General features: G+C 53.6%; 210 protein-coding genes, 2 tRNA genes and 3 pseudogenes (2 of these 215 running past the window's edge). 105 read left to right on the top strand and 110 right to left on the bottom strand.

Features of this window, described 5'->3' with window-relative positions; all coding sequences use genetic code 11:
* The 4 genes from IPM31_03765 to IPM31_03750 form a co-directional block, all read left to right on the top strand.
* Positions 1-7,220 carry the 3' portion of an amino acid adenylation domain-containing protein gene (locus tag IPM31_03765; GenBank protein MBK9006090.1) on the top strand. It extends 2,587 nt beyond the left edge of the window, so the window shows 7,220 of its 9,807 coding nt (coding positions 2,588-9,807); its start codon lies beyond the left edge, outside the window; the stop codon is at positions 7,218-7,220.
* Positions 7,221-7,269: 49 nt separating this feature from the next.
* A complete protein-coding gene (locus IPM31_03760) occupies positions 7,270-7,956 on the top strand; it encodes a thioesterase (GenBank protein MBK9006089.1) in 687 nt (228 codons plus the stop codon).
* A 140-nt stretch (positions 7,957-8,096) separates the two neighbouring features.
* Positions 8,097-8,873, top strand: a complete 777-nt coding sequence (locus IPM31_03755; protein ID MBK9006088.1) for an FkbM family methyltransferase — start codon at positions 8,097-8,099, stop codon at positions 8,871-8,873.
* Positions 8,870-9,649, top strand: a complete 780-nt coding sequence (locus IPM31_03750) for a 4'-phosphopantetheinyl transferase superfamily protein (GenBank protein ID MBK9006087.1) — start codon at positions 8,870-8,872, stop codon at positions 9,647-9,649. The genes IPM31_03755 and IPM31_03750 overlap by 4 nt, the downstream gene beginning before the upstream one ends.
* 341 nt (positions 9,650-9,990) lie before the next feature.
* Here the strand turns inward: IPM31_03750 and IPM31_03745 are convergent, their stop codons facing one another.
* Both IPM31_03745 and IPM31_03740 read right to left on the bottom strand, forming a co-directional pair.
* Positions 9,991-11,616 (bottom strand): DUF2723 domain-containing protein, encoded by a 1,626-nt coding sequence (locus tag IPM31_03745; GenBank protein ID MBK9006086.1) that lies wholly within the window; start codon positions 11,614-11,616, stop codon positions 9,991-9,993.
* A gap of 9 nt (positions 11,617-11,625) precedes the next feature.
* On the bottom strand, positions 11,626-12,870 hold the full coding sequence (locus tag IPM31_03740; protein MBK9006085.1) for a beta-ketoacyl-[acyl-carrier-protein] synthase family protein: 1,245 nt from the start codon (positions 12,868-12,870) through the stop codon (positions 11,626-11,628).
* A 282-nt stretch (positions 12,871-13,152) separates the two neighbouring features.
* On the opposite strand from IPM31_03740, the gene IPM31_03735 reads away from it, so the two are divergent.
* From IPM31_03735 to IPM31_03725, 3 genes are all read left to right on the top strand, one after another.
* Complete coding sequence (locus tag IPM31_03735) at positions 13,153-13,842, top strand: 2,5-diamino-6-(ribosylamino)-4(3H)-pyrimidinone 5'-phosphate reductase (protein ID MBK9006084.1); 690 nt, start codon at positions 13,153-13,155, stop codon at positions 13,840-13,842.
* Entirely contained in the window at positions 13,839-14,597 is a 759-nt protein-coding gene (ribA, locus tag IPM31_03730; GenBank protein MBK9006083.1) for a GTP cyclohydrolase II, read from the top strand. The genes IPM31_03735 and ribA overlap by 4 nt, the downstream gene beginning before the upstream one ends.
* 80 nt (positions 14,598-14,677) lie before the next feature.
* The gene (locus IPM31_03725; protein ID MBK9006082.1) at positions 14,678-15,346 is read left to right on the top strand and encodes an SDR family oxidoreductase; all 669 of its coding nucleotides are present in this window, start codon (positions 14,678-14,680) and stop codon (positions 15,344-15,346) included.
* Between the two features lie 51 nt (positions 15,347-15,397).
* On the opposite strand, the gene IPM31_03720 is transcribed toward IPM31_03725, so the two are convergent.
* Positions 15,398-16,189: a DUF1080 domain-containing protein gene (locus IPM31_03720; GenBank protein MBK9006081.1), complete on the bottom strand. Its 792-nt coding sequence runs from the start codon at positions 16,187-16,189 to the stop codon at positions 15,398-15,400.
* 95 nt (positions 16,190-16,284) lie between these two features.
* Here IPM31_03720 and IPM31_03715 point away from each other — a divergent pair, with 95 nt between their 5' ends.
* Entirely contained in the window at positions 16,285-17,139 is an 855-nt protein-coding gene (locus tag IPM31_03715) for an EamA family transporter (protein MBK9006080.1), read from the top strand.
* Positions 17,140-17,141: 2 nt separating this feature from the next.
* Here the strand turns inward: IPM31_03715 and IPM31_03710 are convergent, their stop codons facing one another.
* Both IPM31_03710 and IPM31_03705 read right to left on the bottom strand, forming a co-directional pair.
* The gene (locus IPM31_03710) at positions 17,142-17,840 is read right to left on the bottom strand and encodes a DUF554 domain-containing protein (protein MBK9006079.1); all 699 of its coding nucleotides are present in this window, start codon (positions 17,838-17,840) and stop codon (positions 17,142-17,144) included.
* A gap of 99 nt (positions 17,841-17,939) precedes the next feature.
* Positions 17,940-18,482 carry a cob(I)yrinic acid a,c-diamide adenosyltransferase gene (locus IPM31_03705; protein ID MBK9006078.1) on the bottom strand — a complete coding sequence of 181 codons (543 nt, stop codon included), beginning with the start codon at positions 18,480-18,482 and terminating at the stop codon, positions 17,940-17,942.
* A 31-nt stretch (positions 18,483-18,513) separates the two neighbouring features.
* Between IPM31_03705 and IPM31_03700 the strand changes: the two genes are divergently transcribed.
* The 7 genes from IPM31_03700 to IPM31_03670 all read left to right on the top strand — a co-directional run bounded on the left by IPM31_03700 (position 18,514) and on the right by IPM31_03670 (position 24,722).
* Positions 18,514-19,143, top strand: coding sequence for a hypothetical protein (locus IPM31_03700; GenBank protein MBK9006077.1), 630 nt, complete (start codon positions 18,514-18,516; stop codon positions 19,141-19,143).
* A 466-nt stretch (positions 19,144-19,609) separates the two neighbouring features.
* Entirely contained in the window at positions 19,610-20,239 is a 630-nt protein-coding gene (locus IPM31_03695) for a LysE family translocator (protein ID MBK9006076.1), read from the top strand.
* 27 nt (positions 20,240-20,266) lie between these two features.
* Positions 20,267-20,716 (top strand): GatB/YqeY domain-containing protein, encoded by a 450-nt coding sequence (locus IPM31_03690; GenBank protein MBK9006075.1) that lies wholly within the window; start codon positions 20,267-20,269, stop codon positions 20,714-20,716.
* A gap of 107 nt (positions 20,717-20,823) precedes the next feature.
* On the top strand, positions 20,824-22,938 hold the full coding sequence (locus tag IPM31_03685; protein ID MBK9006074.1) for an HDIG domain-containing protein: 2,115 nt from the start codon (positions 20,824-20,826) through the stop codon (positions 22,936-22,938).
* Positions 22,939-22,989: 51 nt separating this feature from the next.
* On the top strand, positions 22,990-23,436 hold the full coding sequence (gene ybeY, locus IPM31_03680; GenBank protein ID MBK9006073.1) for an rRNA maturation RNase YbeY: 447 nt from the start codon (positions 22,990-22,992) through the stop codon (positions 23,434-23,436).
* A gap of 19 nt (positions 23,437-23,455) precedes the next feature.
* The gene (locus IPM31_03675; GenBank protein MBK9006072.1) at positions 23,456-23,845 is read left to right on the top strand and encodes a diacylglycerol kinase family protein; all 390 of its coding nucleotides are present in this window, start codon (positions 23,456-23,458) and stop codon (positions 23,843-23,845) included.
* Positions 23,846-23,867: 22 nt separating this feature from the next.
* Positions 23,868-24,722 carry a TIM barrel protein gene (locus IPM31_03670; protein ID MBK9006071.1) on the top strand — a complete coding sequence of 285 codons (855 nt, stop codon included), beginning with the start codon at positions 23,868-23,870 and terminating at the stop codon, positions 24,720-24,722.
* Between the two features lie 161 nt (positions 24,723-24,883).
* On the opposite strand, the gene IPM31_03665 is transcribed toward IPM31_03670, so the two are convergent.
* The 6 genes from IPM31_03665 to IPM31_03640 form a co-directional block, all read right to left on the bottom strand.
* Complete coding sequence (locus IPM31_03665; protein ID MBK9006070.1) at positions 24,884-25,129, bottom strand: hypothetical protein; 246 nt, start codon at positions 25,127-25,129, stop codon at positions 24,884-24,886.
* A 49-nt stretch (positions 25,130-25,178) separates the two neighbouring features.
* Positions 25,179-27,605, bottom strand: coding sequence for an endonuclease MutS2 (locus tag IPM31_03660; GenBank protein MBK9006069.1), 2,427 nt, complete (start codon positions 27,603-27,605; stop codon positions 25,179-25,181).
* A 49-nt stretch (positions 27,606-27,654) separates the two neighbouring features.
* Positions 27,655-29,163 (bottom strand): hypothetical protein, encoded by a 1,509-nt coding sequence (locus IPM31_03655; GenBank protein ID MBK9006068.1) that lies wholly within the window; start codon positions 29,161-29,163, stop codon positions 27,655-27,657.
* On the bottom strand, positions 29,132-30,823 hold the full coding sequence (locus tag IPM31_03650; protein ID MBK9006067.1) for a serine/threonine protein kinase: 1,692 nt from the start codon (positions 30,821-30,823) through the stop codon (positions 29,132-29,134). Before IPM31_03650 ends, IPM31_03655 begins: the two co-directional genes overlap by 32 nt.
* Before the next feature lie 314 nt (positions 30,824-31,137).
* Positions 31,138-33,801, bottom strand: a complete 2,664-nt coding sequence (locus tag IPM31_03645; GenBank protein ID MBK9006066.1) for a hypothetical protein — start codon at positions 33,799-33,801, stop codon at positions 31,138-31,140.
* A 284-nt stretch (positions 33,802-34,085) separates the two neighbouring features.
* Positions 34,086-36,569, bottom strand: coding sequence for an ATP-dependent Clp protease ATP-binding subunit (locus IPM31_03640; GenBank protein ID MBK9006065.1), 2,484 nt, complete (start codon positions 36,567-36,569; stop codon positions 34,086-34,088).
* A gap of 172 nt (positions 36,570-36,741) precedes the next feature.
* On the opposite strand from IPM31_03640, the gene IPM31_03635 reads away from it, so the two are divergent.
* Positions 36,742-37,323 carry a TIGR00730 family Rossman fold protein gene (locus IPM31_03635; GenBank protein MBK9006064.1) on the top strand — a complete coding sequence of 194 codons (582 nt, stop codon included), beginning with the start codon at positions 36,742-36,744 and terminating at the stop codon, positions 37,321-37,323.
* A gap of 155 nt (positions 37,324-37,478) precedes the next feature.
* Here IPM31_03635 and IPM31_03630 read toward each other — a convergent pair whose 3' ends face one another.
* The 5 genes from IPM31_03630 to IPM31_03610 all read right to left on the bottom strand — a co-directional run bounded on the left by IPM31_03630 (position 37,479) and on the right by IPM31_03610 (position 42,692).
* Positions 37,479-38,717 carry a glycosyltransferase gene (locus IPM31_03630; GenBank protein MBK9006063.1) on the bottom strand — a complete coding sequence of 413 codons (1,239 nt, stop codon included), beginning with the start codon at positions 38,715-38,717 and terminating at the stop codon, positions 37,479-37,481.
* Between the two features lie 34 nt (positions 38,718-38,751).
* Complete coding sequence (locus tag IPM31_03625) at positions 38,752-39,414, bottom strand: TVP38/TMEM64 family protein (protein MBK9006062.1); 663 nt, start codon at positions 39,412-39,414, stop codon at positions 38,752-38,754.
* A gap of 8 nt (positions 39,415-39,422) precedes the next feature.
* A complete protein-coding gene (locus tag IPM31_03620) occupies positions 39,423-40,301 on the bottom strand; it encodes an alpha/beta hydrolase (GenBank protein ID MBK9006061.1) in 879 nt (292 codons plus the stop codon).
* Between the two features lie 395 nt (positions 40,302-40,696).
* Positions 40,697-41,569, bottom strand: coding sequence for a DNA adenine methylase (locus IPM31_03615; protein MBK9006060.1), 873 nt, complete (start codon positions 41,567-41,569; stop codon positions 40,697-40,699).
* Complete coding sequence (locus IPM31_03610) at positions 41,562-42,692, bottom strand: hypothetical protein (protein ID MBK9006059.1); 1,131 nt, start codon at positions 42,690-42,692, stop codon at positions 41,562-41,564. Before IPM31_03610 ends, IPM31_03615 begins: the two co-directional genes overlap by 8 nt.
* A gap of 87 nt (positions 42,693-42,779) precedes the next feature.
* Here IPM31_03610 and IPM31_03605 point away from each other — a divergent pair, with 87 nt between their 5' ends.
* The 11 genes from IPM31_03605 to IPM31_03555 all read left to right on the top strand — a co-directional run bounded on the left by IPM31_03605 (position 42,780) and on the right by IPM31_03555 (position 53,674).
* Positions 42,780-43,526: a sulfite exporter TauE/SafE family protein gene (locus tag IPM31_03605; protein ID MBK9006058.1), complete on the top strand. Its 747-nt coding sequence runs from the start codon at positions 42,780-42,782 to the stop codon at positions 43,524-43,526.
* Positions 43,527-43,633: 107 nt separating this feature from the next.
* Entirely contained in the window at positions 43,634-44,017 is a 384-nt protein-coding gene (locus IPM31_03600; protein MBK9006057.1) for a hypothetical protein, read from the top strand.
* A 181-nt stretch (positions 44,018-44,198) separates the two neighbouring features.
* On the top strand, positions 44,199-45,617 hold the full coding sequence (locus tag IPM31_03595) for an MBOAT family protein (protein ID MBK9006056.1): 1,419 nt from the start codon (positions 44,199-44,201) through the stop codon (positions 45,615-45,617).
* A gap of 85 nt (positions 45,618-45,702) precedes the next feature.
* Complete coding sequence (locus IPM31_03590) at positions 45,703-46,803, top strand: SGNH/GDSL hydrolase family protein (GenBank protein ID MBK9006055.1); 1,101 nt, start codon at positions 45,703-45,705, stop codon at positions 46,801-46,803.
* 6 nt (positions 46,804-46,809) lie between these two features.
* Positions 46,810-47,757, top strand: a complete 948-nt coding sequence (locus IPM31_03585; GenBank protein ID MBK9006054.1) for an SGNH/GDSL hydrolase family protein — start codon at positions 46,810-46,812, stop codon at positions 47,755-47,757.
* A 228-nt stretch (positions 47,758-47,985) separates the two neighbouring features.
* Entirely contained in the window at positions 47,986-48,738 is a 753-nt protein-coding gene (locus IPM31_03580) for a YebC/PmpR family DNA-binding transcriptional regulator (GenBank protein MBK9006053.1), read from the top strand.
* A 40-nt stretch (positions 48,739-48,778) separates the two neighbouring features.
* Positions 48,779-49,258: a crossover junction endodeoxyribonuclease RuvC gene (gene ruvC, locus IPM31_03575; protein ID MBK9006052.1), complete on the top strand. Its 480-nt coding sequence runs from the start codon at positions 48,779-48,781 to the stop codon at positions 49,256-49,258.
* 54 nt (positions 49,259-49,312) lie between these two features.
* Positions 49,313-49,711 (top strand): GxxExxY protein, encoded by a 399-nt coding sequence (locus IPM31_03570; GenBank protein MBK9006051.1) that lies wholly within the window; start codon positions 49,313-49,315, stop codon positions 49,709-49,711.
* Between the two features lie 61 nt (positions 49,712-49,772).
* Positions 49,773-50,348: a Holliday junction branch migration protein RuvA gene (gene ruvA, locus IPM31_03565; protein MBK9006050.1), complete on the top strand. Its 576-nt coding sequence runs from the start codon at positions 49,773-49,775 to the stop codon at positions 50,346-50,348.
* Positions 50,349-50,428: 80 nt separating this feature from the next.
* Positions 50,429-51,994 carry a hypothetical protein gene (locus IPM31_03560; protein ID MBK9006049.1) on the top strand — a complete coding sequence of 522 codons (1,566 nt, stop codon included), beginning with the start codon at positions 50,429-50,431 and terminating at the stop codon, positions 51,992-51,994.
* A gap of 537 nt (positions 51,995-52,531) precedes the next feature.
* Entirely contained in the window at positions 52,532-53,674 is a 1,143-nt protein-coding gene (locus IPM31_03555; protein MBK9006048.1) for an ISAs1 family transposase, read from the top strand.
* A gap of 78 nt (positions 53,675-53,752) precedes the next feature.
* Here IPM31_03555 and IPM31_03550 read toward each other — a convergent pair whose 3' ends face one another.
* On the bottom strand, positions 53,753-55,021 hold the full coding sequence (locus IPM31_03550; GenBank protein MBK9006047.1) for a hypothetical protein: 1,269 nt from the start codon (positions 55,019-55,021) through the stop codon (positions 53,753-53,755).
* 23 nt (positions 55,022-55,044) lie between these two features.
* On the bottom strand, positions 55,045-55,989 hold the full coding sequence (locus IPM31_03545; protein ID MBK9006046.1) for a class I SAM-dependent methyltransferase: 945 nt from the start codon (positions 55,987-55,989) through the stop codon (positions 55,045-55,047).
* A 356-nt stretch (positions 55,990-56,345) separates the two neighbouring features.
* Here IPM31_03545 and mraZ point away from each other — a divergent pair, with 356 nt between their 5' ends.
* The 21 genes from mraZ to IPM31_03440 all read left to right on the top strand — a co-directional run bounded on the left by mraZ (position 56,346) and on the right by IPM31_03440 (position 75,934).
* Positions 56,346-56,795 (top strand): division/cell wall cluster transcriptional repressor MraZ, encoded by a 450-nt coding sequence (gene mraZ / locus IPM31_03540; protein ID MBK9006045.1) that lies wholly within the window; start codon positions 56,346-56,348, stop codon positions 56,793-56,795.
* A gap of 39 nt (positions 56,796-56,834) precedes the next feature.
* Positions 56,835-57,755, top strand: coding sequence for a 16S rRNA (cytosine(1402)-N(4))-methyltransferase RsmH (gene rsmH / locus IPM31_03535; protein MBK9006044.1), 921 nt, complete (start codon positions 56,835-56,837; stop codon positions 57,753-57,755).
* Between the two features lie 80 nt (positions 57,756-57,835).
* Complete coding sequence (locus IPM31_03530; protein ID MBK9006043.1) at positions 57,836-58,306, top strand: hypothetical protein; 471 nt, start codon at positions 57,836-57,838, stop codon at positions 58,304-58,306.
* On the top strand, positions 58,303-60,039 hold the full coding sequence (locus IPM31_03525) for a penicillin-binding protein 2 (protein MBK9006042.1): 1,737 nt from the start codon (positions 58,303-58,305) through the stop codon (positions 60,037-60,039). Before IPM31_03530 ends, IPM31_03525 begins: the two co-directional genes overlap by 4 nt.
* Position 60,040: 1 nt before the next feature.
* The gene (gene murF, locus IPM31_03520) at positions 60,041-61,462 is read left to right on the top strand and encodes a UDP-N-acetylmuramoyl-tripeptide--D-alanyl-D-alanine ligase (protein MBK9006041.1); all 1,422 of its coding nucleotides are present in this window, start codon (positions 60,041-60,043) and stop codon (positions 61,460-61,462) included.
* Positions 61,459-62,451 carry a phospho-N-acetylmuramoyl-pentapeptide-transferase gene (locus IPM31_03515; protein ID MBK9006040.1) on the top strand — a complete coding sequence of 331 codons (993 nt, stop codon included), beginning with the start codon at positions 61,459-61,461 and terminating at the stop codon, positions 62,449-62,451. The genes murF and IPM31_03515 overlap by 4 nt, the downstream gene beginning before the upstream one ends.
* A gap of 25 nt (positions 62,452-62,476) precedes the next feature.
* Positions 62,477-63,856: a UDP-N-acetylmuramoyl-L-alanine--D-glutamate ligase gene (murD, locus tag IPM31_03510; protein MBK9006039.1), complete on the top strand. Its 1,380-nt coding sequence runs from the start codon at positions 62,477-62,479 to the stop codon at positions 63,854-63,856.
* On the top strand, positions 63,835-65,082 hold the full coding sequence (locus IPM31_03505) for a cell division protein FtsW (GenBank protein ID MBK9006038.1): 1,248 nt from the start codon (positions 63,835-63,837) through the stop codon (positions 65,080-65,082). Before murD ends, IPM31_03505 begins: the two co-directional genes overlap by 22 nt.
* Entirely contained in the window at positions 65,003-66,094 is a 1,092-nt protein-coding gene (locus IPM31_03500) for a UDP-N-acetylglucosamine--N-acetylmuramyl-(pentapeptide) pyrophosphoryl-undecaprenol N-acetylglucosamine transferase (GenBank protein MBK9006037.1), read from the top strand. Before IPM31_03505 ends, IPM31_03500 begins: the two co-directional genes overlap by 80 nt.
* Positions 66,094-66,621 carry a CvpA family protein gene (locus IPM31_03495; protein ID MBK9006036.1) on the top strand — a complete coding sequence of 176 codons (528 nt, stop codon included), beginning with the start codon at positions 66,094-66,096 and terminating at the stop codon, positions 66,619-66,621. The genes IPM31_03500 and IPM31_03495 overlap by 1 nt, the downstream gene beginning before the upstream one ends.
* 77 nt (positions 66,622-66,698) lie before the next feature.
* Positions 66,699-68,093 carry a UDP-N-acetylmuramate--L-alanine ligase gene (murC, locus tag IPM31_03490; protein MBK9006035.1) on the top strand — a complete coding sequence of 465 codons (1,395 nt, stop codon included), beginning with the start codon at positions 66,699-66,701 and terminating at the stop codon, positions 68,091-68,093.
* A 1-nt stretch (position 68,094) separates the two neighbouring features.
* The gene (locus IPM31_03485) at positions 68,095-68,343 is read left to right on the top strand and encodes a hypothetical protein (GenBank protein MBK9006034.1); all 249 of its coding nucleotides are present in this window, start codon (positions 68,095-68,097) and stop codon (positions 68,341-68,343) included.
* Entirely contained in the window at positions 68,336-68,521 is a 186-nt protein-coding gene (locus IPM31_03480) for a hypothetical protein (protein MBK9006033.1), read from the top strand. The genes IPM31_03485 and IPM31_03480 overlap by 8 nt, the downstream gene beginning before the upstream one ends.
* A gap of 69 nt (positions 68,522-68,590) precedes the next feature.
* A complete protein-coding gene (gene murB / locus IPM31_03475) occupies positions 68,591-69,508 on the top strand; it encodes a UDP-N-acetylmuramate dehydrogenase (protein MBK9006032.1) in 918 nt (305 codons plus the stop codon).
* A gap of 8 nt (positions 69,509-69,516) precedes the next feature.
* Positions 69,517-70,602, top strand: a complete 1,086-nt coding sequence (locus IPM31_03470; GenBank protein MBK9006031.1) for a D-alanine--D-alanine ligase — start codon at positions 69,517-69,519, stop codon at positions 70,600-70,602.
* Entirely contained in the window at positions 70,599-71,549 is a 951-nt protein-coding gene (locus tag IPM31_03465) for an FtsQ-type POTRA domain-containing protein (protein MBK9006030.1), read from the top strand. Before IPM31_03470 ends, IPM31_03465 begins: the two co-directional genes overlap by 4 nt.
* A 90-nt stretch (positions 71,550-71,639) precedes the next feature.
* A complete protein-coding gene (ftsA, locus tag IPM31_03460) occupies positions 71,640-72,872 on the top strand; it encodes a cell division protein FtsA (protein ID MBK9006029.1) in 1,233 nt (410 codons plus the stop codon).
* Between the two features lie 202 nt (positions 72,873-73,074).
* Positions 73,075-74,220 (top strand): cell division protein FtsZ, encoded by a 1,146-nt coding sequence (ftsZ, locus tag IPM31_03455; GenBank protein MBK9006028.1) that lies wholly within the window; start codon positions 73,075-73,077, stop codon positions 74,218-74,220.
* A gap of 240 nt (positions 74,221-74,460) precedes the next feature.
* Positions 74,461-74,880, top strand: coding sequence for a hypothetical protein (locus tag IPM31_03450; GenBank protein MBK9006027.1), 420 nt, complete (start codon positions 74,461-74,463; stop codon positions 74,878-74,880).
* A 53-nt stretch (positions 74,881-74,933) separates the two neighbouring features.
* A complete protein-coding gene (locus tag IPM31_03445; protein MBK9006026.1) occupies positions 74,934-75,128 on the top strand; it encodes a hypothetical protein in 195 nt (64 codons plus the stop codon).
* 5 nt (positions 75,129-75,133) lie between these two features.
* Entirely contained in the window at positions 75,134-75,934 is an 801-nt protein-coding gene (locus tag IPM31_03440) for a hypothetical protein (GenBank protein ID MBK9006025.1), read from the top strand.
* Between the two features lie 109 nt (positions 75,935-76,043).
* Here the strand turns inward: IPM31_03440 and IPM31_03435 are convergent, their stop codons facing one another.
* Entirely contained in the window at positions 76,044-77,222 is a 1,179-nt protein-coding gene (locus IPM31_03435; protein MBK9006024.1) for an FAD-dependent oxidoreductase, read from the bottom strand.
* Between the two features lie 56 nt (positions 77,223-77,278).
* Positions 77,279-77,731 carry a GNAT family N-acetyltransferase gene (locus tag IPM31_03430; GenBank protein MBK9006023.1) on the bottom strand — a complete coding sequence of 151 codons (453 nt, stop codon included), beginning with the start codon at positions 77,729-77,731 and terminating at the stop codon, positions 77,279-77,281.
* A gap of 155 nt (positions 77,732-77,886) precedes the next feature.
* Here IPM31_03430 and IPM31_03425 point away from each other — a divergent pair, with 155 nt between their 5' ends.
* Positions 77,887-78,531, top strand: a complete 645-nt coding sequence (locus IPM31_03425) for a hypothetical protein (GenBank protein MBK9006022.1) — start codon at positions 77,887-77,889, stop codon at positions 78,529-78,531.
* A gap of 77 nt (positions 78,532-78,608) precedes the next feature.
* Here IPM31_03425 and IPM31_03420 read toward each other — a convergent pair whose 3' ends face one another.
* Complete coding sequence (locus IPM31_03420; GenBank protein ID MBK9006021.1) at positions 78,609-79,745, bottom strand: PLP-dependent aminotransferase family protein; 1,137 nt, start codon at positions 79,743-79,745, stop codon at positions 78,609-78,611.
* A gap of 61 nt (positions 79,746-79,806) precedes the next feature.
* On the opposite strand from IPM31_03420, the gene IPM31_03415 reads away from it, so the two are divergent.
* The 6 genes from IPM31_03415 (at position 79,807) to IPM31_03390 (ending at position 85,957) form a co-directional block, all read left to right on the top strand.
* Positions 79,807-82,206 (top strand): transketolase, encoded by a 2,400-nt coding sequence (locus IPM31_03415; protein MBK9006020.1) that lies wholly within the window; start codon positions 79,807-79,809, stop codon positions 82,204-82,206.
* Positions 82,207-82,360: 154 nt separating this feature from the next.
* Positions 82,361-82,816, top strand: a complete 456-nt coding sequence (locus IPM31_03410; GenBank protein MBK9006019.1) for a four helix bundle protein — start codon at positions 82,361-82,363, stop codon at positions 82,814-82,816.
* A 35-nt stretch (positions 82,817-82,851) separates the two neighbouring features.
* A complete protein-coding gene (locus IPM31_03405) occupies positions 82,852-84,072 on the top strand; it encodes a 2-oxo acid dehydrogenase subunit E2 (protein ID MBK9006018.1) in 1,221 nt (406 codons plus the stop codon).
* 68 nt (positions 84,073-84,140) lie between these two features.
* Positions 84,141-84,608 (top strand): isoprenylcysteine carboxylmethyltransferase family protein, encoded by a 468-nt coding sequence (locus IPM31_03400; protein ID MBK9006017.1) that lies wholly within the window; start codon positions 84,141-84,143, stop codon positions 84,606-84,608.
* Between the two features lie 86 nt (positions 84,609-84,694).
* Positions 84,695-85,282 (top strand): GNAT family N-acetyltransferase, encoded by a 588-nt coding sequence (locus tag IPM31_03395; GenBank protein MBK9006016.1) that lies wholly within the window; start codon positions 84,695-84,697, stop codon positions 85,280-85,282.
* 9 nt (positions 85,283-85,291) lie between these two features.
* Positions 85,292-85,957: a dienelactone hydrolase family protein gene (locus IPM31_03390; protein MBK9006015.1), complete on the top strand. Its 666-nt coding sequence runs from the start codon at positions 85,292-85,294 to the stop codon at positions 85,955-85,957.
* A 131-nt stretch (positions 85,958-86,088) separates the two neighbouring features.
* Here IPM31_03390 and IPM31_03385 read toward each other — a convergent pair whose 3' ends face one another.
* Complete coding sequence (locus IPM31_03385) at positions 86,089-86,409, bottom strand: hypothetical protein (GenBank protein MBK9006014.1); 321 nt, start codon at positions 86,407-86,409, stop codon at positions 86,089-86,091.
* Positions 86,410-86,572: 163 nt separating this feature from the next.
* Between IPM31_03385 and IPM31_03380 the strand changes: the two genes are divergently transcribed.
* Complete coding sequence (locus tag IPM31_03380; protein ID MBK9006013.1) at positions 86,573-86,704, top strand: 2-oxo acid dehydrogenase subunit E2; 132 nt, start codon at positions 86,573-86,575, stop codon at positions 86,702-86,704.
* A 16-nt stretch (positions 86,705-86,720) separates the two neighbouring features.
* Here IPM31_03380 and IPM31_03375 read toward each other — a convergent pair whose 3' ends face one another.
* On the bottom strand, positions 86,721-88,814 hold the full coding sequence (locus tag IPM31_03375; protein MBK9006012.1) for a GAF domain-containing protein: 2,094 nt from the start codon (positions 88,812-88,814) through the stop codon (positions 86,721-86,723).
* Positions 88,815-88,860: 46 nt separating this feature from the next.
* On the opposite strand from IPM31_03375, the gene IPM31_03370 reads away from it, so the two are divergent.
* Positions 88,861-89,532: an HAD-IA family hydrolase gene (locus IPM31_03370; protein ID MBK9006011.1), complete on the top strand. Its 672-nt coding sequence runs from the start codon at positions 88,861-88,863 to the stop codon at positions 89,530-89,532.
* 270 nt (positions 89,533-89,802) lie between these two features.
* Here the strand turns inward: IPM31_03370 and IPM31_03365 are convergent, their stop codons facing one another.
* Together IPM31_03365 and IPM31_03360 are read right to left on the bottom strand one after the other, a co-directional pair.
* Positions 89,803-90,408 (bottom strand): DUF998 domain-containing protein, encoded by a 606-nt coding sequence (locus IPM31_03365; protein MBK9006010.1) that lies wholly within the window; start codon positions 90,406-90,408, stop codon positions 89,803-89,805.
* The gene (locus IPM31_03360; GenBank protein ID MBK9006009.1) at positions 90,405-90,758 is read right to left on the bottom strand and encodes a DUF1304 domain-containing protein; all 354 of its coding nucleotides are present in this window, start codon (positions 90,756-90,758) and stop codon (positions 90,405-90,407) included. Before IPM31_03360 ends, IPM31_03365 begins: the two co-directional genes overlap by 4 nt.
* 64 nt (positions 90,759-90,822) lie before the next feature.
* Here IPM31_03360 and IPM31_03355 point away from each other — a divergent pair, with 64 nt between their 5' ends.
* Positions 90,823-91,596 (top strand): enoyl-CoA hydratase/isomerase family protein, encoded by a 774-nt coding sequence (locus IPM31_03355; protein MBK9006008.1) that lies wholly within the window; start codon positions 90,823-90,825, stop codon positions 91,594-91,596.
* A gap of 1 nt (position 91,597) precedes the next feature.
* Complete coding sequence (locus IPM31_03350; protein MBK9006007.1) at positions 91,598-92,395, top strand: AAC(3) family N-acetyltransferase; 798 nt, start codon at positions 91,598-91,600, stop codon at positions 92,393-92,395.
* A gap of 2 nt (positions 92,396-92,397) precedes the next feature.
* On the opposite strand, the gene IPM31_03345 is transcribed toward IPM31_03350, so the two are convergent.
* From IPM31_03345 to IPM31_03335, 3 genes are read right to left on the bottom strand one after another with little or no spacing between them, the layout of a single operon-like run.
* Positions 92,398-92,829 carry a type II toxin-antitoxin system VapC family toxin gene (locus tag IPM31_03345; GenBank protein ID MBK9006006.1) on the bottom strand — a complete coding sequence of 144 codons (432 nt, stop codon included), beginning with the start codon at positions 92,827-92,829 and terminating at the stop codon, positions 92,398-92,400.
* Positions 92,804-93,100 (bottom strand): hypothetical protein, encoded by a 297-nt coding sequence (locus tag IPM31_03340; protein ID MBK9006005.1) that lies wholly within the window; start codon positions 93,098-93,100, stop codon positions 92,804-92,806. The genes IPM31_03345 and IPM31_03340 overlap by 26 nt, the downstream gene beginning before the upstream one ends.
* A 53-nt stretch (positions 93,101-93,153) precedes the next feature.
* Positions 93,154-97,128: a DNA polymerase III subunit alpha gene (locus IPM31_03335; protein ID MBK9006004.1), complete on the bottom strand. Its 3,975-nt coding sequence runs from the start codon at positions 97,126-97,128 to the stop codon at positions 93,154-93,156.
* Between the two features lie 524 nt (positions 97,129-97,652).
* Between IPM31_03335 and IPM31_03330 the strand changes: the two genes are divergently transcribed.
* From IPM31_03330 to IPM31_03315, 4 genes are all read left to right on the top strand, one after another.
* The gene (locus IPM31_03330; GenBank protein MBK9006003.1) at positions 97,653-98,702 is read left to right on the top strand and encodes a hypothetical protein; all 1,050 of its coding nucleotides are present in this window, start codon (positions 97,653-97,655) and stop codon (positions 98,700-98,702) included.
* Between the two features lie 2 nt (positions 98,703-98,704).
* Entirely contained in the window at positions 98,705-99,775 is a 1,071-nt protein-coding gene (locus IPM31_03325; GenBank protein MBK9006002.1) for a hypothetical protein, read from the top strand.
* Between the two features lie 109 nt (positions 99,776-99,884).
* The gene (locus IPM31_03320) at positions 99,885-101,759 is read left to right on the top strand and encodes a VWA domain-containing protein (GenBank protein MBK9006001.1); all 1,875 of its coding nucleotides are present in this window, start codon (positions 99,885-99,887) and stop codon (positions 101,757-101,759) included.
* A 34-nt stretch (positions 101,760-101,793) separates the two neighbouring features.
* Positions 101,794-102,951: a hypothetical protein gene (locus tag IPM31_03315; protein MBK9006000.1), complete on the top strand. Its 1,158-nt coding sequence runs from the start codon at positions 101,794-101,796 to the stop codon at positions 102,949-102,951.
* 80 nt (positions 102,952-103,031) lie between these two features.
* Here the strand turns inward: IPM31_03315 and IPM31_03310 are convergent.
* Positions 103,032-103,103, bottom strand: a tRNA-Lys gene (locus IPM31_03310).
* A 157-nt stretch (positions 103,104-103,260) separates the two neighbouring features.
* Between IPM31_03310 and IPM31_03305 the strand changes: the two are divergent.
* Positions 103,261-104,087: pseudogene (locus IPM31_03305) on the top strand (IS5 family transposase).
* A gap of 121 nt (positions 104,088-104,208) precedes the next feature.
* A complete protein-coding gene (gene trxA / locus IPM31_03300) occupies positions 104,209-104,535 on the top strand; it encodes a thioredoxin (GenBank protein MBK9005999.1) in 327 nt (108 codons plus the stop codon).
* Positions 104,536-104,613: 78 nt separating this feature from the next.
* On the opposite strand, the gene surE is transcribed toward trxA, so the two are convergent.
* The 20 genes from surE to IPM31_03200 all read right to left on the bottom strand — a co-directional run bounded on the left by surE (position 104,614) and on the right by IPM31_03200 (position 128,057).
* On the bottom strand, positions 104,614-105,423 hold the full coding sequence (gene surE, locus IPM31_03295) for a 5'/3'-nucleotidase SurE (GenBank protein ID MBK9005998.1): 810 nt from the start codon (positions 105,421-105,423) through the stop codon (positions 104,614-104,616).
* Positions 105,424-105,482: 59 nt separating this feature from the next.
* Positions 105,483-105,559 (bottom strand) — tRNA-Arg (locus IPM31_03290).
* 52 nt (positions 105,560-105,611) lie between these two features.
* Positions 105,612-106,730, bottom strand: coding sequence for an HD domain-containing protein (locus IPM31_03285; GenBank protein MBK9005997.1), 1,119 nt, complete (start codon positions 106,728-106,730; stop codon positions 105,612-105,614).
* A 471-nt stretch (positions 106,731-107,201) separates the two neighbouring features.
* On the bottom strand, positions 107,202-107,480 hold the full coding sequence (locus tag IPM31_03280) for a hypothetical protein (protein MBK9005996.1): 279 nt from the start codon (positions 107,478-107,480) through the stop codon (positions 107,202-107,204).
* A 28-nt stretch (positions 107,481-107,508) separates the two neighbouring features.
* Positions 107,509-107,697, bottom strand: a complete 189-nt coding sequence (locus IPM31_03275; protein ID MBK9005995.1) for a hypothetical protein — start codon at positions 107,695-107,697, stop codon at positions 107,509-107,511.
* Positions 107,698-107,791: 94 nt separating this feature from the next.
* Complete coding sequence (locus IPM31_03270; GenBank protein ID MBK9005994.1) at positions 107,792-110,992, bottom strand: tetratricopeptide repeat protein; 3,201 nt, start codon at positions 110,990-110,992, stop codon at positions 107,792-107,794.
* 69 nt (positions 110,993-111,061) lie between these two features.
* Complete coding sequence (locus IPM31_03265; GenBank protein MBK9005993.1) at positions 111,062-111,844, bottom strand: inositol monophosphatase; 783 nt, start codon at positions 111,842-111,844, stop codon at positions 111,062-111,064.
* A 54-nt stretch (positions 111,845-111,898) separates the two neighbouring features.
* Positions 111,899-112,522 carry a response regulator gene (locus IPM31_03260; GenBank protein ID MBK9005992.1) on the bottom strand — a complete coding sequence of 208 codons (624 nt, stop codon included), beginning with the start codon at positions 112,520-112,522 and terminating at the stop codon, positions 111,899-111,901.
* Between the two features lie 97 nt (positions 112,523-112,619).
* A complete protein-coding gene (gene rocF / locus IPM31_03255) occupies positions 112,620-113,519 on the bottom strand; it encodes an arginase (GenBank protein ID MBK9005991.1) in 900 nt (299 codons plus the stop codon).
* Between the two features lie 470 nt (positions 113,520-113,989).
* On the bottom strand, positions 113,990-115,612 hold the full coding sequence (locus tag IPM31_03250) for a diguanylate cyclase (GenBank protein MBK9005990.1): 1,623 nt from the start codon (positions 115,610-115,612) through the stop codon (positions 113,990-113,992).
* 53 nt (positions 115,613-115,665) lie between these two features.
* Positions 115,666-116,940, bottom strand: a complete 1,275-nt coding sequence (locus IPM31_03245; GenBank protein MBK9005989.1) for an imidazolonepropionase — start codon at positions 116,938-116,940, stop codon at positions 115,666-115,668.
* A 75-nt stretch (positions 116,941-117,015) separates the two neighbouring features.
* Positions 117,016-118,044 (bottom strand): Dam family site-specific DNA-(adenine-N6)-methyltransferase, encoded by a 1,029-nt coding sequence (locus IPM31_03240; GenBank protein MBK9005988.1) that lies wholly within the window; start codon positions 118,042-118,044, stop codon positions 117,016-117,018.
* A gap of 228 nt (positions 118,045-118,272) precedes the next feature.
* Positions 118,273-119,070 (bottom strand): hypothetical protein, encoded by a 798-nt coding sequence (locus tag IPM31_03235; protein MBK9005987.1) that lies wholly within the window; start codon positions 119,068-119,070, stop codon positions 118,273-118,275.
* 94 nt (positions 119,071-119,164) lie between these two features.
* Positions 119,165-120,109: an ABC transporter permease gene (locus IPM31_03230; GenBank protein MBK9005986.1), complete on the bottom strand. Its 945-nt coding sequence runs from the start codon at positions 120,107-120,109 to the stop codon at positions 119,165-119,167.
* 57 nt (positions 120,110-120,166) lie between these two features.
* The gene (locus IPM31_03225) at positions 120,167-121,198 is read right to left on the bottom strand and encodes an ABC transporter permease (GenBank protein MBK9005985.1); all 1,032 of its coding nucleotides are present in this window, start codon (positions 121,196-121,198) and stop codon (positions 120,167-120,169) included.
* Between the two features lie 78 nt (positions 121,199-121,276).
* Positions 121,277-122,995 carry a peptide ABC transporter substrate-binding protein gene (locus IPM31_03220; GenBank protein MBK9005984.1) on the bottom strand — a complete coding sequence of 573 codons (1,719 nt, stop codon included), beginning with the start codon at positions 122,993-122,995 and terminating at the stop codon, positions 121,277-121,279.
* A 221-nt stretch (positions 122,996-123,216) separates the two neighbouring features.
* A complete protein-coding gene (locus tag IPM31_03215) occupies positions 123,217-124,167 on the bottom strand; it encodes an ABC transporter permease (GenBank protein MBK9005983.1) in 951 nt (316 codons plus the stop codon).
* Between the two features lie 2 nt (positions 124,168-124,169).
* Positions 124,170-125,249, bottom strand: coding sequence for an ABC transporter permease (locus IPM31_03210; GenBank protein ID MBK9005982.1), 1,080 nt, complete (start codon positions 125,247-125,249; stop codon positions 124,170-124,172).
* 84 nt (positions 125,250-125,333) lie between these two features.
* Positions 125,334-127,037, bottom strand: a complete 1,704-nt coding sequence (locus IPM31_03205) for a peptide ABC transporter substrate-binding protein (protein MBK9005981.1) — start codon at positions 127,035-127,037, stop codon at positions 125,334-125,336.
* A gap of 147 nt (positions 127,038-127,184) precedes the next feature.
* On the bottom strand, positions 127,185-128,057 hold the full coding sequence (locus tag IPM31_03200; protein MBK9005980.1) for an AmmeMemoRadiSam system radical SAM enzyme: 873 nt from the start codon (positions 128,055-128,057) through the stop codon (positions 127,185-127,187).
* A 1,002-nt stretch (positions 128,058-129,059) separates the two neighbouring features.
* Here IPM31_03200 and IPM31_03195 point away from each other — a divergent pair.
* Positions 129,060-129,680: a molybdenum cofactor guanylyltransferase gene (locus IPM31_03195; protein ID MBK9005979.1), complete on the top strand. Its 621-nt coding sequence runs from the start codon at positions 129,060-129,062 to the stop codon at positions 129,678-129,680.
* Here the strand turns inward: IPM31_03195 and IPM31_03190 are convergent.
* Entirely contained in the window at positions 129,643-130,065 is a 423-nt protein-coding gene (locus IPM31_03190) for a universal stress protein (protein MBK9005978.1), read from the bottom strand. The genes IPM31_03195 and IPM31_03190 overlap by 38 nt on opposite strands.
* A 73-nt stretch (positions 130,066-130,138) precedes the next feature.
* On the opposite strand from IPM31_03190, the gene IPM31_03185 reads away from it, so the two are divergent.
* The gene (locus IPM31_03185; GenBank protein MBK9005977.1) at positions 130,139-131,401 is read left to right on the top strand and encodes a cysteine desulfurase-like protein; all 1,263 of its coding nucleotides are present in this window, start codon (positions 130,139-130,141) and stop codon (positions 131,399-131,401) included.
* A gap of 12 nt (positions 131,402-131,413) precedes the next feature.
* On the opposite strand, the gene IPM31_03180 is transcribed toward IPM31_03185, so the two are convergent.
* The 23 genes from IPM31_03180 to IPM31_03070 all read right to left on the bottom strand — a co-directional run bounded on the left by IPM31_03180 (position 131,414) and on the right by IPM31_03070 (position 162,761).
* On the bottom strand, positions 131,414-132,271 hold the full coding sequence (locus IPM31_03180) for a ribokinase (GenBank protein ID MBK9005976.1): 858 nt from the start codon (positions 132,269-132,271) through the stop codon (positions 131,414-131,416).
* A 113-nt stretch (positions 132,272-132,384) separates the two neighbouring features.
* Entirely contained in the window at positions 132,385-133,182 is a 798-nt protein-coding gene (locus tag IPM31_03175) for a protein jag (protein ID MBK9005975.1), read from the bottom strand.
* Between the two features lie 16 nt (positions 133,183-133,198).
* Positions 133,199-134,071: a membrane protein insertase YidC gene (locus tag IPM31_03170; GenBank protein MBK9005974.1), complete on the bottom strand. Its 873-nt coding sequence runs from the start codon at positions 134,069-134,071 to the stop codon at positions 133,199-133,201.
* A 13-nt stretch (positions 134,072-134,084) separates the two neighbouring features.
* Positions 134,085-135,221 carry a PQQ-binding-like beta-propeller repeat protein gene (locus IPM31_03165; GenBank protein MBK9005973.1) on the bottom strand — a complete coding sequence of 379 codons (1,137 nt, stop codon included), beginning with the start codon at positions 135,219-135,221 and terminating at the stop codon, positions 134,085-134,087.
* Positions 135,222-135,236: 15 nt separating this feature from the next.
* Positions 135,237-135,473, bottom strand: coding sequence for a membrane protein insertion efficiency factor YidD (gene yidD, locus IPM31_03160; protein MBK9005972.1), 237 nt, complete (start codon positions 135,471-135,473; stop codon positions 135,237-135,239).
* A gap of 43 nt (positions 135,474-135,516) precedes the next feature.
* Positions 135,517-135,867, bottom strand: a complete 351-nt coding sequence (rnpA, locus tag IPM31_03155) for a ribonuclease P protein component (GenBank protein ID MBK9005971.1) — start codon at positions 135,865-135,867, stop codon at positions 135,517-135,519.
* A gap of 27 nt (positions 135,868-135,894) precedes the next feature.
* Positions 135,895-136,065 carry a 50S ribosomal protein L34 gene (gene rpmH / locus IPM31_03150; protein MBK9005970.1) on the bottom strand — a complete coding sequence of 57 codons (171 nt, stop codon included), beginning with the start codon at positions 136,063-136,065 and terminating at the stop codon, positions 135,895-135,897.
* Positions 136,066-136,218: 153 nt separating this feature from the next.
* Complete coding sequence (locus tag IPM31_03145) at positions 136,219-136,917, bottom strand: NAD-binding protein (GenBank protein MBK9005969.1); 699 nt, start codon at positions 136,915-136,917, stop codon at positions 136,219-136,221.
* A gap of 1 nt (position 136,918) precedes the next feature.
* Positions 136,919-137,581, bottom strand: coding sequence for a TrkA family potassium uptake protein (locus IPM31_03140; GenBank protein ID MBK9005968.1), 663 nt, complete (start codon positions 137,579-137,581; stop codon positions 136,919-136,921).
* Positions 137,582-137,587: 6 nt separating this feature from the next.
* Positions 137,588-139,546, bottom strand: a complete 1,959-nt coding sequence (locus IPM31_03135) for an APC family permease (GenBank protein ID MBK9005967.1) — start codon at positions 139,544-139,546, stop codon at positions 137,588-137,590.
* An 82-nt stretch (positions 139,547-139,628) separates the two neighbouring features.
* The gene (locus IPM31_03130; GenBank protein ID MBK9005966.1) at positions 139,629-141,578 is read right to left on the bottom strand and encodes an APC family permease; all 1,950 of its coding nucleotides are present in this window, start codon (positions 141,576-141,578) and stop codon (positions 139,629-139,631) included.
* A 530-nt stretch (positions 141,579-142,108) separates the two neighbouring features.
* On the bottom strand, positions 142,109-145,348 hold the full coding sequence (locus IPM31_03125) for a HAMP domain-containing protein (GenBank protein ID MBK9005965.1): 3,240 nt from the start codon (positions 145,346-145,348) through the stop codon (positions 142,109-142,111).
* A gap of 40 nt (positions 145,349-145,388) precedes the next feature.
* Positions 145,389-146,114, bottom strand: coding sequence for a 1-acyl-sn-glycerol-3-phosphate acyltransferase (locus IPM31_03120; protein ID MBK9005964.1), 726 nt, complete (start codon positions 146,112-146,114; stop codon positions 145,389-145,391).
* The gene (locus tag IPM31_03115) at positions 146,111-146,845 is read right to left on the bottom strand and encodes a 1-acyl-sn-glycerol-3-phosphate acyltransferase (GenBank protein ID MBK9005963.1); all 735 of its coding nucleotides are present in this window, start codon (positions 146,843-146,845) and stop codon (positions 146,111-146,113) included. The genes IPM31_03120 and IPM31_03115 overlap by 4 nt, the downstream gene beginning before the upstream one ends.
* Before the next feature lie 23 nt (positions 146,846-146,868).
* Complete coding sequence (locus IPM31_03110) at positions 146,869-147,597, bottom strand: 1-acyl-sn-glycerol-3-phosphate acyltransferase (protein MBK9005962.1); 729 nt, start codon at positions 147,595-147,597, stop codon at positions 146,869-146,871.
* 255 nt (positions 147,598-147,852) lie between these two features.
* Complete coding sequence (locus IPM31_03105) at positions 147,853-148,524, bottom strand: (d)CMP kinase (protein MBK9005961.1); 672 nt, start codon at positions 148,522-148,524, stop codon at positions 147,853-147,855.
* On the bottom strand, positions 148,521-150,371 hold the full coding sequence (locus IPM31_03100) for a hypothetical protein (protein ID MBK9005960.1): 1,851 nt from the start codon (positions 150,369-150,371) through the stop codon (positions 148,521-148,523). Before IPM31_03100 ends, IPM31_03105 begins: the two co-directional genes overlap by 4 nt.
* Before the next feature lie 198 nt (positions 150,372-150,569).
* Positions 150,570-153,038: a hypothetical protein gene (locus IPM31_03095; GenBank protein MBK9005959.1), complete on the bottom strand. Its 2,469-nt coding sequence runs from the start codon at positions 153,036-153,038 to the stop codon at positions 150,570-150,572.
* A gap of 160 nt (positions 153,039-153,198) precedes the next feature.
* Entirely contained in the window at positions 153,199-153,555 is a 357-nt protein-coding gene (locus IPM31_03090; GenBank protein MBK9005958.1) for a DUF952 domain-containing protein, read from the bottom strand.
* 107 nt (positions 153,556-153,662) lie between these two features.
* Positions 153,663-158,843: a glycosyltransferase family 39 protein gene (locus IPM31_03085; protein MBK9005957.1), complete on the bottom strand. Its 5,181-nt coding sequence runs from the start codon at positions 158,841-158,843 to the stop codon at positions 153,663-153,665.
* A 70-nt stretch (positions 158,844-158,913) separates the two neighbouring features.
* Positions 158,914-161,139 carry a glycosyltransferase family 39 protein gene (locus IPM31_03080; protein ID MBK9005956.1) on the bottom strand — a complete coding sequence of 742 codons (2,226 nt, stop codon included), beginning with the start codon at positions 161,137-161,139 and terminating at the stop codon, positions 158,914-158,916.
* A 61-nt stretch (positions 161,140-161,200) separates the two neighbouring features.
* Positions 161,201-161,923: a methyltransferase domain-containing protein gene (locus IPM31_03075; protein MBK9005955.1), complete on the bottom strand. Its 723-nt coding sequence runs from the start codon at positions 161,921-161,923 to the stop codon at positions 161,201-161,203.
* Positions 161,924-161,999: 76 nt separating this feature from the next.
* Complete coding sequence (locus IPM31_03070) at positions 162,000-162,761, bottom strand: class I SAM-dependent methyltransferase (protein MBK9005954.1); 762 nt, start codon at positions 162,759-162,761, stop codon at positions 162,000-162,002.
* A gap of 61 nt (positions 162,762-162,822) precedes the next feature.
* Between IPM31_03070 and IPM31_03065 the strand changes: the two genes are divergently transcribed.
* Both IPM31_03065 and IPM31_03060 read left to right on the top strand, forming a co-directional pair.
* The gene (locus IPM31_03065; GenBank protein ID MBK9005953.1) at positions 162,823-163,104 is read left to right on the top strand and encodes a ribbon-helix-helix protein, CopG family; all 282 of its coding nucleotides are present in this window, start codon (positions 162,823-162,825) and stop codon (positions 163,102-163,104) included.
* A complete protein-coding gene (locus IPM31_03060) occupies positions 163,086-163,487 on the top strand; it encodes a PIN domain-containing protein (protein ID MBK9005952.1) in 402 nt (133 codons plus the stop codon). Before IPM31_03065 ends, IPM31_03060 begins: the two co-directional genes overlap by 19 nt.
* Here IPM31_03060 and IPM31_03055 read toward each other — a convergent pair.
* Positions 163,477-164,631, bottom strand: a complete 1,155-nt coding sequence (locus tag IPM31_03055) for a glycosyltransferase family 4 protein (GenBank protein ID MBK9005951.1) — start codon at positions 164,629-164,631, stop codon at positions 163,477-163,479. The two genes, IPM31_03060 and IPM31_03055, sit on opposite strands and share 11 nt — an antisense overlap.
* Positions 164,632-164,861: 230 nt before the next feature.
* Here IPM31_03055 and IPM31_03050 point away from each other — a divergent pair, with 230 nt between their 5' ends.
* Positions 164,862-165,272: a hypothetical protein gene (locus IPM31_03050; protein ID MBK9005950.1), complete on the top strand. Its 411-nt coding sequence runs from the start codon at positions 164,862-164,864 to the stop codon at positions 165,270-165,272.
* A gap of 13 nt (positions 165,273-165,285) precedes the next feature.
* Here IPM31_03050 and IPM31_03045 read toward each other — a convergent pair whose 3' ends face one another.
* The 17 genes from IPM31_03045 to IPM31_02965 all read right to left on the bottom strand — a co-directional run bounded on the left by IPM31_03045 (position 165,286) and on the right by IPM31_02965 (position 180,926).
* Positions 165,286-166,359, bottom strand: coding sequence for a hypothetical protein (locus tag IPM31_03045; protein ID MBK9005949.1), 1,074 nt, complete (start codon positions 166,357-166,359; stop codon positions 165,286-165,288).
* Positions 166,360-166,429: 70 nt separating this feature from the next.
* Positions 166,430-167,455, bottom strand: a complete 1,026-nt coding sequence (locus tag IPM31_03040) for a GDP-mannose 4,6-dehydratase (GenBank protein ID MBK9005948.1) — start codon at positions 167,453-167,455, stop codon at positions 166,430-166,432.
* A gap of 260 nt (positions 167,456-167,715) precedes the next feature.
* Positions 167,716-168,714, bottom strand: a complete 999-nt coding sequence (locus IPM31_03035) for a flippase-like domain-containing protein (GenBank protein MBK9005947.1) — start codon at positions 168,712-168,714, stop codon at positions 167,716-167,718.
* 206 nt (positions 168,715-168,920) lie between these two features.
* Positions 168,921-170,720, bottom strand: a complete 1,800-nt coding sequence (gene lepA / locus IPM31_03030; protein MBK9005946.1) for an elongation factor 4 — start codon at positions 170,718-170,720, stop codon at positions 168,921-168,923.
* A 100-nt stretch (positions 170,721-170,820) separates the two neighbouring features.
* Positions 170,821-171,855, bottom strand: a complete 1,035-nt coding sequence (locus IPM31_03025) for a PD40 domain-containing protein (GenBank protein MBK9005945.1) — start codon at positions 171,853-171,855, stop codon at positions 170,821-170,823.
* Between the two features lie 43 nt (positions 171,856-171,898).
* A complete protein-coding gene (locus IPM31_03020) occupies positions 171,899-172,252 on the bottom strand; it encodes a hypothetical protein (GenBank protein ID MBK9005944.1) in 354 nt (117 codons plus the stop codon).
* Positions 172,249-172,554, bottom strand: coding sequence for a hypothetical protein (locus IPM31_03015; GenBank protein MBK9005943.1), 306 nt, complete (start codon positions 172,552-172,554; stop codon positions 172,249-172,251). The genes IPM31_03020 and IPM31_03015 overlap by 4 nt, the downstream gene beginning before the upstream one ends.
* 7 nt (positions 172,555-172,561) lie before the next feature.
* Entirely contained in the window at positions 172,562-173,383 is an 822-nt protein-coding gene (locus IPM31_03010; protein MBK9005942.1) for a TlyA family RNA methyltransferase, read from the bottom strand.
* Between the two features lie 101 nt (positions 173,384-173,484).
* Positions 173,485-174,453 carry a DNA polymerase III subunit delta gene (gene holA, locus IPM31_03005; GenBank protein ID MBK9005941.1) on the bottom strand — a complete coding sequence of 323 codons (969 nt, stop codon included), beginning with the start codon at positions 174,451-174,453 and terminating at the stop codon, positions 173,485-173,487.
* Between the two features lie 114 nt (positions 174,454-174,567).
* Positions 174,568-175,056, bottom strand: coding sequence for a hypothetical protein (locus IPM31_03000; protein MBK9005940.1), 489 nt, complete (start codon positions 175,054-175,056; stop codon positions 174,568-174,570).
* A 185-nt stretch (positions 175,057-175,241) separates the two neighbouring features.
* Positions 175,242-175,478 (bottom strand): hypothetical protein, encoded by a 237-nt coding sequence (locus tag IPM31_02995; protein ID MBK9005939.1) that lies wholly within the window; start codon positions 175,476-175,478, stop codon positions 175,242-175,244.
* 421 nt (positions 175,479-175,899) lie between these two features.
* On the bottom strand, positions 175,900-176,445 hold the full coding sequence (locus IPM31_02990; GenBank protein MBK9005938.1) for a heme degradation protein: 546 nt from the start codon (positions 176,443-176,445) through the stop codon (positions 175,900-175,902).
* A 255-nt stretch (positions 176,446-176,700) separates the two neighbouring features.
* Complete coding sequence (gene recN / locus IPM31_02985; protein MBK9005937.1) at positions 176,701-178,434, bottom strand: DNA repair protein RecN; 1,734 nt, start codon at positions 178,432-178,434, stop codon at positions 176,701-176,703.
* 9 nt (positions 178,435-178,443) lie between these two features.
* Positions 178,444-178,968: a hypothetical protein gene (locus IPM31_02980; protein ID MBK9005936.1), complete on the bottom strand. Its 525-nt coding sequence runs from the start codon at positions 178,966-178,968 to the stop codon at positions 178,444-178,446.
* 116 nt (positions 178,969-179,084) lie between these two features.
* On the bottom strand, positions 179,085-179,948 hold the full coding sequence (locus IPM31_02975) for an NAD(+)/NADH kinase (protein ID MBK9005935.1): 864 nt from the start codon (positions 179,946-179,948) through the stop codon (positions 179,085-179,087).
* Between the two features lie 104 nt (positions 179,949-180,052).
* The gene (gene cas4, locus IPM31_02970; protein MBK9005934.1) at positions 180,053-180,565 is read right to left on the bottom strand and encodes a CRISPR-associated protein Cas4; all 513 of its coding nucleotides are present in this window, start codon (positions 180,563-180,565) and stop codon (positions 180,053-180,055) included.
* 124 nt (positions 180,566-180,689) lie between these two features.
* Positions 180,690-180,926, bottom strand: a complete 237-nt coding sequence (locus IPM31_02965) for a hypothetical protein (GenBank protein MBK9005933.1) — start codon at positions 180,924-180,926, stop codon at positions 180,690-180,692.
* A 269-nt stretch (positions 180,927-181,195) separates the two neighbouring features.
* Here IPM31_02965 and IPM31_02960 point away from each other — a divergent pair, with 269 nt between their 5' ends.
* Together IPM31_02960 and IPM31_02955 are read left to right on the top strand one after the other, a co-directional pair.
* Positions 181,196-182,170, top strand: a complete 975-nt coding sequence (locus tag IPM31_02960) for an MBL fold metallo-hydrolase (protein ID MBK9005932.1) — start codon at positions 181,196-181,198, stop codon at positions 182,168-182,170.
* Positions 182,154-182,858: a Crp/Fnr family transcriptional regulator gene (locus tag IPM31_02955; protein ID MBK9005931.1), complete on the top strand. Its 705-nt coding sequence runs from the start codon at positions 182,154-182,156 to the stop codon at positions 182,856-182,858. The genes IPM31_02960 and IPM31_02955 overlap by 17 nt, the downstream gene beginning before the upstream one ends.
* 69 nt (positions 182,859-182,927) lie before the next feature.
* Here the strand turns inward: IPM31_02955 and IPM31_02950 are convergent.
* A pseudogene (locus IPM31_02950) lies at positions 182,928-183,244 on the bottom strand (DUF5615 family PIN-like protein).
* The gene (locus tag IPM31_02945) at positions 183,244-183,570 is read right to left on the bottom strand and encodes a DUF433 domain-containing protein (GenBank protein MBK9005930.1); all 327 of its coding nucleotides are present in this window, start codon (positions 183,568-183,570) and stop codon (positions 183,244-183,246) included. Before IPM31_02945 ends, IPM31_02950 begins: the two are co-directional and overlap by 1 nt.
* A 64-nt stretch (positions 183,571-183,634) precedes the next feature.
* On the opposite strand from IPM31_02945, the gene IPM31_02940 reads away from it, so the two are divergent.
* The 7 genes from IPM31_02940 (at position 183,635) to IPM31_02910 (ending at position 189,275) form a co-directional block, all read left to right on the top strand.
* Positions 183,635-184,057 carry an acyl-CoA thioesterase gene (locus tag IPM31_02940; GenBank protein ID MBK9005929.1) on the top strand — a complete coding sequence of 141 codons (423 nt, stop codon included), beginning with the start codon at positions 183,635-183,637 and terminating at the stop codon, positions 184,055-184,057.
* A 7-nt stretch (positions 184,058-184,064) separates the two neighbouring features.
* Positions 184,065-185,012, top strand: coding sequence for a site-specific DNA-methyltransferase (locus tag IPM31_02935; protein ID MBK9005928.1), 948 nt, complete (start codon positions 184,065-184,067; stop codon positions 185,010-185,012).
* Positions 185,009-185,557 carry a BstYI gene (locus IPM31_02930; protein MBK9005927.1) on the top strand — a complete coding sequence of 183 codons (549 nt, stop codon included), beginning with the start codon at positions 185,009-185,011 and terminating at the stop codon, positions 185,555-185,557. The genes IPM31_02935 and IPM31_02930 overlap by 4 nt, the downstream gene beginning before the upstream one ends.
* A 1-nt stretch (position 185,558) precedes the next feature.
* Positions 185,559-186,599 (top strand): M42 family metallopeptidase, encoded by a 1,041-nt coding sequence (locus IPM31_02925; protein MBK9005926.1) that lies wholly within the window; start codon positions 185,559-185,561, stop codon positions 186,597-186,599.
* A gap of 102 nt (positions 186,600-186,701) precedes the next feature.
* On the top strand, positions 186,702-187,712 hold the full coding sequence (locus IPM31_02920; protein ID MBK9005925.1) for a TIGR03617 family F420-dependent LLM class oxidoreductase: 1,011 nt from the start codon (positions 186,702-186,704) through the stop codon (positions 187,710-187,712).
* Between the two features lie 105 nt (positions 187,713-187,817).
* The gene (locus IPM31_02915; GenBank protein ID MBK9005924.1) at positions 187,818-188,939 is read left to right on the top strand and encodes an ATP-binding protein; all 1,122 of its coding nucleotides are present in this window, start codon (positions 187,818-187,820) and stop codon (positions 188,937-188,939) included.
* Positions 188,940-188,945: 6 nt separating this feature from the next.
* Positions 188,946-189,275 (top strand): nucleoside triphosphate pyrophosphohydrolase family protein, encoded by a 330-nt coding sequence (locus IPM31_02910; GenBank protein MBK9005923.1) that lies wholly within the window; start codon positions 188,946-188,948, stop codon positions 189,273-189,275.
* 56 nt (positions 189,276-189,331) lie between these two features.
* Here IPM31_02910 and IPM31_02905 read toward each other — a convergent pair whose 3' ends face one another.
* From IPM31_02905 to IPM31_02885, 5 genes are all read right to left on the bottom strand, one after another.
* A complete protein-coding gene (locus IPM31_02905) occupies positions 189,332-190,009 on the bottom strand; it encodes an endonuclease III (protein MBK9005922.1) in 678 nt (225 codons plus the stop codon).
* Positions 190,006-190,779, bottom strand: coding sequence for a nucleotidyltransferase domain-containing protein (locus IPM31_02900; GenBank protein ID MBK9005921.1), 774 nt, complete (start codon positions 190,777-190,779; stop codon positions 190,006-190,008). The genes IPM31_02905 and IPM31_02900 overlap by 4 nt, the downstream gene beginning before the upstream one ends.
* Positions 190,780-190,874: 95 nt before the next feature.
* The gene (locus IPM31_02895) at positions 190,875-192,083 is read right to left on the bottom strand and encodes a DNA replication/repair protein RecF (protein MBK9005920.1); all 1,209 of its coding nucleotides are present in this window, start codon (positions 192,081-192,083) and stop codon (positions 190,875-190,877) included.
* Between the two features lie 240 nt (positions 192,084-192,323).
* Entirely contained in the window at positions 192,324-192,845 is a 522-nt protein-coding gene (gene def / locus IPM31_02890) for a peptide deformylase (GenBank protein ID MBK9005919.1), read from the bottom strand.
* Positions 192,832-194,544, bottom strand: a complete 1,713-nt coding sequence (locus IPM31_02885) for a cyclic nucleotide-binding domain-containing protein (protein ID MBK9005918.1) — start codon at positions 194,542-194,544, stop codon at positions 192,832-192,834. The genes def and IPM31_02885 overlap by 14 nt, the downstream gene beginning before the upstream one ends.
* A 108-nt stretch (positions 194,545-194,652) precedes the next feature.
* Here IPM31_02885 and IPM31_02880 point away from each other — a divergent pair, with 108 nt between their 5' ends.
* The 11 genes and pseudogenes from IPM31_02880 (at position 194,653) to IPM31_02830 (ending at position 202,688) form a co-directional block, all read left to right on the top strand.
* Positions 194,653-195,672: a flippase-like domain-containing protein gene (locus IPM31_02880; GenBank protein MBK9005917.1), complete on the top strand. Its 1,020-nt coding sequence runs from the start codon at positions 194,653-194,655 to the stop codon at positions 195,670-195,672.
* Positions 195,662-196,117 carry a hypothetical protein gene (locus tag IPM31_02875; protein ID MBK9005916.1) on the top strand — a complete coding sequence of 152 codons (456 nt, stop codon included), beginning with the start codon at positions 195,662-195,664 and terminating at the stop codon, positions 196,115-196,117. The genes IPM31_02880 and IPM31_02875 overlap by 11 nt, the downstream gene beginning before the upstream one ends.
* A gap of 180 nt (positions 196,118-196,297) precedes the next feature.
* Positions 196,298-197,439 (top strand): annotated as a pseudogene (locus IPM31_02870) (ISAs1 family transposase).
* A 112-nt stretch (positions 197,440-197,551) separates the two neighbouring features.
* Positions 197,552-198,205: a response regulator gene (locus IPM31_02865; protein ID MBK9005915.1), complete on the top strand. Its 654-nt coding sequence runs from the start codon at positions 197,552-197,554 to the stop codon at positions 198,203-198,205.
* A 42-nt stretch (positions 198,206-198,247) separates the two neighbouring features.
* Positions 198,248-199,528, top strand: a complete 1,281-nt coding sequence (locus tag IPM31_02860) for an NAD(P)/FAD-dependent oxidoreductase (GenBank protein ID MBK9005914.1) — start codon at positions 198,248-198,250, stop codon at positions 199,526-199,528.
* A gap of 13 nt (positions 199,529-199,541) precedes the next feature.
* A complete protein-coding gene (locus IPM31_02855; GenBank protein ID MBK9005913.1) occupies positions 199,542-199,787 on the top strand; it encodes a DUF433 domain-containing protein in 246 nt (81 codons plus the stop codon).
* Positions 199,784-200,134: a DUF5615 family PIN-like protein gene (locus IPM31_02850; protein MBK9005912.1), complete on the top strand. Its 351-nt coding sequence runs from the start codon at positions 199,784-199,786 to the stop codon at positions 200,132-200,134. The genes IPM31_02855 and IPM31_02850 overlap by 4 nt, the downstream gene beginning before the upstream one ends.
* Positions 200,135-200,523: 389 nt before the next feature.
* On the top strand, positions 200,524-200,946 hold the full coding sequence (gene ssb, locus IPM31_02845) for a single-stranded DNA-binding protein (GenBank protein ID MBK9005911.1): 423 nt from the start codon (positions 200,524-200,526) through the stop codon (positions 200,944-200,946).
* Positions 200,947-201,013: 67 nt separating this feature from the next.
* Positions 201,014-201,373 (top strand): DUF3467 domain-containing protein, encoded by a 360-nt coding sequence (locus tag IPM31_02840; protein ID MBK9005910.1) that lies wholly within the window; start codon positions 201,014-201,016, stop codon positions 201,371-201,373.
* A 3-nt stretch (positions 201,374-201,376) separates the two neighbouring features.
* Positions 201,377-202,063: a haloacid dehalogenase gene (locus tag IPM31_02835; protein MBK9005909.1), complete on the top strand. Its 687-nt coding sequence runs from the start codon at positions 201,377-201,379 to the stop codon at positions 202,061-202,063.
* Between the two features lie 4 nt (positions 202,064-202,067).
* The gene (locus tag IPM31_02830) at positions 202,068-202,688 is read left to right on the top strand and encodes a hypothetical protein (GenBank protein MBK9005908.1); all 621 of its coding nucleotides are present in this window, start codon (positions 202,068-202,070) and stop codon (positions 202,686-202,688) included.
* Positions 202,689-202,737: 49 nt separating this feature from the next.
* Here IPM31_02830 and IPM31_02825 read toward each other — a convergent pair whose 3' ends face one another.
* A complete protein-coding gene (locus tag IPM31_02825; GenBank protein MBK9005907.1) occupies positions 202,738-204,213 on the bottom strand; it encodes a PAS domain S-box protein in 1,476 nt (491 codons plus the stop codon).
* A 147-nt stretch (positions 204,214-204,360) separates the two neighbouring features.
* Here IPM31_02825 and IPM31_02820 point away from each other — a divergent pair, with 147 nt between their 5' ends.
* Complete coding sequence (locus IPM31_02820) at positions 204,361-206,577, top strand: SLC26A/SulP transporter family protein (GenBank protein ID MBK9005906.1); 2,217 nt, start codon at positions 204,361-204,363, stop codon at positions 206,575-206,577.
* A 7-nt stretch (positions 206,578-206,584) separates the two neighbouring features.
* Here IPM31_02820 and IPM31_02815 read toward each other — a convergent pair whose 3' ends face one another.
* Positions 206,585-207,646, bottom strand: a complete 1,062-nt coding sequence (locus tag IPM31_02815; protein MBK9005905.1) for an asparaginase — start codon at positions 207,644-207,646, stop codon at positions 206,585-206,587.
* A complete protein-coding gene (locus IPM31_02810; protein ID MBK9005904.1) occupies positions 207,646-208,506 on the bottom strand; it encodes a hypothetical protein in 861 nt (286 codons plus the stop codon). The genes IPM31_02815 and IPM31_02810 overlap by 1 nt, the downstream gene beginning before the upstream one ends.
* A 497-nt stretch (positions 208,507-209,003) precedes the next feature.
* Here IPM31_02810 and IPM31_02805 point away from each other — a divergent pair, with 497 nt between their 5' ends.
* Genes IPM31_02805 through era form a run of 3 tightly spaced genes read left to right on the top strand, consistent with a single transcriptional unit; the run spans position 209,004 to position 212,439 of the window.
* On the top strand, positions 209,004-209,897 hold the full coding sequence (locus IPM31_02805) for a DMT family transporter (protein MBK9005903.1): 894 nt from the start codon (positions 209,004-209,006) through the stop codon (positions 209,895-209,897).
* A complete protein-coding gene (locus IPM31_02800) occupies positions 209,894-211,522 on the top strand; it encodes a phospholipid carrier-dependent glycosyltransferase (GenBank protein ID MBK9005902.1) in 1,629 nt (542 codons plus the stop codon). Before IPM31_02805 ends, IPM31_02800 begins: the two co-directional genes overlap by 4 nt.
* The gene (era, locus tag IPM31_02795) at positions 211,519-212,439 is read left to right on the top strand and encodes a GTPase Era (protein MBK9005901.1); all 921 of its coding nucleotides are present in this window, start codon (positions 211,519-211,521) and stop codon (positions 212,437-212,439) included. Before IPM31_02800 ends, era begins: the two co-directional genes overlap by 4 nt.
* A 73-nt stretch (positions 212,440-212,512) precedes the next feature.
* On the opposite strand, the gene IPM31_02790 is transcribed toward era, so the two are convergent.
* The 8 genes from IPM31_02790 to IPM31_02755 all read right to left on the bottom strand — a co-directional run bounded on the left by IPM31_02790 (position 212,513) and on the right by IPM31_02755 (position 219,887).
* The gene (locus IPM31_02790) at positions 212,513-212,887 is read right to left on the bottom strand and encodes a HEPN domain-containing protein (protein ID MBK9005900.1); all 375 of its coding nucleotides are present in this window, start codon (positions 212,885-212,887) and stop codon (positions 212,513-212,515) included.
* Complete coding sequence (locus tag IPM31_02785; protein ID MBK9005899.1) at positions 212,884-213,180, bottom strand: nucleotidyltransferase domain-containing protein; 297 nt, start codon at positions 213,178-213,180, stop codon at positions 212,884-212,886. The genes IPM31_02790 and IPM31_02785 overlap by 4 nt, the downstream gene beginning before the upstream one ends.
* A 284-nt stretch (positions 213,181-213,464) precedes the next feature.
* Complete coding sequence (locus IPM31_02780; protein ID MBK9005898.1) at positions 213,465-213,659, bottom strand: hypothetical protein; 195 nt, start codon at positions 213,657-213,659, stop codon at positions 213,465-213,467.
* A gap of 37 nt (positions 213,660-213,696) precedes the next feature.
* Positions 213,697-214,305, bottom strand: a complete 609-nt coding sequence (locus IPM31_02775; protein MBK9005897.1) for an NUDIX hydrolase — start codon at positions 214,303-214,305, stop codon at positions 213,697-213,699.
* A 112-nt stretch (positions 214,306-214,417) separates the two neighbouring features.
* Positions 214,418-215,896 (bottom strand): hypothetical protein, encoded by a 1,479-nt coding sequence (locus IPM31_02770; GenBank protein ID MBK9005896.1) that lies wholly within the window; start codon positions 215,894-215,896, stop codon positions 214,418-214,420.
* A gap of 197 nt (positions 215,897-216,093) precedes the next feature.
* Positions 216,094-217,800, bottom strand: a complete 1,707-nt coding sequence (locus IPM31_02765; protein ID MBK9005895.1) for an ATP-binding protein — start codon at positions 217,798-217,800, stop codon at positions 216,094-216,096.
* 267 nt (positions 217,801-218,067) lie between these two features.
* The gene (locus IPM31_02760; GenBank protein ID MBK9005894.1) at positions 218,068-218,685 is read right to left on the bottom strand and encodes a hypothetical protein; all 618 of its coding nucleotides are present in this window, start codon (positions 218,683-218,685) and stop codon (positions 218,068-218,070) included.
* Positions 218,685-219,887, bottom strand: coding sequence for a DNA double-strand break repair nuclease NurA (locus tag IPM31_02755; protein ID MBK9005893.1), 1,203 nt, complete (start codon positions 219,885-219,887; stop codon positions 218,685-218,687). Before IPM31_02755 ends, IPM31_02760 begins: the two co-directional genes overlap by 1 nt.
* A 114-nt stretch (positions 219,888-220,001) precedes the next feature.
* On the opposite strand from IPM31_02755, the gene IPM31_02750 reads away from it, so the two are divergent.
* The 9 genes from IPM31_02750 (at position 220,002) to IPM31_02710 (ending at position 226,726) form a co-directional block, all read left to right on the top strand.
* A complete protein-coding gene (locus tag IPM31_02750) occupies positions 220,002-220,733 on the top strand; it encodes an SIMPL domain-containing protein (protein ID MBK9005892.1) in 732 nt (243 codons plus the stop codon).
* Between the two features lie 291 nt (positions 220,734-221,024).
* Positions 221,025-221,912, top strand: coding sequence for an NAD-binding protein (locus IPM31_02745; GenBank protein ID MBK9005891.1), 888 nt, complete (start codon positions 221,025-221,027; stop codon positions 221,910-221,912).
* 81 nt (positions 221,913-221,993) lie between these two features.
* A complete protein-coding gene (locus tag IPM31_02740) occupies positions 221,994-222,884 on the top strand; it encodes a YitT family protein (GenBank protein MBK9005890.1) in 891 nt (296 codons plus the stop codon).
* A 411-nt stretch (positions 222,885-223,295) separates the two neighbouring features.
* Entirely contained in the window at positions 223,296-224,768 is a 1,473-nt protein-coding gene (locus tag IPM31_02735) for an MFS transporter (GenBank protein ID MBK9005889.1), read from the top strand.
* 389 nt (positions 224,769-225,157) lie between these two features.
* Complete coding sequence (locus IPM31_02730; GenBank protein MBK9005888.1) at positions 225,158-225,373, top strand: hypothetical protein; 216 nt, start codon at positions 225,158-225,160, stop codon at positions 225,371-225,373.
* Between the two features lie 63 nt (positions 225,374-225,436).
* Positions 225,437-225,781 carry a hypothetical protein gene (locus tag IPM31_02725; protein MBK9005887.1) on the top strand — a complete coding sequence of 115 codons (345 nt, stop codon included), beginning with the start codon at positions 225,437-225,439 and terminating at the stop codon, positions 225,779-225,781.
* Positions 225,782-225,817: 36 nt separating this feature from the next.
* The gene (locus IPM31_02720) at positions 225,818-226,024 is read left to right on the top strand and encodes a hypothetical protein (protein MBK9005886.1); all 207 of its coding nucleotides are present in this window, start codon (positions 225,818-225,820) and stop codon (positions 226,022-226,024) included.
* 98 nt (positions 226,025-226,122) lie between these two features.
* Complete coding sequence (locus tag IPM31_02715) at positions 226,123-226,422, top strand: hypothetical protein (GenBank protein MBK9005885.1); 300 nt, start codon at positions 226,123-226,125, stop codon at positions 226,420-226,422.
* Positions 226,423-226,447: 25 nt separating this feature from the next.
* Entirely contained in the window at positions 226,448-226,726 is a 279-nt protein-coding gene (locus tag IPM31_02710) for a hypothetical protein (GenBank protein ID MBK9005884.1), read from the top strand.
* A 165-nt stretch (positions 226,727-226,891) separates the two neighbouring features.
* Here the strand turns inward: IPM31_02710 and IPM31_02705 are convergent, their stop codons facing one another.
* Entirely contained in the window at positions 226,892-227,566 is a 675-nt protein-coding gene (locus IPM31_02705) for a hypothetical protein (GenBank protein ID MBK9005883.1), read from the bottom strand.
* 71 nt (positions 227,567-227,637) lie between these two features.
* Between IPM31_02705 and IPM31_02700 the strand changes: the two genes are divergently transcribed.
* Positions 227,638-229,779: an alpha/beta hydrolase gene (locus IPM31_02700; GenBank protein ID MBK9005882.1), complete on the top strand. Its 2,142-nt coding sequence runs from the start codon at positions 227,638-227,640 to the stop codon at positions 229,777-229,779.
* Positions 229,780-230,445: 666 nt separating this feature from the next.
* A protein-coding gene (locus tag IPM31_02695) for a bifunctional 5,10-methylenetetrahydrofolate dehydrogenase/5,10-methenyltetrahydrofolate cyclohydrolase (protein ID MBK9005881.1) crosses the window boundary here: on the top strand, positions 230,446-230,686 show its start. 659 nt of this gene lie beyond the right edge of the window; the window shows 241 of its 900 coding nt (coding positions 1-241); it begins with the start codon at positions 230,446-230,448; the stop codon falls past the right edge of the window.

The following is a 230,686-nucleotide window of genomic DNA, read 5'->3' as shown; positions in this document are numbered from 1 at the left end:
ATCGTTTGTCGTATGTCTTCGACCTGCGCGGACCGAGCATGGCAGTGGACACGGCATGTTCATCGTCGTTGGTGTCCGTCCATCTCGCATGTCAGAGTCTTCGAAGCGGCGAATCAGATCTCGCATTGGCGGGAGGCGTGAACTTAATCCTCACACCCGAATTGACCATCACCTTCTCGCAAGCGCGGATGCTCGCGCCTGATGGTCATTGCAAAACATTCGACGCCAGCGCGGATGGTTATGTGCGCGGCGAAGGTTGCGGCGTTGTCGTGTTGAAGCGCTTGTCTGACGCGATGCGCGACGGAGATAACATCCTTGCGTTAGTTCGCGGCTCGGCAGTTAACCAGGATGGAAGAAGCAACGGTCTCACCGCCCCGAACGGACTCGCCCAACAAGATGTGATTCGCACCGCGTTGAATCAAGCGGGTGTCTCCCCGAATCAAATCGGTTATGTCGAAGCGCACGGCACAGGGACTCCGCTCGGCGACCCAATCGAGATGGCGTCGCTGAACGCGGTATTGAACGACGACTCGAATCAACGCGTGATCGTCGGCTCGGTGAAGACGAACATTGGTCATCTCGAATCGGCGGCGGGAATCGCGGGGCTCATCAAAGTTGTCCTTGCGATGCAAAATGAATCCATTCCGCCGCATTTGCATTTAAAAGAAATCAACCCGTATCTCTCTCTCGAAGGTTCGCGCATCGAAATTGGAACGTACCTCCGCCCGTGGAAGCGACGTGACATCCCGCGCTTCGCAGGCGTCAGCTCCTTCGGCTTCGGCGGCACGAACGCGCATATTGTTTTGTCCGATGCTCCGTTGGTTGATGTCACCCTGAGTGGCGCTCCGCGCCACGAAGGGTCTCTTTCCAATGCTAACGGCTCTCTGGTTGGTATCGAACGTCCACGCCATTTGCTGACTCTTTCTGCCAAAACACAACACTCTCTTGAGCAACTTACACAATCTCTCAACGACTCAATACGCAATACGCAATACGAAGTACAAGATATTGCGTTCACCTCCAACACCACCCGCGCCCACTTCGAGAATCGTCTCGCAATTCAAGCCTCCTCGAATGAAGAACTACTCAAAGAACTGGAAGATTTTCTCAACAATTCCGATTCATCTTTGGTCGTGTCAGGTCAAGCCAAACCAACCGCGCAACCAATGATCGCCTTCCTCTTCACAGGGCAGGGATCGCAATACGCGGGCATGGGCAAGGGACTCTACGAATCCCAGCCAACCTTCCGCGCCGCGTTGGATGAATGCGCAACGATTCTTGATCCGATCCTCGGTCGTTCATTGCTCGAAATTATTTTTGCCGACAAAAACGATTCGACCATCCATCAAACGCAATACACCCAGCCCGCGTTGTTCGCTTTCGAATATGCGTTGGCGAAACTGTGGCTCTCGTGGGGAATCACACCTCACGCCGTGGTGGGACACAGCGTCGGCGAATACGTCGCCGCGTGCATCGCGGGCGTGTTCACGCTCGAAGATGGACTACGTCTCATCGCCGAACGCGCGCGCCTGATGGGCTCGCTTCCCCAAAATGGGACGATGGTCGCGGTCTTCGCCGATGTCACAAAAATCGCCGATGTGTTGAAACCGTTTGCGCATCAAGTCTCCATCGCCGCCTCGAACGGACCCGACAACACCGTCATCTCCGGTGAAAAATCCGCTGTGCAAACTGTTGTGGATGACCTGACCAAACTTGGCATCTCGTCCAAACTCCTCGTCGTGTCGCACGCCTTCCACTCCCCATTGATGGATTCGATCCTCGATGAATTCGAATCTTTCGCAAACCGAATCCAATTCTCTAATCCTCTAATTCTCTTTCTCTCAAACCTCACTGGCGAAGCCCTCACCCAACCCCTCACTGCAAAATACTGGCGCAACCACATCCGCTCGGAAGTGAAATTCTCCGCAGGGATGGGATCGCTTGCGGGTTTAGGGATTGACGCGTTCATCGAGATCGGTCCAAGCCCGGTGTTGTCGGGAATGGGAAAGCGATGCTTGCCCGAATCAAAGTCCGCGTGGTTGCCGTCGCTGAGACAGAATCAAGACGAATGGCAAACGATCCTCGATAGCCTCGGAAAACTTTATGTTCAAGGTGTTGATGTTGATTGGAAAGGATTCGATTCAGGATACACGCGCAATAAAGTAATGTTGCCGAATTATCCGTTTGACCGGCAGAGGTATTGGCTCGAAGTAAACAGGGAAACAAGTAGACAGGTAGACAAGGAAACACGTACACAAGGAAACAAGTTACCGTCGCCGCGCTCGAATGGAAAGTCAAAACCTGTAGATGTCACCCTGAGCGATAGCGAAGGGTCTCTGCCAAAGCCGAGAGAGACTCTTCGGTCGCGGCGAACGCTCCCTCAGAGCGACATACCTGAATTAAGTCATGCAAAATTAATAGCCACTGAACCAGCTCAACGACAAAAAACTATTGAAGACTTCCTCCAACAGCAAGCCGCGCGCGTGTTGGGCATGGAAGCCTCGCGCTTGACTTTGAATCAACCGCTGGATACATTGGGACTTGATTCGTTGATGGCAATGGAATTAAAGAACTCGCTCGAGTCGAAACTCGGCGCGCAAATTTCGGTGGCGAGTCTGTTGCAGGGTCCCACGATCGCAAGCCTCGCGGCGGAGGCGCTCGCAAGTTTGGAGTCAACTCGAACGGCGGATGACGCGCCGTTCGTCATCGCGCAAAATCCGTCGCGCGAGAGTCCGCTTTCGGTGGGGCAACAGGCGTTGTGGTTTTTGCATCAACTCATGCCCGGCGAACTTTCATTCAACGTCGCGGGCGCGATCCGCATTCGCGGCGATCTCGATGCTCGCGCGTTGCAACTCGCATTCGAGCAACTTGTCGCGCGGCATGAATCGTTGCGAAGCACGTTCCATGTTGCGAACGGCGAGCCGCTTCAACGCGCGCATGATTCGATGGATGGGATTTTCCGCATTGTGGATTCATCCGCGCTGGAGGATGACGCACTGCGCGAGCGACTCGCGCAAGACGCGCGCGCTTCATTCGACCTTGAGGCTGGTCCAGTCATCCGAGCCGATCTCCACCGTACGCGGGATTCGTCGCACATCCTCCTGCTGGCAATGGATCACATCGTCACAGATTTCTGGTCAATGACGATCTTGGCGCGTGAGTTGTTGATGTTGTACGAATCAAACAACGGCAATACACAAATTGAATTACCTTCACTTTCCGCGCGTTACTCCGATTACGTGACTTGGGAAGCGACCATGCTCGAAAGCGGACGCGGCGAGAAGCATTGGGAATATTGGCGCGACACGTTGGGGAATCAACTCCCCGCGTTGAACCTGCCCACTGACCGTCCGCGCGCGCCGATGCAGACCTATCGCGGCGATTCGGAGCATCTCTTCATGGATGCCGAGTTGTACGAGAAGTTGAGATCGCTCGCACAGGAAAACGGCGCGACGATGTTCATGACCCTGCTCGCCGCGTTCCAAACGTTGTTGCACCGCTATTCGAATCAAGAGGAGTTTTTAGTTGGTTCAGTGACGGCGGGACGAAGCCACGCCGAGTTGTCGAATCTTGTCGGCTACTTCATCAATCCCATCGCGTTACGCGCGGACTTTTCCAACAATCCATCGTTCAATGAAATCATCCAGCGCGTCAAACGGACCGCGCTCGGCGCGTTCGAGCATCAAGAGTATCCGCCCGCGCTGTTGGCGAAGCGACTCGGCATCCAGCGCGATTCGTCGCGCCCGCCGCTGTTCGAGACCATGTTCATCCTGCAAAAAGCGCACGAAGCGGACGTGCAGATGCTCAGCCCGTTCGCGCTCGGGTTGGACGGAGCGCGCATGGAAACGAGCGGGCTCGAATTGGAATCCATCGCGCTGGGCGGCGAACCCGCGCAGTTTGACATGACCATGATGATGTCCGAGTTGGGAAATGGTCTCGCCGCCGCGCTTCAATACAACGTGGACTTGTTCGACGCGGAAACCATTCAGCAGATGTTGAAGCATTTCCATTCGTTGTTGCGCGAGATCGTTGCCGACCCGTCTCAGCCCGTTTCAAACTACTCGTTGTTAGATGAATCGGAAACACAGCAAATTTTGGTTGAATGGAATCAAACGCAAACCGATTATCCGCGCGAGGCTTGCATCCATGAATTGATCGAAGCGCAAGCAAAGAAGACGCCTGATGCAATTGCTGTTCAGTTCAATCACCGTCCCGAAGGTGCGGACGGCGCAACTCAGGGGTTTGAAGAAAACCTTCGGGACGTTTCATACAAAGAACTAAACAAACGCGCGGACGAAGTGGCAAAAATTTTGATTGGGCAAGGCGTCAAGCCGGGGACTCTCGTTGGCTTGTTCGTGAATCGCTCCGTGGAAATGCTCGTCGGTCTGCTTGGCGTGTTGAAGGCGGGAGGCGCGTACCTGCCGCTTGATCCATCCTTCCCGTCGGAACGTCTCGCGTTCATGCTAGAGGATTCAAACGCTTCAACCGTTTTGACGTTGAAATCTCTTCTGCCTGAAATGCCAAAAACGGACGCGCAAATCATTTGCCTCGACGCGCTCGAAGAAGTGAAGACCAAACGCGGTAAAAAATCGAAAGCCAAGCCCGACGATCTGGCTTACGTTATTTACACCTCTGGCTCGACGGGCAAGCCGAAGGGCGTGCAGATTCACCATCAAGCGGTAGTCAACTTTTTGTGTTCGATGCAAAAGGATTTGGAAATGGACGCAGACGATTCATTGCTCGCAGTGACGACGCTTTCGTTTGACATTGCCGTGCTCGAATTGTTGTTGCCGCTTACCGTCGGCGCGAAAGTGGTGATCGCAAATTCCGAAGTGGTTGCGGACGGCGCGTTGTTGGCGCAGTCGCTGGAAGATTCGCGCATCACATTCATGCAAGCCACGCCCGCAAGTTGGAGATTATTGCTCGAAGCAGGCTGGACTGGCAAGCCCGATCTGAAAATCCTCTGCGGCGGCGAAGCGTTGACGAACGACCTCGCCGAAAAACTCCTCGCGCGCGGCGCGGGGTTGTGGAATGTGTATGGTCCCACCGAGACGACGATCTGGTCAGCGATTTATAAAGTGGATTCGATTCAAGCGGGCATCTCGAACACCGTTCCCATCGGCAGACCGATTGCCAACACGCAGATGTACATTTTGGATTCAACGCTTCAACCTGTCCCCGTCGGCGTGACCGGCGATCTGTACATCGGCGGCGACGGCATCAGTCGCGGCTATTTGAATCGCCCCGAGTTGACGGCGGAGAGATTCATCGCTCACATCAGTCCCCTCTCCCAGCGGGAGAGGGCTAGGGTGAGGGAGAAATCCGAGAGAACACGCTTATACAAAACCGGCGATCTCGCGCGTTACCTCGCGGATGGAAACATCGAATTCTTCGGTCGAAGCGACCAGCAAGTGAAGGTGCGCGGCTATCGCATCGAGACCGGCGAAATTGAAGTTGCGCTGGCGAGTCATCCGTCGGTGAAGCAGGCGGTGGTCGTCGCGTGGAGGGAGAGGTCGGCGGAGGCGAGTCTGGTCGCCTACGTAGTGCCAGCTGTCCCTGAGAGAGAAGCGGAGCACGTCCATCTCAGAGATCATTTGCGCGCGAAACTTCCAGAGTACATGATTCCATCCGTGTTTGTGAATCTTGAATCGTTGCCGCTCACGCCGAATGGAAAAGTGGATCGCAACGCGTTGCCCGCGCCGACTCAATCGCGGGCTGATCTGCGCGCGCAATACATCGCGCCGCGCACGCCGTTGGAAGCGGAACTCGCCGAAGTGTGCGCGCAAGTGTTGGGGTTGAACGCCGAGCAGGTTGGCGTGAACGATAATTTTTTTGAACTCGGCGGGCATTCGCTGTTGGGGACGCGGCTGGTATTTTTGTTGCGCGAAAAATATTCGCTCGAGACATCGCAGTTGCCGTTGCGCGCGTTGTTCGAACAGCCGACCGTTGCGAATCTTGCCGAAGTGATCGGCAATGCAAAAAGCGGAGTGAAAACAGGCTACGCGGGCGGAAGCAACATCATCCGTATGAACCAGTTGAGCTTGGAACAATTGAAAGCCGAAGCTGTGTTGGACGCGGACATTCGCGCGGGCGGTCTCGCGTATGATCATGCCGAACCGAAAAAGGTTTTCTTGACGGGCGCGACGGGATTTGTCGGCGCGTTCTTGTTGCATGACTTGTTGGAGCAAACATCGGCGGATGTGTATTGTTTGCTTCGCGCCGATAACGTTGAACAAGGCTTGAAGCGTTTGAAACGCAATCTCGATTCGTATCAGTTGTGGGATGAAGCGTTTGCGCCTCGCATCCAGCCTGTGTTGGGCGATCTTGGTTCGCCGCAATTCGGGTTGAGCGATGAAGCGTTCGATGAACTTGCGAATCAAATTGACTGGGTTTATCACAACGGCGCGATGGTGAATTTTGTGTATCCATACGCCGCGCACAAGTCGGCGAATGTGTTGGGGACTCAGGAAATTTTACGATTGGCGAGTCGCGCGAAGTTGAAGCCCGTGCATCACGTGTCCACGTTGTCCATTTTGCACAATGGCGATCACGACGATGGGCGCGTGTTCCGCGAAAACGACAATATAGATGAAACAGGCGCGCCGTTCGGCGGATATGCTCAAAGCAAATGGGTCGCGGAAAAATTGTTGATGCAGGCTGGCGCGCGCGGCATCCCGTACGCCATCTATCGTCCGGGCTTGGTATCGGGTCACAGCCTCACGGGCGCATGGAACACCGACAACATGATCTCCAGCATGACTCGCGCGTGTTTGCTTTTGGGCGCCGCGCCCGATCTGGATGTGGTCGCCAACATCGTGCCGGTGGATTTCGTCAGCGCGGCGATCGTCCAAATTTCAAAAGACCCCGACAACTGGAATCAAATTTATCATTTGGAAAACCCTTCGCCGCTTCACCTCGATCATCTGCTCGAATGGCTCACGACCGAAGGCTTCCACACTCAGCGCGTCTCGTTCGAGGAGTGGCGCGCCGACCTGTTCAAAAAAGTCGCCTTCATGGAAAACGGCGGATGGGAACCGTATCTTCCGCTCATCGAAGAGGTGGAGGAAAAACAAATTTTCATGCCGCGCATTGATCTCGCCAACACGCTCGCGAAACTCGCCGACACGGGCATCGAATGCGCGCCCGTGGATGGGCAACTGCTGTCCACATACATCAACGCCTTCATCGCGCGCGATCTGATTCAACGACCAGAGATCTAAATCGGTGGAACCATGGTTTGCCCGTCCAGCGCCAAGACCAGATGCGACGATGCGCGTCTTCTTTTTCCCATACGCGGGAGGCGGACCCGCCGCGTTCGCAAAGATGTGCAATGGACTCGCCGCTTCTTTCGAAGGGCAGGCTGTTCACTATCCAGGACGCGGTTCGCGCAGTCCCCAGCCTCCGCTCACCGACCTGCTCGCCCTCGTCGAGAATCTTGCGCAAGCGATCCCTCCGCTGTTGGATAAACCGTTCGCGTTCTTCGGTCACAGCATGGGGGGCTTGATCGCGTTCGAACTTGCGCGAACCCTTCGCCGAAAAGGACTCGCGCAACCGAACATCCTTTTCGTCTCCGCGTGCGCCGCGCCGCAACTTCCGAATCCGCATCCGTCAATTCATCAACTCCCCGACGCGGAATTTGTGAACGAATTAAAAAAACTCAACGGCATCCCTCCCGAAATTTTGCAGAACAATGAATTGATAGGACTCTCGCTCCCGACCATCCGCGCCGACTTCGAGATGCTCGAAACCTACCAATATCAACCCGCCGCGCCGCTGAATTGTCCCCTCATTGCCCTCGGCGGGACTGATGACTCCCGCGTCAGCCGCGAGAGACTCGCAGGCTGGTCAATGCACACGAAAACTTCTTTTGAATCGCAATTTTTCGCGGGAGATCATTTCTTCATCACAACTGCGAGCGAATCAGTGTTGAAATTTATGGAAGGGAAACTTCTATAGGACACTTTATACATGTCACCCTCCCGAAGGACATCGGGACGATGTGAGCGATAGCGAAGGGTCTCTTGCACTGTGGTAGAGATTCTTCGCCCCTTTGGGGCTCAGAATGACATGGCGTAGAGTATGTTCAATAACCAACAATGCGGCTAAAGAATCAACGCTTCTTCCTCTGGTTCAATAAACTGGTCTTCCCGTTGTTTTACCTGCGGCATCAGGGAAAACCTGTGACGCTGGTTCAAGCGGATTCCAAGACTCGGTTCCAAACACGCGTAAACACGTCCGACATCCTCGTGGTTTGGGAAATCTGGAAAGCGAAAATTTACGACGACCCAAGATTCCCCATCCGCGCGGGGGACGTGATTTTGGACATCGGCGCGCACATCGGCGGATTCGCAGTCCGCGCCGCGCAACTCGCCGCGCCGGGGAACGTCTACGCTTATGAAGCCTCGCGCAGTAACTTTGATTTGCTCGCTGAAAACAAAGCCCTGAATAACGTTGCCAATCTTCACGTACATCACACTGCCGTGTCAGACAAGCGCGGCGAGATGGAATTTTTCCTGCCGGGCGATAACGGCGCGTTGGGATCGTTGTTGCAGGATGCGAACAGCCCGCGTGAAAGAGTCCGCGCCGTGACTCTCGCAGACATTCTTTCAGAGAACAACATCGAACAGGTTGACTGTTTGAAGATGGACGTCGAAGGTGCGGAATATGGAATTCTCGCCAACTGTTCGCGCGAAACGCTGGAACGAATCCGCTACATCGTGATGGAATATCACGAGTTCGTGGACGACTCGCGCAGTCACCGCGACTTGGTTCGTTTGCTGGAGTCGCATGGATTCCGAGTCGTCGTTGAAGGAGGAATCTTCCCGCAGAAGATTCTGTTCGGCACGGGAATCATCAAGGCATGGCGGGAATGAATCAAACAAGTTGGCTTCGTCCACCGGAAAATCTCGATCTCACAACAGATCGCGTGGACGTCTGGCGCGTTCACCTGAGTTCGACGACGCCGAGTGAAGCCACTCTCTCAGCAGAGGAACGTCAACGCGCCGCGCGTTTTCATTTTGACGCAGACCGCGACCGCTACATCGTTGCCCATGCCAGCCTGCGTGATATTCTCGCGCGTTACCTGCAATGCGAACCGAGCGAATTGAAATTTTCGACAAACGAATATGGAAAACCATCTCTAAACCGTAGTAACGACTCCGCGAAGCGCCCCTGTGGGGTTAGTCGTTTTGCTAAATTAACGACTGAAGTCGTTACTACAAAAGATATCGAATTCAATCTCTCCCACTCAAGCGACTTCGCATTGATCGCCGTCACGCGCGGACGAAAGATCGGCGTTGACGTTGAACAAATCCGCGCAGACATCGAGTTGGAAAACCTTGCCCGCCGAAATTTCTCGCCGCGTGAAGTTTCCGAGTTAATGGCTCTCCCGCTCGAACAGCGGACGCTCGGCTTCTTCCATTGTTGGACGCGGAAAGAGGCATACATCAAAGCGCAGGGACTCGGCTTATCCCTGCCGTTGGATTCGTTCGATGTGTCGCTTGACGAGCCAGCCATCCTCCGCGCAACGAGACCCGACGCAAACGAATCCGCGCGTTGGTCGTTACATTCGTTGGATGTCGAATCAAACTACGACGCCGCGTTGGCTGTCGAGGGCAACGGCTTGGAAATCAGGTGTTGGGATTGGTGATGCCTTGGCTTTTGAAAAGTTAGGAAGGTTTTAACGCGAATAGCGCGAACAAGCGAATTACGCGAAATGTTCAAAGTATTCGCGTTCCAACGACTCGGTTTTGTCAAGCGACTTGGCAAAAGACCTATTGGTGATGCTATTTGCAATTAATGGGGAGAGAACTCCGAAGGAGGGACAAGATTATAGAGATTGATCGAACGATTATCAAACCCCGAAGGGGTGATATGGGAGATCGTTATGTCATCCCTTCGGGATTGGTTGATGGATTGGCGTTGATTCTAGAATCCTTCCATCCCTTCGGGATTTGCTGTATGGCGGAAGTTTCTCATTGTGGATCAAGTCTAATCAGTGATCGAGTCGAGGCTCAGGCATGGCGAGGTTGTATCGCCTCTTTTATATAACCGATACAAATTATTCTCTGGCACGATGCAATAAGTTTTGACCAATTTTGACGCGGCGTAAAATTTGTCGCTGAGGGATGCGAGATACACGGGGCGAGTCGAAATGAATTCTTCGATTAATTTCACCACGCGCTGGGAGTCGAATGAAAATGGATCGTCGGTGGGGAAGCCGGTGATGGTCACGTCGGGGCGGTCTCCTCTGACTTTAGTGAAATAACGCAGTACGAAGTATTCATCCGTGTCGGTGTACCATTCTGCGATGACGAGGGAATGAGGGGGAAGATTCGTGATCGTTTCGTCGCCGAATTCATAGGCGAGGATATCGCCGCGTTTGTTGGGGTCAATGTAATAGGCTAAGCCGTCGCGGACTCCCGTCCCGACTTGCGGGATGCCGAGGAAGGAGTCGTCTATGCCGCGAGATTCGGCGAGGCGCGGGATGGCGCGGTAGAAGGGCGGAGTCGCTCCGATGGTGAGGATCAGGATGAAGGTCAGAATGAGGCGGGGTTTTGTCGCAAGACGGGAGAGGATGTGAGTCGCGCCCAGTCCCATCAACAACGCGAAGAAAACATACGATGTCAGAAAAAATGCGAATTGATCGGAGACGCGATAGAGAATCCCGAAGAGCGCGTACGCGATGAAAAATAAAACGAACTTTTGATCCGCGCCGTTGAGCGCTTTGCGAATCCCGACGATGCAGAAGAGGATGCCGATCGCGCCGAATTGAAGGGCGAGGAATAATCCGTAGCGCGTCAGGCTTTCTCCCAGCGCGATGAGTGAAAACGTCCCGAGGTTCTCAAGAAATGTTGTGCCGGTTGCGGGACCCATCAGTTCGGCAATGGAAAAATTTTTTGTCAATCGAATGAATTGAATGATGTAGATGGAAAAGCCCAAAATAAAAGCGAGGGAAGTGAAGAAGATTCTTCGCGCGTTTAGATTAAGCGAACGATATTTTTTTGAGAGGACGAGATAAAAACCCAACGCGGGGAGCGCGATGAACGCAAGCAGATGATCGGAGGCGGATAAACCAAAGAAGAATGCGCTGAGAAGTAGCGATGAGGCGTTGTGAGTTTTTTCAAAGCGCTCGAAGAAGTAAAGGCTGAGGAGCAGGAGAAAGACGAACAGCGTGTACACCTCGGGCATGGAGGAATGCCACCAAAACGTGTGCGAAACCGCCAGCGCGAACGCGGCATAACCCGACGCGATGAATGAATTGGTGTGTTGATGAGCGAGAAGAAAAACCAGCGTGACGGACGCCACGCCGAAGAGGGCAGAGATGAGATTGACCAGCCACAGCGAATCAACGGATGGAAACGCGCGGACGAGGAGATGCCCCGCGACAATGTACAACGGATGATCCCACGCGGTGACGCCTACTTTTGAAAATGGAAATGGGTCAGGGATGAATTCGCTCGCGGTCATCTCGTTGAGGATGAAGGATTCTCCTGAAATGACTTCGCTTTGTAGTCGCACTCCGTCGCCCCATGCGAGCGAGGGCGAAAGCGTGTAAAGATAAAAACTGGTCGTCAACAAGAAGACCAGCGCGGCGATGCGATTCCTATTTTGCATGGATGGGTTTCAACTCGCGGCTTCGTATTTCCCCACGATCAACACGGCGTTGCTTCCGCCGAATGCAAATGAATTGCTCATGATATTTTTCAACGGCAGACTGCGTTTGCCTTCGGTCACATAATCGAGATCGCAATCTGGGTCGGGGACTTTGTAATTGATGGTCGGCGGCACAACTTGGTCGCGCAACGACAACACACACCCGATTAATTCTAACGCGCCGCTCCCCGCGATGGAATGACCGAACGCGGCTTTGTTGCCGACCACAGGGATTTGATACGCGCGTTCGCCGAACACTTCCTTGATGGCGTTCGTTTCGTTCTTGTCATTCCACTCTGTTCCGGTTGCGTGCGCGTTGATGTAATCCACGTCTGCGATGGTTAAACCGGCATCCTCCAATGCGCGGCGCATGGCGAGGGCGGGTCCTTTTTGGGAAGGTTGAGTCAGATGATGACTGTCTGCCGACGCGCCGTAGCCTTTGAGTTCGGCAAGGATGGGGATGCCGCGCTGCAAGGCGTGACTCTCCGCTTCGATCACAAGGATGCCTGCTCCTTCTCCCAAGACCATCCCATCCCGGTCGGCGCTGAACGGGCGGCAGGCTTCCGCTGGGTTATCGTCGCGAGTAGAGACGGCGCGTAACGCCATCCATGATTCGACGACGCCGGGCGAGAACGGAGTATCCGCCGCGCCGGTGACCGCCACTTGCAGACTCCCGTTGCGGATCATGTTGAACGCGTTGCCGATGGTGTGCGCGGCGGTGGAACAGGCCGCGTCCACGTTGACGAGCGGACCTTGAAAGCCGTGTTTGATCGAGATGTTCGAGCCGGGACCGATGTTCATCGAAACCGGGATGGTGTATGGGCTGAGGCGGTTGGTTTCGTAAAAGTGCATAAAGTAGGAGTCTGCCGCGCTATAGCCGCCGATAGAACTGCCAACCATCACGCCGATCTCTTCGCGGTTCACATTTCCATTTTCGAGTTTTGCATGGACAATGGCTTGCTCTGCGGCGACCATCCCCAACTGAGAGGAACGACTCATCCGCCTGATCTCTTTGATGTCGAAATATTTGTTCTCGTCGTACTCCCAAGCGACCCCACCGATCTTCGTGTGCATACCGGAAAAAATTCCGCCCTCCAATGACCGGACGCCGGATTGACCCGCGATCAAGTTCTTCCAAAATTCTTGCACATCACAACCGAGTGGACTGGCAATGCCCATTCCTGTGACCACCACTCGTTCCTTCTTTGCGGTCATTGCAGACTCCTTTTTGATGTTTCCAATTCTCCACAGTGTAGGAGAGATGTATGCTTGCCAAGAGCGGGCGCCAACTCTGTACAATTCCTGATTATTGTTCTTTTCACAATTAAGCGAGCAATAAGTGGAACCACGGACGCAGAGACACTGAGAAAAGCCCATAAAAAAACTCCGTGACTCAGCGCCTCCGTGGTTCAAAACAAGCGCAAGAGTTGCCCGGTTCAATTCTTAATCTGCAAAAGTCAGGAAATTCTATCATGGTTGCCGCATTACAATTGGGGTATGAAACGACCATATGTCTTTATCAACGTGGCAATGACTGCCGATGGAAAGATCGATACGATTTCACGCCGGGGCGCGGCAATCTCTTCGCCGCGCGATAGGGAGCGGGTGGATACACTTCGCGCCGACTCGGACGCGGTGATGGTGGGCGGACAAACACTGCTCAACGAAGACCCAAAGTTGACCGTGAAATCCGAAGTGTTGCGAGCCGAACGCGTGGCGCGGGGGCTGTCCCCGAATCCTATGAAGGTGTGCGTCATTACCTCCGCAACCCTGCCAGTTCATTCAAAATTCTTATACGAAGGGTCGGCGCGGGTCGTAATATTCACAACAAACCGCACATCTAAAGACAAACTTGAAGCCCTGCGCGCAGGCGGCGTGGAAGTGTTTGTCCATTCGGGCTACCGCGTGGATTTGGCGCAGGCGTTGAGAACGCTCAACGAACTCGGCGTGAAGCGTTTGATGGTGGAAGGCGGCGCGACATTGAATTTTGAATTGTTGCGGCTCGGCTTGGTGGATGAAGTTCAGGCGTACATCGCGCCGATGATCTTCGGGGGCGAGTCGGCTCCCACGCTTGCGGCAGGCGCAGGCTTGGAAAGAAGCGCAGCCGTCCCATTGAAATTGACAGACGTGGAGAAATGGGAAGACGGCGGCGTCGTTTTAAAATATTCGATAGAGAGGTCAGCATGATCACAGATCTGCATGAAAAATTCGATGTGTTGCTTCAAAATGAGGGCGACCATGAATGCGAGGGGATCGGGAAAGATAAAGTGTGCGTACGCGTGGTGGCGATGGCGGAACTGCCCACGCGCTTTGGAGAATTCCATATTATTGCCTTTGAAAATAACCGCGACGGCAAAGAACATGTCGCCATCATCAAAGGCGATGTGATCGGCGCGGCAGATGTGCCCGTGCGGTTGCATTCGGAATGTTTGACAGGCGACGCGCTTGGCTCGCTGCGCTGTGATTGCCGCGATCAACTTGAAGCCTCGTTGAGGATGATCGGCGCGATGGAACGCGGCATGGTTTTATATTTGCGTCAGGAAGGGCGCGGCATCGGGTTGACCAACAAGATTCGCGCCTACAGTTTGCAAGACCAGGGGCTCGATACGGTCGAGGCGAATCACGCGCTCGGCTTCCGCGACGATGAACGCGATTACGCCGTCGCCGCGCACATGCTCATGTCGCTCAAGATCGAATCGGTGCGGCTCATCACCAACAACCCGAAAAAGATCCAGCAACTCATTGATTATGGCATCCAGGTTTCAGACCGCATCCCGCACATTATGGAGCCGAACGAATACAATCGGTTTTACCTCGAAACGAAAGTTGTCAAGTCGGGTCACATGATTGATTTTCACGGCAAGCAACATCTGCCCGAACAAAGCGACCGCCCGTTCATCAAAGGCATGAGCGAATTGCCAGCGGAGGTGTTAAGTGAATAGCCTATTACACAAACGTCCCGCAGGTTGGGTTGCGCAAGTTGAAGTCTTCGAAGAAACCTGCGGGACGGTGGATATGAACAATGAGTAAAACAATCGTTATCACCGGCGCCACCGGCGCGCTTGGAATTAAAACCGCGCGCGCATTCGCCGCGCGCGGAGATTCATTGGTATTGCTCGCCCACGATTCAAGTAAATTGGATTCCCTCGCCCGCGAGTTGAATCTGCCGAGCGAGCGACTCCTCGCCTCGGCGGTTGATCTGCGCGACGGACAGGCGGTTCATTCCGCAGGGGAGGCTGTCTTTGCCAAGTTCGGCGGGGTGCACGGGTTGATCCATCTCGTCGGCGGCTGGCTCGGCGGCAAGACGATCCCCGAAACCAGCGTGGACGATTTCAACTCCATGTTCGGTCAGCACGTGGAGACGACGTTCCATTTATTCCAAGCGTTCATGCCTCTGCTCGCCAAAAGCGGCTGGGGGCGGGTCATCACTGTTTCGCCGTCCACAGTTCCCAATCCGGTGGCGAAGCGAGGCGCGTACACCGCCGCGAAAGCCGCGCAGGAGACTCTCATGCTCACGCTGGCGGCGGAACTGAAAGAGTCCAACGTCACCGCGAACATCATCCAGGTGAAAGCCATTGATGTGGATAACAAAGGCACAGGCACAACGCCCGATGAGATTGTCGCCGCGATGGTGTATCTGTTCTCAGAGGAAGCGTCGAAAATAACGGGCGCGAGGATACCGTTGTATTAAAAAACTCCGAGTTCTTCAAGAACTCGGAGTTTTTGTTTCCATGCCTATTGTCTACGGCTCGCTGACCTTGATCCAATCCATTTCAATGATGATCGGCAACACATTGAACGCGGACACAGAAATGCCGACCTGCCCGCTTCGCAGGGCATATTTCTTTTCCGTGATGGAGTTCACTTCATCGCCGTTGATGCTCAACGATAATTCATCACCTTTGCAGGTGATCGAATACTCATTGACATCCTTGCCCTGTTTGATGGCATTCGAACCGCCGTTGGTGATCAGGTTGTAGCCGATATCGCCGTTCTTGTCGACTTCGGCGTATAGGATGTTATATAAGCCGCCGTTATCGATATTGAACTCGTACCAGCCTACTTCCGGGTCGTAGCGGCAGATCAGGCTCACCGAGTTGGTATTCTTGCCTCGGTTATCGGCGCGCACTTCCAGGGTCACATCTTCGTAGTCAAAGGCGCCATAGAATAGGTAGTAGTAGACCTGCTCACTATCGAAATTCCAGACCAGTTTTCCATTCTCGGCTTCCACAGTGACCTTGTCGGGGTCTGCGGCTTCGGACCCGGTCACGGTGAGGATGGACCAATCATTTGAAAGCGGAGAATCGAATTCTTCGGTGAAGAATTGGCTCGCAGGTTGAACCGGCGGCTCTGTGGGCGCGGCTTGGGTATCGGTTGCCTGGGGCGGGGGCGGCGGTTGCGTTGGGTCTTGCTGTTGCGGCGGGTTGGTCGGCGGTTGGGGGGGCTGTGTAGGCGTATCGCTACTGCCGCCGCAAGCCAGACCCACGATCAGAACGAACGCGGTCAGGAAAAATAAGGGTTTCAGTGGTTTCATCGAATCCTCCAATTCGGTTTTTTGTAAGTATACGCAACCGATGAATAAAAAGCAACTATTTGGCATAGTCACTTTTGTGGTACATTCGTCCAGCCATGTCTCTTTTTGCCATCTCCATTTTATTGGTCAGCGCGGTCCTTCATACCGTCTGGAATCTCCTCATCAAACAATCGCAAGACAAATACATCGTCACCTTTTGGATGGTGACCTTCGGCGGCATGTTCGCTTTCGTTGCCTTGTTCTTCACTGGCTTGCCCCCGCGCGGAATGTGGATCTTTGCCGTCGTCAGCGTGTGCGTCGAAGTGGCGTACTTTATCAGCCTCTCGTATGCGTATCACGATAACGATTTTTCGTTGATCTATCCTGTGGCGCGCGGAGCGGCGCCCGCCTTCATTGCGTTATGGTCGTTCCTGTTCCTGAGCGAATCGCTAAAAATGGGAGGGGTCGTTGGGCTGGCGTTCATCATCGGCGGGTTGGTAATCATCGGGGTCAACGCCCTCACGCAGGCGCATGTGACGCGTGTTCACTTCAAAGGTGTGGCGGTGGCTTTGTTCATTGCCTTGTTGATCTCGATCTACTCCACCATCGACGGGAGCGCCGTAAAGAACGGATATGCCTTGCCGTATGTGATGGCGATGTTCGCGCTGGTGCCGTTCGTCATCTCCCCGTTCGTGTTTCGACAATACGGCTGGGCGCGCATTAGGGAGGTCTTGGTGAAACAGCCCGTCCGTGTTCCATTAGCGGGCGTGCTGGGCGTGCTGGCATATTTGATGGCGGTATATGCCTATTCCATTGCCCCGCTGAGTTACGCCGGCGCGGTCAGGGAAGTGAGCGTGGTTTTCGGCGCGCTGGCAGGCTGGTGGCTGTTGAACGAGCGGATGGGGGCTGTCCGCGTGATCGGCGCGCTTGTCATTTTTACGGGAGTTTTTATGATTGCATTGTACGGGTGACGTTAGAATAGCGACAATCCCCACACAATGATTGGCGCGACGGCAAGCGCCGGCAACATATTCCCCACGCGGATCTTTTTGATCTCCAACAGACTGCTGATCGCCAACCCCAGCAAAATCACACCGCCTGTCGCCGATAGTTCGCCCATCATGATCGGCGTCGCAATTGCGTTCAATTGCGCCGCGAACAAACTGACCCCGCCCTGAAAAACGAAGATCACGATGGTCGAGAACAACACGCCCGCCCCCAGCGTGGAGGCGAACGCCATGGACGCGAATCCATCCAACACCGACTTCACCGCCAACAGGTTGTAGTCGCCGGTCAACCCGTCCTGGATCGAACCGAGGATGGTCATCGGTCCCACGCAGAACAACAGCGACGCGGTCAAAAATCCGCGCACGAACTTGTTCGAGCCGTCATCGCCTTCCTTGGAAAATCGCTGTTCGAGAAATTTTCCGAAGTTATGCAAGCCGTCTTCGATCCTGATCCATTCCCCCAACAACGTGCCGATCAATAACGCGCCCAACACAATGAGCGGGTTCTTTGTCTCCATAAACATTTGCAATCCCATTGCCGCCGTAAAAAGACCCATGCCTGCTATCACAGTGGCTTTTAACTTTTCAGGGATGCGCGCGCCGAAGAGCAAGCCGATCATCCCGCCGATGAGAACGGTTGCGATGTTGAGAAAAGTGCCGGTCATGTGCTCCAATCTAAAAATACCGCAAGGATACCTCACTGCACAAAGAAAATCTTTTAAAACTTTGCGATCTTCGCGCGCTTTGCGGTTCAAAAAATGAATTTATTCTTTTGCCAGCGTTGTCTGATGCCCCGCCGCTTTATTTTCCAACAACTCCAACACAAAACATAACGACGACAAGCGATTCAAATACCTCTGCAACTCGGGGTTCGACACTTCCTGCTCGTCGCGCAATTCCACCACGCGGCGTTCGGCGCGGCGGACGATGGCGCGCGCCAGCGACAATGCCGCGCCCGCCAGCGAATCGCCGGGCAAAATAAATTCCTTTGGCATTTCGATAGTCTCGCTGATCGCATCGGTCTGTTCTTCGAGCCACGTCACGCGCGAGGCGTCGATCATGCGGAATTTTTCCGCATTCTCCGGCGTTGCCGCCACCTCTGCCATGATCTTGTATAAATCGCGTTGCGCGTCCAAAATGATCTTGCCCGAGCGCGGGTCCAAACATTGCGCGCGCGCCAGCCCCAGGGCGGCGGTCGATTCATCTAATGTGCCAACGGCTTCGATACGCGCGTGATATTTCGTCACGCGTCCTTCGCCGAGCAAGCCCGTTGTGCCGTCATCGCCAGTGGTCGTATAAAATCTCATGGCGGCATTATAACCGCTTATAATCGGACGAATGCTCACTGAATACCACATCGAAATCATCGTTGAAGCGCTCAGCGATTCCATCGGTCCGCGCCCGCTTGGGATGATGGCTACCGCCAACATCAAGCAAGACCAATTCTTCACCGGCTTTTTCGGTCACGATGAATTTCATTGCGACAATAATTCCTTTGCGAAAACCGACGCCTACATCGAGAAGCAACGCGCGCTGGTCGTCTCGGCGCTTCAAAACAACGACCCTGTCTCGGCGTGGCGGGCGTTCGGGCGGATGTCTCACTCGTTTCAGGATTTCTACGCCCATTCGAATTACATCACCCTGTGGCTGAATCGCTTTGACGGAAAAACGCCTCCTCCGCCGAGTGAAATTGATCCAGTTTCCCCAGACCTGCTCCACAGCCCCCACCTGCGCTCCGGCAAGACGTACAATCCGCTCGAGTTGTTGTACTTTATCAAAGGGCTTCGCGCTCACGTTCTGCCTCTCATTCCGCGCGATTCGCACGCGTGGATGAACCTCGATTCGCCCGAGCAGGGATTCAAATTCGAATACGCCATGCAAGCCGCCATCAAACGCACGCGTATCGAATACGAAAAGACGATGTCCGGTTTGCCAAAAGAATTACGGTCATTGTTTATGGGCGCATAAGGGCGGGCTCTGATCCCGCCTCTGGTTCCCTCCCGCCGCCCAAAGGCGGGGAGCCTCCGCCTCGTCGAAAATTTCAGAAGGAAACAGAAACACCATGACGAGCCACCTGAGAGAGTCAGGGCTTACACAGTTGGCGGGCAGTTGTACTGCCGTCGCCGCAGTGCAACTACGGCGCAACAGGTTCAACTGCGTAAGTCCTAAAGAACAAATTGAAAAAAGTGGGTGCCCCGTAATCAACGGGAAAGAGCCTCACCACGAAGGACACAAAGTCTTGCGCTGAGTTCGTCGAAGCGACACAAAGGGGGGAAAAGAGCCTAGATTCCTTGTGTTTTTCCTTTGTGACCGTCGTGTCCTTTGTGTTTGAAAAATGGTTTCCCGTTAAAAACGGTAGAGCCAAAAAAGTTTTATCAGCGTCTTCAACGCGCATCTGCGGCACATTTTTAAAACTGTCAGGCAGGTAGACACCATGATCGATCCATCCAAACTCTCATTATTCATTGTCGCGGCGGTTGCCCTGCTCCTCGTGCCAGGACCGGCTGTGTTGTACATCACTGCCCGTAGCGCCAGTCAGGGACGCGCCGCCGGGCTGGTCTCTGTGCTTGCCATCGAAACGGCGAACTTGATCCAGGCGGTCGCCGCCGGGCTGGGGCTTTCCGCGATCCTGCTTTCGTCCGCGCTGGCGTTCGATGTGGTGAAGTACCTCGGCGCGGGATATTTGATCTATCTCGGCATCCGCAAATTACGTTCACCGGAACAAGCGGCAGACGAGGAAATTAAACAGGACAGCCTCCATCAAATCTACTGGCAGGGAGTGGCGGTGAACATCCTCAACCCAAAGACCGCGTTGTTCTTCTTCGCTTTCCTTCCGCAATTCGTGGACCCCGCGCGTGGAAATGTCATCGCGCAAAACCTTCTGCTCGGCTTGATCTTTGTCGCGCTGGCAATCGTCACAGACAGCCTGTACGCGCTGGCAATCAGTGCATTTGCCGATCAATTGCGCGGCAACCAGAGATTCCAAACCGGCGGTCGATACTTTGCGGGTTTGGTCTATGTGGCGTTGGGGATTACCACCGCGCTCACCGGGACGAGGAAATGATTTTCATTTCAAGATATAATCCTCCCCATGACAATCAAAACGCAACTCAACGAATCCATGAAAGACGCCATGAAGAGCGGAGACGAAGTTCGCAAACGCACGGTGCGGATGGCGCTCGCCGCGGTGAAGCAAGTAGAAGTGGATAAGCGCATCGAACTCGACGATGCGGCGGTGATGAATTTACTCCAAAAAGAATTGAAGAACCGCCGCGAATCTATTGAGGAGGCGAAGAAAGCGAATCGTTCCGACCTGGTCGAAGCCAACGAAGCCGAGATCAAAGTGCTCGAAGTCTTCCTGCCGAAAGCCATGCCCGCCGAGGAATTGCGCGCGCTCGTGCAAGCCGCCATTGCCGAAGCCGGCGCGGCGGGTCCCGGCGACATGGGCAAAGTGATGAAAATTCTCATGCCCAAAGTGGCGGGGCGCGCGCCAAACGACATGGTTAGCGCGGCAGTGAAGGACATCCTCCAACCCAAGTAACATGACGTCAATTCTTGTTGCCGCAGAGCGCGCAGAGAAGCGCGGAGAATTTGTATTCAAGACTCTCCGTGGCTTTGCGGCTCTGCGGCTGATCTACCCGCACTAATATGGGGATCATTCCTGCGCGGCATCGGCAAACGCCTCCGCGCATCCGCGCGTTCCAAATTACCCTGCTCGCGGTTGCGAGCGTCATCTCATACGGCGCGCTCGTTTTGCCGTTGCTGATCAACCCCGCCACAACCAGTTTGCAAGCGGGAGACGTTTCCCCGAACAATTATCAAGCCCCGCGCACCCTGCAATTTGAAAGCAAAGCGCGCACCGAAGACGCGCGTCTTGCCGCCGCGAAGGCTGTCGCTCCGGTGTACGCGTCACCGGACCCCGCCATCGCCCGCCAGCAGACCGACCGCCTCCGCGCCGCGCTTGCCCAGATCACACTCATCCGCGATAACGACGAGCTCATCGCCGAACAAAAATTTTCCATCCTTGATTCGATGAGCGAACTCAACCTGCAACCGGAGACCATCGAAAAAGTGTTGGCGCTAACGCCCGCCCGCTGGGATTCGATCAAAGGAGAAGCGTTGAGCGTGCTCGAACAGGTCATGCGGCGGAGCATCCGCGAACAGGACGCGGATACCGTGCGGCGCAGTGTGCCTTCGCTGGTCAGCTTCTCGTTCGACGAGGAACAAGTAGCCATGATTGCCGAATTGGTAACGGTCTTTATCAAGCCGAATAGCGCGCTGAACGCCGAATTGACCGAAGCTGCCCAACAGTCCGCAATGGACGCGGTGGCGCCCATTACTGTGGAATATAAAGTAGGGCAGATCATCGTTTTGCGCGGGCAGATCATCACGCCAGCCCAACGCGAAGCGCTCGAACAATTTGGACTGATCAAGACCGAGACGCTCTGGCAGGATTATCTCGGCGCGGGCGCGTTAGTATTGATCGTTGCCATGTATGTGCGTTTATATTTTTCGCGGCGGCGCATGGCATTCCTGCTCGAAGCGCGCAACCTGCTTGCCGTCGCGTTGATCTTCATCTTCTTCATCGTGGCAGTGCGCGCAACCATCCCCGATCGAACCGTGGTGTCCTATGCCTTTCCACTGCCCGCCATGGGGTTGTTGATCGCCACCATGTTCGGCGTGGAGGTGGGCATCGTCTTTTCAGTGGCAATGGCTTTGCTGGCTCCATACGCCCTGCCCAACACGCCAGACCTGCTTCCGTATTACCTTGTCACCTCGCTGACCGGCGTGCTCGTGCTTGGCGCGGCGCGGCGCGTGTGGACGTTCTTCCGCGCGGGCATTGCCGTTGCCTGGGCGGGCATCATCGTGTTGATCGCCTTCCGCCTCCCGTTCACCCCGACGGATGGGGCTGGCTTGCTCGAACTCAGCGGAGCCGCCATCATCAGCGGGCTTGCCTCCTCGAGCATCGCGCTATTATTGCAATACTTCCTTGCGCAGACGGTCGGTCTCACTACGGCGTTGCAACTCATCGAAATTTCGCGTCCCGATTCGCCGTTATTGCAATTCTTTTTACGAAGCGCGCCCGGCACCTACCAGCACAGTTTGCAAGTGGCGAACCTCGCCGAACAGGGAGCCGAACTCATCGGCGCAGACGCCCTGCTCACCCGCGTCGGCGCGTTGTTCCATGATGTGGGCAAATCGATGAACCCAATGTTCTTCATCGAAAACCAACCGCAGGGACAAATGAACGCGCACGACGATATGGATCCCGCCCAAGCCTCGGCGACCATCGTTGCCCACGTCACCGATGGCGTCGCGCTGGCGCGCCAATATCGCCTGCCGCGCCGCATCGACGATTTCATCCTCGAGCATCATGGCACGATGATCACGCGCTATCAATTCAACAAAGCCGTCGAAGCCGCCGGCGGAGACGCCTCGAAAGTGGATAAAGACAACTTTCGCTACCCGGGTCCGCGCCCGCGCTCGCGCGAATCGGCTCTGCTCATGCTGGCAGACGGTTCCGAAGCCCGCGCCCGCGCCGAACGCCCGCAAACCGAAGAAGACCTGCGCAAGATCGTGTTATCCACCATCGATAGCGCGCAAAAACAAGGCCAACTCGATAACACCCAACTCACCCTGCGCGACCTGAGCATCATCACCGAATCGTTCGTCAATATTTTGCGCGGCACGCACCATCCGCGCGTGTCGTACCCGAAGGATGAATCGGCCGCGACGAATGTGCTGACCGCGCCGAGAAAATAATGATATGTCACCCTGAGCCTGTCGAAGGGCTTAGAATGACATGAACACCAGATGATCAACATCGAATCGAAATTCGACTTTCCTGAAAAGCTTCTCGAACGCGCGGCGCGCGCGGCGTTGCTCCATCAACACCAATCGCCCGATGCGGACTTGTCCATTGTGCTGACGGACGACAAACGCCTGCAACAACTGAATCGGGATTATTTGGGAATCGACGCGCCCACCGACGTGCTCTCCTTCCCCGCCTCCGAATCGGACCCTGACACTGGCTCGCCCTACCTCGGCGACATCCTCCTTTCGATCCCTCGAGCGAAGGCGCAGGCAAAAACTGCGGGGCACGCGCTCGAATCGGAAGCGCAACTGCTGGTGGTGCATGGCGTGTTGCATTTGTTGGGTCACGACCATGCGAAGCCGAAAGAAAAAGCAACGATGTGGAAAGCCCAAGCCGAGATCTTAGACTCATTGGGTTTGGGCACGATTCAAATTCGAGAGGAATAGGCGTCGCGCAATCCACCCTATGAAATCTTTCCTTCTATCCCGCCTCGCCGCCATCGGTCATGCCTTGCGCGGCTGGCAATATGTATTGAAGACCCAACGCAATGCGTGGATCCATTCGCTTGCCGCCACGCTGGTTATTCTGCTCGGTTTGTGGTTGCAGATTCCCCCGCGCGATTGGGCGGTCTTGTTCCTGACGATCGCCATGGTGTTCACCGCCGAGTTCATCAACACCTCCATCGAGGCGGTGGTGGACCTGGCAAGCCCGCAGAAACATCCGCTGGCGAAGGTGGGCAAAGATGTGGGCGCGGGCGCGGTGTTGATCGCCGCGCTGGCGGGCGTGTTGATCGGGTTGTTGATTTTGGGCCCGCCATTTTGGGCGCGGCTGACGATACTGTTTGCTGGCAACTGAATTCCTGAGACTGGAGATTGTCATGGCGCTATCTTTCCAATTCGGCACGGTCGGTTCGCCCGTTGGCACGCCCAAGAAGCCGGGCGGTTCGGTGGGGGCGATCAGGTTCAGCAAATCCATCGGCTTAACCGCGTTCGAGTTGGGCTGGGTGCAATCGGTGCGCGTTTCTGAGGAGACCTGCGCGGCGATCAAGAAGACGGCAAACGATGAAGGCGTTTTGTTGAGCGTGCACGCGCCGTACTTTTTCAACTTGAACGCGACGGATGAGGAATGGCCCAAGTCGCGCAAACGCCTGATGGATGCGGCGCGCTATGGCAACCTCGCCGGCGCGACGGATATTATCTTTCACCCCGGTTCATATTTTGAGCGCCCGCCCGCGGACGTGTTGAAGGTTTCCATCCCGCGTTTGAAAGGTTGCGTCGATGAGTTGAAGAAGCAGGGCAACCCGGTCATCCTGCGCCCGGAGACGATGGGCAAGTCTGCCATGCTAGGTTCGTTGGACGATACGCTGGAGATGAGCAAGGCGATGAAGAATGTGCAACCCTGTTTGGATTTTGCCCACCTGCACGCCCGCCCCGGCGATGGGACGATGAACACCGTTCAAGAGTGGACCAAACTGCTGGAGGCGTATCAAGCCGCCCTGGGGAAAGAAGCGTTGAAGAAACTGCACATCCATTTATCGGGAATCGAATACGGTCCCAAAGGCGAGAAGAATCACCTGGCGCTGGCGGAATCTGATCTCAAGATCAATTTTCTGTTTCAGGTGTTGAAGGAGTTCGGGTGCGGGGGGCGTATCTTGTGCGAAAGCCCGATCATGGAAGACGACGCGCTGAACATGAAAAAGGCGTGGATGAAAGTAAGCGGCGAGAAAGAATAGACTCTATCGGAAATAAAAATGGGTACGCAGAAAAACGCTGACCAACGCTGACCAACGCTGACCAACGCTGATTCAAAGAACAAAATCCGCCTGTTTTGCGCGCTACGCGGTCAGCGTCCAAGAGGGTTTGTTCGGCTTATTACCGATAAAGTCTAATGATTTTATCCGCCCTTTAATGGCGGCGCGTCTTTGTCGTAGACGAACACTTGAAGATCCATCCCCTCTTTGTTCAATAATTCAATGGCGGGTTGAAAGGTCGCGTCTTTGATCTTCTGCATGTCGCCTGCGGGAGCGTACACGCTCAAGCGCGCCTCTTCGTCCGACATCTTCGCCGTCTTCACCTCGGCAATCGGGCAAGCCGCTTTAATCGCATCGGTCATTTGTTTGATCGCATCATCAAGTGACATCAACGACTCCTTCTACTTTCAAATCCTCTAGTTCTCTAATCCTCTTCCGTTATTTCGCAATCTTCGCCACCGTCACACCCGCTCCGCCCTCATGATCTTTCGGCTCTTCAAAAGAAGAAACATACTCGCTCGACTTCAACGCGTTGCGCACCGCGTCGCGCATCTTGCCCGTCCCTTTGCCATGCACGATCCGCACGAACAACAATCCCGCCGAATACGCGCGCTCCAAATATTTTTCCAACTCATCGAGTCCCTCATCTACCAACTTGCCGCGCAGGTTTAATTCGAGCCCTGGAGACTTTCCCGAGTCAAAGGTCGAAGGTCGAAGGTCGCTTGACGTTTGACTTTCGACCTTCGACGTGTCTTCGGACTTCCTCACCAACTCCGCCAGCCTCGCCCTCACGCGCAGACTCCCGATCTGCACCTCCGCGTCGGACTCGCCGAGGGCTGTCACCACACCTTCGGCGTTCAACGTGCTGACGAGGACGCGCTCTCCCAATTGGATTGACGATTTACGATTTACGATTGACGATTGCTCCGCGACCTTCGACATTTGACGTTCGACGGGGGTTGTAATTTTTTCTTCAACCTTTTCGATCTTCTCTTCAATAGATTTGATGGCTTCAAGCGGTTGTTTCGCCCTCTTCAACTGCGACTTGAGCGAATCGATGTTGCTTCTCAACACCGCCACTTCGAGTTCGCCCTCGGCTCGGGCTTTGGCAAGGACTTCGCGACGCTCGTCTTCGATTTTTTCGAGTCGCTTTTCTATCTCTTTGGTTTGCGCTTCGAGTCTGTCGCGCGCTTTCTCCAACTTCTGGCGTTCGCGCGAGGTGCGGTTGCGTTCCTTGCGGATATCGTCGAGCAGTTTGTCGGCGCGCAGGTCGTCGGGGTGAATCTCTCCTTTGGCTGAGTCAATGATCGGCTGGGAGAGACCGAGTCGCTGGGCGATGAGGAGCGCGTTGGAACGGCCAGGGAGTCCAAGCGTGAGGTGATACGTCGGGCGCAGAGTCCTGATGTCGAATTCCAGCGACGCGTTGACCACGCCTTCGGTGGAGTGCGCGAACGTTTTGAGTTCGGGATAATGCGTCGCGACGAGAGTCGTACATCCGCTTTCGAGCAGGTGACTCAAAATTGCGCGTGCCAACGCCGCGCCCTCTTGCGGATCGGTGCCCGCGCCGAGTTCGTCGAAGATGACGAGCGAACGGTGGTCAATGTGTTTGAGGATGCGGATGATGTTGGTGATGTGACCACTGAACGTGCTGAGCGATTGTTCGATGGATTGCTCGTCGCCGATGTCGGCAAACACGCTGTGAAAAAATGGAATCTCCGAGCCGCTCTGCGCGGGGATGTGCAATCCGCTTTGCGCCATGAGGGCGAGCAAGCCGACCGTTTTGAGCGAAACCGTTTTGCCGCCCGTGTTCGGTCCCGTGATGATGATCGCGCGTGTCCCTTCTTTTGGGTTCACGTCAATCGGCACGACGGTTTGAGGATCGAGGAGAGGGTGGCGGGCGTGAGAGATGTTGATTTGTGGAAAGTCGAAAGTCGAAGGTCGAAGGTCATCGTCCTTAGAAACCTTTTGACCTTTGACTTTTGACCTTTGACCCAGTATCGGTTCACTCGCCTTCAATTCATCCGCGTATTTTGCTTTTGCAAAAATCAAATCGAGCATCGCAAGATTTTCAACGCCGTATTTGAACTCCTCTGCGTGTTCGCCGACTTGCGCGGAAACTTCGGCAAGGATTCTTCGTTCCTCGTCGCGGGCTTTCAATTCGAGTTCGCGCAGTTCGTTGTTGAGCTCCACGACGGGAAGAGGCTCTACGAACAATGTCGCGCCGCTGGAGGATTGATCGTGGACGACGGCTTTGATACTCCCTTTGAACTCGGCTCGCAACGGAATGACGTAACGCCCGTCGCGTTGCGTGATGATCGGCTCTTGCAGTTTGTTCGCAGACTCGGTGAGATATTTTTGCAAGCGCGACATCAACCGTCCGTGCGCGATTTTTATTTCGCGGCGCAGGTCGGCGAGTTTCGGCGAGGCGGAATCCAACACTTCGCCGCGATCCGAGAGGATGCGTGTGATCGAGTCCACGATTCCGTGAGGGTCGGGCAGACCAACCGCAATTTGGGAGAGACGCGGGGCTTCATCCGTTTTGCGCTCGAGCGATTTCTTCAACTCACGGCACGAAATGAGAGTGGATTTTATATCCAGCAATTGCTCGGGGTCGAGCACGCCGCCGCGCGCGGCGAGGTCAACGGCTTGGCGGATGTCGTGCGCGCCACCGATGCCGATGTTGTCGTTCGTGGAAAATAACGAACGCGCCTCAGTCGTTTCGGCGAGGCGGGCAATCGCAAGGTCGAATGAATCGGTCGGCTCGAGGGCGAGCGCCAGTTCCATCGACGCGGAAAAATCGCAAAAGGCTTTGAGCCGTTCGCGGACTTTGTGATATTCAAGGACTTGCAGGGTTTTGGAATCCATTGCGGGGGAATTATAACAATGGAGCAAACAAAAGCGGAAGAACGTCCGATTATTTCTGCGACAATTGTTTTGGCAGTATCCGCTCAAGGAACGCGCAGACCACCAGGAATATGAAAATGGATTGGAGACCGATCAACGGAACTTGATAGCGGCGATAGAAGGATGTGAGGACATACGGCGCAAGATAAATCACGTAGAGCAGAGTGGAAAGCGAGAAGGCTGGGTTGCCGCGAATATTTCCGATGAGTAACCCAATGGCGATGCAGAGCGATGGGATGATGGACAGGAAGCTGGTTTTCAACACGATCTTCCAACTCCGTTTATGAGCCTCGAGCGCCGCTGTTTGACGCGACCAATCCTGAACCACTGCGGAGGGATCGTTGAGTTCCAGCGGAGCGATCCGCGCCTCGAACTCGCGTTGAGACAGGGTGGTGGAAATCCAGTACGGCACGTTTGATTCGTCGATGTAGATAAGCCCAGCCTGTTGCAGGGTTAGAATGTCTGCCATGGTCAGCGCGTTGGGCGTGGTGTGCGGAATATCCTCCACGTAATGCGAATAGACGAACGCGCTGAAAGACCGCCTGCCGATGTTGGCGAGCAATTGCGCTGGGTGGGCGCGGATCCATGCTATGGATAAGTTGTAATATGACTCGGTAAAGCGGGCTTCCCCTTCCGCCAGATAACGTTGTTGATTTTCGTTTTTATTGATGAGGTGATATTTGGCGAACGTTTCGTTGGAGGTCAGCCCGTCGGGATCGAGAGCGTTTGCCTGATAGAAGTCGTACCAAAAATTGGATTTGATAGGGATGAGCGCGCCGAACACTTGATAATTTCGCGCCGTCCATGCCAGTGTGGATGCGGCGAGCAGGACGAAGAGTGCGGCTGGTTTCCATCGGTGGGGGCGCGACCCGTCTCGTGAACGGGCTAAGAGGAGGAATCCCTCCGCGACGGCAAAAGCCAGTGTCAGGACGGGATTGGTCAGCGGTAAAAGAATTGCCAGCCAATATACATGCGGGCGAGCCTCTGTGAACGATGCAGTCGCCTGCCTGACCAGGGCAAACAACGCCCAACACACAAAAAATAGATTCACCCAGTCGTCATGCAGGGAGCGGAAAAAAGTATCGCGGTTGAAAAAGACCAACGCGATGAAGATCAACGACAGAAGGTGTGCGTATCTTCCGTATCCAGCTTGTCGGGCAATGGCGAGTAAAAAATAAAGCGAAACGGCGAGCGCGGCGTATTTGAAAATGAACACCGCCCACATCGCAACCAGCGATTTGACGCCGAACACTGCGAACACGCCCGCGAGGAAGAACACGAACAGCGGCGGCATCCACGCGGTGGGACCGCTCTGCGGCGTGAAGGCATTGGCGAACCCGCGCCCGAGGGCGAGCGATTCGGCGATGTTGCCATATTCCCAGCCGAATTTGGTGTTGAGGAATTCAGGTTCGGGGAGGTTATAGTACGCGGCGGCGGCGATAAACAGCAGGAAAACGGCGACTGCCGCCGCGCGTTCGGTGATAAATTTATTCAAGCGTTGTGACAATGAAGTCGTCAAAAGTGACATCCGCCGTGCGGACATCTTCACCGCTCCAGGCGTACAGCCCGACGATGCCGCTGGCGAATGTGCCGTCTGTCACCGATGCGATCTGTTGACCATCCACATACAGGGTGAGCCTGCCGTTGCCGCAATCCGCGCCGATACGGTAGGTAGCCTTGTTTTCTACGATCAAATCGGAATGACCCCACTGATCGTTGTTGGTCAGGAATAGATCGGTCTCGCCTTCTTTGGTCAGGGCGATCGCGTAATTTCCGCCGGGGGTTATGACGAGATAGTAGTACGAATCGCTGGTTGCTTGCAAGTGGCACATGATTCCGAACGCGGTGGAGGATTCGCCGTCGTTGTTGGTGGCGGTGACTTCGATATGGATATTTTCGTACGCCGTGTCGCTTGTCGTGCTCCACACGAACCAACTCGTCTGCTGGAAAACCTTCATCCGCAATGCTTCGCCATCGTATTCAATGGAGTAATCCGTATTGGTGAGCGTGCCCCATTGATCGTTTTGAGAAAAATCATCTTGCAAGAGAACGTTACTGATTGGCGCGGCGGTTTCTGTAGGAGGCGGGGGCTGAGTTGGGAATGGAGTCGATGTGGCGGGAGTCAGAAAGGCGGGCGTTTTCCAATTGAGGAAGAGAATGCCGATGCCCGCCACGCCGAATACAAGACACACAACGGCAAGGCATCCAACGATCCAGCCTGTGTATCCTCTTGAAGAGGCTGGGGCGGTTGAGGGAGCAGGAGCAGGCATACCCTGAGTCTGCTCGTTTGGCGTCCATGTGTGAGAGGCAGGCGCGGGTTTGGAGTCTGGCGTGTGCCGGGCTGTTCCCGTTTCTTCGAGCGCGCGCTTCCATGCGGAGAGAAATTCGGCGGCGGTGGCGTAGCGATCACTTGGGTCTTTGGCGAGCGCCTTGAGGATCACTTGTTCGATAGGTTCGGGAAGATCTTTTTTGATGATCGACGGCGGCGGCAACGGGTCGCTGATGTGTTTGAGGATGACGGCGAGCGGCGTATCGGCGACGAATGGCACACTGCCTGTGACCATTTCGTAGAGGATGATGCCGAGCGAATAAATATCGGAGCGCTGGTTGATGCTTTCCGCTTTGGCTTGTTCAGGGCTGATGTAGGCGGGCGTGCCGAGGATCGCGTCGGTTTGGGTGAGGCGGGGGGAGGCGCTCTCTAACAGTTTGGCGATGCCGAAATCGGTGAGGAATAAATTTCCGTCGCTGTCGATGAGGGCGTTGGCGGGTTTCAGGTCGCGGTGCACAATGCCATGCCCGTGGGCGTAATTCAACGCTTCGGCGAGTTGGGTGAAGAGACGGTCGATTTCGTTCAACGAAAGCAGACCCGCTTCCATCTTGGTTTTGAGCGTCCCCGCTTCGAGGTAGCGCATCACGAAATAAGTGACGCCGTCGCTTTCGCCGAAGTCGAACACGGGCAGGATGTGCGGATGTTCGAGCCGGGCGATGATGCGCGCCTCTTGTTGGAAACGCGCCGCGAACTCCGGACTCTCCGCCAGTTGACGCGGCAGGACTTTGATCGCCACGTTCCGATCCATGGACGGCTGATACGCCTTATAGACGGTTGCCATCCCTCCTTTGCCGACTTGACTGATAATCCGGTAGGAACCAAGCATCTGTCCGGGTTGAAGTGTGTCCATGTTCATTCCTGTTTGTTCAATTCTACACGGTTTGAGGTCAATTTCAGTTGCGATTTCAATATCATGCTTGTTCGTCTCGTTCGTCCAGCGCGATTTGCCAAGCAAATCGACTGCTGGACGAATGTAGGCGCTCTGTGGTGGTGATGCCCAAGCCGTAGTTGCGCTGCGGCGGCGGCAGTACAACTGCCCGCCAACTGCGTAAGTCCTGTAAGAATAAGAAAGAGAGCGGAGATTTTCTCCGCTCTCTTGTACTCTGTTCCTTTGGAAATTATCCCATAGTTTGAAGATCGTGTGGGATAACCTATCTACAAGGTTCACGGCAATCTGGCGTAGTACAGAACTGGCGCTTCGTACGGCGTGCTGAAAAAGAGGAATTCGATCGTTTCCGGTCGGTTGAAGCCTTTCACAGACCATTTCACCGATGGGCTGGAATCGAATGCCGCCGAGCCGGAATTCGCAATCACCAGGGTGGGGCTTGCCCATGTTCCGTTGGAATTCTTCTTGATCACGCACATGTCATCCATCGAAAGACAGGATGTGGCGCCTCCGATTGAGTTGAACGGATGCCCATGCCCGATGATGTAGATTTCGCCGCGGCTGTTAATCGCCAGCGCCGGGTCGTGAGTCAGAGCGTTAATAGCCTGGTCCACCCAGCCGGAGCCGTTGTTGATCACGTAATGGATCCGTCCGTAATCGCCTATGCTTCCATCGAACTCTTGAATATACACAAGGTGTTTTGTCCCTGATGGGTCGATGATCAAACTTGGCGATTGATCGATATTCAACCCAGCCGAGGTGCTGTGCCAGACCGGGGATGTGCTGGCAGTTTCAACATTACCCCAAACCCCGTTGCTTGCCCTGGTGCGCGTTAAGATTCGGGCTGGGTTGGTTGCTTCAGACACCCAAGCAATGGTGATCGAATTGTCTACCGGAGAAACCGCAATCGTGGGATGATTCGAACTTCCTGCCGCATCCACTTGTGTAAAAGCGCCGGAGGGTGTCAGCGTATTCAGCGTGGAATTATATGTATAGGCGCGATGTTGAATGTGGTTCGTAGCGCTCCAATACACAACCTGCAAATTTCCACTGGTATCCACCATGCCGGATACGCCCGTAGTGCCCACGTATGGAGACGAAGGGAACGTGCCTCCATCGGTCGCCAACGTGATGGGGGATCGGAACGTGTTCGTGGAGGTGTCGAAGGGATAGTCCTTGATCTGGCTGTTTTGCAGGTTGACCAGCACGTGGATGATCGTTCCGCCGTCATATACCGCATCGACCGAAATGGGGTTGCTGGCTTCCGTCACCTGAATGGGACCGGTGAAGTCTGCGGCGGAGGCGGGTAATCCCGGGTTCACCGTCCGGTAGACGCGGATCACACTCGACGATTGCTGATTGACGACGGCATACACGCGGTCGTTTGCGGCGCGCACGAGCTGATGCTGGGTTGAATCGGTCCCGCCTGTGCCAATGGAGAAAACCGCCGCCGTAGAGGGAGCAGATGTGGGAGTCGAGGAAGCGCCGGTGACCGGCGTCGAGGTGCGGGTTGCGGTCGTGAAAATCGTTGGCGTAAGAGTGGGGATGCTGATCGATGTGGAGGTTTGGGTCGGCACGCGGGTTAACGTTGCAATGCCTACCGGGGTATTTGTCACACTGCTCCCGGAAATGTTCCCACCGCCGAAATCATCGGCAAGCGCGTCACTCGCGCCGATGAACCACATTCCCACATATCCGCCGTTGGCGGCATACGTCCAGCCGCTGGCATCGGATGTTCCAATCAGGACGCCGTTCTTATACACTTCCACGCTTCCGTTCGACCTTGCGCGCGCTCCCCATTGGTCGCCGTTCGCCAGGGTGACGGGGATGTTGGAGCCGCGTTGCACCCATCCTTGCGCGCTGGAGTATGTGAGGATCTGCGCGGCTTGGAATTGCGGTCTGTAGGTAACTGCGATCACTCCGCTTGCGTAGGTTGTCCTGCTTTGCGATTTGAGAAGAAGGGCGTTATCAGACCCGGAAGGCCCGATGCTTGAAAATACGGCAAACGCTTCCTGGTCCGCGCCGAATTGATTCGCGCCCCAGAAGATCGCGCCGCCCGATCCCACATCCATGCGGTTAGACGCGATGGAATAGCCGCTTGTTGTGGAAAACCAATTGGTTCCCAGGTTCCCATTGGCGCGGTTGAACGTATCCAGGGCTGGCGATTGTGGGAACCCGCCCGGCGCGGCGGTGAAAGTTTGAGATGCCGCCGCTACTTGCGTGAAAGTTGCCGTTGGTGTGTAGACCGGGGTAAAGGCGCGCGTTGGCGTTAACGAGGCGGGCGCAGAGGTGCTCGTGGCGCTGTCTCCAGTCACCGTTCCGCCGCCAAAATCATCGACAAAAGCATTGGGCGAGCCGATGAAAATTAATCCAATATAGCCGCCGTTGGTTGCGTAGGTCCAACCGCTGGCATCGACGCTTCCAAGGAGCGAATTATTTTTATAGATCTCCACCAACCCGGTCGCGGTCACATGCGCGCCGAGTCGATCCCCGTTTGCAAACGCGGCGGATACGTTTGTTCCGCGTTGGACCCACCCCTGTGTGCCGGAAAAAGTCCATACCTGAACGACCCGACTTGCCGCCTTGTAGGACACCGCGAGGACCCCACTCGACCAGCTGGTCTTGCTTTGAGATTTTAACAAGAGCGCCTGGTCAGAGCCAGCGGGGTCGATGGATGAAAAAGTGACGAATGCCGCCTGGTCTGCCCCATACTGAGCGCCCCAAAAAATGCCGTCGCCGTTTCCCACATCCACCGTGTTGGATGAAATAGAGTAGCCTGTGGTTGCGCCAAACCAATTGGCTCCCAGCCCTCCATTGGCGCGGTTGAAATTATCAAGCACGGGCGCGCTGAGGGTGAGCGCGGATGGCAGGGTGGTAAAACCAAGATTCCCCAAAACCAAGCACCCGACAAGAATGATCGCAAACAACTTATTTCGATTCATGACAAAACTCCTATGGATGATAAATTGATCCACAATTTGACGACGTGTCCTATGCGCACTTGAGCAACTGAAAATCAAATTGTTTGTCCCCAAAATAACAAGGCTATCTTAACATTAATAGCTGAATTGCCGAATAGTATAAAAATACTATTTTCATGTCAATCACCGGTGAGGCGCTTGGTGTGACTCACCGCTTTGCGAAGGCGTGGAAAACAACAGAGCGGAGACCACGGTCTCCGCTCTCCATAAACGTTATCCCGCAGTTCAACTGCGGGATAACGAATTTACACCACCGGCTCTTCCACAACTTCGGGAAGGTCCTGTTGCTCAAGGATGATCTCTCCGTCGGCATTCATCGTCACTAGGATCGAATCGCCGTGTTGGAATTCTCCGCTCAACAACTTATCCGAGAGCGGATCTTCCACCTTCTGCTGGATCACCCGGCGGAGGGGGCGGGCGCCGAATTCGGTATCATACCCAAGGTCCGCGAGGGAGGCGAGGGCTTCGGCTGTGGCGGTCAGGATGAGGTCATGTTCTTTGAGGCGTTCGGCGACTTTATCCAATTCAAGCGTAACGATCTGCTGGATGTCTTCCTTGTTGAGCGCGCGGAAGATCACGGTCGCATCCAAGCGGTTGATGAACTCGGGGCGGAACGCGCGTTTGAGCGATTCGTTCAACTTCTTGCGCATGTCTTCATACGAGAGGCGCTCTTCGGTCACTTCATCGCGTTTGAGCGCGAAGCCGAGCGACGATTGTTTCTTGATCACATCCGCGCCGATGTTGGAGGTCATCACGATGATCGCGTTGCGGAAGTCCACTTTGCGGCCCTTCGCATCGGAGAGGTGACCCTCTTCCATGATCTGCAACAACATGTTGTGCACTTCGGGATGCGCCTTCTCGACTTCATCGAAGACGACGATGGAATACGGTCTGCGGCGCAGGGCTTCGGTGAGTTGACCGGCTTCTTCGTAGCCGATATATCCCGGAGGCGCGCCGACGAGACGGGAAGCGGTGTGCCTCTCCATGAACTCGGACATGTCGAGTTGGATCGCGGCTTCTTCACTGCCGAACATGAACTTGGCGAGTGTTTTGGTTAATTCGGTTTTGCCGACGCCTGTGGGTCCAAGGAACATGAACGAACCGATTGGGCGTTTCGGGTCTTTCAGCCCGGCGCGCGCGCGGCGGACGGCGCGCGAGATCGCCACGATGGCATCTTCCTGCCCGATGATTCCCTTGCGGAGTTCATCTTCCATCTTGAGCAGACGTTGCGATTCTGCTTCGGCAAGTTGCATGAGCGGAACGCCCGTCCACATCGAGACGACTTCAGCAATATCTTCCGCCGAAACGACGGGACTGCTCGCGCGATCCCAGCCGGTGCGCAGGCGTTCGATCTGCTCGCTCAATTCGGTCTCGCGCTCCTGCCATTCGATGATGTCTTCGTTGTTGCCTTCTTCTTGCGCGAGGGAGCGGTTTTGTCTTGCCTGCCTCAACTGACCAAATAGGTCTTTAGCATGTTTCGCGGCGGGACTCTTGTACATGCGCACGCGCGAGGAAGATTCGTCGATCAAATCTATCGCTTTATCGGGGAGGAAGCGTTCGGTCACGTAGCGCGTGGATAAATGCGCGGCGGCTTCGAGCGCTTCATCGGATATCACCAGGTGATGATGTTCCTCGTAGGCGGAGCGAATCCCTTTCAGGATTTGGATCGTCTCTTCCTCGGAGGGTTCGTCCACTTGGATGGGTTGGAAGCGGCGTTCGAGCGCGGCATCCGATTCGATGTGCTTGCGATATTCGTCCATCGTCGTCGCGCCGATGACTTGCAATTCGCCGCGCGATAACGCAGGCTTGAGGATGTTCGCCGCGTCTACAGAGGAACCAGCGGCGCCCGCGCCGACGAGCATGTGCACTTCGTCAATAAAAAGGATCGCGCCTGATTGTTTGAGTTCATCAATGACGCGCTTGAGTCGTTCCTCGAATTGACCGCGATACATCGTGCCAGCCACCAGCGAGCCGACATCGAGTTGCAGTAATCGTTTGTTCATTAATGGAGCGGGAACGTCGCCGTCAACAATTCTTTGAGCAAGTCCTTCAACAATGGCAGTCTTGCCGACGCCGGGTTCGCCGATCAACGCGGGGTTGTTCTTCGTGCGCCGCGCCAAAATTTGAATCACGCGCTCGATCTCCATTTGGCGACCGATGACAGGATCGAGTTTTTTCTCTTCCGCTTTCGTGGTGAGGTCGGAAGCCAATTGGTCAATGAGCGGGGTTTTCTGATTGGGCTGGGCGCCGCGCGCGGGTCCCACACCGGCAGGCGTCGGGGAGGAAGAAGCGGACTCGTTTAACACGCGGCGAGTCTGCCGGCGGATCTGATCCGGCGTCACGCCGAGCCGGCGCAACACTTCCAACGCCGCGCCGTCCACGCGGACTAGTCCAAGCAAAATGTGTTCCGTGCCGATGTAATGATGACCGAGTCGGCGCGCTTCATCTACGGCAAGTTCGAGCACTTGCTGTGTGTCGCCCGCGAGTTCCACGCGGCTGGGGTCGAACCCAACCGAGCCGGAGGAAACGCGGCGGATCACCTCGCGCACGCGGTCCGATGTCATTCCAAGTTCGCGCAGGACGCGCCCTGCTACTCCGCCCTCTTCATCCATTAAACCTAACAATAAGTGCTCTGTGCCGATATTATTGTTGCGGGATTGCTCAGCCTCTTGGTGTGCCAGGCTCAAAACCCGTCTTGCTCGCTGTGTAAATCGCTCCATTCCAGCCATGATTTTTTCTCCTGAACGTGGATGTATTCTACCAAAAAGCCCAACGAGTCGTTGTAGGAAAAAGATTAGAGTTTATTTACAACGCTGATACAATGATGTAAGGTTGAAAATTCTTGTTGTCAACCTTGCGAAGGTTCTCAACCTTCGCAAGGTTGGATAAAGGATGGATGATATGCAATCAATTTGCGTTTTTTGCGGATCTTCGGATGCGGTTCATTCCGACTATTTTACTGCCGCGCGTTCCCTCGGCATTCTCCTCGCGGGCAGAGGGATTCGGTTGGTCTACGGTGGCGGCAAAACCGGCTTGATGGGCGCGGTAGCCGACGGCGCGCTCTCTGCCGGCGGGGAAGCGGTGGGCGTCATCATCCCATCGATGAACAACCCGGCTCTTGCACATGACGGGTTAACCCGCATGGATGTTCCACCCGATATGCACGCCCGCAAAGCAAGGATGCACGAACTCGCGGAGGGATACATCGCCCTGCCCGGCGGATTCGGCACGTTCGATGAATTGTTCGAGACCATCACCTGGGCGCAGACCGGCGCGCACCAAAAACCTGTGGGATTATTGAACGTGAGGAATTATTATGCGCCCCTGCTCGCCGCCATGGATCATGCGGTGGAGGAAGGCTTCATCTTCAATGAACATCGCAATTCGATCTCATGCGACCCTGACCCCGTAAAATTGTTGGAGGCGATGGCGAAGTATGAACATCCACATGACGCGGTGAAGAGGTGGATGAGGGAGGAGTAGTCTGTTAGTCTGTTAGTCTGTTAGTCGAGTAGTCGAGTAGTCTCATAGTCGAAGTATGTGTGAGCATGAATATTTCATGGCTTGAACTTCGGATAAAAGATTTGCAAGCACAGGCAGAGTTTTACGCCAACGCGCTTGAACTGCTATATATGCAATCATTCCCCGAGACCCATCCACACTTTAACGCGTTTCCATGAAGAAGGTTTTTCGCGTTTTTCCAGCGACTGTTGCTTGATCAATTTTCTGTAATACTGTTCATGCAGAAGTTGCGCGCGCTCGTGGTCGTAGTGTTCGGCGAGACGGCGGCTTTCCTCGCCCATTTGTTTTGCCAGCGCGGGCGAGTCGACGATCTGCGAGATGGCATCTGCCATGGCATGGACGTCACCGGGTTTAACGAGATACCCGTTGCGGTTGTGATGCACCACTTCGGGAATGGAGGTGGCTTCGAATGCCGCGAGGGGCAGTCCGCTTGCCGCGGCTTCGAGGAGCACCAGCCCCTGCGATTCGACTTCCGACGCCATCACGAACACGTTCGCCATGCGATAGACCGCGGGCAGGCCGTCATCCATTGAAATGTAACCGGTAAAGTGGACGCGGTTCTGTATCCCTAGCGAGTTGGCAAGGCTGACAAGTTTTTCCTTTTCTTTTCCATCTCCTACGATCACCAAATGCGCGGGCGAGACGTCCATCACTTCCGCCGCGGCATGAATGACGCGCTCGACCATTTTTTCCGGGTCAAGCCGCCCCACGTGCAGGATGAGGGGAACGCCGAAGGGGAGATTCAGTCTCCGCTTGGCGGCGGCAGTTTCCCCGTCGGAAAGAGGCGGGCGAAACAGGCGCGTGTCAATTCCGCACGGGATGGTTTCCGAGTCGATGCTCATGGCGCCGGTCACGATATCCGAAACGGTTTTGGTGGTGGTAATGATCGAAGTGGATTTGCGCGCGAGGATATCCAGGTATTTCCAGCCCGCTTTTTCCACGGCTTTATCCAGCCCGCCGCGATCGGTGAGCACGGCGGTCACGTACCACGGCAGCATGTGGACGGTGAAGGTGGTTGGGATGTGCGCCCGTTGGGCGTATTCGAAACCAACCCAGCAAAGAATTGGCTCGTGAGAGTGGATAATATCCGGCCGAAATTTTTCGAGCGCTTTTAAAATGGAGGCGCGCGGATACACGAGGAAGCGTTGACCCACTCGCAAGGGGTGGTGCATTGATCTTAGCCGTTGGACGGTCAGATTTTTTTGGGTGGATATATAGGGATGATTTTTATCGCTTGCCGCGATGACCAGCACTTGATGCTCGCGCTCCGCCATGCCTTTGGCAAGCTGTTCGACGACGATCGAAGCGCCGCTGATCATGGGGGGGTAGGATTGGGTGATGTACGCGATTCTCATAGCGATTCCGCGCCGGCGCGGTTCAATCCTTCACTTACGGCTGGTTCGCCCTTTGGTAGCGTCGCGCCACGAACCAGCCCGCCACTCCCAAAAGGATAAACCCGGCGAGGAAGATCCAGATCAGCGCGGGAATCTGGTTGACGTACGCGCCGACAGTGACCGTGAGAATGCTGGCGATTCCGCGCCCCAGCATGTTTGCCAGTAGGAAGCGCCGCGGCTCCATGTTGCCGAGACCCGCCACGTAACACATTGCGTCGTTCGGTATCAACGGCATGACGAGGGTGATGACGTAGAACGCCACGCCCTGGCCCGCCGCGCTTTTATCCCAGCGGTCGAGGGTGGCTGGGGCGATCCATTTTTCGGCGAAGGGGCGTCCAAATTTGCGAGAGAGCCAGAACGCGATCTGTCCGCCCAGCACGAGGCTGGTCCATGTGATGAGGATGCCGCCGATGAAGCCGTAGATGTAGCCGCTGGCGATCATCAATGCCTGACCGGGGATGAAGGCGATGAACGCCTGGAGGATGAAAAGAAGGAATAGCACGGCGGGTCCCCAATAGCCGTATCCGCGAATCGATTCGATCACCGCGTTCAGGTTGCTGAACCAGCGCAGAGAGTCGATGATGGGCAGGCGATAGACCCACAATAGAATCAGCGATAACGCGATCGACGAATAAAGAATGATTTTTTGTAACGACATGGTTTGAATTATGCGCGCGCCCGCATGAACGCGTTGACCGTTCCGTAGAATCCTTCATTCAACTCTTCGAAGGTAAAGGGACGCGGCGGCTGGTGGAAGGGGTAGGTGAGTCTCACGACGTTCATATCCGCAAAATGGGTTTCGGCAATGCTCAGCGTGGCATCGAAGCGCAGGAGCGGATCGTAAATGGACATGGCGAAGTAACACGGCGTTGTGTGTTTTTCCGAAGGCGGGTCGAACTCCATCGTTAAAATTTCGGTGATCTGCGAGGAGAGAATATCGAACGTGGTGGTGGTGGTGCGCGGAAGTTTTCTCTTGAGCGGGATGGTGTTTTCAAGTTTGCCGATGGCGCGCACAAACGCAATGGCGATCGAGAGCGTACGGGGGTTGCGCACGAACTTCACGAAGAAGGTCTGTACCCAGCGCCGTTTGAACTGCTGGATGACGTGATACAACATGGTCAGCCGCGTTTTCGAATAGGGAAGCGCCCTCCACCCGAGGCAGGGGGCGATGAGGATCAGGCGGTCGATGCGCGCGGAGAGGCGTTTGAAGGCGCGCATGGCGAGGATGCCGCCGAAGGAAAACCCCATCAAGTTGAAGCGTTCGTATCCGAGTTTGTCGGCGAGTTGTTCCACCAGTTCGGCGACCCGCGCGCTGGAAAACGATCCTGTGAACGGCGAGGATTGCGCGTGCCCGGGCAGTTCGAAAAAATAGACCTTGAACCATTGCCCCATGAATTGGACGAGGGTGAGCCAGTCTTCCCATTCTGAAATAGTGGCGGGCACCATGATGAGTGGTTCGCCTTCGCCCACTTCCAACACGTGCAGGCGCGAGAGGGGCAGGTCGATGAAGTAGGTTTGATATGATGGCGGCTGAGAGGTGGACACATTCATCTCCTTGATCTGCCCATCTATAGCAGTTTTGATGGGCAAATGCAAGGGTTGGAGGCTGTCAAAAACCCCTCAGGCTTTTTATGTTTAGATTCTTTACCATACATGTAAGGGTATTGACCGCAATGCGCGCTACGGTCGCCAAGTGAAAAAGGCATTCTGTTCGTTCTTTGTGGCGGCACTTAGGGTTCGTAAAAATATAAATTCCTTGTTGAGATGCAGTTCGATTTGCTTGGCAAATCGTGCATCCCGCTCGCAGTACAACTGCTCGCGAACAAAAACACGGGAAGTTATTAATTTACAGACCCTTAGCGGCACACTTGTGCGGGAGAGAGTTCAAAAATAAATCTTTGTTGCTTATCAGATCGCGCCAAAAACTAACAATTGAATTTTTAAAGCAAAGACAACTGCATTTCGGAGCGAGTTTTCTTTCTTGTTTTTTCGGATAGTCGAGGAAGTTCGTAATTTGAAATAAAAAGCTCATTACCCTTCTCAGCCTTTCCTTGTTTGTAATTGTTCATCCCGTACTGCAATTCCCACTCGTAAATATTGGCAAACGAAAAGTTGTTTCTAATTTCAGACGAGTCATCATAAGTAATCAACCATGAATGTTTGCACGCTTTTACCCCCCGCGCAAAATCATCGTGGTTAAATTCGGTATGAAGAATTCCATTTTTTCCATATAACCGCGATTTGGTTGCTTTGAAATAAGGCGGATCAAGGAAGGTGAACACTTCCTTATCTCCATCTTTCAAGAGTTCCCGATAATCCAAATGGGTAATTTTCACTCCATCCAAGAGTTGCCCCATTTTTGCGACTCGTTCGATGGAAGATTCAGTAAACCTGCTTTCAAACGCAAGTTGCGAAAATCCGCCAGATTCAACAACGCCAGAAAATGTGATGCGGTTTAGTACAAAGAAACGAATGGCGCGCTCAAACTCGGTTAGAGTTTTGACGTCAACTTGAAGCAATTCATCGAACAATTCCTGCCCATTGCGCCTTTCCTTCCTAACCTTTAATATTCCACATGACAGTTTTTCTGAATCGGCTTGGGCGTATTTCCAGAAAAAATAAAGTTCTGGGTTTAGATCGTTTATCCAGATCTTCAGATCAGGTTTTTTCTGCTTTAGGTATATGAAAAATGAGCCGCCGCCCACGAAGGGCTCGCGGTATTCATCAAACTCTTTCGGCAGAAGATGTTTCATCTGCTTGATTGCCCGTGATTTTCCGCCGGGATAGCGCAGGGGAGTTTTTATCTCAGCCATTGTTGCCTCTAATTTCAATGGTGAGATTTTTGTTATTGGTTGCTTCTAGATTTAGTTTGTTTAGAATTTCTTGATATGCTCTTGAGACCTTGTTCAATTTGACAAAATTATAAAATTCCACTTTTCGGCAGGGAAACTGGATATTGCCTTTTACTTTGTTTCCTGTCAACTTTAAACGCGCTGAAAACCTGACCTTACGTCCCCGCACTTTTAACGAATGAAGGTTGGCAAACAATATCAGTTTGAACAACCCATCTTTGATATCGGAAATTGACGGCAAAAACTTCTTTGTGGAATTTTTTGACTCTTGAATAATATACCCACTCCTACCGCGTAAAACTTCATCAGCCGTAAGATGATATACGCCGCCAAGGTAATTTTCGATCAAGAAGACACTTTTTCCACCGTCTTCTAAATATTCCAGGTTGTGTTCTGTTTTAGATTCTCGAAGCGCGGCCCCTTGAGAACCCTTCAAGGAAATATCCCTGAAACGGCGATAATCTTGTCTTACAGATTCAAGGTACTGAAGCTTTATTCTGCCAGGATGGACTTTAACTTTTGTTTTAGATGAAATAATCTCATACGAGGTAATGGCTTTTTCATAGATTTCTACAAAACGGTTTTCAAACAAAGTCCGATTCCAGTGCAAGGCGCTTTGTTTGTACGAAATTATTGCCTTAAGTTGGTCTTTGACAGATTTGGCATTTAACTTCTGACTGGTTAATTTATCCCTGTTCTTTTGCGTTGAACTACGATTTTTCTCGGCGTTCTCGTAATATGCTAAAACAATATACACATTCAATAAATTCATCCACGAAATGGTGGAATATTGAATTTTGTCTAAGTCCCCATCCAGCCCCTCATCCTTCATAACTGGAATAATTGTCACAATTTTCTGTGAGTTGTACGTGTTGTACAATCGCGCAAAAGGATAGGTTCTTGTGCGCTTGGGCGAAGTCCATTTGGAGTAGGCAACTTGTCCATTGGGATGATTAATGATTCCAAAGGATTTGGCTTTATTCACGTCAAAATCATTAAAGCCGTACTCTATCAAGCCGCTTGCTAAATGGGCTTGATAACTCATATCTTTGATAAATCCTTGAAGGCGTAGCGGCTCAGACATTTTCAATTCTCGTGATTAAACTTGAATCGAGTATACAACACCTCCCCTCTACCAACAAGCGACCCTCTCAATGCTATACTCAACCTCATGCTCCTCCTTGCCTTCCTTGCCGCCATAGTCGCCGGCGCGGTCAACGCTCTCGCCGGCGGCGGGACGCTCATCACCTTTCCCATGCTTGTCTTTTTGGGAATCCCGCCCGTCACTGCCAATGTGACGAACACCGTCGCGCTGTGTCCCGGCTATTTCGGCGGGGCGTTTGCCCAACGCAACGACCTGCGCGGGCAGGGGAAACGTCTGTGGTTGGTCTTACCCGCCGGAATCTTTGGCGGCGTGCTGGGCGGATTTTTGTTGTTGCAGACCGGTGAAAAGTTGTTCAGCGACCTCGTCCCATTTTTGATTCTGCTGGCGTCGGGCTTGCTTGCCGCGCAGGACCCGATCCGGGCATGGCTCACGCGTCGACTGGGCGCATCGCATGGTTCGCTCGAATCGTTCACATGGCTTCCGGTAGGGCTGGCTTCGGTCTATGGCGGGTATTTCGGGGCTGGGCTGGGTGTGATGCTCCTTTCAGCGCTGGGACTGACCGTCAATGACACGCTCACGCGGTTGAACGCGTTGAAGCAGGCGGTATCGTTCATCGTCAACGTGGCGGCGGCGGTCTTCTTCCTGTTCTCGGGAAAAGTCGCATGGACTGTGGCAATTGTCATGGCGGTCGGAGCGTTGCTGGGTGGGATGATCGGCGGCAGGCTGGCTGGTCGCGTCAAGCCCTCCGTATTGAAGGGGATGGTCATCGTCATTGGCGTGTGCATTTCCATCCTCTACTTTTTTCGAGGCTAAACTTTCCGGCTCTCACCATCGGTTCACTCATCGCTTTTTCATCAATTGTCCTTCATCATTCATCCCTCCTGTTTTATAATCCCGCCACAAATTCCAAAGGAGTCTCTGTGCGAAAAATTTTATTCACTCTGTTGCTTGCCAACATCCTGCTCACTGCCTGCGCTCCATCCGCCTCCGACGCGCCCGCAAAGGCGGTTGAAAATTACCTGAACGCGCTCGTCGCCAAAGACGCGGCTCGTCTTCCCACGCTCGTCTGCGGCGACTGGGAGGAGGACGCGCTCATCGAACTCGACTCACTGCAAGCGGTTAACGCGCGGCTCGAGAACGCGGCCTGTTCGCAAACGGGAACCGACGGCAACTTCGCCCTCGTGGATTGCGCCGGCAGTATCGTGCTCACCTACAACAACGAAGACCAGAACCTTGACCTTTCGCTCGTCACCTATCAAGTCGTGGAAGAAAGCGGCGAGTGGCTGGTCTGCGGCAAGCAATAGACTCAAGAACTGATGGTACGTAATCCAACCATAGAAACGCGGAGTCGCGGAGAAACAATAAAGGGATTTTCTCAATGTCTCTGCGACTCCGTGGCTATTGCGCAAGGTGAGTTAAGAACATCCCGCAGGATTCTGCGCGGATGATGATGCGACTATTTAACCTGCGGGACGACTTTTCTTTATGGGACTGACACAGATCGGCGCTTCGATCCTGACCGCGTTGCTGGTCGGCCTGTGGGCGCGCGGCGCGGCGCGTGGATATTTTCTCCTCGCCCTCAGCGCGCTCGCCCTCTTTTGGTTCCAGCCCGCCGTGCCGCTCCGTTCCTTCGACTTTTGGATTCCCTCGCTTTCGATTTTCCTTGTCGTAATCGTTTGGTTCATCACCTCCACTGCCGGCGCGTGGAAATCTCGCCAGAACCTTATCGGGCTTGCCGTCCTCATCGGCATGATCGTCCTCGTCGACCTCACGCGGTACATTTTCCCCAACCCTATCCTTACAACAACGACTGCGCCGAGACTCATCATTGTTATCGGCTTTTTTGTGGTTGCCGCATTTGCCGTTGCGACATCAACAATTCTCTCGCGTCGACTTGCCTTCACCTTCTCTCTCGCAATTATCTCGCTCATCATACTTCTCCTAATTCTCAAATCCCCGTTTCTCTCTCTTCAAGCCAGCATCTTCTTCCGCGCGTTGACCAACCGCCCCCTCGACACTGCCTCCGCGTTGGACTTGCGCTGGCTCGGGTTTTCATACATTTCTTTCCGTCTCATCCATGTTTTGCGCGATAAACAAACGGGACGCCTGCCCGAACTGTCACTACCGGAGTTTGCAACCTACGTCGTTTTCTTCCCCTCGTTGTCCGCCGGTCCCATCGACCGCGCCGAACGGTTCGCCGGAGACCTGCGCGCGGAATTTCGCCTCACACAAGATGAAACTTTGCTGGCGGGTCAACGGATCGTGGCTGGTTTGTTCAAAAAATTCGTCATCGCCGACACGCTGGCGTTACTGGCGCTCAACGACGCGCTCGCGGCGCAAGCTCACACAACAGGCTGGCTGTGGTTCCACCTCTACGCCTATGCCTTCCAGATCTATTTCGATTTCAGCGGCTACACCGATATTGCCATTGGCGTTGCGCGTCTCGCGGGCGTCAAACTCCCTGAAAACTTCACCTCGCCGTATACCAAACCCAACCTCGCGCAATTTTGGAACTCGTGGCATATTACCTTGACGCAATGGATTCGCGCCTACTTTTTCAACCCCTTCAACCGCTGGATTCGCGGCTACAAATCCCTGCCCACATGGGCGATGCTCCTCGCCGGTCAGCTTGCCACGATGCTCATCATCGGCTTATGGCACGGCGTTACCATGAACTTCATGCTCTGGGGCGCCTGGCACGGTTTTGGACTCTTCCTCCAAAACCGCTGGAGCGATTTCACAAAGACTCGTATTGCGGTTACTAATCCGCGCATGCAAACAGCCTTGCATATCGGCGGCGTCTTGCTCGCCTTCCACTTCGTCGCGCTCGGCTGGGTCTTCTTCGCGCTGAGTTCGCCCGAGTTATCATTCCGCGTGCTAATGAAACTATTTGGGTTCACCTAACCACCCACCGATTTCTGGTTACCGATCGCTTGCTCTTTTACTAATTTACTAATTTGCCGACTTGCTCTTTTGCCGATTTGCTCTTATGCCTACCCCTCGCCTCTTCCCCCTCCTCCTCAAAACAACACTCCTCTTTGTGTTGCTCAATTTTGCGTTCATCTTTACAAATAACATTCCTCTCGGCAAACTCTCGCTCTACAACAAAATCTTCCCAGGGCGCGAGCGTTTTCCCTTCGGCGAAAACCAACGCGGATACAACCTCAGCCTGTTCAATCTCGATGCCATGTTTGCCGCGCATGTTCTCGCCGGCACACCCAAAGCGGACGACGAATTCCGCGTCCTGCTCATCGGCGACTCATCCGTGTGGGGCACGTTGCTCACCCCCGAACAAAACCTCGCGGGACAGTTGAACTCACAAAATATCTCAGCCTGCGGAAAGACCCTCCATGCCTACAACCTCGGCTATCCATACATCTCGCTCTTGCAAGAGCTGATGATCCTCGACGAGGCATTGCAATATCAACCCGACATGGTCGTCTGGCTCACAACGCTGGAATCGTTCCCGCAAGAGAAACAACTCACCGCGCCGCTCGTTGCCAACAGCCCCGGACGCGTGAAAAAATTAATCGCCAAATACCAATTGCATCTCGATCCCAACGACCCGGCGCTGAACCACCCCACCGTGTGGGACCAAACGCTGATTAACCGCCGCAAAGAGATTGCGGATCTCATCCGCTTGCAACTGTACGGCGCGATGTGGGCATCCACTGGCGTGGATCAGTTCTACCCCGAATCCTACGAACCCGCGCAACTTGATTACGAAAAGGACGATGAATTCCACGGCATCAAACCCGCTGAAACATTACAGGGCAAACTTTCGTTCGAAATCCTCGACGCCGGCATGAACGCCGCCGGCGCGCCGACCCTCCTCGTGAACGAACCGATCCTCATCAGCAACGGCGTCAACTCAGACATCCGCTATAATTTTTTCTACCCGCGCTGGGCATTCGACGAGTACCGCGCCGCGCTCGCCGAACACGCCTCCGCGCAAGGCTATCCCTACATAGACCTGTGGGACCTCGTCCCAATGACCGAATTCACCAACAGCGGCGTGCACCTCACGCCCTTTGGCGAATCGATGCTTGCCGAAAAGATCGGCGCATCCATTCAAAATTTTTGCAAATAGGAATCAATGAAACAAAAACTGCTTTTCACACTCTTGTTGACTTCGCTCCTCGCCGCCTGTTCGTCTGGCAGAGGGACTCCCGCTGAGCGTGTTACCGCGACGGATGCCCCGCTTCAACCTCCCAGTGAGGTTGCTCCCACGGTGGCGGCTGTGACCGCCCCCCCGGCGACTCCCGCCGCCACTGGCACACCCATGCCTCCCCTGGAGAAAGACGCGTTCATGGATCTGCCGGTCGTCCCCATGGGAGTCAGCGATGCGATGCGCGCCGTCTATCAACGCGGAATCGAAAACGGCAACGACCCCGCCCGCTTCGCCATCATCGGCGATTGCCAGAATGTTTCATCGTATTTTCTCTCCGCGTTCGACAACCCGAACGAGTACAGCCTCGGGAGCGAGTACGCCTACCTCCAGCCGACGATCGAGTATTATCAGGGTTCATTCTCGCGCGTGAGCCTGGCGGTGAAGGGAGGGTTCAACGCCGCGGCAGTCATCTCGCCGTTGCGCGCCGACCCCAAGTCTTGCAAAGCTGGAGAATCCCCGCTCGATTGCGAATTGCGGACGTGGAAACCGTCCATCGTCTTCGTCAGCATGGAAACATGGTGGTCGCAAAAACCCGCCGAGGAATACGACAAATACATGCGCAAAGTGTTGGACCGCATCATCGAGTTCGGCGCGGTGCCGATCATCGCCACCAAAGCCGATAACCTCGAAGGCGATCACGCCATCAATAACGCCATCGCCCAACTCGCCTACGAATACGAGATTCCCTTGTGGAATTATTGGGCGGCGGTTCAGCCTCTGCCCGATCAGGGATTGAGCGATGACCGCTTCCATCTCACGTTTGCGCGCAACTTTTTCGACGACCCGAAGCGCATGGAAAATGCCTGGCCCTGGCGCAACCTCACCGCGTTGCAGTCGCTCGATGCCGTGCATAATGCGTTGAAGGAAAAGTAACCGGATCAGGACTTACGCAGAATGAGGATTTTGTCCGCTACTCCTAAGGAAAAAAATCCGCGTTTTCAGCGTGAATCAGCGTCCCAATTTTGAAAGTGTAAGGGAATCGGTGAGATTGCCCTATTTCAAGGAAACCTTCGGGACGTTCTGCGTAAGGTGAGTGATATAATTTTGAAAACACAAATTTTCCACTGAACAGTGGGTTTACAGCAAGGAGCAAGACAAGACATGTCCGGTCATTCCAAGTGGTCTACCATCAAACGCAAAAAGGGCGCGGCAGACGCCAAACGAGGCGCGATCTTCACGCGGCTCGCCAGAGAAATTTCCATCGCGGCGCGCGAAGGCGGCGATCCCGATTCTAACTTCCGCCTCAGGCTGGCAGTGGATAAAGCCCGCGCTGAAAACATGCCCAAAGATAATATCGAACGCGCCATCAAAAAAGGTTCGGGCGAAGACAAAGACGGAGCCGTCTTTGAAGAGGTCACTTTCGAGGGCTACGGTCCGCACGGCTCGGCGTTGATGGTCACTTGCGTCACCGATAATCGCAATCGCACCGTCCCCGATATGCGCCACGCGTTTAGCAAATCGGGCGGCAACATGGCAGAGCCCGGCGCGGTGGCATGGCAATTCGATCGCAAAGCCTATTTTGAATTTCCCGCCAGTCAGTTATCGTTCGACAAAGCCTTCGAGTTGGGCGTCAACGCGGGCGCAGACGATGTCATCGACGGCGGCGATACCATCGAAATTTATTCGCCCGTCGAATCGTTCAAAACCATCGCCGACGCATTGCATCAAGCCAAAGTCCAGCCGGACGAATCGGGCTTGCGCATGGTCGCCAAACAGGAAGTGGAACTCGATGTGGAAGCCACGTTGAAGTTCATGAAGATGGTCGAGACCATCGAGGAACTCGACGACGTGCAAGACGTTTTCCACAACGTCAAAATTTCAGACGAAGCCCTCGCCGCGCTCGAAGCCGCTTGATTTTTTTGTAGCGCCGACTTAAGTCGGCGTTACTTTTATAATGACCCTCGCACTTGGAATTGACCCCGGCACCGCCACCACTGGATACGGACTCGCGCGCCTCATGCCCGACGGGGAACTGGTCGCAGTTTCCTTCGGCATTATCACCACCCCCAAAGACGCAACCCCGTCTGCCCGGCTGGAGATGTTGTATACCAACCTGCGAAAAATCATCAAACAACACAAGCCCGATACCTCTGCCGTAGAAAAATTATTCTTTGCCCGTAACGTGACGACTGGCATCGCCGTCGGTCAGGCGCGCGGAGTTGTGTTACTCGCGCTCGAACAAGCGGGGATCGAAATTTTTGAATACACTCCCAAAGAAGTGAAACAAGCCGTCGCAGGATACGGCTCTGCGGAGAAGCGACAAGTGCAAGAAATGGTACGCGCTCTCTTGCAACTCGACTCCATCCCCAAACCCGATGACGCCGCCGACGCGCTGGCAATTGCCATCACGCATTTGAATACGAAGAGATATTAATTCACCACAGATGAACGCGGATGAACAATTGGGTTTGGATGAAAGGAGATTGTGATGCCTCCACAAGAAGTGAATGAAATTACCGCAAGAATCATAGGTTGCGCGTATGAGGTCAGCAATACGCTTGGCATAGGCTTTGTTGAAAAAGTTTATGAGAATGCTTTGGTGCGTGCAACGCGAAAAACAGGATTGGGGGTTGAGCAACAATTTCCAATTAAAGTCATGTTTGACGGAGTTGTCGTAGGTGAGTTCTTTGCCGACTTATTTGTTGAGAAAAGAGTTCTGGTCGAATTGAAGGCTGTATCTATGTTAACGCAAGAGCATACCGCCCAAGCCTTGAACTACCTGCGGGCAACGGGAGCAGACGTCTGTTTGCTTATCAACTTTGGCAGATCGAAGATCGAAATCAAGCGGCTTCTCCCCTCCGTCTATTGGAAGACTCCACAGCCTTAATTCAACTCGTTTATCAACCCATCTGTGTACATCTGTGTTCATCTGTGGTTAAATTAGCCCCATGATCTCAACCCTCCGTGGAGAAATAGCGCAAATCGAAGAGACATCCCTCATCGTCGAAGTGGGGGGCGTGGGGTTGCGTGTCTTTGTCCCCGCGCCGTTGCGGATGCGCGTCAAGACTGGCGAGACGGCGTACTTGTTCACGCATCTTGTCGTTCGCGAAGACGCGTTGACGTTGTACGGATTCGAATCGCAAGCCGACAGGGATTTGTTCAACATGCTTCTCGGCGTGGACGGGGTTGGTCCCAAGGTCGCGTTGTCCGTTTTGTCAACGATGACTCTCGATGCGATCCAACGCGCGATCTTCGCCGATGAAGCCGAGTTGTTGAGTCGCGTGCCGGGGGTGGGCAAAAAGACCGCGCAGAAGATGGCTCTTCATCTCAAAGACAAGTTGAAACCGCTCGATGGCTTGAAGCAGGTTGCCCTGATGTCCGACGCGGATTCGGAAGTCCTCGCCGCGCTGACTGCGTTGGGCTATTCCGTTGTCGAGGCGCAGTCTGCCATTCAATCCATCCCGAAAGACGCGAGCAAAGACGCGGAAGAACGTCTGAGGATCGCGTTGCAGTATTTTCAATAACAAGTTTGCTCAAGCCGCCGTCCCCGGCGGCGTTTTTTAAATTTATCCTGCGCCGAGGACGGCGCAGAGAGCCTGCCAAAATGAACGACCACGATCTCCTCGAAACATACGAACCTGTTTTGCGTTTCGCAAAGAGCGAACGATTTTTCCCGATGGCGGTGGAGCATTATCTTGAACGTTGCAGCATCCTGCCCAGCGGACCGCTCGGCGCGGCGGGGTTGCTCTTCCATTTAAATGAACCGCTTGCAACGTTTATCGGCAAACTCGAAGGCGGACAATATTTTTTGCGCTTCATCAATGAGCCGCTTTACGACTCCGATGCGTGGGTATGGCTGGGAGTTTCATCGGCTCTTGCAATGGGCGCGGGATATTATTTCTTCGGTTGGGCGGGCGTGGAAATTGCGTTCGCGCTCGCGCTGATCGCCGCGTTGATCCTTTTCATGCTGGCTTCAACCATCCGATGGCGCATCATCCCCGCCGCGTTCGCTGTGTTGCTTTTCACCGCGCTGATGGTCGCGCCGATCTGGTTTTTTCTTCACCCCAGCGAATACATGAGCGTCGCGGTTGAATATCTCGTGCTGTTGCCTATCTATTTGATCCTGCTCTTCTATCTTTCCATCCGCACGATGAAATTCATCTTCGATCACATTCTTCCTGAGGGACCCGGTCTCATCATGGACATGCTCTCGCTCGCCACTGAGACCATCGCGCGCAAATCGTATTTCGAGTATGCAAAAATTTTGGAGAAGGATCAACAGCCTGTGTATTACGGTCGCGTCGCGCGCGAGCAGGATGCGGAGGGGAACAACTGGACGATCCTACAATATCATTTTTTCTACGCGTTCAACGATTGGCGTCTCGCCGCGAACGGGATCAATCATCACGAGGGCGATTGGGAGATGACGGCGGTCTACCTCAAAAACGATTCGCCCTATGCCGTTTTATATTCGCAACACGGCGCGGGCAACATCGAATTGTGGGAAAAGGTCATCAAAGCAAAGGATAAAAACGACAAGGACACGACCCATCCCGTCGTCTACGTGGCGTTGGGATCGCATGCCAACTACAGCAAGCCTGAGGTGATCCGTTCTTCAAATTTATACGAAGCGGGACGCGCGCAACGCTTCCTTTATTGGACGGACGGCTTGATCCACTACCTCTTCCTGCTCTTCAACCCCAGCCAAAAAGCGCGTCAGATCGCGCTCAAAGAGTTGATCGCCTCCCACACGAAAATCCTTGCCGAAGACGCCTTCATTTCCATGCGCGATGAAGCGGATCATTACGTGGTCAGCCTGCCAATGGAGATCGCTTCGGGCGATGGATTCCGCATCGGCTATCAAGGCGAAAACTTGCGCGAGCCTGTGGTCAAATCCACCAGTTATCTCAAGCGCGTCATGTCGGACCGTAAAACGACTCGCCCAACTGTAAAAGAATGGCGGCGCGCGGTGTTGAATCCCGAACCGGATTGGATGAACTACAAAGGACTATGGGGAGTGAAAAGCGCGTTGAGCGATGAGTCGGGTCCGCCGGGACCGAAATGGGATCGCCCTGATAACTTGTTCAATGTCAATCCGCGCGTGAGGTGGGAAAAGCCGTTGGAGTGGTTGAGGATGTTGGAGGCGAGGCGGTTGACCAAAGGTCATTGACCATCGTCTATGGTCTGTTTTCCATCGTCTATTGTCCCCCCGCCGCCACCGCACCCCGCGCCGCAGGTTTCGTCAGCAGAACACCACACTTGACACTGACTGCCCGGAACACCGCATATAGTCTCCCGCACAAATCTGGAGCATGGGCCACATCCTCCGGACCCGCACAAAAAATCCCCATCTACGTCCGTACATGTCCCTCCCTGACAAAATCCCGTCACACAACTTTGTTCCAAAACACACTTGCCTCCACAGCTTTGTGGTATAGCATTAGAGCACATCATTTCCACATTTTTATACCCAGGCGGACACTGGTTTCCGCAAGCCAATACTTCGCCAGTAAAACAATAACCACCTCCCGGACCCGAATCTGAGCAATTTCCGTTACCTAAACACGAACAATCATTTGCATATTGCGCCTGTATGCCGCCCAGCGGCACAAGCAGAAAACAAAACAAACCAATCAAAACGACGAGTATAGCTAGGGCGATTGCATCTAAATTGAGGTAAAAAAGGGCTATCTTGAAGGAGGTAGCCATGACAAAGAAGCCATTGGAGGCGATCGCCGAGCATTTTAGCAAAGTGAGCGATCCGCGGGTGGATCGAACGAAGGAACATAAACTCATAGATTTGATCAGCATCGCCATATGTGCGGTGATCTGTGGAGCGGAAGGCTGGACGGACATTGAGCATTTTGGGCATAGCAAGATAGTCTGGCTGAGCACGTTTCTTGAATTGCCGAATGGTATCCCGTCGCATGACACTTTTGGTCGGGTCTTCTCGAAGTTGGATGCCCAACAGTTCCAGTTGGCGTTTTACGAATGGGTCTGGGCAGTCAATGAGATCATCCCAGGGCAAATCATCAATATTGATGGGAAGCGTTTGGGTGGCTCGCAGGATCGGCTACTGGGCAAACGAGCCATTTATATGGTCAGCGCTTGGGCGGAAGAAAACGAGATTGTTCTGGGACAGCGTAAAGTGGACGAAAAGTCGAACGAGATCACCGCCATCCCCGAATTACTCAAGATTCTGGCGCTTGCAGGCTGTATTGTGACCATAGATGCCATAGGAACCCAAACCAATATTGCCCAAACCATCGTCGCAGCTCAGGCAGATTATGTTTTGAGTGTGAAAGAGAACCAGGGGCGTCTGTTTGAAGATATTTCGGTCGTGTTTGCGGTCGATCAAGCCCACAACTTCAAATATGCTTCCCTGGACTATGACAAGACAGCGAATAAGGGACATGGGCGCATAGAAATTCGAGAATGCTGGAGTACCTCTGATCCTGCCTATCTAAACTTGATTCGTAACAAAGAAAACTGGCCTGGTCTGCAAAGCATTGTCATGCTCGTGTGCACGCGGAACGTGGCTGGCAAGGAAACCAAAACAGTACGCTACTATATCTCCAGCCTGCCCAGTCACCCGAAACGATTGTTACATCTGGTGCGCAGACACTGGGCGATTGAAAATGAACTGCACTGGGTCTTGGATGTGGCTTTGCGGGAAGACCATAGTCGTGTGCGTAAAGATCAAGCTCCTGAAAACTTCGCCGTCCTTCGCCACATTGCGCTCAATCTGCTCAAACAGGAGAAAACCGCCAAAGGCGGTATGCATGCCAAGCAACTCCAAGCCGCTTGGAACCAGGATTACCTCCTCAAAGTCCTCGCCTCACCGATTTAGATGCGATTGCCCTACGAGTATAGCTCGCTTCATAGGCTATATACTGTTGTAATATATACTAGAGGAAAATACAATCGGCTAGGGCCAGGGGTTTACATCGGTACCAAAATAGAGGAAACCATTAAAAGATGCTCCGACCTCAGACCCTATGATCATCAGCCCGGTCTCCGGATCAAAAAACTGATTTGCATTCCCGCCGCCGGGCATGGATATGCTACCAGACTCAATTTTAACAATCCCCGGAGGCCAGGTATGAAACTGTTTCAGTATATCTAACGTCAACTGCTGGCGGTTATTTCCGTTTATATACGCGAATCCCGTGGTTAATGAAATATCGCGATGTATGCTACCTGAATCTACTGTGTCCAACCCGTTGAAACTGCCAAGCACATGACTACCCGTTGGAATAGAAATCGCATAATTTGGATCCGTTACGACGAGGTAGGTATGTAAAAATGGAACACCTTTCGCGTCTTTTACCAGCCAATGCGTATAGTAAATCCCGTCACTGCCACTTTTTTTGCCATATCCCATAAAGTCGGCTGCAATATCGTCGCCTGCCAAAAACCCACATCGCTCTGTCTGCCGGCCAAACATATCATGGTGAAAGACAATTTCATCGTTAGTGAGCGATTCTGCGTTCTTTAAAAACGTTGGCGCGTTATTTACCCACATACCATAAAATCCATTCCACACCGGATTGCCGGGCTCTCCCGTCCGGTGAAATAAAGGACAGCTTTTTGGGTTTGTCTCGTTGTCCTTGATCTCTTTGGGAGCAAATAACGTTTCTTCACCAGTGAGGGCGTGGTAGCGCAGTTCCAGAAACTGCCGCAGGTACTCGTTCTGGGAGTACGCCAAATTTTCCAAATCCGCTACGGACATATTCGCTGCGGCTTCGCGGGTGATACTTCCCGGCACAAACTGCACCAGAAAGTCAGTCAGAATGATTTTTGCATTATCGGGATTTTCGGAGAAGTACCGTAACTGGTCGGCTTTACGCCCGTTCTGCATAAACGTATTCAGTTCATTTAACTGCGCGTCGGACACTATGTCTGGGTTGCTTGCGTTTTTATACCACTGGGCATACGTGGCGTACTGCCCCGTCCACGTATCGGGATTGTTTGTGCGCAGACCCGCGGCAACCGCTTCGGTGAGTTCACGCGCTGCTTTTTGCTCTGCGGTTTCGGGGATTGCGGTTTCTGTCTCTGTCGCCGTTGGAGTTTCAGTGGCAGGATTTAGCGTAGCAACAGCAACTGTTTCTGTGAAAGTCTGAATAGTCGGCGTAGGTGTTGCGTTGGTACAAGCCGTGAAGAAAACAATCAGAGAAACGAGCAAGAATTTTTTCATGGTTCATCGTCCATTGTCAATGGTCAATCGTCCGAACTCCACCTCGCATACACCGCCTGCGACAATAACCGCCCCGCGCTTTGCTCGCGCGTGACCAGTTCACCCATTTCGATTTTCCCACGAAACCCCTTCATCATATCGTCCATCGCCTGCGCCACGTGGACTGCCGACGCGCGCACCGCGTAAATTGTTGTGACAACGAACAGTGGATTTTCACTTAGACATTCCCGGCAGGTTTCCAACAGATTCGGTAGGGACTTATACACTTCCCACACTTCGCCTTTCGGTCCGCGCCCGAATTTGGGAGGATCTAAAATGATGCCGTCATATTTCACGCCGCGTCGCGCTTCACGTTGCACGAACTTCAACGCGTCATCCACGATCCAGCGGATAGGCGCGTCGCTCAACCCCGATAACGCCTGATTCTCCCGCGCCCAACTCACGGACTTTTTCGACGCGTCCACGTGAGTCACTTTTGCGCCAGCCGACGCGGCGGCGAGCGTCGCCAACCCTGTGTAGCCGAATAAATTTAAAACGTTCGTTTCTCTATTTTCTCTGAGAACTCTGTGGCTAATTAATTCGCTGAACCAATCCCAATGCGAAGCGACTTCAGGGAAGACCCCAAGATGCCGCCCTGGAGTTGTCATCACTTTAAATTTTAATTCGCGCTGAGCGGAGGCGCTGTGCTTGTCAGCGCCGTAGTCGAAGCGGGGGAGTGGATAGTTCATCTCCCATTTCTCATCCACTTTCGTTTTGACATCCCAATGCCCGCCGCTTTCCTCGCCTGTGGAAATGAACACCGCATCCGCGTTCTTCCACTCGGAGGTTAGCGCGCGCTTCCACATCGCCTGCGACTCGGGTCGTACAAAAACATATTTGCCGAAGCGTTCCAACTTCAACCCATCGCCGCTATCGAGCAGGGCGTAATCTTTCCATTTAGTGGCTTCAAGCAATGTAAATGAATTCAACAATTCTCAAATCCTTCAATTACAAATTACGTTACCCGGTAGAGGATGTAATATCTCAGGCAAGGGCGACATGAATGTCGCGTTACAGCAATCGAATCCCAGCAAGGTAAATGAATTCTCTAATTCTCCAATCCTCTTTCCCGATCCACCACAGTCTCCAATCTCCAATCTCTAATCTCCAAAATTACCAATTACCACTTACCAATTACCCCCATAGGACAACAGAGGGACTTAACAAACAAGTTACAAAACCTTGATTTTTCCCTTGAAAAGCGTATAATGTGGGAAAAAGTGGTACGAAGTGGTAGGAACGCCGGCATCCCCGGCGTTCACCGATTAAAGGATAAATAGCACAAATGTTCCTCAGTCAGTTCCAGCACAATCTCGATGACAAAGGGCGCCTGATGATCCCGGCGCGTTATCGCGACTTGCTGGCGGCTGGCGCGTTCATCACCCAAGGATTCGACAAATGCCTGATGGTGATGACCGATGCGTACTTCAAAGAAGTGTACGAACGCATCAACAACATGAACATGGCAGACGCCTCTGCCCGCATGTTGCGCCGACTCATCCTCTCGAACGCATATCCCGTTGAAGTGGATAAAGTCGGGCGTATCCTCGTCCCGCAGAATTTGCGCGAGTTCCTCGGCGTTTCAAGCGGCGAACTCACTGTGGCGGGGCAGGGCGATTACTTCGAAGTGTGGACTCCTGCCGATTGGAAATCGCAAATGGATAACTTGCAGGATGTGGAAGCGAACCAACAACGCTTCGCCACGCTTGATCTTTCAAAGAACAATACCTCGTAGTGACGACTTCAGTCGTCAACGACTAAAGTCGTTACTACGATGAACACATCGCATCAACCTGTACTTTACCAAGAGATTATACACTCGTTGCAACCTCGTCGCGGAGGGCGCTATGTGGATGGGACACTCGGCGCGGGCGGTCACGCTCGCGGAATTTTGGAGGCATCTGCGCCAGATGGGCAACTGTTGGGTCTCGACGTAGACCCGCAGGCGTTGGCGATCGCTCGTAAGACCTTGGCTCCTTACGAACATCGCATCCATCTGGCGCAAGCCTCCTACACGACGCTCGCCGCCCAACTGAAAAACCTTCAATGGGATTCGGTGGACGGCATCGTCCTCGACCTCGGCGCGTCATCCATGCAATTCGATACGCCCGAGCGCGGCTTCTCGTTTCAACACGACGCTCCGCTCGACATGCGATTTGGTCCCAGCGCGTTGCAGACCGCGGCAGACATCGTCAACACCTATTCCGAAAGCGAACTAGCGGATGTGCTGTACGAATACGGCGAAGAACGCGACTCTCGCAAACTCGCGCGAGCCATTGTGAAAGCCAGACCGCTTCATACGACGGGACAGCTGGTCGCAGTTATCGAAGCCGTTTCCCCCCGTAAAGGGAATCGTCTCCACCCCGCGACGAAAACTTTCCAAGCCTTGCGCATCGCGGTGAACGACGAGTTGGCGTCGGTGGCGAAAACGCTCCCGCAAGCAGTAACCAGCCTCCACGTCGGAGGCAGACTCGCAGTGATCTCCTTCCACTCATTGGAAGATCGAATCGTCAAAGATTTTTTTAGAGAACAAAGCAAAGACCTGATTAATCCGCCTTACGAAAAGATATATGAAGTGGAACGCAAGGCGACGATCAAAGAGGTAAACCGAAAACCGATCCTGCCCTCGGAAGAAGAAACGAAAAACAATCCGAGAGCGCGCAGTGCGAAACTTCGCATTGCCGAAAAACTTTAGAAATGTAATAACGACTTCGCAAAGCACTCTTTAGAGTAAGTCGTTACTACGCGACCAATCGCCCAAATATAAAGGTCGTTATGCAAGCACAGGCTACACAACAGATCGTCCATGCGCACAAACAAGCCCCGTGGCGTATTCAACGCCAGTACGCGGGCGCGTTTTTGCTTTTCGTGATCGGCGCTTCGATGGTTGCCGCGCTTTACCTCACGGTGACCGCGCGCGCGGCAGTGACCGGGCGCGAGATTCAGGAATTGCGCGTCGAGATTACTTCCATGCAACGCGCCAATGCCGACCTCGAAACCCAACTTGCCGACCTTACTTCTACAGTGGTGATGCAACAACGCGCTTTTGCGCTTGGCTACCGCCCGGTGAAGCCCGGCGAGTTGGAATATGTGGCTGTGTCGGGTTATCTTGCGCCGGAGCCATCGATCCTGCTCGCGGCAGAGGATGTGACCAGCCCTGAGCGGATCATCCCCGAGGCATACACACAATCGTTGATCGAATGGTTCGATGAACAGATTAAATTTGGAGGGGCGAAGCAACCATGAGACGGCAGTATGCCCTCCGTTCGATGATGCTCATTGCCGGGTTTGGGCTGGTTGCGCTGGCAATTCTGGTGCAGATGATCCGCATTCAGAACAGTGAACAGGCGGCGATCTTTCTCTCGCAAGGCGACCAGTACGCGGGCGAGTTCCGCATGTTCTACCCGGAGCGCGGCGAGATTTATGATCGAAACGGTCATCTGCTGGCGGGCAATCGAACAGTATACGAAGTGGGAGTGAGCCTGTCTGATATGGAAGACCCTGATGCGCTGGCGGTTACGCTCGGCACATACCTCGGCTTGACGTATGAGGATGTCTTCAAGAAATTGACCGAATCGCCGGAGTCCTGGTCTTATGTGGTTATTCAAGATTACGTAGACGCGAACATTGTCGCCGCATTGCAGGCGCAGATCAAGCAATTGGAAACGGCGAAGGATTTCCGCTTGCGGGGTATTGCCTTCAAGCCGCACTTCCAACGCAGTTACCCGGAAACTTCGCTGGCTTCCAACGTGCTGGGGTTTGTCACCCGCGATGGACGCGGGTATTTCGGTATCGAGGAAAAATACAACGACTTGCTTGCGGGCAACCCGGTGCAGGTATGGGTGCCGCGCGACCCGAACAAAGCCACAGCGATTCCTCGCGTGCCCAACGGTACAACGCTCGTCCTAACCCTGAACCGCGATTTGCAAGCCAGGGTCGAAGCGATTCTCGATGAGGCGCTGATCGAATACGGCGCGCAGAACGGCGCCATCGTGGTGATGAATCCCCGCAATGGCGAGATCCTTGCCATGTCTACCACGCCGCGCATGGATTTGAATAATTACACCAATTATTTTTCATTGTATAACGACGGCAGCCAATACAACCGGTCGATCGGGACGGCATACGAGCCCGGCTCCGTGATGAAAGTGTTGACCATGGCCGCCGCGCTGGATACGGGCCTCGTCAAACCCGAAACCACCTACGTAGACACCGGCTCGATTCAAGTGGGCGGCTTCACCATCCAAAATTGGGATAAGGAAGCCTGGGGCGAACAGAACATGGTCGGTTGCTTGCAACATTCGTTGAACGTGTGCATGGCATGGATCTCCACCCAAATGGGTCCCACCACTTTTTATGGATACATGGAGCGGTTCGGTTTTGGTCACCCCACCGGGGTGGACCTGGCAGGGGAAGCGATGGGCAGGCTAAAGACACCGGGTGACTCGGATTGGTACAACGTCGACCTCGGCACCAACGCGTTCGGTCAGGGAGTCACTGCCACGCCGTTGCAGATGCTCATGGCCGCCTCCGCAATTGCCAACGATGGCAGGATGGTCACGCCGCACATCCTATATTCGATGTTGCGCGACGGGCATCAATACAACGTCCCATCGCAATACGGCGGCTCGCCCATCACAGCCCAGACCGCTCACACGTTGAGCGAAATGCTGGCGCAATCGCTCAGTGCTGAATCTTCCGAAGCGTTATTGTCCGGCTATCGTGTGGCTGGCAAGACCGGCACTGCGCAAATCCCCACCGATTTCGGTTACGACCCAAGCGTTACCAACGCGTCCTTCATTGGCTGGGGACCTGTGGATGACCCGCAGTTCATGATCTACGTGTGGTTAAACGCGCCCACCTCCTCGATTTGGGGATCGCAGACCGCCGCGCCCACGTTTGCCAAAGTTGCCGAACAAACCGTCATCCTGCTCAACATTCCGCCGGATAATGTCCGGATGCAACACACCTCAAAATAACATGCTCACAATTGCCGACGCCATCGAAGCCCTCACGGGCGCCCGACCCGCCGCCGCAACGGTGATCACCGAAGCGGTGATCGACTCGCGCCAGGTGATTCCCGGCTCGCTGTTCGTCGCCATCCCCGGCGAGAAAGCGGATGGTCACACCTTCATCGCTGAAGCCTTCAAGCGGGGGGCGTCTTTTGCTTTAACTCAGCGGGACTTGGACGCCTCCTTCCGGACCTTCGACCTGCGCGCCGCCACCCCGGAATCGGTCGCCGCCCAGGATTACAGCATTCCGCTTTGCCTGCGAGTGGAGAACACGGTCACAGCCTTGCAACAGATCGCGCGTTTTTGGCGGCGCAAGTTGAACTTGCGGGTCATCGGCGTGACCGGGAGCGTGGGCAAATCGACCACCAAAGAAATGATCGCCGAAGTGCTCGCCACGCGCTATCGCGCGTTGAAAAGCCCCGGCAACCTCAACAACGAGATCGGCTTGCCGATGACCGTCTTGCGCTTGAGCGAAGGACATCAACGCGCCGTGATGGAGATGGGATTCTACGTGCCCGGCGAGATCGCCTTTTTGTGCGATATTGCCCTGCCTCAAGTGGGCGTGGTGACGAACGTGGGAACCGTCCATGCGGAGCGCGCCGGGTCGCAGGAAGCCATTGCGCGCGGCAAAGCGGAATTAGTTCAGGCGTTGCCGCCGGCTCCCGAGGGCGTGGCAATTCTTAACTTCGATGATGCGTGGGTGCGCAGGATGGAAGAGAAAACGAAGGCGCGAGTCTTCTTCTACGGCTTGTCGCAAGAGGCGCATCTGTGGGCAGACCAGGTCGAAGGGCTGGGTCTGGATGGCATCCGTTTTCGCATTCACTATCAAGGCGAAGCCCTGCACGTGAAGATTCCGCTGATCGGGCGGCATTCGGTGCATACCGCGCTTCGCGCCGCGGCGGTTGGCTTGGTGGAAGGTATGAACTGGCAGGAAATTCTTGAAGGCTTGAACCAGGGTCATACGCAATTGCGGCTTGCCGCGGTGCGCAGCGAGACCGGCGCGTTGTTGCTGGACGATACGTACAACGCTTCGCCGGAATCGATGCTTGCCGCGTTGAATTTGCTGGATGAGTTGGATGGCAGGAAGATCGCCGTCCTTGGGGATATGCTCGAACTCGGTCCGTATGAACGCGGCGGGCATGAGATGGTCGGCTTACGCGCCGCTCAAGTGGCGGGGATGTTGCTCACGCTGGGCGAGCGCGCGCGCATCACCGCCGAGGCGGCGCGTAAAGCCGGCATGAAAAAATCGTCGGTGCTCGAGTTCGACGCCCTCGAGCCGTTGGTCGACTGGCTGAACGCGAATTTGTCGAAGGATGATGTGGTGTTGATCAAGGGATCGCGCGGCTTGCGCATGGACCGTATCACCAACGTGTTGGAGATGCGCTCATGAAACATTCCGCCTTGGTGCTCGGGCTGGCGATGTTTTCGTTTGTGATGACGGTGATCTGGGGCATGCCGTTGCTCCGCATGTTGCGGCATTTCAAGATCGGCAAGATCATCCGCGTGGAAGAGCCGGACCAGCACCGCATCAAAATGGGAACGCCCACCATGGGCGGGGTGCTGTTCATCCTGCCTGTGCTGTTATTGACGGGCTTGCTTAATGCCGCCGCGTTGATCGGCTTGGATGTGACCGGGCGCTCGGTATTGGTCCCGCTCATTGCGATGGTCGCGTTCGGCGCGCTCGGAGCACTGGACGATTGGGAGGGTATTCGCGGCAAACGTCGCGGCGATGGGATGCGCATCCGCACCAAGTTTTTGGCGCAGATCGCGCTGGCGGTGGGGACGGGCATCGTGTTGAAGTTCGTTCTCGATGTGCCGGATATGTTCCTGCCCGGGTATCGCCATGAGATCGAACTGGGCTGGTGGTACGTTCCGCTGGCGGCATTTGTGATCGTGAGCGAATCGAACGCGGTCAACTTCACCGATGGGCTGGACGGTCTCGCCGGTTTGATCTCTGCCACTGCGTTTGCCGCGTTCGGCGGCGTGGCGCTGATCGGCGGGCAGGTGTACCTCGCGCAGTTCTGCTTCATCGTGGTCGGCGCGTTGTTCGGTTTTTTATGGTTCAACGTGCATCCCGCCGCATTAATCATGGGCGATACCGGCTCGATGGCGCTCGGTTCCACGCTTGCCGTGGTGGCGCTGATGACCGGTCAATGGCCCTTGTTGCTGGTGATCGCCATCATCCCATTGAGCGAGGCGTTGAGCGTGTCGATCCAGATCGCGTACTTCCGCCTTACCAAGGGCAAACGTTTTTTCAAAATGGCGCCGATCCATTTGCATTTTGAATTGCTCGGCTGGAGCGAAACGCAGATCGTGCAACGCTTCTGGTTGATCGGTCTGCTCGCCGCCATGATCGGCATGGGATTGGCGTTGGTGTAAAGAGTATTGCGTGGCGCGAAACTGTATGAAGACGAATTGGCAAGATACCCGCGTGTTGATTTTAGGCGCCGCCCGGCAGGGGCTTGCCCTGGCGCGTTGGCTTTCATTGCATGGCGCGCGCGTTACGGTCAGCGATATGCGCGGCGCGGATGAGCTCCGCCTCGCGCGCGAATCGCTGGTGGAATATCAGATCGACTGGGCGCTGGGCGGGCATCCGCTTGACTTGTTGGATTCAACGGATGTGCTGTGCCTCTCGGGCGGGGTCCCGCTGACATTGCCGATCGTGGTGGAAGCGGTCGGGCGAGGCATTCCGCTCTCGAACGATTCGCAGATCTTCATGGAAGTCGCGCCGTGCAAAACGGTCGGCATCACCGGCTCGGCAGGGAAGACAACGACGACGACATTGGTTGGCAACATGGCAAAGAATGTTCACGGCGAAAAAGCCTTCGTCGGCGGCAACATCGGCGACCCGTTGTTGAATTACGCGGATGAGATGCAACCCGATGATATTGCCGTGCTGGAACTTTCATCGTTTCAATTGGAACAAATGACCCTTTCACCGGATATCGCCGCGATTTTGAACGTCACGCCGAATCATTTGGACCGTCACGGCACGATGGAAGCGTACACGGCGGCGAAGAGTCGCATTTTGGAATTTCAATCGCGGGAGGATGTGGCTGTGTTGGGACGGGACGACAAGGGCGCGTGGAACCTGCGCGGCAAAGTGAAAGGAAAGTTGGTCACGTTCAGCCTTCACGATCTGGATGAAGGATTGGATGGCGCCTATCTGCAAAATGGTTCGTTGAATCTGCGCGACGGCAAATTGAATGTCACTCTCATGCCGCGCGAGAAGATTCATTTGCGCGGCGATTACAACGTGGCGAATGTGCTTGCCGCGTTCGTCATCGGTTATGCGGCGGGCTTTCCATTGGAGGCGATGCGCGAAGCGGTTGAAGATTTTCGCGGCGTGCCGCATCGCTTGGAGTTGGTGCGCGAGTGGAACGGAGTCCGCTGGTACAACAATTCGATCGCCAGCGCGCCCGAGCGAACGATCGCCGTCATCCGTTCCTTTGAGGAGCCGATCGTGCTTTTACTTGGCGGGCGCGATAAAAACCTCCCCTGGGAGGAGTTGATGCGACTCGCGCAAGAACGAGTAACGTACGCGGTGCTTTTTGGCGAGGCGGCGGAAAAGATCGAGAAAACAGTAGCCAGCCTCCCCGTCGGAGAGAAGCGGTGTGTGTTTTTCCGCGTGACGGGTTTACGCGAGGCGGTCCGCAAGGCGGCGGAAGTCGCAAAGCCGGGCGATGTCGTGTTGCTCTCACCGGGCGGCACGAGTTTCGATGAGTTCAAAGATTTCGAAGAACGCGGAGAAAGGTTTCGAGCATGGGTTCAAGAACTTTCGTAAATGATCGTATCTCATTTTCGTTCGCGAAGAGTCTCAGCCGCGGGTTGGATGTGCCGTTGGTTCTCACCGTGGTGGCGCTCTCGGTGTTTGGGTTGATCATGTTGTATTCCGCGTCGTTCGATTTTTCGTTCAATGAATACGGGTCGTCGACCTATATGTTTGCGCGCCAGGCGCGCTGGTTCGGTTTGGGAATCATCGGCGCGTTCGCGCTTTCATTGTTCGATTATCACATCTGGCGCAAGGTGGGTGTGTTCGCCATGCTGGGCACGATCGGGTTGTTGGTGGGCGTGTTGTTGGTTAACGAAGCGCGTTTGGGCGCGGTGCGGGCTTTTCTCAACGGTTCGTATCAACCGTCGGAACTGGCGAAGTTGATCGCAGTGATCTATCTTTCGGTATGGTTGTACGCGAAGCGGCACAGCCTGCACGATGTGACTTTTGGCTTGATTCCGCTGGGCGTGATCCTTGGAATTATCTGCGGTTTGATCTACCTGCAACCCGATTTGAGCGCGGCTGGCACGGTGCTGATCCTCGGCGGTTTGTTGTTTTATCTCGCCGGCGCGGATATCAAACAGATCATCTTTCTCTTGCTGTTGGCGCTCGTGATCGGCTGGGTGGTGGTGCAATTCAGCGCCACCGGGCGCGACCGCGTTGAATCGTTCGTTGCCGGCTTTCAGGATCCGACGAACGCTTCGTATCACGTGCGCCGATCGTTCGAGGCGATCATCAAAGGCGGCGTGTTCGGCGTGGGCTTGGGCGAAGCGGATACCAAGTTGACCGGTCTCCCGTTCGCCCCCACCGACAGCATCTTTGCGGTCGTTGCCGAGGAACTGGGCTTGTTTGGCACGGTTTTGTTGATGTCGTTGTACGGCGCGTTGATCTGGCGCGGTCTGGTTGTGGCGCGTCGCGCGCCGGATATGCTCGGCACACTGCTGGCTTCGGGTGTGATCTTTTGGATCGGGCTGGAAGCGGCGATCAACATGGCGGTGATGGTTGGGTTGATGCCGTTTGCCGGGAACGCCCTGCCGTTCATCAGCGCGGGCGGTTCGAATTTGGTTTCCACGTTATGCGCCATCGGTATTGTGTTGAACATCTCGCGCCAAAGCGGCGAGGGTTCAAAGATCGAAGAAAACGAATGGAGGTCTTTCGGTGCGGTTATTGATTTGCGCCGGAGGGACGGGAGGCGGAGTGTATCCCGCGCTCGCCGTTCACAGCGCGTTGACGGCTAAAGTCACCGACGTGGACACGCTCTGGGTGGGGGGCAAGGGCGGCATGGAGGAATCTCTGGTAAAACGCCAGGGTATTGCCTTTACCAGCGTCCCTGCCGCCGGTCTGCACGGCGTCGGTCTTACCGCGTTGCCGGGCAATCTGCTCACGCTTGGGCGCGGTGTCCTTGCCGCTCGCCGCATCCTGCGCGAATTTAAACCGGACGTGATGTTCTTCACTGGCGGGTATGTGGCGGCGCCGGTCGCCATCGCCGGGGCGTCGATACCGATCCTGCTCTATACGCCGGATATCGAACCGGGGCTGGCATTAAAGTCCCTTGCCCGCTATGCCGATGTGATTGCCGTGACAACGAGCCAATCGCAAAAGTTCTTTCGCAAGAAGGTGCGCGAAACAGGCTACCCGCTGCGCCCCGACCTTTCGCTGTGGGACCGATTGACAGCGACTCGTCACCTCGGCATCTCCGGCGAAAAGCCCGTACTGTTGGCGTTCGGCGGAAGCAAAGGCGCGCGTTCCATCAACTTTGCCGTGATCAATCACCTGCGCGACCTGCTCGCCAAGTTCGAGGTCATCCATCTCACTGGCGATCCGGACTGGCAATACGTAAAACAAATGCGCGAGCAACTGCCAATGGAACTTGCCGCGCGTTATCATGCCATGCCCTACCTGCATGAAATGGGCGCGGCATTTGCCGCGGCAGATGTGGCGCTGACGCGCGCGGGCGCTTCGGTGTTGGGTGAGTTCCCATTATTCGGGTTGCCTTCCATCCTTGTGCCGTATCCCTATGCGTGGCGTTACCAAAAAGTGAACGCTGAGTTCCTTGCCTGGCGCGGCGCGGCGGTTATTTTGGAAGACCACCGCCTGAACACCGAACTGATGATGACCTTGAACGTTTTATTCGAGAACCAGAATAAGTTGAAATCCATGCGGGCGGCGATGTTTGAATTGTCGCATCCGCGCGCCGCAGAGAAGATCGCCAGCGCGTTAATCGAACTGGCAGGAGTGAAAAGCCTATGATGAGCATCGATATTGTTTTTTGGATGTACGTCCTGCTCTTTGGGTTCATTGGAGGAATGCGCGGCTGGGCGAAGGAACTGCTTGTCACATTCAGCGCCATCCTCGCGCTTGCCATCAACCACGTCTTGCGGAAATATGTTCCGCTGGTGGCGGGTATGCAAGATTCTGACATTAACTTGTTTTGGGCGCGTATCATCGTCCTGACCGTGCTGGTCTATTTCGGGTATCAGACCGTGGTCAGCATCCAGCATCTGGCATCGCGCGCGGTGCGCGAGCGCTTTCAAGACACGGTCATCGGCGTCCTGCTCGGCGGCGTGAACGGATATTTCATTGCCGGCAGTGTGCTGTTCTATTTGGACAAGGCGAAATATCCATTTTCACAAATTGTTGCCGCGCCAACCGACCCGAATTTACTGACCAAGATCAACAACATGATGTTGTACATGCCGCCTGGGCTCCTCGGCGATCCGGGCATTTACTTTGCCATCATCCTCGCCTTCGTGTTCATCATCGTTGTCTACATCTAAACCACCAACCACCAAACTATCTAACTATCTAACTATCTAACTACCAAACTACCAAACTACCAAACTACTCAACTAACATGACACACGTCCATTTCATCGGCATTGGGGGCAGCGGACTTTCCGCCATCGCCCGTCTCCTGCTGGAAAGCGGATACGCGGTGAGCGGCTCTGACCGCGCGCTGACTCCGTTTGCCGAAGAGGTGCGCAAGGCCGGCGCGACCGTGTACGTGGGACATCATGCCCGCAATGTGGCGGAAGCCGATTGGGTCGTGCGTTCCTCCGCCATCCCGGATGATAACCCTGAAGTGCAGGCGGCTCTGCAGAAGAATATTCCCGTGTACAAACGCGCGGATTTTCTTGGCGAATTGATGGCAGATAAGACCGGTATTGCCATTGCCGGCACGCATGGCAAAACCACCACCACCGCCATGACCGCCTGGGTATTGACCGAACTCAAGCGCGACCCCTCATTCATTATTGGCAGTGTGTCGAAAAACCTCGGCGTCAACGCCCGCGCCGGAAAAGGCAATTTATTCGTCATTGAAGCCGATGAATACGACAACATGTTCCTCGGTTTGAAACCGCAGATCGAAGTGATCACCAACCTCGAGCACGACCATCCCGATTTCTTCCCAACCTTCGAGGCGATGACACAATCCTTCGAAACCTTTATCAACCTTCTCCCAGCCGACGGCGCCCTGATCGTCTGCGTGGAAGATGCCGGCGCAATGTCGCTCATCCCCTCTGCGCGTAAAGCCGGCAAAAACGTCATTGCCTATGGCGCGCGCATGGATAACACCATCAGCGCGCCGCATTGGGTGATGGCGCGCGATGTGAAGCCCAACCAACGCGGCGGCTTCGACTTCGTCGCCTCCTCCAACTTGAAGAGCGCCGGGCTCGAATCGGTGGAGGTGTCGTTGCAGGCACCGGGCGAGCACAACGTCCGCAATGCCCTGGCAACTCTGGCGATCGTGGATGTGCTGGGACTTTCGCGCGAAAAAGCCGCAAAGGCATTGAGCAAATTCACAGGAACCGGACGCAGGTTCGAGTTGAGAGGCGAAGCGAACGGCGTCAGCGTGTACGACGACTACGCCCATCATCCCACCGAAATCAAAGCCACGCTGGCAGGGGCGCGGGCGCGTTATCCCGAACGCCGCATCTGGGCGGTCTGGCAACCGCACACGTATTCGCGCGCGCAGGCGTTACATCTCGAATTTTCGCGCGCCTTCAAAGATGCCGATGAAGTCATCGTCACCGAAGTGTACGCGGCGCGCGAACCGAAACAGGATTTCACCTCGGCGGAGATCGTTAGCGGTATGCCGCATCCCTCGGCGCGTTACATCGCCACGCTCCCGCAAGCGACCGATTATTTATTGAAGAATTTGCAACCCAACGACGTGTTGATCGTGCTATCGGCTGGCGATGCCGACCAGATCTGCGCGGAAGTTTTGAAAACCCTGAAGGAGAGATGACATGACCCGACAAACGCTTCAACTCCGGACCTTGGACCTGCTCCGCCTGCGGAAAGTTTTACTCGCCGCCGGGCGCGGTGTGCCCTCGCGCGTCCCCGCGTGGAATGCGGACGAACAACTCGCGGTTGAACTGATCGAGAAAATGAAATCCATGCCGGCGTTGGCGAGCCCCTTGGCCGGGCTGGCTGTCGAATCGCCGCAACCGTTTTCCCGCGTTGCGATTCCTGAAATGGCGGGGAGTCATGCCTGAGAAAAAAGATCACGAAAAGCCCGAGATCTTCTTCCTGCCCCCGTTGCGAATGCTCCTTTCTTTCTTCGATAAAGACGCGCGTCGAAAGAAAACCGAGCAGACGCATGAGGAAGAAAAAGAATCGAAGGAAAAAACGGTCGAGAAGTTGATCGAGAAATTGAACAAGAAGGATGAATAGTCGGAATTTGTAGACACGCAGAGAGAAATAGAAAGGAAATGCGCCAGCCAACCGGCTGACTCGAAAAACATGGTTGCCCTAGCCCGCCCCGTTGACCTGCTCATCGCCAAGTTCGGCGAGATGGTGAAAGAGAATGCGCCTCTTGCGCCGTTTACCTCTGCGCGCATCGGCGGTCCTGCCGACCTGTTCGTCACTGTCGATTCGGTTGCCGCGTTGGCGCGGGTTGTGAAATTTCTATGGAAGAACGAACTGCCGTTCATCGTCATCGGCGGTGGCTCGAACATCCTCGTCAGCGATAAGGGTGTTCGTGGGGTGGTGGTGATGAACCGGGCAAAGAAAGTTACTTTTCACCCCGGCGACCAGCCCTCGGTCACTGCCGAATCGGGTGTGGTGTTCAGCAACCTTGCCAACCGGTGCGCCTCGAAGGGACTCGGCGGCATCGAATGGGCGGCGGCGGTCCCCGGCACCATCGGCGGCGCGGTGTATGGCAATGCGGGCGCGTTCGGCGGAGATGTGGCTGGTAGTTTGCTCTCTACCGAACTGCTGACCGAAAACGGACGCGAACGGTTTTCCGTCGAACAAATGGGATATGGCTATCGCGCCAGTGTTTTGAAACGCGGCGAGTTGAAAGCCATCGTGCTGTCGGCGGAGTTGAGTCTGGCGAATTCGACCAAAGAAGATGCGACGGTCAAGATTCAACAATTTAGCGCGCATCGTAAAACGACCCAGCCGCCGGGCGCGAGCATGGGGTCGATGTTCAAAAACCCGCCCGGCGATTATGCGGGCCGCCTGATCGAAGCCTCGGGCTTGAAGGGGACCCGCGTCGGTAACGCGGAGATCAGCCCGGTGCATGGAAACTTCTTCGTCAATCATGGCGCGACGCGGGCGGAGGATATCCGCAAGCTGGTTCAACTCGCGCAGAAGACGGTGAAAGAGAAGCAAGGCATCGACCTGGAGTTGGAGATCGAGATGGTTGGCGAGTGGTGAGCAGAGATATGAAAAAGAAACTTCGAGTGGCAGTGATCTTTGGCGGACGTTCCGGCGAACATGATGTTTCGCTCATGTCCGCGCGTTCCGTGCTTTCGGTGCTTGACCCCGCCAAGTACGAAGTCGCCCAGATCGGCATCACGCGCGAGGGTCAATGGCTGACGGGCGAGGATGTGATCGGAAAGTTTGAACGCAACAAACTCGAAGGACTCGACCATTTTGTTCTATCGCCTGACCCATCCGACGCAACTCGTAACACGTATCCTGTTGTTGATGTATTCTTTCCCCTCCTGCACGGCACGTTCGGCGAAGACGGCACAATTCAAGGCTTGTTTGAAATGGCAGATGTGGCGTACGTCGGCGCGGGCGTGACCGGCTCCTCTGTCGGCATGGACAAAGGCGTGTTCAAAGAAGTGATGCGCGCGAATGATATTCCCATCGTCGAGTCTGTTCTGGCGTCGCGCAAGGAGATCGAAAAAAATATGGATGCTGTCCTTGAGAAGGCAGAGAAAGTTGGCGCGTATCCATTGTTCACCAAGCCTGCCAACCTAGGTTCCTCGGTGGGCGTGACGAAATGTCATAACCGCTCCGACTTGCAGGAAGGCTTGATGGAAGCCGCGTCGTTCGACCGGCGCGTGCTGATCGAACGCGGCGTGAATGACGCGCGCGAGATCGAGGTCAGCGTGCTGGGCAACGACGAGCCCTCCGCTTCGGTGTGCGGAGAGATTTTGCCGAGCCGCGAGTTTTACTCGTACGAATCGAAATATATCGACGGCACTTCCGGTTTGGATATACCGGCAAAATTGCCTGCGGATGTTTCCGAACAGATCCGCGCTTATGCCGTGCGCGCGTATCACCTGATCGATTGCGCGGGGATGGCGCGCGTGGATTTTTTTGTGGAGAAAGATACGAACAAGGTTTATCTCAACGAGTTGAATACCATTCCCGGTTTCACCACGATCAGTATGTACCCGAAGCTGTGGGAAGCCTCGCACCTCCCTTATGCAACACTCGTCGACCGGTTGATCGAACTGGCGCTCGAGCGCAAAGCAGAACGAGACCAAACATCGCATACGTATCGGAGCCGCGCATGAATAACAAAAAATATATGTCCCGAGCCGAACTCGTCCGTTTGAGACGCGAGAGCGAGCATACCAAATCGATCGAACGCGCCGCGCGCGAGGCGACGCGCCCCTTAAGCGCTGTGAAGCCTCGCCCCAAACCCGCGCCGAAACACAACAAGCGGCGATTCAATATCGCGTTAGCCATGCCGCGCGTCAACTTGAGGGCGATTCACCTGCCCACGATCCAGTTTCCACGACTGCGATTTAACTGGCGGACGTTTTCGCTCCTCCTGGTTGCAACACTTGGCTTGGCGGCGTACTTTTCGTTCACCCGCCCTGAGTTGAGGGTTTCGGAGGCGCAGGTGACTGGCAACCAAATCCTGACTCCCGCTGAGCTAAATTCGGTGATGGGCGTTGCGGGTCAACCCATCTTTATGCTGACTCCCTCCGAGTTGGAGACGCGCCTCTTGCTCAATTTTCCCGAGATCTCCGCGGTGAAGGTGAATGTATCCCTGCCGAACCTTGTCACGGCGCATATCGTCGAGCGCAAGCCGTTTATTCGCTGGGAGCAGAATGGCGCGTATACGTGGATCGCCGAGGACGGCGTTGCGTATCGTCCGCGCGGCGAGATGGTGGGACTCGTTTCGGTGGTGGCTGAATCAGCTCCCCCGGCGATCGGAGGCGGGACAGATCCGCTGGCGCCGACTCCGTATATCACGGTCGAGATGGTGCAGGCGTTGAAGGGACTGGCGAGTCACGTCCCGCCTGGCGCGGTGATCCTGTACGATTCGGTCAACGGGTTTGGCTGGAACGATCCCCGAGGCTGGCGCGCTTATTTCGGCGCCACCGCCAGCGATGTGGAACTGAAGATGCGCGTGTATGAAACGATGGTGAATTCATTAACCCAGCGCGGCATCCGCCCGGCGTTGATCAATGTAACCTATCCGACCGCGCCCTATTACCGGATGAATCAGTAAAGGTAGACAGAGAAACACATAAAAAGGCGAACATGGTGTCGTCGGGCGGGTTTCTCCGCTTGAGGTCACTGGTGAAGATGAAAAGGAACCATGGAAGAAATTGTAGTTGGCATCGACGTAGGTACGACAAAAATTTGCACCCTGGTGGGGCGCGTGGAGGAGGACAACCCCATTCGCATCATGGGCGTGGGCATTGAGCCTTCGGATGGAATCCGCAAAGGCGTCATCGTTGACCTCGCCGCCGCGACGCAAGCCATTGCGCGGTCGGTGAAAAAGGCCGAATCGACCTCGGGGTTGGAGATCACCTCGGCGTTGGTGAGCATTGCCGGCGCGCACGTGTCGTCGGTGAACAGCCGCGGCGTATCAGCCGTCAATGGGAAGACGATCGAGCAATACGATCTTGATCACGCCATGGAGCAGGCGCGCGCGGTGGCGATCCCGAACGACCGCGAGATCATCCACGTGATCCAACGCGGATTTTCAGTGGACGGGCAGGATGGCATCCGCGCCCCGAAAGGGATGCACGGGTATCGCCTCGAAGTGGAAGCGCACATCATCACCGCCTCTGCCGCCACAGTGGATAACCTGCGCCATTGCGTGGGCGCAGGCGGCGTAAAGATTCAAGAGTTTGTGTTGAACCCGCTTGCCTCCGGTGAAGCCGTGCTCACCGAACAGGAACGGCAGATGGGGGTGGCGGTTTGCGACATCGGCGGCGGCACGGCGGATTTGGCGATCTACGTCAACGGCGATGTGTGGCATACGATGGTGCTCGCGGTTGGCGGCAATCACATCACCCAGGATATTGCGCATGGTCTGCGGTTGCCGTTTGCGCAAGCCGAGGACGTAAAGAAACAACAGGGTCATGCCGTTCGCGCCGAAGTGGGACTCGAGGAATATTTTTCCGTGCGCCCGTTTGGCGAGGATAAGTCCGTGCAGATCAACCGGCAGGAATTGGCGGAGATCATCGAAGCGCGCGTGTCGGAGACCTTTGGGTTGATCCTGCAAGAGATCAAACGATCGGGGTACGACGGTCTGTTACCGGCGGGCATGGTGTTGACTGGCGGCACATCGGCATTGCCGGGCATCAACCGCGTGGCAAGCGAAGTGTTGGGTATGCCGGTCCGCTCGGCGCAACCGGAGAATCTCTCCGGGCTGGTGGATCGGTTGAGGTCGCCGGCGTATTCCACCGGTGTGGGTTTGTTGCAATGGGCGCTTTCGATGCAGGATGAAGATACAAGCATTGGGCGCGACCGCCGCAGGAAAGGAGAATCACGCATGGGGTTTGGGTATATCAAGAAAATTGTCGGAAGGATTTTACCGTAGCGAGAGTATGTAGCCGCAGAGCGCGCAGAGTTCTCTGAGAAAAAATATAAACACTCGGTGTTTTCTGTGTTCTCTCCCGAAGACGATCGGGACGATGTGTGGCAAAGAATCGTTTCTCACCCTTAAAATTTATCGCTGCGGAATCAAAAGCAAGTATCATTCAACCAATGTTTGATGGAGGCTCAACATGGACTCGACCAATATGCAAGACAACCAGCAACAAGCAGAAGCATTCGCCCGCATTAAAGTGATCGGCGTGGGCGGCGGCGGATCGAATGCCGTCAACCGCATGATCGACGAAGGGATTCAAGGCGTTGAATTCATCATTGCGAATACCGACGCGCAAGCGTTGAAGAATGCGAAAGCGCCCACGCGCGTGCGACTTGGCGATAAGTTGACGCGCGGCCTTGGCGCGGGCGGCGACCCGGAAGTGGGACGCAAAGCCGCGGAAGAATCGGCTGATGAGTTATACAAGGTGATGCAAGGCGCGGATATGGTGTTCGTCACCGCGGGTATGGGCGGCGGCACCGGCACCGGCGCGGCGCCGGTTGTGGCGCAAATTGCCAAAGAAAGCGGCGCGCTCACCATCGGCGTTGTGACGCGCCCGTTCACATTCGAAGGCGGGCGTCGTTTATCGTCGGCTGAAGCGGGCATCGGCAAGTTCAAGGAACATGCCGATACCTTGATCGCGATCCCCAACGATCGCTTATTGCAGATCGCCGACAAACGCGCTTCCCTCCAAGACGCCTTCCGCCTCGCGGACGATGTGTTGCATCAAGGCATTCAGGGCATCTCTGAATTGATCACCATCCCCGGTCTCATCAACCTCGATTTTGCCGACGTGCGCGCGATCATGTCCGAAGGCGGCGCCGCTCTCATGGCGGTTGGAACCGGCACAGGCGACGAGCGCGCGAAGAAAGCCGCCGAGGATGCGATCTCATCCAAACTGCTCGACATCACGATCGACGGCGCGCGCGGCGTGCTGTTCAACGTCACCGGCGGTCCGAATATGACTCTCTTCGAGGTGAATCAAGCCGCGGCGATCATCCGCGAAACGGCTCACCCCGATGTGAACATGATCTTCGGCGCGGTCATCGATCCGAACCTGGGCGACGACATCCGCATCACTGTGATCGCGACCGGCTTCGAACGCAATGCGATGCCGCGCCGCGCGCTCGAACGCAACACGCGCGAGAACAAGCGGACGGAGCCGGCGGCGTTCTCACGCCCGCTTGAATCGGTCTCGGTTCATGCCGACGTGCAGGCTGGTGAGGCGAAGTCGGCTCCTCTGCCCCCCGTCAACAAAGACGATCTCGACATCCCGACCTTTTTGCGGAATCGAAGATAAAAAAACGTTAGACCTCACAGGTTTTTAAAACCTGTGAGGTCTCGATGAAAAATTCGGTCAAGTCCACCTCCTTTGCCGGAGCGGTTCTGGCGTGCCTGGGCGAGGCACGTCCGAATCGCTCTGTGTGTTTAAGTTCACTCACTGCGAAGAGCGCGAAGATCGTAAAGAAAAACTTTAACTCTTCGCGCCCTTTGCGCTCTTGGCGGTTTAAAAAATGGGGATGTGCTAAAATACGGTTGAATGAAAGCCAAAATTCCACAACCTGTTCACGAATCATACAAACGCCATCGCAAAGAATTGACGTGGCAGATTCTCCTGCCTGTGATACTGAGCGCGCTTCTTTTTGTCGCGTTGATCGTGCTGATCAACATCGCCACCTTCAACCAAGGCGGCGACGTGGGTCGCTGGGCGGCGATCTCCACGATCTGGATCGTGATCCCGGTCATGGTCGCAGGCGTGGTGTTGCTCGCGTTGCTTGTCGCGCTGGTCTACTTGATGAAGCGGTTGCTGGGAATCACGCCCACCTACACCGGTCTCGCGCAAGATTACGTCCATCTCGCCGCGAGTTACATCAAACGCGGAACGGAGATGGCGGTCAAGCCCGTGCTGTTCCTCGATGGCATCGGCGCGAGCATCAAGGCATTTTTTGGAAGGAAATAATTAAAGAGACCTCACAGGTCTACGAGACCTGTGAGGTCTTTCTGGAGAAAAATATGAACAAAAGCAAAACTCTCTTCACCGGCGCGCTCATCGGCGCGTTTGCCGGTCTCATCGCCGCGTTGCTCCTCAACCGCCGCGCGGAGAAGAACGAAAGCGAAACCGCCCTGACCGCCGGCGAGGGATTGAAACTCGGCATGCTCGTGTTCGGTCTCTTGCGGGCGATCTCAAGTCTGGGGGATGAGAAGTAGGGAAAATGAAAATCTACAAATATTGGACTGCTGAAACCTATAAGACTCTCTATGGTCGTGAGCAAGTTGAATTTATTTGTTATGGCGGTTCCAATATTTCAGTGGAGGATGCGAAGATCCAAGCGGACCAAAAAGCGGAACGCATTAAACTCAAAATCGCCGGTAAACGCTATAAACTTGAAACTTATGAGGTGGAAATTCGGGAGGAATTACTTCAAGAAATCGACCCGAATAATTTAATCACGCGTAATCGTTACGGGGCAAAAGTTTTGAACAGTGCCAGGATGCTGATCCTCGATATCGACAAGCCGAAACCTGCTGGGTTGATGAACCTCTTCAAAAAGAAGGATTCCCGACCGCCCAAAGATCAAATTTTCGATATGGTTAGAACGCTGGCGGCAACGAAATACGCGCAATATGCATTTCGTATCTATGAAACATATCAAGGCGCAAGGGTGATTGTTTTGGGGGATGATTTTGAGCCGACCAGCTCATTGACCAAAGCCATGATGAACGAGTTCAATTGCGATTCTTTGTATACAACCTTATGTTTGAAGCAGAGGTGTTTTCGAGCCCGCCTTACACCGAAACCATCGCGTATGAACATACCTCGTTATAAGGTAACCTATCCGCGTATGGGGGATGATTCGGAATTTCAACGCTGGTTAAGCGAATATGAAAGCGCGAGCCGAAGTTTCAGCGTGTGCAAACTGGTCGAGCAGGTGGGCGCGTCTCATTCCCTGCCTGAGGCAGTGCGCTTGCACGATGATGTTACGGGGATTTTGTATCCACAGAAGTTGGCATAGCTCGACAATGGACGATTGACCATAGACCATCTTCCATCATCTATCGTCCATCGTCCATCGTCTATCGTCTATCGTCCATCGTCTATCGTCTATCGTCCATCGCCTATCGTCATTCGCTTTTGATCCTCCCCTTCAACTCCTCCGCCTTGAACGGACCTTGATCCGCGATCAACGCGCGGGCTTCGCCAAGTTTTTTCCACACATTCCACAACAACACGCCGCGCACGCGTCCATCGGCAAGATAATAGATCACGCCTTTTTTGAAAGGCTCATTCCAGTCGGCGACAGTTTCCATTTCACTGTTCATCTCGCCCACCGCTTCGTATCCAAGATCGAATAGATCCGAATAGAACATTGGGATATGGTTGTATGTCTCGCCTGCGCCTGCCATGTTCCTGCCCGCCAGTTTGCCCATCGCTACGGCATTATCTTCGTGCTCCAAGCGGGCGCGTTTTTCCAATGCGGTGTGGAAGAAGTTGACCGCGTCGCCCGCCGCGTACACATCGGGCGCGGACGTTTGCAGATTTTCATTCACGACGATTCCGTTCTCGACGTTCAGACCAGCCTCCTGCGCAAGCGACACGTTCGGGCGGATTCCGATTCCCGCCACGACGCCGTCTGCTTCAATGGCGCGGCCGCTTCCCGTCTGGACGGTGAGGCGGTCTCCGTCCATTTGAATGCTCGCCACTGAATCGTTTGCGATCACGTCCACGCCTTTTTCACGATAATACTCGTTGAGGCGCTGTGCGAGGTCGCTGGGGAAAACGCGCCCGCCGATGGCGTCTTCGAGGAAGATCATCGTCACTTGTTTGCCGACCATCGTGAGCGCGGCGGCGATCTCCGAGCCGATGAACCCGCCGCCGATGACAACGAAGCGATTCTTTTCATCCGCCATTTTGCGCAAACGCTGATAATCTTGAAGATCGCGGAAGTAGGAGATATCGACCAAGCCGAACGGCAAACGGATCGGCGAGCCGCCGGTGGCGATTAATAACTTATCGTAGGTATATTCGCCTCCCTTGTTGTCGTTGACTATTTTTTTCGTTGTGTCAAGCCCGGTGACGGTGCGCCCCAGCAATAATTCGGCGCGCTCTTCGGTCTTGCGCCAGATCTTTTCGAGAGGTCGCCCCTTCCATAATCCCTTTGAAAGATTCGGGCGCATGTATGGAGCGTCGGGCTCCGCGCTGATGAGTCCGATTGAACCGTCCGCGTCCAATTCGCGGATCCCGCGCGTTGCCGCGTCGCCAGCTATGCCGCCGCCGATAATCAAGTATTTGTAGTGTTTCATGGTTACCCTTTCGTCAAGTTGAAGTGATCAATCTTCCATATTGACGAAACGACAACCTAATCTCTTCCCTCTCCCGCGAACGGACGAAAAATTTCCATCCAATTTTCAGCGTTGCCCAGCGCATCCCAGCCGAATTGTTTGTATAACCCGTGCGCGTCGCGTGTGGCGAGAGTCCAGCGGCGCAGACCTTGCAGATCAGGGTGGCTGTGGACAGTTTCCATCAACCACTTGCCAAGTCCGCGCGCGCGGTACTCTTCGTGGATGAACACATCGCAGAGATACGCGAAGATCGCGTAATCCGTGACGACGCGCGCGAGACCAATTTGTTTTTCGCCGTCATATAAGCCGAACACCAATGAATTTTCCAACGCGCGTTCTGTCCGTTCGCGCGGACGTCCCTTTGCCCAGTAGGCGCGTGCGAGAAATTCGCAGATGGCATCTACATCGAGGCGTGAATGATCGGTGCTGATCGTGAATTGTCCGCGATGCGCCTCAACTATTTTCTGCATGGCGTAAGTTTATCATGGGTGATAGTATCTCTATCATGTCATTGCGAGGGCGGTGTTCCTCCGCCCGAAGCAATCCCCAATACATTGCAGGAGATTGCTTCGCGGAGTTTATCCTGAGCCTGCCGAAGGGCTCGCAATGACATACAAGGAGACTCATGCTCAAACCCATTCGTTGGAATACTTTTATACGCGACTTCTTTGTCATTCAAATCGGATTTCTGCTTTACGGACTCGCGCTCGCGCTGGTCATTCGCGCGAACCTCGGCACGACCACCTGGCTGGTCTTCGAGATCGCGCTGGCAGACATTTTCAGAATCACCATCGGCAGGATGACCGTCTTCGTTGGGTTCGCGGTGTTGATCCTCGCGCTGGTATTGCGCGAAAAAGTAGGCTGGGGCACGTTGGGGAATATCCTCAGCATCGGTCCGTGGCTCGATCTGTGCTTGTGGTTGATTCCCTCAGTCACTGGAAATTTATTTTTGCAAATTGTTTTCTTCTTCGCAGGCATTCTCGTGCAGGGAATCGCAACCGCCGTCTACATCGGCGTGGACGCGGGCGCGGGTCCGCGTGACAGCATGATGCTGGCGATCCATCGCGTCACTGGAGTCAGTATCCGCCTCGCGCGCGGGGTGCTCGAAGTGATCGTTGTGTTGATCGGTTGGGTGTTGGGAGGTCCGCTGGGGTTCGGGACGGTGGTCTTCGCGCTGTTGATCGGTCCCTCGGTGCAGTGGGCGTTCAAGTTGTTCAACGTCAAGCCGCATCAACCCGAAGTTGAAGTTATTGAAGCCACCGCAGATTAATTCTTTTACCGCGAAGCACGCTAAGTCCGCAAAGTTTTAAAAGGTTTTCTTGGCGCCCTTCGCGCGCTTAGCGGTGATTATTTTGTGTTCACGCATTCAGCAATGCGTTTGACACCCTCTTCGATCTTGTCTGCTTCGTACATCACGAAGCACAACCGCATGTAATTTTTCAACCCGCCACTGCTAGAGAATAATGCGCCTTGACGAAAATCCACGTTGAACGCGCCTGCTCCTTTGCGAAGCGCGCCGACGTCTATGCCTTCGGGGAATTTCAGCCAGAAGAAATATCCGCCGTGCGGGACTTCGTATTTCGCTTGGGGAATATGACGACGCAACGCTTCGTCCATCACTTGAATTTGACTCAGATAAATTTGCTTTAGCCTCGCGATATTGTTTCCCAACCCGCCTGATTCGATCATCCCGCGCAGAATCGCGGATGTGAACGGATTCAACCCGCCGCCGCTGTCCATGAGTCCGCTATTGGCGAAACGGTGGATGATGTCTGCGTGCGCTTGCATCCAGCCGAGGCGCAGACCGGGGGCGAGGATCTTCGAGAACGATCCCAGCGAGATGACGTGCCTCGAGTCCACGAATGCGCCGAAAGGTTTGGGCGGCTGTTGCGAGTAATTCAATAATTGATACACCTCGTCGGCGACGATGAGGAAGTTATGTTTCTCCGCGAGTCGCACGATCTCTTCGCGGCGTCCCTGCGGGAGGGTGTAGCCTGTCGGGTTTTGAAAGGTCGGGATGAGGTAGAGAAATTTCGGCGCGGCCGAGGCAAGCGTCCCTGCGAGAGAAGCGGGGACGAGTCCGTTTTCGTCGGTCTCGACGGGAATGACGTTCAATCCGTGATCGGCAAAAATCCGCAGCGCCAAAAAATAAGACGGCTCTTCGACGAGAATCGTGTCGCCGGGCTTCGTAAAAAATGTGCAGACCAAGTCAAGCGCGTTCGAGATGCCCGTTGTGACGAACAGGTTATCGGCGTTCACCGAAAAGCCGTAGCCACCGCCGAGAAATTCCGCCAACGCCGCGCGGAAATGCCCATTGCCCTGTTCAGTTCCATATTGCAAAATAGAACTGTCGCTGTGCGCCAACGCCTGTTGCGCGGATTCGCGGATCATATCGAGCGGCAACAACGAAAGCGGCGGGTTGCCCAACCCGAGGTCAATAACATCGGGCGGGATAGAAGTTTGGATGATAGAGAAAGGATTCATAGCCGCAAGTATAATTGGGTTTGTTATAATCTCCTCCAACCCAATCTCAGGAGAACGCTTCATGCCACAAAAGAAGGGTTCGGATCAACTTCCCCTCAAGAAAGAAGAGATTATCAAGGATTACCGCCTCGCCTATCAGAGCAGGCAGGCTTCGCTCATCGGGCGGCGCGAGGTGTTGAGCGGCAAGGCAAAGTTCGGCATTTTTGGGGACGGCAAAGAGATCATCAACATCGCCATTGCGCGGCACTTCCGCAAGGGAGATTGGCGCTCAGGCTACTACCGCGACCAGACCTGGATGTTCATGCTTAACGTCATGAGCATCCAGGAATTTTTTGCCCAGTTGTACGCCCACGCGGATGTGGAGCACGAATCCAACACGGGCGGACGTTCGATGAACGCGCATTTCGCCAACCGCTTTATCAACGCGGACGGTTCTTGGAAAAACCAGACCGAGTTATACAACACTGCGGCAGACGTGTCACCCACTGGCACGCAGATGCCGCGGGCGGTCGGGCTGGCGTACGCATCGGTTTTGTATCGCGGCATTGATGAACTCAAACAATTCACTCAGTTTTCGCGCAACGGAAATGAAGTGGCATGGGCAAGCATCGGCAACGCGTCTGCCGCGGAGGGGATGTTTTGGGAAACGGTCAACGCGATTGGCGTGTTGAAAGCGCCCGCCATCATCACGATCTACGACGACGGTTATGGCATCTCGGTGCCGAACGAATATCAAATGACCAAGGGCAATGTGGGCGACCTGCTCGAAGGCTTTCAACGAAACTCCGAATCAAAAAACGGATACGACCTCTACCGCGTCAAGGCGTGGGATTATCCCGCATTGATCGAAACATTTCGCGTCGCGTCGGAAACCGCGCGGGAGGAACACGTCCCTGCGTTGGTGCATGTCACCGAGGTCACACAACCGCAAGGTCACAGCACGAGCGGCTCGCATGAGCGATATAAATCTGCCGAACGGTTGAAGTTCGAAGAGGAATTCGACGGCGTCCACAAAATGAAAACGTGGATGATCGAAAAGAAGATCGCAACCGAAACAGAATTCAAGCAATGGGAAAGCGAAGATTACGCGATCGTCGAAAATATTCGCAAGATCGCATGGGATTCGTTCCTCAACCCGATCCTCGAGGAGCGCGGACAAGTGATGGATATGCTCGATGAGATCGCGGGCAGTTCGAGTCATGCCGATGCGTTGAGTCGGCTCAGAGAGCGGCTGGCAAATCTCCCGTCGGTGGCGAGGCGGGATGTCCACAGCGCGGCGCATGAAGCCTTGCGAATCCTGCGCGACGAGGCGAATCCATCCAAGCAGGTTTTAATCCAATGGAAAAATGAACAGGATGCGATCAACGAGACGCGCTACGGTTCGCATCTGTACGACGGGACGGCTGGTTCGGTTGCGGAGATCAAGCCCGCCTATTCGGCATCGTCGCCCACGATGATGGGGTTTGAAGTGATCAACGCCGCGTTCGATTCGATTCTGGAACGCGACCCGCGCGTGATCGCGTTCGGCGAGGACGTTGGTTTTCTTGGCGATGTGAATCAAGGTTTCAAGGGGATGCAGGAAAAATATGGCGCGCTGCGCGTGAGCGATACGGGCATCCGCGAAGCGACGATCATGGGGCAGGCGATCGGCTTGGCGATGCGCGGACTGCGACCCATTTGTGAAATTCAATATCTCGATTACATTTTGTATGCGCTGCAAATCATGTCGGATGATCTGGCGACACTGCATTGGCGCACGGCGGGAGGACAAGCCGCGCCTGTGATTGTTCGCACGCGCGGACATCGTTTGGAGGGCGTGTGGCATTCGGGTTCGTTGATGGCGGGATTGATTAATCTCCTGCATGGCATGAATGTGTTGGTACCGCGCGATATGACTCGCGCCGCAGGTTTTTACAACACGCTGTTGAAATCGAATGAGCCTGCTGTGGTCGTTGAGGTGTTGAACGGCTATCGCGTGAAAGAACGATTGCCCGATAACATCGGCGAGTTCACTGTCCCGCTCGGCGTGCCTGAGGTGATTCGTGAAGGAAGTGATCTCACGCTCGTCACATACGGCGCGTGTTGCCGCATTGCGCTCGACGCGGCGGACAAGTTATCCAAAGCAGGCATTGAAGTTGAGGTCGTGGATGTGCAGTCGCTGTTGCCATTCGATGTTCACGGAAAGATCGTTGATTCGTTGAAGAAAACCAACCGCGTGTTGTTCTTGGACGAAGATGTGCCAGGCGGAACGTCCGCGTATATGATGCAGGAAGTGATCGAGAAGCAAGGCGGGTATTTCCATTTGGATTCGCCCGCTCGCACGTTGAGCGGCAAGGCGCATCGTCCCGCGTATGGTTCAGATGGCGATTATTGGAGTAAACCGAATGCGGAGACGATCTTTGATGCTGTTTATGAGATGATGAATGAGGTTGATCCAGGGAAGTATCCAGTGATTAAGTGAACGGTTATCAGTGGGCAGTTATCAGTGAGCAGTTATCAGTGAGCAGTTATCAGTGAGCAGTTATCAGTGAGCAGTTATCAGTAAACAGTAAACAGTGAACAGTGAACAGTGAACAGTGAACAGTGAACAGTAATCAGTGTAAATGGAGGTTGAGATGAGCGGATTGAAACATGCGGAGAGTTTTCGTGATTTGATCGTGTATCAGAAATGCCGAGCATTGGCAAAAGAGATCAAGGTACTCACGCAGTCGTTTCCGAACGATGAGAAGTTTTCGCTCACTGATCAGGTCCGCCGTTCATCGCGTTCGATCGGGGCGAACATCGCGGAATCATGGGCGAAGCGGCGTTACGAAAAACATTTCATCAGCAAACTGACCGACTCCGATGGCGAGCAGATGGAAACCCAACATTGGATAGGAACGGCAATGGATTGTGATTATATTGACCAAAAGACAAACGACCAGTTGGTCGCAAAATGCCTTGAAATCGGACGAATGCTGAATGGCATGATGGACAAAGCCGATATGTTCTGCGGTGAACCTCCGCGAGGTGTGCGCGAAGAAGCCGCTGTCTATTTCACAGAATCTGACGATGAAGACACCGATGACTGATCACCGATTACTGATCACTTGTAACTGGAGAAAAAATGGCAACTAAAGTACTTGTCCCACTACTCGGCGAAGGCGTTGAGGAAGTTACTGTCATCAAATGGCTGAAAAAGGAAGGCGACTCGGTCAAGGAGTTGGAGCCGCTTCTTGAGGTGAACACCGACAAAGTGGACACCGAAATCCCCGCGCCCGCGTCTGGGACGGTGTTGAAGATCATGGCGGAGGAGGGACTCCCTGCGAAGGTGGGGGCGGTGTTGGCGTTCATTGGGAAGGAGGGGGAGTCGGTGGAAAGTGGAGGAGTGGAAAGTGCGCCGCAAGTGAAGGCAAAAGTGAGCAGTGACCAGTCATCAGTTTCGCAACCTGTTACGCAGTCCGCAGTACGCGGTACGGATTTAGGCTTTATCTCTCCTGTTGTGGCGAAAATTGCCGCAGAGCATGGGGTGAATTTACAGAACGTGGCTGGGACGGGATTGAATGGGAGGATCACGAAAAACGATGTGCTGGCGTTTGTAGAAAGTGGAAAGTCGAAAGTCACAGGTCAACCTGTCAACCTTCAACCTGCAACCTTGAAACCCATAGAAGGCGACCAACTCATCAAGCACTCTCCCATACGCAAGTCCATCGCGGAACATATGGTGATGTCGAAACACACGTCGCCGCATGTGTTGACGGTGATGGAAGCGGACATGAGCCGCGTGTCGAAGCATCGCTCAGCCAACAAGGAAATGTTCTCGCGCGATGGAGTCAACCTCACCTTCACCGCGTACTTCATGACGGCGATCGTTGCGGGGTTGAAGAGTTATCCCATCGTCAACTCGTCGTGGTCGGATGAAGGCGTGCTGGTGCACAAGGCGGTCAATCTCGGCATGGCAACGTCGTTGGGAGAGGAAGGATTGATCGTGCCTGTGATCAAGAACGCTGATAATTTGTCCCTGCTGGCGATGGCGCGTTCGGTCAATGACCTGGCGAATCGAGCCCGCGCGAAGAAACTGCAAACAGACGAGGTGAAGGGCGGAACGTTCACGCTGACCAATCACGGCACTGGCGAATCATTATTCGCGTTTCCTGTGATCAACCAGCCGCAATGCGGAATCCTTGGCGTCGGCGCGATGCAGAAGCGCGTGGTAGTTATTGATGACGCGATTGCCATCCGCCCGATGGTGTATTTATCGTTCGTATTCGATCATCGGATTTTAGATGGCGCGTCGGCGGATCACTTTTTGATGAAGGTGAAGGAGACTCTCGAAAATTGGAGTTGAGGGGAAAGAGAGACTGGAGATTAGAGACTAGAGATTTTAGAGAAATAGAGAATTGGAGAATTGGGTTTATGAGCGAACACAAAGATCATGCGAGTGTGAAGATTCATCCGCCTGTGTTGTTGGTGATTCATATTTTCATTGCTTGGTTGCTGGGAAGGTTTATCGCTTTACCGATTGTCATTTCGCCGTTATTTAAAAACATCGGTTTGGCATTGGCGGGCGTCGGTTTCCTGCTTGGGTTGTCGGCATTATTTGCCTTCACGCAAGCGCGGACAACGGTCAATCCGCATGGGTCGGTGAGGGCAGTCGTTTCAAGCGGAGTGTATCGCTTCACGCGCAATCCGATCTACCTCGGCATGGTGTTCATGCTGATCGGCTTTCCGCTCGCGTTTGGGAATGTGTGGGGGATTCCGCTTGCGGCTGTGTTCATTCCGCTGATGAACAATCTGGTGATTCGACACGAAGAGACTTATCTGGAGAAAAAGTTTGGGGAGGCGTACACAGGCTACAAGTTCCGTGTGAGGCGGTGGGTGTAAATCCAAAAGACGGCGGCAAACCGTCTTTTATTTTTATCCTTGACATAGAATATACGTTCTATTATTATCGGGCAAAGGAAACGAACATGCCTAAAAGCAAAATTGAAGTCCTACCGTTAACGATGAAAAGATGGGATGATATGGTCTCTGTGTTTGGCGAGCATGGCGGGTATGCGGGATGCTGGTGCATGTTCTGGCGGCTGGATCGTTCGGATTTCAAAAAATTACGCGGCGGGGGAACAAGAGAAATCCTTCGTCAGATGACTGAAAAGAAACAGGAACCTGGGTTGATTACCTATGTGAATGGCAAGCCTGCTGGCTGGTGTTCGGTAGGTCCGCGTGAAAATTATCTGGCGCTCGAAAATTCTCGCATTCTCAAACGCGTGGACGAGAAGCCTGTCTGGTCCATCGTTTGCTTTTTTGTGGATAAATCCGTTCGCAAGCAGGGCTTGATGGCTGAGATGTTGCGCGGCGCGGTGGCATATGCAAAAAAGCATGGCGCAAAGATCGTCGAGGGCTATCCGATTGACATGCAAACCGAAAAACTGGCTGGGCAAAAACTAAACAGTTATGCGGGCTATATGGGAATTGCCTCCGCCTTCCGCGAGGTTGGGTTTGTGGAAGCGGGTCGCGCTTCTGAAACGCAATTGATCATGCGTTACAAAATCAAATAGGAGAATCACATGTCCATCCAAAAATCTGAAATCCAACTTGATGTGAACGGAAAGAAAGTCAACGCGTATCTCGCCGCGCCAGACAATGGCGGACCTAGCGTTCTCCTTCTCCACGCATGGTGGGGACTCAAACCGTTCTTCAAAGAGACGTGTGACCGACTCGCCGAGCAGGGGTTTACCGTGCTCGCGCCCGACTTGCGAGATGGTCAAATTGCGAAGACGATCGAGGAAGCCAAAGCGTTAATGGAAAAAAGCGACGGTCAACTCGTCGGCGATACGGTGATGGCGGCAAAGGATCATTTGCGCGGATTGACAAACGGCAAGATCGGCGTGGTTGGTTTTTCAATGGGCGGAGCATGGGCGTTGATCACTGCCGCGTACAAACCCGAACAAATTGCGGCTGTTGTCCTCTTCTACGGCAACGAAGGCATCGAGTATGGAAAGGTCACCGCCAAAGTGATGGGGCATTACAGCGACAACGACGAGTGGGAGCCGAACGAGTATGTGGAGAATACCTTCGCGGAGTTTAAAAAGGCAGGCGTGGACGCGACGCTTCACATCTACCCCGGGGTTGCCCACTGGTTCGTCGAGTCTGATCGCCCCGAATACGACTCCGCTTCCGCGCAGTTGGCGTGGGAACGGACGTTTGAGTTTCTGAAGCAGAACGTGAAATAAAAAGAGGAATTAGACTCAATCCAAAAAAACGGGACGCTGATTCACGCAGAAAACGTAGATTTTTCCTTTTTGAGTCAGCGTAATCAGCGTTGTCTGCGTCCAAAAGATTTTTGCCCTGTTACGTATAAAATCTATTCCCTATTTTGTGAATACGTATCGAGCAGGTCGTCATACTTCCCGGTGTTCATTTCCCAAATAGTTCTCAGTCTCTCCCAAGACCATAGATCTCCGCTGATGACGATTTTCAATTTGTCGTAATATCGCGCCAACGCAGGGTCGCTGATTTGATTCAGCCCGGTTTGCAGGGTTTCAATGTATCCATCCACCGGTCGGCGGGTGAAATGACCAATGCGCGGATTGGATTCGTCGTTTTTTATTCTTGCAAGCAGGGGGTCGTATAATGCCCAACTATCCACAATGTGGACATTGGGTCCCGCATAGTAGCCGACCATCCCAGCCGCTGTCACCACTCCCAGAGCAGGAACGGCAGGAATCCAATGAACAATGTCTGTACGCCTTTCCAATTGCGATGGCGCGAGATGAATTCATAGGCAAGCGCCGGCGCAAAAAACAGGAAGGAATCCATGCGATTCAAGGTTCCAAGCCCGGCAAGGCATGCCAGCGTCAGAAATCTCCGTCCGTCCGATGGTGTATCTTTCGTTCGTGTTCGACCATCGCATTTTAGATGGCGCTTCGGCGGATCACTTTTTGATGAAGGTGAAAGAAACGTTGGAAGAGTGGAGTTAGAACGAGGCAGGCAACTTTATTCCGCGTGAGGCGCCGATTGTTCCATCGTCGCCACGGGAAACGTAAAGTGAAATGTTGCGCCCCGGCCTGAATCGCTTTCGATCCAGATGTTGCCCCCGTGCCCTTGCACTGCGAGGCGGCAGAAGGCAAGTCCAATTCCAAGCCCGGGCTTGTTCGAGCCGCGCATGCGCGTGAATTTATCGAAAACGCGTTCCTGTTCCGCCGGCGGAATGCCGGGGCCGGTATCCCTTACCCACAGATGGACCCAACTGTCTTCGTGTAGCGCGCCAACCTGTATCTCGCCTTCGGTGGGGGTGAACTTGCTCGAATTTTCCACGAGGTTGATCAACACGCGCCGCGCCATATCCTCATCCACCCAAATGGACGGGAGGGAGGCGGGCAGGAGAGATTCGAGCTTCTGCCGGCGTCCATCCGCCACAGGTTGCATATCCACCACCGCCTGCTGGATGAGCGTCAGCGCATCCACAGGTTTTTGGTTGACCACAGGTTGACCCGACTCGAGGCGGTTCACGTCCAACAGCGAGTTGACGAGGCGTTGGATGCGCTCGGTGGAATTCTCGGCGATCTTGATGATAGCAAGCACAGTCTCGCGGTCTTTCTCCGGCACCATTGTGTACAAAATATCGAGGCTCGAAGAAATGTTCGCCAGCGGTGAGCGCAGGTCGTGATAGATCATCGAGGTAAGATCGCCGCGCAAACCATCCAATTCCTTGCGCTGGGTAATGTCGCGCAGGATCCACTGGATGGCGTCCGCTTCCTCGAACTCGATGCGCCGCGCGTGGACTTCGATGGGCACGTGCGCGTCATCCTCCCTGCTCAAGGATGATTCGTACGTGCACATGCGGTTCTCGCGCAGGGTTTCGAATTCCATCCCTGTTTTGTTCCAGTTCACCTCGTGAAGTTGGTCGATGCTCAGCGCGCGCAGAGTCTCGTCTGTGTAGCCGCTCAACAACACCGCCTGGCGGTTGGCTTCGAGCATCTTCCCTTCCCAATCGGTGATGACCATCGGATCGATGCTGTCTTCGAATAGCTCGCGGTAACGCTGGTGCGCGGCTTGCAGTTTCTCGAACAATTGCGCGTTCTGGATCGCCGACCCCGCCAAGCCGCCGATGCCCGCCATCACGAGCAACGCGTCGGGGTCGAAGGATTTCGCAACGGGGTTGACCGCCACAAGAACGCCGATCACACGCCCCTGCGAATGAATCGGAGCGACGAGCAGGGCGCGCATGTCGATGCCGCCGAATCGGTCTTCGTTGTGGAAATCCTTTTCATGGGCGAGATCGTTTGCCACCACGCCGCGCCCATCGCGCGCCGCATGACCCACAATGCCCACGCCCAGTGGAATTTGCCTGCCGAGGATCAATCCCGCGTTCTGCCCGGTTGCGGCGCGAAAGACAACGTGCTCGTCCTCGATCATGCCGAGCGCGGCGGTTTCCACCTGCAACGCTTGGATCGACTGGATGAGGATGCGTTTATGCAGATCTTCCATGCGAAGCGAAACGTTCATCGACGACGCGCCTTCGGCGAGGGCGGTCATCACGCGCGCCTGTCGCTGACTTTCGGTGTATAAGCGCGCGTTCAAAATGGCAATCCCTGCCTGGTCCGCAATGGCTTGCATCAGGTCGAGTTGTTCGGTGGTAAAAGCGTTGGGCGAAGTATGCACCAACGTGAGAACCCCCACTAATTTTTCGCGCGCCTGCAACGGCACGCAGATGGCAGATTTCACCCCGGTCTTATTCAGCGTATCGTCGGGGCGCATTAACCAGCGCTCGTCTTTGCTGGTATCGGGAACATACACGCCGCGCTTGTTGCGGATCACCCAGCCCGCCAGCCCGCGTTCCATCGTATCGCGCAATTGCTGGGTGGTATGCTCGTGGACTTGCGAACCGTACACAATGGTCGCGTCTACGGCTTTGCCTGAGTCGTCCAATACAACCACACTGCACCGTTCGCCGCCCACGTTCTGGATGGCTTCGTATAACACGCGCTGTAATACCGTGCGCAAATCGAGCGCGGTCGCCAACTCGCGGCTGACGTTGTAAAGCAGTTCAAGAAGAGCGCGCGTGCGATCTTGTTCGTTTTTCGACATACGTGTTGCCAAAGTATAGCACAATCCCTTACGGTACAATTGCCCCATGTCTCTCGACCTCGCGCGTATCCAAGCCCTCTGCTTCGATGTGGATGGCACCCTCAGCGACACCGATGATCTGTATAAGGAAAAAGTCCGGCGCTTCTTTCCCCAATTTCTATTTGGCAACCCCGACCATGCGGCGCGGCGCTTTGTGATGTGGGCGGAGGCGCCCGGCAACGCTCTGCTTGGGTTCGCCGACACGTTCGGCATCGACGATGCAATGGTGGCGGTCATCGATTGGATGTCGCGGCATCGGCGGCAGACTGCGAAAAAGTTTCTGCTTGTGCCCGGTGTGAACGAGATGCTGGCGCAACTCAAAGGGAAATATCCGATGTCGGTGGTCAGTGCGCGCGACGAAAAGGGGACGATGCGCTTTCTCGAGCAATTCGATCTCGTGAAATATTTCGACGCAATCGTGACGGGGCTTTCAGCCGAACACACAAAGCCTTACCCGGATCCCATTCTGCTTGCGGCAAAAAAAATGGGCGTGAAGCCTGAGGAATGCTTGATGATCGGCGATACCACCGTAGATATGCGCGCCGGCAAATCGGCGGGGGCGCAGACGGCGGGCGTGTTGTGCGGCTTTGGGGAAAAAGAGGAGTTGTTGCGCTTCGGCGCGGATGTGATCCTGGAAACGACAAGCGAACTTGCAAACAAATTAATTCAACTTACTTAACTCCGTAGCGCGAGACTGCGAAGCGTCTCGCGCTTCAGGCTGTTCTTGCGCAAGAGCGCATATTGCAGGTTAACAATTAAACTGAGCAATAACCCACAGACCCCGAAGGGGTCAAATGATTATAGTATTGAAGGATGTGTCAACACATTCAACCCCGAAGGGGTGTCAGAGGCTGCAAATTTATGTCATCTGTCGCCACGGCGCCACGCGACGCCTTCGGGGTTAGTGAAATTTTCGTCCAAGGCTAGAATCAGATCACCCCTTCGGGGTTTATCTCTTCATAATTGATTTCATTCGTAGCGCGACAACTTCACTCCATACCAGCATAGCCAACATAAAAATATAAAACGCCGCGCCTTTGAGCCAAAAGGTGGGAAGCGCCAGCGCAACCGTGATCCACGTGTAAGCGGATAAATTTTTCCAGCGCGAATCTTTTTGAAACGCAAAGCCAAGCAGGATCATCGCGGGCATGAGGGTGAGACCGAGGAGGACGAACGAGAGGTCATGCAAACGTCCGTGCCAGGTGGCGGGCGTGGAGCGCATCGTCGGGTCGGTGGTGAACGCGAGACCGGCGAGGGCAAGCCCGGCGAGAGTCAACGCGAGGGTGGCGGGATCGGTCAACGATGTGCGAGGCAGGCTGAGGCGGAGTCCGGAAGCGAAGACCGCCAGCATGAATCCGCTGAGGAGGAAAGTCGCGGTCATGATCCAGCCGAAGTCGCCGAGCGCGAGTCCGCTGGGCCAATCGAAGGTGGGAGCGTGAATCGGATGCCAGCCGATGGAAAGGAGAAAGTCGAATTTGAGGATGGTGAGGAGGGTAACAACCGTTGCGAAAAGAATCGGGCCGATCATGCCGACGCGCGCGGCGCGTTTGATCATCGCGTGAGGTACACCGCGAGAAGCGCAATCAGCCCGGGCAAGGCTTGAATATAGAGGATCGTTTTGCGCGTGGTGAGTCCGCCGTAGATGCCCGCAATGACGACGCAAGCTAAGAAGAAAATTTTGACCGAGGCGTTGCCGTCGAGCAGACCCCAGATCAAGCCTGCCGCGAGGAAGCCGTTATACAATCCTTGATTCGCGGCGAGTGAGGCGGAGGCTTTGGAATATTCGGGAGTCATCTTGAATGTTTTTCTGCCGAAGGGATGATCCCAGAAGAACATTTCGAGCGCGAGAAAACCGAGGTGCAACACGGCAACGAGAGCGACAAGAAGATTGGCGGCGAGGTTCATGAAAACTCCTTTTTGTGGTTGATGCGATTATACAGCACGGCTGTTCTCCCTTATAATCGGAAGTATGGCATACACATCCATTCTTGTTGAAACTCGCGGGCGCGTTGGGCTGGTCACGTTGAATCGTCCGCAGGCCTTGAACGCGTTGAACCACGCGCTGATGACCGAACTGATGGATGCGTTGGACGCCTTCGATAAAAACGAGGCGATCGGCGCGATGGTGATTACGGGTAGCGAGAAAGCCTTCGCCGCCGGGGCGGATATCAAAGAGATGGCGGATAAATCTGCCATGCAAATGACGCGCGAGGATCATATCGCCGTGTTTGGAAGGATTCGCGCGATCCGCAGGCCGGTGATCGCGGCGGTGTCGGGCTGGGCGCTGGGAGGCGGATTCGAGCTTGCGCTTTCGTGCGACATGATCGTCGCTTCGGATACCGCCAAGTTTGGTTTGCCTGAGATCACCCTGGGCGTTATCCCCGGGGCGGGGGGCACGCAACGACTCGTCCGCGTGGTGGGGAAAGCCCTCGCCATGGAAATGATCCTCAATGACCGCAAGATCAACGCGCAGGAAGCGCTTCATTTCGGATTGGTGAATCGAGTCGCGCCTGTGAGCGATTATCTCAACGACGCGTTGAAACTCGCCGAGGAGATCGCCGCGCGCGCGCCGTTGGCTGTCCGCGCGGCAAAGCAGGCGATCAGTTACTCGTATGAATCGTTCCTCAAGGATGGGCTTGCCGAGGAAAAACAGATTTTTTACAACTTGTTCAATTCAGAAGATCAAAAGGAAGGCATGAGCGCCTTCGCGGAGAAACGCAACCCGCAATGGAAGGGGAAATGAAATGGTGGACTATATCGAACTGAAAAATCTGTTTCAAGACCTGAACATTCCGGCGGAGAAACCGGTGATCGCGCACGCTTCACTCAAGCCGTTCGGGTATATTCAAGACGGCGCGGATGCGATTTTGCGCGCCCTGATGGGGACGTTCAATACCATCGTCATGCCCACGTTCACATATTATTCGATGGTTACGCCGCCGAACGGACCGCCCAATAATGGCATGATCTATGGCAAGCCCGATATCCCCAATGAAATGTCCACCACGTTCACGCCCAGCCTGCGCGCCGACCCGATGATGGGTATATTGTCCGAAGCGTTGCGCAATCATCAAGAGGCAAAACGATCGTCGCATCCCATTCTTTCGTTTGCAGGCATTCATGCCGACGAGATCCTGAACACTCAATTGCGCGACGATCCGCTGGCGCCGGTCGGCGCGTTGATGGAGCGCGATGGTTGGGTCATCCTCATCAATGAAAACCACGCCTCCAACACGAGCATCCACTACGCGGAGAAACTTGCAGGGCGAAAGCAGTTCATCCGCTGGGCGTTGGTCGGCGATCGCACAGTGGAATGTCACAACTATCCCGGCGATTCGGGCGGGTTCGGCGCCATCGCGTCACACCTCAAAGAGGACACGGTCCGCGTGGAGTTGGATAAGTCCTTTGTGGAAGCCATACCGATCAAGCGTGTTATCGATGTGGCGATGGCTTTAATTAAAAACGATCCGCTCGCCTTGTTGTGCGAGCGGGATGATTGTTTGATGTGTAACGCCGTGCGGGGAAAATACGCTATGGGGTGAAATCACAATTCGCTGATCGAATGAACCCATTTCAATTTCAGGTCTTTGCGACAACGGTTGGCGAGCCGCTCGTCTGCCGTCCAAAAGTCAGCAACCAGTTTTTCAGCCAACGCCATATAAAAAGCATCATACGCTTTCGATTGACCAAGTTTGCCAGCCCATTCGAGCGCGCGCAGGCTGAGCTCTTCGTCTTCATCCATGATTTCAAAGCGCAAGGCGTGGATGTCTCGCAAGGCTTGTTCTGCATCTTCCGAAGACATTTCTTTTATGACCACCCGCTGACGGATTGCCGTTGCGGTTTCGCTCAGCCACAAACGCGGCGCGCACGGGGTAATTTGTTCACGATCAACACGATCCCAGAATTGCGAAAGGCTGTCGGTCATCCTCGTGATCGTATTGACGGCGATGTTAGCGTCCACGACCCAGTAGTTCATTCACCCTCTCCTCTCGCGCTTGTTCCAAGAGTTTGACTGAATCGGTAAGCGGCTTTCCCTTGCGGCGTTTCAAAATACGCGCGCTCAATTCGCGGGCGCGCTCTAAGGCAAGCGCGCGCTCCTTGCGCGCATCAGTGTCTTCGCGCAAACCCGCAGTGACATATTCCCGCACCAGATCGCTCACACTGCGATGCTTTTGCGCGGCGAGACGTTCCAACGCTTCGCGCTGGCGTCGTTCCAACAAAAGATTCACTCGTTGCAAGTTTTGCATTCTGGCTCCTTCCCCGCATTATACACACCCACATGCGCATACGTCAAACCGCCCTACTGAAACGTGATCTCCTCCACGCGCCAGCTTTCTTCGCCGATCAACTTCTTGAGGCGGTCGAGCATTTCTGGGCAGACGCGCGTGGTGTCGTTGGGGAAGTCAATCAAGTGACCTGACCCGTTCTCGAAAATCTGAAAACTGAATCGGTCGCGCCCGTGGAATGAGATCAGCGTGCCATAGATGGTTTTGATCCTGCGTCGGTCGCGTTCCTTGTCGCCCGTCGAGCGCAGCATCACCGTGACTTGCTTCGGCGGATGTTTCTGGTCTTCCTCTTTGACCAGCGTGGTGTAAATGGATTTGAGGGATGTGACAACCGCTTCGCGCGCCGCGTCATCTTGGTCGCCCGTCTCATCTTGACTCTCAACTTGAGCAGTCATCGCTTCGACGCGCGGCGGCGTGACTTCATCACTCTTCTTGAACTTCGGCTCAGGCTTGGACGCAATCGCGCCCTCTTCGAATGAGGGCTGCCATTCATTGTCCCAGCCATCGGGGAAGTTATCGGGTGGCGGAGGTTCGCTGTAGAGCGAGATACTATCTCGCCCTACTTCATAAGCAGGCGTGGATTCGGCAACTTGAGGAACCATCACTGGAGGCGGCGTCTGCTTTTGTTGCGCCATCGGCTTCGGTTGCGTGGACTTGATGTTGAGCGGCGTGACAGGAGTCGGCTTGGGTTGTGGAGTCGCTTGCGAGGGCGAAGCAGGCTGACCCTGAGAGAGAGGCGGCTTCGCGCTGAGCGGAGACGAAGCGTCATCCAATGATTCGAGAATCTTGATCTCCGTCCGCACCGCATCCACTAAAATTTTTGGCGGCGTGGAGTTTCCATCCACTTTGCCTTCGACGATCACGATCTGACCAACGGTGAGTTGCTCGCGCGTTTTCTCCCACGTGCGCGGGAAGAGCACGAGTTCGATGTTGCCTTGAATATCTTCGAGCGTGACGAAACCCATCGGCTTGTTGGTCTTGGTCATGTACGGGCGGACGTTGGTGATGAGACCCGCCACGCGGACTTTTTCTTCGTGCGAGGCTTCGCCGAGTTGACCCGAAAAATAACTGACGATCTGCGCGAACGTTTTTTGATACGGCGTGAGCGGATGATCGGAAATATATAAGCCGATGAGTTCGCGCTCCCAGTTGAGCATCTCGCGTTTATCAACATTATTGACTTCGGGCAATGTGATTTCCTCGACGACGCCCGTTGTTGTGCCGAAGAGACTCATCTGCCCCGCATCTGCCGCGCGGAAGTGCGCATTGCTGATCGAAACGATTCGATCGAGCGAGGCGAGCAACGCGGCGCGGTTGCCGAACGCGTCCATCGAACCGACTTTGATGAGACATTCGAGGGCGCGTTTTCCAACCGCGCGAAGATCGACGCGCCGCGCAAACTCGTTGAGGTCTTTGAACGTCCCGTTTTGGTCGCGCTCTTTGAGAATTAATTCGACCGCGCCTTGCCCCACATTTTTTACCGCGCCTAACCCGAAACGGATGCTGGGTTTTTCTTGCCCTGAACTCGTTGAAGGGTTTTCAATTTCAAAATCCCAGCCCGAAGCATTGATGTCAATCGGCAGAACCGGCACACCCATGCTCTTCGCGTCTGAAATATAGAAGGCGACTTTCTCGGTCTGTCCCGCAGACGCCGAAAGCAACGCGGTCATGTATTCGGTTGGATAATTGGCTTTGAGATAGGCGGTCTGCACGGCGATGACGCCGTAGTCTGCCGCATGAGATTTGTTGAATCCATAACGCGCAAACTCTTCCCAATCGCTGTAAATGGATTCGGCAACGCTTTGTTCCATCCCCTGCTTCACCGCGCCCGTGACAAATTTGTTGCGATGTTTATCAATATCTTGTTTGATCTTCTTCGAGATCGCTTTGCGCAATTCATCCGATTCAGATGGCGTGTATCCCGCGAGTTCGACGGCGGCACGCATCAATTGTTCTTGATAAACGGGGATTCCGAATGTATCTTGGAAGATTGGTTGCAATGAGGGGTGACGATATTCCACGTCCGCTTCGCCGTGCATACGCGCGATGTAATCGGGGATGAACGCCATCGGACCTGGGCGATACAACGCGACCATGGCGATGATGTTGTCCAGCGTCTTCGGCTTCATCTGGACGATCCAGCGCGTCATGCCGCCGCCTTCCACTTGGAACAAGCCAGCGGTCTGCCCCGCGCCCATGATCTCAAACGATTTCGGATCGTCGAGCGGAATGTTGTTCAAATCCAATTTCACGCCGTGACGTTTCTCGATCAAATCGCACGCCTTCGCCATGACGCTCAACGTGATAAGCCCGAGGAAGTCCACTTTCAACATACCGAGCGAATCGAGAATGCCCATCTCGAACTGCGTCACCGTTTTGATCGGCGTCTCTTCCGAGCCAGAGGTCGGGCGATGCAACGGCAGGTATTCGATCATCGGCTTATCAGAGATGACCACGCCCGCCGCGTGAGTCCCTGCGTTGCGCACGGTCCCTTCCATGCGGGCGGCGGTGTCAATCAATTCACGCAGATGCGGTTGTTCGTTATAGATCTTTTTGAAATCGGGGATCGCGAGCGCGTCTTCCATTGTGGTGTTGCGACCCGAAACGAACGGCACAAGTTTTGCAACACGATCCACTTCAGGCAATGGGATGTCCATCACACGCGCCACGTCGCGCAACGCGGCTTTCGTTCCCATCGTCCCAAACGTGATGATCTGCGCGACCTTATCGCTCCCATATTTGCGCGATGTGTATTCAAGCATTTCCGAGCGGCGGTCGTCACGAAAATCCAAATCAATATCGGGCATCGAGATGCGCCCAGGGTTCAAGAAGCGCTCGAACAGCAGATCATGTTGAAGCGGGTCAACGACCGTGATCTCCAACACATACGCGACGATCGAACCCGCGGCAGATCCGCGCGCGTTGTACCAAATCCCATTTTCACGCGCGTGACGACACAAATCCCAGACGATGAGGAAGTAGGCGTCGAATCCCATTTTGTTGACGACGCCCAACTCATACTCGATTCTCTCGCGGACTTTGGAACTGGTCGCCGACTCCCCATACCTTTTCCTCGCCCCGTCCTCGCAGAGGTGACGGAGATAACTTGCCACCGTAAACCCATCAGGGACGGGAAACTCGGGCAAGTGATAGCCCTTGAACGATAAGTCCACATTACAGCGTTCGGCGATGAGGAGCGTGTTACTCAACGACTCGGGCACCTCAGCAAAGAGTCGACTCATCTCCTCGGGCGTGCGGAGGTAGTATGAGTCGTCGCTCATGCGCATCCGCTCGGGGTCCGAAAGAAGCGACTGGGTTTGGATCGCCAGCATAATATCCTGCAAACGGGCGTCATCCTGATTGATGTAATGCACGTCGTTCGTCGCGATGTAGTTCGCCGAATACTTCATCCCCATCTCGAGCAGTTTTTTGTTTAAGTCGGTGATCTCTTTGATGTTGTGCTGTTGCAGTTCGATGAAAAAGTTATCGCGCCCGAAGACGTCGTAATACCAATTCATCCGCTTGACGGCTTCCTCGTGATTCCCATCCAACAGCAAGCGCGGAATCTCAGCCGACATGCACCCCGACGTAGCAATGATTCCCTCGGAATGTTTGGCTAACAGGTCATGGTCAATGCGAGGATAGTAATAGAAGCCGTCGAGTTGCGCGGCGGAGGAAATCTTGAGCAGGTTTTTGTAACCTGTTTCATTTTCAGCGAGCAACAACAAGTGAGAGGAGGTTCTATCGAGTTTCGAATCGCGGTCTTGCATCGTCCGCGCCGCCATGTACGCTTCCACGCCGATGATCGGTTTGATCCCCTCGTTCGTCGCGGCTTTGTAAAAATCCATCACCCCGAACATCGTGCCGTGATCGGTGATCGCCACCGCAGGCATCTCCAACTCCTTCACGCGCTTGACGAGTTTCTTGATGTTCGAGAAGCCGTCGAGCAGGGAGTATTCGGTGTGAACGTGGAGGTGGGTGAAGGACATGAGAGCAGAGGATTGGAGGATTAGAGGACTAGAGAATTGGGGTTGAGGGTATTATAGCACGGGTGTTCGAGGACAGAAAGATAATTAGGGCAATCGCATTTGGATTTTTTGTCCGCTAATCCTCACGAATTCACGCTAACCTTTCTCGGAAAAATTCGCGCAGATTAGCGGATTCGAAGGCAAAACACCGTGTTTTGAGCCTCGAGATTTTCAAATGCGATTACCCTAGAAAGATAATAGGCTTAAAATTACCATTACGACTAATTTAACTACCTACCAGTCGCAACCCAGACTGAAACATTTTGGTAGCTAGTTGGGCTTGCGAAAAAAAAAATATGCGTATAATCCTTAAAAGTTAAACAGTGGAGGGTAATTAACCAACACTCCTCCTATAACATAAAGTACGTGTTTTGCCAGTCTTTGTTCCAAAACCAATTAAGCGGTGGCTGAAAGTGTAGAACAAAGGAAGAGTTTGCGAACAGTGAACCACTTATAACCATACAACATTGGTTTAGAAGGGTTTTATGAACAGTTCAAAAACAGCAATGGTTATTCGAGTTTTGGCAGGGGCAATATTTTCGTTTTCTCTAATTCTATCAAGTTGTCAATTCCCCGGGGCTTCAGAGCTTACTGGAATTACACCTACCCAAACAATACCATCACCAACACCTAGAATCTGTCCAGATGTAAGCCTAGAGAACCTCGACCAACTTGAACTTACCCCATCGTTTATTGTGGTCCTTTTTGATCCCAATACAACAGATGCGGCAACTCTAGAGTATTTATCTGGTGATAAAACCGGGGATGCGCTAGATTATATTGGCAACGTACTTCCAAAAATCCTCGGTACAGGCAGCCAATTCTCAATCTTCTCGTTGGGCTTCAGAAGTTATGAGGCGGCGAAACTGGATAGATATTCTTCAAAAATAACGAATGCACCTGAACTCGTAGCAACTCCAAGACCATATACAACATTAACTGCAGTTCCAACCCCAACAACATCGGACGCTGTTCTTCAGCATCAGGAAGCTAAAAATCAATATAACGCCACCTCAACCGCTCATTTTGCGACAGCCACCCAACTGGCGTTTGAAGATCTTTGCCATAAAACTTCTTACGACGACCAATACAAAGCCACCGCCACACAATGGAGCATCACCCAGCAGGCGGAGGCCGCAGAAATAGCAACTCAGGTCGAATCCGCAAGACTCGAAAGAGAAACCAAGGTGGCTGTGCTAGAGACCCCCTTCGCGCCTAATAACGTGTACGAAGGGCTTTCGCATGTAACAATTGATTTTGAAAATCAATGCAAAAATTATGACCGATGCATTCTGTTGATTTTCGATAATCTCACCGACTGGAGAGGTGAAACTCCAGATTACCTGCACATTAATTTAGAAAATGTCGAGGTTATTTCCGTGTTGGCTCAGTGCGAAGATATTATTCAGCCTAGTTGCAAAGAGATCCAGGATAAATGGACACCTCTTTTCGAGTCCTATGGCGTCAAATCAGTAGAATATCTTAATGGAGAAAGGCTTGAAGCATTTCTCCTAAACTACTTTGGAGGTAAATAACCATGGCTGAGATCTTTTACAACTTGTTGAACTCCCAAGCTTTTTGGGTAGTTATGGCGGTGTGGCTGATCATTTGTATCGCGTGGACCGAGAGATGGCGGCCTGTTTTTGAACGACTGGGCAAGATTGTGATTAAACCAGTGATCTTCCAGGAAGACCCTGAACCTAATAATGTTCCTTTTTATCCTCGAAAATTTCTCGAAGATGTTGCTAATGGCTTTCGAGATACCCTCAAACAACCATTCACTGACTTAATAAAGGTTGTTTCCAGATGGTTCATCAATCTCACTGGACTCATTTATTCCAAAGATCATCCATTTAGAACACTGGGATACTTGATACTGCTCGCCTGCTTCTTATTCTTCGTTCTTGCGGATGCTATTGCAGTAGCAAACACCTTGGTTGTATTAGATTTATGGGCAGGCGAACTCCCAGAAATACTCGGAAGATTTGACTTGGCTGTATTTGGCGGCTCGTTACTTGCCTTGATCATCGGCATGGCGCTCGTATTTGAAATTCGAAGCTCTTCCAGCGAATTCAGCCCCTGGTCTGAAAGAGATAGGCAGACAAGAGCCCTTGCACAAGGTGTGGCATTACTAGTAACTTTGCTTTCTTTGCTCACATTAATTGCTTGGGCGCTCTTCCGTTTGATCGAATTAGGAAGGCTTGATTCCAGCCCGTTTCTCGATGGCTTGCTAAACTGGGTTTTGTTTGGGTTGGTACCGATCAACAGCGCGCTCGCCGCCGCGATCACCTTCTTAGAATCTATCAGAGGTATTCTAGTTTTATTTGTCGTGGTTGGCTGGGCTCTAATCGGAGTGTTATATATTGTTAATTACCTTGCCACCATTTTAGGATCCATCCTGCCGTTTTTTGTTGACATCCTCTATCGGATAGTCTATATCGCAATAGATTTATTGCAATGGGTTATTACTACGCCTATTCAAGCGATATTTTTACCATTTAGGTGGATCGCTGGTTCAATGTCTGGGTCTTCGAAAGAAGATGATGGTAGTGATGAAAAAGAAAAGCCACATTCAACAAAACAAACTGTCAAGAAAGACAGTAATTAATCTGAATACATTTTGTTTTTTCCATTCGTTCAGAATGTAGGTTGTAAAGATTTGTAAATATACCAACAGTTTAGATAATGCAACTTTAAGCAACTCAGGAGAGGAAATTATGAAAGCCGCATGGCTTGTTCGCTGGATGGTGTGTACTTCTATTTTGCTTTCCTCCTGTGGAGGAGGGAATGGCGCAACCGCAACATCCTCAATAACACCTACTCCAACATCAACACCTCCCATTATAGAAGTTACTCCCCCACCAACTGATGTTACGCTCAACTTAAAGCCTGTTGTAGCCACGCCAGAATCAACAGGGGTGCAATTTTTAATAGATAACTCTAATTCCATTAGACAGGATTGTGGCGAAGTTGACGGTAGACGATTCGACTTTGTTAACTATATGCTAGATATCTTGCGTACAACTCCCGAGCCACTTGCTGATAACCTACACGTCGGAGTTAGTAGTTTTGGGAATGTTAATAACAATGGCTATATATCACTAATTCCCCCTCAAGTAGTGAATCCGGGATACCCACGAGTTGACAAATTAACCGTTACAGGCGACTCGCAAAATTACAGCACTGCAATTCAAAACGCTGTAAACGACATAAATGAACAATCTGTAATTATTAAATATTTGGTCATCCTTACAGACGGAGGGTTTTGGAAGGAAAGCCCTACAGCAGTGTTGGAAAAACTTAACAAAATAACCGAAAACAAAGACTTAATAGTACTTGTGGGTTTAATTTGCCCAGAAATACCGTCTATTCAGAGCGATATTGCTAAGTGGCAAACAAATATTAATGGAGTCCAAGGCTCGGTATATGTTTTCAGTAGTGTTGAAGATGCGGGCAGGTACCTTTTAGACTATTTGAAACCTTTTCTTCCTTATAGCTTGGCGATTTCATCTACAAATTATCTAGACGCAATAACAATACCTGGGGGGTATACGGGATCTTTCTTCCGATATTGGAATAAAGACATCAATTCACATCTGAGTATCAAAGAAACTATCACTGGCGACTTTTGGGATGTAACCCAGGTGCAATCCGACCATTCTTTTCAGCCAACGAATGGGTGCTTGCAATACAGTTTATTATTTCCAAACCCTGGAAATCATTGGTTGTTATTTATTCAAGCGCACACATTCGAAGATTTAAAATTAATATTAAGCACCGAAAACAGGCAACCACTTGAGATTGTAAATAATCAGACAAGGGTTTTTAACTTCCAAATCAAAGACGATGTGTTATCAGAATATGATTTACGAAACTGGAAAGACTGTTTCCAGGTAGATATAGTCGGACCAAATGGGTCTTCCGTCCCAATATCAAATGGTAATTTCAGTTTCATGCAGAGTATCGACTTCGACACTATTCAGGGACAAGCGCAGTGGTTCCCACAACCATTTCCGAATCCCGTACCCATTGATATAAAAATCAGATTCAAATCTAAGAACCACAACAACCCGGCATGGGAGGTTAAATATCCATTGCCAATCAAATTTGAACCTGTGTTTTCTCCTCCCAATCAAACGCTGTTAACCAACAATAATACTCCAGAAGCAACTGAAGTAATCTTGGCATTTCACAATGTCGCTTCTCAACCAAGAATATTTCTAGTTAGTGATTTGAGTTACGACCAGCTGATTGATCTTGGAAACAAAGTTTCAAATCAGGCGACTTTTCAACAGGTAAATTTCATGGTTAAGGGAGAGGCTTCTGAGCTGAGTTTTTCACAACCGTGCCATCTCTCACAAGGTGTTCCAAATCAATATAGCTGTATGAAATATGAGCAAAGCCTTCCATTAACATATACGTATACGCTCCAAACGTTCAAACACATCGTTGAATACTATCGTTTTAACAGGCTGATTTTTATATGGAAGGAATCGATAACAACCAAAGCAAAAGCATGGGAATGCTGGATAGGCACTAATACAATAAACTGCGACGGCAATATCACTGTACCTGACATTGTTCCAAAATAATAACTTGACCTGATACCTAAATGAGGTAAAAAACATGGACAACCTTCCGATTCCAAATATGCGCTCTAGTTGGGTAGCCGCATTAATCAACACTATATTTATGTTTCTTATTTATTACCTTTGTCTCTTTGGCACATTATTGAAAGAATACAGAGATCATTTCGATCATGACAGGTCGTTTGATAAGAGTGCGGAACAGCTTGCTATATGGGTTGACGTTCCGCGTTACTTTTATGCAGCAGGACCAGCAACAGTGCACGTACATGTAAAAAACGAAAGCAAGAAGCCATATAATGATGTAAAAGTATATCTCATAACCCGAGCTGATCCCAAAGTTCCCACTCTATTAATACCGAATGTTTTTAATGCAGATGTGTATTCCAGTCTTGTAGAATTTCCAATTATCGAACCACTATCAACTGCAAATGGGCGAGTATCGTTTATTACACAAGCAAATACCAGCATAACCAGCGTTTTACTGAAAGTAGGAGATGATGAGCCTCAACAGCTTTTTGCGGAGGCTGAAATACCATTTGTCGAATCGGGACCCAGAGCTCTTCAAATTGACTTTCTGGAACATGTTTTGCTACCTCCCTGGTCAAATGGCTTCATATTGACGTTAATTTTACTTTCAACGTTTTTAATACGAACCGATAAGGAAGCAAAGGATGAAGAAAAGATTTTCAATCCTGAAAACAAGTATCTTCCTACTCCTGTTTGGTGTAATGAATTTATAAATGACTATAAAAGATCATCTGCTGTTTTCGCGATTATGATTTTTATTACATTTACCATCTACCTGCTACTCGGGTCTATTGATGCAGTATTTCCGATTGCAGGAATAATTTTATTTACATGGTTAGTCATCAAGAGAGTACGACAAAAATCAGAACTGCAGTCAAAATTCTCATCCTCAACAATAATTCTTCTGGGATTTATCTCTGTAGCTTTGGCAGTATTTCTGGTTTTCTTTAATCCAAGGATTTTCATATCTGCTCTTGGAAAGGTTCTTTGGATATTATTAGGAATTGAGGGACTTTTAGTGTTTATTTGGTACTATAGTAGGCAGTTTGCTTCCGAAACAGATTCACAATTATCTGATACGGATGGGAAGAATGAGACGGAGCATGTCCGACATTCAAATGAACCAAAGGGCAAGAAAGAGCACTCGAAAAACATGTCAAAAAAATAGAATGTTTTTCATTTTCTTGTGTTTTATGCAATGACTTCCTTAGCGTCAACAAAAAATCCTCCTTACGGAGGATTTTCATGTGAGCGCGGAGGGGATCGAACCCTCAACAAACGGCTTAAAAGGCCGCTGCTCTGCCATTGAGCTACGCGCCCGCGTATCGAGCGAAGGGCATTCTAACACGACGGAAAGTGAGCGTCAACAAATTTTTACCGCGAAGGCTTGCATTGAGCTTGTCGAAATGGCGCTAAGTAACTATCTCAAAACTCTTTGAGGGCATATAATTTCAGTGCCAACAAAGGAAACCCAACGATGAAGAAAAAGACGCCACTACCCACTATCTGGGAGGTTCCCGATGAATTATGGAAGCGCATGGAACCGCTCATCTTGGAATTTGACCCACCCAAAGAAACGGGCAGACCGCGCATCCATCCGCGCAATGTTTTGGATGCCTTGATTTTTCGGATGCGCACGGGGTGTCAATGGAATCACATTCCACGCGTGTATGGCGATGATTCTACAATTCATCGAACGTTCCAACATTGGGTGGAAATCGATTTGTTTCCCAAGCTTTGGGCATTGTTGCTGGAGGAATGTGAAGAACTGGGGCTGGTGGATTGGGAATGGCAAGCCGCGGATGGCACGCTGGGCAAGGCTCGTTCGGGAGGCGATGAAATTGGAGCCAACCCGACAGATCGAGGCAAAAACGGCTCGAAAAAGAGCCTTTTGACGGATCGGTTGGGCGGGCCGCTTGCGATTATTGTCGCGGGGGCAAATGTTCACGATACGAAGTTGTTGGACAAAACGATTGAAGCCATTGTGGTGGAACGACCGAAAGTAACGAAAGCAAAGCCTCAACATCTTTGTTTGGACAAAGGCTATGACAACCCAACAGGCAAGGCGGCGATAGAGAAGCACCGCTATACGGGGCATGTTCGCCGTATTGGTGAAGAGAAGTTGAGCAGGGGTAAAAAAAGCATCCTGCTCGACGATGGGTGGTGGAAAGAACGTTAGCATGGTTATCCAAGTGTCGCGGCTTGTTGATCCGTTACGAAAAGAAAGCGAAAAACTATCTCGCCCTGCTTCAGTTTGCCTGCGCTATGCTTTGGTTTCGCAGATTGGCTCAGAATGCCTTTTGAGATAATTTCTAAGAACGCAAAGATTTAATTGGTTTTCTTAGTGAACTTCGCGGGCTTAGCGGTTAACTTCCCAAATGTAAGACATTCAAAATATAATGCGTCCATCAAGCAAGAGGTAACCATGGCTGACTTATTACATGTAGACGAACAGAATTTTCAAACCGAAGTGATGAACGCCAGCGAACCCGTGCTGGTTGATTTTAGCGCGGTCTGGTGCCAGCCGTGCAAAATGCTCGACCCTGTGGTCAAGCAACTGGCTGGCGAATGGGATGGCAAGGTCAAAGTGGTAAAAATTGACGCCGACGAGAATCCTAACCTTGTGATGCAGTTCGGCGTGATGGGCATCCCCACCCTGTTATTCATGAAGAACGGCGAGATCAAGGAGCGCATCACTGGCTTCATGCCGAAAGAGAAATTGGTGGCGCGGTTTAGCCCGCACTTTAACTAAAAACCTTTTCACCGCCAAGGGCGCGAAGAACGCAAAGAAATAAAAACCTTTGTGTACTTCGTGCCTTCGTGTTTAAAACTACTTCCGCATCAACTGATCGAGTTCGGCAAGATCCACGCGGGAACTCAGATCGAAACTCATCGGGGAAACGGAGATCATCCTCTTTTTTCTCAGAACGTACACATCCGTATCTTCGGGTTCGCGGTCGAAATCTCCATTCGCGCGGTAGCCAACTGTGCCGGGCTCATCCCATGACGCGCGCTCGGCGGGAGTCGGCTCGTAATACCGCTGGCGGGATACGCGAGTCAATTGCCAGGGGGTATCTGGCGCGGCATCGGAGGGGATTTCCACCTTGAGCAAATCCACATCAAAAGGAAACTTCTTTTCCAATAACATGCGGCCAAACTTCGCGGCAAACTGCGCGGCAATTGGGAATTCCACATCGGTGGAGTATGAAAGATGATATTTCGAATCGGTCTCCAGTGAGATTGCCATCGAAGGGATTCCCAGCGAGGCGGCTTCGAGCGCCGCGCCCACCGTCCCTGAGATGGTCACGCCCGACGCGACATTTTCGCCGTAATTGATCCCCGAAACGACCAGATCAGGCTTGCGTTTCATTACATCATAAATTCCGTGGAGGACCGCCTGCGCGGGACTCCCGCCCACCGCGAACACGCTCCATTCCTGACCGTTGACCTGCACGCGCTCCTCGCGAATGATCCCATCGGACGTGTTGGGCAGACTGCGCCCCATGCCGGTGCATTGGTCGCGCGGCGCGGTCACAGTGACAAACCCAACGTCCGAAAGAGAAGCGGCGGCCGCCCACAAGCCGGGCGAGCGAATCCCGTCGTCGTTGGTTAAGAGAATTTGTGGTTTTGTGGTTGACATGAATCTTCCTACTTTCACGTTGCAAATAAAAAGGAGCGGGTAACCGCTCCTCATCATCATGGCGCCCTCGGCGCGACTCGAACACGCGACCTATTGCTCCGCAAGCAAGCGCTCTAATCCACTGAGCTACGAGGGCATTTGGCAGGCGGGGATTTTAATTCAGAAACGGAGGCTGGTCAAGTTAATCGCTACGAACGCCAATCTGCCGGGGAGAACTCATTGCTATGAACCAGTTTCAGGAATTCGGGAACAATTCCGGGATCGAATAATTTCCCGGTTTGTTCTTTGATGTATTCGATGGCTTTCTGCTTTGTCCATGCGTTCCGATATGGGCGTTCGGAGATCAGGACATCGTATACATCGGCAATGGAAAATACCCGCGCCGAAAAGGGAATTTGCTCGCCCTTGAGATTATCTGGGTAGCCGGTGCCGTCCCACCGTTCATGATGCCAGTGTGGAATATCGAGCGCGGGAGATAGATAGTTGATCGGGGTTAGTAATTCCACGGCAACGACGGGATGTTTGCGCATGATGCTCCACTCATCTTCTGTGAGCGGACCGGGCTTGAGGAGAATGTCATCAGGAATGGCGACCTTGCCAATATCATGGAGGATGGCGCCGCGGCGAATATGGATCAACTCTTCCTTTGCCACGCCCAAGGCAAGCGCAAGTTGCACTGTCATATCTGCCACCCGACGGGTGCGTCCTTCAGTTTCCCGATCCCGAAAGTCCAGGGTGCGCAACCAGCCCTCGATGGTCGAATCGTATGCCATGCCCAGTTCCGCATTGGATTTTTGCAGATTCTCGAACAAAATAGCATTGTCGATGGCTATGGCGCCCCTCCCCGCAAGAATGTCGAGAAATTCAAGCCATGGCGCGTCCGGATTTAGAATCGAGGAATGAAATACCTCCAGCACGCCAAGAATGCGCCCCTTTGTGATAAGCGGCGAGCCCATGTAGGAGACAAATTTTTCACCTTGTAGATAGGATGGCAGGTCGCCGCCCTGCGCGTTCCCGGTGATGTTTGGGTAGTGGATACGTTTTCTTTCCAGCGCTACTTGCCCCGCGTATCCGGTCCCAAGTTTGAGAAAGACTGATGGGTGAGTATTTGACCGGAAGCCACTCGATGCCGCCAGGGTGAGCAGGTTGGTTTCAGAATTCATCAGCAGGAGGGTGGAAGCATCCGCGGGCAGGAGGGTGTTTGCTTGCTCAAGCAGGAGGGGGAGGAGCAGGTTCAAGTCGAGGTTGGAGGCGATGGCGAGATCGATACTTCGCAATCCCGTCATCCGCTGCGACTGTTGCCGCATTCTCAATTCAGATTGTTTGTATTTTGTGATGTCTCGCGAAAACAGGATCTGTTGGGAGGGGGAAAGGCAGGTTAAGCGTCCGTCGAACCAAAATTTCTGGCCATCAAACGTGGTTAGTGAGAACTCAAAGGGAAGGGTATGACCGCTTTGATAAAATTCCTTAAGCCCGCCTGGGTGGTTTCTTGAGGGAAGCAGTTCGCCTATTCGCTGGTAATGAAATTCCCCTGAAAATTTTTCAGCCAGGTGAGGGGCGGTCAACTTGTAATCTAAGATGTTCCCGCGAGCGTCTAGAATTACAACCAGATCGGCGGATGATTTGAGAATCGATTCGAGCAGGGAATCTGCCGGACGCGCTGTGAATTGATTGTTCATCAGGCATTAAAATAAAAACACGGCGGACGCGGGGCACAGTGAATCCCTTGTCACCATGCCCCCCAATTCCACCGCGTCACCCAAGGTGAGCCAGTTTGGTTAGGCACCTTGCAGCGCCTGGTTTACCTGTTGGGCAAAATCAGCCAGATCTTCAGCCCGTATCGATTTAATGATGGATGCTTCGCGATCGGACAAGGCAAAGGGTTGTCCCAGGTATCCGTTCGCGAGCGCCTCCTCGGGTGTTTTGAGGAGCGTTTCTCGAAATTGTCCGCTGACTACAGCCGCGGCAAATAAGCGATGGAGTCCCGCGCGTTTGACAGACTGCTGGCGATAGCCCAGGGATGGTTTTTTGTAAGTGTCAAAGGTGAGCAATGCCATGATGTTCTCCTACTTCCAAGTTAACAGCCTATCGCCCACCGGTGCAACCGTCGGCAGGAGATCGTCGTCCGCCGGTGCAACCGTCGGCAGGGGATCGGCGTCCGCCAGTGCAACCGTCAGCAGGAGATCGGCGTCCGCCAGTGCAACCGTCAGCAGGAGATCGGCGTCCGCCAGTGCAACCATCGGCAGGTGTATGCAGGGAGAATTTGTTGTTCATGGGATGTTTCCTCTTTCTTTCAAATTTTTTCCCATGATACTCGCCCCCAGGCTACAAAACAGGCTACAAAATCAGTATAGACAAATCTGAAGTATTACATAGTTAATTCGATGTAAATTTTGTCAAAATCTTCAGAAGGAGACAACCCTAACTCGTTCATTAGCAAGGTTTTGTACTCATGATACCGATGCACAATAGCCCCGCGGTCACCTATCGCCGCGTATGCCCGCAATTCGATCTGACAAATCGCTTCATTGTAACGATCCTGTTCAACTGCTTTCTTGCAAGTGGCAAGACATTCCTGAAATTGGTTGGTATCCAGATATAGTTGCGCAAGCTCATCTAAAACAGAACGATAGATACGTCCCAACCGCTCCCGCTCGATCAGGACCCAATCCGCGTCGAGATCAGCAAGAAATGGACCTTCCACCAATTCTGCCGCTTTGCGATATAGCCCGATTCGCTCGATCAAATCCTGGGTTTGATAGACTTTCTTCAGGAAGGACTCGAATGCGTCTACATCATACTCATAGTCCATCGCGCGATTGAATCGGTAATATTCATCCTCAAACAGGATCGCATTTCGTCCCACAGCGCGACGAAGCCAATAAATACCGTGCTTGAACTTTGTTCGTATAGCGTCTGGATCATCGATATCGGGCCATAAAATCTCAGCCACTTGTTCTTTTGTGACCGGTTCCTGGTTGTATAAGAAATAAAAGAACAAATCTCGAACCGATTGTGTGCGCCAATCGGAAACGTTAACCGCCCTGCCGCTAACAACAACTTCGGCGCGCCCTAATGCCTTGATTTTAATGCTAGCAGTGGGCATTTGAATAGTTTGAGCAAACCTGCGCAGAATCCTGCGCACAGATGGTAACCTCTCGCTTAATATTCGGGAATTTTCAAACAATCTGCTAAATTGGCGTCCAATAGTAGTGTCCGTTTGCAGTAACGCAAGCCAAGACGAAGCCTGGTGCAAGGCAACCAGCAAGGCATGTTGCAAGTGGTTTGTCCCCTCAATAATATTTTGAAATTCCAGCCGGGTTTTATCTTTCTCTTCAGAGTGATTGTATGCAGCCATCAGCCATATAACAGACCAGCAATATTCCACATCGCGGCCGTCTTGTAGAAAACGCGATTTGCTGTCATTCAGGTGAATGATAGCTTTTTTGAAATCACCATTTATGAAGCAAAGCCTGCCTTGTAGCAAAGCCCACAAGCCGCGTTCATAACTTGATGGATTGATTTTTAATTTCTTCCTAAATTCTTTGAGCAGTTCATCCGCTGTGTTCACATCATTTTTTAGAAGCGCCAAATTCGCGCGCGCCAAAATCAGATAGTTTACAATGAAAACAGCGGAACAACTTTCAGCTACAATGCTTGCTTGTTCATAGGCGCGTTCAGCGGCATCAAACTCTTCGATTTCAGTATATAGATCGCCCAACCCGGTCAGAATCAACGCTTCGGCGTGTTGATTACGACTATTGCGAGCGCACTCCAGCCCTTCTTCAAAACTATCCGAAGCGAATTCATATTCGCCTACTTGTAAGTAAAGCACCGCAAGATTGTTCAATGTATTCGCCTGGGTATAAAGATTCTTTTCACGGCGTAATCGATTTAACGCTTCTTGATACAAATTCTTCGCGACTTCGATATCTCCAATAGTCGCTCGAACCATGGCTGTCTCAACTAACAGCATCGAAATGCTGCCGGTTTCCTTTAACTCGTTGTAGAGGTGGAGTGAACGTTCAAGGTCTTCGACGGCATTTCGTGCCTGCCCCAAACGATAATAATTTAATCCTCGAGTTCTTAACGCTTCCGCATAAAGCGTTTGCATCGACATATCCGTTTCGGCTATTTTGAGGGCATTATTTACATCTTTGATCGAATCTTCATATTTTGCAAGCAATCGCAGGGCGTGCGCGCGGCGGATCAACGCAAGAGCCAAGCCGCTTTGGTTATGCTCTCTTTGGTACGTTTCAACTGCAATGTCGAGCAAAGCATTTGCTTCGGGTAAATTTCCCTTCATGGCTGAAATCATCCCTCGCAACGAGATCAACCCCGGCTTCGAGCGGATCACAGCCGGTGGCAGGCTGTTGACCCAGCCTTCCAGCGTGATCAGCGCCGTTTGCAACATGGGCGTGCCAGCCCGTTCGATCAATTCTGCAAGCGTGTTGGGGTCGTTTAATTGTTTGCAGGTGTAATAGGCTTTTTCCCATTCGCCCTCCGCTTCATGCGCGGTGACCATCCTCTTCAATAAGAGAGGAATATCTTCGGGGTACTCTTCCCGCAGGCGGGTTTGTAAAAACTCTCGGAAGAGAGGATGGTATCGGAGCCAGCGCCCATCTTCCAAGGGCAGAACGAACAGGTTCTTATCCAAAATGAAGCCCATCAGGTTAAGCCAATTTTGCGGCGCTCCATAAAACGGACCCAGCACGATCTCGCAAAACTCCGCGTTGAATTCCTCCGGCAGGCATGTTCGCAGAAGAAACTCGCGCACATGACGGGGTTGCTGGTCGAGCACCTGTTTCCCCAAATAGGCAAACGTATCCTTGCCTGAAAATTGCACCTCGGTGGAATTGGAAAGCACCATGCCGGTGATCCACCCGCCCGATTTCTCCACAAATTCGTTAGCCTTTTCATCTGCCAGGTACTCGTGGTGGTTTTGTATGTAGAGAGCCTGAATTTCACGCGGCTGGAACGCCAGGTCGGTATGGTTCAAACCCTTCACCTGCTCGCGCGCCACCATGAGGGTGACATCATCGAGTTCGGGCAGGGTGCGAGAGGAAATGATCAGGTGACAGTTCTCATCCACTAATTGTAAGAAGCGGTTGACCAACGAAGCAACGACCGCCACATCATCCAACAAGTGAAAATCGTCGAGGATCACGAAATAATCGCCTTCCGCCTGATCGTATAACTCGTTCGTCAAGGCGACGAGAAGCGCTTCCGCGTCGCTTTCCATCGATTTCAGGTTGTTCAACAGTGGTTGCGACGCTTCGCCCACCTTCGGGAACCGCTCTGCCAGCGATGCGATCAAGTACGCCATGAACCTCTGCGGGTCGCGATCCAGCGGATCTAAGGTAAGCCAACACACCGGAACTTTTGCCTGATGGGCAAGATCGATGAGCAGAGACGTCTTACCATACCCCGCGCTGGCAGAGAGCAAGATCAACTTGTTTTCCAGAAACCCGTTCATTTTCTCCAGCAGGCGCGGGCGCGAGAGCAGTTCCCGCCGGCGGTTCGGGATAATGATCTTCGTTTTACTGATCGGGATGGATGATTTTGTCATTGGACGGAATTAGCCGTTCCCGTTGAAATCTTCCAAATTTCATCACACTTTCGCGCTTTTAGGGAGACTTTAGAGTAAGGATTTTTTCAATTCTCCCAGCAGTTGCGCATGGATGCCGGGGGCTGTGGCAAGAATGGACAGCGGGGGCGTCAGATAATCCGCCCCGCCATGCACATTCGTGACGCGCGCGCCAGCCTCTTCGCAGATCAACCCGCCTGCCGCCACATCCCACGGGTGCAGGGAAAGTTCCCAAAACCCGTCCAGCCTTCCTACGGCGGTGTATGCCAGGTCCAACGCCGCCGAGCCGAGACGGCGCACGCCCTGTGTCAACTTTGCGAGATGCGAGAAATTCGACATGTTATCCTGCTTTGTATTCCACGTATCGTAGGGGAATCCAGTCACGAGCAAGCTCTTCTGTAATTCGGTAACGCCAGCCGGTTTGATCCTTTTGCCGTTCAAGTATGCTCCACTGCCGCGTTCCGCGCAGAACATTTCGTCACGAAGCGGATCGTACACCGCGCCAAACGTCAAGGCGCCGCGAAACGCGTAGGCGATGGACACAGAAAAAATCGGGAGGTGATGCGCGTAATTCACCGTCCCATCCAGCGGATCGATGTACCAGACATGTTCATCGTCTCCGTGAATAACCCCGCTTTCCTCGCTGAAGATATGATGCCCGGGAAAATCGGATTGAACTTTCCCAAGTAGAAGCGCCTCAGATTGATGATCGACCTCGGTGACGAGATCGATCACGCCTTTATATTTCACCTCGTGTTCCTTGTCATACCCGTCGCGCAGAATCGCCCCCGCCCCTCGCGCAAGTTCTTCGACGTACGATAGCGTTGGTTGCATAAGACTCCCGAAACGTATTGCGGCGGGTTTTCGCCCGCCGCACTTGTGAATGAACTATTTTTTTAATTCGTCGAGTGTTTTGTAAATATCGTACAGTTCATTCTGTATTTCATCGCGGTCGCGCATCGATTGCTGTAAGAGCGCTTCGAAGGCTGGTCGCTGATCGGCGGGCAGGGTGCCGAGTAACCGCTCAGCTCGCATGATCTGCGTGTTTTTATGACGCAGTTTATTTTCAAGACGGGTGCGATAGCCTTGATAAAACCTTTCCATATCCAGTGGCAAGGGCTGGGTAAATGGTTGCTGGGTCACAAGTTCTGCCACTGTCAGCAGGAAATCTTCAGTATCGATGGGTTTTTCCATGAAGCGCGAGGCGCCCAGGCTCAAGGCAAAATCCTTATCCTCCGGGGTAACGTAAGTGGCGGAAAGGAAAACGACCGGGATGGCGCGCGTTTCGAGGTTGAGCCGTAATTTTTGCACGAAGGCGTAGCCATCCAGTTTAGGCATCAAAATGTCGGTGACGATGAGCGCGGGCCTTTGCCGCGCAACCACTTCGAGCGCTTCCTCGCCATTGCGGGCGGTCAGCACAGAATAGCCTTTAAATCGCAGAGTCACTTCAAGCAGTTCGAGAACATTAGGAACATCCTCGACGATCAAGACGGGTCCATAGGCGGCGCACATAACCCGATTTTACCGTATCCCTAGGATGGACAAACCCGCCTCATGCTCTGACATGAAACTGCTACAGTTTCCCGGCGCGATTCGCGCCCTCAACGACTCAACCCTGCCAGACGCGCGAGCCTAACGCCGAGCAGGCAAATTCCACGGCAATCTTCGCGGTCTGATTTTTTTCATCAAGAATAGGATTCACTTCCACAACATCCATGCCGATGAGTTTGCCGGTTTCCGCCACCACTTCGCACGCCAGGTGTCCTTCGCGATACGTTAACCCACCGGCGACCGGGGTGCCCACACCCGGAGCGAAGCGCGGATCGAGCGCGTCCAAATCCATCGAGAGATAGATCCCATCCACATTCCGGCTGACGCGTTCGATGCATTGTTCCAACGCCGCGACCATGCCGATGCGGTCCACCTGTTCCATGCTGAGCACGAGCGCCCCGGCAGAGCGCAGGTTTTCTTTTTCACCGGGGTCGAGATCGCGCGCGCCAATGATGGCAACTTTCGCGGGGTCGACGACCGGCCCCGGCTCATCGTAGAGCGCGGTGAGGCGCGGGTCGCCGAGGCCGCATAGGGCGGCTAACGACATTCCGTGAATGTTTCCCGAAGGGGTGGTGAGGTGTGTGTTGAAGTCGCCGTGCGCGTCCAGCCAGATCACGCCGATTTTCTTTTGCTTTGCCGCGCCGCGCACGGAGCCGATCGAAAGGCTGTGGTCTCCGCCCAAGACAAGCGGAAAACACCCGCTTTGCATGGAGGTGGCGACCGCCCCAGCCACTCGCCGGCTCATCGGCACGATGCAGTCAATATATTTGAGTTTGGGGTCGGTGATCGAACAGGTCTCTTGAATCGCCACTTCAACATTGCCCTTATCTTCCACGGTATGCCCCAAACTTTCGAGGCGTTGTCGAAGGCTTGAATATCGAATTGCGCTGGGCCCCATATCTACGCCGCGGCGATCCGCGCCGAGGTCGATGGGCACGCCGATGATATCGATTTGCATGGGTTACTCCTAAAATAATTTTGTCGCCAAGGATTTACTACCTGCGAGCGAGAGTGTTTCTTAAGTCTTTGTTTAGACACGTATTATACGGATTTCACGGAGAAAACCATTTCGGGTGTCCCGTAACCAACGGGAAAGAGCCTCACCACGAAGGACACAAAGTCTTGCGCTGAGTTCGTCGAAGCGACACAAAGTGGGGAAAGAGCCAAGATTCCTTGTGTTTTTCCTTTGTGACCGTCGTGTCCTTTGTGTTTGAAAAATGGTTTCCCGTTAAAAACGGTAGAGCTACCATTTCAAAATTCGTGTTTGACCGTGTCATCCGTCAAATCCGTGTACTGCGACTGAAAGGAGTGTCGAAGTATCCGTGTACTTAAGAAACAGTGTCTGACAGTTTTAAAACAGGACTCAGACACTTGCGCCGAGCGCCAGTGCGGCGTGAACGCTGAAAACGCTGATACAGATTGAAAGACTCACAAATTGTACATCGTTACTTTATTTTTACCGGCATCCTTCGACTGGTACAAAGCCCGGTCGGCGGCTTGCAAGATAAATTCATCGGTGTCGCCGTGCAGGGGGTAGGATGCCACGCCCGCCGAAAAAGTGGCGCTCAACTTCATGCCTTCATACTCGATGGTCGTATCCGCAAAATCCTGACGCCAGGTTTCGGCGCGTTCGTACGCTTTTTCAAGCGTGGCGCCGGGCATAAGGATCACAAACTCCTCCCCGCCAAAACGGCAGACCACATCTCCTTTGCGCGTGTGTTGAATGAGAAACGCGGCGATCTCCTGCAGGACAATATCTCCGCATTTATGGCCGTAGGTATCGTTGAACATTTTGAAATTGTCCATGTCCATGATGACCACGGAAAGGGGAGTCCCATCGCGTTCCGCCCGCGCCACTTCCTGCGACAAAAATTCGTTCATATAGCGGCGGTTGTACACTTCCGTCAAAGGATCGCGGATCGCCTGTTCCCGCAACTCATCGCGCAGTTGATTGATCTCCTCTAGTTGACGAGTGAGCGCCTCATTGGCAAACGTGAGATCGTTTTCCAACCATTTATGCTCGGTAATGTCGTGCGCGACGATCACGCGCCCTTCGAACTGGTTCTCTGAATTGTATAAAGCGGTCACCATCACTTCCAGCGCGCGCGGCGGGTCACCGGGAATTTGGATCTCGTTCCGCGACTCATTGGCAACGAGGAAGTGATGGAGAAGGTCGGGCCAATCCTGAAACACTTCCAGCGGATCTTTGCCGACGATCGCATCCATGCTTTTGCCCAGTGTTTTTTGCGCAATGGTGTTTGCATCCACAACCACGTCGTGGGCATCTACCACAAAGACCATCTGAGGAATGTATTCCAGCACCGTGTGCCGCGCAATGGGGATGAGATCGAAGATGCGCAGCCCAAACACGCCGATCACGATCAACACCGCGGAGACCATGAAAGAGATGGGCGTCAGATCGATGTGCAGAGCGGATTTCGGCAGAAAACTAAGCGCCAGTTGATACACCACATTAGCCAAAATCGGAATCAACGCCGCGGCGATCAGCGCATACATCTGCCTGCGATAAATGTTTCGATGCTGAACCGCGCGCCGGATGAGCAAAATGATCGCCGCCAGACTTACGAGATACGCATACACGAGGGCGACGGCGTACCACGGTCCGCGCTCGATCATCAGCGGGCCGCCAACCTCAGACACCTCGCTAACGGAGGCGTAATACAAGTGGAACCACTGTTCCGAAAACAGAAAGAGGAGCGAGATCCCGGGCAGGATAAAGAATAATGAAGCGGTATAACGGTTTAGCCATCCATCCAACCCGTTATACCGCAAGGCAAAGAAGAACCAAAATATGGGCACCGTTAGGATACCGATATTCTCGATTTTGAGCCATAGCAGTTTCGTTTCCAGCGATGAGGAAAGCGTGATCATCGCGTAGGAAAAACTCCACGCGGCGAGCATGACCAGCATGAAAAACAGAGACCTGCGCCCGGGCGCTTGGGGCTTGCGCGCCAACAACGCCGCAATGAACGCGGCGATCAGCGAGTTCGCCAATAGAATTGAAGCAAAGAAAATCCACTCAGTACTCAAGAAAAAAACCTACATGTTGGATAAAAAAAGGCGGGTTTCCCCGTCTTTTCGGTTCAAGCAGTCCTATAATACCCCACATCCACAGAATATGCCCTTCCACGTTTGATAACTTGCCTCACCAGATTTGTCCCGTAGCGATAGCCCAAGTGACGATAGTCCGGCGCGTTCAGGATTAACATGTCTGCCTGTTTGCCGACTTCGATAGAGCCGATCAAATCGGACCTGCGGATTGCGTGCGCCGAATTGATGGTCGCGGCGGCGATGGCTTGGGCGGGCGTGATCTTCATGGCGCGGCACGCCAGCGCAATGACAAACTGCATGGACTCGTTCCACGTGGTGCCTGGGTTGCAATCAGTGGCAAGGGCGAAGTAGGCGTCGGCGGCGATGAGTTTTTGCGCGGGGGTGTAATGATTTTCCGCAAGCCCGAACGGTGTGCATGGAAGCGACACGGCAACCGTCTCTGATTTTGCTAACGCGGCAATATCGGCATCGGAGGTGACCACCAAATGATCTGCAGACGCCGCGCCCAACTCTGCCGCGAGCGTCGCGCCGCCGAGGTTGTCGAATTCGTCAGCGTGGATCTTAAGCGGGAATCCGAGTCCTTTTGCTTTCTTGAGAATTTGCTCCGATTGCTTCACGTCGAATGCTTTGGTCTCGCAGAACACATCCACAAATGGGAGTGAGAGTCGCGGCGCGTGAGTCTCCCACCATTCTTTGAGCATCGGCAGCATCGTCTCGCAAACGAGATCGGTGTAGCCTTGCGGGTTGTCCTTGTATTCGGGTGGGATGGCGTGCGCGCCGAGGAACGTGATGGCGAGGTCGAGCGGCGATTCATCGTCGAGGGCGAGCAGAGCTTTGAGCAGGCGCAGTTCGGTGGCGGTTTGCAGACCGTATCCCGTTTTGGCTTCGGCGGTGGTGGTGCCGTGGATGAACATACGCAAAAGGCGCGAGCGACTCTGCGTGATAAGAGTCTCCATGCTGGCGGCGCGCGTCTTCTTGACCGTCGAAATGATCCCGCCGCCCTCCGCCAGAATCTCAAGGTAGGGCTTGCCCGACATTTTTTTCTCGAACTCATCGGCGCGGTCGCCCGCCCAAATGAGATGCGTGTGCGGGTCTACGAAGCCGGGCATGAGCACGCATCCGCTGGCGTCGAGAGTCGGTTCGTCGGGATAGGATGCTTTGAGTTCGGGCGTCGTTCCCACCGCGACGATCTTTTCATCGTGGACAACAACCGCGCCGTCTTCGATGATGCCGAGGTTACCGAGGGCATGTCCGCGCTGGGGACCGCCTTGCAGGGTGAGGAGTTGGGAGGAGGAGTGGATGAGCATGGGAAGGAGGAGAGAATTAGAGGATTGGAGAATTAGATAGCGAACTGAAGATAAAAAGACGCTCAAATCGAGCGTCTAACTTTTCAGCACAGGAACCACATAATCATCCTTTTGCGATTTTTCAAACAAAGCCATTTGCCTTTCCATTTGAAATTCTATTTGTGGCAATGGATTGTAGTTAAGAATAATTGCTTCCAACATGGGATTGCGATTCTTCTCACTGGCGCCAACGTGATAAAAATGCTCACGAGTCAAAATAGTGAAACGAGTAGCGTATTTATCAACGGCAGGATTTGCCCGATATTGATTGCTGTGCCATGTGGAAAGCATGAATTTTGCATGTGTTGAAGCGAGCGCATCGTAAAGCTCCTGCTCGCTCTGCTCTGACCACGAATTGAAGTAATCCACATGCCTGCCAATGTAGGGCGGATCGCAATAGATAAAATCATTTGCAGATGCAGACGAAATCGTCGTCTTGAAATCTTGAGGGACAAAATTCCAATCATATTGACTCAGCGCATCGGCGACATATTTAATTTGATTTGCGATCTTGGTAATGTAGGCTTTTGCAAATCGTTCGGGTTTATGCCCAAAAGGAACGTTGAATTCGCCCTTCTTGTTGAATCGCATGACTCCATTGAAACAAGCGCGGTTCAAAAAGAGCATATCCAAAGGATTGCCAGTTTGATTGAAACGCTCTCGAACTTCGTAATAATGATCCTCGCCCTTTTCTTTCAGTAATGCGCCTTGTTTCTCCAGAAATTCTTTGGCAATTCCTATTGTGATATTGCCTTTCTTGATGGCATTGTAGAAGTTGATAATATGCGGGTTAACATCAGCAAAAATTGCACGTTGAGGGCGCATATTGAAGCCAACAACGCCCGAGCCCATGAAAGGTTCGATCCATGTCCCATTCTCATCGAGAAGAGCGTGGTCTTTAATCCATTCGACCAACTTGGTTTTGATTCCCTGACATTTCAAGGGCGGAACTTTTACTGTCCATTGATTATCAGGCGTGGAGATATGATCCTTGAAAGTTTCAACGAATTCAGTCAATGCCTGCTTGAATTCCGCTTTGAGGTGTTCCTGTCTTTGTTTCAGCATCGTTTCTCTGTAGCAGATTATACAACACCCAACAAGTTGCAGTTATACTCCCACCATGCCCATCCTCCTCCGTCCCGCCACCGAATCTGATCTCTCCACCCTCTACGAGCAACAATTTGACCACGAAGCGACGGCGGCGTTCCCATCGCAGAGGCGAACGCAGATTTTTGGAAAGATGCTCTGAAAAGTCCATCTGTACCCCGCTTAAAACTACCCGGTAGATGGATTTTATTTGAGTAGTGTTATGGATTCGGCGATGTCGTCCATGATCGGGAAGAGTTCCCCGGCGAATTCTTTGGGCGTGACGAGTTGGACCATGATCAAGGCGCCGCTGGTCTGGAAAACGAGCATATGCGATTGGGCGGAAATTGTGCCGCCAGTGGCAGTGGGCGTATCTTGAATAAATTCCATGACGCCGATTTCCACGCCGCTTGCGCTGGTAATCGCCAGTTCATCCATTTCCACGATTGTCACACCGTTCTTTTCCATCTCCTCCTCGAGGAACCCTGTGACGAACGAGACTGGCAACCCAGCCAAAAATTTATCCTTGACGGCGGTGATGGTCAAATTGGAGCTAAATCCCTTTACAACGTATTTCGAATCTTTATTGACGGCGATCACGCGGATGACATCCGGATCGAGATTTTTGAACGCGTCGGCTGACGCTTTCAGTTCGGGATTCTCCTCCGCCATGCTGTTTAGAATCTCGGTGATATCCTTTGCGCTGAGAGGGATAATGAACCAGTCAGAAGGGAGGGTGAGTTGAAACTTGTTGTCGTAGTCGATGAACACTGTAGTCCCGCCTGAGCCTTCATGGGTTTCGACTCCTGTCGGCGCTGGCGTGGGAGACTGCGTTTGTGTAGGGGTCGCGCTGGGAGTGGGGGTGGGACTTGGCGTGAAGGTTTGTGTAGGCGTGGGGGTCTCTGTGGCGAAAAAAGTAGACACGTCTGAGAACCCACACGACATACCTGCCAGGGAGAGGCACAATACGAAAACCGTAAAACCGAACAATCCCTTGTGTTTCATCCTATCCTCCTAACGATGAGAGTCAAAACTCCCGGTCATTATATCCGGGAGGTGAGCGCGTGAGTTTCCGTAAACCGAGGGACGGGCTTTTCGATCAAATATTCCTTGCGCTGCGCGGGTCGAGCGCGTCGCGCAGACCGTCGCCAATGAAGTTGATGCACAACACGGTCAGCATGATCATCAACCCCGGGAAAAGCCATAACCACGGCGCGGTTTGCAAATACTTCACCGCGCTATCCAGCATGTTGCCCCAACTCGCGGTGGGAGTCTGCACACCGAGACCAAGGAAACTGACGTAGGCTTCGCTGGTGATGGCGTTGGCGACCCCCAACGTGGAGGAGACGATGATCGGGGCGATGGTGTTGGGCAAAAGATGTTTGAAGATAATACGCGCGTCTGAAACGCCGAGGGCGCGCGAGGCGGAGATGTAATCCATTTCTTTCAACGACAACACATTGGCGCGGACGATACGTGCGAGATACATCCAACTGGTGAACCCGATGACGAGGATGATGACCACCACGCTCCCACTGAACGCGCGCCCGAGGAATTGAATCTCGGGGACGCTCCCGCCGAGCGCTTTCGATAGGACGATCAACAAGAACAGGCTGGGAATAATGAGCATCGCCTCGGTAATGCGCATCAGAACGTCGTCCACCCATCCGCCGAAATATCCCGCGATCGCGCCGACCAACACGCCCACAACCACCTCAACGATCACGGCAAAAATACCAATGGTGAGCGAGATCTGCCCGCCATAGATGGTGCGGGCAAGAATATCGCGCCCGATCGTGTCGGTGCCAAACGGGTGCTCGCGCGAGGGCGGCTGGAGCTTCTGCGCGGTGTCGTTGCAATTGGCGTATGCCTCGGCGGTTAGGAATTCGCCGGTGGGGGCGCAAATGCCGCGCGAGAATACCAGCCCTCCCATCCAAATATAGAGGAGCAATACGATCATCCCGCCGAGCGCGAAGAGCGCGGCTTTATGCTTGCGGAACCTGCGCCACATTAATTGACCGGGGGTGAGCGGTTGGTTTTTCATACCTTCGAGGGCTGATGATTCAGGGAGTGTGATGGTCGTCATGCGGGCATCTCCCGGTTATGCGATTCGGATGCGCGGGTCGAGGAACGAGTAGGCGATGTCGGTAACGAGTTGAAAAAACACCACCGCCAAACCGGTCATCATTAAGATACCCATCAATACCGGGAAATCCGATTGGGAGATGGATGTGACAAACAGCCGCCCGGTGCCGGGCCAGGCGAAGATGGTTTCGGTCAATACGGCGCCGGCAAGCAGAAAGGGAATATCCAGACCGATGAGCGTGACGAACGGCAGTGTCGCATTACGTAAGGCATGTCTGATGACGACGATGTGCTTTTGCAATCCTTTGGCGCGCGCGGTGCGGATGTAATCCAAGCCGAGCACTTCCAACATGGAGGAACGCACGTAACGACTATACCCGGCAATGCTGATGATCGAGAGGGAAACCACCGGCAGGATCATGTGCAGGGCGATCTGCCCAGGTGTGCGCCCCACCTGCGGGTCGAACATGCCGACCGTGGGGAGGTACGGCAAGCCCCATTCTTTGAAATTGATGCTGAATAAGTACATGAGCAATAATGCCAACAGGGGAATTGGCATGGCGTAACCGATGAATGAGAACCCGGTGAACAGGTTATCGAATAACGAATATTGACGCACTGCCGAATACACCCCGAAGGCAAGCGAAAAAACAATGATGACGATCTCCACCACTCCCATCAAAAGCAAAGTGTTGGGCAACCGTTCGGTAACCAGTTCGGAAACGGGGCGTTTGTTGATGAGCGAATTTCCAAAGTCGCCGCGCAACACGCCCAGGCGCTTGCCCGGCGTTTCAGGAATGCCGTCCCCATCCATGTCGATCTTCATCCAATCATTGCCGGCGAGCCACACTACATATTGAACATAAACGGGTTGATCCAGCCCCAATTGGCGGCGGAGGCGCTCTCTGTCGGCAGGTTTCGGAGGCGTGCGCACTCCCAGCGAAGCGATCGGGTCGCCGAATGCCTGCATCAACAGGAACAATACCAGACTGATCAGGAAGAGCTGAGGGATGGACTGGAGGACACGCCGAAGGATGTAGTTGACCATGACGACCGCCTGTGTTGAAACAAAGCGACGGACAGGGTGACTTGTTGGATCGCCCTGTCCGCCATTTCGTTTGTTGAGTTACTCGCTAATCGACCATTCGTTTGCGTTCCAGAATGGCGATGCCCCGGAGAATTTCACTCCTTGCAGGCGGTTGCTTACAGCCCACAGGTCGGGGTCTTTCCACATGCCCACCCAGACCACTTCGTCGAACATGATCTGCCCGATCTGATAATAAAGTTGCTTGCGGGCTTCCGGATCGGTCTCGGTGGCTTGCTGGTCGAATAACGCGTCCAGTTCGGGGTTGCAGTAGCCTTGCCAGTTTCCGCCGTCCGGGTTATCCGGTCCCACAACTTGCGAGCACAGCCAGTAAGAGGATTGCTCCGGGTCGGGGAAGCTGGTCACGTCCGACCATTCGGCAATATCATAGTTGCCGGTAGCAATCGGTCCGCCGTCCGCGTAACTGTTGAAGAAATCGTCGCCATAGTTCACTAATTCGACACCGATGCCGACCTGCGCCCACATCTGTTGGACAACGGCTTGCACATCCTTGCGCAACTGACGCTGGTTCGAGATGTAGCGCAGAACCAGTTCCACGCCGTCTTTATCGCGCGTGCCATCGCCATTGGAATCAACCCAGCCAGCCGTATCGAGCAGGCTACCCGCTTCCTCCGCATTGTAGGGATAAGGTGAAATGTCGGGGTTTCCATATGGGGGAGTGCTGTCCCAGAACGTGGCGGGAACGGTCGTCAGTCCTCCGAGCAGGTCGTTTACGATCTTTTCGCGGTCGGTCGCCATGACGATCGCCTTGCGCACATTCACATCCAGCATGGCGGGGTGAGCGGTTTCAGGATCGAAATTCAAAAACCAGCCTTCATCGTAGCCGGACGGTTGCGTCACAAATTTTGCTTTGCCGCTCGAATTGATGGCATCGGCTTGCGACCAATCGAGGAAAGTCCCAATGTCCGTGTCGCCTGCCAGAATGGCAACCTCTTGCGCGGCATCGTCCGCAATGCGGATGAACACCTGTTGCAACTTCGCCGGGTGAATCCAATTCGGGTTCGCTTCGAAGATCAAGTGGCTGTCAGTTTCCCATTCTTTGAACACGAACGGACCGACACCGACCGTCGGCGCGGTATTCCACGCCGCGTTATCGAGCGTGCCGTCCGCTTCGAACACCGGGCGCAGCACATGTTCCGGCAAGACACCGGTATTGAATAACGTGGTCAACCAGGCGGCGAACGGGGCATTGAAGTTCACCACGAGCGTGTGATCGTCGGGCGCTTCCATGCTGGTCACATAATCCGCATAAGGGTAAGTACTACTCACGACATTCTTATCCGACACGAACATCTCATAGGTAAAGACGAAATCATTCGCGGTCACGGGTTCGCCGTCGCTCCACAGAACATCGTCGCGCAATTTGATCGTCAGAGTCATACCGTCCGCGCTCATACCGCCGTTCTCGGCAGTGGGCAGTTCGGCGGCAATATCGAGGACTGGGTTGTTATCTGAGTCGAACGACCACAAGCCTTTCAACCACAGTTGCGTGGTAATGCTCGAGAACCATTGAGTTTGATAGAGAGGGCTGAGCGTGGTTGGTTGTTGTACGAAGGTCACGACCGCGATACCGCTCTGAACGGGCGCCGCCGGTTCGGTGGCGGCGGGTTCTGTCGCTTCGGGCGCCGCCGGTTCGGTTGCCACGGCTGGGGGTTCGGTTTCGGCGCCTCCACCACATGCCGCCAGTGTCATACTCACAAGTACAAGCAGGGACAGTAAAACATACAGGTTTCGTTTCATGTTTCTCCTCCAAGAAAGATGGATTCGGTTTTTCGATGCGTGGGTAAACGGGTAGAGAGACATCTGTGCCGGGCAACCTCCTGCTATATACATTAGGCTTGATCCGTAATCAACAAAAGTAATTTTTTTGGACGCTGAAAAATGAAATAGCAATCATCTTTCCGCCAGCGGATGAAGACGATCCTTCCGACGGGCGGCTTGATACGCGACTTCGGCGTTCTCTAACTGACGTGCGCCAGGCGCGGGTCGAGCGCGTCGCGCAGACCATCGCCGAGCAGGTTGAAAGCAAGGACGGTTAACATGATCGCGAGTCCGGGATAGAAAACAAGATGCGGCGCGGTGAACACCTGATTGCGCTCTGCGCCCAACATCGAGCCCCACTCCGGCGTCGGGTGTTGCGCCCCCAGCCCGAGGAACGAAAGAGCCGCCGTCTCCAAAATGGCAGAGGCAATTCCCAAAGTCCCCTGCACGATCAACGGCGTCAACGCGTTGGGGAGGATGCGTCTGAAGAGAATTTCGTACGTGTTTCCCCCCAAAGAACGCGTGGCAGACACGTAATCCATCTCGCGCACTGAAAGCACACTGCCGCGCATCACACGCGCATACGCCGGGATCGAAACAATGCCAATGGCAAGCAAGGCATTGACCAGTCCAGGTCCCAGAACCGTGACGATGGCGATGGCTAACAACAGCGACGGAAACGCCAGCAGAACATCCATCACGCGCATAATGATGTTATCCGTCCATCCACCCATGTAACCAGCCAACGCGCCCAAAAGTGTGCCAACCAAAATGGAAAATGTGACCGTGGAAAAGCCGATCACCAAACTTAAGCGCGCGCCGTATAACATGCGGCTGAATTCATCACGGATGTTTCCATCCAGCCCCATGAGATGTTGCGGATTTTCTTTCGGGCAACCAAATGCGTGAATGCAGGGCGGCAATCGTTTTTGCGTTTCCCCGGCATAATCTTTTATATCCAGCATGGATTTCGTAGGATCGTACGGCGCCAGCCATTGGGCAGTCAACGCGACGAAGATCAAGATTCCCAGAATGACCATGCCAACAACAGCAGACTTGCGGCGGAGGAGCCTGCTGCGTGTGATGCTCCACAGACTGACTGATTCGAGTGAAACCGCTTCTGCATCTAGTTTTGGGATATTGGCTACCATGATTAATTCAACCGTATGCGCGGGTCAAGATACGCGTAAGAGAGATCGACGAGCAGGTTCAACATCACGAAGAACACCGCGATCACTACCGTGAACGCCTGTACGATCCCATAATCGCGGGCAGTGATGGCTTCGTATAAAATGCGCCCGACGCCCGCTAAATTGAACACGGTTTCGGTCAACACTGCGCCGCCGAGCAAACTGCCTAACGACAAGCCAATAACCGTGACGATAGGTAGCAGGGCGTTCCGCAACGCATGTTTCAAAACGACCACTCTCTGTTTTAATCCCTTGGCGCGCGCCGTGCGGATGTAATCCTGCCCTAATACTTCGAGCATCGAGGAGCGCGTCATCCGCGCGAACAAGGCGGTGGGTATGGTCGAAAGCGCAAGCGCCGGCAGGATCATGTGCTGAACGGCATCCTTCAATGTTTTGTAATCGCTGGAAAGAAGACTGTTGAAAATATGCATTCGAGAAATAAAATCTGCCGCCGTAAAAGCGAAGGTTCCTTCCGTCAACTGCAGCTTCCACACTTCATAGAATGGGGCAGGGATCAACCCCGGAGAGAGACGCCCCGATGGAGGCAGTTGAAATGGTGTGTCTTTTAACGTGAGTGAAAAAACGTACGCCAGCATTAACCCCAGCCAGAAGACCGGCATCGAAACGCCGATGTTTGCCCACAACATGGTCACAACATCCACCCATGAGTTGTGACGGACCGCGGAAATGATCCCCAATGAGATTCCAACGATCATGCTCAACATCAACGCCGAAAATGCCAGTTCAACGGTGATCGGCAGGCGTTGAATAATGATCTCTGTCACCGGCAACGAAAAGCGGAACGATGTTCCAAAGTCGCCTTGCAACACTTCGCCCATGTACACAACGAATTGAACGGGGATCGGTTTATCTAAACCATGGCGTTTGAGGAATTGATCGCAGACCTCATCGGTGGCTTTTTCCCCCAACATCGCGCGGCATGGATCACTAGGGATCAAACGCGCCAGCGCAAAGGTGGCAAATAATATACCAATAAGAACGGGAATACTAAGGAAGAAACGGCGGAGAATGTACGTTGTCATGGATATTTTGATAAACCCCGACAGGGATGTGTTGTCATCCCTGTCGGGGATCGTTCATTTGGTCTTACAGAACCAGCACAAGGCTTATTGAGGAGCGTTCAAGAAAGCGCCGAACAGATACGTCCAGTATTCGAACGCGCCGGTGTTGCCCTTGTGAAGCGGATGAGCGGCATCCCATTGCACGGCATACGAGAGCACAACATCGTTGGCATCCAGCGAGGAGCCATCGTGGAAGGTAACGCCCTGGCGGAGTGTAAAGGTCCACTCAGTGAGGTCGTCGCTTGCCGTATAGGATTCAGCCAAACCGCCGGTTTCTGTGGCGGTGCCGCCGATTTCGTAGGAAAGAAGCGGTTCCGTCACCTGCTCGCATGCCCGCAGGGATTCGCCGTCGGTCTCATCCGCACAATAAAGCGAGATGGGCTCGGCGTTCTGCATCCACACGAAGGTGTCCTGTCCGGGAACACCCATCACCGCGAAGATCTCGGTGCTGAGCGGGCTGGCATGAGCGCCTTCCACAGCCGCCTTGAAGGCAATTGCGGAACCACCATGCGCCACAGGGATCATCGGAACATGCGTTTTGATGGCGTTATTGGCGGCGGCGTAGAAGGGTTCGCGATCGGCTTCTGCGGCGAGTTGTCCGCCTTTGGTCAGGTTGTCGGTGATGTCATCGAACGGAGTACCGAACTGATTGAACGCCGCGGCGCTAAAGTGCGCGTCGAGGAAGTTGACCACATCCGGGAAGTCCGCGCCCCAGCCGAGCAGGTGCATACCATCGAGTTGACCGGAATTGGCGGCATCGAGGAACGCGCCGGATTCCATTTCTACGATCTCAACCGTCACGCCGAGGTTTTCCTTCAACTGCGCCTGAATATCCTGCGCCACAATGACGGGATCGGGCAGGTAACCGCGGACAACATTGCGGTAGCTGAGTTTGACGGTGGGGAATGGGTTGCTCGCGCCATAACCAGCCTGTTCAAGCAAGGCTTTGGCGGCGTCCACATTAAAGTCGTACCATGCTTCACCGGCACAGCCATTCGGGATGGAGCAAGGAGTGAAGTGCGAAGCAACTTCTGAGCCAGTGGGGTAGAAGTTATCCACAATGCGTTGGCGGTCAATGGCTTGGGCAAATGCCTGGCGCACGAGTTCGTTATCGAACGGTGCGAAGGTGTTGGTCATACCGATATACATGACATTCAACGCAGGACGAGCGATCAAGTTAAGAGATGAATCGCCCTGTACGGTTGCAAAATCATCTGGACCCACATTATCAATCGCGTCAACGGTCCCAGATTGAAGTTCGAGCAAGCGCTGGGCAGATTCAGAACCCCAGCGGAACACGAGGGTCGGACTCTTGGCGGGTTCACCCCAATATGCATCATTGCGGGTGAACACGATCTGGTTGCCGCGTTCCCACGATTCGAGCTTGTAGGGACCCGTGCCGATCGGCTTCTCGAGCAGATCGCCGGTGCCGCCGGTGGATTCAAGATACTCACTGGGTTGAATGCCAAGAGACGAGAACGCCACTTTCGCCGGAACAGCTGGATCGGGCGCGCAGAGCGTGAGCTTCACGGTGAATTCATCCACCGCTTCGATGGATTTCATCCCGCCGCCGTAATCACAGCTGGGAGCTTCCACTTTCATGCCTTCATACGCGGCCGGGGCTTCAGTAGCAGGCGCTTCGGTTGCCGCGGGCGCTTCAGTAGCAGGCGCCTCGGTCGCCGCAGGGGCTTCGGTTGCTCCGCCGCCGCACGCCGCAAGGATCATGCTCGCGAGAACGAGCAGTGACATCAGACTAAATAGGTTTCGTTTCACGTTTCTCCTCCTAAGAGAAATTTGGTTTGGATTGTTCAACTTTCACAGGTGGGGAGATTGGAATGACTTTACGAGAGGATGCCTCCTTTCGGATAATGGGCAGATTATACAGCAAAAGAATGATTAGTAAACGGGCAAAGGCATGCCCAACCCGTTTAACGCTACTTGAGAGGGGTTTTTATGCCACAACCCGGGAACTTTTGTACCGCATTGCGGGCATTTTCCTTCGCCTGTAATACGGTACTCCTGAATGATATAACCCCGTCGCTTCACGAGTTTAGAGTTGCACGCCGGGCAAAACGTATCTTCATACTCCCCAACCTGTCCCGGCAGATTCCCCGCGTACACGAATCGCAGACCCGCTTCGCGCCCGATGTCTGCCGCGCGCAAAAGAGTCTTCGCGTCGGTGTTATCGGGGTCGGTCATTTTATAATCTTTATGGAACGCGGTCACATGCCAGGGGATATCCTTTGAAACGCCCGCGATGAATCGCGCCGCCTCCCACAACTCTTCATTCGAATCGTTGAAGCCTGGAATTGTCAGAGTCACGATCTCCACCCATACACCCGAATCATGCGCGCGTTTAATTCCATCCAGCGTGTTTTGCAGGACGCCGCCCAGTTTGCGATAATTTTTATCTTGCATACATTTCAAGTCCACTTTGTAGGCTGAGATATACGGGCGGATGTAGTCCATCACCTCGGGCGTGTTGTTTCCATTCGAGACGTACGCGCACATCAATCCCGCCTTCTTCGCTTCTTTGAAGATCTCCACCGCCCATTCGCTTGTTATTAACGGCTCGTTGTATGAAGAGACAACAATCGAAGCGTTTGTTTTTCTCGCGTAATCAACCATTTCTTGCGGCGAAATCTCCCGAATGTAATTCACCGAAACATCCGAAGACGGGTCGCGCATGGCTTGGGAGGTCAGCCAGTTTTGACAATTCGACACAAGGAGGAAATTCGCCAGATAGTTATGCTCTCCATCCACTTCCATGTTGAACACATCACCTTTTAGCGGCTCTTTTTCTATCCCAATCAAAGGAATGAGATAGAAGTCATCAGTTTCGATAATCTTACATTCGGTATTATCGTTCTGGATATAAGCCGTGAATGAAGAAGCATCCAAATAATCCCGAAGGGATGGCAGGATTCTAACTGGCATTCGCATCTGAATCCCTAATCCCGAAGGGATGACATGCTCCTCCGCGGTATGCCACCCCTGACGGGGTTGAGACACTGCGTTCAAACTATCCTCTACAACCTTTACATCCCTTCGGGATTGGTATCGGATATATTCCATTGCATCAACAGACTCTAAAAAGGAAAATTGAAATCTTCTTGGCACAACCAGATAGTGATTGCATGTCAATTCTTTCGCCTGAATCATATAGGGTTTTTTATTCTGATCGTCAGTGGCATACACCCGATGATCAGGCGTACAGCGAAGCGCAGGCAGGTAATACGGTGTGATCCGAACCAGATCGCCCTGATATGAATGGCGGAACACGCCTCTCACATCGCGCAAACCGCCAGACGAAGTAATTGCCTTCAAGCCAGCAGGAAACGAAATCTCTCCATCGGGCTGTTTAATTCTCTTTTCGCCTAATTCAAAAGCAGATTGCAACTCAATCGGTCCTCGATTCGTAATGACCATCGTTTCCCCCGTAAAACAATACCCGCAGTGATAATCGCAACCCAACATCCCAAACGTCAACGCGTTGACGCTGGGTAGCACATGAAAGAACGGCTTCTTCTCAACGGGGTCGCTTTGAAGGGCGGCAACGTATCCATGCGGCACGCGCAGTTCCCCGTCGCGATTGAAGCGCACCTGACAAATCCCCCGCTTGCCCTCGCGGATCACACAGCGATGCCCGCATGCGAAACAGCGTAATTCCTTGTTGGGCAATTTTTCATACAACTCCCCCGTCACGGTCAGCGTATCCAATAACTCGCCGATTGAACTCGTCATCACAGCCTCGTCACGTATAATACACCCATGCTCACCGTTTGTATACAGGCTGGCGGCGCGTCCTCGCGCATGGGCGAAGACAAAGCGCTAAAACTTTTTCTCGGACGCCCTCTCATCCAACGTGTCGTAGATCGACTCGAACCGATGGCAGATGAACTCATCGTGACGACGAATCGCCCCGACGATTTTTCTTTCCTTGGGTTGCGCCTCTTTCCCGACGTGATGCCGGGTCGCGGCGCCCTCGGCGGACTCTACACCGCAATCTCCTCCGCCGCACATCCGCTGGTTGCAGTCGTCGCCTGCGACATGCCCTTTGCCAGCGCGAACCTCATCGAAGCCGCCCTCAAAATCATGGATGACGAAAACGCGGACGTGGTTATTGCCCAAGGGGAAGAAGGCTACGAGCCGCTTCACGCGCTCTATCGCCGCGAGACCTGCCTGCCAGCCATTGAATCCGCCATCCACGCCGATCAGTGGAGAGTGATCGCATGGTTCCCGCGCGTGAAGGTCAGGGTATTGACCCCCGAAGAAATCAAATCCGCCGACCCTGCCGGCCTCGCCTTTTGGAACGTGAACACGCCCGAAGAATTTGCGCGGGCTGAAGAACTGGCTACCTCACAATCAGCACCGGGCAGGGAGCGTGACTGACCACTTTCTGGCTGACGCTTCCCAGTACCAAACCCGCCAAACGTCCCAGTCCGCGCGAACCCATTACGATCAGGTCGCATTTGCGAGTCTCGGCGATCTTGATGATCGCTTCTGCCGGATCGCCTGCAATGGTCTCCGTTGAAACCGTGGACGGAACCTCTCCGACCGTTTTCACCGCGCTTTGTAAAATTTTCTCCGTTTCATCGAGGCGGGCATTGAGAATGACTTGAAAGTCTGGGTCGCCCAGAAGCGGCGGAACAGAATCGTATACAACGACGATCCGCAGGTCGGCGGAATTCATGGAACGAGCCAGTTGAGATGCCGTTTGCGCGGCATTGAGCGAATGCTCCGAACCGTCTACAGCCAGCAGGATATGGTTAAACATGACGCCTCCTTTTCGTGGTGTACAATTAAATTGTACATAACCAACGTTTGAATCTGATCAGAGGAGCATAAAGATGTCATTCGATGTCAATCTTGTCCGCCGGCAGTTCCCCGCGCTCGACCGACCCGCGATTTTTCTCGACAACCCGGGCGGGACCCAGATCGCGCAACCATCCCTTGACCGTATCAACCGTTACTTGATCGAGAGCAATGCCAATCACGAAGGCGCGTTTGCCACAAGTATCGCCTCCGATGCGGTGTTGGACGAGGCGCATCGCGCCATGGCTGATTTTTACAATGCGGCATCGGATCAGGAAATTGTCTTTGGCAATAATATGACCACCATCACCCTCCATCTCAGCCGCTCTCTCTCGCGCGAGTGGAAGGAAGGCGATGAGATCGTCGTCACCCGCCTGGACCACGACGCCAACGTAACGCCCTGGGTGTTGGCGGCGCAAGATCGCGGAGTCAACGTCAATTGGGTGAACTTTGACGTGGAAGAAGGCACCCTCAACCTGGATGAGGCGCAGAAAGCGCTTGCCCGAAAACCCAAACTGTTTGCGGTTGGCTACGCCTCGAACTCACTGGGCACGATCAATCCGGTGAAGAAGCTGATCGACATGGCGCATGAAGCCGGCGCGGTCGTGTATATCGACGCGGTCCAATACGCGCCGCACGGTCCCATTGATGTGCAACAGTTGGATTGCGATTTCCTGATCTCTTCCGCCTATAAATTTTTCGGCACTCATGCGGGCATCTTATATGGGAAGCGCGATTTGCTGGAAAACCTCTTCGCCTACAAAGTGCGCCCCGCCACCAATCACCTTCCGGGAAAATTTGAAACCGGTACCCAAAACCACGAAGGCATTGCCGGGGTCTTGGGCGCGATCGAATACTTCGAATGGGTTGGCAGGGAATTTGGCGGCGAGTTCGAGGCGGGTCTTGCTAAAGACAAGTATCACGGACGCCGGCTGGAACTCAAGAAGGCAATGTCAGCCATTCATGCGTATGAGATCGAACTGAGCAGGGCGCTTCTCTCCGCCCTCAATGCTGTGCCCGGATTGCGGCTCTACGGGTTGAATGACGAGCGCCGGTTGGATGAGCGCGTGGCCACATTTTCCTTCCGCTTGAAGGATATGCATCCGCGCGTGGTGGCGGAAAAACTCGCCCAGCAGGGAATTTTTGTATGGGATGGGAATTACTATGCCCTCAACGTCTCTGAACGGCTTGGCGTGGAAGAACAGGGCGGAATGGTGCGGGTGGGCGCCGCTCATTACAACACATTGGATGAAGTTGCCCGGCTCAAAGACGCCTTGCTCGAGATCGCCTCAACTTAAGCGCCGCAAGAGTTACCTTGCCTGTAACACTTCCATCAAACAAGATTCGATTTCGGCTTGCGTGGGGATTCCCTCCAGCCCAACGCGCGTAACGGAATGAGAAGCGAGCAGTGTGGCAAAGCGCGCCGCTTCCCATGGGTCGCGCGTTCTTAACAAACGGATAAAAAACGCCGTTGCAAACACATCGCCCGCGCCGGTCGCATCCACTTCTTTTACTTCGGGCGCGCGGAAGCGGCGGCGGTCGCCGTTCCAATACAAGACGCATCCCTCCGCGCCTTCGGTGACCGCCAGCATCCGCGTTTGATGCGCCATCTGTTCGATGAGTTCGTGGTCGCCGTTCACATCCTCGCGGCTGACGACCACCGCGTTTGCTTTTTGTAAAACGGATTCCGAATTCAACCATTCACTGCGCGAGACGCGTCCGTCTGCCTCCCAGCCTCTCATCCATCCTTGCGGAGTGACGCCGAGTAATGCGGGCGAAAACACTTCGGGCAAGGGCAGATCCATTTCATTGGCAATCGGCGCGAGATGAACGATCGAAGCCTTGCGCCATAAGGGTGGAACCGCATCAAAGCCGATGCTTGAGGCTTGCGCGCGCACATATTGAACGCGCCCCCGATCGGTGTACATATTTTCAAAGGTTGTGCTGTGCGGGGATTCAATTGAAATGATAGGAATTCCATCCAACGCGCCGAGCGGGGTTTCTTTGCCAGCCGCGGTAACGATGCCCGCCTTCATCCCCAAGGCGCGCGCCGTCAACGCGGAGTAGGCAACGGTCCCGCCGAGCCTCGCTCCATTCGCCGTTAGATCATGCGCCACATGACCCACCGCAAGATATTCCACCGCTTCGAGTGAATCGAGATTGGGCATGGGCGGATTATACCGTGAGAGTTAAACAAAACTTTCTACTGTCCTCTTTCACGAAGAAAGTAGAAAGTAGAAAGTAGAAAGATATGCCTGTCTTGCCGCGCAGACGTGACGCGCTATTCGTGTTTCGGAACGATCGTCACTTTGCGGTGAGGCTCCACGCCGGCGCTTTCGGTTTTTACATCGGGGTGATCGCGCAGAGCAATGTGGATGATGCGCCGCTCGCCGGAGGGCATGGGTTCGAGCGATTGCTTCTTCCCGTTTTTGGCAACCTGGTCTGCCATGCGCATCGCCATCTGGATCAATTGCTTTTCGCGGCGGTTGCGATACCCTTCTACATCCACCGACAACTGCACCCATTCGCCCACTTCTTTACCGACCACCAGCGAGGCGATGTATTGAAAGGCGTTCAACGTCTCTGAATGACGCCCGATCAGCACGCTCAGGTCTTCGCCGCGAATATCCACGTGAATGTTGCGCCGCCCGTCGCGGTCGCGCTCATTGTAATGCGCCGAGATTTGAGCCTCGAGATTCATTAAATGGATCAACTTTGAAATAGCGGCTTCGGTCTTATCGAGCACGACATCATGTTCGATCTCGTCCTGCGATTTTTCAACAGGCTGGGATTCTACCGGCTGGACTGGGGCAGGCGTCCCCTGCGGTTGAACCGCGCGCGACTTCGCTTCTGTCGCCCGTTTGGCTGGCTCTTCCGTAGCCGCCGGCGTCTCGCCTTCGGGGATCACCGTCAACTTGACCCGCACTTGCGTTTTGCCCAACCCGAACAACCCTTTTGTGCCGGCATCCAACACCTCGATGCTGACACGGTCTGCGGTGAGACCCAGTTGCGCCAACCCTTGCGCGAGGGCTTCCTCGACAGTGGGTGCGATGATCTCGAGTGTGGTTCTTTCGTTCATGCCCGCCTCCTTGAAGTTAGGATTTTTGCCCGCCGGGGAGCAGGTTGCGCCAGTTCACTTTGCCCATTAAGGCATATTGCACGATGCTCAAGATATTGCTGGCGACAAAATAGATGGAAAGCCCGGAGGCATAGTTGTACGAGAATAGAAATAACATGACCGGCATATAGATGCTCATCATGCGCGCCGTCGCGGCAGATTGGTCGCCGGGGTTCGAGGAGACCGGCATGGTGAGTTTGCTCTGAATGTAAGTGGTGAGCGCCACAGTGAGCGCCAGAATCGGAATGCCCACCCCAAAAATGACGGTGCGTTCGGGCAAGCCGAGGTCGATCCACAAGAATTTGCTGTTGAGCGGCACCAGCGAAGCCACATCCTGAAACGAGTACAAACTATTCGAAAGTTTGAGAATGCTCAACGGCGTGGAACCGATCGCGTAGGTGATGCTTGGGATGAGGGCGAACAGGATCGGGAATTGAATGAGGGTGGGGAGGCAGGAACCGAACGGGTTGATGCCTTTTTCACGGTAGATGCGCATCTGTTCCTGCGCGAGTTTTTCGCGGTCTTTGGCGTATTTCTTCTGAATGGCGAGCCAGTCCTTGTCGTTCTGCATATCTTGCATGGCTTTGGCGCCTTTCATCTGCTGGGCGTTGAGGGGCCAGGTGACGAGGCGGATCAAGACCGTGAGCAGGATGATGGCAATGCCGAAGTTTTTACCGACAAAGGTGTAGATGAAGATCAAAATATTTACGACGAAGTTGATCACCGCGCTGAAATTGGTGAACGCCAATACGAGTATGGCGATGACCGCGATGGTTTTCAACGATTCGGTGGCGAAGCCCTGCGGGAGTTCGGGTCGTTGCGCCTGGGTTTGATTACCGGTGTTTTTCATGGGTCGGTTGCTCTTACTTTCCTGAGAAGGTCCATTTCTCGTCGCTTTCGGCATCGAGGGCTACGAGATAATAATCCGATTCCAAATAGGCGACAAGCACAAAGTCGCCTGCCACAACAGGGGTGGTGTAAGCCTTGCCTTTGTCGGCAGGCTTGTACCATTCCTCAAAATCGCCATCGGCATTGAAGGAATAAACGCCGCCCGATTCGGTGGCGACCAGAACTTGGTCGCCGTACACCAGCGGGCTGGCGGTAATGGCGGAGTCGGGTTGCGCTTCCCAGTTGAGCGCGCCGCTCGCGGTGTTGAAGGAATAGACATACCCTTCCACATCGCCAAAATACAAAGTATCTCCGCTGGCAACCGGGGTTCCCCAGATCCAGCCTTTGGTATTCAACACCGGTTCGTGCGCGCCGGTGACCGGGTCGAAGCGTTCCAGTTGTTTGGCGAGCGAACCCACGTACAACATCCCGTCTGCTCCGAGCGCCGCGCCGCCGGGCACCGCGCCGCCGAGGTCTTCGTGCCAGAGGATTTCATACGTTTCGAGATCGATGGCGATCACGCTTTTATCCAGCGAGGTGACGAAGATACGCTCGCCGTCTGTGACCGGTTGCGCCCACAAGCGCGCTTCCTCCTTGGCTGATTCGGATACCGTGATCGCTTCGATGGCTTGTTTTTCAGATTTGCCGTCTGCCAGGTCTAGCACATATACCTTGCCGTCCGAGTTTGGCGCGAACAGGCGGTCGCCGATGGCAAGCGGCGGGGCGATCCATAATCCCTTCACGGCTGAAAACTTCCATTTGATATTGGGGGTCTGCTTTTCCAGATCAATATCGTTCGGGTCTAACGCATACATAATGTGCTTGCTGCTCGAATCGAGCACGATCACCAGCCCATCGTCGGTGACCACCGGGTTGGTAATGTACATGTTTGGGCTTTTCCCGAACGAAAAAATTCCACCGGAACTTTCACCAGAGAACTTCCATAATTGCTTTCCGCTTTTCGCGTCCACCGCATAGACCGTGTTGGTATTTGCCAAATACGCCACGTCGCCGCTGGCAGATAAACCGGGCCATGCCACGGCTCCTGTGCACCCGCTCAGAAAAACAGCCGCGAGCAGGATGATAGAGATGAATACAAATTTCTTTCTCATGAATGATCGATACTCCTATGGGACGGGGTCGTATCCCCCGGGATTGAACGGGTTACATCGTAACACGCGCCAGGTTGCCATGCCCAAACCTTTGAATGCGCCGTATTTATAGATTGCCTGATAACCGTAATGCGAGCAAGATGGATAGAACCGGCAGGTGTTTGCCGGCATCCCTTTTGAGATGGTCATTTGGTAAAGCCGGATCACTGATAACAATCCGAGACGCGGCAAGTTCCAGATCGTGCGCGGCATATCGCGCAGACGCGGCTCGTGCGAATAATCATGTAAATGAAATTCAGGATTCATGCGGGGGTGAGATCAAGCGCGCGCGTTGCAACAGGTTGAGCAAGGCGGAGCGTGTGTCTGCAAGGGTGGCGGAGGCTAACCCCGAACGGGCGATTAGGATCAAATCGGCGTGAAGGGCAAGGCTTGGGGTCAGCGTGCGCATCGCTTCGCGCAAGAGCCGCTTTGCCCGGTTGCGTCGCACAGCCGTGCCGGCCGATCGCCCCGCCGCGACCCCGATTCGCAAATTGCCTTGCTGTTTTTTTTCGACAATCAAAACGACAAGCGGGTGGGCATAGGACTTGCCGGAACGCCGCACCCGCTTGAAATCTTCAGACCGGGTCAGACGAAATTTTCTCTGCACCCACAGCCTCAACGCGCTTTCTGCCGCCTACCAGCGGACTTTTTTCACGTGGTTGTTGGCGGTCTTGGTCAACTGCGCGCGACCACGCAAGCGGCGGCGCTTGAGCACGGCGCGTCCATCTGCCGTAGCCATGCGCTTGCGAAAGCCATGCACGCGCACGCGGCGGCGAATTTTCGGTTGGTACGTACGTTTGGTCATTCTTCGTTCCTCGTTTCAAAAATAATGGCTGTCGCTTTCAAAGCGGCACGACATTATACCGTAGGGCTTCCGATTCGGTCAATTTGGAATCGGCGGGAGATTCCTTGGTGGATTTCCCACCGCTTCCTTCGCAGGGGAGGCTTGGTTCGCCGCCTATTCTTTTTTGTTCCCATTGCGGACCGGGTAGACCGGGTGCGCGAGTATTTCCGCGAGTTTTTGCGCGCCCTCCGGGCTGGCAACCGCGATGATCTCGTCGTTTTCCTGCAAGGCGCTGTCGCCGCGCGGCAAGGTCATCACACCGTCGCGGATGATCGCCGCGATCACGCAATGCTCCGCCAACGCCAAATCTTTGAGCGCAACGCCAATGGCTTTTGCCCCTGGCGGCACTTTTTCCTCCACCACCGAATAATGTCCGCGGCGGATCTTGAAGAGCGTCATCATGTCGCCCAGCGACATTTCTTCCTGGATCAAATGCGCCAGCACATCCGCCGAGTTCAACGCCACATCCACCTTGAATGTGTCGTTGAACAGCCAGGCGTTCACCGGGTTGTTCACGCGCGCAATCGTGCGCGGCACCTCGAACATGGTCTTGACGACAAAACACATGGCAAGGTTGGTCGCGTCTTCGCTGGTGACCGCGGCAACCACATGCGCTTCTCGCGCGCCTGCCGCCTCGAGCACGCCGGGGTCTACCGCGTTCCCTTCATAGATCACCTCGGTGGGCAGTTCCTGGTGCAGGTGCGTGAGCAACTCGCGCCGATGCTCGATGAGACGGACTTTGTAATTTTGATTCACTAATAAACTGGCGAGGCGCGTGCCCGTGCGCCCGCCGCCGGCGATCAATACGAACATGTTACGCCTCCGCCTTTCCGGTGAGTAATGCCGACAACGCGCCAATCCCTTCGAACGTGGAACTGACGTTGAGCAGGTCGCCGGTTTGAAGGGTTGTGCCCATCTCCGGCAAGGATGCTCTGCCGGCGCGCGAAAGCGCCACAGGGTAGCATTGCTTCAGCGAAGACAGCAAATCTCCAACCGTTTTACCGTTCCATAATTCGGGAATGATGATCTCGTACACTTCCACCTCGCCGTTGCCAGCGGAATAGACCGCGCGGTGCGAAGGGTTCATCAATAATTCCTCCACGCGTTGCGCGCCCCAATACGTGGAACCCACCGTATGCAACCCAAACGCTTCGATGACCGAGCGCAGGTTCGGGTCGTAATTGCGCGCCACCACGTTGGGTACTTTGTAGAAGGCGCGCGCGGTATGAGCCACAACCGCATTCAGGGTGTCTGAATTCGTTACAGCGGCAAGCCCATCGGCTTCTTGAATGCCGGCGCGTTCGAGCACGCTTTCCGCCAAACCTTCGCCTTCGAGCGTGCGTCCGCGAAAATCGGGATGGAGGCGGTTGAAGGCTTCTCGGCGGCTATCCACCACTACGACCTGATGGCCGCTCGTGAACAGGTGATAACACAGTTCCGCGCCGACGCGGCCGCATCCCACAACGATAAATTTCATGATCGATTACTCCTTCTCTTCCTTGTAAACTTGATAAGGAACGTCGGTGACGATGACGTTATGTTTTGATAATAATTCCTGCCGCAGAAGGTCCGCGGTGCGCATGTGTAACGCATTATGCCAGCGCTTTGATGGAATGAACTCGGGCACAACCACGGTGATGGTCTCGTTCGCCTGGCGGCGTTCCAAAATATCCTCGATATAATCGAGCAGGGGTTCGACGAAAAGCCGAAAGGGAGAATCAAGGATGACCAATCTCGTCCCTTCGCCCCAGAGCTTCCATTTCTTCTGCACCTTTTCCGTCTCTGCCGGATCGATGGAAACATGGATGGCGGTCACATCGTCGGATAATAACTTTGCGTAACGCAGGGCTTCCAGCGTTCCTTGATGGACACTGCTCACCGGCATGATCACGCGGTGACGCGACTGGCGGCGCGGCAAACCGCCGAACTTATCGAGGGAAAGATATTTTGCCAGTTCTTTATAATGGCGATGGATGGTAAAGAAGATGGTCACCAGTAAGGGGATGAGGATCAATACGATCCACGCGCCCTCGCGGAATTTCGTCACGGCAAATACGATCATCACTACGGCGGTGCAGACGGCGCCGAACCCGTTGATGAACATTTTGTGCCGCCAGCCTGCCTCGTATTTGAGGGTTGAGCCTTGTTCAACGATCTCTTCGCCTTCTTTTAATCGTCCGATCTTCCACCAACGCCTCGCCATGCCAGATTGCGACAAGGTGAATGAGAGAAACACGCCGATGGCATACAGCGGAATTAATAAAGTGACGCTGGCTTTGAACAGGATGATCAGAATGGAGGCAATGACCGAAAGGGTGACGATCCCATTCGAATACACGAGGCGGCTTCCGCGAAACGTGAGTTGACGCGGCAAGAAACCGTCGCCGGCGGCGAGCGCGCTCAAACGCGGAAAATCTGCAAACGCCGTATTTGCCGCCATGAGCAAGATCACGGTTGTAGCCGCCATCGTGCCAAGATACATGAGTCCGCGCCCATCATAGACGGTGCGTGTGAGTTGAGAGATGATCGTTTCCTCTTCGGAGAACACGCCGCCGATCTGACCGGTGAGAAAGGAAATGCTGAGGAATAGCGCGCCAAGGATGATCGACATCCAGATCAAAGTGATGCCCGCGTTCCGACTGCGGGGTTCCTTGAACGCGGTAATGCCGTTCGAGATGGCTTCCACCCCGGTGAGCGCGGTTGTGCCGTTGGCGAACGCGTGCAACAACAGAAACGCGGTGACCGGCGCCAGCGTGTGTATCAGATGAACTTCGGGGGGATCGATCACAGTTCCCAACGAGCCGTTGAAATAACGGAACAGTCCCAGTCCGGTTGTGATGAACATCATGACGACAAAGAAATAAGTTGGAATGGCGAACGCCGCGCCTGATTCTTTCACCCCTCGCAAGTTGACCAGCATGACGATAAAAACCGCCGCCACACCCAACACAACGCGATGAGCGTCGAGCGCCGGATAAGCGGATACGATCTGCGCCACGCCCGAGGAGATGGACACCGCGACGGTCAAAATGTAATCCATGAGAAGCGCCGCGCCCGCCACCTGCGCCGCAGATTCGCCCAGGTTATCCCTTGAAACGATATAGGCGCCGCCTCCACCGGGGTAGGCGTGAATCGTCTGTTCGTAGGAGATCGTGACGATCAACAAGAGGATGACGATGGCAATGGAAATGGGGAATACGAACGAAAGCGCGACCGCGCCCGCCACCGTCAGCACGCCCAGGATTTCCTGCGTGGCATAGGCGGTGGACGACAGCGCATCCGACGCGAACACTGCCAGCCCCACACGCTTACCGATAGTCTGGTGAGGCGCGTCGGCTGTGGATAACGGTCTTCCAATAAACCAATGACTTAGGGAACGCGGCGGCTGGTAGTCGCTTTGCCGCCTTAAGATTTCTGTTTGTTTTTTTTCCGGGCTTAACATGTATTTCTCTTGTCTGCCAAAAACGCCCCGCTTCAGGAGGAGCGCGATGATTATATTCTAAATCAACAAACGCGTTGGATGGCTAAGGGATTTGATAGGGGACTTCGGTGATCACCACGCCGGGGGTTTCGAGCAGTTCGCGGCGCAATAGTTCGGCGGTCTGCATATGAAGCGCGTTATGGAGTTTCGTCTCCGCCACAAAATGCGGAACAACAATGGTGATGGTTTCGTTGGGTTGGCGGCTGGATAAAATCTCATTGATATAACTCAGCAACGGCTCCACGAAGAGGCGGTAAGGCGAATCAAGGATGACGAGGCGCGTTCCGCGTCCCCATTTTGCCCATTTATGTTGCGCCTTTTCCGTGTCCTCCGGCTCCATCGAAACATGCACGGCGGTCACATCGTCCGACAACATCCGCGCATACCGCAGAGCCGCAAGCGTGCCGCGATGCACGCCGCTGATCGGCACGATCACGCGATGGCGCGCGTTATAGGGCGGCGGCTCGCCGTAATTTTCCAGCGAGAGACGGCTTGCCATATTGGCGTAGTGACGGTGAATCCACAGAAAGATCCCGATCAAAATGGGAGTGAGAATTAAGACGATCCATGCCCCGTCATGGAACTTTGTCACCGCAAATACGCCGACCACCAGCGCGGTGCAGAGCGCGCCCAATGCGTTGCTGATCATCTTGACGAACCATCTTTTGTCGTAATGCAAAGGATGCGGACGATTGTGATCTTCGGGTTGAACCGTCTTATCCAATTTCCCCGAACGCCACCAGCGCCGGGTCATGCCTGCCTGCGCCAGTGTGAACGATAGAAATACGCCAATGGCATAGAGTGGAATGAGGCGCGTTACGCTCGCTTGAAAGATGATAATGAGAATGGATGCCGCCACCCCCAACGCGATGATCCCGTATGAATAGACAAGGCGGCTTCCGCGGTAAGTCAGTTGGCGCGGCATGAACCCGTCACCGGCAAGCAGGGCGCTTAAACGTGGGAACCCGGCAAAAGCGGTATTCGCGGCAAGGATGAGAATGACGGTTGTGCCGAGAATTGCGCCTAAATACAGAATCCCCTGCCCGTTGAAGATCGTCCGGGCAAGTTGCGAGATGACGGTTTCTGTTTCAGACGGCACGGCTTGAATTTCTCTCGTGAGGAAAGAAATGCCGATGAAAAGGACGCCCAGAACACAAGCCATCCAGATCAAAGTGATGCCGGCGTTTTTACTGCGCGGTTCTTTGAAAGCCGTAATGCCGTTCGAGATGGCTTCCACGCCGGTCATGGCGGTGGTGCCGCTTGAAAAAGCATGGAGCAATAAGAACAGGCTGATCCCGGTCAGTTCATCCACGTGTTCGATCTCCGGCGGGTTGACCACCGCGCCAAGCGAACCGGTCGCCAAACGGAAAAGCCCGGTCCCGATCAAGAACAACATCATCACAATGAAGAAATAACTCGGAATGGCAAATGCCGCCCCCGATTCTCTCACGCCGCGCAGGTTGATCACCATGATCAGGACGACAAAGAATACCGACATGGCGACTCGATAATCGAACAATTGCGGGTATGCCGAAACGATCTGCGCCACACCGGAGGAAATGGACACAGAAACGGTCAGGATGTAATCGGTGAGCAATGCCGCCGCGGCAACCAGCGCCGGGATTTTCCCAAGATTATCCGAGGCGACAATGTATGCGCCGCCGCCACCGGGATAAGCGTGGATGATCTGTTCGTAGGACAGCACCACAATGGCGAGCAACGCGACGATCACAATGGAAATGGGAAAAACATAACCGAAGGCAAGCGTCCCCGCGCCGGCGAGAATAACCAGAACTTCCTGCGTGGCATAGGCGGTGGAGGATAGCGCGTCTGCCGCAAAGACTGCCAGCCCCACGCTTTTGCCGATGGTCTCATGCGCCGCGTCGGCTGTGGAGAGAGGGCGCCCTAACAAATAATGACTGAGGCTTGAAGAGGGATGTTTTGCCGTTCGGCGGATGAACTGAGTGGAGGCTGTATTTTTGTGATGGCTCATGATTGCAAAAAGAATCCCCGCGCTACGGCGAGGGTTTGCATTATACGTCTGTTTTACGAATCCGCGTTACTCTCGTGTGTCAGGGGTGCGCTAAAAGTATGTAGATGAGTTTCACTACAGCAGGAAACCCTAACCACGGAGTCACGGAAACACGGAGAAAAACAATTAAAAAAACTCCGTGACTCGGTGACTCTGTGGTTTGTCTGTTGGATTATATACAACCTTTGAGCGCTCCCTGTGTCAGAGACACGGCTTTCTTAAAGTCAAACCATGCCCTTTTTTCGTTCATGGATTTCACGGATTGGACGGATTTTCTTCCGTTTGTTACGGAGAAATCCGTGACTTCCGTGCAATCCGTGTCCAAAGAGATCGTTAACCGCGACTTTAAGAAAGCCCTGGTGTCAGAGGAGCGGCGACTTGCGTATGGGTACGCCGCAGAATCCGCAGAGCGTTAAGAGATTCTTCTCAATCGGCTCGGCGTTCTCGGTGGCAAAGATGTTTTGATCTGTCCTGGTAGCCGCTCCATTGTTTCAGGGGATCTGCAAAAAGAAAACGCTTCCCTTCCCCAGTTCGCTTTCCACCCATGCCTTGCCGCCGTGCCTCTCCGCGATGGATTTGACAATAGCCAGCCCCAGCCCGGTGCCGCGTTGCATGAGCGCGTCGCGGTTGGTGCCGCGATAGAACTTTTCGAACAAGCGTTTGCGATCCTCCTCCGAAATACCGATGCCGCTGTCTTGCACGGCGAAGATCAACGAACCGTCGGGTCGCGGATCCACATGAACGGTGACCGCGCCCCCTTCGGGAGTGTACTTGATCGCGTTTTCGACAAGGTTGTATAACGCCTGATGCAACAATGCCTGATCGGCTTCGATGGCATGGGGCAGGTCGCGTGGCAGTTCCACCCCCAGCGAGATGTTCTTCTGTTTGGCTTGCATTTGCAAGTCGCCGGTTACGCGCTCGAGGATATCGAGCACGGGGACAGTCTCCACTTGCAAGCCCACGCCAAACTCGATGCGCCCGAGGTCTAGCAGGTTGTTGACCAATTTCGCCATATTATCCACGCCCTGCACGATCATGCGCGCATAATTTTTCTGCTGGTCGTTCAAGGCGCCCGCCATTTCAAGCATGGTGGCATACCCGCGCATCAACGTGAGCGGTGAACGCAGGTCATGACTCACCGTCGCGACAAAATCCGATTTAAGCTGATCGATCTCCTTCAGTTGCGTCACATCGCGCAGAACGCACACGCGCCCGGTGATCTTCTCGTCCGCGATCATGGGCGAGGTCATGGCGAGATACGTCCTGCCATCCGGCATGGCGATCTCTGCCGAAATCTGCTCGGTGGAGGAGGCGCGCAGGATATCGTGCAACGCTTTTACCTGGATCGTCCTCTCGGTATCCGCGCGCTCACCGGGACGGATGATCACGCCTAATGCCTGACCGGCGGCCGGGTTCGCCAAAATGAGGCGGTTCGCCGCATCGGTGACGAGGATCGGGTCCGGCGTGGAATTGAGGATTGCCTCCAATTGACGACGACTGGTCTCCACCGTCATAAAGAGGCGAATCTTTGCCACCGCCAGCGCCGCCTGACTCGCCAACGTGGACATGAACTTCAGATCCGACTCGGTGAAGATGTGCTGTTTATCGTACGCCGCCCAGAGCGTTCCATAGTATCGGTTTTCATGGCGCAACGCCAGCGCGATCAACGATTCAGGGCGCGGCAGGTTCGGGTCGATGAGTAGAATGCGGTTCCCAGCCACAGTTGCCATCACCACCCGTTCCTGAGTTTCGGTGAGCGCCACGATCTGATGATCGAGGTGCATGTACACATCCTGTTCCAGTCCGTCGGCAAAGCGGTAGGGCGTATCCGGAGGGAGGAATTCACGGCTTAAAATCATGCGGGCAGAAGTGGCGCCGTTTGCCACGATGGCTTCCAGCACCGGATGCAGGGCTTCGCCCAATGTGAGGCTCGAAGCCGCCCCCCGGCTGACAACCAGCAGGCGGTTGAGTTCATCCATGCGGGCTTGCAAGCTGGCGCGCATGTGTTCGAAGGCGTTACGCAGGTCGCTGAGTTCGTCTTCACCCGAGGCGGCAAGCGGGCGGTCCAGTTTGCCGGTGGAGATGTATTTCGCTTCGGCGGCGAGGTCTTGCAGAGATGCGGTCACTGTGCGTAAACTGATACTCAACGCGATCAGGGCAATGGCGCCAAGCAGGAGGATCATCAACGCGATGGGCAGGGCGATATCGAGCGCAATCTGTTGCGCCTGCCGCGCAGGCGCTGTCACCACCACCGCCCATGGGTACCCAAACACCGGCTGGTAATACACCAATTGCCGCGCGCCATTTGGCGAGGTTTCATCGAAAAAAGTTGGAGAGTCTTTGCGCGCACCGGGATACTGGCTAAAGATCAGGTCGGTTTGCGAATGGTGAAGGATAATCCCGTGTTCATCCAGCAGAACGCCCGAGCCGTTCAATTCGGTCATCCCGTTGAGGGTGAGCGTCAGCGAGCGAAGCGTGGGATTTGTGTTGAGATCGGTGCGGGCGATGAGGGCGCGGGTAGAGTTGGGGATGCCGGCGATGAACGAGATGCGGGCGGGTCCGCCGGGGTCGGAGGGAGGAAGCGCAAGTTGTTGATTCAGAATCCCCTGCGAAAGAAGCGGGAGTCCCGCAGTTTCCCCGTCTGTCAGTTGAAAGGCTGGTTCCGCCGGGTAACTCGTCAGTGGCAAGGCTGTGGAAACATCCACCACAGCGAGCTGATTGAAAAACGCCGCCGAGCGAATAAGTTCGCCGAGAGCGGCTTGCAGTTCGCCGTCGCTTGCTTGCGCGAGGCGCGGGTCGGATGCGATTTGCGAGGAGAGGCTTTGCCCCGATTCTAAAAACTGCGGGATGGCTTGCGCGCTCAATTGCGCCGCGCTGGCGAGCCGGTCTTCGAGCAAACCGCGCGCGGCTGAGCCTGCCACCACCCACGCGCCAACGAGGAGCAAGATGAGCAGGGTTGAGATGATCGCCCCCGCGCCGGAAACAAAACGCGTCTCGATGCTCTTTTCGGCGGGCGAAGGTTGCAAGGCGCTGCGCCCGCCCCACAGCCTCGGGAACACCGTAGAGATTACCTGCGCGGCGAACCCGGCGATGAGCATTTCGATGCCGAAAGCAAAACTTGCCGCGCCCACATTGCTGAAGGCGTAGTCGAGTCGCTCCGCCGACGACGCCGACACGCTGGTGACCGCGCCGACGATAAACAAGAGCGCGTGGATCAGGGTGAGAATAAAAACGTTGAAGAGCGGCTGGCGAAGCAGGGTATAGAGCGGGGTGCGATAACGCTGGTGTGTGTTTGCCGCGAACGCCGCGCCGAGGATTCCAAATTCAATAATGGAAAAAATAGAATGCGTATCCCACACGCCGCGCAAGAGCCCGCCTAAGACGCCCAAGCCGGCTCCCGCAAAAGGACCGAGCAAGCCGCCTGCCAACGTCCACGGGATTGCGGAGAAGATCATCACGGTAGAACCGGGCGCCTGAGCCGGAATGCCAGGCACAGGTAATGCTCCGCCTGATGAGAATTCCAACCCGAGGAATAACGTTGTGATGGGCGTGAGAAACGCAAGCGCGATGAAAACCCACATATTGCGCTGTGAAATCTTCGAATGATATTTGCGCCAACTCGATAGGAGAAAGACGAGCAGTCCCGCCAGCCCAACCCAGACCAGCCACCCAGCCAGCGAGGGCGAATCGATGTATGCCAGGCGCGTCAGCAAGGTCGCAATGAACTGCATATTGAGATTATAGCGTTAATCCAATCCCTGAACAGCCATGTTACTCAGATGAAATGTAATCGTATTTCCCGCGATACTCTTTGGGAAGCAGACGCGCGATCTCCTCCATGATCTGACGAGTGCCAGCCCGGATCATCTCCGCGCGTGATGCCTGCTCCTGTATCCTGAAAGGTTTTCCCACCGTGACCGTGACCGGCGCGCGCTGGAACCATTTGCGCTCGAAGATGGATTTATTTTCAGTGCCGGTCAACGCGATGGGCACAATGAGCGCGCCAGACCTCACCGCCAGAAACGCCGCGCCTTCAGTGCCTTCTTCCAGCGCGCCGGTCAGCGATTCGCGCGCCTCGGGAGCGAGGGCGATCATGCGTCCCGCTTCCAAGCCCTCAAGCGCGGAACGAAGCGCCCTGCGGTCCGGCGAGCCGCGATGCACCCAGATGACCCCGTAAGCGCGGCCGACAAGCCCGACCCAACCATCGTTGTGCAATTCGATCTTTCCGATCGCGTCCATTGGCGCGGGAAGCGCGGCGAGGATGACCGGCGCGTCGGCGTCGCCGAGATGGTTGAACGCGAGCAACGCGGGACCTTGCCGAGGAACGTTTTCCAACCCCTTGAATGTTGGGCGCGTGACAACCCGCACAACGATTCGCGCGACAACTTGAAGCAGAACGCGGAAGATACGCCGGGCGATCGTCAGCCGCGGCAGAGAGACAAGGTCGGGTCGCCAGATCCCTGCCACCGGCTTAGGCTCATCGATGTGGTTGGTCATGGGTCTTGCACGTAATCGTACACCCCGCGATATTCTTTCGGAAGCAGGCGCGCGATCTCTTCCATGATCTGCCGCGTTCCGGCATGGATGGATTCGCGGCGGTCTGAATCGATGTTCAAGTGGAAGGGTTTGCCCATCGTCCATGTGACTTTCGCGCGGCGCCAACGTTTCATGTGCCCATACACATTGTTGTTTTCGGTGCCGGTCAACGCCAGCGGAATCAACGGCGCGCCCGATTTGAGGGCGAGGAATGCCGCGCCATCGGTGCCGGGTTCAAGCCCGCCGGTGAGCGTTTGCCGCCCTTCCGGTGCGATGGCAATGATGCGTCCCTCAGCGAGCGCGTCGAGGGCGGCTCGCAGGGCGCGGCGGTCGGGCTGTCCACGGTGGATCCAGATCACCCCGTAGGTGCGAAGCGCGGGTCCTACCAGCCAGTGGTCGTAACTGTTCTCGATCTTCCCAATGACCTCGTCGTTGTATGGGAAGGAGGCGAGGTTGAGCACCGCATCCGCGTCGCCGAGGTGGTTGAAGACGATGATGGCAGGTCCTTTTTTGGGTTTGTTCTCGCGCCCAGTATAGGTAATACTCATGATGGAATAGGCGAATGCCCTCACCAGATAGCCAAAGAGGAAACGATAGACGCGCCGCGCAAGAGTAAGGCGCGGGAGGGAAACCATTTCCGGCTTCCACACTTCTGTCACTGGTTTTGGGGGAACGTGGGTTTGATTCTCCATGGGCGTTCGGAGCCTTTGATGAGTTAAGAGATGTAGTCGTATTTTCCCCGGTATTCTTTCGGGAGCAGGCGCGCGAGTTCTTCCATGATGCGGCGCGTGCCCTCGCGGATCGTATCCTGATGGTTGGGCTGCTCCTCCAGGTGGAACGGTTTGCCCACCGTGAGCGTGACTGGGGTGCGCTTCCATTGTTTCATGTTCGCGTACGTATTTGCATTTTGGGTGCCGGTCATGGCGACCGGGACGATCGGCGCCCCCGATTTGAGCGCGAGGAAGGTTGCGCCGTCGGTGCCTTCTTCCAACCCGCCGGTCAGGGTTTGGCGCCCTTCCGGTGAGAGCGCGATGATCCGCCCTTCTTCAAACCCTTCCAATGCAACCCGCAGAGCCTTGCGGTCGGGCTTGCCGCGATGAATCCAGATATAGCCATAGGCCCGGAATAACGGTCCGACGAGCCAGTGATCGTCGCGGTTTTCGATCTTTACGATTCCCTCCATCAACTGCGGTATGACGGCAACGAGCAGGACCGCGTCCACATCCCCGGAGTGATTGAAGACCACCATGGCGGGTCCTTTTTTGGGGAAGTTCTCCAACCCTTTGATGGTGGGACGAAGGAAAAGAAAGGTGAGCAATTTCATCAGAAGCCGATAGGTATGACGAAATAGCTTCCGCGCCGGTGTGAGACGCGGCAGGACGATCAGGTCGGGCTTCCAGACTTCGGTTACGGGTTTGGGCGGTTGAGCGGATTGTTCCTGCATAGTGACCTCGATCTTGCGGCGTTGTTGTTTTCGCGCGATACCCCATGACGCGATTGGCGCAATTTTGTCTCACTATTCTGATTAACCTTAATGGCTAACTTTATGCCATGTCATGCGGAGTCCTTCGACATGCTCAGGATAAACTCTGCGAAGCATCTCTATGACTCAAATAGAGACCCTTCGCTGGCGCTCAGGGTGACATCTTGCAAGGGAATTCAGGTTAACCTGGATCAAGTGGGTTCGTGAAACACTTTCTCACTTGCACAATGCCAATACTTTTTCAAACACTTCGTCCGCGTCCATCGAATCCGAATCGATGGTTACGGCATCCTCGGCGGCTCTCAGCGGGGCGACATCACGCGTGGAGTCGATGCGATCGCGCTCGATCACCTTTGCGAGAATTTCTTCGTACTCCGCCGCGCCGCCGCGCAAGAGAATTTCATGATATCGCCTGGTGGCGCGTTGCTGGGCGGTGGCATCGAGATAGATCTTCAAATCCGCTTCGGGCAGGACCACCGTGCCGATATCGCGCCCTACCATGACGATCTTTCCGCGCAAGCCGATGCGCCGTTGTTGCGCGGAGAGCGCGCGCCGCACGCCGGGGTATGCGGCAACGACCGACACATGCGCCTCCACCTCTTTCGCGCGAGTTTCCCATGTGATGTCTCTTCCTTCCACGAGAACATCGCACGCGCGTCCATCCGACGTGGAGGCTGGCGCCACATCGATGGGAATTTTTTCCGCCAGGGTGGCGACCGCATTCTCTTCGTTAATATTCATTCCTCGATTCAGCGCGAGCCACGTGACGGCGCGATACATTACGCCGGTGTCGAAGAATAAATATCCGAGCGCGTGAGCGAGCCGCAACCCGAGAGTCGATTTACCGGAGGCGGCGGGCCCGTCTATGGCGATGATGTTGGGGATCATGGCTGTCCGCTTGAGCGCGCATCGGGGAAGAGATCGTCGCGCGCCCACAGGATGATGGTCTCGCTTTCCGCGGGCAGTGTGCGGAAGACGATCCACGAGAGCCAGTCTATGCTTCGCGCGATCTTCCATTGCGGCTGGGCGCGCCACGTGAAATCCTGTCCGCGATAGGCGGCGGGAAGTCCGGGGTTATCCATGACCGGGGTGATGAAAAGCGGAGGGGAGGTTTGCGGATCGAGCGCGGAGACAACTTTCACCGAATGGTTCCGCAAAACCCATGCGAGGGCGGGGGAATCGATTCCCACGACGAGCACAGGCTGAGACTGGTCATGACCGAGGCTGAATTCCGAGATGTCTTTGACGCTGGCGAGAAGCAAGTCCGCTTGGACCGGTTTCGAGTCGGTCATCCATAACTCGAATCCGTCGGGGTAGCGTAGTCCGCTGGCGCCCCATGCCGTGGCAAGCGTATATAAACCGATATAGGCGGTGAGCGCGATCGTTGCGCCGAGCCGGGCAATGCGGGCAGACCAACCGAGCGCAACGAGAGCGATGCACACGAGCAGGATGGCGAATGAACTGATCAACACAGCCAGCGGCGGGTTGTCCACCGTGCCGACGAGGGGTAGGGTGGCGGGTTGGCTAACCGGGTTGAGCGCCAGATTCGAGACGGTGAACGAGATGTAAATCAGCAGGATGAGGATGGCAAGCGTTACGATGCCAACTTCGGAATATTCCGCGCGACGGATCTCAAAAGCGCGCGAGAGTTCCGATGCGGCGAGGGCGAGCAATGGGATGATCACCCACGCCAGCGCGGCGGGCTGGCGGTAAAACACGGCAAGCAGAAGCGCTGTGCCGAGCCAGATGATCAGGCGTTTGGCGCGTTTTCCGTTGGCGCGCGCGGCGCGGAAGATGGCAAGCGCGGCAAGAAGGATCCCCAGTAGCTCGTAGAACAGAATGGTGAGAATCATGCGCGAAGGCGCGACTCCTTCCCACGCAACCCAGCCTTTGAGATACGCTGGGAGGGAGGCGAGCGCGGCGCTTAATCCATTCGGCGCGAGGAAGAAGAGTGTGCCGCAGAGGAGGAGGGTGGCGAGGAAGGAAACGAGAAGTTGAGGATTAGAGAATTGAGATTGGAGACTGGAGATTGGAGACTGGGGATTGGGGGCTGGGGACTCGAGAATTGGAGGATTGGAGGATTGCGGTTGGAGATTGGATGCTTCGACGGACTCAGCACGGCGGACTGGAGATTCGGATGTTGGGGATTCGAGAATTAGAGATTCCGGGCTGTCGGTGGTTTTGGGTTTCATGCCGCGGATGAAAAGGTGCGTGATGCCGAGGGTGAGCAAGCCTGCCCAAAGTGATGGACCGGAGAGAAGCGCGAGACCGGCGAAGATGCCGGTGGGGATGAGTCGTTTTTGATTCCACATCCCCCATGCGAAGAGCAGGAACGTCACCGCGAGCATTGTCCCATTTGCCTGCCGCGACAGGGCGACGAGTCCGGGGTCGAAGACGAAGAGGAAAGCGAGGATCAACGCCGGGCGCGGATGAATCTTTTCACGGAAAAAGTATGGAGCAAAGACCAACATGCTCCCCGCCAGCGCCGGGAGGAAACGCGCGAGGAAGTTCGCGCTTTCCATGATGGCGAACAAAACAGCGGTGAAAAGAATGTATGCGGACTGCGGCGCAAGCAGGGGTGATTCGCCGCGCGCGAGGGCGAGGGATTGCAGGGCGAGTGTTGCTTCTGAGTCGGTGAGCGGCGACGCGCCGAGCGCGATGAATCGCAGGGCGAGGGCGATGAGAAAAGCCAGCCCGTACAGCCAGCCTTCGTGTTTGAGGGAGGGGGAATTCATGGGCGCAATTTTACTCTGTATGTTTTGTCGTTGCGAGGAGGAGCGCAGAAAACGCAGATTTTTCTTCTATATCAGCGTTTTTCTGCGTCTCGATTGCTAAACCGAACTCACGTTAGTTGCATGTCGTATGATGATAAAAGGTTGCTTCGTCAGCCACTCGCCGTTTAAGGCTCGGGCTTCCTCGCAACGACATGTGTATCACGGCGCTTCGTAGATCGTCACATTCCCTTGTTGGAACACAATCTTAAATAGGCTGTTGAATTTGCCCTCATCGACCGGATACGTGCTTCGTTCGAGTCCGCCGATGTAGATGTAGCGGATGTTGTACTTTGCGACGATGTCTTGCGCGGTAAGTCCATCCGGCGTGGTGTAGAGGGTTTCGATGTCCTGGCGGCGATTGCCTTGTAGAGATTGATCGCGCCATTGACCTTCGTGATTGTCCCAGCCTAGAACGGTCGGCAAGCCGGTGTAGTTGGCGATGCGGGCGTAGGAGGAGTATGCGCCTCCCACCGCCTCGGCAACCACGCCATCTGGAGCGGATTGCAACCAGCGCATCGCCGCAGCTTCATCCGGGTTCTCCGCCCTGACCCGCTCGAAATCATCGAGGGTATACCCGAAGAATGGCGGCTTGAAGTTGTTCGTTCTGTTTGCAAACCCAAGCGCGGGATACGTAAGCCCGACGATCAAGATCAATGTAAACACAACCGAGAACGCGCTCTTTGCCCTGCCCTGCAAATTCTGAAGCAAGACAGCCGTGCCATAGGCTGCGGCGAGGGAGAGCGCCATCCATGCCTGGAAATAGAATTTAAAAATGGTGTTGATGCGATATCCAAAATTATCGCGCAAGTAAACAAACTCAGGACCAAGGATCAACAACAACCCGAGGAAGAGCAGCAATAATGCAAATGTGTGCGATGACGGACGTTCCTCTGTGGGTGTACTGTTTTCGACGCGTTCATTAGTCAACAAGTACGATACCGTGGGAATCATCAACGCCAGCAATGTGACGAGACTCCCGATATATGCCAGCCGCCGCATCATGCTCGCGGCGACGAATCCGCTTGCGCCGCCAGCCTGCGATGCGATCAGTGGGTCGATCAGATCGGGACGGGCACGCAAAGCAATCGCCCCCACCGCAAACATGGCGAGGAATAACACGAACACAATTCCAAATGAAACTTTTAGCCCGGCGCTCCAGTTTGCGGACCCGGTCGAACGGCGATACAACAGGAATGCGAACAATGGAATAAAGAGCGTCCCCCACATCACCCACAATTGCGCGCCGCGCGTGGGATACATGAACGAAGGCAGGATTCCGCCCGCCTGTGAATCGAACCCGATGAAGAATGGGAGATACAACACGTACGCGACGATCAGCATGGGGATGCCCAGAATGAACAGGTCTTCGAGTCTTTCCCAGCCCCAACCTGCTTCACGCGCCCGAGCCAGCACATACGTGAAGAGCATTAACGCGCTCGTGACGAGAATATCCCACGTGTTGAGGAAGGCAAGCCCGCCGATAAGCAGGGAAAGGATCAAGAACCCTGTCTTGCTCATGTGTAGTCGCGCGAAATAAAATCCCGTTGTCCCTTTGAAGCCGCCGAAGAAAAGGTTTAACGCGACAGCCACCGCAAGCAGAACGAATGGCATCGCCAGAATATGCGGATGTAGATCGCCGAGGAGGAACGAAAAAGCGGGAAACTCGCTGATCACATCGCCGGTGGGATTATTTTGCAGATCGGAATCCATGATCACGCGCGAGGCGCGCCACCACCACCAGAAGCGGTCGGGAATCCATTGGAGAGGCTGGGCGGGCGCGTCGCGCAGTTCCGGGATGTCGAGCCATGTCCAGAAGTTGGCTCCGCTCGTCCAGAACAACCCGCGCCGGTGGAGGACTTCGAGGAAGCCTTCGACGTTACTCACCAAAAGTAAAAAAAGCGGTGCAAGCAAAGGAGAGAAGAAAGAAGAAAGAGGGTTGCCTGACCTTTGACCCTTCGACAAACTCAGGGCAACGCTTTCAACCTTCGACTTTTGACCATAAGCCAACAGGTTATACAAAACCCCATACGCGCCGACGGCGGAGAGGGCGAAGATGAGCGCGGTCATCAAGTTGAACGCGGCGGTGGCGGGCGCGCCGGTGAAGGTCGCCAGCATGGAAGTCATCACATAGCCGAAGTAGTAATACGAAATGGAATATCCCGAAAGCCACAGATCGCGCGGAGGAAAGGTCGGCGAGTTCATGATGCCGTTGATCATCATCAATTCCATCGGCTTTTCGGTGCCGAGGATCTCCGGACTCGTCGAACGGATGAACGCCATGAGGGCGAAGGCGAGGAGGAAGAGAAGTTCGGTTGTGATGATGAGGGGACGGTTGGATTTGAGGAAGGAGAGAATTGGAGAATTAGAGATTGGTAATTGGTAATTGGTCATTGCCCATACGCTCAAACTGGCAAGGATGAGCAACCCCAGCAACAATCCGCCGATGTCGTTTTGCGCGACGCGGAACGAGGCGAGCAACCAGAAGGCGTAGCCCCAGATCAACAAACCGAACGCGCGCGCGAGGGTGTAGCCGCGATCTTTCAACGCGGGGAAGATATGATACGCGAGGGGAAAGGTCAGCCAGCCGAGGAGGGTGGAGAGGAGGTACCAGAGGAGGAAGGAAAGCATTTCGATTTACGATTTTTGATTGACGATTTGCGATTGGCGAGTGACGATTTATAAATGGAGTGTCACCCTCCCAAAAAACATCGGGACGATGTCCAGCGACCGAATGGTCTGCGTGCTAGCGAGGAGATTGCTTCGCTTCGCTCGCAATGACGGAATGAAATTAGAGATTACCCGGCGGGACGAAGACATCGTCCGCGTTGCGTTCCATGTCCAGTGTTTTGAGGACGGCTTCGTGGTTGATGGGACCGTACACGTGCGGGAACTTGTCGCTGGCGGGAACGCCCGGAGGCGGACCGCCGGAAGGCTTTTCCCATTTCACTTCTGGTTTGAGTTTTGTTTCGTCGATCACGAGGATCGTCAATTTACGGCGAGCCGGGAAAAAATCCATCGCCACCGGAACAAGTTGCGATTGGGTCGAGCAGTGGATGAAGCCCTCTTTGTCGAGGCTCTTGGCTGTGTAGGGTCCCGTTGCCAGCGCGTATCTCCAGTTTTTGCGAAAGGTGAGGTGGTAGATCATAGCGGCTCCTGTTCTTCATTTTGAGATGTCACCCTGAGCGATAGCGAAGGGTCTCCCTGTCGTGAGGGAGATGCTTCGTCGCTTCGCTCCTCAGCATGACATGGTTATTACGGCATTACCTCATAAATCACTGTCGCGCCATCGCGATAGACTTCGCGCCAATATTGTCCTTCGAGTTGATCGAACTTGGCGATACCTTCCGGCGTGTACGCGGCGCGTTCGAGTTGACCGACGATAATATACTTCACATCGTACTTTTTGAGAAATGCCCGAATGGATTCGGGGTCAATGCTGTTGTAGAAATCGGTTACTTCCGCGCCCCGGTCGACCACTTGCTGTGAAAATAGAACGCGCTGTTGTTGTTGATGCCATTGCCAGCCAACTACATCAGGAAGCCCGGTATAGATCGTGAAACGCGAGTGCCATTCATATTGCCTGCCAGCAGAGGCGGCTTCCGCGATGACTGGCGATCCTTTCACGTTATCCTGCATCCAGCGGATGGCGCGGTAATCCTCGCTCAATTCCAAACGTTGACCGTACGTATCGTATTGAGCATATTGCATGTAGGTCATCGAATCGAGCGTGCGCGGGGCTTCGAGGATCCAGCGGTCTTTGATCTTGCCGGATGTGGCAGTGACGGTATACATCGCCGCGCCGGAGACGAGCGCGATCATCGCGATCTGCCAAAAGACGCGCCAGCCGGGAAGCCATTTGAAGAACGAGGGGAGAGTCCATGCGAACGCCGCCGCCGCGCTCACTGCCAGCATGAACCACGATTGCAAATAGAATTTGAAGATGGTGTTCTGCCGTCCGATGTCGCCGACCACCACGAGGACTTCAACAACGACGGTGATGAGCAGGGCAGTGCCGATGAGGAACAACACGAATCGCTTTTCATCCGGCATGTTCGGGCGCAGCATCAAAATTCCAGCCCACGCCGCGATAGGCAAGGCGATCCAGCTGACCGCCACGCCTCCGTAATTTGTGCTGGATTGATTGTATTGAAGGAGGAGCAATATGAATGCGAACACGATCAACGCGCCTTCGATCAAAACCTGAAATGGTTTGAGCTTTCGCAAGGATGACGCGGGCGTTGAAGCCATCCACTCGCGGGTTTCCCAGACCATCCACGCAACGATGATGAACAGGAACACGCCCCACATAGTGAGATACGACGAGATGGGCGTGAACGGTCCCTTCCACGGGTCGAGCGCGCTGTATCCCTGATAATACGCGATACGATACGGCAGATATAACAGCCTCGACAGCGCGAACAAGGCAACGACCGCGCCGCCCGTCCACACGATGCGTTTCATCAATGACCCGGCTTCGACGTATCGCCACACGGAATATGCGACCGCCGCGATCCCGATCAATAAATAGGTATACGTGTCGGATAGATTGGTGGGAAACACCGCGCCGATGATGAGTCCGCCGACGAGGAATCCCAGCGCGGTCATCCACGCTTCAGACGCAGGGTGGGCTTGGTCCTTCCAGCGCGAGCGAGCCATCACCACCGACAGCGCCCAACTGATGGCAAGCAACGCCAGCGGCATGACGATCATGTGCGCATGCAAGTCGCTATACAGGAAGGTGAACAGAGGGAACTCGGTGATCTCGTTGCCCCCGCCCGGCGGGACGACTCGGCTGGGGTCCCAGTACCAGTCTCCAGGTCCGACCGGAAGCGTGCCGCCCTGCGCGATGAGTTTCAGTCCCTCAGTCGCCCACTTCACGCGTTGACCGAAAGTCGAATCCCAGGTGAAGGCGCCCAGCGAACCGAGTTGTTGCAGGCGGTTGTAGATCATTTGCACGGTGCCGAGGTTGCCCAGCAGGATGGCGAGGAAAGACGCGGCAAAGCCGGCAATTAAAGATAAAGGATGAAGGATGAAGGTTTGCCCTGAGTCTTGTGGAAGGGCTGAATTGTGTTCAGATGATTCTTCATCCTTCATCCTTCCGCCTTCATCCTTTTGAAGAAGATTCCAGCCGATGGAGAATGCGCTGATGCCGACGATGGCGAAGAGTGTCGGCAGGATGAAGTTGTAGGCGATGGACGGCACGATGCCGAGCAGTTTGACCGGCGTGCCGACCAACACGAAGCCGTAATAATAGTAATTGATGTATCCGCCCGCGAACCACGGATCGTACGGCGGGAAGGATGTGCTTTTGAGCACCGCGTTAAAGTACGAGAAATCCATTGGGCGCTCGCCGCCTTTGGATACGTGCCACAAGTCCGGGTTGCCAATGCGGATGAAGAGGTCGATGAAGAAGAACAGCAGGAAGATGCCTTCGACGAGCAGGAAGTATTTTCTTTTGGTTTTCCATTCTGCGCGCAGTTCGTGGCGTTGATAGTAACCAAGCCCCGCGCCCATGAGCAGGATCAAGCCGAAGACGATCGCGATGGTTGGGCGCGTGTAGGGGATGCCGATAGAGCCTCCCATCCATGCCAGCCAGCCGAAGAGGACCAACCCCAACGCGCGGCTGAGCGGGTAACCGCGGTCTGCCAAACCGGGCATGGCAATTCTCACCAGCGGGTATACGGCAAGCCCAAGGATCATGATGAAGAGATACCAGACCAGCAAGCCCAGCCATGGGTTGCTGTTGAGCGCGGAGTTGTAATCGAACAACTCAGACCATGTGCCGCCGGCGCGTTGTTGCGCGAGTTTGTCGGCGGGTAGCATCAAAGACTTGTAGTCGCTGAATTGGCGCGGGGTGAGGCGCGTAACTTTCGTTAAATCGACCGCGCTCAAGGTGGATTGCGCTTGCGCGGTATCGTAGTTTCCGTTCTTCTTGAAGATGAACACTTTCGGATGGTCGTAGAACGTGAACGCCTCTTCCGCGTATTCGTCGTTGATCTCGATGTCCCCTAATTTCGGGAAGGTCTCGAACACAGCCACGAGATCGAAACCGAGCCTGCCCTCGTAGTCGCCGGGTTTGGCTTCGTGATAACAAGGGATGATGTCTTCACCAACTGGACATCCCATCAACTCGCGGTAATACTCTGTTGTCAGCGGATAACGCTCGGGCAGGCGCGTGATCTGGGCGTATTGGTGGTTGGTGGGGATGAAGATGTAATCGGCCTGGTCGAGGGTGCTGACGAAACGCGCGAGTTTGTCGGCGTTGTCATCCCAGTAGACTTGCAGATTCAGGTCGCCGCGGTAGAGTCCGCCGAAGGCGTCGTAGCCATCCACGCGGAAGGGAAGCGGGTAATCGTAGTCGGTTTCATTGACGACCGCCGAGCCGGTGATACCGAGGATGCCCTCGTTGATTTGCATGCGAAGATAATATTGCGTGCCTTTTGAGATATTGATCGGCTCATCAAGTTCGATGGTGTAAGGATCGCCGCGCGGGTCGTTTTGCGCGGAAAAATCACCTGTGAGGGATGCGGTGGCTAATGTTTGTTCGGGGAGGTGATCGGGCGCGTTAGAGAGGATCAGGCTGAGGGTGGAAGAAGATGCGAGCGCGTTGTTGGCGTGCCCGAGGGTGAGGCTGGTGAGAAGTCCGTCCGCATTGGAAATAAAGGAGATATCGTACGGCACGGATGCGTTGACGGCTGTTTCGGGATGAATCGGCAGTGGCTGGTTGTAGGTTCCGCCCTCGGATGTTTGAATGTGTAAATTGATTGGACCCGGCACGTTCTGATAGATCCACCTTGAGGCGGCAATGCGCGGTTCCTCGCGGGTGTAGATGCTTTGGAAGGCGAAAGCCCACGCGGCGGTGAGTCCGATCGCGATCACGGCCATGGAAATACGCAGTACGGAATATGAAGCGCGTAATTTGTTATTGGTAATTGGTAATTGTTCGAAGACGAACCATGCTGCCATCATTCCAAGCAGTGGGTAGATGGGAAGTTGATAGCGCATGGTCGGGTTGAATTCCATCGACTGCCAGAGGAAGTATGCCGCCGTCCAGCCCCAAAGAAGCGCATGATGCCATTCGCCTTTGAGGATGCGCCAGCCCATGGTGAGGAATCCGATCCACGCGAGGATGCCGAGAGGCAGACCTAATCCCCAAGTCGTCAGATTTTCAAACGAATACAAATGCGAACGCCGCGCCCATTGGAGATTCCATGGCAGGTCGGCATCGCCTTTGGCTTGAATGCGTTGTTCTTGAATGTTGGCGATCCACTGCGGGTTGAGTCCAAGCCCGTCGAACGCATACGGCTGGAAAATGCGGAAGGAGATCAGCGCGGCTAGTCCGCCGGCAATGAGACAGAGAGTAATTAGTAAGTAGTAATGGGTTATTGGCGGTGAGCGATGAACGATGGACGATGGACGATGGACGGTTTCTTCCTCGCCTTGTTGCTCTTCCACAGAGAGAGGAGATTTGGTCTGTTGTCCATGGTCGATGGTCATATATCGAATTGCAAACGCGACGGGCAGGAGGATCGCCAGCGGATAAATATTCACCTTCGATGCCAGCGCCATGCCGTAGGCGATGCCGAAGCCGATGCTGAGGAGGAAGAGGGGATTGGTGATTAGAGAGCGGAGAATTGGAGAATTGGAGACTGGAGACTGGAGATCGGAGGCTGGGGAATCGGTGTTGGTCGAGTCGTCTGAGGTGGTCGCTGAGGGTGTTTCGAGATCGGAGACTGGAGACTTGTCCTGAGCGTTGTCGAAGAGCTGGAGATCGGAGGATTGGAGAATTGGAGAATTAGAGACTGGAGACTGGGGACTCATCGAATCTCTAGTCTCTATTCTCTGATTTTTCCACAGCATGATCTCAACGGCAAAATAGAGCGCCAGAAACGCAAACGGGTTGACGAACAGGTCCGTGGTGAAGAAGTGCGATTGCTGGATCTGCATCACCGTCAGCGCGGAGAAGAGGGAGGCTAGCAACGCCACGCGACGATCATACAAGCGCGAGACAATGGCATACAGGATCAAGATCGTGAACAGATCGGCAAAAGCGGAGAACTGCCTGCCCAACAGTTTTACGTCGAGTTGCCCGGTCGCCTCCGCCGCGACACGCACGAGGGTGATCGGCAGGTTGCCATACACAAAGAAGGTTTGCCCGCGATTGTATGGGTTGAGTGTGGAGGTCTCGCTGTCGAAATAATCGCCGAGGCTGATCCACGTCTGTTTTTCCGTGGGGCAGGCATCGATCGGCAGGGCGGCATCGGCGCATTTGTGCGCCCGTAAATTGGCGACCACGCCCGAAAGGAAATTCTCATCCGGGTGTTGGTGCTCGCCTTCGCCCCAATTCACACCGGTCAAACGCAAATAGCCCGCCAACGCGAGCACAAGCACAAGAAGAATATCGAAGAGCCAGAAATATTTTGTATGTTTCATAAATTTTTTGAACCGCGAAGCCCGCCAAGAAAAAAAGAATCTTCGCGTTCCTCGCGCGCTTGGCGGTTAATTATTCACCTGGCACAAAGAGGATCCAAAAATCGTGACCGGGGATGTCCGAATCGAACAAACGCAATGCGCCGTTCGGGTACAACTCTTCCAAAGCATCCAGCGATTGCTGGTCGTTCACCGTCGGGTCTTCGGTGTCGGCTTTTAGGATGAATAATTTCGGACCCGGCAATTCCACTGTCGAGGCAAAATTTTCGGGCCATAGCGCCATATCGCGGTTCGGGATACCCGCCCACGCGGCGGGCAGGCGCGTATCTACCCAATACGGGAACGGCACCACCCAAACCGTCTCTGTTGTGCCATAGGTCTGCTCGAACTCGCGTATGACTCTTCCCATGTCGGATGTGTTCCACGATCCTAAACGGAATGAATTCGCAAACGTATCGAAGACAAGCGTGTAATTTTGTGAAGCGGAAGCCGCCAACAAGATACCCGTCAACCCCCAGGCGACGACATTCCGCATCCCTCTCCCTTTCAGGCTGGTGACTAACCCGTCGAGCGCCAACGCCGCCAGCAGGAAGGCGGGAATGCTCGCCGCGCCGGCGCGGTTGAGCGCGGGGTTTTCCCCGGGGAACGCCAGCGATAACGTGGATGGCAACTGCAACAACGGAATAGACACCAGCAGGAACAAATCCTGCCAGTGGCGTTTGCGGAAGTAGCGGATCAGCACGAGGACAAACCCAAACAGGAACAACGCGCCCGTGACCACGTCCAGCGCGGGGCGGTGAGGGATCGAGTTGACCCAGATCTCGCCATCGTCGAGGTTATACATCAGCAACGCCTTCCCCACGTTCGACGCAAAGATGACCGGGGCGGGTCCCGGCAACAGCTGTTCGATCGTGCTTAACCGGGAAAAAGCGCGGAACCCGAACGCCTCCGGGTTGTCGATCCAGAAGCGCAACAAGGGAAGAAACACAAACAATGAGGTGATCGCCAGCATCGCCAGCCAGACCGGCAACTCGCGGCGCGCGCCTTTCGATTGCGAGTGAATCCAATACAAGATGAACGCCGCGATCACCACGAACGGAACAATGCGGAATGGGCTATAGCCATGCAAGCCAAGCCCGAGGAACAAGCCGGAGAGGAGGAAATCGTTGCGGTTGCGAGTGCGCAAGCCGCGCAGGAGGAAAAGAAGCGTCGGCGCCACGAAGAGGGGATATAACGGGAAACGCAGTCCGATACGACTGATGACGTTGGGCCAGTAGGCAATTCCCGCGAGCATAAAGGCAAAGAGCGCCACGCGCGTTCCGCCGATTTCTTTTCCGAGCAGGTAAATAAATGGCAGGGTCAAAAAGCCGAGGAGGGCGGTGCCGAGTTTGAGGCTGAGATACGACAAACCGGTGCCGAAGATGTTTGCCACCCAGAGAGTCCAATACATTTGAATGGCTTCACGCCCGGTATTGCGCGGGAAGAAAATATGCGTGTCACCCTGCGACACATCGTATACATCGTACAGTTTTTCGGCATGGTCGCTGAACGGTTCCGGCGGCACGGTCTCTGTCTGTGTGAAGCGGAAGAAGAAAACCAGGGCGGTGGCGGCGAAGAGCAGAATCGCCCAGCGCGAGATGGTGATCGTCCATGTGTCGCGGTTGAAAAAGCCCGCAATTTTCGCCAGTTGGTTTTTCACGCTACCAGTCCGAATCCACAATGCGCCCATAAAGGCGAGCACGGCGAGCGCCCACACCGTAACGTTGAGCGTGGTGAAGAGGTTCTCGTCCAGCAGGGTGAACGCCCAGAGACCCAGCCCCAGGCTGAGGATCAACATGACTGGGCGATAGGTGAGCGGGTCTGTCCGATCGGATGTTTCGGCGAGAGGCGCGAGAGTCCATTCGCCGCGATAGAGTCCCCAGCCCAGCGCGAAGAGCGCGGCAACGAACAGCGCAATTCCTAATTGGGTATCTGGCGGCGGTTCGAGAAGCCTTTGGCCCGCCAGCGCAAGCAAGAGCGCCAGCAGGGAACTCCACGGGAAGGGGGAAGGCGATTCGTATTTGGTAGCTGAAGGTTGACTGGGGCGCGGGTGGCGATCCGTCTCTGCCGCGAGGAGCGTATCGAGACCGGAGTTAAGAGGTTGCGGACCCTCAGGTTGATCGTCGGTGATGGATGATGTTTCTTCCTCGGCAACACGAGGAATCTGAATCCGTTCGCCTGCGCCGAATCGAAACAGCGATTTGACGTAATCGAGAATGCTGGGTTCATCGAACGGAGGTTGTGGGTGAGGAGTGGTCATGAGTTCGTATTGCGTCCCTTCGGCTAGGCTCAGGGGAAGATGGCGTTGCCCGGTTCGTTGCCTACTTGCGCGCTTGTTTCCTTGCGATTGTAATGATGCTTTCGCCCCACGTCATGGGAAGAAACGCCACGCCCGTGATCGCCTGTAGTCCGCCGAGCGAACCGAAGGTCAATTTTTGGATCGCGCTGGGAACGAGCGGAATATAGGGCACATCCCAAAACCCATCAGCGAAGATGCGCTTGATTGTAAAGCCTGCGCCTTCGATCAAGGAGACCCATTCGGCGGGTCGTTTCAACGAGATGTGAGTCGGGTCTTGATAGCCGATCCACTTGTCGCCTTTCCACGGCTTGAGTAGAGAGTCGAGGTTCGGCGTGGCAAGGATGAGAATGCCGCCTGCCTCGGTGACGCGCCCGATCTCTCGAATCGTTTTTTGCGGGTCGGGCAAATGCTCCACAACGTGCTTGATGATAACCACGTTAAATGAGTTGTCGTTAAATGGAAGTTCCTGGGCGCTGGCAGTTTGCAGGCGAGTGGTCTTCACAACGGGTTTCGACTGTGTCACCGCCCAATGGTTGATATCACAACCGTACGTTTCGAACGTGTCTTCGAGCTGACCCACAAGATGCCCCATGCCGGCCCCCACCTCCAGCAGGCGCGCGCCGCGCCGGCCGTATCGCCGCGCCAGCATGGCGAAAAAACGATTCGACCACCAATACATGCTGTATTTGGCGAAAGTAATGTTGGCGTAGGTATGCGTGGAGAAATAGTTTTCGTCGAAGGGCATGGGCGCGTATACAAGCACAAGGAAACAGGCGCAAAGCGGATTTGTGGCTGTGTGCGTTTGACTACTGTTTCCTGGTCTACCTTTTCTTCGCGATATAAAACGTAAACGTCCCGTTCTCGGTCGGTTCAGGCGAGGCGTATTTGCTTACATATTTTTTCGTTAGCCAGAGATTCCAGATTGCGCGTGAGAGTATCCAACGCCCTGTGAGAACGCGAGCCAATACCGATGGAACGCCGAAGTAATGTCCCCATTCTAACACGCGCATCGCGGCGGGCGAGAAGTAGTGCCAGTGCCGTATCATTTCAAAGCCGGCGCGTTCCAGGCGCATTTGCCAAACATCAGGCTCGTCGGCGTGATGCACGCGTGAAATTCTGCGGAACCAGTTTTCATACGGCTTGCCCAACACCTTCGAAATAGACAAGGCGGAAAAATATCTCGTGTTCGGCACGCAAAAGTAAAATGGCGCACCCTTCCTTAATACGCGCGCGGTCTCTTTTAACACGTCGTCAATGTGCGGGATATGCTCTAGCACCGAGTTGCTGAACCCGCTGGCGAAGTAGTCGTTGGGGAACGGAGATTTCGCGCCGTCCGCCTCCACGAGCGACTTGTATGCGCCGTATTTCTTCGCCTCGTGGATGGGTCCGTGCCACGGGTCGAGTCCCACGTCAATTTTTTGGTCGAAGGTCAACGAGGCAAAGTGACCGTCGCCGGCGCCCACATCGTAGACCGGCGCGGGCAGGGGCAGGTTTTGGTAGTAGGATGATTCAATTGCCCGCAAAAATGCGCGGAAGTAGGGCAGGTCGCGCAGGTGGAGGAAGAGGAAGTCTTTATTTGGCATGCTATAATGATAGCGCTTTCTGAAAAGTGATAGCAGAATCGAGGTCGCTATGGTACGGATGATGGTTCAACTGACCGAAGAACAGGTGAAGGCTTTAAAAGAACTGGCGAAGGCTCGCAAGACGCCTGTCGCAAAATTAGTGCGCGAGAGTGTGGCGCAGTATATCGTAACCTCTCCAAAAGAAATGACGCAAGAAGAAAAACGCGAGCGCGCCCTTGAATTTATCAGACAGCTTGAGGAGGGAGAAATCCAATTTCATGATATTGAGGACAAAACTGACATTTCGACGAATCACGACAAATATCTGGCGGAGATTTACGGCACATGGAAAAAATCTTCGTAGATACCTCGGCGTTCTTTGCGCTTGTCAACCGGAGTGATGAAAATTACAAACAGGCATTGCTCGCATGGAAAGAAATGATCAAGCGCAGCGCGACACTGATAACGAATAATTATGTTGTTGTCGAATGTTTTTCATTACTTCAAAGCAGGCTCGGGATTGACGCCGCTCGCGAATTTCGGACAAAAATCGTTCCGTTGCTTCAACTCGAATGGATCGGCGCCCAAGAACATTCTGCCATCGTCAATTTCGTGTTATCCGCCAACCGCCGCCAACTTTCGCTGGTGGATTGCAGTTGTTTCGAGACGATGCGGCGAATGAACATCGAAAAAGTTTTCACCTTCGACAGCCACTTCCGCGAGCAGGGCTTCGAAATTATCCCATAAGTTTTGCAAATAATTTTTCATACTCCTGCGCGACGGAATCGGGGTTATAGGATTTCTTGATGGATTCGATATCGCCCTTGAACTTTTGCGGTTCATTCAGGACGGTGAGAATGGACTCAGCCAAGTCGGCCGCGTCGCCAATTCGAGCGACTCGTCCCATGCCGTGCATCGTCACCGGTTGACGCACCCCCGGCAGCGCGGACGGAACGCACGGCACGCCGTTCAGCATCGCTTCGATCTGCACAAGTCCGAAGGCTTCGGTGGAATTCAATGATGGCACGGTCAACACATCGAGGTTGGGGTATAACGCGGCTAGTTGAATGGGATCGAGGTTGCCGAGAAATTTCCAATGACCGGTCGATTCATATTCGCGAATCTTTGGGATCAATCTGTCAAAGTATGCCTGTTCGCCCATCACGTTCTGGTGTTGTCCCGCGTATAGCACTTGCGCTTTCGGATATTTCTGCAAGATCGTTGGTAACGCGTCGAGCAAAAATTCCACGCCTTTTTCGGAGGCGAAGCGCGTGACCATGCCGATGACGGGATGCCGCTCTTTCACATGGTGTTCGTGCGCGAACGCCTCCACCGCACCGAGGAGTGGACTCGGCATCTCAACGGGGGGCAGGATGGGGGTCAGTTTGGAAGCGTAGCGCGAAAGGTAGGGAGAGTTGTCCGCGTAGTCTTGTGTGTACGTCACGATGTGATTCGAAAAAATCCCAGCCGCGTTGTTCATCAAGTTCACGACGAAATTGACAAAGCGGTTGAAGAATCCGGGCGGCAACAGCAGATCGCAATGATAGGTTAGCACGGCGGGTTTGCCGAAGAGACGTCCGCGCAACGCCACGCCGGGCGCGTCGAATTGGGGCAGGTGCAATTGCACGACATCGTGTTGCGCGACGAGTTTTGTCGCGACCCAACCGAACGCCGGCGCGATGACGCCTTTGCTAACCCGCGCCGCCACCGGCACGCGGATAATTTTTACACCGTCTATCACTTCTTCGCGTGGAAGCGACGGGTCATATTGCATGGTCATCACGGTCACTTGATGTCCGCGCTTGACGAACGCGCGCGCGAGTCGCTCGGCGTAAATGGTCAGCCCCGATGTGTGCGGGCGATAATAGGTGAGGACGGTGAGGATTTTCATAAAGCGGGGAGATTATACCCTCGCGACAGGGAGCAATGCGGTCTCTTTTGTACACGGATACTTCGACACGGTGAGCAAAAGACGAACCGTCAGCACAAGTTTCACAGACAACACGGATTTTTTCGTTTTCTCAGAAAGTTCCGTGTTGTCCGCGCGTTCCGTGTGCAAAAATGAGGTTGAGAAAACTTTTGAAATTAACTTGATACAATCACCGCCTGTTGAGGTGACTTGTGAATCACAAAAAACAAATATTGGATTGGTTGCTCGCCACCCTGCGCGAGTCCGCGTGGGCGCCGCTGGGTGTGTTTGGTTTTTATCTGGTCGGGCTGGTCTTCGATTGGTACGACCGTTTTCCCCCGCTCGATATCCCCACGCATTTTATGGGCGGCGTGGCGATCACATTTTTCTTTCGTTCTGCCATCAAACAATCACAAAAATTTCTTGGGGATATTCCCTCTTTGATTCAAATCCTATTTGCCTTCACCTGCACAGGGACGACGATCATCCTGTGGGAATTCTACGAGAACGCTTTCGATTATCTCTTCGGCACCACCATGGTGCGCGGATTGGAAGATACAATTGTGGATATGCTTATTGGGATGACGGGGGCGATGGCGTTGACTTTGTTCTATAAACGGTGATAATGCTTGTAATTCAAGGAGTGGAAGTTGCGTGGAGAACAATCAATGGTAATTCATCGGGATTCCTTTGCCTCCAGCGCAACCTATCAACTAACTCCTGAAAATGAATCTGCCCGCTAAAATATCTTTCCTGAACAACTAGGGGGAATGCATCTTGGATTTCAGAAGGGAAACTTATAAGGTCGCCGTTGGCTGATATCACAGACCCGTCATCGGAAAGGTGAACAATAGCAAGACCCTCCGATCCTATGATGTAGTCGTAGATCGCACCACAAATCGCCCACACATATACTTCATTGCCAGATTGTCCTAAAAATTCCCACTCGCAGATTACTTCTTCTGGAGGACGGTAATTGAATTCATCAGCAAGCGCAGTCTGGTAATCTTTCCATTTCTCTATCTGAATAGGTTCAGGTTTTAACCAGGGAATAATTGCCGGGGTTGGTTGTGTGTGTAATGTAGAAATAACAATCCAGGGAGGTTCGTCAGGGTGACCGCGTCTCCAGCGCAAACGATCTGCCCGTTCTATAGCGCGCCAGTAAGCGTCCGATCCATAATAATCCACTGGCTGAATAAAGATTTTTTCCTGCACATTCGAGGGAAACATGGCGCGAATATCAGCGTTATAAGAAGATCTTGATCCGGGAATTTCGGCATTTATTACCTCCCCATCCATTCCAAGATATATCACAGCCGGAATCGTTGCTCTATAAGGGTTGGCAGAGTAGATGCCTGCACAATGCGCATCCACATAAACTTCCTGTTCTGTTTGTCCTAATATTTCCCACTCACATACGACTTCTTTAGGTTGAAGAGATGACTTGAAAAATGCTTTCGCTAAAGCGTCTTCATATGCCATCCAATGTTCTATTTGATTGGCATTAGGTGCAATAACAGGAATGGTTGGTTTTGTAGGTAATGGAGATGGGGTAACCGTTACGAGTATTGGCGTGGATGTCGGAACGGGTGTCGGTGAAACCGTTTTTGAAACAGGTGTCTCACTGGGTGACAAAGTTGTTTTCTCTCGACAAGCAACGATGAGATCAAGAAAGAGCAACAAGAAAAGATATGTCACGATCTTGTTCATTATTGATATTTCCTTTTACGTTCAAATCCAGATCTACAGAAATTGCCTGATCGAAAACACTATTAGACTGCTAAAACAAATCCTTATTCGCCTGCACCCACTCGAACATCAACTCCATGCCCTCTTCGAGATCAATTTTCGGTTCCCAGCCGAGTTCGTGTTTGGCTTTGCGTAGGTCGGCGTAGAAGACTTTCTGGTCGCCGGGACGCCAATCTTCGCGCGCCACTTCGATTCTTTTGCCGAGCAACTTCTCCAGTATCGGACCGAACTCTGCCCAGATCGCCATGACGTTGCGCCTGCCGCCGCCAACGTTATAAATTTGCCCTTTGGCAGTATCAATTTTTTCGATGGCGGCATCGTACGCGTCGAGCAGGTCGTGGACGTGCAGAACGTCGCGCACTTGTTTGCCGTCGCCATAGACGGTAATCTTGCGTCCCGTCACTGCAGCGATCATCATCCACGCGAGCCAGCCTTGGTCTTCGATTCCAAATTGGCGCGGACCGTAAATGCAACTTTGACGAAAGACGACAGAGCGTAGACCGTAAATGCGAGCATAATCGCGGACGTATTGGTCGCCCGAACCTTTTGAAACTCCATACGGCGAATGGAAATCAAGCGGCTGTGATTCGGGACAGCCGTGTTTCAAATCTTTGTATAACCAGCGCGTCGATTCTTCGACCAACTGCACATCGTCCATGCCGCCGTAGACTTTGTTGGTGGATGAGTAAATGAAGATGGGATTCTTTTTCGATAGGCGAGCGGCTTCGAGCGCGTTGAACGTCCCCAGCGCGTTGGCTTCGAAGTCCTCGCGCGGATTTGTCACAGAGGTTGTCACTGCGACTTGACCAGCGAGATGCACGATGACATCCGCGTCTTTGGCGGACTCGGCTAACAAGTCTGCGCTTCGCAGGTCTCCGACGATGAGGTTGAATCCAGTTTCCCCGAATTGACTCTTCAACCAGTCCACATTGCGCGGCGCGCCCGCGCGCGAGAGATTGTCGAAGATGGTGACGCGCTCGCCGCGCTGGATCAGCCTGTCCGCGTAGTTCGAACCGATGAATCCCGCTCCGCCTGTGATGAAGTAATGGCGACTCACATTGTATCCTTTAGATTAGACCTCTTGAATAAGTAAGTTTTGCTTAGCCACACATCGTCCCGATGTTCTTCGGGAGAGTCCACAGAGCCCTTTGAGAAAATCTCTTTTTTCTCTGTGTGCTCTGTGGCGAAAAGACTTTCGCAAGAGGGCTATTATTTGATGCTACACCGTCCCGCAGGTTGCGTAGTGGCGACTTCAGTCGCCCACAGCCGAACGACTGAAGTCGTTACTACGGTTTTATGACCTGCGGGACGTTTTGACTATTCCGCTTTCGCTTGCTTGTTTCTGAAACTCATCAACTCCTGATAGACGCCTGAAAGAGTCTGTCCTTCGCGCGAGAGACCGATGGCGCCGACTATGATGCTGTTGATGTAATTGTACAACCGCATGGCTAATGCGGCGGCGAGCGCGGAGGATTCGTCGGCACCCAGGATTTTCAAGGCGAACACGATCGCGGCTTCGAACGTCCCTAACGCGCCGGGCGCCGAAGGGATGGCTCCGCCGAACGCCGCCATGCCCAAGCCGAACATCGCCCAGATCGCGTTCGCCTGCGGGAAGAACGCGCGGATGATGAAGTAATACGCGACGATGGCGATCCCCCAGTTGACAGCCATCCAAAATAAAAATTTGACGAAGAGTCTGCCGTCGGTGAGCACGCTCAAGCCGGAGAAGAACGATTCGAGGAAACTGCCGCCGAGTTGTTGCAAGCGCGGAAAACGCGCCGTGAGTTTGTGAAAAATATCGAGCGCCCATTTGTTGTTGCGCGCCAGAATGAACATCAGTACGAAGCCGATCAGCACGATGCCGCCCATGATGTAGGCTGTACGTCCGCTCCCCTCCGCGCCGACGATGAACGGAAGGACGGAAAGAAAAATGATGGCGGTGTAGATCAAGTCCATGGTGCGTTCGATGACGATGGTTGGGAGGATTTCCATGAAGGTCATCTTGGATTTTCGGCTGAGTAAAAAGGCGCGACCAACTTCGCCGAGGCGGAAGGGAAGGAAGTTATTTAATAAGTATCCTTCACCCACTGTCCAAAACACATCGCTGAACGAGGCGCGGTCACGCAGAAGCGTTCTCCACACCTGCGTGCGGACCGCCATCCACACAAAGCCGATCACAAGCGCGATTCCGAAATACACATAATTCGCGTTGCGAAGCGCGTCGACCATTTTGGGCAGGTCAACGAAATAGAGGATCGCGGCGATCAAGCCGAGGCTGACGATCGCGCCGGGGAGCCATTTTTTTACATCTTTCATATGATTCCTTTTTTACCACGAAGGACACAAAGTACACAATGGAAAACCCATGCCATGTCATGCTGAGCCGCTTGCGGCGAAGCATCTTTGCCACGTTGCGCCAGAGACCCTTCGGTCGCGGACGAACGCTCCCTCACATCGTCCCGATGGTCTTCGGGAGGGTGACATACCTTAGTGACCTTCGTGTCCTTTGTGTTTAAAGAAGATTATTCCTCATTCAACTTCAACACCGCCATGAACGCGTCCTGCGGGATTTCGACGTTGCCGACCATCTTCAAGCGTTTCTTGCCCTTCTTTTGTTTCTCGAGCAATTTCTTTTTGCGAGTGATGTCGCCGCCGTAGCATTTTGCCAGCACATCTTTGCGCGTGGCTTTGACGTTGGCGCGCGAGATGATTCGTCCGCCCGAGGAGGCTTGCACTGCCACATCATACAGTTGACGGGGGATCAAGTCTTTCAGTTTCGTGATGAGGCGTTGACCTTTGTGATACGCATCCTTTTGATGGACGATGGTCGCGAGCGCGTCGAGAGGTTCGCCGTTGACGAGTATTTCAAGTTTCTGCAATTCGTCGGGGCGATATTCAAGGAATTGATAATCCAACGAAGCATAGCCTTTGGTGCGCGATTTCAAATCGTCGAAGAAATCAATGATAATTTCCGAGAGCGGGATTTCAAAATCGAGTTGCACGCGATGCGGCGCGGGATATTCCTGTTGTTTGAAGATGCCGCGCCGTTTGGTGACAATGTCCATGATGGGACCGTAATAATCGGTGGGCGTGATGATCTCGATGGTCATCCACGGCTCGCGCACTTCGACGATCTTCGATTCATCGGGCAGTTCGGCGGGCGAGTCAACGGGGATGACCGAGTCGTCGATCATCAACACTTGATATTCCACCGACGGCGCGGTGAACAGCACATCCAAATTGTATTCACGTTCGATGCGCTCTTGAATGATCTCCATGTGAAAGAGACCGAGAAAGCCCGCGCGGAATCCGAATCCCAACGCTTGCGAGGTTTCAGGCTGGTACGTCAGCGAGGCGTCGTTGAGTTGCAGTTTTTCGAGCGAGTCGCGTAGCTCGGGATAATCGTCCGCTTCGACGGGATAAATCCCCGCGAAGACCATCGGCTTCGGGGTTTGGTACCCAGGCAGAGGGTTAGAGGCAGGCTGAGCGGCGCGCGTGATCGTATCTCCCACGCGGCACTCATGCACGGTTTTGAATCCCGTCGCGATGTATCCCACCTCGCCCGATCCCAACGTCTCCGTCGCCTTCATGCTCGGCGCGAAAATTCCGATTTCAACGGGGCGCATTTCTTCGCGCGTCGAAAACATCCGCAAGACATCGGTGGATTTGAACGAGCCTTCAACCACGCGGACGTACGCGACGACGCCTTTGTACGAGTCGTAATGCGAATCGAAGACGAGCGCGCGCAACGGCGCGTCATCCAGATCTTTCGGAGGCGGCACGCGCGTCACAATTGCCTCCAGGATTTGATCCACGTTGACGCCCTCTTTCGCCGAGACGCGCAAAACCGCTTCAGGCGGGACCCCGAGCAGGCTCCCCACATCTTCAGCCACCTCGTCGGGACGCGCGGAGGGCAGGTCAATTTTGTTGATGACGGGGATGATCGTGAGGTCGGCGTCGAGCGCCTGATAGAGATTCGCCAGCGTCTGCGCTTCGATGCCCTGCGTGGCGTCCACGACAAGCACCGCGCCTTCGCACGCCTTGAGCGCGCGGCTGACCTCGTAGCCGAAGTCCACGTGACCTGGCGTGTCGATCAGATTGATCTCGTACTTTTGATTGTCCTTCGCGGTGTAATACATCCGCACCGCGGAGGCTTTGATCGTGACGCCTTTTTCGCGTTCGAGGTCCATGCTATCGAGCACCTGCTCGGTCATCTCGCGTTCCGAGATCGCGCCTGTCAGTTGCAACAAGCGGTCGGCAAGCGTGGATTTTCCATGGTCAACATGGGCAATGATACAGAAGTTACGAATGTGGTCGGTCATAATAGCGGGGGAAGTATAACCGAGTTTCTTAACAACGAAGATATCCTTCGACTTTGATCGAGGATGATTAAATGAACAGAATCTGCAAATAGCCGATCTTTTATGGACAGTTAGAGGATATCGATATAGAACCTGGTAATGTTTCTAATTCCGTTGGATTGCTGCCATCTGGGTTTATGATGAATGGCTTTCCTCCAAATGGCCATGCAAATATCTTTGTGCCGTCCGGTGACCATATAACATCTGTTTCATCCATTTTGTTTCTTGTTATTTTAAGTGGATTGCTTCCATCAGCATTCATAATATAAAGTTCAAAATCCTCGCCGTCACGATCAGAACTAAACAGTATTTTTTCTCCATCAGGAGACCAGGCCATCGGGAAATCTCCACCCCTGCCGCTCGTCAATTGAAAATTGTTGCTTCCATCAACGTTCATAACATGGATCTTGTAATATCTACCCTCGCGCAGGGAAGCAAAAGCGATCTTCGTTCCATCTGGCGACCATATGGGGAATTGTTCCATAAAAGGACTGTTTGTCAAGTTGGTCAGGTTCCCGCTTCCTACATCTACCACGTAGATATCAAAGTCATATTCCTCGTCTTGCGATTCAAAAACAATCTTACTCCCATCCGGCGACCAATTATGCCAGTATTCAAATCCACCCGTGTTAGATACATTTGTCGGATTGCTCCCATCAACATTCATAACATAAATTTCAGGGTTGCTACCATTACTTGACACGAAAGCAATTTTGGCTTTGTCAGGAGATAAAATAGGCGAATATTCATACGCAGGACTGTTTGTGAGATTGATTCGATGATTTCCATCAACAGATACAGAGAAAATCTCAAGGTTTCCAGTGCCAAGATCTGACGCGCATATTATATTTTCTGTTGTCCAGCCGCCGAGTAAAGTGGCAGTGGGAAGCGGGGTGAGTGTCGGTGTGTGGGTGGGAGTGAAAGTTATTGTTGGGGTAGCTGTATAAGTAGCTGTTGGAGTCGGTGTTCTTGTCCAATTTGCCGCGCTTGTCGTTGCGGCAACCGATGTCTGTGCTGTGACTTCCTCTGGCGAAGATGCACAACTCGTAATGAGGAGAACAATGATTGTTAAGGAAAGAATCAGCTGGTATTTCATATTTTCCGCTAACGGTTACACAACCAAGAACTCGGCGTTGCCCTTACGGCAAATCAAGCGCGGCAAGAACATGCTCTACTTCGTCGAGAAATTCGCTTAATTCGATAGGTCTTTTCCCTTCTTTACTCGTATCGTGCTCTTCAGGTTTCCGATGAGTATGCCTGTGCCAGCGTCCATCCAGTTCATCTCGCGCATACAAGCGTTGACCGTTGTGAATTAAAGCAAGGTTTGTGGTTTGGTAAACGTCATTTCGATAAATTTGGACAAACAAGGCGGAGGAAATATACAGGCGAATTTTCACCAGACTCAAGGTCTGGTCGAGAACATCCATGCGGACGAAGTACTTGCGCCGCTCGAGTTCCGTCCCCAGGGTGGCGGGCAAATCCTCCGCTTTCATGATTTTTTCTGCAATGCCTTAAGCCGCTTGATCTCGGCTTTCATGTCCGCGATGCCTGTCACCGCAAGTTCCCAATCGAAGTAATCCTGCTCCGCTTCCGATTTTGGCTTTGATGCAAGGATTTTCTTGCGGAACGTTTCAAAGTCACGTTCGTATTTCTTTTCGAAGTCGCGCGCCATCGCTTGATATTTGATCAAGTTCCGCTGGGCGCGTTCGAGCAACAACTCCACAATTGCCTGTTCGGGGGACAGGTTCGGGAAGAGTCTCTTGGCGCTGGATTCGATGGTAACTGGTAGAACCATGCTTGGATTATATACCTAATTTTCTGAGCAAACTATCCAAATCGCTTCGCTCGGGATTGGAAGCTTGATCCATCCACGCCAAAAACTCGACATTCCCCTTCGGTCCCAACAGCGGACTCTTGATCAGCCCGCGGATGCCGAAGCCTTCATTCTGGGCGAAACTCAAAACATCAAGAAGTACCTGCTTGTGGATTTCAGGGTCGCGGATCACGCCGTCACCACGGGAGACATCCTTTTTACCGGCTTCGAATTGGGGTTTGATGAGGGCGATAACATGTTCCACTTTCCACTTTCTATTCTTCATTTGTAAAGTGGAAAGTGGAAAGTCGGTAGACCATTTCTTCACCACCGGCAACAAAATCTTCAACGAAATAAACGAAGCGTCAATCGATACGAGATCAACCTGTTCAGGCAGTGACTCAACATACCGCGCATTGGTCTCCTCCATCACAACCACGCGCGGATCGTTGCGGAGTTTCCAGTGCAGGATGCCTTTGCCTACATCTATTGCGTAGACTTTCGCCGCGCCGCGTTGAAGCAGGCAATCGGTGAATCCGCCGGTGGACGCGCCGACATCCGCGCAGACAAAATCTTTCACATCGAGTTGGAACGCTTCGAGCGCGCCATCCAGTTTTTCGCCGCCGCGTGAGACGAAGCGCGGACCGGAGTCCACTGTCACGGTGGATTCGCTGTCCACGGACGCTCCAGACTTCAACGCGACCTGATCCGCCACACGGACTTGTCCCGCCATGATGAGGGCTTGCGCCTTGGCGCGCGATTCGGCGAGTCCGCGCTCGACCAGTAACACATCCAAACGAATTTTTGGCATGAGCGTATTGTATCAATTTCTATTGCGCGCCCCTCTCACTTCACGTTTGAACACTGTTCAGGCGCAAAGTGAACTTTGCGGTACGGATTTTCAATCCCGAATCAGTTCGTTAATTCAACGATCAGCGTGTCCAGCGCCAGATCGAGTGTGGACTGCCCGGTCTTGACCCGCTCGTCGATGCGCAGTAATTTTCGATAGATGCTTTCAAGCGATTCGATCGAAAAGCGCCCAGCCTGTCCCGTCGTCTTCTCTGCCACAAACGGATGCACGCCCAGCGCGCGCGCCACATCATCCTTGTTTCCGCGTCCGTCGAGGATTTCTCGCGCTTGAATTAACAGGCGAAACTGTCGCACCACCATCCCCCACAGTGAAAACGGGTCTTCGGTTTCGAGCAGGCGATGCAATAAGTGTTGCGCCGATTTGCCGTTGCCGCTCGACAAGGCGTCGACGAAATCGAACACCGATTGCTGTGACGTGACGATGCAGACCGCTTCCACATCCGCGACGTTGACCTGCCTCGCCCAATTGACGTACGCCAGCAACTTCGAGATTTCCATCCCCGCCTGACGCGTGTCCACGCCGACCATGTCTTTGAGCATTTCCGCGGCGCGCGGCTCGATTTGCCCGCCTTGTTGTTTGGTTTCGTTGACGATCCAGCCTGTCATGTCTCTGAGTTTGGGGAGCATGAAGGCTTTGGTTTGAATGGATTTGTTGTTTTTCTCCGCCCATTTCACCAGCCAGTGTTTGTCCGCTTCTTTTGGTTCAACGGATTCGTACATCGCAATCCGAGTCGTGTCTGGCGCTTTTTCGATGAATTCGATAAATTTCTTTCTCGAAGAAGCGTTGTTATATTTCGAAGATGGATTCGCCAGCAAGACCAACCGTCGCTTGGCGAGGAACGGCATGGCGTTGACGGCGGTGTTCAAGTCCGTTTCGCTCATCGAACGCGCGTCGAGGCGCGCCGTGTTCATGTCCGCGCTGGTGGGGTCGGTGAAGTCCGAGTCGAAATCCTTGAGCTTGCGCGAGATGGCGAATTCGTCGTTGCCAAAGAGGAAGTAGAGGTTGGGCATGGGGAAAAGGATGAAGGATGAATTATGAAAGATGAAGAAAGTGGAGATGCAAGTTACGAGATACGAGTTACAAGTTACGTGTGTACTTGTTTACCTGTTTCCGTGTTTACTTGTCTACCTGGTTACAACTCGATGAACGCCTTTGCGAACAAGCCGAACATCCACGATCTGCATGTTGCCCAAGTCCGCTTCGGTGGTGATGTGTTTTTGGAGCCAGGGTCCAAGCGGGCGGCTCAAGAGATAGCCGAAGAGGGCGAGCATCAACGCAAAAGGAATCAGCCCGACGCGCCAAAAGGTGGAACGCGCTCCACGGAGGGGCATCCAGGCAAACGTCGCGGGAAGAAGCGTGGCGGCGACCAGATTGGTCCCGCATCCCTCGTGGACGGCGAGTCCGCTTTCGCCCGCGTTGAGTCGCGTATGCGCTTCGTTCGCGCAGGCGATCACGTCGTCGGTGGGAACGTCGCCGAGCAGAAAAAATCCCGTCGGGTTGGAATGTCCCGCCATGGATTGGTTTTTATATTTGCGCGCGAGCAGATGAAGCGTGGCATGTTCGAGCGCGTGGTTTCGTCGAGTTTCGAGAATGAGGGGAAGGTCGAGGATCATGCGATGATTATACACCGCAGGATTTATGGAAGTAGATAGGCAAGCAAGGTAAATGGCAATGCGGCAAACCCGCCTTTGATGATGACGCGTAGCGCCTGACGCCGCATTTGTTGCAACTCTGATTTGTCTTGGATGCGTTCTATTGTGTCGGAGGTATGGCGCAGACCGCGCGAGGCGAGCAATACTCAGGTTTTGTCGAGGGCTTGAATATAGCTGGTGGTCGCCGCGCTGAACATGAAGAACAACGGCAAACGCCAAAGCGGATGTATATCGAATATGACGAGCGTGGCTAACACAGCCAGCGTGAAGACAAAATACCGCGCGGCGAATCGTTCGCGCTTCTTTCTCTCTTTCGGGCTGATATTCGGTAGGCAGACAGCTCCCACCGCTCCTTTGGGATGTGCGGAAAAATTGTCAGTCATGGGAGGTGTGAAACTGAGGTTTCATCGGTTGACGCGAATTCTCACATTCTAACAAGTTTTACAGGAACCCGATGAGATGTGAAGGGAAGGGGAGCGGCGAACCAGGCATGTAATAACCCGGGTCTCCCGTACTTAAACAGGAAAGAGCCTCACCAGAAAAGGCACACACCTGCCCTGGCAGGCGGCGCCAGGGCGGCACAAAGAGATTGGATTCCTTGAGCCCTTCCTTTGTGACCGTCGTGTCCTTTGTGTTTGAATAAACAGGGCTTACGCAGTTGGCGGGCAGTTGTACTGCCGCCGCCGCAGCGCAACTACGGCGCAACAGGTTCAATTGTGTAAGTCCTAAAAAGATTTCCCGTTAAAAACAGTAGAGTCAACAACCCTCTTTGCCACAGAGGACCCAGAAACCTCGGAGAGTTCTTTACCGTTTCTTTTGGAACTTCGCGATGAAATCTTCGTATCCTTGCTTCACTTCAGCCGCGGGTTCCCCGCCATCGAAGTTGAGGAAAACCTTGAACGCGGCATTCCCTCGCGTGTCGAAGAATTGGAAAGACAACGATTCGTGTTTATCGAGATGACTCGGTTTGCGGAAGGCAAACACAGAAGCCAGTTCCCAGCCGCGGATGTGCATATCGAGGGTGTCGGTCCGGATATTCAAAAAGCCGTCTTTGTTGAAAAATTTTCCAAACTGACCGAACACCTCGACCGTGGTCGCGCCGTTCGACACGATGACGGTCACTTTGCCTAGCGGCTCGAACGCGCGGATGATTTCCTCCCAGCGCGAACCATCCAGTTCGCGGGCAGTGTCGCCTTCAAGCGCGCGCAGGATGTCCACTTCGGGGATGCGCAGTTGATGCGCAAGCATGAGGGTCATCTGTGAGCGGTCTTCATTGTAGGCTTCACGAATGGCGTCGAGACGTTCGTCCGCTGTAAGGTCTGGGCTGAGAGGGGCGAAGGTTGTAAACATGTTGTATCCTTTTCATCGATGTATGAAGACAGGGTTTCTAATTCAAGGCTTACGCAGTTGGCGGCAGTGCAACTGCGGCGCAACAGGTTCAACTGCGTACGTCCTATAATTCTTGAATGGGCGCAAGTATAGTGATATTAACTCTGCGAATCCAGACACGAGGATGATCTTTGAATTCCATGACGGTGATGGCGGATTTCACCCTGGTTGATTCTTGCGAAAAATCCCGCTCATTTGAACGGGATTTTTGCGACATTACTTTGAAGTTTTCACTATCTGCCTTGCCACTTGCATCAACTCATGCGCGGACCTCAATGTCCCCTCGCCGACTTCGCCGAGCATTTGCGAGAGTTCGAGCAGGCGCGGCTCGCCGTCGAGACGTTCGACGCGCGTGAGCGTGCGGTTGCCGTGGATCAATTTCTGCACTTGATAATGCTCGTCGCCAAAGACAGCCAACTGCGGAAGATGCGTCACGCAGAACACTTGATGTGACCGCGAGAGATTCCACAACTTCTGACCGACCGTCATACCCACGCGCCCGCCGATGCCCTGATCAATTTCGTCGAAGATCAACGAAGGGACTTCATCGGCTCTCGCCAAAACATTTTTCAAACCCAACATCAAACGCGAGGTCTCGCCGCCTGAGGCGATCTTTGCCAACGGTTTGAGTCCCTCGCCAGGGTTCGGCGCGATTAAAAACTCGACGCGGTCAATTCCGTTCTGGTCAAACCCAATGCGCGGACCGCCGTTCAGCGGCACGCCGTTCGGGTCGGGCTTGGTCTGAAAGTCTACGCCAAACTTCGCGGCGGACATTTTCAGGTCATCGAGTTCGGTCTCAATGCCGCTTCCCATCTTCGTCGCGGCAGATTTGCGTTTTTCTGAAAGCGCCAATCCCTGCTTGCCCAATTTCTCAAGCAGTTTTGCTTCTTCCAATTCCAATTCATCGATTCGATCCGCCGCGCCTGTGATGGTTTCGAGTTGTTTGCGCGCGTTCTCGCCCGAGGCGATCACCGCTGGGATGTTCCCGCCATATTTGCGTGTGAGCGAATGAATTAAATCAAGCCGCTCTTCCACTTCATCGAGTCGCTTCGGGTTGAACTCGATCTCTTCCAAATAATCGCGCAGGTTGTGAACCACATCCGAAATCGTTTCGATCAACACTTCGGCTTGATTCGCCAACTCGCTTTGCGCCGAGTCAATTTTTGCGAGCGCGTGCAAGGCTTGCGCGGCTTGCCCGATCAGGTCGGTGGCGGCGGGCGTTTCAGGCGAGCCTTCTTCCAACACAGCCAACGCCTCTTGCGCGTTCTGCGCCAGCGACTCGGCATTCGCGAGTCGGTCGCGCTCCTTGCGCAGTTCATCATCTTCGCCCGCTTTCAAACGCGCGGCTTCGATCTCCTCCGCTTGATACGTGAGAAACTCCACGCGGCGATCCGCATCCGCTTGCGCTTTTCGCAACTCATTCAACTCGTGACGAACGCCAAGCAACGCGTGATACGTCTGACGATAATCGCTGAGGGGACGCGAAACTTCAGCGAAGCGGTCGAGCAGACCCAAATGGGCGCGTGAATCGAGAAGCGATAGATGTTCCGCTTGTCCGTGAATGTCCACCACCAGCGATCCGATTTCTTTTAAAAGAGAAACGCTCACCGTCCGCCCATTGACGCGCGCCACACTCCGCCCCTCTTTGCGGACTTCGCGCATCAGCACCACATAATTCGGATCGTCCATCAATTCTTCGCGTTGCAGGATGGAGTGCACCGCTTCTCTTTCGGGACCTTTGAGCTGGAACACACCCTCGACGAACGCGGCATCTGAATCGGTTCGCACGAAGGTCGTGTCCGCTTTGCCGCCGATGAGCATGACGACGGCATCGAGGATGATAGACTTGCCCGCGCCCGTCTCACCCGTGAGGATGATGAGCCCAGGACCAAAACGCAGGTCGAGTTTGTCTATGATCGCAAAGTTGTGGATGTGAAGTTCGGTTAGCATGGTTAATTTTTATCTGAACAATTGGATTCCAGAAAGTCGTGTGTAAACAATGGGAGTGGCGATCACAAGATAGATGACCTGAAAGACGATGCCGAAGATATCAAAGATGAAAATTTCCAAGACGATGATCGGCAATGCGCCCAATACGACCGCAACCGCGATCGTGATGAACAACGACCGCGAGCGCCTTTTCCGCGTGATCAAGCGCACACCTTCCGCGATGATCACACCTGCTGTCGGCGCGCCTGCGGCAATGAGGAACCATCCGAAGAAGCCGATACTGCCGATCATGGTGACCAGGAACGAAGCCACACCCGAGAGGAACCCCGCCACGATAAATCCAAAAATATAGTCATACCATTCGGATGTATCAAACGTTTTTTTACGTTCGCGCACACACTCCTTGCACATGTAACCCGTCGGCGTACCAACCGCGCACGAAGTGCAGATGGGACGTTCGCAACGTTTGCATCGTAAAGCAGTTTCGCGCGTTGGATGGTTGTAGCAATACAAGGTTTCGGTTGTTTCAGTCATCTCTATTTTTTACCACGAAGTACACGAAGGTCACTAAGGTTGGACGAATGACAAACGGATCGCCTTTCCATAGATTTTCCCTTTGTGTACTTGGTGTCCTTCGTGTTTAAAGAATTTCATCTCGGCATTCCCAACGAATTTTCATTCATGTGCGCAGTGAGGTTGCGATAAAAATATCCAGGGTCGCCGAAGCGGACGAACTGCGCGTTGATGTCTGCCGCGCGCGCGTCTATGTGATCGTCTTCCATCAACGTGATCGGCGACTGACCATCCACGCTGAGAACAACATTCTCACTTTTTGGCGTCATGGTCACTGTCGAGCCTTCAGCCAGCACGACCGCGCGATCCACTGAAAGATGCGGCGCGATCGGCACGAGCAAAATATTGCGCAACTTCGGCGGCAGGATGGGTCCGCCCGCCGCGAGGGCGTAGGCAGTTGAACCCGTCGGAGTCGAAGCGATCAATCCATCGGCAAGATAGCGGGTGAGCAGGCTTCCATCCACTGAAGCGGTTAAGTGAACGGGTCGCAGGTTCGCGCCGCGCCCGACGACCACTTCATTCAACGCGTACCACTCGCCCAACGACTCGCCCGCGCGGATGTGCTCGGTGTGAAGCATCATGCGTTTCTCGATCCACGCTTCGCCGTTGAACAATTTGTCAAAGTACTCGCGCCACTCGCGGCGATCCACTTGAATGAGAAAACCGAGTCTGCCCAAATTGACTCCGAGGATCGGCACGCCGCTTGGGGCGCAGAGGTGACCCGCGCGCAAAACGCTTCCATCTCCGCCCGCGATGACCAGCATATCAAACTCGCCGCCGCGCACGCGCTTGCGCAAATCTTCATCGTAGATCGAACCGCAAGGCGCATCCATGCCCTTGCTTTTCAAATACGCAGACATCGCTTCCGCTTCGGTCACGGCTTCGGGCATTTTCTGATGCGCGGTGACGACAGGTCGCTTGGGGATGAACGATTCGGGCATGGGGGTAATTATAAGGTAAACACGTATACAGGTATACAGGTAGACACGTTACGAGATACGAGTTACGTGATACGTGTTACGACTTGTTTACGTGTTTACTTCCTTCACGCCAAACTCTGATCGCAAACGGATCGAAACCCGCATCTTTTACAACGGGACGCCTGCTCGTGCGACCTTGAGACTTCTCGCTTCATCCCATCGCGCTTCATTTCAGTGATCAACTCCAACAGAGATTGTTCCAACTCGTGTGTGTACTCCACCGAAAAATCTTTATCCTCATAATGGACGATCCCATACGGCGGACGTTTGCCGTACGTTTTCTCGACCAATAAACAATACGATGCCAATTGATAAATGTGCGAGTCATATGGCGCTTCGGGCGCGCGACCCGATTTCACTTCGACGGGGATGATCTTTCCATTTTGTTCAACGAGATAATCGGGTTTGCCTGTCAACTCCAACGCGGCATAGAACAGCGGCTTCTCCAATTTGTTCCAGCCGCGCGTGTCGGTGTAGATGACGCGTCCGCCTGGCAAGCCTGCCGCCTGTCGTTGACGATTCGACTGCCAGAAGAAGAGGAGGGCGAGGAGGAGGAGGAAAAGGGCAAAGTAGAGCATTGGAGAATTAGAGAATTGGAGAATTGGAGATTGGAGACTGGAGATTGGAGATTGTGTGTTTGTTTGAATGGATGAGTAAGAGAGTGAGATGAAAAAATCGGTGAAAATCTGTGTAAATCCGTGGCTAAAGGATTTGTGCGGTGCAATAGGCGACTAGCAGGATTAACGCGAGCATCAACAGGATCAAGCCAACCGTCCGCGCGAGGGTGGAGGCGAGGACTTTGCGTCCATGTTGGCGGTGGAGTTCGGAGCCTGTCGCCATTTCGGCTTGGTTCTCGGACTCGACTCCCTGCTTTTTGTACCACCACGCGCGGCGGCAGTAGAGGTAGTTCCCAATGTCTGAGGAGCGGATGACTGCCATAGGGCGAGTATAGCACAAATTTTCTAATTTTTCTGGCGGCGCTTCGACTGCGGTCTTCGTCTTCGCTATCGCTTCGCTCAGACCTCCGCTCAGCGCGGATGTGTAACCTCCTTTGTGAAAAACTTCTCACCCATTTTGCGAAAACTTTCCTTGAGCGATTTTTGTTCGTGAGAATAATACGCGTAGAAATTAATTTGCGTAGGATGCGCTCTCTTGCGCCAACGGATGCGCTAGAGAGCGCATCCTACACAATGAAAGGAGATGCCGAGATGCCTAACGAGTTGAGAGTCAAATTTTGGGGAGCGCGCGGGAGTTATCCCACCCCTGGCGCGGGGACGATCAAATATGGAGGGAACACATCCAGCGTGGAGGTCCGCGCGGGCGAGCGGACGATCATCCTCGATGCGGGGACGGGGATCATCCCGTTGGGTCGTGAGTTGGCGCGGACGAAACGGGCGGGCGAACTTCTGTTACTGTTCAGCCATTTGCATCACGATCACACGCAGGGATTTCCGTTCTTCGTCCCCGCGTACATGCCGAGCGCGAGACTGCACATCTACGGACCCGACGGCACGCACGAATCGTTGAAGAATGTGTTGGAGCGGAATCAATCGTCTGAAACGTTTCCTGTCGGGTTACGTGACATGGCTTCGTCGAAAGATATTCAAGCGGTGCGCGAGTCGCAGATCGTCGTTTGGGATGCCGAGGGAGTCCGAGTGGCTGAGTCAGGCGTCCCCGTCGGAGAAGAAGCGGTCGTCATCCGCATTCACAAATCGTACGCGCATCCTGGAGGTGTTTACGTCTACCGAATCACTTGGCGCGGAAAATCTGTCGTCTATGCTACAGATACGGAGGGCTATGTGGGAACGGATCGCAAGCTTGTGCAATTTGCGCGGGATGCGGATGTGCTGATCCACGACGCGCAATATTTGGAGGAGCATTATCGCGGGCAGTTGGCGGGCTTTCCGTCCACGCAGGGGTACGGACATTCGACCGTGACGATGGCTTGCGAAGTTGCCGCGGCGGCAGAAGTTGGACAGTTGGTGTTGTTCCATCACGATCCGTCGTATGACGACGCGATGATCGCGGGCATGGAACGGACGGCGAAGAGTCTGTTCGAGGATACGGTTGCGGCGTATGAGGGGTTGGAGATTGACCTCGCCCCTAGACATTCCCTCACCCCCGTCCCCTCTCCCATGGGGAGAGGCGGGAGGAAGGATGTACAATATGCTCAAAATGGATGAGATCAGGAAGGACAACACTCGCAACCTGCTCGCGGACATCGAACTGTTCGCAGGGCTGACGCCGACTCAACTCGATTGGGTTGCCCAGCACGCGCATCGCCGCATCTTCGAGGCGGGACGCAATGTGATGACCATCGAACAACCTGGCGAGGCGGTGTATATCATCTTGCATGGTACGGTGAAAATTCACGTCGAGCAAGGCGAACGGGATGTGATTCTTTCGATACTGGGAAGCGGCGATTTGCTTGGCGAGATGAGTCTGATTGACAGCATCGGTCGCTCTGCCAGCGCGGTGACGTTGGAAAGCAGTCTGATGTTGTGGATGGATAGGACGACATTCAACTACCTGCTTGATAACTTCCCGCCTGTTGCGCGAAACTTGGTAAAGATTCTCTCTGCGCGTGTGCGGTTATCGGATCAACTCATTCAAGCGCTGGCAACATTAGATGTGAACGGACGCGTGGCGCGTCAACTGCTGGCGTTCGCCGAGAAATACGGGCACGAAAAAGACGGCGTGACACAAATCCGCATCACGCTTACGCAGGGAGACATCGCCGACTTGGTCGGCGCGTCGCGGAAGCGGGTCAATCAGGCGATGGTGATGTTCAAGGAGCAGGGATTGATTGATAATCTCGATGGCAGGATCGGGATAAAAGATAGCGAGGGGTTGGCGAGGTATTGTAGGTAGATTTGTAGTTTGGTAGTTTGGTAGTTGTGTAGTCGGATAGTCTGTGGGTTTGGGCTATCCGATTTTGATTCATTTTTGCTTTCGATTGATCCGAATCAATTTCCCTGTCATATCTCCCGCCTCTTGAACCATTCGGTGGATTTGTTCTGACTGTTCGCGCAAGTCAATATTCTGTGTGCAAACGATCAAGCCAGCATGGTTGGACGATTTCTTGTGCAATTCAATAAAATTCTCCCCGCTGTCGAAGCAAAATTCAACACTTCGGCATCGGGGATTCGTTGATTTGCATTTCCTGCTTCAAATGAGGTCAAGACATCATGTCCCATTTCACGCAGGTATTCGGCTATTTTGACGGGAAAGTTTTCGTTGGTATAGAAGGACGCCATCAGGCTTCCTCGTTCGACCGAATGGCTTGCTCGATTTCATCTTCATGCGAATCGGCGTACACCCAGGCGTTGACCAGATCCACCGCGCGCAGGGAGGGAAAATTTTCAAGGATGGCGACTTCCGTCCACCCAAGGCGGCGATAGTTATCGAGAGTCCAAACAGGGATGCGCGTCCGCACGATACACGCTTCGCCTCCCGACACGCCAGCGGTTTTTTCGATTCCCGCCCACGTGTTTCCCACTTCTTGAGCGAGTCGCTGTAACAATTCCGCTTTTTCGGCGCGGCTCAGACGAGAAATCTGCGGTTCGAGATTTTGAATACTCATACGTGCCTCGACTTTTGAGTATTATATCGTATATCCTTTTGCGCAAAACGGTATAATCCACGCCATGAGTTATCGTTTCTATCATCCCATCGAAGTCCGCTACGGGGATTTGGATCCGCAGGGACACGTCAACAACGCGAAGCATCTCACCTACTTCGAGCAGGCGCGGATCGCGTATTTGGTCGAGTTGGGACTATTCACGAAAGATCAATCCTTTATGGAAATCGGCGTGATTCTGGCGGATGCGCACATCACGTATCTTGAGCCTGTGTATTTCGGGCAGAAGATCAAGGTTGGAGTCCATGTGGCGAAGTTGGGGAACAAATCTATGACGTGGGAGCAGAATATCGTGGACGCGGATTCAGGCAGGGAAATTGCCAAAGGCGAAGTGGTGATGGTGACGTATGATTATCGCGCCGAGAAGACGATTTCCGTTCCGCAGGAGTGGCGGGAGAAAATTATGGAGTTTGAAGGTTCGAATTTATAATATACCTATGAAAATTTCCTCAAAATTTGACCCGAAGACAAATTGCGTACTTTATGAAGGCGATTGCTTAGAGTTACTGAAACAGGTTCCCAATGAAACTGTCAAACTTGTGGTCACATCTCCTCCATACAATATTGGCAAAGAGTACGAAAAACGCTTAAACCTCAATGAGTATCTGGAACAGCAAAAACAGGTTATTGCGGAATGTGCGCGTGTTTTACATCCAGAAGGAAGTATATGCTGGCAAGTGGGAAATTTCGTGTCTAACGGCGAGATAACTCCATTAGACATTGTGTTGTACCCTGTTTTTGCATCTCTTGGCCTACATTTGCGAAATCGCATTGTGTGGGAATTTGGTCATGGACTTCATGCTTCAAAAAGATTTTCAGGAAGATATGAGGTGGTACTTTGGTTTACAAAGTCCAATAAATACACCTTTAATTTAGATCCGATTAGAGTACCTCAAAAATATCCTCAGAAAAAACATTTCAAGGGACCAAAAAAAGGTGAGTTATCTGGGAATCCATTAGGAAAAAACCCTAGCGATATTTGGGATGTCCCCAATGTAAAAGCAAACCATATAGAAAAAACCATTCATCCGTGTCAATTTCCTGTTGAGTTAATTGAGAGATTAGTTCTGTCAATGACTAATGAAAACGATTGGGTTCTTGATCCTTTTATGGGAGTAGGAAGTACCGCAATCGCATCCTTGATCCATAATCGAAGAGCTGTTGGTGCGGAAATTATGCCCGAGTATATTTCAATCGCTAAAGATAGGATTATTAAAGCAGTAAATGGCGAATTGCAGATTCGACCAATGGAGCGTCCAGTTTACAACCCTACTAAACCTACTGAGAATATTCCTCCCAAGGTCATTAAATTAGCAAAGATAAAAACTGCCCAGCTGAGCCTTATGGAGAAGCGTGGAAAATACAAAGTGGAGAAGAAAAAATGAAAATAGTATATGAATATTCTCATCTTGGCGGTTCGGAAATATTGAAGGTTCGTTATCCAAAGTATGAACAAGAACTATACGATGTAATTGCTATGGTCAAAGCGCATAGAACAAAGATAAGCAAGGAAAAGACTAAAAAAGGCAGAGAGTTGTATTCGCCTATTGACATGAACGAGCAATTCAGTAAGGCATTTCAAGGAAGGGGGTACAAAGAACTTAGAGACACGTACACAATTACAGTACCAAATTCAGATATTGCCATATCTGGAGCATATAAACAAGTCGATTTTGTCAAAGAGAAGGTTTTAGTTGAGGTTCAATTTGGTAAGTATGCCTTTATGTTTTATGATATGGCTAAATTCCAATATTTTTTCAACGAAAACAAAGCGGATGTTGGAATTGAAATCGTACCCTGTCATAATCTACACAAAGGAATGTCGTCAGGAGTTTCATACGGCGAACAACTTGTGTATGATATCGAAAGACTAAAGCGGCATTTTCCTGCCGTGCCCGTGAAAGTTATTCTAATTGATGTGGACAAATAATATGAACCTTCCCAATTTTGACACAAACCATTTCACCAAATTTCTCGTTGACCTGCTCAACATCCCCTCACCCACTGGCTTTGCGGAGCCTGCGATTGCTTTTGTTGAAAAGGAGTTGTCGCAGTATCAGCAGTTGGAGTTATCGAGAACTCGCAAAGGCGCACTCGTTGCAAAGTGGACGGTGGAAAGTGATCTGCCGCCTGTGGCTTTGACCGCGCATGTGGATACGCTTGGCGCGGTGGTGAAGGAAATTAAATCAAGCGGACGGCTGAAGTTGAGTCGCATTGGCGGGGTGCAGTGGCCCACGATTGAAACCGAAGGCGTGTGGGTGTTCACGTCGAAGGGCGAGAAGATTCGCGGATCGGTGTTGATTGATAATGCGTCGGGTCATATTTTTGGGGGGACAGACACTCCGCGCAATGACGATCACATGGAAGTGAGGCTCGACGCGCGCACAACATCCGAAAAAGAAACGCGCGAGTTGGGAATCAACGTCGGCGATTGCGTGGCGTTCGATCCGCGCGTTGAGGTGACAAATGGATTCATCCGCTCGCGGTTCCTCGACGACAAGGCCTGCGTGGCAAATGTTGTGGCGGCGATCAAGTCGTTGGCAGAATCAGGCCGAAGTCCGAAAAGAAGCGTGTACTTCCACATCTCCAATTATGAGGAGGTGGGTCACGGCGCGTCGGCGGGAATCCCATCTGATGTGGCGGAGTTGGTCACGGTGGATATGGCGGTCGTCGGCGCGGGGCAGGAGTCGGATGAGTTCAGCGCGACGTTGTGCATCAAAGATAGCGGCGGCGTGTATCACGAGGGCTTGAATAAAAAGTTGCGCGCGATAGCCGAGAAACATGGCATCGCGTACAAGACCGATGTGTATCCGCTTTACGGGTCGGACGGCGAGGCGTTTTGGCGCGCTGGCGGCGATGTTGCGCTGGCGTTGATCGGTCCTGGCATTGATGCGTCGCACAATTACGAACGCGCACACATGGACGGGTTGAACGCGACGACGAATTGGATCATGGCGTATTTAATTGATTAAACACAAAGGACACGAAGGTCACTAAGGTTGGACGAACGACGAACGGATCGCCTTTCCACAGATTTTCCTTCGTGCACTTTGTGTCCTTCGTGGTGAGAAAAAATGAAACTCGATGCTGGATTACCACCCACTGGATTGAAAGACGTCCCCGCGATCGCGAAAGCCGCGGAAGAAATTGGATTCGACGCGCTGTGGACTCAGGAGACTCAACACGATCCCTTCCTGCCCTGCGCGTTGATCGCCGAACATACAACGCGTCTTCACTTCGGGACGGCTGTCGCAGTTTCCTTCGCGCGTTCGCCCGCGAACATCGCCTACACCGCCTGGGATTTAGCCGCGCAATCGGGCGGACGATTCATCCTCGGGCTTGGCACACAAGTCAAAGCGCACATCGAGCGGAGGTTCGGTCAGGCGTGGCCCGAGTCACCTGTGAAGAAATTGCGCGAGCAGATTCAAGTCATCCGCGCGTTTTGGGATTGTTGGCAGAACGGAACGAAGTTGAATTTTCGCGGGGAATATTACAAAATAACTCTGTTGTCTCCTTTCTTCAACGCGGGAGCGATTGAGCATCCAAATATTCCAATATATATTGCTGGCGTAAACACAGGCTTGGCAAAACTCGCGGGCGAAACGTGTGAGGGGTTCCTTGTGCATCCATTTAATACGCCGCGCTATTTGAGGGAAGTGATGTTGCCTGCGATTGAAGAGGGCGCAAAAAATGCAGGCCGCAAGCAGAAAGATGTATCCGTTTCGGTGACCGCGTTCGTTGCGACGACTCCCGAGGAGATGAATTTCGCCCGTGCGCAAATTTCGTTTTACGCATCCACACCCTCCTACCGCCCCGTCATGGACTTACACGGCTGGACTGGCGTCGCAGAGACATTGTCCGCGCACGCGGCGAAAGGCGAGTGGGCTGAGATGCCGATGCTCATCACGGATGAAATATTGAACGAGTTTTGTTTGGTGACGGATGACCCTTTGTCAGGCTCAGGGCTAGCCGATGAATTGAAGAAACGCTATGATGGAATCGCGGATCGGCTGACGTTGTACACTCCCTTTGTGGTTGGGGAGAGGGATGAGTGGTGGAGAGGGTTGGCGAAGGAATTCAAGTAGCTTCTCGCTGGCAAATCCTCAAATTTTCCCAAAAACAAGGAGTTGAACTCCTTGTTTTTTGACAAAAACAAGGAGTTGATGTATAGTGCAAGTATGTTTACGCGCGTGTACGAACCCCTAGAAAACCATATCCAATCTGGCAAAGTATTGCTGATTTACGGACCCAGACGCGTTGGCAAGACAACTCTGCTTCAGAATTTCCTGAAAACTACCCCTCACAAATATAAATTAGACTCGGGCGATAATACGCGCGCGCAGGAAATTCTCAGTTCACAGGATTTCAAACAGATATTGTCCTATGTGGAGGGATATTCCCTGCTGGCAATTGACGAAGCGCAAAACATTCCTAATATCGGTATGGGATTGAAAATCATCGTTGACCAGATGCCCAATATTCGAGTTGTGGTCACAGGCTCGTCTTCGTTTGAACTCGCGGGTCAGGTTGGCGAACCTCTTACAGGACGGAAGCGCACGCTGACGTTATATCCGCTGGCGCAATCGGAATTATTATCGTTTCAAAATCGATTTGAATTGAAAGAACATCTCGAAGAATATCTTGTTTTTGGCGCATATCCTGAAGTTGTATCCTCTGCGACCAAGAAGGAAAAAATTGACGTGATTGCTGAAATAGCCAATTCATACCTCGTCAAGGACATTCTGGCTTTTGATCGCGTCAAGAACTCAAAGACCTTGCTCGATCTTCTCAAATTGCTGGCGTTTCAGGTTGGCTCCGAAGTTTCACTAACAGAAATTGGAACACAGATCGGCGTGGATTATAAAACCATTCAACGTTATCTCGACCTGCTGGAAAAGGCGTTCGTGATTGTTCGGCTTGGAGGTTTCAGCAGAAACCTGAGAAACGAAGTGACCAACAAGGCAAAATACTACTTTATGGACAACGGTATTCGTAATGCGCTGATCGCCCAGTTCAATGAAGCGGATAAACGCAACGACATCGGTCAATTGTGGGAAAATTTTATTTTTATCGAACGATTGAAATATCGAACGTATCATTCCGTCTATGCCAATATGTATTTCTGGCGCACATACGATCAACAGGAAATAGACCTGGTGGAGGAACGCGACGGAAATTTATTCGGATACGAAGCCAAATGGTCAACAGTTAAAACTGTCTCTGCTCCGAAGAATTGGCTTGGGGGTTACTCCAATGCAAAGTTCGAAGTAATCACGCAAGAAAATTATCAAAACTTTGTTCTACCAGAATGAGGCATGATGAACTTCACCGACTATCAAACCAAATCACGCGCTACTGCAAAATACCCTGTCATCGGGCATGGAGTGATCTATCCCACGCTGGGACTCGTCAACGAGGCGGGGGAAGTGGCGGGCAAGATCAAGAAAGTGTTCCGCGACAAGGACGGCGAGATCAGCGCGGAGACGCGCGAGGCGCTCAAAGCCGAACTCGGCGATGTGTTGTGGTACCTCTCGCAAGTCGCCACCGAATTAGACCTGTCGCTGGATGAGATCGCCGAGGCAAATATCGCCAAGTTGTTGGATCGATTGGAGCGGGGAAAAATTCAAGGGGATGGGGATAATCGGTAAGAGAATAGTTGAATAGAGAGTAGATAAGTAGAAAGTGATGGCGCAAGAACTATTCTCTATTCTCCACTCTCTACTCTCTTCCTTCCATAATCACACAACTTTACAATCGGGCATTTTTCACACATCGCTTTGCGCGCGGTGCAGATTTCGCGCCCCAAGCGGATGATGTTCAAGTGAGCGGCGTAGTAGGTTTCGGGCGGGAACAAACTTTCGAGATGCGGATGCGCTTGCTCGACGGTCATCTTCTCAGGGCGGAGTCCGATGCGCCCCGTCACGCGGTAGACGTGCGTATCCACAGGGAAGGCGGGCATCCCCAATGAAAAGCACAACACGATGGCGGCAGTCTTCGGTCCCACGCCGTTGAATTTGGTCAGCCAGTTTCTTGCATCATCCACAGACATTGTCTTGAGAAACGACAAATCCATATTCCCGCGTTCTTCGGTGATGGCTTTCAACACCTGCTGAATGCGCGGACCCTTTTGATTCGCCAAGCCTGCGGGACGAATCGTTTCGATCACATCTTTTGTCTGCGCGTCGCGTACTTCTTCCCACGTTGGGAATTTAGCGCGCAGCAAATTGAACGCGCGATCGCGGTTCACATCGTTTGTGTTCTGCGAAAGGATGGTGCAAACCAGTTCGTGAACCGGGGGCATTGGGTCGCGCCAAATCGGCTCGCCATAAAACTCGATCAGTTTTTCGTGGACTTTCACCGCGCGTTTCGCTAAAGGATTCATGCGTAGCCAGCCTCCTTGATGAGTCGTAACGTGTTGTTTATCACGTCGTGATGTTTTTCAGGGATGTATTCATCGAACATCGCCACGCTGAGACGGTACAACGTGAGCGCCGCCGCGCCCCGCGATTGATATTGCGAGGAGGTGGAATCGAGTCCCCATGCTGTGCGGAACGCGCTCACCCACTTCGAATCGCGTCCCACCGCATCCTGGATCAGATCAAAGTAGCGATTCTCGCTGACAATCATCAGCCCTTTCTGTACCGCGACCGCTTCGAGCATGTTCTGTACCAATCCCCACACCGAATACAATACTGACGACTCATGTCCGCGCGCGAGACCGCTCAAAATTTTGTGAACTTCTTCCGCGCAGTGCATCACCTGCTCGGCGGCGAATTCATCCGCGGCGGATTGCAAAGGGGAAAAATCAAATGCCTGTGCAGACTTTTGCAACTCCGTCAACTCGCCAGTTTTATCCAGCACGATCCTCATTCCACTTAATCCAGGCACAGCCCAAATCGCGCGGCGCGGATTCGTCAACGCGGCGCGTTCATCATCGAGCAGGGCATATTTCAGGCTGACGAGTTTACTGTCAAAATATTTCAGCGTGTACTTGTCGTCCTCGGGCAATTTGCTCACAAAGATATCGAAATCAACATCGCTGTATTTTGATTCTTGTCCGCGCGCGTAACTGCCCACGATGCCAACACCAACGACATCAGGTGTGTCGATTTTTTTGAGAACAGATTGGATGAATGAGTCAGAGAGAGACATAATGCCGAAGTATACAGGTAGACACGGAAACACGTAACACGCAGTACGCAATAATCTCCAGTATCTAGTCTCCAGTTCTCTAATCCTCTATGCCTCTATTTCCCCACCCCTCCACTTTCCACCCTCCACACCTCCGCCCCCTCCACAAACTCAGGCGCGAACAATTTCAGGTCGGTGGTCGTGAACAGCACCTGCTCGCTCTCGCCTACATATTTCAACAGATCGGCGCGGCGTTGCAAATCCAACTCTGCCATCACTTCATCGAGCAGGACCACGGGCCATTCGCCTGTGCGTTCTTTCATCCAATTCACTTCGGCGAGTTTGAGCGCGAGTAACGCAGTGCGGATTTGCCCGCGCGAGCCGTAATCGCCGAGGTCAACTGTATCGGCGATGAACCGCAACTCGTCGCGATGCGGACCGATCGTCGTCACGCCGCGCGCGATCTCGTCGCTGCGAATCTTGCGCAATCGTTCGCGGAATCCATTTTCAATATCGCTCAACTTCATACCCGAACGGTCAACAACCGTTTCCATCTTCAAACCCATCTGCCCATTCGGTTGAGGAAGCGGATCGTACGCGGGCTCGTAGGAAAGGCGCAGAGTCTCAGTTCCGTGAGTCAGCTCGAAATGGACGCGCGAAGCGAGAGTCTGAATCTGCTGGACGGCTTCGATGCGCCACAAGATGATCTGCGATCCGAGCCGCGCCAACGCGTCATCCCAGACTTCGAGTTGGTCGCTGTTGCCCCCGCGTTCTCCAAGCATTTTGAGCAGAGCGTTGCGCTGTGTGACGACTTGATTGTATTCGCCGAGCGCGCGCGCAAACGCAGGCGTGGATTGCGCCAACGCGAGATTCAAATAACGGCGGCGGTCTTCGGGCGCGCCTTCGATGATCTGCGACATTTGCGGCACGAAGACGACCGCATTGAAATGACCGACCACATCGTTGATCGGTTTCTTCACGCCATCGAGCAAGACCTCTTTGCGAAGACGCTGACCGTTCAACACGCCGACAGGTTCGAGGATGAGCCGCGCCTCGATGCGATGTTTTCGCGCGCCGCGTTGATACTCCGCAATGAGACGCGCAACGGCGGGCGAATCTTTTTTATCGGCTTCGATGAAGTTGATGAGTTGCCGGTCGGTGTTGGTTTGAAAGGACGTGAATGCCGCGAGAAAATAAATGGCTTCGAGCACGGTCGTCTTGCCCTGCGCGTTCGCGCCTGTGAGCAGAACGGCGCGTTTCGGGAAATCCAGATCGAGCCGTGTGAATTTGCGGAAGTTGGTGAGGGAGAGGTGGCGGAGGTGCATGGGGGAAAATCAGAGAATTAGAGGATTGGAAAATTGAGGTGGGTAAGGAGTAATTGGTAATTAGAGATTGGAGATTGGAGATTATTGCGTACTACTTATTGTGTGCTACGTGTTTACCTGTTTACTTGTGTACGTGTCTACTTGTTTCCGTTCACCAACACCAGCAAAGGCGACGAATAACCATCGGCACCTACGTAGTACGCAATACGCAGTACCCTACTCCGTACTTCGTATTGCGTATTAAACCTCTTGCTCCGCATCCACTTCCTGTTTCGGTTGCCAGACACGCGTGGCGCGTTCGGTGAAGAGGATGCCGTTCAGGTGGTCAATCTCATGTTGAAAAATGCGCGCCAACCAGCCTTGCGCTTTGATCTTTACCGGCTTGCCGTGACGGTTCAGCGCCTTCACATGCACTTCGGCGTGGCGTTCCACCTCGCCCACCAAGCCGGGGATGGAAAGACACCCCTCCACGCCCATCGTCATCTCTGGCGAGGCTTTCACGATTTCGGGATTGACCACCGCCCACACTTTCTTCGGCGCGTCCTCTTTCTCTTCATCTTCCTGCTTCTCGAAATATTCGATCACCACGATCCGTTCCGACAACCCGATCTGCGGCGCGGCGAGACCGACACCCGGCGCTTCGCGCATGGTCTCCACCATGTCATTCAACAGCGATTGCAGATTCTTATCGAATTTTGTCACCGCATGAGCCTTGCGTTTTAGCACAGGGTCTGGGAGTGTAACGATATTACGCAGAGCCATTATTCTGATTCCTTTTGTTATCTTCTTCTCGTTTGAATTCTTCCGAACTCTTATGATACGTGGCAAGCCACTCCGCCATACGTTCGCGTTCTGCCGCCACAGCCGCCTGATTTTTCTTCACCACGCGCGCGTCGCGGCGGCGGTCGATATCCGATTGCACGCTGGCGGGGTCGAGCACATCTTCAAAGATAAGTTTATTTCCACCCACGGTGATATATACATGCCCGAAGTTGAAAATATTTCCAAGCAACCCGCGACGCTCATACTTGGTGCCGAGAATGTTTTCAAGCTGGGCGGCATTCCGCGATTCGGTGCCGAAGGGTTTACGATCGACGTCGATGATCTGGTCGCCGGTCACTTCGAACGTGTCGTTGCTCCAGTCCATGAGTTTATACCAAAACCAGCCCGCCAGCAGGAACATGGCGCCCAAGCAGAATAAAGCGTAGAGATCGATCGAGAGCCCGCCCGCCAGCGAGATGAACACATCCTGCGGCGAAATCAATAACTGATACAGCCGCAGGAGGAACAAAATAAACACCCCGACGAACCCAACAATGGGAAGCCATGCATCCAACGCCAGCACCACCCAATGCTTTCGATAGATCACCCCTTCACTCGTTTCGTAACGGAGTTTAAGAGTATTCGCCCCGAGCAATTTTAACCACCATGCGCCGCGCGGTTGGGCGACCGACGATGTCGGCTGGTTTGAATCAGCCGCAGGTCGGGCAGGAACCGGGATCCCCAGTCGTTTGCGGATGGCATCCTTCATCGCCTCTTTTTCCGTGGCGCTCGCCTGCTCCTTCGTCCTCTGCCAGTATTCCTCCACCATCTTCGCCGCCTGGGTCGGATGATTCACCAGAGCGAAATCGATCCTGCCCACGTACGTCCGCACGATCACATTTCCATAATCGAGCCAGCGACCGAATTGATTCACCTCCACGCCCAATGAAACGATCATCGAAAGCGGCGCTTCCTGTCGGCTATCCAAAAGACCGATCACCTTTTCGAGCCAGACCACGCGCTGGTTGGTGACCACGTAATAATCGTTGCTCCAATCGAGGATGATCCAACCCAGCCAAAGGGCAAACGCAAAGAACGACAACAGCGCCGCCAGCCACACGATGGTATGCGGCAAAATAAAAAAATACGCGTACGAAAAAAATACAGGAACGAAAAACAGCGCAAGAGGGCGCAGGATTTTCGGATACATGGCAAGCACATGCTTGCGCGCTAGAAAATACACCACCTCATCGGGTCTCAGCCATTTGAAGCGCAACTGCCGCGCCAACTGACGGCTTCGCACTGCGATCTCAAGATTACCGCGAAGTTTCGGGTGCTCCTTGAACAGTTTGTCGAAATCGCTCTTCGACAGCACGAGCAACGAAGTATCCTCCAACGCCGTCACGGTGGCAGAACGTCGTCGGTTTCCCATGATCCCCATCTCGCCGAAATAATCGTTCTTCACCAGCAACGCCAACTGGTTTTCCCTACCGTCAAGTTTTCGCACCACGCGCACCTTGCCCCCAAAGATCATATAAAAACCTTCCGCCGTCCCATCCTGCTTGAACACGATCTCGCCTTTTGCCACTTGCATCTCATCCATTTCATCCGCGATCGCCGCGAACTCCTCCTCCTCCAACCCAAAAAACAGGTGGATTTTTCTGAGAAATGCGATACGGGCAGATCGTTCGATGTTCACGATTTGATTCTATCAAATTTTATGGATGAAAACCGCCCCGCCTCATCCCGACTTTCAGCCTGCCTCGCCCGCGGATGCCTTTTCCCACCCCCATGATAAAATCCGCGCATGAAAAAATGGCATTTCTGGCTTGGCGTATTTATCAGCGTCCTCTTCATCTGGCTCGCCCTGCGCGGCTTGCAACTGGACGAGTTTTGGAACGCGGTTCAAAAAGCAAATTACGTCTGGTTAATTCCCGGCATCGGCGTGTACTTTGTCGGCGTCTGGGTCCGCGCGTGGAGGTGGCATTACCTCCTCAAACCTATCAAAGAGATTCCCACCAAGACCATATTTCCCATCACGACCATCGGCTACATGGGCAACAACATTTATCCCGCGCGCGCGGGCGAGGTGTTACGCGCCGTCATCCTCAAACGCAAAGAGGGCGTATCGGTCTCCGCATCGTTAGCCACAATCATCGTGGAAAGAATCTTCGACGGCGTAGTGATGCTGGGATTCGTCTTCGTCAATTTACCCGAGTTGGCAAAACTGACGAGCGCGTCGGGCTTCGTCGGCAACATTCAACAAGTGGCGGTGATCGGCACGGGCATCTTCATCGGCGCGTTGATCGTCTTCCTCGTAGCGGCAATGTTCCCGCAAATGACGGCAAGGATCGGGCTGTGGTTCATTCAACGCCTCACCCCGAAAAAACTTCACGAACGCATTATCGGTCTCATGAACAAATTTCTCGACGGCCTCGCCTCCCTCCGCTCGCCGTGGAATGTGTTGATGGTCTTTCTCACCTCGGTCATCATCTGGCTGTTAGAAACGGGCAAATACTGGTTCGTGATGCACGCCTTCAATTTCACGGTCTCGTTCTTCGCGCTGATGCTGATGAATGGAATCGTCAACCTTGCCACCACCATCCCCTCCGCGCCGGGCTACATCGGCACCTTCGACGCGCCCGGCATCGCCGTGCTCACCGCCTATGGCGTGGATCAAGCGACAGCGGCGGGCTACACACTCACGTTGCATGTGGCGTTGTGGCTTCCCATCACCTTGCTAGGCGCGTATTTTCTGGCAAAAGAGGGAATCCATTGGAGCGAAAATATTCGCAACGAACTAGGGGAAAATGGGAATGAAAGTTGAAGTTGACCAGAGCGGCAAGATCGGCGACACAAAAGTCCCAACCGTGCTGGCTTTTTCGAACGGGAAAGAATATGCCATTCTGATTCCTGCGACTGTAAAGCGCGAATGTTTATTGCGATTGCGAGCAACAACTCAGAGTGGAAAGACCCTTTATCTCAGGTTGTTTGCCGTAGGTCTATATTTTTTATTGAAAGACCATATCAGGGAATTTACCCAGATCACCATTGACTTGGAATACCCGGGACGAAATGCCGAAATCAAACTCTATCTCATGAATCTATTGAATCGAAGGCGAATATCCTATAACCCCGCAACCATTCGCTTTGCCCAAATCGGCAAGAAGTCCAATGCGCACAGCAAAGCGCTTGCTGTTTACCAAAAGATACAACGACCGAATAAGCAAATCGTTCTTGCGCAAATATTGGATGAGTTTAAAAAGCCGTGATCGGGATGTCTCCTTGCGGAGTTACACCCAGTTCAGCTGTCAGTGGTGTGCTGGCAGGTCCCTGGGTCACCCGATCACTGTTTGCATGATACACCTGCAAGGGATGCGAGTCAAGCGGGGGTTTGTAGGGCGATTGCATCTAAATTGAGGTAAAAAAGGGCTATCTTGAAGGAGGTAGCCATGACAAAGAAGCCATTGGAGGCGATCGCCGAGCATTTTAGCAAAGTGAGCGATCCGCGGGTGGATCGAACGAAGGAACATAAACTCATAGATTTGATCAGCATCGCCATATGTGCGGTGATCTGTGGAGCGGAAGGCTGGACGGACATTGAGCATTTTGGGCATAGCAAGATAGTCTGGCTGAGCACGTTTCTTGAATTGCCGAATGGTATCCCGTCGCATGACACTTTTGGTCGGGTCTTCTCGAAGTTGGATGCCCAACAGTTCCAGTTGGCGTTTTACGAATGGGTCTGGGCAGTCAATGAGATCATCCCAGGGCAAATCATCAATATGGATGGGAAGCGTTTGGGTGGCTCGCAGGATCGGCTACTGGGCAAACGAGCCATTTATATGGTCAGCGCTTGGGCGGAAGAAAACGAGATTGTTCTGGGACAGCGTAAAGTGGACGAAAAGTCGAACGAGATCACCGCCATCCCCGAATTACTCAAGATTCTGGCGCTTGCAGGCTGTATTGTGACCATAGATGCCATAGGAACCCAAACCAATATTGCCCAAACCATCGTCGCAGCTCAGGCAGATTATGTTTTGAGTGTGAAAGAGAACCAGGGGCGTCTGTTTGAAGATATTTCGGTCGTGTTTGCGGTCGATCAAGCCCACAACTTCAAATATGCTTCCCTGGACTATGACAAGACAGCGAATAAGGGACATGGGCGCATAGAAATTCGAGAATGCTGGAGTACCTCTGATCCTGCCTATCTAAACTTGATTCGTAACAAAGAAAACTGGCTGGTCTGCAAAGCATTGTCATGCTCGTGTGCACGCGGAACGTGGCTGGCAAGGAAACCAAAACAGTACGCTACTATATCTCCAGCCTGCCCAGTCACCCGAAACGATTGTTACATCTGGTGCGCAGACACTGGGCGATTGAAAATGAACTGCACTGGGTCTTGGATGTGGCTTTGCGGGAAGACCATAGTCGTGTGCGTAAAGATCAAGCTCCTGAAAACTTCGCCGTCCTTCGCCACATTGCGCTCAATCTGCTCAAACAGGAGAAAACCGCCAAAGGCGGTATGCATGCCAAGCAACTCCAAGCCGCTTGGAACCAGGATTACCTCCTCAAAGTCCTCGCCTCACCGATTTAGATGCGATTGCCCTACGGGGGTTTGCGATTTACAACGAAATCATCAGAAACGCTCTTTTTGCCTGAGTTATACTAGGGGTACTCGGTCCAGAATACAGGAACAAGGCACGGAAATGGCGCAACCAGACCTCCACAGCCGAAAAAGATTGAAGGTGTTGATCGCCGACGACGTCCAAGAGACGCGGCGCAATACCCGTCTCATGCTCGCCACGATTGACGATGTCGAGGTGGTCGCCATCGCGTCGAACGGATTGCAGGCTGTCCAATTTGCGAAGGAGCATCGCCCCGACGTTGTCCTGCTCGACATCAACATGCCCGAAATGGACGGGCTGACCGCCTACCGGGAAATCGCAAAAATCTATCCAGCAACGGGTTGTATCATCATCTCGGCGGAAAAAGACGCGGCGACCTTCCGCACAGCGATCTCGGTCGGCGTGCAGGAATATCTCGTCAAGCCGTTTACCGGGGATGAGTTGGAAGAAGCCATCGGCAAAGTGCGCGCGCGCGTGGAGCAGGCGCAACAACGGATCATGCAAGACACGCAAGTCCGCAAACAGCGCGAGGTCTTTCTCGTTCAACTTGCCACTGAATATGCAAAGACGCGCCGCACAGACGATCAGGCAATGGAAGTGTTCGAGCAGTTGGCGATGAATCCGCAGTGTGAAGCGCGTTGGCTGCAAACGCTCGCCATGATCTATGTGGTGCGGCAAAAATGGGGCAGGCTTAAAGTCCTTGCGGCAAAACTTGAGAAACGTGATACCAAGTGACTGTCACCTTGAAGGTGACAGTCACTTCTACGTGGAGAATCAATGAAAATCGCAATTATCGGAGCGGGGTATGGCGGGCTTGCCGCCGCGTATGATTTGAGAAAAGCAGGGCACGAAGTCACCGTTTTTGAATCGGCAACTTATGTCGGCGGGCTGGCGAGCGGATTCAAAGAGCCGCATTGGGATTGGTCGGTCGAGAAGTTCTATCATCACTGGTTTCAGTCGGACGCTTCGATGATGGGGTTGATAGAAGAATTGGGCTTGTCGAGCAAAGTGATCTTCCCGCGCCCGTTGACGGTGATGTACTTCAACGGAAATTTCTATCCGTTCGACTCGATCCTCAACGCGCTTCGCTTTCCCGGGCTTGGATTTGGACTCAACAAGATCCGCTTCGGATTCGTCGGGCTGTTTCTTCGCCTCACGAACAACTGGCGCGCGCTGGAACAAGTGACCGCCGATGAGTGGATGTTGAAATGGGCGGGCAAGCAAGTCTACGAGCAGATGTGGAAGCCGTTGCTCGTTGGTAAGTTCGGCCCGTTTTATAAGGATGTCAACATGGCGTGGATGTGGGCGCGCATCAAAGCGCGGACGACGAGGCTGGGAACGTTCGAGGGCGGCTTTCAACAATTCGCAGACTCGTTTGCGGAGAAACTGCGCGCGATGGGCGTGGAGATTCGGCTGGGGGCGCCGATCAAGTTCATTAAACAGAATCAGGCGTCGGGCGGATTGAACGTGGATGTCGAGTCGTTCGATAAAGTGTTGGTCACCACCTCCCCATCTCTCATGGCAAAGATGTGCCCCGATCTTCCTGAACATTATTTGAAGGGACTGCTTGAGTTGAAGTCGATGGGCGCGGTGGTGATGGTGTTGTCACTCAAACATCGGCTATCGGAACAGGGCTATTACTGGTTCAGCCTCCCCAAAGAAGCGGGCTTCCCATTGCTCGCGCTGGTGGAGCATACGAACTTTGTTTCAAAGGATCATTTCGGCGGCGATCACATCATTTATGCGGGCGATTATCTCGAATTGGGTCACGAATATTTTTTGTTGAGCGATGAAGAGTTATTGGAGCGATTCATGCCCGCCTTCAAACGGATCAATCCCGCGTTTGAAAAAGATTGGGTGAAGAAAGTGTGGGTGAACAAAACGAATTACGCCCAGCCCGTGCCGCTAGTGAATCATTCAAAAAATATCCCCGCCATTCAAACGCCCATCGAGGGATTGTATTTCGCTTCGATGAGCCAGGTCTACCCCTGGGATCGCGGCACGAACTTCGCGGTGGAGATCGGGAGACGGGCGGCGAGGATGATGTTTGGAAAGTGAGTATAATATCGCCATGACCACAAACCGCATTGCTGTTGACCCTGGAATTCTCGGCGGCAAACCTTGCATTCGCGGAACTCGCATCCCTGTGACGATGGTTCTCGAATTGATCGAGGATGGTTTGACGTTCCAACAGGTGATTGAGGACTATTACCCGCAATTGACAGACGAGGACATCAAGGCTTGTCTTCAATATGCGCGCGCGGTCGTCGAAGGCGAAGACATCCATTTTGTGGATGAAAAACCACTTGCGGCATGAAGTTCCTAGCCGATGAATGTGTCTACAAAGTAACCGTTGACCTGCTTCGTTCGCGGGGGCATGATGTGCACACCGCCCAAGAGACAGGCTTGGCAGGGAAACCAGATGAAGATGTACTCGCTTATGCAATCAAGCATGAGCGCGTTTTAATTACCATTGACATGGATTTCAGCAACATCAGGCATTATCCCCCGAAAACTCACAAGGGCATCATTGTGGCAAAGATGCGTCCGCGCAACGCCGAACAAGTCCATCATGTGCTGGAACAATTGTTGAACACCCTTGAAGAAGATGCGTTGAACCAATCTCTTGTGATCGTGGATCAGAATAAATATCGCATCCGATGATTTCGCGGCAGGAATTTCGCGGTGGAGATCGGACGGCGCGCGGCAAGGATGATGCTCACATAAAAAACTCCGGGCTAAAGCGCAAATAAATCTAGCTCTCTCGTTTCTGGCGGGAACATGTAACCCAAAGGCGCACAAAAGTTTTCTTTTTTGCTCGCTCTTCTTCGTGACCCTTCATCTCCTCTGTGATTCAATCTGTTTAAGGCTTTACTGCGAATTCCGCGAAAAAGCAAAAATTGTTTTTCTCAGAATTCGCCCGATTTGCGTAATTCGCGTTAAGATTCTCGCGCCTATTCTCTATGTCATTAAATCAGGTTGGAGTACAATACGAATTGTCTATTTTCCCCGCCGCGGATTCGGCGGGTACCTCAACACAAGGAGATTTTCCCATGTATCACACCCTCATCATCGCAGGCAACGTCGGCAAGGACCCTGAAATGCGTTACACGCCTTCGGGTCAGGCGGTCACATCGTTTTCGGTTGCCACGAACCGACAGTACACCACAGGCAACGGCGAACAGGTGAAAGAAACGATCTGGTTCCGCATTTCCACGTGGGGGAAGACGGCTGAAACGTGCAACCAGTACGTCAAAAAAGGAATGAAGGTTCTCATTGAGGGACGCCTCACCCCGGACAAAGCCACCGGCGGACCTCGCATCTGGACCAAGCAGGATGGTTCCGCCGGCGCGTCCTTCGAAGTGACCGCCAACACGGTCCGCTTCCTCTCGCGCGCGGATGGCGGCGGTGAAGCCCCAATGTCTGGCGGCATCGAACACGCCGAGATGCCGGCTGAGGATGATATTCCGTTCTAGCGCATGTTCTGGATGCAGTTGCACTGCATCCAGCCCGCAGTACAACTGCGGACAAACCCTATTCATTATGACCACACCCGATCCTCAAGCCGCGAAGCCGCCCCCAGGTATTTTGGCGCAGCCCGCGGGACCGAAACTCAAAGTGAAAGATGGGCTCGAGCCCGCGTACGCCAATTTGGCGCGCATCTCGCATTCGCCCACCGAGTTCGTCATTGACTTCGGTCACATGATCCCCGGCGAACCGACGGCGAACATCAATGCGCGCGTGGTGATGACGCCGCTCAGCGCAAAACTGCTCCTGCGCGCGCTCAACGAAAACCTTGCGCGTTACGAAGCCGCGTTCGGCGAGGTCAAAATTCCCAGCGGTAATACGCTGGCTGATAACCTCTTCCGCAATTTGCACCCGCCCGAACCGCCGAAAGAATGACCCATGCACAAACTCGAACAGATCGCCGACGAAATCCGCAAGAGTTTCGACGTCCGCACGAAGATGCGCGACGAAGCGCTTGCCCTCACGCGCCAATTGACGCGCGCCTGCTCGCTCGCCATCCGCGCGGTGCATCGGAGCGCGCAAGAGGAAATGGAAGAACACCTCGACGAAGCGCACAAACTGGCGGATCGATTACGCGCCGACCTCGCAAATCATCCCGACTTGTACTATGCGGGATACACACAAGACGCGCTCAAAGAATTTGTGGAAGCCAACGTCACCTGCGCGTTGATTCAGAACCGACCGCTTCAAACGCCGGGGGAACTTGGCGTTGAAAACTCGACCTACCTCAACGGGCTGGCGGAGGTCGTTGGCGAATTGCGAAGGCGCACGCTGGATATTCTCCGCTCGGGGTATTCACAGGAAGCCGAACGATTGCTCAGTTACATGGACGAGATCTACTCCGTGCTGGTGACCATCGACTACCCCGACGCGATCACGAACGGCTTGCGTCGCCAAACAGACTTGGCGCGCGGCATCATCGAAAAAACGCGCGGCGACGTCACCTTCTCCCTGCGCGGCGAAGACCTGACGCAAGCCATCCGCAAGTTGAGCGGTCAATTGAACGGCGGAGTGAATGAGGCTGATGAGAGCGGGCTGTCCATCAACCTGAACGAGGACGATTAAGAGAATGGCGCGTCGCCCCGGAAAAAAATACCCTCTCATCATCTACCGTCATATTGTCAGCCGCTGGTGGTTTGCCATGATCTTTATGGGATTCGGTTTGTTCGCGCTCGCCTATGGCGAGTACATCAAGCCTGCCGCCGAGTTTAATCCGCTTCCATGGCGGGTATTTGCCGGGGTGGGCGCGCTTGCCATTGTTGTGGGGCTCTTCTTTTTTGCCATCCGCTTCATGGCGTATGTTCAGCCGCATCCCGCCTTTTTGAAATTCGTCACCCCGTTCCTGCGGATGAACATTTCCTACCGGCGCATCCGCCGCACCACCACTACGGAAATGCGACAATTGTTTCCGCTCAAGGGTATCTCTGGCTGGGCGCAGGATGTTCTCTCTCCGCTGGCTTCGAAGACTGCGTTGGTACTTGAGTTAAACGGGTACCCGGTTTCTCCCATCATCCTGCGGATGTTCCTCTCGCGATTTTTCTTCAAAGATAAGACCCCGCATCTCGTTATTCTTGTGGAGGATTGGCTGAAATTCAGTTCCGAGATGGAAAGCATGCGCACCGGCGTTGAGCCCCCGGATGAACCGCGCAAGCCGAAGAATTCCATCCTTTCGCGCTTGCCGCAGAAATGAATCCCTGATCAAGATCAAAAAATCTCCGTCAAACGTGAACGGAGATTTTTTATGCGGGTTTCCTCAACGGTTGCGTGTCTGATTTTATCGGCAGGACAATAAAAAAGGATGTGCCCGCGCCTGCGGCAGACTCCACCCAAATGCGCCCCTGATGACCATCCACGATCGATTTCACGATGGCAAGACCCAGCCCGGAACCGGTAACATTTTCAGTAATGTTGCTCCCGCGGTAGAACTTATCGAAGATGTGCGGCTGGTCTTCGACAGGGATGCCGGGTCCGTTATCTGAGACTTTGAGGATGATCTGATCGCCCTCCGCAAGGATGGCGATATTCACCTCCCCGCCCGGGTGCGAATATTTGATGGCGTTACCGACAACATTGTCCAGCAATTGCCGCAGGCGAATCGGATTGGCGCGGATGGCTGGCAGGGAGGGAGTAATCTCAGTATGCACTTTGATGCGTTTGGTCTTGATCGTGCCTTGCAACATATTCAGGGTATATTGCAAAATGGCGTCGAGATGCACAAATTCGCGCCGCGTATCCATGCCCGCCTCCACACTGCCGAGATCGAGCAGGTCGTTGATCAGCGCGGTGATATGCTGGACGCTATCCTGGATGCGTTTTAGGAAATCCCGTTGGTGTTCATTGAGTTCGCCGGCGCGTTCGACCAATTCGGTATATCCGATCACCGAGGTGAGCGGTGAACGTAGATCGTGCGACACGGTGTGAACAAACTCACTGCGCATACGATCCATTTCCTTCAGGTAGGTGATATCCTGCATGGTCAGGGCGTATCCCACATCTTGAATCGTTGTCAGTTGGGCATTGCCCACGCGCCCATCCGGGAACCCCACTTCATAATAACTCAAAGGGTCGTTGCCGTTCTTGCGGGTGAAAAGCGCAAGCAAGTCCGGGTGGGTGATCACATCGAGCGCGGGCTTTCCCACCACGTATTTCGCGTCCAACCCAAATGTGCGGCACATGGCGGGGTTGATCAGCAGAATCTTTTTTTCCAAATCGAGGATCATCACACTGTCGTGAATGTTATTGAACACCGATTCGAGTCGCGCGTGCTCGGCTTCGGAGATCTGCGCGCGTTTTTTGAGCGAGGCGGTTGTGCGTCTCACCTCGCGGCGGAGCCAGTCTCCCGTGCGGTTTGCGTTCCTCAAACTGGCTTCGACCATTTCGGTAATTTCCACGGTTTTCAGCGGAGGGGCTAGATACCCGCTCAGCCCAAGGCGGAAAATATCTTTGACATGTTCGAGTTTGGGTTTATCGAGATAGAGCAAAACAGGCAGGGTTGGGAACCGTTCGTGCAATTCATCCGCGATGCGCGTTCCATCCCGGCCGCTGAATTTTTCCCCCACCAACAAAAGCGCCGGGTTGCTCTCCTGCAAGATCAATGCCAGTGAGCGGGTGTCCTTGGCGATCGCCGTCTCGTATTTAACGCGCAACGCGCGATCCATCAACTTCAAAACAGGCGAATCGTCCAGCGCGAGCAGAATCAGGTCTAACTTTGGCATGGGGCGGCGATTTCCAGATTCCCTTTCAGCAGGCTTAAATGATGCAAAGATTGTATCACCCGCTCATGGTTGTGGCAAATCAAACTCATTACATGCTATACTCACAAATCGGTTAATCCCACATAACAAATCCGAAAAGGCGCATCCATGAACTTGAGCGAATTCAAGCGGGAATTTCAGCCCAACCTCCTTCTTCCCAGCCTCACGGCTGGGCTGATCGCCGCCATTGTCACCATCAGCATGGAAATCTCTCTCGCGGCGTTGATCTTCTCCGGCGACCTCAACCCATTCCTCGCCGGCGGGATCGGCTTGATGCTCTTCGGCGCGCTTGTCGTTGGGGTTGTGGTTGCCATGCTCACTTCATTGCCCGGCGCGATCAGCGTGCCGCAAGATACCCCCGCCGCCATCTTCGCACTGATTGCCGCGTCGATCGCGCTACGCATGAAAGGGGCAGAGCCAAAGGCGGCATACGTCACCATAGTCGGAGCCATTGCCATCACATCGATCCTCACCGGCGCGGTATACCTGCTCATCGCCTGGTTCAAGGCAAGTTGGTTTGTGCGTTACATTCCTTACCCGGTCATCGGTGGATTCCTCGCGGGCACCGGCTGGCTCTTAAGCCTCGGCGCGTTCGGGGTGATGACCAACGTGAACCTTTCGTATTCCACCCTTCCGCAATTATTCACGCCCGGTCATTTATTCAGCTGGATTCCCGGACTCGTCTTTGCCGTTATTCTGTTGCTTGTCCTGCGAAAATCGAACCACTACCTGGTCACACCGGGCGCGTTAGTGATCGCCACCGCGTTATTTTATGGCTACCTCTTTCTCTCTGGAATTTCCATCACAGAGGCATCTGCGCGCGGCTGGCTCTTGGGACCTTTCCCCTCCGGCGGATTGTACCAACCCCTCACCCCCGCTTCTCTCGGACTGGTGGACTGGTCCGCCATCCTGCACAATGGCGACAAAATTTTCACCATCGTGATCCTGAGCGTGATTGCCCTCCTGCTCAATGCCAGCGCCCTCGAAGTGACCGTCAAACAGGATATCAACCTCAACCGCGAACTTCAAGCCGCGGGTTGGGCGAATCTGCTGGGAGGGCTGGGAGGCAGTACGGTCGGGTATCAGACACTCGGCCTGTCTTCATTAGCTCACCGGCTCGGCGCGAAAACCCGTCTTGCTAATATTATTTCCGCGTTGATCTGCGGCGCGGCATTATTTTTCGGCGCGTCGGTCATCTCGTTTTTTCCCAAACCCGTGCTAGGCGGAATGCTCCTCTACCTCGGGCTTTCCTTCCTCGTAGATTGGCTGATCGACGCGCGACGCGCCCTGCCAACGATCGATTACATCCTTGTCTGGATCATCCTCTTTATCATTGCCTCTGTCGGCTTTCTGGAGGGAATTATCGCCGGCACATTCATCGCCGCCATCCTGTTCGTGGTTTCCTACAGCCGCGTGGATGTGATCAAGAACGCGCTCAACGGCTCGATCTATCACAGCAAGGTCGACCGTCCCAAACTGCACCGCGATATCCTGCACGATCAAGGCGACGAAATTTACATCCTTAACCTGCAGGGGTTCCTCTTCTTCGGCACGATCCAAAATGTGTTGGAGAAGATCCGCCATCGCATCGACAAGAAAGACCTATGCAAACTCGGCTTCATCGTGCTCGACTTTCATCGCGTCACTCATGTGGATTCGTCCGCTGTGTTTGGCATTACCCGCCTGAAACAGGTGATCCAGGCGAACAACATCCTCATGGTGTGGACGGAAGTCAAGCCGGAGATCGTGAAGAACCTCGAACTGGGCGGCTTGAAAGACGACACCGACAATAGCTTCGTTATCAAGCCCAGCCTCGATGAAGGCGTGGAATGGTGCGAAAATAAGATCCTTACGCGGCAGGGCATGAACGACCTGACCGGGTTCATCGAAAAAGTGGAGAGCCAGCTCAAGCGCGTATTCCCCGACCTCCAGGGCTCAGACCGCCTGTTGCAATACCTCGAACGGCGCGAACTACGCGAGGGTGAGGTATTGATCAAACAGGGCGACCCCGCCGATGAAATGTACTTTGTCGAATCGGGATTGGTGACGATCGAACTGGAACTCCCCAACAATAAACATCTGCGCCTGCGAAGTATTCGCGGCGGCGCAATGGTGGGCGAGGTGGGCATGTATCTTCAACAAGAACGCACCGCCTCGGTGATCGCGGCGCGCCCCAGCGTTGTCTATCGTCTCTCCGCTCAATCGCTCAAGACCATGCAGGTGAAAGACTCGGAGGTGGCGGCGCAATTCCACGAGTGGATCGCCCGCCTGCTTGCCGAACGCATCGCGGATAACAATCGGATCATCGAAGCGTTGATGGAGTAACGCGAGTCTAAAATTCAAACACCGGTCGCGATTGACCTGTGACGATTCCCCGGTGATTCGCGACCTCGAGCGCGGGTCCAAACGCCGCCAAAGCCTGCTCCTGTTTCGTGGAGAGGACACCCAGTTGACGCAGGGCTTCCAGCATCACCGCCGGGCGCGCGCGACTGCGCCATTCAAGATTTCCTCCCATACGCGAGGCATCGCCATCCGCCACTTTCAACGCGATGCCCATGCCCGGGGAATCGCTCCCCAGCGCGCCGGGCATTATGCCGACAATTTGGAATCCTTCCGCGCCGCGCTTGCACACGATCTTTCCCTCTCCCGCCAGCATCAGTTGCTGGTCGAATTCGCCGTAGCCGCTGATCATTTCGGGATGAGCCGTCATCGCCGTAGTGATCTTTTTACACGCGGCGGCGCGAGGCTCAGCCAGCGCGCGCGGGTCGCACAAACGCGCCATGCCGAGCGCGGCATTGAACAGCGGAACCGCAAAATTCGGCGCGGAGCATCCATCCACGCCGAGGGAAATGTCGGGGGTGGGGATCAGGCATAAATCGGAGAAAGAAGCGAGGATGTCCTGTTGAAGGGGATGGTCGATGTCGAGGTAATCATCCAGCGCATAGCCCCGCAGGGTTGCGTATGCCAGCATGGTGGTGTGTTTTCCCGAGCAGTTGTTGAAGTTGGCTGTGGGGGCGCGTCCGCTGAGAATGAATTCCTTGAACATGGGAGCATCTTCGGGTAGGTGCGCTCCGCATTGTAGTTGGGATTCGCGGATGCCGATCTTTTGTTGCATCGCGGCGACGGTCTGCGCGTGCATGGCGCTGCCGATGTGCGACGCGCACGAGATGGCAAGCTCAGCCTCGGTATACCCGAAGCGCTCGATGCCGCCATGCTCTACGAAGGGAAGCGCCTGGAATGGCTTGGCGCTGGAACGCAAAAAAGCGACCTTGTGAGGGTCGCCGTAGGATGCGATCAATTTGCCGCGAGAATCAACAACCGCGATGGAGCCAAAATGAATGGCTTCGACAACCTTGCCGCGCGTGACTTCGAGGAGAGGTTGCGGCGCGTTCATCATTCATCCATCGTATGACGCGAGGAGGCGTGATAGTTGCGGATGTAGTATTGGTGCAGCCCGTAACGCAGGCGTTGGGCGAATTGTTTATTCCGCGTGATGGGCGGTTTGGACTCTTTGATGAATTGTTCGACGAGTTTATCGGCGGAGGCGATGGGGGCGCGCTTCTTGCCGAGTTTGTCGAATTTGTCGTAGACGCGTTTGAGCATTTCTGCCTGCGCTTTGATGTTTTGCAATGTGACCATGCCGCCGCGCCCGCTTACCACAGCGTAGCCTTTGTAGGCGGGGCTGAGGAGGAGGTTGAGGGATTCGATCCATGCGGGCAGGTCGGCATGGGCGAGGAACGGAGGTTGGCTCTTCATCACCGAGTCGCCGACGAAGACGATGCGCTCGGAGGGCAGGACCGCCCAGATCGCCCCGCGTGTGGGACCCGCGTGGCTCTCCAGGTGGATCGGGGTTTCGCCCCAGTGCAGGGAGAGTTGGTCGACAAAGGAAATTTCGGGGGGCGCCCAGCGCACGCTTCCCAACCCCGGAATCGACTCCCAGTTTGCGCCCGTCTCCTCGCCTTGGGCTTTGAAGGTGTTGGGGCGGTTGCGGAAGGCGAAGGCGGTTTTTTCGTGGGCGATGACCGTGCAGTCCATGGCGCGCGCGCCGAGGGTGCGGTCGGGGTGCGAATCGAGGTTGACGAGCATGCGTTCGGGTCCGTTGCCCATGCCCATGAGCGAGGCGCGCCACATGCGGCTGTCTTCGGGCGAGGGTGGCGCGTCGATCAATACCAGCCCGCGCGGCTGGCTGATGACTCCCAGCGTGACGCCGAGGTATTTCTCTTCAATATAGACGTTCTTGCCGATGGATTCCATTCAGGCTCCCGTAGGTTTGATGGTCTATCTTACCATCACCTTTTTTCTATTGCCATGCGAGATTTATAGGGCAATCGCGCCGTCTGATTACCTTGCGCAATGCTTGGTGGACGCGGAAGAACGCCGATTTTGCCGATTCAAAAGAAAGAAAATCTGCGTTTTCCGCGTGACCCGGCGTCCCGAGTTTGAAAGTCAGAACTTACGCAGTTGGCGGGCAGTTCGATTTGCCAAGCAAATCGTGCCGCCGCCGCCGCGCAACCACGGCGCAACAGGTTCAACTGCGTAAGTCCTAACAGTGTAAGGTAATCTAACAATCCGTGTGAATTTGTGAAATCCGCGGCTAAAGTTTTTGGGCTGTCCTGTTAATAACGGTAGAATCGTAATAGCAAGATTCGGGTCGGTACAATTGTATGCGTTCCATACCATGTGCCGCGCGTAATACTTTGCAAAACTGCTCCATCGTAATTTTGTCGTTCCCGCATCATCAAGGAGTTCGCTTGAAACCAAAACACTGGCTCGTATTCATCCTCCTCGGCGCGATCTGGAGTTCATCCTTTTTATGGATCAAGATCGGCGTGCAGGAAATCGGTCCCATGGCGTTGACGTCCTTCCGCATGTTGTTCGGCGCCATTACGGCTGTCGCCATTGGCGTCTACCAAAAAGTGGAATGGCCCCGCGATCTGAAAACGTGGCTCATCTTTGCCGCGCTTGGACCTGCCAGCCTTGCCGTCCCCATCTTCTTCATCTCGTGGGGCGAGCAGACGATTGATTCGGCTGTCGCATCGATCCTCAACGCCACCACTCCGTTGTTCACCATCTTCATTGCCCATTTCATTCTGCACGATGATAAGATGAGCGCGCAAAAAGTTCTTGGCTTGTTGATCGGCTTTGCAGGGACGGTCGTTCTCCTCAGCGAAGACCTCCTCACCAGCGCGCGCAGTTCGATCCTTGGGCAAGCCGCCGTGATCGCCGCCTCCATCTTTTACGCGGGGAGCGCGGTCTTCGCGCGCAAACTCACGCAACACGTTCAAGGCACCGTGCGCGGCGCCATGCCTTTGATCACCTCCGCCATTTTCATGTGGATCGTTGGTCCGCTTGTCGAAAAACCGTTCGAGTTCCCATCGTTGCCGCTCACGTGGATTTCGATCCTGTGGCTGGGCATCCTGGGTTCGGGCTTGGCAGTCCTGATGCTTTGGTATTTAATTCATGAAGTGGGTCCCACCCGCGCCACGCTGGTCACGTATCTTTTTCCCGTTGGCGGTGTGATCCTCGGTGTGATATTCTTGAACGAACATCTCTCATGGCAATTGCTGGCTGGCACGGCGCTGATCATTCTCAGCCTCGCCGTGGTCAATTGGCAACCCTCAAGACAGGCGCAACCCGCGAAATGAATCCCAAACCCGAAAAAACGTTTCTGGAAAGATACGAATCCCTCCTGCCGATCGCGTTGTTTCTGGTTTTCCTTGCGTTCACCTTGCCCGGTATTGCATGGGGACCGTGGCACCCCGATGAGATCGTTGTCCGCTCGATCAAGGCGTTATACGGCGAGTGGAAGTTCAGCGAGATCAACTTCAACTACCCCGACCTGCCACAGTATGCGATGTATTTCCTGGGGAGAATCATCCTCGCGCTTGGATATTCGGATGGGGAAATCCTGATCGCTTCGCGCGTCCTTTCGGCTGTTCTCGCAGGCGCGACGATTCCCCTGACGTACATGATCGTCCGCCGCGCGGGAGGGAGCATTCCCCTCGCAGGCTTGAGCGGGCTCTTCCTCCTGTGCGTCAGCGAACTCTCGTTCAATGGGCGTTTCGCGCACAACGATACGTATACCGTCTTCTTTATCACCTTATCAACGCTGGGTATGGTCACATACGTGATAACAGACCGGCGTGGCTGGTTGTACGCATCGTTCGTCGCTGTCGGCATGGCGGCATCGAGCAAATACACAGGAATCGGATTCATCCCTGCTTTGATTCTGGTGTACTTCATTCTGCAATTCAAAAACCTGAAAAAAGACTGGTTCACCATCGGCGAGACGCTGTTCATCAGCGGCGCGCTCGCCTTTTTAGGGTTTGCCTTCGGCACACCCAAAGCGTTGACGTGGATGGCGTACTTCTTCAAACGAGTCTTTGCCGCGCTCGAATGGCAGGCAACGTGGGGGCAACACGAAGGAAGCGCGCGCGGACTCACCGGTCAATTCCCGATGGCGCAAGGGACTCTTGGAACAGCGTTGTATTATCTCTTCATCGCCGCCGTGATTTGGGCGGTCTATCGCGTGATACGCGAATATCGAAGCAAGGAATTAAACCGCACATCGCAAGCGGGCTTCTTCGGAATATTGTTACTTGGAATTTTCTTCCTCGACCTGCCTGTGATGATCTCCTACAACTACCAGCCGCGCTATTTATTGACGTTCATGCCCATGCTCGCCATCCTTGCGGCATATTTTGTTTCAGAAATTTATACTCGCGTGAAGCAATTTGGAAAACCGATCTATGCAACAGCAGTCATTGTTATCGTTGGCGCGGTCGTGTTCTATTCGTTCGCGCGGATGGTCAGCATCGCGATGTTATTCATGAACGACGCGCGCATCCCTGCAACGGATTTTATGAAAACCCTGCAACCCGGCACATCGCTCGAACATACGAATTATCCGCCGAACTATGCCGATGGATTCTTCGAGCGCGAGCATAACTACCCGCTTCATATTCAAATGGGCGCAACGGACACGCCTCCCATCGACAAACCGTACGAGTTCAACAAAGCCGAAGAGGGACTGCTTGAGCGCGGAACGGATTACCTGATCGTGGACAGTTTCACCGCCAGCCGCTTCAACGATTCCTATGTGTGCGACCAACTTCCGAATGAATGTGACTTTTTCAAACAACTTGCCACAGGTGGGAGCGAGCATTATCATCTCATCGCGGAGTTCAGCTATTCCCTGCCGTGGTATTTGCCGCAGGTGCAAGTTGCGATAGCGAATCCCAGCATCCGCATCTACGAGCGAATCAAATGAACGATTTCAGAACAGGTTTTATTGCGATCATCGGTCGTCCGAACGTGGGCAAGTCTACTTTGGTGAATGCGTTGCTGGGGCAGAAGATCGCGGCGGTCTCGCCGAAGCCGCAGACCACACGCAAGCGTCAGTTGGGGATACTCACCAGCGACAAGTATCAACTCGTGTTCGTGGACACGCCCGGCATTCACAAAGCGCGGCACAAACTCGGCGAGTTTTTGAACCGCGAAGCCGAAGATGCGTTCGAAGGCATGGATGTGATCCTCTGGCTGGTGGACGGCTCTGCCAGACCCAACGAAGAGGACGCCCAGATCGGACTCGTCCTCAACAAACTCCCGCGTCGGACGTCGCTTGTGCTTGCCGCGAACAAAATGGACTCGGTCTCCGCTGAGGCGTTGAGTCGGACTCTCGAAGCGTACCAAGCGTTGGCGCGGAGAGACGCGAAGGTCGTTTCCATTTCCGCCACGCAGAATCAGAATCTGAATGAGTTGATCGAACTGCTCGTTTCGTTGAGTCCGTTTCGCGCGCCTGAGTTCGAGGAGGATCAAGTCACCGATTCGTATGAGCGCGATATTGCGGCGGACTTGATCCGCGAGGCGTGTTTGCATAAACTGCGCGAGGAAGTGCCACATGGCGTGGGCGTGCGCATTGACGAGTTCAAAGAGCGTGAGAATGGGATGCTGTATATCGGCGCGACGATCTTTGTGGAGCGCGATTCGCAAAAGGGGATCGTGATCGGCGAAGGCGGCAAGATGTTGAAATCTATCGGGAGCGCGGCGCGCAAAGAGATCGAGACGATGGGCGGACGACCCGTGTTTTTGGAATTGCGCGTGAAGGTGCTGAAAGATTGGCGCGACGATGAGAACGCGTTGCAGAGGCTGGGGTATCGGATGGGGAAGAAGAAGAAGCGGAAATAATTGCAGGCGACGTTTTCGTTGTGAACAAAAAACACTGGACTAGTTCAGCCCAGTGGTTGGCGAATCGTTCTCGTTATTTCAGATATTGTTGCGCGGCTTCAAGGAATTCGCGCGCCTGATTGATCAACTCTGCCGCAAGTTCCCTGCTGATTTCAGCATCAACATCATAATCGCCAGAAATGCGGGTGTCGAATCCACCTCTGAGCCAGCGATGAAATTTTGGGTCGAGTTCTTTGGTTTTCGCAAAGTGTTTTCCATATGCCGCAATGACCTGACCGTGTTGGCTGAATTGCAAGCCGATTTCAAACAACAATGCTTCGGCGACATAGAACATTGCGTAATATGCGCGTCCCGCGGCTATCTCTTCCTTCCCCATATTCAGCAAACCCTCCGCGCCCTCAATCGTATCCAATGCTTTGGCAAGCAGTTTGCTGGAATGTTCCTTCATGCAGGCAATCCTTCTCTGCGAATGTTGTATAACACTGGCTTCTCAGACTGTTTCCATTGTATTTCTTTGATGAGGATGCAACTTATCGTAACGTCATATTCAAGCGACACATCACTGACGTAATCACTGGAACGTCCCCATTCTTTCCAATAATCCTGATAATCGGACAACAAAATCATCACATCCACATCTGAGCCATCGCGGTAATCTCCGCGCGCGTATGATCCGTACAAATAGACGGCTTTCAACGTATCCCCGTATATGCGGGTGAGACCTTCTTTCAGTTCGCTCATCAGTTTCCTGATGTGTGCTGGGACTTTCGACTTCATACAATGATTTTACCCCACCATCCAAAATCTGGCTTGCATCCCTCGTTTCAACCCTGTAAACCCCTCTCCCGTCTACCACTCGCTACACTCGGGTACGCGTCCCCCAAGGGTGAGAAGCATTTTGCTCCTCAAACAAAACTTTTTCTTGGAAACTCAACCGCTCCGCCTCACAGAAAAGAAGTCAACTCCATGCCTTCTCCCTTGGGAGCCCACAGGGTGCTTCGCGAAGGGACAAATCAACACGCCGATCAATCACCTTGATCTGGGTGAGGTCCCTTCTCGTATTCTTCCGAACAATTCCCGCAACAAAAATCAGCGACGGGTTTGTTGTTCTCAAATTGACTCAGCGCCCTCCCGCAATTGGGACGGAACCCCGCACGGCTGACCCATTCCTCCATCATCACGCGGATGCGCTGGGCGGGGCTTGAATATTCATTTGCGATTTCTCTCGTTAATTACTTATCAGCGAATCTTTGTATGCTAGAGCCCTTCAAGCGCAAAATACCTCATGATCGCGCTAAGCGTAAAGGTATCTTCAACCTTGTCTTCCCGTATCATCTTGAGCAGTTCTTTTTTGGAATAAAACTTGAAATCCGCTATGCCCTCTTCTTGATTTGTTTGCGTCTCGACTTCTTCCACATCAAGAAGAACCAAACCAATAGGATTTTCAAAGAAAGCTGTGTTTGAATATAAATTTCCTATTTTTTTGCTATCGACAACTTCGCAATTGCCGATCTCTTCAATCATTTCTCTCTTTGCAGTCGCAAGATTGTCGTCATCATTAGAGTCAGCGAAGCCTCTTGGACAAGCCCAAAACCATTTTTCTGGAATAGGACGCCACTCCCATACAAGCCCAATTTCGTTTTTCTGATTCCGAACCAAAACCACCGTATTGTTTTTCGACTCTTTAATTGAATAGGTGTCATACAAGAATTCGCCGTTCGATGATGTAATCATATAGCGCAACAATTTTACATTTAGTTTGGAGTTCTCCAAAATAACGCTCGTGTTAACTTCTCCAGACTGCCAATCAAGGTTTTTTTGGCTATTTGCAATTTCTTTTTTTCTCAACGGTACATTATTTTCCACTTTGTTTTTCCTTTAATTCAATTTTGTGTGCTTATTATTTCTAATTTGTTAGAGCGAAAACTTCTAGTAGTGCAAGTTGATGTGCAAATTCATAAGTCTTGTTAGAGAATTCTTATTCGTGGCTATCAGGCAATTTTACTGACCTCTTTAGGTCCTCGCGAACACGCGCAATGGCTGTTGACTCTAATTTATCTTTCTCAGATTTCTCAGCCATTTTCTCTAGCTTCAATGACAGAATACTGGCTGTAGCAGCGCCAGCGGCAGTCCAAAACAATGAGTTTTGAGCATAAAAACCAACCGCACTACCAACAACGGCTCCTAAGGCGGTTACGCCTGGTACTATAAACGAAGTTAGGCTTTTGGTCTTCGAATCATATTGTATTTTTTTTCCCAACGACGAAGCTAAAAGGGTTTGATGGCTCTCAAAGGATTCGCTTGTTATTTTCTTCCACTCCTCCAACTTTTTACTGAAATCAGGGTCTTTGGAGTCAAGTTTATTATATAATGCAAGATTATCTTGTAAATTATAGGCACTCTCACGAACTGCTTTGTCTTCATTCATCACATCAACAACATCATCCCAAGTTAAAACGTTTAACACTGAACCATCTTCAGTCTTTTTAGGCAGAAAGATTTCTAAGGCTTCCTCTGCAACAATTCCATATTCTGTGTTTAATGTCTCTGCATTTTCCAGTATTTGTTCCCCATGAGATGATGGGGTATTAGGATCATGGTCTGTAACCGAATAAACACCGCGCCCTCTCGGGCTTACGGATGCTCCAAGTTTCTTGTTATAGGATATGTCAATGTAATCTTTTAGATCACGCCGTAGGTCAATTCCAAAGTCCTCAATTAATCGATAAAGTACACTACGATCTTCTCGGGAACCATGAAGGTTTTGAGACATCAATTTTTCGTCAAGTTTTTTTATGGCTTCAAAAGGAATTCCTTTTGAAGGCGAATATTGAAGATCGTCTAAATCTTTCCATATTAGACGATCGGATTTTCCTGCTACTCTAACAACCTTTTTTTCAAGAGGGTGTAATTTCCGTAAATAATTATAAAATTTTTGTAAACTGTGGGCTTGCTTCCGAAAATCCTCTCTTATGCTCGAGTCAAGGTCAAGGAACACATTTTCAACCATTGAAATAAATCTTCTTGATTCGTCGCTATTTCTCAAAGCGTCAACCATTCGGTCTCGTATTTTGGTATTATCATCCATGCCTACCCAAGCGGAAAATACAAAAATTTTCTTTGTTAGATACTCAACGCTTAAGTCTACCAACGCTTCGGGAGTATATTCCGCTGGTGCTACCACTCCAGATTTAAAATATGAAAGCGCTATCGGGGGGCGATCTAAAGAGTCCATACGCATTAATTCTGGGACTGATCGTAGAAATGCTACCGAATCAAATGCTTGGTTGTTTGATAAAAGAATAGTTTCACCATGTAGTATTCGTAGCATTAATTCTGCATTTGCAAGGGAAATTGCATTTCCTTGTATCTCTTTAGAAGATTTTCTCCACCACTCTGTCGCAAACTCATTCGGATAGGCTGTTTTAGAACTATCAAGAAGATCTACGTAAGACATAAACAACTCCTTCCTGTAAATTCAGTAAATACTGCGTATCTTGATTATCCATTGAGAGTATTGTACAGAAGAAATGAGCAAATTACTATACGTGTAGGTAAATCAAAAGGACAGATTTGCAACCTGCCCTCTCAAACCTAAAACCCCAACTCCTTCCCCGCCGTTGGCGGGACAGGCAAATTCTGCTCCTTGCTCACTTAAAATCCTAGGTCTTGCAAGCTCTGTTCTTTACTGCGTTTTTCCTTGCCTCCGAGCAATTCCTTCCAAAACTCCTCGTCATACCTGCGCGAGCGCACAGGCAGAGGCATCGGCACTCCCCAGCCGAGCAGAAGCACTTCCTCTTTCGGTTGGAGTCGCGCCAGCATACCGCGTAACGCCTCCCGTCCCGCGAGACCCGAAAGAACAGCGTGGATATCGTCCTCGTCGCCGAGCCAGCCTGAGATGCGCGTCCCCAACTGTGACATGACCTCGTCATAAATTTGCGACGGGCGCTGGTCCACGATCAACAGCGTCACATAATATTTGCGGAGTTCGCGCGCGATGGTCGCAAAGGTCGTTTGCGCCGCCATCTCGCGGTTCAGCAATTTGTGCGCCTCTTCAACGACGATGATCAACTGACGCGGCTCCTCTTTTCCATGCGTGCGGAACGCGTTGGTCTTATGCTCCCACGCGTTGCGGATCTTGCGCGTCAACAGATTCGATACGAGCAGATAATCCAGGTCGCTTTCGTGTTCGCCGAACGACAGGATCACATGCTGTCCGTTCTCCAGCGAGGCGATGATCTCCTTCACCGAATCCGCCGCGGGCTTCTCCACGATATACGGCTTGCCGAACAGCCTGCGCAGTTTGTCGTGCAGAGCCTCCGCCGCCGCCACGTTGACTCCATTTTCATTTGCCCACGCCGCCACACTTCCCTCCGCAGGCACTTCTTTCTTCTTTCCTCTTTCATCTTCGATGATCACTGTCTCACGCGACATATCGCGGAACCGCGCGAACCACTCATCTCGAAACGACGCGTACAACGCGTTCAACGTCGTCGGAGTCGTCTCGCGCAGATTCAATTCGCGCATCAACGTCTCGATGTCACTTGTGGATATATCGCCCGTCGAGATCTCCAAATTAAAATCGGGGACTTGCCCTCGGATGGTTGATCCGCCTCCCAAGCCGACGATTCGAACCTTCGACTTGAACTTGGTCTTCAATCCCGTCACGGCTTTTTTCGTGTCTGACGCCACATCGTCAAAACCATACTCGTTGTGCATATCCAGCACGAACACCGAGGCTTTGTTGTAGTGCATCAACCCCGCCAGCACGAGCCGCGTGAGGAACGACTTGCCCGTGCCAGTCGCGCCGAACACGCCCGACGATCTCTGCACGAACTTCTCCATGTCAATGCACACGGGATGATCCTGTTCGCGCGTGTACCCGATGATGAAGTTCCCCTTCTCGTTCGGGTCACCGAAAATTTCCGCGATGTCGCCTTCGTTCGCCAAAAATACCTGCGCGTGATGCGGCGGCACATTCTTGACGGGCAATATGCGCGGCTCATCTTTGAGTCCCGCGTCGATTCGACCGCGCCAATCTTTATACCCCGCCGTCCCCAACTGCGGACCGATCTCCAGCATCAGGTTCGGCAACACTTCGAGATTCGCGTACAGCGTCTGCCCGTGCAACGCCTTCGAAATATGCGACGGGAACCGTCCCTCCATCTGCTCATCCGCAAAGCGCGGGTCCGTCGCCCCAAGGACGATGTCCGTGACGATGCCGTAATAATTCCACTCTCCGCTTTGGATGACCACAAACGCTCCCTCCTGAATCTCCTGCGGGGAAACAGTGAGCCTCACGCGAAAGTTTTCTTTTAATCCGCCGCCAACCAAATATCCAACTTTTGTTCGTTGTTCCATAAATACCTCTCATTCCTTTCCAACTCAGTGGTCGAGTAGGGCGAAGCCCGTATCGAGAACCGCCAATAAGCAAAATAATTTTCCGTGACTCCGCGTCTCCGTGGTTCAATATTCAATCCCGAAGGGATGAAACGACTGTAGAATCGCCAATCAATTCATTCCAACCCCGAAGGGGTGTCATAGACTTGTCCAATCATGCCATCGCTTCGCGATTGGCAATCCATATTCTTCCAAGTCTACAATCATGCCATCCCTTCGGGATTGTCATCATGCAACATCGCTCAACGCGCCCAGCACGGACATCAACGTCGGGTAATCATCGCGCAATAAGGTAATCACTTCATGCGTCGCTGCCTCTTTCCACCCTTCGGCGTTGCTCAGGGCATGCTTTCCACTTTCCACGCCCCTTGCTTTACTTGCCTGCAAAATATGCGCCGCAACTACTTCACCAATAGGAATTTCCTGATTGTTCAAGATGTGCCTGAAATATCCGAACTTCTCGGTGAAGCGCGCGAGGTCGTTGTTATCACACTTGAAGATCACATCCAAACTCAAGGGCGGACGCGGCGGCAGAAGGTGATGAATCTTCCCATCCTGCTCGTATCCCACCGCCAGCACGGACATTTCCACGGGCACGATTCTTCGCTCGCGGTTGTCTTTCATCACCTCGTCGCTGACATTATCTGCTGTGACGAGTTGACGCACCAGCCCGTCATCGTCAATGTGAATGTCGTAGATGATTCCGAAGATCTGATAGGTTTCCCCCAGCGGCGCGCGCACCAACGCCCCAAACGACGGCGCATCCAGTTGGTTGACGCGGCATCCCGCCACGAATCCCGTTGTCCCTGCGCGGAGTAACCGTCCGATTTCGATTTGGCTTGTCATTATCCATACCTCTTTCTGCCGCTTGAGAGAGAATCCTTGCCTGTTTGTTTATGGGAAGTGTCGTCAGTTTCTTCGCCTTGTTTTCTCAGTTCCATAGAAAGCAACTGTTCAATCTGATGTTTTTCTTCGTTCTTGACCACTGCAATTTCATGAGCGCGATTAAGCAAATAAGGGTAGGGTTTATTCCCCATCATCTTGCATTGCTCGACGAGAACCGCGTGAAGCAAATTCAACTTCTCTTTGTCATCCACCACCCATTTGGGGATTTCGACGCGCACGGGCCAGGGATGTCCATCCGTGCCGACGTTGAGATAGAAGAAGTGAAGTTCCAGCACGCCCTTATACGTCTTCTCGGAATTGGATTGGATTTTGAAACATGCCGAACGATGACCGGGCGGGAGTAACTGGAATAATTTATTATTGTAGCCAAACAGCCAGCGGTCGGTGACGTATTTCAGCGGCGGGGCGTTGCGCAGTTTTTCCATTTCTTCAGGGATGGTGATCTGGGTCAATTCAAGAAGCTTCACAACCAAGCTCGACGAGGGTTTGTCGATGTATCCCGCCGAAACGACGCCGCGCTCCTGCAAGCGCGAGAGGACAGAGACGTACTTATCCAGGATGGAGCGATACGCGCTGGGGCTGTCAATATCTTTGGCGCGAAAAATCTCCAGCGTGCCGTCTGTAAATGAAACGACCGACTCGCTCAGATCTTTGCTTAGTGTTTCGATGACACTGCGTTCCGCAAGGTCGCGCCGCAATGCCACGCCGCCATCGGTGGTGAGACCGTTCTCTTCGATGGCATCGCCGTAGAAAAGTTCGCTTTCCACTTCAACCGCGGGCGTTTCGCCGGAGTTGGGTTTCATGCAGATCGCCCCCACATTGATGACGCAAAACTGAACCGGGCTGTGCCGGTCGGCGATGGCTTGCGAACCGTCGGCGGCGATTAAGGTTGGGGAAACAGAGACAGGCTGAACGTCGAAGGAAGAAGCGAGGGGTTCATCCAATGGGCAGGCGCAGCGGATGTTCGTATCCGCTTGTTTGGCGGAATCCACTTTCGAGCGGAGGAAATCCAGTTGACTGCCGAATTGTTCGAGCAGGCGGCGCGCTTGGGCTTGGGCGTCCTCTTTCTTCTTTCGCCTCTCTTTTGCGCCCGCGCCAATGGATTGGATCTGCGTGTAAACTTCCTGATAGTTGATCGGCATAGAACAAATGTACAAGGATTGTACAGGCAAAGCGGTTAAAATTCAAGCCATGCGCGGGAACTTTCCCTCGCGCCCAGCGTCTTCATAGTGGCAATCATATGAAAAGGAGTATGAATGAAAACCAAAACCATTGTAGTTGCAACACTTGCCTTGCTGGCTCTGGTTGTCAGCGCGTGCGGGGTTGCGCCCGCCGTGAGTGGCAATAGCGCGCCGAACCGCACGATGAGCGTGGCTGGCTCTGGCACAGCCAACCTTGTGCCGGATATCGCCTATATTTATCTGGGTGTGCACACCGAACTGCCCTCCGCTTCTGAAGCGGTGCAGGCGAATAATGCCCAAACTCAGCAGATGATCGAAGCGCTGACCAATTTTGGCATCGACGCCAAGGATATCCGCACGACCAACTTCAGCATTTATCCGTTCGACAAATACGATCCGCTGACCGGCGCCCCCACCGGCGAAAAGTATTACTCGGTGGATAATACCGTCTATGTGACGATCCGCGACCTGAGCAAACTCGGCGGATTACTCGATACGGTCGTGACCGCCGGCGCGAACACGGTCAACAGCATCCAGTTCGATGTGGCGGATAAGGACTCAGCCCTCAAGCAAGCCCGCGCCGATGCGCTCGCCGACGCGAAGTCGAAAGCGGAGGAATTGTCCTCGGTGGCTGGCGTTTCGCTGGGCGAAATTCAGACCATCACGTTCGTCGATAACCAGCCCTATCCTTTGTATGACGGACGCGGCGGCGGCGGTGGCGGCGGGGCAGAAGCGGCGGCAGTGCCGATCGCGCCCGGACAACTCACTTTCGTTGTGACCGTCAACGTGACGTACCAAATCAAATAAAAAGACGACGCGCTCCCGCGTCTCTCCCAGCCTGAGCCTGCCTCTCCTCCTCAAGGGGCAGGCTCTCCGCTTTTAAAGTTTCCACTGCTCCTTGCCGATCTCTGCGAATCTTCCAAGGGTATAATTTCTTCTCTACCGTACATGAGAAGACTTTTACCGCAAAGCACGCTAAGGCCGCCAAGTTAAAAAGGTTTTCTTTGCGGGTGTCGCATGGCACCATGGCGACACTTAGCGGTGTAGATGTACGGTAAAGAGATAATGTCAAAACCTTCGCGGTGAAAAGGAGTCATCATGTTGAAAGTCGGATATATCGGTCTGGGATTGATGGGCAAGTCCATCGCCCGGAATATTTTGAACGCGGGATTCCCCGTTGTGGTTCATAACCGTTCGCGCGCCGCGGTGGATGAACTTGTGGCGGAAGGCGCGATTGCCGCTTCATCCCCCCGTGAAGTTGCCTCACAAGTGGATGTGGTGTTCACCAACCTGCCTGATTCGCCCGACGTGGAAAAGGTTGTCCTCGGCGAACAAGGAATCATCGAAGGCGCGCATCATGGGCTGGTGTATGTCGATAACTCCACCATCAAACCCGCCTCGGCGCGGATGATCGCGGAAACGTTAAAAGAGAAGGACGTGCTTGCGCTCGATGCCCCCGTCTCGGGCGGCGATATCGGCGCGAGGAACGGCACGCTCGCCATTATGGTCGGCGGCGAGGCATCCGCCTTGGAGCGCGTTATGCCGGTGTTGCTTGCCATGGGCAAGACAGTCACACACGTCGGTGACGCGGGAGCGGGGCAGGTGGCAAAAGCCGCCAACCAGATCATGGTCGCCGCGCAGATGGCGGCGATGGGAGAGTTGCTCGTCTTCGCGAAGAAGGCGGGAGTCGATCCGCGCAAGGTGGTGGAGGCGATCAAAGGCGGCGCGGCGCAATGCTGGACGCTGGATGTGAAGCCGCCGCGGTTGTTCGATGGCAATCGCAACCCCGGCTTCAAGGCGCGCATGCAGTTGAAGGATCTGCGGATCGTGCTCGATACGGCGAGGGAATATCATGTCCCTGTGTCGTCCACCCTTGAAAATACAAAACTCTTTCAACAGATGATCGACGCCGGCATGGGCGAACTCGATAATTCGGCGGTGGTCGGTGTGATCGAGAAGTTGGCGGGGGTTGAAATTTTGGATTGATATTGTAGGGGCGAGGTCATCTCGCCCCGTGTTCGTGATTCAACCATTGGGCAGGGAAACCCCGCCCCTACAGAAAATAAAATGAAAAAATATCTTCCCACCCTCCGCGATTATTTCCTCATCATCCTCTCTGCCTTGATCCAGGCGTTCTCGCTCCGGACGTTCTTCATCCCCGCCAATCTTGCTTCGGGCGGTGTGAGCGGGGTCGCGCAACTCATCAATCATTTCACGGGCTGGCAGATCGGTTTGATGATCCTCATCGGAAACGTTCCGCTTTTTATTTTGGGCTGGCGTTTCCTTGGCGGGTATCGCTTTGCTTTGCGGACTGCCGTTGCTATTGCCACATACTCAATTTTCATCGATCTGTTGCCAAACACTCTGCTCTTTGCGGAGGGCGGCGCCGGCGCGGCGTTGATCCGCGACCTGCGAGGCGATGTGTTCCTCAACACGTTATACGGAGCCATTGTGAGCGGTATCGGCTACGGACTCGTCTATCGCGCGCGCGGCACCAGCGGCGGTTCGGACATTCTCGCGCGCATCCTCAACAACTGGCGCGGTATTCCCATCACGCAAAGTTATCTCTTCGTCGATTCAGCGGTCATCCTCGGCGCGGGGTTTGTGTTCGGCTGGAAGCAAGCCCTCTACGCGATGATCGCGTTGTACGTCAGCGGACTTGTCGCCGAAACGACCCTCGAAGGCGGCGGCACCGTCCGCACGGCAATGATCGTCACCTCGGAATCGGAAGCGATTGCCCAACGTTTGTTGGATGAACTGCAACGCGGCGTCACCGTTCTCGAAGGTTCGGGCGCGTACACGAAGGCAAATCGCCCCGTGCTGTATTGCGTCATCACCCGCGCCGAAGTATCCACGCTCAAAGCCATCGTCAATGAATGCGATTCGCGCGCGTTCCTGGTCGTTGGCGCGGCGCACGAGGCGCTGGGTGAGGGGTTCAAGCCGTTGAAGGGGAAATAAAACAGACAATCTGATTACCTTACGCTTTCAAAATCGGGACGCTGATTCACGCTGACCCTTGCACCGCCCGCAAGGGCAGGTGAAACGCAGATTTTTTCTTTTGAATCACTCTCTACCTTACATTTGCACCGCTAAGTGTCGCCATGGCGCCATGCGACACCCGCAAAGAACGCAAAGAAAACCTTTTTCACTTGGCGACCTTAGTGCTTTGCGGTAAAAATCTTTCCTGTACGGTAGAGAAATGCGATAGTAGGGCAATCGCATTAGAAAATCTCGAGGCTCAAAACACGCCAAATGCGATTGCCCTAAATGCGATAGCCCTATTGCGCGGCTGTCTTGAATTCGCATGGTATGATTATCAGCGCAAAGCCCGTCGAGGCTTTGTATTCACTTCACCCAAATAAGGAAAACATGTCGCGCAATCGCATCATTCTTGTCACAGTGGGCATTATGCTCAGTCTGTTCCTCGCGTCGATGGAATCCACCGTCGTTGCCACCGCCATGCCCACCATTGTCGGTCAACTGGGCGGGCTGGAAAATTACTCATGGGTTTTTTCGGCGTTCATGCTGACGTCTACAACCACCGTTCCCCTGTATGGAAAACTTTCGGATATTTACGGCAGGCGCAAATTGTATGTCTTTGCGATGGCGCTCTTCCTCATCGGCTCTGTGCTGTGCGGAATGGCAACCACGCTGACCCACTTGATCCTCGCGCGCGCCTTGCAGGGAATCGGCGCGGGCGGGATCATGCCGTTGGCGTTTATCCTCATCGGCGAAATGTTTTCACTCGAACAACGCACCAAAATGCAGGGGGTCTTTTCAGGCGTGTGGGGAGTCTCCTCGGTGGCGGGCCCGCTCTTAGGCGGTTTCATCGTGGATCAACTTTCATGGCATTGGATCTTCTACATCAACGTGTTTCCCGGTCTGATCGCCGGGGTGTTGGTCGCGTTTGCGTGGCGGGATCAGGCATACAGTCACGAAAGACCCGCGGTAGATTATGCCGGCGCGGCGTTGTTGTCGGCAAGCGTCGTCCTGCTCCTGCTCGGGTTAATGGAACTCGGCACATCCCAGGGCTGGGTTTTCATCGCGTCTGCGGTTGGTCTCTTCGTGATTCTCTTTCACGTGGAGCGCCGCGCCGCCGACCCGATCCTGCCGCTGGCGTTGTTCCGCGACAGGCTTTTTGCCACCGCCACATCGCACGGCTTGTTCACCGGCTGGGCAGTGTTCGGCACGATCTCATTCATTCCGCTTTTTGTGCAATCGGTGCTGGGCGCAAGCCCCACGCAGGCGGGCGTCACCGTCACGCCGATGTTGCTGGGCTGGGTGGCATGCAGTATTTTCGGCTCGCGTATTTTGTTGAAGGTTGGCTATCGTCGCTTGAGCATCATTGGCACGAGCCTCTTTTTCATCGGCGCGTCTCTGCTTGCCTTGTTCGGCGCGGACGCGAATCGCATTTTCGTGATGGTCTTCGTCACCCTGATGGGCATGGGCATGGGGCTTTCGATCCCCGCGTATGTGATCGCCGTGCAGACCACAGTCGAACGGCGTCATCTTGGGACCGCCACCTCGATGCTTCAATTCAGCCGTTCGATGGGTGGGACGTTGGGAGTGAGCGTGATGGGCGCCGCGTTGAGCGCGCGACTCGCCGCCAACCTCAACGCCTCCGGTCTCGACGTGAGCCTGATCTCCCAACTCCTCGACCCTCTCTCCACGTCTGGCGGAGTCGTCGAAACGGGCGCGCGCCTCGCGATGGCAAATGCCATTCACCTCGTTTTCATCATCGCCTTCGTTGCCGCCGTGCTGGGGTGGATCGCCGCCATCTTCACCCCGCGCAAAGAGTTGAAGGACAACCTCCCAACTGTCGCGCCAGCCATAGCAGACTAAGGATACGTAAAAATATAAATCCCCTGTTGGGGACGCAGTTGCGCTGTGAGCGAACAAACATATGGGAAGTGATTAATGTACAGACCCTAACATCCAAAATCGAATCCCCGCCGAACAAACGGCGGGGATTTTTCATTACAAATGACACATGGAATCAATGAGACAGCGTTGTAGTATTTAAAAAGTAGAACTCTTACCTAAATAAGTTTTGGTTAGCCACAGAGTCCACAGAGCCCTTTGAGAAAATCTCTTTTTTCTCTGAGCGCTCTGTGGCGAAAAGACTTTCGCAAGAGGTCTGGTAAAAGAAGCGCATTTCTTGTTGTCTCCAAAGCCCACCCGAATTGTAAATGTAGCGGTTGCTTGTGGAGCATTCGCAAAAGGAGGCTGTGATGGACAAGGAACAAAAGAAAAGTTTGGCTGGCGCGATGCTCGATGTCATCAACGCCGCCCACGTGGTGGAGGGTAAGCCGGCGATAGACGAGAAACAAAAACCTGTGTGGATGGATATTCTGGCGAATGCGCCCGATTATATTTTCATCCACCCCGAGCGGTATTGGGAGATCGAACAATACGTAAAGGAGGCGATCAAACAGAGGGCAAACTAAAACAGATTTTCAGTTTCCGCCATTTGGTTTTTCACAACGAATTTGCTCAAAGGAGTAGATGCCATGTCCAACCAAAATTCCATCTATGCGTTTTTCGCGCGCGCCGAGGATCGGGCAGTCGGCATGATGATCGACACCTCTTCCGAGGAAAAATGGATGAACAGCGTCCGCCGCGCGGTGGGGATCCCGGATGCGGAGATCCATCTCGTTCACGAGGGCGAATGGAATGCGCCCATCGTGAAATCTGTAGACCAAAACCCAAACACCTTCATCAAAGGGATTCAGGATTACTTTCTCTCCCAGAAACTTCCTCTCATGTCGAAGGCGGATTTCTCGCGGGAGCATTTGGGAGACCTGAAAAGCGCCGTGACCGGGTTGGTGGTTGCGCTGATCAAGCATCCCAATTGACAGCGCTGTAGAGAATTCCCAGGAAAGGAGCGTTCGATGAACGCGTATCAAACGGAGAATGTCAAGGGCAGGCTGGCGATCATCGAGATCAAGTGTCCGCTCTGTGATGAGACTACGCGGGCGACTCTGCCCGACAACCCATACGAGAGGGACGCCGAGCCTGAAATCGAATGTGAGGCGTGTGGAGGCGTCTTTAAATTCACCGATGGGCTTTTGTATCGCCCAATTGGTTACGCCAACTGAGCTGAGCGCGCCCAATTTGTACAGTAGGAATTGCGCAGTTGAACTTGTTTCGCCGTAGCGGCGCTTCAGCCGACCGCGTAAATCCTATAGAGGTAAGAATGAACAAGAAGCAAAAGGAAGAACGAGCATTGCAATGGATCGATGAGATCAATGTCCACCATGAGATCATCGAGGGCAGGGTGATCGTGGACGATCAGTGGAAGGATGTGTGGCTCAAAGTGCTTACCGAAGCCCCTGAGAAAATCTTCGCGCAACCCGGTTTCTACGAGGTGGTTGAGTTATACGCGTGGAAAGAGATCGTGAAGCAGAATCTTGGGCCCGACAACCAAGCCGCGTTTAATCATCTCACTCGCATGCTTGCAACCCTCGCAGGAGGATTGCCTGAATTCGCCCGTTGAACATGGAACAAGAAAGGAGTTTCTCATGATCACAAATTGGCAAGTGGTCGTTGGTTCGCCCCATACCGTTCAAGTCAGCCAGGCCATGTCTGGGGAGGTTGTCACCACGGTGGATCACCGGGAAATCTTGCGCCGGACTCTGCCGCGCGGCGAGGATATGGACTTCCCCTTCAAGATCGATGGCAAACCATGCTCGCTTCATATTTTGTATCAACTGGAGCGGTTCGGCGGCATGGCAACCATGGAAACCTGGCGCCATGAACTGCTGGTGGATGGCGTGAAGCAATACCCTGAGAAGAGCTAGATTTTTCTGAACCTAAGGGTTCGTAAAAAAATAAATTTCCTGTTGGTAATGCAGTTGCATGGCATCCCGCTTGCAGTGCAACTGCGCGCGAACAAACATACGGAACGTTGTTAATGTACCGACCCTAAGGGGGCAATCTTTTCTTATGTGGACGGTCTTCTGGAGCTAGGGGTTGTGCAATCTATTTTCAACAAACCTTGTGAACAGTATTCCCAACACCGCCCCTCCCGCAATCGCGGATACGAGCAGACTCACCGTCGTCACTTTGGACATGGCGAAGGGAACCGCGCTTCCCACATAGATTCCAAATTGATTGAAAACTACCATCGTCAGCAGGAGGGCGAGCGTTGACGTGAAACTTGTTGAGAGAGCCATCGTCAACGCGGCTTTGAGGTGGCGGAGCAGGAGTCCGTACGCAATGCCGACGCAGAATGTTGCGCTGAAAACGATTCCGCACATGGTGAGGGCGTAGAGGAGTGGAATTGGCATCCTATCGGCGAACCAGCCGTCCATGTTGGAGAGAGGCGAGAACCACGCCAGGATGAATCCGAGGGCGGTGGCGAGTCCGATCTTCCACCAGGCGCGGAATCCGCTGATTCGCCCGAGTGAAAAACTCCAGCCGAGCGAGCAGAGCGTTAACGCGAAAATCTTGTTGATGCCGTGGGCTTGGAGGAGGGCGATCAATGAGTCCACTGTTGCAGACGGGTTCGCTTCGCGGAAAAGAATCAGCCAAAGCAACAGCCCGGCGGGGAAGCCGAGAAATAGCGCGGCGGCGAGGGCGCTTTGCATTGCAACGCGGCGGGTGTTGAGGGGTTGTACTGATGTAGAGTTTTGGGTCATGGGTGTGCGATTCTTTTATCATACACCGGAGGGTGGTCAGTCGTTCCAACACCAGGCAAAAGGAGACGGCAATGGCTAAGAAAGCGACATCAAAAAACGAGAACGGACAGGAGCCGGAGATCGACGTCATCCTCATCGTGAAAGGCGCCGGCGAACAGGCGGAGGACGATCACCTGAACATCTTTCTACGCGGATTTTGGCCCGCGATCAAGGCGCTGGATAAAAATGCGACGCTGACACAGTTGACCTCCGGGTTCGAAGATTATTTACCCTCGCCTCATAATACGGATGGGAAATCGCACAAACATGTGACGGAGATCCGCGCCCGTCACCGGTTCGAGGAAAAGGTTGGAACAGGAATCCAGGAGCGGCAGACCAGCAGGCGTCTTTGGTTGAAGGAGTCTTATTGGGAAGCCGAAACCCTGCCTTCCGGCGCGCTTGGGAATCTCTCGCGGGAATGGCGCATGGCGTCGTTTGTGTTTGCGAACATGCTCCGCAACGCCGTATTCACACGGAATACGAAATGGCTAAAAGATCAACGGACCAATCAAAACTTTGCCTTTCAGCGCGGCAAGACGCCCGGCACACGGGCTTGGGATTACTTCGGTTATTACTTTTCCTATTTCTTGATGTTTGTGCTGGTTCTTTTGCCGTTCATTAAGATTCTGCCTACGGTGACGTGGTTCAACGAAGCGTTGAAGAACATCCTGGCTGATGAGATCTTCAACCTGCCGGGGTTCAACGGGCTGATCTTCGTGATCTTTACCGGGGCGGTCTGGGCGATTGCGCCGGCGCTCGAACATTCTGTCATGAGTTACCAGTATGCCAAATATCGGAGGTTGAAAAGCCTGCCCGTGCTTCCCAATTGGGTACTGCTTGCTTTGATCTTTTTCCTCGTGAGCGAACCGCTGGCTTACCTGCGCTTTGTCTTGGTTTTGCTTGGGCTTCAAACCTCCCTCGTGGTTGCGCGCGGACTTTTATGGGGGTTCCGAGCCTACGCCAATAGCGATGTGGATATCGCCGATTATTATTCTTATGAGGAAGACGGCCGGAAACTTGTGGGCAAGGTCGACGAGGTATTCCTGACCCGCCTGTTCTTTACCCCACTGATCTATCGTTACTTGATCTTTATGACGCTCCCCATTGGGTTCATTGGCGCCCTGCTGGTGAGCCTGTTGAAATGGACAAAATTTCTGGGCGGCATTGGCGCCTCGCTCGATAAGGCGCTCAACGTGATGTTGGTGGGATACATGGACGATGTGGTGAATTACGCGATGGACCCGGCGCAATCGAACCGGGTGAGAAGCGCGGTGATCAACGATATCGTCTATTTTTACAACAAGCCGGGCGTCAAACGTATCCATGTGGTGGCGCACTCGCAAGGCACGCCGATCACGTACGAAGCGTTGTTCCATTACCTCGATAAACAATACCAGGACAAAATCTTCACCTATACAACCATCGGCAGTGTCCTCAGTTACTATCATCATGCGCGGGGCGTGCTTGATCCTGTGTATTACGAGCGTTTCCCGGTCTCTGTGTCGACGGAGCAGAATTTCCCGAAGGGGTTCAAGTGGTTGAATTTCTGGAATTTCTCAGACCCGATCACCGAATTTTATGGACTGGATGAGTACACCTACTTTGAAAAGGCGCCTCCATTGGATACAAAATTCGCGCGAGGCATAGCCAGCCCAACCAATATACGGACGAAAACATCCCTCGAGAATCACGGAGAGTATTGGAACAATCTTGAGAAATTCGCAACCCCGCTCGCGAAACGAACGCTGGGAGAATTGCGACCCATGGAATGGAACCCGGATCTAGGCGAGAAAGGGGGCAGGTCCACCGGCAAGGGGGCGGATACAAGAAAGAAAGCGGAAGATACCGAGCCCACCGGGTGGCAACGCTACCGCCATCACCTTGCCGTCGTGGCTCTATGGCTAATCCTTCTCGTTGGGGCGTTCTTCGCAGTCCGCTGGCTGATCGACATCCCTGTTGTTCACCTGGTGTCCGATTATTTCATACGATTACATAAAAACGCGTTGGATGTTTTTCGTTTCTACATTCCCTCGAATGGCTCTGCCGCGCCAAAACAACTCGACGCCTTATGGTCCCAGATCCTCGATGGAGCTCTCATTCTCATTGGGATGTGGTTATTTGTCGATTGGGTCAGTCAACTGGGGAGAACCGCAAGTTTGACATTTAAAAAATAGACTCTCTACCTTCCCTTTCCTTTTTATCGCGAAAGGCGCGCAGAACGCCAGGTTCTTAAAGGGTTTCGGCTCTACCGTTTTTAACGGGAAACCTTTTTTTCAAACACAAAGGACACGACGGTCACAAAGGAAAACCCAAGGAATCTAGGCTCTGTTTTTGCCTTTGTGTCGCTTCGACGAACTCAGCGCAAGACTTTGTGCCCTTCGTGGTGAAGCTCTTTCCCGTTAATTACGGGAGACCCAGGGTTTCTTTGTGTTCGTGGCGGGCTTCTCGGTTCATTTTTGTTCTTATTTGTTCTCAGGAGACTTAGGGTTTGTAAAAATATAAATTCCCTGTTGGGGATGCAGTTGCACTGCATCCCGCTCGCAGTGCAACTGCGCGCGAACAAAAACACGGGAAGTTATTAATTTACAGACCCTTAGGGTAATCGTATTTGAAAATCTCGAGGCTCAAAACACGGTGTTTTGCCTTCGAATCTACTAATCCTTCGACAGGCTCAGGACAAGTCTTCGCCAATCTGCGCGAATTTTCCGAGAAAGGTTAGCGTGAATTCGTGAGGAGTAGCGGATAAAAAATCCAAATGCGATTGCCCTATCAGGAGACTGGTTTCCCGCCAGTCTCTTTTTAGTTTTGCGGTATCATTGTGCCCGCACAGGAAGGGCTCCATGAATTACAAGATCATCGACGGAAAGAAACTCGCGCAAGTCGTAAAAGACGACGTGCGCGAACGAGTGCTAAAACTCAAAGAATTAGGCTGGACGCCGCGCCTCGTCTCGATCGATGTGGGCGACAGCGCGGCGGTCTCGCTCTACATCAAGAACCAGCAGAAAGCGGCGGAAAAGGTCGGTATCGAATTCGAGCACCGCCATTATCCCGGGAACATCACCCAGCGCGAAATGGGCGCGG

Source organism: Candidatus Defluviilinea gracilis (genome assembly GCA_016716235.1).
GTDB classification, from domain to species: domain Bacteria; phylum Chloroflexota; class Anaerolineae; order Anaerolineales; family Villigracilaceae; genus Defluviilinea; species Defluviilinea gracilis.
Note: the sequence above shows the minus strand (reverse complement) of the source record. Positions and strands in the feature narration are given on the sequence as shown.

Bases quoted from the DNA above. Each gene is read 5' to 3' on its own strand.
- IPM31_03390 (MBK9006015.1), top strand. From the start codon at position 85,292: ATGTCCATCCAAAAATCTGAAATCCAACTTGATGTGAACGGAAAGAAA.
- IPM31_03645 (MBK9006066.1), bottom strand. From the start codon at position 33,801: ATGAATCGAAATAAGTTGTTTGCGATCATTCTTGTCGGGTGCTTGGTT.
- IPM31_03115 (MBK9005963.1), bottom strand. From the start codon at position 146,845: ATGGAGAATCAAACCCACGTTCCCCCAAAACCAGTGACAGAAGTGTGG.
- IPM31_03045 (MBK9005949.1), bottom strand. From the start codon at position 166,359: ATGAACAAGATCGTGACATATCTTTTCTTGTTGCTCTTTCTTGATCTC.
- IPM31_03585 (MBK9006054.1), top strand. From the start codon at position 46,810: ATGAAACAAAAACTGCTTTTCACACTCTTGTTGACTTCGCTCCTCGCC.
- IPM31_03695 (MBK9006076.1), top strand. From the start codon at position 19,610: ATGATCGATCCATCCAAACTCTCATTATTCATTGTCGCGGCGGTTGCC.
- IPM31_02720 (MBK9005886.1), top strand. From the start codon at position 225,818: ATGAACGCGTATCAAACGGAGAATGTCAAGGGCAGGCTGGCGATCATC.
- IPM31_03235 (MBK9005987.1), bottom strand. From the start codon at position 119,070: ATGAAACACAAGGGATTGTTCGGTTTTACGGTTTTCGTATTGTGCCTC.
- surE (MBK9005998.1), bottom strand. From the start codon at position 105,423: ATGTCAACCACAAAACCACAAATTCTCTTAACCAACGACGACGGGATT.
- IPM31_02820 (MBK9005906.1), top strand. From the start codon at position 204,361: ATGAACTTGAGCGAATTCAAGCGGGAATTTCAGCCCAACCTCCTTCTT.
- IPM31_02750 (MBK9005892.1), top strand. From the start codon at position 220,002: ATGAAAACCAAAACCATTGTAGTTGCAACACTTGCCTTGCTGGCTCTG.
- rsmH (MBK9006044.1), top strand. From the start codon at position 56,835: ATGAACACATCGCATCAACCTGTACTTTACCAAGAGATTATACACTCG.
- IPM31_03525 (MBK9006042.1), top strand. From the start codon at position 58,303: ATGAGACGGCAGTATGCCCTCCGTTCGATGATGCTCATTGCCGGGTTT.
- murD (MBK9006039.1), top strand. From the start codon at position 62,477: ATGAAGACGAATTGGCAAGATACCCGCGTGTTGATTTTAGGCGCCGCC.
- ruvA (MBK9006050.1), top strand. From the start codon at position 49,773: ATGATCTCAACCCTCCGTGGAGAAATAGCGCAAATCGAAGAGACATCC.
- IPM31_03415 (MBK9006020.1), top strand. From the start codon at position 79,807: ATGCCACAAAAGAAGGGTTCGGATCAACTTCCCCTCAAGAAAGAAGAG.
- IPM31_03105 (MBK9005961.1), bottom strand. From the start codon at position 148,524: ATGATCCCCAACATCATCGCCATAGACGGGCCCGCCGCCTCCGGTAAA.
- IPM31_02935 (MBK9005928.1), top strand. From the start codon at position 184,065: ATGAAAATTTCCTCAAAATTTGACCCGAAGACAAATTGCGTACTTTAT.
- IPM31_03245 (MBK9005989.1), bottom strand. From the start codon at position 116,940: ATGCTCATCCACTCCTCCTCCCAACTCCTCACCCTGCAAGGCGGTCCC.
- IPM31_02770 (MBK9005896.1), bottom strand. From the start codon at position 215,896: ATGTCTTACGTAGATCTTCTTGATAGTTCTAAAACAGCCTATCCGAAT.
- IPM31_03625 (MBK9006062.1), bottom strand. From the start codon at position 39,414: ATGTCGTTACAAAAAATCATTCTTTATTCGTCGATCGCGTTATCGCTG.
- IPM31_02840 (MBK9005910.1), top strand. From the start codon at position 201,014: ATGACCACACCCGATCCTCAAGCCGCGAAGCCGCCCCCAGGTATTTTG.
- IPM31_03010 (MBK9005942.1), bottom strand. From the start codon at position 173,383: ATGCCAAAAATTCGTTTGGATGTGTTACTGGTCGAGCGCGGACTCGCC.
- IPM31_03715 (MBK9006080.1), top strand. From the start codon at position 16,285: ATGTCTCTTTTTGCCATCTCCATTTTATTGGTCAGCGCGGTCCTTCAT.
- def (MBK9005919.1), bottom strand. From the start codon at position 192,845: ATGGCTCTGCGTAATATCGTTACACTCCCAGACCCTGTGCTAAAACGC.
- IPM31_03630 (MBK9006063.1), bottom strand. From the start codon at position 38,717: ATGAGAATCGCGTACATCACCCAATCCTACCCCCCCATGATCAGCGGC.
- IPM31_02725 (MBK9005887.1), top strand. From the start codon at position 225,437: ATGTCCAACCAAAATTCCATCTATGCGTTTTTCGCGCGCGCCGAGGAT.
- era (MBK9005901.1), top strand. From the start codon at position 211,519: ATGAACGATTTCAGAACAGGTTTTATTGCGATCATCGGTCGTCCGAAC.
- IPM31_03270 (MBK9005994.1), bottom strand. From the start codon at position 110,992: ATGACAAAATCATCCATCCCGATCAGTAAAACGAAGATCATTATCCCG.
- IPM31_03670 (MBK9006071.1), top strand. From the start codon at position 23,868: ATGGCGCTATCTTTCCAATTCGGCACGGTCGGTTCGCCCGTTGGCACG.
- IPM31_03745 (MBK9006086.1), bottom strand. From the start codon at position 11,616: ATGCAAAATAGGAATCGCATCGCCGCGCTGGTCTTCTTGTTGACGACC.
- IPM31_03220 (MBK9005984.1), bottom strand. From the start codon at position 122,995: ATGAAACGAAACCTGTATGTTTTACTGTCCCTGCTTGTACTTGTGAGT.
- IPM31_03635 (MBK9006064.1), top strand. From the start codon at position 36,742: ATGCAATCAATTTGCGTTTTTTGCGGATCTTCGGATGCGGTTCATTCC.
- IPM31_03065 (MBK9005953.1), top strand. From the start codon at position 162,823: ATGGTTCAACTGACCGAAGAACAGGTGAAGGCTTTAAAAGAACTGGCG.
- IPM31_02825 (MBK9005907.1), bottom strand. From the start codon at position 204,213: ATGCCAAAGTTAGACCTGATTCTGCTCGCGCTGGACGATTCGCCTGTT.
- IPM31_02945 (MBK9005930.1), bottom strand. From the start codon at position 183,570: ATGAGTATTCAAAATCTCGAACCGCAGATTTCTCGTCTGAGCCGCGCC.
- IPM31_02815 (MBK9005905.1), bottom strand. From the start codon at position 207,646: ATGAACGCGCCGCAACCTCTCCTCGAAGTCACGCGCGGCAAGGTTGTC.
- IPM31_03640 (MBK9006065.1), bottom strand. From the start codon at position 36,569: ATGGCTGGAATGGAGCGATTTACACAGCGAGCAAGACGGGTTTTGAGC.
- ftsZ (MBK9006028.1), top strand. From the start codon at position 73,075: ATGCAAGACAACCAGCAACAAGCAGAAGCATTCGCCCGCATTAAAGTG.
- IPM31_03760 (MBK9006089.1), top strand. From the start codon at position 7,270: ATGCGCGTCTTCTTTTTCCCATACGCGGGAGGCGGACCCGCCGCGTTC.
- IPM31_03380 (MBK9006013.1), top strand. From the start codon at position 86,573: ATGCCAGCGTCAGAAATCTCCGTCCGTCCGATGGTGTATCTTTCGTTC.
- IPM31_03610 (MBK9006059.1), bottom strand. From the start codon at position 42,692: ATGTCTGAGCCGCTACGCCTTCAAGGATTTATCAAAGATATGAGTTAT.
- IPM31_02990 (MBK9005938.1), bottom strand. From the start codon at position 176,445: ATGTTTACAACCTTCGCCCCTCTCAGCCCAGACCTTACAGCGGACGAA.
- IPM31_03345 (MBK9006006.1), bottom strand. From the start codon at position 92,829: ATGAACTACTGGGTCGTGGACGCTAACATCGCCGTCAATACGATCACG.
- IPM31_03425 (MBK9006022.1), top strand. From the start codon at position 77,887: ATGCTCAAACCCATTCGTTGGAATACTTTTATACGCGACTTCTTTGTC.
- IPM31_03180 (MBK9005976.1), bottom strand. From the start codon at position 132,271: ATGCCCAATCTCGATTCACTCGAAGCGGTGGAATATCTTGCGGTGGGT.
- IPM31_03190 (MBK9005978.1), bottom strand. From the start codon at position 130,065: ATGTTTAACCATATCCTGCTGGCTGTAGACGGTTCGGAGCATTCGCTC.
- IPM31_03230 (MBK9005986.1), bottom strand. From the start codon at position 120,109: ATGAAAAACCAACCGCTCACCCCCGGTCAATTAATGTGGCGCAGGTTC.
- IPM31_03725 (MBK9006082.1), top strand. From the start codon at position 14,678: ATGAGTAAAACAATCGTTATCACCGGCGCCACCGGCGCGCTTGGAATT.
- IPM31_03280 (MBK9005996.1), bottom strand. From the start codon at position 107,480: ATGGCATTGCTCACCTTTGACACTTACAAAAAACCATCCCTGGGCTAT.
- IPM31_03100 (MBK9005960.1), bottom strand. From the start codon at position 150,371: ATGAATTCCCCCTCCCTCAAACACGAAGGCTGGCTGTACGGGCTGGCT.
- IPM31_02700 (MBK9005882.1), top strand. From the start codon at position 227,638: ATGGCTAAGAAAGCGACATCAAAAAACGAGAACGGACAGGAGCCGGAG.
- IPM31_02880 (MBK9005917.1), top strand. From the start codon at position 194,653: ATGAAAAAATGGCATTTCTGGCTTGGCGTATTTATCAGCGTCCTCTTC.
- IPM31_02760 (MBK9005894.1), bottom strand. From the start codon at position 218,685: ATGACAAGCCAAATCGAAATCGGACGGTTACTCCGCGCAGGGACAACG.
- IPM31_03430 (MBK9006023.1), bottom strand. From the start codon at position 77,731: ATGCAGAAAATAGTTGAGGCGCATCGCGGACAATTCACGATCAGCACC.
- IPM31_02955 (MBK9005931.1), top strand. From the start codon at position 182,154: ATGCTCAAAATGGATGAGATCAGGAAGGACAACACTCGCAACCTGCTC.
- IPM31_02930 (MBK9005927.1), top strand. From the start codon at position 185,009: ATGAAAATAGTATATGAATATTCTCATCTTGGCGGTTCGGAAATATTG.
- IPM31_03340 (MBK9006005.1), bottom strand. From the start codon at position 93,100: ATGCAAAACTTGCAACGAGTGAATCTTTTGTTGGAACGACGCCAGCGC.
- IPM31_03135 (MBK9005967.1), bottom strand. From the start codon at position 139,546: ATGTTAAGCCCGGAAAAAAAACAAACAGAAATCTTAAGGCGGCAAAGC.
- IPM31_03675 (MBK9006072.1), top strand. From the start codon at position 23,456: ATGAAATCTTTCCTTCTATCCCGCCTCGCCGCCATCGGTCATGCCTTG.
- IPM31_03205 (MBK9005981.1), bottom strand. From the start codon at position 127,037: ATGTCACTGCTCGTTCTCGCGAGCATGATCCTTGCGGCGTGCGGCGGC.
- rocF (MBK9005991.1), bottom strand. From the start codon at position 113,519: ATGCAAATCGATATCATCGGCGTGCCCATCGACCTCGGCGCGGATCGC.
- IPM31_02980 (MBK9005936.1), bottom strand. From the start codon at position 178,968: ATGACTGAAACAACCGAAACCTTGTATTGCTACAACCATCCAACGCGC.
- IPM31_03395 (MBK9006016.1), top strand. From the start codon at position 84,695: ATGCCTAAAAGCAAAATTGAAGTCCTACCGTTAACGATGAAAAGATGG.
- IPM31_03140 (MBK9005968.1), bottom strand. From the start codon at position 137,581: ATGAAATTTATCGTTGTGGGATGCGGCCGCGTCGGCGCGGAACTGTGT.
- IPM31_02940 (MBK9005929.1), top strand. From the start codon at position 183,635: ATGAGTTATCGTTTCTATCATCCCATCGAAGTCCGCTACGGGGATTTG.
- IPM31_02925 (MBK9005926.1), top strand. From the start codon at position 185,559: ATGAACCTTCCCAATTTTGACACAAACCATTTCACCAAATTTCTCGTT.
- IPM31_03485 (MBK9006034.1), top strand. From the start codon at position 68,095: ATGACCCGACAAACGCTTCAACTCCGGACCTTGGACCTGCTCCGCCTG.
- IPM31_03355 (MBK9006008.1), top strand. From the start codon at position 90,823: ATGGCATACACATCCATTCTTGTTGAAACTCGCGGGCGCGTTGGGCTG.
- IPM31_03215 (MBK9005983.1), bottom strand. From the start codon at position 124,167: ATGGTAGCCAATATCCCAAAACTAGATGCAGAAGCGGTTTCACTCGAA.
- IPM31_02710 (MBK9005884.1), top strand. From the start codon at position 226,448: ATGATCACAAATTGGCAAGTGGTCGTTGGTTCGCCCCATACCGTTCAA.
- IPM31_03685 (MBK9006074.1), top strand. From the start codon at position 20,824: ATGGGGATCATTCCTGCGCGGCATCGGCAAACGCCTCCGCGCATCCGC.
- yidD (MBK9005972.1), bottom strand. From the start codon at position 135,473: ATGCCGCGCACGATCTGGAACTTGCCGCGTCTCGGATTGTTATCAGTG.
- IPM31_03405 (MBK9006018.1), top strand. From the start codon at position 82,852: ATGGCAACTAAAGTACTTGTCCCACTACTCGGCGAAGGCGTTGAGGAA.
- IPM31_03560 (MBK9006049.1), top strand. From the start codon at position 50,429: ATGAACGACCACGATCTCCTCGAAACATACGAACCTGTTTTGCGTTTC.
- IPM31_03495 (MBK9006036.1), top strand. From the start codon at position 66,094: ATGAGCATCGATATTGTTTTTTGGATGTACGTCCTGCTCTTTGGGTTC.
- IPM31_02995 (MBK9005939.1), bottom strand. From the start codon at position 175,478: ATGACTGACAATTTTTCCGCACATCCCAAAGGAGCGGTGGGAGCTGTC.
- IPM31_02895 (MBK9005920.1), bottom strand. From the start codon at position 192,083: ATGCACCTCCGCCACCTCTCCCTCACCAACTTCCGCAAATTCACACGG.
- IPM31_02920 (MBK9005925.1), top strand. From the start codon at position 186,702: ATGAAACTCGATGCTGGATTACCACCCACTGGATTGAAAGACGTCCCC.
- IPM31_02755 (MBK9005893.1), bottom strand. From the start codon at position 219,887: ATGCCGATCAACTATCAGGAAGTTTACACGCAGATCCAATCCATTGGC.
- IPM31_03130 (MBK9005966.1), bottom strand. From the start codon at position 141,578: ATGAGCCATCACAAAAATACAGCCTCCACTCAGTTCATCCGCCGAACG.
- IPM31_03320 (MBK9006001.1), top strand. From the start codon at position 99,885: ATGAAAGCCGCATGGCTTGTTCGCTGGATGGTGTGTACTTCTATTTTG.
- IPM31_03465 (MBK9006030.1), top strand. From the start codon at position 70,599: ATGAATAACAAAAAATATATGTCCCGAGCCGAACTCGTCCGTTTGAGA.
- IPM31_03120 (MBK9005964.1), bottom strand. From the start codon at position 146,114: ATGACCAACCACATCGATGAGCCTAAGCCGGTGGCAGGGATCTGGCGA.
- IPM31_03200 (MBK9005980.1), bottom strand. From the start codon at position 128,057: ATGGAAGTGGATGGAGAGCATAACTATCTGGCGAATTTCCTCCTTGTG.
- IPM31_03090 (MBK9005958.1), bottom strand. From the start codon at position 153,555: ATGATCTACCACCTCACCTTTCGCAAAAACTGGAGATACGCGCTGGCA.
- IPM31_02835 (MBK9005909.1), top strand. From the start codon at position 201,377: ATGCACAAACTCGAACAGATCGCCGACGAAATCCGCAAGAGTTTCGAC.
- IPM31_03315 (MBK9006000.1), top strand. From the start codon at position 101,794: ATGGACAACCTTCCGATTCCAAATATGCGCTCTAGTTGGGTAGCCGCA.
- IPM31_03710 (MBK9006079.1), bottom strand. From the start codon at position 17,840: ATGACCGGCACTTTTCTCAACATCGCAACCGTTCTCATCGGCGGGATG.
- IPM31_03360 (MBK9006009.1), bottom strand. From the start codon at position 90,758: ATGAACCTCGCCGCCAATCTTCTTGTCGCTCTCGTTGCCGTGTTGCAC.
- IPM31_02810 (MBK9005904.1), bottom strand. From the start codon at position 208,506: ATGGAATCCATCGGCAAGAACGTCTATATTGAAGAGAAATACCTCGGC.
- IPM31_02800 (MBK9005902.1), top strand. From the start codon at position 209,894: ATGAATCCCAAACCCGAAAAAACGTTTCTGGAAAGATACGAATCCCTC.
- IPM31_03075 (MBK9005955.1), bottom strand. From the start codon at position 161,923: ATGCCCTTCGACGAAAACTATTTCTCCACGCATACCTACGCCAACATT.
- rpmH (MBK9005970.1), bottom strand. From the start codon at position 136,065: ATGACCAAACGTACGTACCAACCGAAAATTCGCCGCCGCGTGCGCGTG.
- IPM31_03060 (MBK9005952.1), top strand. From the start codon at position 163,086: ATGGAAAAAATCTTCGTAGATACCTCGGCGTTCTTTGCGCTTGTCAAC.
- IPM31_03080 (MBK9005956.1), bottom strand. From the start codon at position 161,139: ATGACCACTCCTCACCCACAACCTCCGTTCGATGAACCCAGCATTCTC.
- IPM31_03555 (MBK9006048.1), top strand. From the start codon at position 52,532: ATGACAAAGAAGCCATTGGAGGCGATCGCCGAGCATTTTAGCAAAGTG.
- IPM31_03450 (MBK9006027.1), top strand. From the start codon at position 74,461: ATGAAAGCCAAAATTCCACAACCTGTTCACGAATCATACAAACGCCAT.
- IPM31_03740 (MBK9006085.1), bottom strand. From the start codon at position 12,870: ATGACCGCAAAGAAGGAACGAGTGGTGGTCACAGGAATGGGCATTGCC.
- IPM31_02850 (MBK9005912.1), top strand. From the start codon at position 199,784: ATGAAGTTCCTAGCCGATGAATGTGTCTACAAAGTAACCGTTGACCTG.
- IPM31_03085 (MBK9005957.1), bottom strand. From the start codon at position 158,843: ATGAAACATACAAAATATTTCTGGCTCTTCGATATTCTTCTTGTGCTT.
- IPM31_03370 (MBK9006011.1), top strand. From the start codon at position 88,861: ATGTCTCTCGACCTCGCGCGTATCCAAGCCCTCTGCTTCGATGTGGAT.
- IPM31_03530 (MBK9006043.1), top strand. From the start codon at position 57,836: ATGCAAGCACAGGCTACACAACAGATCGTCCATGCGCACAAACAAGCC.
- IPM31_03275 (MBK9005995.1), bottom strand. From the start codon at position 107,697: ATGAACAACAAATTCTCCCTGCATACACCTGCCGATGGTTGCACTGGC.
- IPM31_02790 (MBK9005900.1), bottom strand. From the start codon at position 212,887: ATGAAGGAACATTCCAGCAAACTGCTTGCCAAAGCATTGGATACGATT.
- IPM31_03265 (MBK9005993.1), bottom strand. From the start codon at position 111,844: ATGCAACCAACGCTATCGTACGTCGAAGAACTTGCGCGAGGGGCGGGG.
- ftsA (MBK9006029.1), top strand. From the start codon at position 71,640: ATGGAAGAAATTGTAGTTGGCATCGACGTAGGTACGACAAAAATTTGC.
- IPM31_02900 (MBK9005921.1), bottom strand. From the start codon at position 190,779: ATGTCTCTCTCTGACTCATTCATCCAATCTGTTCTCAAAAAAATCGAC.
- mraZ (MBK9006045.1), top strand. From the start codon at position 56,346: ATGTTCCTCAGTCAGTTCCAGCACAATCTCGATGACAAAGGGCGCCTG.
- trxA (MBK9005999.1), top strand. From the start codon at position 104,209: ATGGCTGACTTATTACATGTAGACGAACAGAATTTTCAAACCGAAGTG.
- IPM31_03365 (MBK9006010.1), bottom strand. From the start codon at position 90,408: ATGATCAAACGCGCCGCGCGCGTCGGCATGATCGGCCCGATTCTTTTC.
- IPM31_03750 (MBK9006087.1), top strand. From the start codon at position 8,870: ATGAATCAAACAAGTTGGCTTCGTCCACCGGAAAATCTCGATCTCACA.
- murF (MBK9006041.1), top strand. From the start codon at position 60,041: ATGCTCACAATTGCCGACGCCATCGAAGCCCTCACGGGCGCCCGACCC.
- IPM31_03025 (MBK9005945.1), bottom strand. From the start codon at position 171,855: ATGAAATACCAGCTGATTCTTTCCTTAACAATCATTGTTCTCCTCATT.
- IPM31_02975 (MBK9005935.1), bottom strand. From the start codon at position 179,948: ATGCCCGAATCGTTCATCCCCAAGCGACCTGTCGTCACCGCGCATCAG.
- IPM31_03110 (MBK9005962.1), bottom strand. From the start codon at position 147,597: ATGCAGGAACAATCCGCTCAACCGCCCAAACCCGTAACCGAAGTCTGG.
- IPM31_03055 (MBK9005951.1), bottom strand. From the start codon at position 164,631: ATGAAAATCCTCACCGTCCTCACCTATTATCGCCCGCACACATCGGGG.
- IPM31_03165 (MBK9005973.1), bottom strand. From the start codon at position 135,221: ATGAGAAAGAAATTTGTATTCATCTCTATCATCCTGCTCGCGGCTGTT.
- holA (MBK9005941.1), bottom strand. From the start codon at position 174,453: ATGCCCAACCTCTACTTCCTCTTTGGCAACGACGAATTCGCCATCTCG.
- IPM31_02730 (MBK9005888.1), top strand. From the start codon at position 225,158: ATGGACAAGGAACAAAAGAAAAGTTTGGCTGGCGCGATGCTCGATGTC.
- IPM31_03225 (MBK9005985.1), bottom strand. From the start codon at position 121,198: ATGGTCAACTACATCCTTCGGCGTGTCCTCCAGTCCATCCCTCAGCTC.
- IPM31_03095 (MBK9005959.1), bottom strand. From the start codon at position 153,038: ATGCTTTCCTTCCTCCTCTGGTACCTCCTCTCCACCCTCCTCGGCTGG.
- ribA (MBK9006083.1), top strand. From the start codon at position 13,839: ATGATCACAGATCTGCATGAAAAATTCGATGTGTTGCTTCAAAATGAG.
- IPM31_03615 (MBK9006060.1), bottom strand. From the start codon at position 41,569: ATGGCTGAGATAAAAACTCCCCTGCGCTATCCCGGCGGAAAATCACGG.
- IPM31_03385 (MBK9006014.1), bottom strand. From the start codon at position 86,409: ATGGTCGGCTACTATGCGGGACCCAATGTCCACATTGTGGATAGTTGG.
- IPM31_03755 (MBK9006088.1), top strand. From the start codon at position 8,097: ATGCGGCTAAAGAATCAACGCTTCTTCCTCTGGTTCAATAAACTGGTC.
- IPM31_03720 (MBK9006081.1), bottom strand. From the start codon at position 16,189: ATGAAACCACTGAAACCCTTATTTTTCCTGACCGCGTTCGTTCTGATC.
- IPM31_03470 (MBK9006031.1), top strand. From the start codon at position 69,517: ATGAAAAAGAAACTTCGAGTGGCAGTGATCTTTGGCGGACGTTCCGGC.
- IPM31_02735 (MBK9005889.1), top strand. From the start codon at position 223,296: ATGTCGCGCAATCGCATCATTCTTGTCACAGTGGGCATTATGCTCAGT.
- IPM31_02855 (MBK9005913.1), top strand. From the start codon at position 199,542: ATGACCACAAACCGCATTGCTGTTGACCCTGGAATTCTCGGCGGCAAA.
- IPM31_03145 (MBK9005969.1), bottom strand. From the start codon at position 136,917: ATGTTCGTATTGATCGCCGGCGGCGGGCGCACGGGCACGCGCCTCGCC.
- IPM31_03605 (MBK9006058.1), top strand. From the start codon at position 42,780: ATGCTCCTCCTTGCCTTCCTTGCCGCCATAGTCGCCGGCGCGGTCAAC.
- ruvC (MBK9006052.1), top strand. From the start codon at position 48,779: ATGACCCTCGCACTTGGAATTGACCCCGGCACCGCCACCACTGGATAC.
- IPM31_03700 (MBK9006077.1), top strand. From the start codon at position 18,514: ATGCTCACTGAATACCACATCGAAATCATCGTTGAAGCGCTCAGCGAT.
- IPM31_03335 (MBK9006004.1), bottom strand. From the start codon at position 97,128: ATGTCCTTCACCCACCTCCACGTTCACACCGAATACTCCCTGCTCGAC.
- IPM31_03400 (MBK9006017.1), top strand. From the start codon at position 84,141: ATGAGCGAACACAAAGATCATGCGAGTGTGAAGATTCATCCGCCTGTG.
- IPM31_02715 (MBK9005885.1), top strand. From the start codon at position 226,123: ATGAACAAGAAGCAAAAGGAAGAACGAGCATTGCAATGGATCGATGAG.
- IPM31_03375 (MBK9006012.1), bottom strand. From the start codon at position 88,814: ATGTCGAAAAACGAACAAGATCGCACGCGCGCTCTTCTTGAACTGCTT.
- IPM31_03210 (MBK9005982.1), bottom strand. From the start codon at position 125,249: ATGACAACGTACATTCTCCGCCGTTTCTTCCTTAGTATTCCCGTTCTT.
- murB (MBK9006032.1), top strand. From the start codon at position 68,591: ATGGTTGCCCTAGCCCGCCCCGTTGACCTGCTCATCGCCAAGTTCGGC.
- IPM31_03705 (MBK9006078.1), bottom strand. From the start codon at position 18,482: ATGAGATTTTATACGACCACTGGCGATGACGGCACAACGGGCTTGCTC.
- IPM31_03325 (MBK9006002.1), top strand. From the start codon at position 98,705: ATGGCTGAGATCTTTTACAACTTGTTGAACTCCCAAGCTTTTTGGGTA.
- IPM31_03550 (MBK9006047.1), bottom strand. From the start codon at position 55,021: ATGAAAAAATTCTTGCTCGTTTCTCTGATTGTTTTCTTCACGGCTTGT.
- IPM31_03735 (MBK9006084.1), top strand. From the start codon at position 13,153: ATGAAACGACCATATGTCTTTATCAACGTGGCAATGACTGCCGATGGA.
- IPM31_02910 (MBK9005923.1), top strand. From the start codon at position 188,946: ATGAACTTCACCGACTATCAAACCAAATCACGCGCTACTGCAAAATAC.
- IPM31_03015 (MBK9005943.1), bottom strand. From the start codon at position 172,554: ATGGTTCTACCAGTTACCATCGAATCCAGCGCCAAGAGACTCTTCCCG.
- murC (MBK9006035.1), top strand. From the start codon at position 66,699: ATGACACACGTCCATTTCATCGGCATTGGGGGCAGCGGACTTTCCGCC.
- IPM31_03665 (MBK9006070.1), bottom strand. From the start codon at position 25,129: ATGTCACTTGATGATGCGATCAAACAAATGACCGATGCGATTAAAGCG.
- IPM31_03330 (MBK9006003.1), top strand. From the start codon at position 97,653: ATGAACAGTTCAAAAACAGCAATGGTTATTCGAGTTTTGGCAGGGGCA.
- IPM31_03480 (MBK9006033.1), top strand. From the start codon at position 68,336: ATGCCTGAGAAAAAAGATCACGAAAAGCCCGAGATCTTCTTCCTGCCC.
- IPM31_03595 (MBK9006056.1), top strand. From the start codon at position 44,199: ATGGGACTGACACAGATCGGCGCTTCGATCCTGACCGCGTTGCTGGTC.
- IPM31_03440 (MBK9006025.1), top strand. From the start codon at position 75,134: ATGAAAATCTACAAATATTGGACTGCTGAAACCTATAAGACTCTCTAT.
- IPM31_02965 (MBK9005933.1), bottom strand. From the start codon at position 180,926: ATGGCAGTCATCCGCTCCTCAGACATTGGGAACTACCTCTACTGCCGC.
- IPM31_03175 (MBK9005975.1), bottom strand. From the start codon at position 133,182: ATGAACGAAAGAACCACACTCGAGATCATCGCACCCACTGTCGAGGAA.
- IPM31_03070 (MBK9005954.1), bottom strand. From the start codon at position 162,761: ATGCCAAATAAAGACTTCCTCTTCCTCCACCTGCGCGACCTGCCCTAC.
- IPM31_03195 (MBK9005979.1), top strand. From the start codon at position 129,060: ATGCTCACCGTTTGTATACAGGCTGGCGGCGCGTCCTCGCGCATGGGC.
- lepA (MBK9005946.1), bottom strand. From the start codon at position 170,720: ATGACCGACCACATTCGTAACTTCTGTATCATTGCCCATGTTGACCAT.
- IPM31_02705 (MBK9005883.1), bottom strand. From the start codon at position 227,566: ATGACCCAAAACTCTACATCAGTACAACCCCTCAACACCCGCCGCGTT.
- IPM31_02860 (MBK9005914.1), top strand. From the start codon at position 198,248: ATGAAAATCGCAATTATCGGAGCGGGGTATGGCGGGCTTGCCGCCGCG.
- IPM31_03410 (MBK9006019.1), top strand. From the start codon at position 82,361: ATGAGCGGATTGAAACATGCGGAGAGTTTTCGTGATTTGATCGTGTAT.
- ssb (MBK9005911.1), top strand. From the start codon at position 200,524: ATGTATCACACCCTCATCATCGCAGGCAACGTCGGCAAGGACCCTGAA.
- IPM31_03445 (MBK9006026.1), top strand. From the start codon at position 74,934: ATGAACAAAAGCAAAACTCTCTTCACCGGCGCGCTCATCGGCGCGTTT.
- IPM31_02740 (MBK9005890.1), top strand. From the start codon at position 221,994: ATGAAAAAATATCTTCCCACCCTCCGCGATTATTTCCTCATCATCCTC.
- IPM31_03170 (MBK9005974.1), bottom strand. From the start codon at position 134,071: ATGAAAAACACCGGTAATCAAACCCAGGCGCAACGACCCGAACTCCCG.
- IPM31_02865 (MBK9005915.1), top strand. From the start codon at position 197,552: ATGGCGCAACCAGACCTCCACAGCCGAAAAAGATTGAAGGTGTTGATC.
- IPM31_03515 (MBK9006040.1), top strand. From the start codon at position 61,459: ATGAAACATTCCGCCTTGGTGCTCGGGCTGGCGATGTTTTCGTTTGTG.
- IPM31_03240 (MBK9005988.1), bottom strand. From the start codon at position 118,044: ATGCTGAAACAAAGACAGGAACACCTCAAAGCGGAATTCAAGCAGGCA.
- IPM31_03285 (MBK9005997.1), bottom strand. From the start codon at position 106,730: ATGCGGCAACAGTCGCAGCGGATGACGGGATTGCGAAGTATCGATCTC.
- IPM31_03570 (MBK9006051.1), top strand. From the start codon at position 49,313: ATGCCTCCACAAGAAGTGAATGAAATTACCGCAAGAATCATAGGTTGC.
- IPM31_03690 (MBK9006075.1), top strand. From the start codon at position 20,267: ATGACAATCAAAACGCAACTCAACGAATCCATGAAAGACGCCATGAAG.
- IPM31_03125 (MBK9005965.1), bottom strand. From the start codon at position 145,348: ATGCAGTTCATTGCGACCTTGCTGACGCGCCTGGCATACATCGATTCG.
- IPM31_03650 (MBK9006067.1), bottom strand. From the start codon at position 30,823: ATGGACACACTTCAACCCGGACAGATGCTTGGTTCCTACCGGATTATC.
- IPM31_02905 (MBK9005922.1), bottom strand. From the start codon at position 190,009: ATGAATCCTTTAGCGAAACGCGCGGTGAAAGTCCACGAAAAACTGATC.
- IPM31_03580 (MBK9006053.1), top strand. From the start codon at position 47,986: ATGTCCGGTCATTCCAAGTGGTCTACCATCAAACGCAAAAAGGGCGCG.
- IPM31_02960 (MBK9005932.1), top strand. From the start codon at position 181,196: ATGCCTAACGAGTTGAGAGTCAAATTTTGGGGAGCGCGCGGGAGTTAT.
- IPM31_03260 (MBK9005992.1), bottom strand. From the start codon at position 112,522: ATGTGCGCCGCCTATGGACCCGTCTTGATCGTCGAGGATGTTCCTAAT.
- IPM31_03435 (MBK9006024.1), bottom strand. From the start codon at position 77,222: ATGAAACACTACAAATACTTGATTATCGGCGGCGGCATAGCTGGCGAC.
- IPM31_03185 (MBK9005977.1), top strand. From the start codon at position 130,139: ATGTCATTCGATGTCAATCTTGTCCGCCGGCAGTTCCCCGCGCTCGAC.
- cas4 (MBK9005934.1), bottom strand. From the start codon at position 180,565: ATGCTCTACTTTGCCCTTTTCCTCCTCCTCCTCGCCCTCCTCTTCTTC.
- IPM31_02875 (MBK9005916.1), top strand. From the start codon at position 195,662: ATGAAAGTTGAAGTTGACCAGAGCGGCAAGATCGGCGACACAAAAGTC.
- IPM31_03420 (MBK9006021.1), bottom strand. From the start codon at position 79,745: ATGAATCCTTTCTCTATCATCCAAACTTCTATCCCGCCCGATGTTATT.
- IPM31_03000 (MBK9005940.1), bottom strand. From the start codon at position 175,056: ATGATCCTCGACCTTCCCCTCATTCTCGAAACTCGACGAAACCACGCG.
- recN (MBK9005937.1), bottom strand. From the start codon at position 178,434: ATGCTAACCGAACTTCACATCCACAACTTTGCGATCATAGACAAACTC.
- IPM31_02765 (MBK9005895.1), bottom strand. From the start codon at position 217,800: ATGGAACAACGAACAAAAGTTGGATATTTGGTTGGCGGCGGATTAAAA.
- IPM31_02785 (MBK9005899.1), bottom strand. From the start codon at position 213,180: ATGAGCGAACTGAAAGAAGGTCTCACCCGCATATACGGGGATACGTTG.
- IPM31_02830 (MBK9005908.1), top strand. From the start codon at position 202,068: ATGGCGCGTCGCCCCGGAAAAAAATACCCTCTCATCATCTACCGTCAT.
- IPM31_03035 (MBK9005947.1), bottom strand. From the start codon at position 168,714: ATGAAAGATGTAAAAAAATGGCTCCCCGGCGCGATCGTCAGCCTCGGC.
- ybeY (MBK9006073.1), top strand. From the start codon at position 22,990: ATGATCAACATCGAATCGAAATTCGACTTTCCTGAAAAGCTTCTCGAA.
- IPM31_03350 (MBK9006007.1), top strand. From the start codon at position 91,598: ATGGTGGACTATATCGAACTGAAAAATCTGTTTCAAGACCTGAACATT.
- IPM31_03590 (MBK9006055.1), top strand. From the start codon at position 45,703: ATGCCTACCCCTCGCCTCTTCCCCCTCCTCCTCAAAACAACACTCCTC.
- IPM31_03020 (MBK9005944.1), bottom strand. From the start codon at position 172,252: ATGAAAGCGGAGGATTTGCCCGCCACCCTGGGGACGGAACTCGAGCGG.
- IPM31_03660 (MBK9006069.1), bottom strand. From the start codon at position 27,605: ATGGATTCCAAAACCCTGCAAGTCCTTGAATATCACAAAGTCCGCGAA.
- IPM31_02745 (MBK9005891.1), top strand. From the start codon at position 221,025: ATGTTGAAAGTCGGATATATCGGTCTGGGATTGATGGGCAAGTCCATC.
- IPM31_03505 (MBK9006038.1), top strand. From the start codon at position 63,835: ATGGGTTCAAGAACTTTCGTAAATGATCGTATCTCATTTTCGTTCGCG.